This window comes from Pseudomonas sp. B707 (assembly GCF_022496685.1).
In the GTDB taxonomy this organism is placed as follows: domain Bacteria; phylum Pseudomonadota; class Gammaproteobacteria; order Pseudomonadales; family Pseudomonadaceae; genus Aquipseudomonas; species Aquipseudomonas paraglycinae.
Genome location: NZ_WTVE01000019.1, coordinates 114,069 through 293,034 on the forward strand (window position 1 = coordinate 114,069; position 178,966 = coordinate 293,034).

Below are 178,966 nucleotides of genomic sequence, written 5' to 3' on the forward strand. Positions count from 1 at the left end.
GCCGCCGAGGAACAGCGACTCGTCCAGACGAATGTCCCACTCGCGCAGTGTGCGGATCACCCGCTCATGGGCCGGCGCCGAACGCGCAGTGACCAGCGCGGTGCGGATCGGGCACTCCTCATCGGAGAACTCGCGCTGCAACAGATTGAGCGCCGCGAGAAAGCCCTTGAACGGCCCGCCGCGCAACGGTTCGCGCGCCGATTCACGCTCCTTGGCCTGGAAAGCTTCGAGGCCACCGGACTGATAGACGCGCTCCGATTCGTCGGAAAACAGCACCGCGTCCCCGTCGAAGGCGATGCGCAATTCATCGCTGGCCGCACGACTGGCGCCGCCGGACAGAATGGTCGCCGCCGCGAAACCGGCATCCAGCGCAGCGCGCACATCTTCGGCATGGGTGGAGAGAAACAGATCGCAACCAAAGGCCTTCAGATACGGATAAGGACTGCGCCCGCCGACGAACGCCGCGCGGGAGATCGCCAGGCCGTAATGACCAATGGAGTTGAAGACGCGCAGGCCGGTATCAGCACTGTTGCGCGACACCAGAATCACCTCAACCCGAGCGCGGCCGAGGCGACTGTTGAGGTTGAGCAGTTTTTCCACCAGCGGAAAGGCATCGCCCGGCGCGAGGATTTCGTCTTCGTGATCGATCTGATATTGCCGGTAGGCTTCGACGCCACTCGACTCATACACCTTGTGGCTTTCGCTCAGGTCGAACAGGGCACGGGACGAGATCGCCAGCACCAGTTTGTCATCGATGTTCTTGGCCATGCCTTTCTCCCAGTGCGACCGGTTTAAACGTTACGCCGGTCGATAAAGCTCAATGTGCGATACAACGATTCGATTCGCGGCAACTCGCAGCCTGCCGCTTTTGCCGCGGCCAAAGGACGAGCGTAGATCGCCTCGAGCTCCAGCGGTCGCTTGTGCAAAAAGTCGTGGTACATGCTCGGCCAATAGTCGGGCATTTTCTCGGTCATCATGAACAGGTATTCGGCGTAACCGGGCGGCATGTCGTGACCGCAGGCCTTGGCGCCCTGCACCACTTCAGCCATCAGCGCCTGAATCAGTGCGCGGCTGTCAGTGTCGGCCATCAACGGCGTGGTGCCGGCACCGAGCAACACCGAAAGCCCGTTGTAGGGAATGTTCCAAACCAGTTTCTGCCAGCGCGCCTGATGCAGGTTCGGCATCGCCTGGGAATCGAGACCGGCGGCGCGGAACAGGCCGGCGCCCTCTTCGACGATTGCCATGCGCGCCGCATCATCCGGTGCCGGACCGCTGTGGTAACCGACGTTCACCGCCCCCAGCGCCTGATGGGTGATCTGCCCCGGCCCTTCGCGGTGGACGCAGATCAGGCACAAACCGCCCAGCAAATGCAGGGAGTCGGGCAACAACGCACGCAAGCTGTCTTCGACGTCGAGGCCGTTTTGCAGCACCAGCACTTTCGCGTCGGGTTTCGCCGCCTGAATGATCGACGGTGCCAGCCCGGCATTGCTGGTGGTCTTGGCGCCGACCAGCAGCCAGTCGCAGGGCGGCATGTCTTCTGCCGACGAATAGGCCTGCACCGGGTTCAGCGTCAAGGCGCCATGCACGGCGCTGTCCACCTGCAAGCCGCCCTCGGCGACTGCGGAAAATTCACTGCGCAACAGAAAGTGCACATCGAATCCGGCCCGGGCCAGCATCACCCCGTAAAACCCTCCGATGGCGCCGGTGCCGATAATCCCCACCACCGGTTTGTTCACTGCTCCCATCACGGCAACTCCTCTGCAATTCGACCCAGCGCCTGCGCCACGGCTGCGTTCAGCTCATCGACATTCAGGCGCGTGTGCACTGCCCCAAAGAACTCGCCGTCGCGCACCACAAACAGCGCCGGCAAATGAAAGACCTGATAACGCTCGACCAGTCCGCCGTTGTCGCCGGCATCGATCCAGCACACGCGATCGACGGCCAGATCGAGCCCCGGCAACACTTCGCGGGCATAGCGGCAACTGGCGCAGCCGACGCTGGTGAAAATCACCAGCGAAACGCCGTTCATCGCCAGCAGCCGTTGGTCGGCGTCAAAATCGGTCAGCTGCGATTCGACCACTATACTGGGGGAAACAATGTCAAATGGCCGACACAGGGAGTCTGTGCTCATGGGACGGTTTATTCCTCATCCGGATGATGTGCCCGTTGAACTGACCTTGCTCACACCGGAGTGTATTTCGCGTCAACGGCTGCACACTATCAGCCTCGGCGGCATCGCTTGCAATTACCACCGTGCCTGGCGCCATGGCACCGCCTTGCAGGTGCGCATGCCGACCATCAATGCCGATTTCGCCTATCCGGGCTATGTGGCCTGGTGCCTGCGTCGCAAAAAAGGTTATCTGGTCGGCATTGCATTCACTGATGAGCAGACGCTGTTCAGCGCGCGAATGGGTGAGCAGGTGTGTCAGATCGAGCGCTATTGCCGAATCAACGATGCCCACGATGACCTGCAGGATATCCAGGCGCGAGCCCTGCAATGGGTCGAACAACACGCCGAAGAGTTCTCCCACGACAGCGTTCGCAAGGCTTTCGCGTAACCATAGCTGGACTGAACAGTTACTTGCCCATTGTCTAGCAGGCGTCTAACGCGATAAGGTTCGGCTCCCCGACGCGCTTAAATCCGCTGTGCTCCGCCGCGCGGGGATCGCTGGCGGCCGGCACCCGTGACCTGACGAGTAAACGATGGCTGATTTACCGATCAACGACCTGAACGTCGCTTCCAACGAGACCCTGATCACTCCCGATCAGCTCAAGCGTGATATCCCTCTGAGCGACGCTGCCCTGCGCACCGTCACCAAGGGTCGCGAGGTCATCCGCAACATTCTCGATGGCACCGACCATCGTCTGTTCGTGGTGATCGGCCCCTGCTCGATCCACGACATCAAGGCTGCCCACGAATATGCCGATCGCCTGAAGGTGCTGGCGGCAGAAGTCTCGGACACCCTGTATCTGGTCATGCGCGTGTATTTCGAAAAGCCACGGACCACCGTCGGCTGGAAAGGCCTGATCAACGACCCGTACCTGGATGACTCGTTCAAGATCCAGGACGGTCTGCACATCGGTCGCCAGTTGCTGCTGGACCTGGCCGAGAAAGGCCTGCCGACCGCGACCGAAGCCCTCGACCCGATCTCCCCGCAGTATCTGCAGGACCTGATCAGCTGGTCGGCCATCGGCGCACGCACCACCGAATCCCAGACCCACCGAGAAATGGCTTCCGGCCTGTCCTCGGCGGTCGGTTTCAAGAACGGCACCGACGGCGGCCTGACCGTGGCGATCAACGCCTTGCAGTCGGTTTCCAGCCCGCACCGTTTCCTGGGCATCAACCAGGAAGGTGGCGTGTCGATCGTCACCACCAAGGGCAACGCCTACGGTCACGTGGTGCTGCGCGGTGGCAACGGCAAGCCGAACTACGATTCGGTCAGCGTCGCCCTGTGCGAGCAGGCGCTGAACAAGGCCAAGATCAAGCCGAACATCATGGTCGATTGCAGCCACGCCAACTCCAACAAGGATCCGGCCCTGCAACCGCTGGTGATGGAGAACGTCGCCAACCAGATTCTCGAAGGCAACCAGTCGATCATCGGCCTGATGGTCGAGAGTCACCTGAACTGGGGCTGCCAGGCGATCCCGAAAGACCTCGCCGACCTGCAATACGGCGTGTCGATCACCGATGCCTGCATCGACTGGTCCGCTACCGAAAACACCTTGCGCAGCATGCACGCCAAACTCAAGGATGTCCTGCCGAAACGTCAGCGCGGCTGACAGCCGTTTCGCAGGCATAAAAAAACGCCGGGCATTGCCCGGCGTTTTTGTGTGTGCGGTGAGGTCAGTCAGATCTTGGCGGTGCGCCGCTGGTGACGCTCCATGTAGCGCTCCACGTAGGAGCACGATGGAATGACCGTGTAGCCCATTTCATCGGCGTACTGCAACGCCCGTTCGGTCAGGGCTGCCGCGATGCCTCGGCCACGCAACGCGTTGGGCACGAAGGTGCGGTAGATATCCAGGGTCTGTTTCCCCAGATCCATATAGGTCAGGTAGGCACGATGACCGTCCACATTGGTCTCGAACTGATGACCAGCCTGGTCATGGTGGATGGACAACGCCTCGCTCATCACTACTCCTCGCGGGTCTCGAATTCTGACCCCTACCTTACCGATGTTTTCCCGGCGAAGGAACATCTACGCCACCCCGTGCCTGATGGACACCGAGAAGAACTGCACCGATCTCGCGCAACCCGAGCACGTATCAAATAGTAGGCACCATTGGCGAAAATGCTCAAGGTACGCTCGTCATCACGCAGATTGACGGGGGGCAGTTCCGGTGGACTCAGGGCGGGTTCGGGAGACAATCTTCCCGAGCCAAAAGGCTGAACATCGCCGGATGTTGAGACTTAAGACGAGCCCCCCGTTTTAAAGTCACCTCAACATGGACAAAGATATGCGAGGCGCTGCGCAAATTCGCAACAAAAGTGTGGACGAATCCATATAGACGCACTTTAGCCGTTACCTGCAAAACAGCGCACGACAACGGGAACTTTTTCTCAATAACTCGCTCATCTCGCGCCTTACAGCTGGATATTTTTTATACAGCCCAGTTAAAAGTTGCTCGAAAAAGAATCAACGCCTACAATTTTTTTTGCTTCTTGCCTCACGTCAGTTTACTTACTACAAGTAATGGGTAGTATGTACGCCGGCTATTTCCTCAATCGGAGGAGACAGCCACTTAATTGAAAGTCCTTGAAGGGGAACACGATGAACAACGTTCTGAAATTCTCTGCTCTGGCTCTGGCCGCAGTTCTGGCTACCGGTTGCAGCAGCGCATCGAAAGAAACCGAAGCACGTCTGACCGCTACTGAAGACGCAGCTGCTCGCTCCCAGGCTCGTGCAGACGAAGCTTACCGTAAAGCTGATGAAGCTCTGGCTGCTGCTCAAAAAGCACAACAGACTGCTGACGAAGCTAACGAGCGTGCTCTGCGCATGCTGGAAAAAGCTAGCCGCAAGTAATAGTCCTTCGGGATTGTTATCAAGCCGACCCGTTTTTCGGGTCGGCTTTTTTGTGCCTGCAGTTTTCTGCGGGCAATAAAAAACCCGCCGCTGCGCAAGCCTCGGCGGGTTTTGTCTTTCAGCTTATTGCTGCAGGTCGATCGGTGCGCTAGAGACCATCGGCGCCGAGGTGCTCGGCGTGCCGATTTCGGTTGGCAGGCCATCTTCGGCCGCCACCACATCACGCACCACATCCCAGTCCATGCGCAGGTTGTTGGTGATGTCTTCACGCTTGAGCATCGCGTTGATCACGGCGGTGTGCTTGTCGACCACCGACGGGTTGCCCTTGTCGTCGATCGGCGTGTGCGCTTCCAGGTAGATCTTGCCGCCACTGCGACCGAACTTGTACGCGTCGTTGAGGATTCGTACCGAAGTCCCCACCGGCACCATGCCGGCCATTTCCAGCACGTTGTTGTTGAACATGCGGAAGCAGCCGTGGCTGGTGCGCATGCCGATGCCGAACTTCTTGTTCGAACCGTGGATCAGGTAGCCCGGCGTGCCCAGGGTGAACTTGAACGGCCCCAGCGGGTTGTCAGGACCGGCCGGCACCACGTTCGGCAGCGGATCACCGTCGGCAGCGTGCTCGGCCTTGATCGAGGCAGGCGGCGTCCAGGTCGGATTCGGCGTCTTGGCGGTGATCGTGGTGTGCGCGATCGGCGAGCCCCAGCCTTCACGGCCGATACCCAGCGGGAAGGTGTACACCACGTTCCGGCCTTTCGGGTAGTAGTAGAGGCGGTATTCGGCCAGGTTGATCACGATGCCTTCGCGCGGGCCCGGTGGCAGGATGAAGCGGGTCGGCAGGACCACTTCGGTGCCGGCGCCCGGCAACCAGGCATCGACACCCGGGTTGGCCGCGACCATTTCCGAATAGCCCAGATCGTAGGTGGTGCCCAGATCGGCAAAGGTGTCTTCGTACTTGGCCTTGATCACCTGCACCTGGCCGATGATGTCTTCACCGGGTGGTGGCAGGGGAAACTCCAGTGCGGCAACGGGACCGGCCACACACAGGGCGGCAAGAGACAGGCAGCGGGTGACGGCAGGAAAACGCGGCAACATCCGGAGAATCCTTCGCAAGATCGACAAGGGTAATAAGAACGCGATTGTACACCGCGTCCAGAGAATTCGGGGAGATGCGCCGATGGGCTGGCAAACTCTTCATGATTGAAGCTGCCGCCCGCCCGGACTGCATTCGGAAGATGCCTGCGCTTAAAGCTCGAATCGCAACTCGGGCCAGATCGGCGAGGTGCCGCGCTTCTGCGATTCGAGGATCGCCCGGCACAGCGAACACAGGCGCTGATCCTGGAACACCCGGCGATCCACGCTCGACCAGCGCGGTTGCGCCGGCAGCAGACTGCCGCACAGGGTTCGGTCAGCCGAGCCACCGAGCTCCAGTTGACGGGTCACCAGATGCACTCGCACTTCCTGGCAGGCGAACAGATCCAGCTGTTCGTCAGGCTCGATCAGTTGGTAGGCGAACAGGGACCAGGCAGAACGCGGCATCGGGGGCTCCAAATTAGGGGGCGCCACATTAGCCGAAAGCCTGCCGCTAGAAAAGCCTCATAACAGCGGTTTTAGCGTCGGCCAGACATTTTCCAGCAGCTTGCCCTGAGCCCCGGCCGCCGGGTGCAGACCGTCGGCCTGCATCAAGTCCGGATGCCCGCCCACACCGTCGAGGAAAAACGGCACCAGCGGGATTTTTTTCTCCTCGGCGAGCTTGCCGTAGACCTCGGCAAAGGCATCCGTGTAACGCTTGCCGTAGTTGGGTGGCAACTGCATGCCGAGCAACAACACCTTGGCACCGCTTTGGCGGGAGCTGTCGATCATCGAAGCAAGATTTTGTTGCAATTGCGTCGGCGGCATTCCGCGCAGGCCATCGTTGCCGCCCAATTCGAGGATCACCAGTTCCGGTTTGTGCTCTGCAAGCAGCGCCGGCAGCCGCGCCTGGCCTCCGGCACTGGTGTCGCCACTGATGGATGCATTGACCACTTTGTCGTCAAAACCTTCGGTCTTGAGCCGCTGTTCGAGCAACGACACCCACCCCAGCCGGGTATCCAGTCCGAAACCGGCGCTGATACTATCGCCAACGATCAGGACTGTACCCGCCGCTGCGTTCTGGGCCATGCACATCAAGGCCAGGCCAGCACTCAAAAACCACACACGCATCGGATTCTCCATGGGCGCAAGCATTCTCACCGCGAAGAACCTTAGCAAAGTGGTTCCCAGCGCGGAAGGTGAACTGACCATCCTGCACGAACTCAGCCTGGAACTGAACAAGGGCGACAGCCTGGCCATCGTCGGCGCGTCCGGTTCCGGCAAATCCACCCTGCTCGGTCTGCTTGCGGGCCTTGACCTGCCGAGCAGCGGCGAAGTAACGCTCGCCGGGCAAGGCCTGAGCAATCTCGACGAAGACCAGCGCGCGCGCATTCGCGCCGAACACGTAGGCTTCGTCTTTCAGTCGTTCCAGCTGCTGGACAACCTCAACGCGCTGGAAAACGTCATGCTGCCGCTGGAGCTCGACGGCCGCAAAGACGCTCGAAGCCGCGCCACCGAATTGCTGCAACGGGTCGGCCTTGGCCAGCGCCTGACTCACTCGCCACGCCAGCTCTCCGGTGGTGAGCAGCAGCGCGTGGCGATTGCCCGGGCGTTCGCCGCCGAGCCGGACGTGCTGTTCGCCGACGAACCCACCGGCAACCTCGACAGCCACACCGGCGAGCGCATCAGCGACTTGCTGTTCGAATTGAACAAGGAACGCGGCACCACCCTGGTGCTGGTGACCCACGACGAACGCCTGGCCCATCGTTGCCGGCGTCTGATCCGTCTTGAAGCCGGCCTGTTGGTCGCCCCTCTGGAGCCTTGATGGCACGTCTGCCGCTGTTGCGTCTGTTCAGTCTCGCCCTGCGCCAACTGCTGCGCGATGCCCGCGCCGGTGAACTGCGGGTGCTGTTTTTTGCCTTGGTGGTCGCGGTGGCGGCGAGTACCGCGATCGGCTATTTCGGCGCCCGCCTCAACGGCGCAATGATGCTGCGCGCCACCGAGTTTCTCGGCGCCGACCTGTCGCTCGAAGGCAGCTCGCCGGCCCGGTCGGAACAGATCAGGAGCGGCACCGAGCTGCGTCTGGATCATGCGCAGGTGGTGGAGTTTTCCAGCGTCATCGCCACGGACAACGGCATTCAGCTCTCCAGTATCAAAGCCGTCGACCGCGCCTATCCGCTGCGCGGCGAACTGAAAAGCGCCCCCGCTCCCTTTGCGACAGAGGACGCCGGTGGCGAGCCGCAGCCCGGTGAAGCCTGGGTCGAAGCGCGCCTGCTGACGGCGCTGGACTTGAAGATCGGCGACAGCATCGACGTCGGCATGAAGACGCTGAAACTGACGCGAGTGCTGACTTACGAACCGGATCGCGCCGGCAACTTCTACAGCCTGACGCCACGAGTACTGATCAACCTTGACGATCTCGCCGCGACCGGCGTGGTGCAACCCGGCAGCCGGGTGAGTTACCGCGAACTCTGGCGCGGTGAACCGCAGGCGCTGGAAACCTATCGCCAACTGATCAAACCGGGGCTCGCCGCCAACCAGCGGATTCAGGATGCCCGCGACGGTAACCGGCAGATCGGCGGCGCACTGGGCAAGGCCGAACGCTATCTGAACATGGCCAGTCTGGTTGCCGTGCTTCTGGCCGGTGTCGCGGTGGCGCTATCGGCGAACCGCTTCGCCAGCCGGCGTTTCGATGCCAGCGCCCTGCTGCGTTGCCTGGGCTTGTCGCGCCGGGAAACCCTGGTGCTGTTCAGTCTGCAACTGACGGTGCTCGGCCTGCTCGCCAGCCTCAGCGGCGCCCTGCTCGGCTGGCTCGCGCAATTGGGATTGTTCGCGCTGCTGCATGATCTGCTACCGACCGACGTACCGCCGGGTGCCTTGTTGCCGGCACTGGCCGGAATCGGCACCGGGCTGGTGGCGCTGGCCGGTTTCGCCCTGCCACCGCTCGCCGCGCTGGGCCGCGTGCCGCCGCTGCGGGTATTGCGTCGGGACATGCTGCCGATTCCATCGAGCACCTGGATGGTCTATGGCGCGGCACTCGGCGCGCTCGGGTTGATCATGTGGCGCCTGAGTCTGGACCTGCTGCTGACGTTCGCCCTGCTCGGCGGCGGTGTGGTCGCCGCGCTGGTGCTCGGCGGCTTGCTGCTGTTGCTGCTGCAAAGCCTGCGTCGCCTGCTTGCGCGCGCGTCCTTGCCGTGGCGTCTCGGGCTGGGTCAGTTGTTGCGCCATCCTTTGGCGGCGGCTGGCCAGTCATTGGCCTTCGGGCTGATTCTGCTGTCCATGGCGTTGATTGCACTGCTGCGCGGTGAACTGCTCGACACCTGGCAAAACCAGTTGCCGAAGAACGCCCCCAACTATTTCGCCCTGAACATCCTGCCGGCCGACAAACAGGCCTTCACCGATCACCTGATCAATGTCTCGGCCCAGGCCGCGCCGTTGTATCCGGTGGTACCGGGACGGCTGATCAGCATCAATGGCGAAGCGGTGCAGCAGATCGTCAGCAAGGATTCGGCCGGCGACCGCGCGATCCAGCGCGACCTGAGCCTGACCTGGGCGGCGGATCTGCCGGCGGGCAACAAGATCACCGCCGGTTCGTGGTGGACCGGGCAACCTTCGGATGACGTTCCGGGCGTATCGGTGGAAGGCAAGGTGGCCGAAAGCCTCAAGCTCAAGCTGGGCGATCACATGGTGTTCAGCGTCGGCGGGGTCAATCGCGAAGCGAAGGTCACCAGTTTGCGGGAGATCAACTGGGACAACTTCCAGCCGAACTTCTTCATGATCTTCCAGCCCGGCACCCTGAAGGATCTGCCGGCGACCTACCTGACCAGCTTCTATCTGGCACCCGGTCACGATCAGCAGATTGTCGAGCTGTCCCGAGCATTCCCGGCAGTGACCATCCTGCAGGTCGAAGCCTTGCTCGAACAGCTGCGCAGCATCCTTGCCCAGGTCACCCTGGCGGTGGAGTATGTGTTGTTGTTTGTGTTGGCGGCGGGGATGGCGGTGCTGTTTTCCGGTTTGCAGGCAACCCTGGATGAGCGCATTCGCCAGGGTGCGCTGTTGCGTGCGCTGGGGGCCGAGCGGCAGTTGCTGATCAAGGCGCGACGGATCGAGTTCGGCTTGCTCGGCGCGGTCAGCGGATTGCTCGCGGCGATCGGTTCGGAAGTGGTGAGTCTGGTGCTGTATCGCTTTGCCTTCGACCTGCCATGGCATCCCCATCCGTGGTTGCTGCTGTTGCCGTTGATCGGCGCGGCGCTGATCGGTGGCGCCGGGGTGTTCGGCACGCGGCGTGCGCTGAACGCCAGCCCGCTGACAGTGTTGCGCGAGGGTTGATAGACTCCAGCCGTCTTAATCAAAAGAAGTTGCCATGAGCCGTTATCGCCCTCCCCGCACCGCCGGCACCGCGCTGATCACCCCCGAAGGTGAAGCGCGGATGCGCGCCGAATTCCATGAGCTTTGGCACGTGCGCCGCCCGCAGGTGACGCAATCGGTCAGCGAAGCGGCGGCTCAGGGTGATCGTTCGGAAAATGCCGAGTACACCTACGGCAAGAAAATGCTGCGCGAGATCGACAGTCGCGTGCGTTTTCTCACCAAACGCCTTGAGGCGTTGAAAGTGGTCAGCGAAAAACCGAGCGATCCGAACAAGGTCTACTTCGGCGCGTGGGTGACCATCGAAGACGAGGACGGCAAACAATCGCGCTATCGCATCGTCGGCCCGGACGAACTGGACCTGAAACTCGGCCTGATCAGCATCGACTCACCGCTGGCCCGCGCCCTGATCGGCAAGGCGCTGGATGCTGAAGTGCGGGTACAGACGCCGACCGGCGAACAGTTCGTCTACATCGTGGCGATCGAATATGCCTGACGCTCAGCGCCGGGTGATCAGGCCCTGACGCGCGACGCGGGTCAGTTGGCGAATCATTTCCGGCGCCTCTTCAAGGCTTGGGGCCTGAATGACGGCCAGATCGAAACTGTCATCGGCAAAACGCGCCAGCGACTCACCGTCTTCGACAAACTGGATCAGGAATGCGGCAGGACCGCCGCTGCGGCGTGGCCAGCCATCGAGATAACGCAACAGCGTCGGCTGATGTTTGCCGCCAAGCAGGATTTTCGGATTGCGCTGGGTGATGTGTGCCGTGATCGGCGCGGGACGTGCTGGAGGGCGTAGTGCATTCATCGTGTCGTGTCTCTGCCTCAAAAGTCTGCATGGCAGGTGAGAGGCAACACCGAACCAGCGCTTTAGCGGTATTTCGAAGCCCTGTTCCGGCTTCTGACGGCAACTGAAGAATAGTCACCTGGCGCCCCGCAAGTAGCTGTTTAAATCGGCGCATGAGCGGCATCCTAGAGAACGTGACCGGCCAGTGTCAAGAATCAGCCGCAACAAAAAAGGCCCGCACAATGCGGGCCTTTTGCTTGAGACAGAGCCTTCAACCGGCGATGGCGCGATCCACCGAGAGCTTGCCGGCGCCTTCGATCAGCACCGCGAGGCTACCGCCGAGCAGGGCCAGAGCGAACTCGTAACCGTTGTTGGCCATGAACAGACCGTTGCTGATGTGCACGGTGAAGATCGCCACCAGCGACAGGAAGGTCAGGCCCAGTGCCGCCGGGCGAACCAGCAGGCCGATGATCAGCGCCAGACCGGCGAAGAACTCGGTACCGCCGGCCAAGGTGGCCATCAGGTAACCCGGGGTCAGGCCGATGCTTTCCATGTATTGCGCAGTGCCCGCCAGGCCGTAGCCACCGAACAGGCCGAAGAGTTTCTGCGAGCCGTGGGCGGCGAAGATCACGCCGACGGCAATGCGCAGAATGGTCAGACCGTAGCCGGCGCGGGTGAACAGAACCTTGTTGATCAGAGAGCTCATGTTGCGTTTCCTTGTTGTCAGAAGTGCTTGTTGGTTGGCCGCTATATTAATCAGTTAATTTCATGTTAAAAGCGCAAAAATTCCGCCATAACAATCAACTTTTTTGATCATTTGCGTGAAACCACTTTCTGCCCCCCGGGCTCCAACGACTCCCGCTCCCGGTCGAACGCCAAGTAATACTTGTTCACGCTATTAACATAGCTGACGGCGCCCATTCCCACCTGCTCCATGGCGATGCGCTCGACCTGGAAGAACCATTGGTTGGGATTCAGGCCGCGACGCCGCGCCTCGGCACGCATGCCTTGCACCCGTTCCGGGCCGATGTTGTAGGCGGCCAGGGTGAACGCCATGCGCTCGCGCTCGTTGAGTTTCGGGCTGTTGAAGAACTTGCGGCGGATCATCGCCAGATACTTGGCCCCGGCCTGCACATTCGCATCGAGATTCTGGATATTGTTGACGCCGACTCGCTGCGCGGCGGACGGCGTGATCTGCATCAGCCCGGTCGGGCCGCTGCCGTTGCGCGCGTTGGGCTGTAGCGCCGACTCCTTGAAGGCCAGCGCCGCCAGGTTGAGCCAATCCATGTTTTGCGCTTCGGCGTGCTTCTGCAGGGTCGGGCGCAGTTTCTCCAGGCGCTGGCGGTCAGCCTTGGCCAACGGATAGTGCACCTGATAGAGACGGCGGTAGATCCGCAGGAACGCCGCATCTTCGTTCGACGGTTTTTTGTAGCCGGTCAGGAAGCGGTCGATGCTGGCCCGCAACATCGACGCATCACGGCGCACGAACCAGTATTCCTCGCCCGGTTCGCTGATCATCACCTGACGGTCGAAACGCAGCTTGGGCAGGATCTTGCCCCACCGCTCGGCAATCGGTTGCTCGACGATGGTCAAGTGGAAGATCCCGCCCTGAACCATCTCCAGCACGTCCTCGACCGCCAGCGTCGGATCGACCCATTCGATCTTGATCGGCGCCAATTTGTGCAGCGCCAGTTTCTGGTTGAGCTGACTGACCGCCTCCCCCGCCGCACTGCCGGTGGGCAGCGCCAGGGTTTTGCCGGCCAGTTGCTCGACCTTGGTGTAGCGTTTTTCACCCTTGATGCCGACCAGCACCAGCGGCACGTTGCTGGCAATCGGCTCGCTGCTGGCGACCGCGTGGCCCGGTTGCAGCTCGAGCAGTTCGCCTGGCGCAACAAGATCGCCTTCGCCACGCTGTAACGCGCCGAGCAGTTGATCCTTGGCTTTGGGGATGATCTTGAGGGTGATTTCCTGGCCGTCGCGAGCGTGGCCATTGAGGTATTGCTCGAAGGCGCGCAGCCGGTGGTATTCGATGCCGATGGCCTGGCCCTGGACTTCGCCGGAGCTGTTGCGGCTCTGGTTGACCAGCACCCGCAACACGCGGCTGCTGCGGATTTCGGTCAGGTCGCGAACCTTGGCGGCCGGCACGGCTTGCAGCGGCCCGGGCAGCCGCGCGACCGCCGTCATCGGCAGCAGCAACGAACCACACAGCAGGAGCAAAACCGAGGGACGAACCATCCACTCTCCGGAAAGAATACGGGGCGTTTTCACCGCTGAGCGGTCGCAAAACACCGACGAAAACAGAGCGCCTGGAGCGCTGATAAAGTGCGAGAGACTGGCACAGTGATGGCAATCCTGCCAACCCGGCCTGCTACGCGGCCTCAACAGACAGCCATAAGCCGTTGTAGTTCTTGGCTTTTCTTATAAATCTACAGCTCTGATATGCTTTCCGGCCTTCGGCCCGAGGTAGCACCATGCAACTCATCGATATCGGCGTCAACCTGACCAACCCCAGTTTCGCCGACAAACACCAGGCCGTGCTCGACCGCGCCTACGCGGCCGGGGTCTGCCAACTGGTGCTGACCGGCACCAGCGTCGAGGGCAGCGAACAGGCGCTGGAGCTGTGCCGGCAACTGGATCCGGACGGTCAGCGACTGTTTGCCACCGCCGGCATTCACCCGCATTCGGCCAGCGACTGGAATGCCGACAGCGCACGGCGTCTGCGCAGTCTGTTGCAGGAATCGAACGTGGTGGCGGTGGGCGAATGCGGGCTGGATTTCAACCGCGATTTCTCGCCGCGCCCGCAACAGGAAAAAGTCCTCGAAGAACATCTGGCGCTGGCTGCCGAACTGCAATTGCCGGTGTTCCTGCACGAGCGTGATGCGAGCCAGCGCCTGCTGGACATCCTCCGTGACTTCCGCGACCGCTTGCCCGCCGCCGTGGTGCATTGCTTCACCGGCGAGCAGAAAGCCCTGTTCAGCTACCTCGATCTGGATCTGCACATCGGCATCACCGGCTGGATCTGCGACGAGCGTCGCGGCACCCATTTGCATCCGCTGGTGAAGGAGATCAAGCGCGGTCGCCTGATGCTGGAAAGCGATGCACCGTACCTGCTGCCGCGCACGTTGCGGCCGAAGCCGAAAAACGGCCGCAACGAGCCGGCGTATCTGACCGAAGTGCTGCGTGAAGTGGCGTTGCATCGAGGCGAGACCGAAGCAGACCTGGCGGCCCACACCACCGCTTGCGCACGTGCTTTCTACGGTTTACCTACCCTGCCCTAGCCGAGGCCAATGCATCACTTGTTGATGCACATCAAGATCCGGACACCTGCGTAGCGGCACAATAATGGCACCTTGCCAAAACTGTTTCCGCTATCAGAGAAGACCTCCATGGGTGCCTGGCTTAGCAATATCTCGCTGAAATACAAATTCTGGGCGGTCAACGCGGTCGCCTTTGTCACCACCCTGTTGCTGGTGCTGTACGCCGTGCAGCTCGAACAACAGGCCCGCAGCCACGCCGCGCAAACCTCGGCCCAGGCCCAGGCGCAATTGCTCAAGGCCTGGCCGGCCGGGCAGGCGCTGCCAAAATCCGAACAGGTGCTGACTTTCAAACGCGGTGAAGCGCCGCGCCTCAACGATCAGCCGCTGCTGGAGATCACCGACAGCGGCGGCTGGATCGAGATCAGTCACCTGCCGTTGTTCGGCGAAAACCCGCTGCTCGGCGCCGAGGTTTTCAGCCGTGCCGATGGTCAGCAGGTCGCCGTGATTGCCTACGCCCCCAGCCTCAGCCAGGTGTTCAGCGAGCGCTTCGCCAACTACGCGGTGGCGGTGTTCATCCTGATGCTGGCGATGCTCGGCGCTTCACAATTGTTGATCCGCTTTCTGCTCAGTCAGCTCAATACGCTCAAGGACGTGATGCTGCACGTGGAGAAAACCGGCGACCTTGCCGCCCGGGTGCCGCTGGCCTGCAAGGATGAAGTCGGTCAGATGGCCAACGCGTTCAATGCGATGCAGGCTGGTTATCAGCGAGTAGTGACCACCGTGGCCAACACCGCGCGGCAGCTCGATGTCGGTGCCGCGCGACTGGCGTCGAGCATGAACGAAGTACGTCACGGCATGCTCGGCCAGCAGAGCGAAACCGATCAGGCCGCCACGGCGATCAACGAAATGACCGCCACCGTCTACCACATCGCCCAGCACGCCGGCGCCACTCGCGACCTGTCGCAGACCGCCGACGGCCTGGCCGGCAGTGGCCAGCAAGTGGTGAGCCGGGTGCAGACTTCGATTGCCGGCCTGTCCAGCGGCGTGCAGCAGACCGCCGAGATGATCCAGCGTCTGGCCGAGGACAGCCAAAAGATCAACGGCGTGGTCAGCGTGATCCACAGCATCGCCGAACAAACCAATCTGCTCGCACTCAACGCCGCCATCGAAGCGGCGCGCGCCGGGGAGATGGGTCGCGGGTTTGCGGTGGTCGCCGACGAGGTGCGCAACCTTGCCAAACGTGTGCAGACCTCCACCGATGAGATCACCACCATGGTCTCGGCGTTGCAGGCCGGCACCCGCGACGCGGTGGACTTCATGCAGGAAAGTTCGTACAAGGCCGATGACTGCGTGCAGCAGGCGCAAGAAGCTGGTGAAGCGCTGGCGGAAATCACCGGGGCGGTAGCGCAGATGCGCGAGAGCAACACGCAGATTGCGGTGGCGGCGGAGCAGCAAAGTCAGGTGGCCGAAGAGATGAACCGCGCCGTGGTGAGCATTCGCGATGTCACCGAAAACACCGTACAACAGACCGTGGATTCGGCGACCACCAGTAACGAGTTGGCGACACTGGCCGGGGAATTGAACAAGGCGATCGGCCAATTGAAGCTCTAGGGGGCAACATCAAGAATGGCCATTGTTCCTATCACTTCAATAGCCAACCTTGATTCGCCGCCCTCGCTGCCCCGGCCTATTCTTCAACCATGTACCGAACGAACATGGATCGAGGAGCAGCAACATGGGCAAACGTCACCCCAACCTTCCCGCGTGGCAATGGCGCGCGTACCCGAACAACCATCAGCACCCGACCAATCTGGTGCTGCACCTGATTGCCGTGCCGCTGTTCATCGTCGCGTTTCTGTTGATCGTCTCAGGCGTGTTCAGCCTTAGTCTGGCCAGCGTGGCGATCGGCGTGATCGGCATCATCGCGGCGCTGGGTCTGCAGCGTCACGGCCACAGCCTGGAGGCGCAAGCCTCCGAGCCGTTCAGTGATCGCAAGGACGCCGTCTCGCGTCTGCTGGTCGAGCAGTTCCTGACGTTTCCGCGGTTCTTCCTCAGTGGCGGCTGGTTTCGCGCCTGGCGTGAACGCCATCGCCGCCATTGAGTCAGGCGAAGATCGTCACCGTCTGCCGACTCATGGCAATCAGTTCACCCTTCGCGCTCCACAGCTTGGCGGCGACATGCCCGTAACCGTCAGCCGCATACTCGATGTCCGCCAGGTATTGGCAAAAATCCAGCGTACTCAAATCCCGTAACGGCTGAACGAATTCGATGGTCCAGGTCAGCGTGCTGCCCGGTGCCGGCTTCTTCAGATACGGCAACAGCGCGGGCGGCCAGGCATCGACCAGCGCCAGCAGGTGCGCTTCGTTGACCGGCTCTTCCTTCACATCCCCACGCAAACGCACCCAGCCGCCCATCAGCCGCGATTGATTGCCGGTGAACGGCATGCCGCCGACACTCCAGCGCATCGCCAGATGGCGCATGAACTCGGGGGTTACGCCCTTGATATACGGCAGTTCCTGGCAGTCATCCCAGTGTTTCATCTCCGGTGCCGGATAGGCTTCAACCGCCACTTCCGACGACCGCGAAGCCCCGAAGCTGCCTTGCACCATCGTCACCACCTGACCGTTCTGCACAGCGCGCCCCAGCACCTGGCTGACCGCTTTGCCTTCGCGCAGTACTTCGACTTCAAAGCTCACCGGCACTTCTGGCTCGACCGGGCCGACAAAGGTGATCGCCAGCGAACGCACCGGCCGATCGGTCGGAACCTTGGTGCGCATCACTTCAAATTGCAGCGCGGCCACCAATCCGCCAAAACTGGCCCGGCCCTGCCCCCACTCCGCCGGAATCGTGACCTCCGGTTGACGACGGACAGCATCGATCAGATCGCAAAAGCGCATGGAAACCTCGGACACGAAAAAGGGAATGACCGGATCTTAACCAGCGCGGCAGAGCGGCGCAGCGTCCATTCCGGTCAAAGAGACTGACAGATAAGACAGCGATGCTGCGCGCCAGCGGGTTTCAGGACTTGAAGCAGGCTGCGCTGAGTTTTTCCAGCACCCGGTCGGCCTTGATTTCGGCCTTGGCCATGGTCGCCTGCCAAGTGGCGACGCAGGGTTGAAGATCCGGCTCCAGCTCGGCGCGGGCCAGCCATTGCCAGCAATCGTGCCAGTCACCGAGGGCGCCTTGTGCGGACTTCAAACGGGTTAATGCGGCTTCGGGCAAACGATCCAGTTCAGGATAGGCCTCGATGCCGTAACGCACGCGCTTGATCAGCAGGCGCAGGCGATGACGGTCATGGGCCGGGTCGTGCAGCGCCACATCGAGGTTCTTCCATTGTTTGCCCAGACGTTTTTCGATGCGTCTGTCCAGATTCTTGAGTAGTCCCTGGCGCTGGGACGCGCGCAGAAAACGCGGAAAGGCGTCGAGGATCATCAACAGCGACGCCACTTCGGCGCTGGCCGCCAGCGTCGGGTACGCCTCGGCCATCTGCGCCATGCGGCGCTGCGCGGCTTCGGGCTGATCGTGTTTGATCAGCCAGGCTGCCAACACCTCGCGATCGCGCCACGGCGTGGTCAGTTGCCCGACGCTGGCCGCCGCGCTTTCCAGTTGCTCGACACCGGGCAAGCCGCGCAACGGTCGCAGCAGACTGCGCAAGCGCCGCACGGTGGTGCGCAGATCGTGCAGTGCTTCAGGGTCGGTTCGAGCGGTCAAACGGGCCTGACAGCCCAGCAGCCTGACTTCCAGGCTCAAGACATGAGCCACCAACCGATCGACCAACGCAGACATTACTTGCTCCTGAATTCAATGGCGCTGCATGAGTGTGCACCTGCGCAAGGGACCTGCCCTTGCGCCACGTCAGCAGCTTAGCGCCCGGCGCGGGATTCGCGAATGTAGAAACGTGCCTTTTCGGCTTTCTTGGTGCAGCCTTCAAACCCTTCGAATTGCTGCTGGGTCTTGGCCGCCGTCAACAGCGACAACGCCTTGGAATAGCTGACGGTGCCGGCAAAACCTTCGGCCTTAGCCAGATCCAATTCATGCCACGCCGCGTCCAGCTGGCTGCCGCAGCTGTCGCGGTAAGCGGTCTTGCCGGCGCAACCGGCCAATGCCAGCGCCATCAACGGCACACAGATCCAGGCTTTCATCACTCACACCTCGAAGATTGGTCAACAGTCGTGCAGGTAAGACGGTGCGGCAGCGAAAAAGTGCCTTGCGTCCCGCATTTGCACCGCTCTGCAAAAGATAACGCCGACGGGTCATGAAGTATCGAAAAAACGACGCCATCGCCGCCCCGAGCGACCCCGGCGATTGAAGCCCGGCCCTCGATGGGTGCATTGTGCAACCTTGTCGGGAGGAAGTTGGATGAAAAAGCGTGTCGCACTGGTGCTGGGCTCCGGTGGCGCCCGGGGCTATGCCCATATAGGGGTCATTGAAGAGATCGAACGACGGGGCTATGACATCAGTTGTATTGCCGGCTGTTCAATGGGGGCCGTGGTCGGCGGAATCTACGCCGCCGGCAAGCTCGACGAGTACCGCAACTGGATCGAAAGCCTGGATTACCTCGACGTGTTGCGCCTGGTGGATGTGAGTTTCCGACTCGGTGCGATCCGTGGCGAAAAAGTCTTCGGCCAGATCCGCAAGATCGTCGGCGAGATCAACATCGAAGACCTGCGCATCCCCTACACCGCCGTAGCCGCCGACCTCACCAATCAACAGGAAATCTGGTTCCAGGAAGGCTGCCTGCATCAGGCGATGCGCGCCTCGGCGGCGATTCCCAGCCTGTTCACCCCGGTGATGCAAGGCAACCGGATGCTGGTGGACGGCGGCATTCTCAACCCGTTGCCGATCGTGCCGGTGGTGTCGAGCCATTGCGATCTGATCATCGCGGTCAATCTCAACTCGACCAACCAGCGCCATTACAAACTGCCGGTGATCCAGCGGCCCGCCGCGTTCCGCACGCGCTTCGACAGCCTGATCAATTCGTTGGGCTCGAAGATGCCGTTCCGCCGCAAACAGGCCGAGCAACTGCTGATGCTGGAACAGGAAGCGCTGCGTGCCGAAGCGGCGGACATCAATCCGTGGGTCGAAGGCGCCGAGCCGGAAACCCAGCAACCGGCCGCCGCCCCCGAACGCGATGGCGCGCCGAAATCCGCCACCGGATCATTCATCATCGATAACGTCGGGCCGGCGTCATTGCTCGACCTGATCAACCAGAGTTTCGAGGTGATGCAGACCTCGCTGGCGCAGTACAAGATCGCCGGGTATCCGCCGGACATCCTGATCAACGTGCCGAAACGGGTGTGCCGGTTCTTCGAGTTCTACAAGGCGCCGGAGCTGATCGCGCTGGGTCGCGAGATTGCCCGGGATACCCTCGACCGCTACGAGAGCGAGCAGAACTAAAGGCTGCTCTCACTCAACAAGCGATAACCGACGCCGGCCTCGGTCACGATGAACCGGGGCCGGGTCGGATCGTCTGCCAGCTTCTGCCGCAGATGCCCGACCACAATCCGCAAGTAGTGGCTGTCCTCGGTGTGAGTCGGGCCCCAGATATCCTTGAGCAATTGCTGCTGAGTGATCACCCGCCCCGGATGCCGCGCCAGTTGCGCCAGCACCGCGTACTCCTTGCGGGTCAGGGCGACTTCGACACCGTCGAGCAACACCCGGCGATACGCCAGGTCCACGGTCAGCGGGCCGAAATTCAACGCGGCTTGCTGCGCTTCGCCGGCCGGTGCCTGACGCAGCAACGCGCGCACCCGAGCGAGAAACTCCTGAATGCCGAACGGCTTGGTCACGTAGTCATTGGCGCCGCCATCCAGCGCCTGGACTTTCTGCCCTTCACTGGCGCGCACCGACAGCACCAGCACCGGCGCCGTGGCCCATTCGCGAAACTCGCGCAGCACTTGCTGGCCGTCCATGTCCGGCAGGCCAAGGTCGAGCACCAGCAGATCCGGTTTGTTCAGCGCCGCCTGGGCCAGGCCCTCGGCGCCGGTGCCGGCCTCCAGCACTTTGTAGCCCTGGGAAGCGAGGCTGATGCGCAGAAACTTGCGGATCTGCGGTTCGTCATCGATGACCAAAATGGTCGCGGTCTGGCTCATGAGTTCACATCAACACAAAAGAGTGGCAAGAGAGTAGCGCAGCGTGGATCAGGCTTCACCGTCCATCCCCGGTTGCGTCTGCAACGGCAGGTGCAGGGTGATGCAGGTGCCGCGCCCGTCGATGCCGTCGCCGACACTGATCCGCCCGCCATGGGCGCCGACCATGCCCTGACAGATCGCCAGCCCCAACCCCGTCCCCTGCCCACCCCGATCACCCCGGGCGGCGGTGTAGAACATGTCGAAAATCTTCGCTCGCTCATCGACCGGAATCCCCGGCCCTTCATCGCTGACCGAGAAAAATACTTCGCTGTCATCCGCCCCGGCGCGCAGTTGCAGACGTCCGTGGGACGGTGAGAAGCGGGCGGCGTTTTCCAGCACGTTCACCAGCGCCTGTTCGATCAGCGCGGCATGCACATACAGCAGCGGCAACTCGGCCGGTACATCAGTGCTCACTTGCAACGACGACAATACGGCTCGCAGACGATTGAGCGCACTACCGACGATGTCCGCCGGCGACACCCAATCCCGCGCAAGCTTCAGGGCGCCGTGGCCGAGACGGGTCATGTCCAGCAGGTTCTGGATGTAGCGGTCGAGACGTTCGGCTTCATCGCGGGTGCCTTCGAGCAGCTCGCGGCGATCCTCCAGCGGGATCGCTTCGCCGAGGGCCAGCAGGCTGTCGATGCTGCCGCGCATCGAGGTCAGCGGCGTGCGCAGATCGTGGGACACCGAGGCCAGTAAGGCGCTGCGCAGTTGTTCGGTTTCGCCGTGCAGGCGCGCGGCTTCCAGGTCATCGGCCAGTTGCGCACGGGCCAATGCTTGAGCCAAAGGCTGGCTCAACGCGGTCAGCAAGCGACGGCGCTGGCCGCTCAGGGTCTGGCCCTCTTTGGCGCACACACCGAGCAACGCCAGCGGCCCGTCCTCCACCGACAGCGGCCACCACCACCAGCGGCCGAACGGCAACGTGCCGGTGCCCATGCCCGCCGGCTGATCGTGTTGCCACGCCCAGTCGGCGGCGGCGCGTTCGGATTCAGTGAATTGCAGCGGCCCGCCGGTTTCGACTTTCCAGCCGCCCTGCCCGTCACGATTGAGCAGGCACAGTTGCAGATCGCTCCAGCCATTGAGGTGCTGGGCTGCGGCGCTGACCACGGCCTGACGGTCGGTGGCGGCGGTGAGTTTGCGCGACAGGTCGAGCAGCTCGGTGGTCTCTTCCTGGGTATCGCGCAGTGCCTGCAATTGCCGCCGCTGACGCGCCGCGAGGTTACCGGTGAGCGCCGCCATCAGCAGGAAGAACAGCAACGTCAGCACGTCTTCTTCGCGCTGGATGCTGAAGGAGAAATTCGGTGGGATGAACAGAAAGTCATAGGTCAGAAACGACAGCGCCGCACAGGCCAGCGCCGGGCCGAGACTGCTGCGCACCGCCACCAGCAACACCGCCGCAAGGAACACCAGCGAGATGTTCGGCAGCGGCAGCACGCTGGACACCGCCCACGCCAGCGCACTGGCCAGAATTGTCGCCACCAGCGCCAGCGCATAGTCGAACCACACCAGCGTCGGCGCTACACGGAGGCGCGGTTGATGCTGTTGCTGATCACTGTCCAGCACGTTGATTTCCAGACCATGGGCCTGACGCAGCAAACGCGCCGCCAGCCCACCACCGAACAGACGCCTGCGCAGGCGTGGTCGCGACTGGCCGACCAGCACCAGACTCGCCCGACGTTCCGCCGCATGCTGGATCAGGGTTTTTGCCACTTCACCGGCCCGCAGCAGGACCACTTCGCCGCCGAGGCGTTCGGCCAGTTGCTGGGCGCTTTGCAGGCGCAGCCGCGATTGCTCGTCACGCACGCTGCCGTTGTCGACGTGCACCAGACTCCACGGCAAATGTCGGCGCTGGGCAACGCGACTGGCGTGACGCACCAGCCGTTCCGCCTGGGCATCGCCATCGACGCCGACCAGCAAGCGCCCACGTACCGCCGGCGCGGCTTGACCGAGCTGGCGATAGCCTTGGGCGAGATCGTTATCGACCTGCGCGGCAGCGGTCTGCATCGCCAGTTCGCGCAGCGCGGTGAGGTTGGTCTGGGTAAAAAATGCATCGATCGCGGCGCGTGCCTGCTCCGGCACGTAGACCTTGCCTTCGCGCAGGCGCTCGAGCAGTTCGCGGGGTGGCAGGTCGATCAGCAGCAGTTCGTAGGCTTCCTGCAACACCCAGTCCGGCAGGGTTTCGCGCACTTGCACACCGGTGATGCCGCGCACCTGATCGTTGAGACTTTCCAGGTGCTGGACGTTGACCGTGGTGTACACGTCGATGCCGGCGGCAAGCAGTTCCTGAATGTCCTGCCAGCGTTTGGCGTGGCGGCTGCCGGGGGCGTTACTGTGGGCGAGTTCGTCGACCAGCACCAGTTTCGGCTTGGCCGCGAGCAGGCCGTCGAGGTCCATTTCTTCAAGCGTCACGCCGCGATATTCCGAGCGCACCAGCGGCAACTGCGGCAAGCCGCCAAGCAGCGCTTCGGTTTCGGCACGGCCGTGGGTTTCGACCACGCCGGCAATGACTTTCACGCCTTGGCGCAACTGGGTATGGGCCGCCTGCAGCATTGCGTAAGTCTTGCCCACACCCGGCGCTGCGCCGAGAAAAACCTTGAGCCGGCCGCGTCCGTCGCGGGGCAGTTCTGCTAACAGCGCGTCGGCGCGGCCGGAGTCACTCATGCTTGAAGCTCTCTCTTCCTGATGTGATCGCGATTCACAGCTTTTCCAGCGCCATGTTCAGCGCCAGCACATTCACCACCGGCGGACCCACCAGAGGCTGTTCGATGTGCGCGTCGAGCAACTGCTGCAAGGTCGCCACCGGCAGATTGCGCGCTGCCGCAACACGCGCCAGTTGATAGGCAATCGCCGCCGGTGGCAAGTGCGGATCGAGGCCACTGCCGGAGGTGGTCACCAGCGCCAGCGGCACCGGACCCTGACCGGGCACCTGCAGCTTGTTGGCGTCGTCGATCACCCGAGTGGCCAGCGCCGGATTGCTTGGCGACAGGTTGCTCGCACTGCTCGACACGGTGGCAAAGGCACCAGCCGAAGGACGCGGATGGAACCAGGCATCGCCGACAAAATCCTGAGCGATCAGCGACGAGCCGCGCACCTTGCCTTCGGCATCGCGCACCAGGCTGCCGTTGGCCTGCTCGGGGAAGGCAACCTGCGCAACGCCCGTAACTACCAGCGGATAGGCAACGCCGGTCACCAGGGTCATCAGCACCAGCAGGCTCAGGGCCGGACGTAACATTGTGGACATTTCAAAATCCTCGAATTCGTGCTTTAAGCGGTGTGCCCGGCACACCGCTGTTCAGGTTCAAACCAGATGCAACGCCGTCAACAGCATGTCGATCGCCTTGATCCCCACGAACGGCACCAGAATCCCGCCCAGGCCATAGATCAGCAGATTGCGACGCAGCAGCGCCGCCGCGCTCGCTGCCTGCACCCGCACGCCGCGCAGGGCCAGCGGGATCAGCACCACGATGATCAGGGCGTTGAAAACGATGGCCGACAGGATCGCGCTCTGCGGGCTGCTCAACTGCATGATGTTCAGCACGCCGAGCTGCGGGTAGATCGCGGCAAACAGCGCCGGCAGGATCGCGAAATACTTGGCCACGTCGTTGGCGATGGAAAAGGTCGTCAGCGCGCCACGGGTCACCAGCAATTCCTTGCCGATCTGCACCACGTCCAGCAACTTGGTCGGGTCGCTGTCGAGGTCGACCATGTTGGCCGCTTCGCGCGCGGCTTGGGTGCCGTCGTTCATCGCCATGCCAACGTCAGCCTGGGCCAGCGCCGGGGCATCGTTGGCGCCGTCGCCGCACATCGCGACCAGACGACCGTCGTTCTGCTCGTGACGGATACGGGCGAGTTTTTTCTCCGGCGTGGCCTCGGCCAGCACATCGTCGACGCCTGCTTCAGCGGCAATCGCGGCAGCGGTCAGCGGGTTGTCGCCGGTGACCATCACCGTGCGGATCCCCAGCTTGCGCAGCTCGGCGAAACGCTCGCGGATGCCTGGCTTGACCACGTCTTTCAGGTGGATCGCACCGAGCAGTTTGCCGTCGGCGCACACCAGCAACGGCGTGCCGCCGCTCTGGGCAATCTTGTCGATTTCCCGGGACAGCGCCGGGGCCAGATCCTTGCGTTGTTGACCGAGGAACGCCAACAGCGAATCCACCGCGCCCTTACGGAATACACGGCCCTGATAGTCGACACCGGACAAGCGGGTTTCAGCACTGAACGGTACGGCGGTCAGGGTTTCCGGCGAAGGTTCAGGCTGCGGATTGGAGCCGCGCAGGTACTCGACGATGGACTTGCCTTCAGCGGTTTCGTCAGCCAGCGAGGCGAACAGCGCGCCTTCGGCCAGTTCACGGGCGTTCACACCCGGCGCGGCATATACCGCACTGCAACGACGGTTACCGAAAGTGATGGTGCCGGTCTTGTCCAGCAGCAACACGTGCACGTCACCCGCCGCTTCCACCGCGCGACCGGACTTGGCGATCACGTTCAGGCGCACCAGACGATCCATCCCGGCGATACCGATCGCCGACAGCAGACCGCCGATGGTGGTCGGAATCAGCGTGACCAATAACGCCACCAGGAACACCAGCGGCAGGCTGCCGTTGGCGAAGTGGGCGAACGGCTGCAGGGTCACGACCACCAGCAGGAAGATCAGGGTCAGGCCGATCAGCAGGATGTCCAGCGCCACTTCGTTCGGGGTCTTCTGGCGTTTGGCACCTTCGACCAGCGCGATCATCCGGTCGAGGGTCGATTCACCGGGGTTGGCGGTGATCTTCACCAACAACCAGTCGGACACCAGCCGGGTGTTGCCAGTGACGGCGGAGCGGTCGCCGCCGGACTCGCGGATCACCGGAGCAGACTCACCAGTGATCGCCGCTTCGTTGACCGCCGCGATGCCTTCGATGACCTCGCCGTCACCGGGGATCATTTCCCCGGCTTCGACGCGCACCACATCGCCCTTGCGCAGACTGGTGGCCGGTACGACCTGGAAGCTGCCGTTGGCCAGTTTGCGTCGGGCGCTGAGGCCCTCGCTGCCGGCCTTGAGGCTGTCGGCGCGGGCCTTGCCGCGACCTTCGGCCAGCGCTTCGGCGAAGTTGGCGAACAGCACGGTGAACCACAGCCACAGGGCAATTTGCGCGGCAACGAAGGTCGGTACGCTGCTGTCGGGAATGAAGCACAGCACGGTGGTCAGGATCGCCGTCAGTTCGACCACCAGCATCACCGGCGAGCGTTGCAACTGGCGCGGGTCGAGCTTGACGAACGCTTGCACCAGCGCCGGACGCCACAGGGCGCTGATCGCGGTTTTCGGAGCTTCAGCCGACTTGGCAGCTGTCGCTGGTTTTGAAGCTGGAACATGCATATTCATGATGGATTCCTTAGAAGCCCATGCTCAGGTGTTCGGCAATCGGGCCGAGCGCCAGGGTCGGCAAGAAGGTCAGGCCGCCCACCAGCAAAATAGTCACGGTCAACAGGGTCACGAACAGCGGGCCGTGGGTCGGGAAGCTGTTCTGGCCGATCGGTGCGGTTTTCTTCATCGCCAGGCTGCCGGCCAGGGCCAGTACCGGGAGGATGTAACCGAAGCGACCGATCAACATGCCAAGGCCGAGCATCAGGTTGTGGAACGCGGTGTTGGCGCCGAAGCCGCCGAACGCCGAACCGTTGTTGGCACTGGCCGAGGTGTAGGCGTAGAGCAACTGACTGAAACCGTGCGGGCCGGGGTTGCTCACCGCCGCCACCGGGCCGGGCAGGCTCGCGGCAATCGCGCCGAGCACCAGTACGCCGACCGGCATCACCAGCAGGGTGACGACCAGCAGTTGCACTTCACGGGCCTGGAGTTTCTTGCCGAGGTATTCCGGGGTGCGGCCGATCATCAGGCCGGCGAGGAACACCGCGATCAGCACGTTCAGCAACATGCCGTAGAGCCCCGCGCCGACGCCACCGAAGATCACTTCGCCGACCATCATGTTGACCAGCGCGACCATGCCGCTGAGCGGGTTGAGGCTGTCATGCATGCCGTTGACCGAACCGTTCGACGCCGCGGTGGTGGTCACCGACCAGAGCACGGTGGCGGTGGTGCCGAAGCGCGCTTCCTTGCCTTCCAGCGGCGCGGTCTGCTCGACGGCGACATTGTTCAAGGCAGGGTTAGGTTGATACTCGGCCCACAGCGAAGTGGCGCCGCCGATGATGAACAGCGCGAGCATGCAGCCGATGATGGCGCGGCTCTGGCGCAGGTCCTTCACGTAGTGGCCGAAGGTGAAAACCAGCGCCACCGGGATCAGGATGATCGAGGCGACTTCGAACAGGTTGCTCCACGCGGTCGGGTTCTCGAACGGATGTGCCGAGTTGACGCCGAAGAAACCACCGCCGTTGGTGCCCAGTTGCTTGATCGCAATCTGGCTGGCGGCCGGGCCGAGCGGGATGACTTGGTCAACGCCCTGCATCGTCACAGCATTCACGTATTGCGCGAAGGTTTGCGGCACGCCCTGCCACACCAGATACAGCGCCAGCAGCAGGCACAGTGGCAGCAGGCCGTAGAGGGTGGCGCGGGTCATGTCGACCCAGAAGTTGCCGAGGGTCTTGGTGGATTTGCGCCCGATGCCACGGCACAGCGCAACCAGTACGGCGAGGCCGGTGGCGGCGCTGACGAAGTTCTGCACGGTGAGCCCGACCATCTGGCTCAGGTAGCTGAGCGACGCTTCGCCGCTGTAGGCCTGCCAGTTGGTGTTGGTCATGAAACTGACGGCGGTGTTGAACGCGAGGGTCCACTCCTGGCCCGGCAGGTTTTGCGGGTTCAGCGGCAGGTGATCCTGAAACAGCAGGATCGCGAACAGCAGCAGGAAACCGGCGAGGTTGAACGCCAGCAGCGCCAGCGTGTACTTCTGCCAGCTCTGTTCATCCTGCGGGTTAACGCCGGCAATGCGGTAACAGCCGCGCTCGACCGGGCCGAGAATCGGCGTCAGCCAAGTGCGCTGGCCCTCCATTACCTTGTAGTAGAAGCGCCCGAGGAACGGCGCCGGCAGCAAGACCACCGCGAAGAATGCGAGGATCAGCCAATAGTCATAACTGTGCATAGCCGCTCCTAAGTCCGGTCCGCGCGCAACAGCGCAACCAACAGATAAATGAACAGCCCCACTGCCAATAGCAGTGACACCCCGTCCAGAACGCTCATGGAAGATCTCCGTGTTACGGCGTATTGCCGCGTGTGGAGGCATTGTCGGAAAGGAGGCTGTAAAGGAACGAGAGCGAGGGTGCGCGCGGGGCATAAAGAAAGCGTAAAGAGTGGGTTTACGCGGGCGTTACAGGTGAGTTTTGCGTCGTGTGGACGGGCCTCTTCGCGAGCAGGCTCGCTCCCACAATTTGAAATGCGCGCGTCCAGGCACCGCTGACACCTGTGGGAGCGGGCTTGCCCGCGAAGACGGCAGCACAGACAACATCGCACCCAACTGGCGCACAATTTTGTCGGCATTGCGCCGCGAACATCCCCGATACGACAGCTTTCAGCCCATTACGACCCGCCAATACAAAATGGCACGCCCACTGCACACGCCCTTCCCCGAGCTTTCCAAACCGTTCAGGGAGCAAACGCATGAACACACAACTCAAACCCACGCTGGGCACGTTGCACCTGTGGGGCATTGCTGTGGGGCTGGTGATTTCCGGGGAATATTTCGGCTGGAGTTATGGCTGGGGCGTCGCGGGAACACTGGGCTTTCTGGTGACCTCGTTCATGGTCGCGACCATGTACACCTGTTTCATCTTCAGCTTCACCGAACTGACCACGGCGATCCCCCACGCGGGCGGGCCGTTTGCCTACAGTCGCCGGGCTTTCGGTGAAAAAGGCGGATTGATCGCCGGACTGGCGACGCTGATCGAATTCGTCTTCGCCCCGCCGGCGATTGCCTTGGCGATTGGCGCGTACCTGAACGTGCAGTTTCCGGCCCTCGACCCGAAACACGCGGCGGTCGGCGCGTACATCGTGTTCATGGGTCTGAACATTCTCGGTGTGAAACTGGCCGCGACTTTCGAGTTGATCGTCTGCGTCCTGGCCGTCGCCGAGTTGCTGGTGTTCATGGGCGTGGTCGCCCCGGCCTTCAGTTTCAGCAACTTCGCGCTCAATGGCTGGGCCGGCTCGGACATCTTCGGTGCACCGGCGATTGCCGGGATGTTCGCGGCGATTCCGTTCGCAATCTGGTTCTTCCTCGCCATTGAAGGCGCGGCCATGGCCGCCGAAGAAGCCAAGGACCCGAAACGCACAATTCCCAAGGCCTACATCAGCGGCATTCTGACATTGGTGCTGCTGGCGATGGGCGTGATGTTCTTCGCCGGAGGTGTCGGCGACTGGCGCACCCTGTCGAACATCAACGACCCGTTGCCACAAGCGATGAAAACCGTGGTCGGCGACAACTCCGGCTGGCTGCACATGCTGGTCTGGATCGGTCTGTTTGGGCTGGTGGCGAGTTTCCACGGGATCATTCTTGGCTACTCGCGGCAGTTCTTCGCCCTCGCCCGCGCCGGTTACCTGCCCGCTTCGCTGGCGAAGCTGTCGCGCTTTCAGACCCCGCACCGCGCCATCATCGCCGGCGGCGTGATCGGCATCGCCGCGATCTACAGCGACGGCCTGATCAACCTCGGTGGCATGACCCTCACTGCCGCGATGATCACCATGGCGGTGTTCGGTGCGATCGTGATGTACATCATGAGCATGCTCAGCCTGTTCAAACTGCGTAAATCAGAACCGAATCTGGAACGCACCTTCCGCGCGCCGTGCTACCCGCTGATTCCGCTGATTGCATTGGTGCTGGCCGTGGTGTGCCTGGTGGCGATGGCCTGGTTCAATGCGTTGATCGGGCTGATCTTCCTCGGCTTCATGGCAGTCGGTTTCGGCTACTTCCTGTTGACCGGCCAATTGCGCGCCAACGCCCCGGCAGACGCCATGCTCACCGGACTGTAAACCGCGACGGGCATAACCGGCCTAGAATGGAACCACTGCGAATGCACTTCGCTCAAAGTGGTATGCAGCGTTGCACGACGAAACCCTCGCCCGTCGACCTGCCCTTAAGGAGAGCCGTTATGCCCTGGTATGCCTGGTTGATTCTGGTCGTTGCAATCGGCTCGATCGTCGGCGGTCTGATGATGTTGCGTGACACCGCCAACAAGGTCGAACTGACCGATGAACAACGCAAGCGCGTCGCTGAACGCAATGCCGAAGCGGACATCAAGGACGCGCAGGACCGCTGAACGAAAAACCCCGCCTGAATCGGCGGGGTTTGTTTTTTGTGGCGATTATTTTTCCCACTCGGCCTTGGCAATGTGCAAGCCATGCAGGCCTTTGTACGCCGCACGCTCCGGCTGGCTCCACCCTTCGAGCAGCGCATCGTCCAGACGATAGATTTCCACACCGAGCGGGCGGCATACGGTCAGCGGGTCCTGCGCGTCCGGTCCCCACATCGCCAAAGACAAGTCACCACCCGGACAGGTCGACAGCGCGCACAGCAAGTCGATTTCGGCGAAGAACTCCAGGTAGTCGCCCTTCTGCGCCGGGCAGGCCTTCATGAAATACAGGTCATCGTGATTCAGGCCGGTGCACTGAAAGATGTTCAGCACGTCATGCACATCGAATTCGGTCAGACCGTGCGGAAGTACGGCGCGGGTCAGGTTGGAATGGCAGTGATGATGAAAATCCTCGCCAGTGAGCATTTTGTTCACATAGGGATCGCAGCGCGTGCCGAGCAGATCGTGCAGGCGCCCACCGTGCTCGTCGATGCCATAGTCGGCCAGGCTGTCATCGGTGATGGTCACCAGAGGTCGCAGAAAAGGCAGGTTAGACCATAACCGGTCATGGGTGCTGACATGCGCGCCCTGCAGTTGCCGGGTGCGCGCCGCCCACATCCGCTCGCGCGGATCGTGTGCGTTCCACACATTGAAATCGCCCACCTGAGGCCCGACCGGTGTGGTGACACGAAACACATGCCCCGCCGGCACGTGCCAGGCACGCCCGGTGCGGATCGGCACTTCGAATTGTTCGATCAGCGTGCGACCGTCCTTGCGGTCGCGAATCCGTTCGTAGAAAGGTGTATTGACCTGTAACGCCGAGCCTTTGCTGACCTGATAGGCGGCCGGGTAGTCTTTGTACATGATTTCTCCTGCTCCTCAAGTGATGGCAACTTTGCAAGCTGCAACCACTATCCGTGCCAACCGTTGATGGCTGTTACGAACATGTCGGAGTCACCGACAGTTTTTTTAGAAGTAGAAGTACAGTCACCATTCAATTTGCATTGGTTAAGATGGCGCTCTTGTTGCGGAGAGTTTAAATGCGTTACTCGCAGGATCATAAAGCCCAGACCCATCAGCGCATTATCAAGGAAGCGTCCGAGCGGTTTCGCAAGGACGGCATTGGTGCGACGGGTCTGCAACCTTTGATGAAGGCGCTGGGCCTGACCCATGGCGGCTTTTATTCGCATTTCAAATCGAAGGACGAGTTGGTTGAAAAAGCCCTGCAAGCGGCTGGCGATCAGGTTGCGGGCTTGTGCGAGGAGCTGTTCGCCCAGGAAAAACCACTGGAAGCCTTCATCGATACGTACCTCTCCGAATGGCATCAGACCTCTCCTCATGAAGGCTGCCCGCTGTTGACCATTTCTTCGGAACTGGGGCTACGTGGCCAGCCGAGCCCGACCAGCGATGAAGTGCTCAAGGCTCGCCTGGATCAGATCCAGAGCACGCTCGAAGGCGATAACGCCGCCCAACGCAGCATCGTCATCATGTCAACGCTGGTAGGGGCGCTCCTGCTATCACGCAGTGTTGCGGATGCCGATTTTGCGCAACAGATCCTCGACGTCACCCGCGAACACCTCAAACGCTCGGAAGACTAAGCCTGCCAGCGCTTGAATAGCACACTGGCATTGACCCCGCCGAAGCCGAACCCGTTGGACAACGCATACTCGATCGGCATCGACCGCGCCTGACCGTGGACGATGTCCACGCCTTCGCTGGCCGGATCGGGATTTTCCAGGTTGAGGGTCGGCGGAACGATTTGATCGCGGATCGCCAACAGCGTGAAGATTGCTTCCAGACCTCCCGCCGCGCCCAGCAAATGCCCCGTCGCGGATTTGGTCGAGGTCACGGCGATGGAGTTTTGCGTTCCAAACACCGACTTGATTGCAGCCAACTCACCGAGGTCGCCCACCGGCGTCGAAGTCGCATGCGCATTCAGATGCTGCACCTGATCCGGCGTGATGCCGGCCTGGGCCAGCGCCAGTGTCATCGCCCGGCGAGCGCCGCTGCCATCTTCCGGCCCGGCGGTCAGGTGATAGGCATCGGCGCTGGTGCCGTAACCGACCAGCTCGACCAACGGCTGTGCGCCGCGCGCCAGTGCGTGCTCCAGCGACTCGATCACCAGCAATCCTGCACCTTCGCCCATCACGAAACCGTCACGTCCGCTGTCGAACGGGCGTGAAGCGCGTTCAGGCGTGTCGTTGTAGCCGCTGGACAAGGCCCGCGCCGCCGCAAATCCGGCAAGACTCACGCGATCGATACAGGCTTCCGCACCGCCGCACACTGCAATGTCGGCCTCACCGGCACGAATCAGCCGCGCCGCGTCACCAATCGCCTGCACCCCGGCGGCACACGCGGTGACCGGTGCACCAAGCGGCCCCTTGAGACCGTGCTGGATCGAGACGTGTCCCGCCGCAAGGTTGACCAGAAACGATGGGATCGTGAACGGCGACAAGCGTCGCGGACCACGGCTGTCGGTGGTGCGCACCGCATCGGCAATCGCACCGAAGCCGCCGACACCGGAGCCGATAATGGTGGCCGTGCGTTCCTGAGCCTTGGATTCAGTCGGGTGCCAGCCAGCCTGTTCAAGCGCCTGCCGCGCAGCTTCCATCGCGAACAGAATGAAACGATCCATTTTCTTCTGTTCTTTGGGTGGCGTGGCACGATCCGGATCGAAACCGGCTTCGGCGTCCTCCTCCATCGTCGGCACCACACCGCCAACCCGGTTCGGTAGATCGGCAATCACCGCTTCCGGCAGGTTTCGCAATCCCGAACGCCCGGCCAGCAGGCGCTGCCAGACGACTTCGACGCCGCTTCCCAAGGGCGATACCAGGCCCATACCCGTGACAACTACTCGACGCTGATCCATATCGGGTTGACCTCTCGTGACTCAAAAGACTTTTACTTGTAACGGCTGGCCGCTGAACTGTGGGACAGATTGGGCGCCATCACATGACGGGCGGCAACGAAGGCTTGCCACTCGCCTGCATCGGGCAGCGAAGGAATCGTAACCAGTTCGCCCTGATCCAGACCGGACAGTGCGGCATCGACCATCTCGCCGGCTTCCATGACCATTTCCGCCGGAATGCCGCTGGCATCGAATCCGGAGCGTTCCCAGATTTCGGTGCGGGTCACACCGGGCAATACCGCTTGCACCTTGACCCCGGTGCCTTCCAGTTCCGCATTAAGCGTTTGGGTGAGGCTCAACACATAAGCCTTGCTGGCACTGTAGGTGGCATTGAAACGCTCAGGAAACAGGGCAACCACCGACGCAATGTTGATGATCGTGCCGCGCCCGGCGCGGGTGAACGCCGAGGCGGCTGCGGCTGCCAGCCGGGTCAGGGTCGTCACGTTCAACTGAATCAGTTTTTCCAGCTCGTCCGGGTCGGCGTTCGCCAGCAATCCGTTGACCGCTACCCCCGCATTGTTGACCAGCAGACTAATGCTGGAGTCGCTGCGCAGGCGCTGCTCGAGCTTGAGCACTTCATCCTTTTGCGTCAGATCGGCCTTCAGGACTTCGACCTGAACGCCATGGGCGTCTCGCAGTTTGCTGGCCGCGGACTCCAGGCGCTCCTGATCGCGAGCCACCAGCAACAGATCAAAACCACGTGCCGCCAACCGCTCGGCATACACCGCACCAATGCCGGAAGAAGCGCCAGTGACCAGCGCCGTGCCTTGGGATTTCGGGGAATTCATGACGATACTCCTGGAATGCGTGAGGAATGAGCGACCGCTGAAAAGCAGATGGCTTCAGTGGCTACTGAAATTATTATAGGCATAATCTGAAACCAATATGATAGCCGTAATTTTCTATTTTCCGACGGAAAGGCTGTCGCCCTCTTGCGACGCTTGAAGGAAGCGGGAAGCAAAAAGGGCCGGTCAATGACCGGCCCCTTGGCGTTGAACAATCAGCTTAGTTCACTTCCAGCTTGTCGCGATTGCGATCCAGGATCGCTTTGCCGATACCCTTCACTTCCAGCAATTCATCCACGGACGCGAACGGCCCGTTTGTTTCACGATAAGCAACAATCGCTTTCGCCTTGGCCTCGCCCACGCCTGCAAGTTCCTTCTGCAGAGTGGCCGCATCGGCGTTGTTGAGATCGACTTTCAGGTTTTGCGACGTAGCATTGACGTCGATGACCAGCGGTGTTCCATCCACGTTCGGAGCTACTGCTGGCGCAGCAATCACGGCGATCGAGGTGCTGGTGAGAAGGGCAAATACCAGGGAGTAGAAAAAGCCGGTACGCATAGGTGACGCTCCATGAGATCAAGTTGGGAAAGCAGCTTTTCCGTAGCTGCTCTCCAAACCTAGGTCATCCCGGGCGCTTGTCAAAAATGCGTTCGTTACCAGATGTGAAACAATCAGGGCTCCAGACGGCGCTGCTGATAAATCCAATCGACGATTTCACCATCCGGAGAATAGCCACTGACCGTTTCACGCAGGAGCTGACGGACTCGCGAGTAGTCGTCCCGCTCGATCGCAACCAGCAACTGATTCAGTTTTTCCTTGAGCAGATCCCAGTCCAGATAGTCTTCGTTGGCAGTCATGATCATTGGATGAGAGGTCGCTGACACGTTGTCGCCGATCAGCAATTCTTCGTAGAGCTTTTCTCCCGGACGCAGGCCGGAAAACTCGATATCGATATCACCGTGCGGGTTTCTTTCCGAACGCACGCTGAGACCAGACAGGTGAATCATCTTCTCCGCCAGCTCAACGATCTTCACCGGCTCTCCCATGTCGAGGACGAAGACATCCCCCCCTTGCCCCATCGAACCCGCCTGGATGACCAATTGGGCAGCTTCAGGGATTGTCATGAAGTAGCGTGTGATCTTCGGGTGCGTAACGGTGAGCGGCCCACCAGACTTGATCTGCTTGTGAAAAAGCGGGATCACCGAACCGGAGGAGCCCAGTACGTTACCGAATCTCACCATGGTGAAACGGGTCTTGTTGACTTGAGACACGCACGCCTCATCACCGAACAGCACCGGGGCTTTCTCACGACTGAGTGCCTGCAGCGTCAGTTCCGCAAGGCGCTTGGTGCTCCCCATCACGTTGGTTGGGCGTACGGCCTTGTCTGTAGAGATGAGCACGAAATTGGCAACACCCGCCTGCAAGGCAGCCTGCGCGGTGTTCAGGGTGCCAATGGCGTTGTTCAACACGCCCTCGGCGATGTTGTGTTCGACCATCGGTACATGTTTGTAGGCTGCGGCATGGTAAACCGTATCGACATGCCAGGTTTTCATCACGTCGAGCAGCTTGTTTTCATCCCGGACGGAACCGAGGATCGGAAGCAGTTTCACAGACAGGGATTCGCGAGAGATCCTCTGCTCCAGCTCGGAAAGAATACTGTAGAGATTGAACTCGCTGTGTTCGAACAACAAAAGAGTGGTCGGCTGCAACTCAAGAATCTGACGGCACAGTTCAGAGCCGATTGATCCACCGGCGCCCGTTACCATGACGACCTGGCGAGTGATGCAGTGCTCCAGCAGATCATCCTGGGCGGGCACGGCATCGCGCCCCAGCAGATCCGCGATATCCACCTCCTGGATATCATCGACCTTGACGCGTCCGCTGGCCAAATCCATGAATCCCGGAACACTGCGAACGTGCAGGGGAAACTTTTCCAGATAACTGAGAATCTCACGACGCCGGCCGCGGTTGGCGGAAGGGATCGCCAACAGAATTTCCTGAGCGCCAGTCGTATCGATCATTTGCTGAATATGCTTGGGCTTGAAAACCTGCAAGCCTGCAATCACACGGCTGGCAATACTGCCATCGTCATCGATGAACGCTACCGGACGCATCGCACGCCCCATGCGCAAGGCAGCGACCAACTGGTTGCCTGCTGCGCCGGCGCCATAGACAGCGACCCGTGGCAAGCCATCGTCGATATTGGCAAATGGAACGTGTTGAGCCGCGACAAACCAGTCGCCGGAAAAATACTGTCGCATCGCAACGCGCAGGCCGCCGATCATCACAAGACTGAGCCACCAGTAATTGAAAATGATGGATCTGGGCACGATGGTTTGATGATTGCTGTACCAGTAGACCACTACGCCGAGAATAAGCGAGGAAAGCGTCACCGCTTTAACGATAGCGATCAGTGCGTCGTTACCGACATAACGCATGACCGCGCGATACATGCCGAATCGAATGAAGAGGGGAATAGCCACTACGGGGGCGCTGAAAAACAACCAGAGGTGCTGTTGAATGGGACTGTTGAGTTCGTCTATTCCCAGACGTACGACAAACGCCATCCACAGAGAAAGCCAGACCAGAAAAACATCGGCAATTACCTGCAAGACCCGCTTGCGTCGGCGAGGAAGGGCTAACAAAACTGCTCTGATATTATCCATAAACGTATCAAACACCCCTTCAAGCTCCTGAAACCGAGAAAAACTATTGCCCATAGACTCAAAATTGAAACGCTCAGATACACAATGCTTCGACCCCGAAGCTTTTGTCCTTCGCTCCTTGTATGGGTCTTTGTGTCGGCGTCATGATACCTAGGTTCTGGCAAAAATCCCTTTAAAACCCTCTGTCTGGATAAAAATGGCCTGCCGCTGATTGCCGACAGTCATGGCAGAAAATCAAAAACCGCCAGTCTTCGGCCAATGCATTGCATTGACTGCCAGGAGGTACCGATCGTCAGGTCGGCATCAGCCGCATGTCACTTCAAGGACGAGAGTGATCGATGCAACGTACCGAAACCGATACATTCGACGTCCCTTCATGGCTTCAGACCTCTTGAAGCCTGATGGACAGCAAAAACGAGAGACCGCGATCCCCAACGCCACAACCTTGGAAAGCGTCGCGCAAAGAAGGCTATAATCGGCGTCGCATTTACATGCGGCACGTTCGATACCGACTAACAGCGGCTTCCAGACGCGCTGATTCATTTCAATTCCCAAGACATGCACGGTTAACACAAACTGAGCGGTTGCCCCTGATGACAAAGATGTCTCTCGACAATGTCGATTACGCCAAAGGAATTACACAGGCTCCCTGCGAGCGACTACTCATGGGAAAAACGCGCTCGCGCGCTCATGAGGGCAAACTGCGCATGCTCTCGGGTCTCCTCCTGGACAAGCGTCCCGACGGTCGATCGACCACGCTGCTCAAGGCATGACTCTGCCCTGCGTGCAATAGCGGCTTCCTGGGTAACGATAAGATACGTCAGACAGTGCAAGATGCCGGAAACGAATCAATCCCGACCAGAAAGCCCATTACCCCTTGAGCGCAACATGTACAGAACATCAATAAACCCAATGAACCTATATAAGACCTGCGGGCTTCAGCATGCCGGTTGAATTACGCGTCATTAGGCTAAACCAAGGAAGAACGGCTCAGTGAGTTATCCAATCGTCCCTCTGCGGACAAGTGGTACGGCATGTACACGCGGTAAATTTCATTTATTTTCAATAGCGGTGTTGTGATGACTTTGAAAACGTTATGTGTGTTCGGCACGCGCCCTGAAGCGATCAAAATGGCTCCCCTGGCGCTGAGCCTTGCTGCCGACGAACGCTTCGAAGCCAAAGTGTGCGTGACCGGTCAGCATCGCCAGATGCTCGACCAGGTACTGGATCTGTTCGAGATCAAGCCTGACTTTGATCTGAACATCATGAAGCCGGGCCAGGATCTGACCGACGTCACCACGGCAATCCTGCAAGGCATGAAAAAGGTCTTTGCCGAATACAAGCCGGATATCGTTCTGGTACATGGCGATACGGCAACCACGTTTGCAACGACACTGGCGGCCTACTACCAGCAGATCCCGGTTGCTCATGTCGAGGCGGGGTTGCGTACCGGCAATCTCTATTCGCCCTGGCCGGAAGAGGCTAACCGCAAACTTACCGGCGCACTGGCAGCGGTCCACTTCGCTCCTACCGAGACCTCCAGACAAAACCTGCTCAAGGAAGGCGTAGCGGAAGCTTCGATTCACGTGACCGGGAACACGGTCATCGACGCCCTGCTGGACGTTGTTTCACGCGTCAGCAACACAGCCTCTCTGCAACAGGCTTTCCACGAGCAGTTTTCGTTCATCGGTGAAGGCAAGCGAGTAATCCTCGTCACCGGCCACCGCCGTGAAAGCTTCGGCGACGGCTTCGAGAACATCTGCAAGGCACTGGCCACTACCGCGAAAGCCTTTCCGGACGTCGAGATTGTCTACCCTGTGCATCTGAATCCGAATGTACGGGAGCCTGTGAATCGTCTTCTGGCAGGCATCGGAAACATCCACCTGATCGAGCCTCTGGAATACTTGCCGTTTGTCTGGCTGATGAATCGCTCTTACCTGATCCTCAGCGACTCGGGCGGCATTCAAGAGGAAGCCCCCTCGCTCGGCAAGCCGGTCCTGGTGATGCGTGATACAACGGAGCGCCCGGAAGCTGTTGAGGCAGGTACCGTAAAACTTGTCGGTACTGCCGTAGACGCAATTACAAGCAACTTGAGCCGCCTGCTGACTGACTCTGATGCCTACGAGCAGATGAGCTACGCTCACAATCCCTACGGTGATGGGAAGGCTTGTGCTCGCATTCTCGAAACTCTTTCCAAAATCCAATAAGGCCAACGTATGAGCTTTGAAACTGTTTCTGTGGTCGGTCTCGGCTACATTGGACTGCCAACGGCAGCCGTTTTCGCCGCCCGCAAGAAAAAGGTGATTGGCGTCGATGTAAACCCCCGCGCTGTCGAAACGATCAATCGCGGTGAAATCCATATCGTCGAACCAGACCTGGATATCGTCGTCCACGCAGCCGTGACCGAAGGTTTCCTGCGGGCCACCACCGTCGCCGAACCGGCAGATGCGTTCATGATCGCCGTTCCTACGCCTTTCAAAGGCGACTATGAGCCCGATCTTGCCTACATCGAATCCGCCAGCAAATCCATCGCTCCGGTTCTGAAGAAAGGCGATCTGGTCATTCTCGAGTCCACTTCTCCAGTGGGTGCGACCGAACAGATGTCCGCGTGGCTGGCAGAGGCCCGCCCGGACCTGACCTTCCCGCAAACCCATGGCGAAGAGTCCGACATTCGTATCGCACACTGCCCCGAGCGCGTTCTGCCGGGTCACGTACTGCGTGAACTGATCGAGAACGATCGCATCATTGGCGGCATGACATCGAAATGCTCCGCAGCTGCCGTGCAACTGTACAAAACTTTCGTTGAAGGCGAGTGCATCATCACGGACGCCCGCACCGCCGAAATGTGCAAACTGACCGAAAACAGCTTCCGTGACGTGAATATTGCATTTGCGAACGAGCTTTCGATCATATGCGACAAGCTGGGTATCAGCGTCTGGGAATTGATCCGTCTGGCCAATCACCACCCACGAGTGAACATTCTGCAACCCGGCCCGGGTGTCGGTGGCCACTGCATCGCCGTGGACCCATGGTTCATTGTCAGCAAGACTCCGGAGCAGGCGCGCCTGATCCGCACAGCTCGTGAAGTGAACGACAGCAAGCCGCAATGGGTGATCGACCAGGTCCAGCAAGCCATCGGCAAGCACCTGCAGGCAAACCCGGACAAGACGGCCAAGGACGTTACAGTCGCCTGCTTCGGATTGGCCTTCAAACCGGATATCGACGACCTGCGTGAAAGCCCGTCCAAGGCAATCACTTTGAAAATTGCCGATGCTCATCCGGGCAAGGTACTGGCCGTCGAACCCAATATCGATCAATTGCCTGCCAACATGGAAGGCAAAGTCACTCTCTGCGATATCGACAGCGCACTGGCTCAAGCAGATGTGATTGTTCTGCTTGTCGACCACAAGCAATTCAAGTCGATCCCGCAAAGCAGCCTGGCGCGTGCAGAGCGAGTCGATACGCGCGGTATCTGGAACTGACCACTTATCGAAACTGAGCGCAGGACCAGGTGTCTCCATGAGTCACCGGGTCCTGCGCACTTCGTTGCTTCGATGAAAACTCCGATGATCATGTGCTCGAATTAGTCATGATGAGATTGAAGAAGGTTGAGACATGGTCAATCTGCTGATTCAGGCGCTGACACTGATTAGTGGCCTGGTAGTAAACTTTGTTATTCCTGGTTTATATGGACTTGAAGCCTATGGCGAGTTCATCAAAGCCAACGTGCTGGTTTTTTTATTTCAGAAACTGCTGGACATCATCAACGAACAACTTCTTGCAAGCGTTGAACCTGAACACATCCTTGTCACTTCCTTATTTATGGCAAGCCTGATCTTCCTGCTCTTCAGCGGACTAAGTCAGTTGACGGATCTGGGCAATCCCTTGCTGCTCAGCGTCATGCTGCTTAGTTCAGCCTGCCTGCTGTCACTTTTCGGACTGCGACTCTACCGCTGGATCGTCGGGTATCTGATTCTGTTTCTGGGGGTTTTCTTCGCCGCCCTGTTTGTCAGCCATCAGAACATCTGGCCGCTGAGCATCGTGGACATCCTGTGCCTGACCAACCTGATCCCTTGTCTGCTGGCACTGGTTGCGCTGTTTACTCACGGAGCAAAACTACCGCTTGGCAAGCAGCTGGGCTCAACGCTCTGGCAGGTCATTACCCTTCTGCCGCGCATGATCTCCATCACGCTGTTCTTCAACCTGTTCACCAACATACTACCTTACATACTCTCGAAGATCCTGCCGGTTCGTGAGCTGGGACTGTTTCGCGTGATTGTGTCGATCATTCAATCCGCAACCAGTCTTTTCCCCATCAACGTCAGGGCAGTATTTGTTTCGTTCATATCCGGAGGGCAGCGCCAGGAGCAATACCGGATCATCATGTCGATCGCCGTGATGTACTTCGCGCTCGTGGGGTTGTTCGGTTATTTCGTATCGTGGCTCTTTCCCAAATATTCGGGCTATCTGGCCCTGCTCCCCTGCTTGCCGGTTCTCTACTGGGCGGTGGTGACGGAGCGATATCTCATTGCCTCGGGATTTCACCGCAGGGTCATCGCGATAAACGTATCACTGGGTTGTATCGCTGTGGTCTGCATGGTCTTTTTCGTGCAGGGACTTGAGGCCGCAAAAGTATTCTATGCACTGGGGTTCTCCGCTTACCTGCTGACACTGCACCTGTTCTGTCGCCCCGGCATCCAGCTTCCGGTGATTTTCTGGGTGGCAATACTTTCCCCCCTTTCTATAGTCATGGCCAACGTCAGCCTGATCTGGGGCATTTTCTATATGTGCTCCCTGTTGATCATCGCAACCTGGACTCTCCGTCTGCGCCTGGCAGATTTCCGTAAATTGAGGTTTTGAGAATGAACGCAGTCACGCTTTATCGTATTGGACACTGGTTCTATCAACGAAAGATCCCGGTTATTCCGATGCTCATTCGAAATTTCATTTTCCTGATCTTCAATTCGTATGTCCCCGTTTCGGCAAGCATTGGCAAAGGCTCGATCTTCGCTTATGGCGCCATCGGCGTTGTGCTTCACGCAAACGCCAGGATCGGTAGCGGCTGCGTGCTGGGCCAGGGCATCACGATCGGTGCGGCGGAAGGCTTTGCATCCAGCGAAATAAACAAGTGCCCCGTGATTGGCGACAACTGCTATATCAGTGCAGGCGCAAGAATAATCGGCGACATCAAGATCGGGAACAACTGCCAGATTGGCGCGTCCGCCGTCGTACTGAAGGACGTACCAGACAACTCCGTGGTTGTTGGAATTCCCGCTCGAATTGTTGGCCAGACATCTGCTGATTTCAAAGCAATTCGTCCGCGGAAGATGGCCGGAGAATAATGATGAAAGAATCATATTTTAATAAAAACAGTTGCGCGATTGCTGCCGGCGCGGGCACTGCCATTCTTCTTTCACAAGATCCTGGCGCTGCGTTCTACATCGGTACCGCCGGCGTTCTTCTCCTTATTCTCATGGCACTGAAATCGCCTTGGCACGGTTTGCTGGCGCTCTTTCCAATGGCATTTGCCATGCGTCCGGCGCCACCCTCACTGGGCCTGCAGGAGCTATCATTTGCAGCATTGCTGGCCACCGTTTTTGCAGGCAGCCTGCTGCAGCTCCTGCGCACGTACACGTTAAAAGATGCACTGAAGGTATTCGCAGCTCCCCTGCTGGTCGGTCTCCTTATATTGGGCACCAACCTGGCAGTTGCCATGCACAATCACGTTCCCCTCACCGACTGGGTGAGGGGCGTCATTCCCTTCCTGTTCATCTACGCATTGATCCCTGTCTGCATATTGGTCAGTCAGGATCAAACGCGTATTCGCTGGGTAGGCGGCTCAGTAGCGACGCTGGTCTTTCTGACCGCCGGATATATCGTTTTTTACTACTTCTACCAAGGCATCTGGAGACCCTACTGGATCGACCCTGCAGACGCTCAGGCCATCAAGCTTACAAAAGAAGCCGCCTTGCACAATGCCAATGCTATCGGCCCCATGCGCGACCGTATAACCATGGTTCTGGCGCAAGCGACCGACAGTCTGCTGCCCGTGGGAATGGCGGCCGGATTTGTCACTTGCATCCTGTCGCGGCAAAAGCAGATCACCGCTGTCGGTGCCTTGATGTCTCTGCTTTGCATGACCGCCGTACTGATCACTTTCACCCGCAGCATGCTGTTGAGCGCACTGCTGGTGATGATGCTGTTTTCCGCCTTCGTTTTTGTGTTTCACGCCCAACTGCGAAAAAAATTGATGGTGAGCGCCACCGCTCTGGGCATCTGCGCGCTGCTGTTCATTTTCGCTACAGGCATGCAGCAGATATGGCTCGGCAGGATGAGCCTGCTGATCGAGTCTGGCATAGAGACAATCGTTAACTGGAAGCCAAGTGAAGAATCAAAAGCCGGCGACGATGGCATGTTGCAACCCATCGCTCCAACAAAGGAAAATGCCGACTTCAACGTCTCTTCGCGCGTTGTAGAGTATGGCATTGCATGGGACATGTTTAAGTCGCACCCGGTAGCGGGTAACGGACTGGGCATCAAACACGAAATGCGCTGGGAAACATCCAGCGGGGAATCGTTTACCCAATGGGTCGCTTATATTCACAACTGGCCGCTCTATACCTTGATGGTCGGTGGCCTGCTGGGAATCATTACTTATGCGCTGGTCCTGCTGGGCCCGATTGTCCTTCGAGTGACCTCGCTCAGAGTCGAGCCAGCCCACTGGACGATACTGCGATCCGTGGTATTGACCATGGCCATCTACGGTTTGTTTTTCGCCGTTTTCCGCCTGATCACCTTCAACTTGCTGCTCGCTACAGCCTGGGGCCTGATTCTCACCCAAGCGCTCTCGCGAGCGCCGAAAGTTCAAAATGACAGGAAGAGTGTTGATACAGGCGAGGCTTCACCCTCACCGTCGTCGCCTGTGCAAAACACCGCCAATCAAGAAAATATGGAGCTCAAGGCATAATGTGCGGTTTAAGTTTCTTTTGTGTTAAGCAGTCCGCGTCCGACACCAACCTCCAGTTGGAAGCGAGTCTTGCCGTCACAAAACATCGTGGACCGGATGCCTCTGGAACATACTTCACTACCGTTGCGGACTTCCAGGTAGGACTCGGTCACAACCGACTGAGCATTCTGGATCTGACAGCCGCCGGCAGCCAGCCCATGCATGCTGGGAATGGCATCAGCATCATTTTCAACGGCGAAGTCTTCAACCATCACGAGTTGAGGGACGACCTCGTCAAGAAGGGTTATACCTTCAACGGCACGTCCGATACCGAAGTCATCCTGAAGCTGTATGTCGAATACAAGGAACAGGCATTCAAGCAACTGCAAGGAATGTTTTCGCTGGTCATTCTTGACGAGAATGCCAGGAAGTTCTTTCTGGTCAGAGATGTCGTGGGCATCAAGCCGGTTTATTACTATTCAAGCGCCAATGGTTTTTATGCCTGCTCGGAAATACGCGGTCTGAAAAGCTATCCAGAGGTTGTTGCTGAAATCGATAACGATGACGTGTTCGAGTTCTTCAACAATGGGTTCATCTACGAGCCCAACACCGGTTACAAGGCAATCAAGAAAGTACAGCCGGGAACCTATATCGAATTTGACCTGACCACCGGCGCCCGTACAATCGTACGCTACCAGGACATCATCAACTTCAATACTCAACGGTCCATTGCCGACACCATCGAGTCTGCGGTCACCCGTCAATTGGAAGCTGATGTTCCGGTAGGGGTGTTCTTCAGCGGCGGCGCCGACTCCAGCATTCTTGCGAACTACACAGGAGCTGCGGACCTGTTTTTCGCGAAATACGAAGAAACCGAAGACTCCGCGGTGGACATGAAGTTTTCTGCCGACATCGCCAAGCACTTGGGCAAAGAACTTAAAGTTACCGAAATTCTCGACGCGAACGACAATCCGTTTGAATCCATCGACTTCGTCGCCAAAAATACTGAAGAGCTAGTGTCGGATTATACGTTCTGGGCCACCTATCGACTGTCCGACGAGGCCAGGAAGAGCGGATATACCGTAATGCTCAGCGGAATGGGTGGCGACGAAGCGTTTGCCGGATACCCCCGATACAAGGTCCTCAAGCACCACAATCTGATCCGCGCTGTCTACCCGCTGCTCAAGTCGTTGCTGAAGCTCAATCTTTTCCCGAAAAAACTCGACAAGAAGTTCGAGCGACTCGTCTCGTACGCCCAGGAAAGTTATTGGCCGCTGGCGTATTCGCGGATGCTCGGCTATTTCTCAAAACAGGAACTCAGCAATTTCTTCTCCAACTACTCGACACTGGAAAACACGTACAAACAGCGCCTGGACAATGTGCTGAGCCAGTACAAAGGCGATGTGGACGATAAAGTGAAATGCGCACAGCATTTCGACATGACCGGGTTCCTGAGTCACAACCTGGGCGTTTCCGACAAGGCAAGCATGCTGGCAAGCATCGAACTCAGAGTGCCGTTGCTGGATGAGCGCGTCGTTGCCAACGGGTTCGCAACCTCCAGTGCCGATCTGTTGAAAGACGGCGCGCCTAAAGCACCGCTCAAGACGCTCTTGAAAAGCCTGCTCCCCTCCACGCTGGTCAACCGTCCGAAAACCGGGTTCAACCCTCCTCTGGACGGGATCATTCTGCGCCTGGGTGCGGAACGCCTGGCATCTGAATTCCAGCGAATCTATCAATTCCTCAATCGCGAGGAAGTTGAGCGGCTGATAAAGAGTCACTTTTCCGGTGCCGCCAATAACACCTACAAACTCTGGCAACTTCTGTATTTTGAACGCTGGCTCAAATTCAACTTCGCTTGAGTAGCTCGAAAATACATTACAACGAATCAACCATTTGAATCAGTGACTCATATGCGCAACGCACGGATAGCCCGGCTCACAAAGCTCTACCACACTGCCAAAGTGCTGCGACCGGAGCAGATTCTCTATCGAATCTACTATCGTTTTGCCAAGATCAAACCGTATGCCGCAATACCGGCGAGCAAGAACCCGTCCTTTGATCTGGCCAATCCACCTCGCTGGAATTCATCGCGCATAACCGAAGACGGGCAGTTCGACTTCATGGGCAGCAAGGCGGCCATCGAATGGCACAACGAGTCGCTGCCAAAGATCTGGCAATACAATCTGCATTATCTGGATCACCTGACCGCCCGCCAGGAACATGATTCATCCCTGTCGGAAACGGATCTGGTCAACAGCTGGATCACGGCCAACCCGCCGTTCGCCGGCTGTGGCTGGGAACCTTATACGCTGTCCCTCAGGATCGTTAACCTGGTCAAGTGGTTGCAAATGCAGCCGCATCTGGATCAGCGCTGGCTGGAAAGCCTGGCAGTGCAGACACACGCACTGTCACAACGGATTGAATATCACATCCTCGCAAATCACTTGTTCGTGAATGGCAAGGCGCTGGTTTTCGCGGGCAGCTTTCTGCAGACCGGGGAGGCCGAGAACTGGCTGAAAACCGGACTGAAGATTCTGGACAGAGAGGTGAAGGAGCAATTCCTGACAGATGGGGCGCATTTCGAACTGTCGCCCATGTACCACGCCTCGTTGCTTTGGGACATGTGCGACCTGCTCAATCTGGCACTCAATGCCAATATCGACGCACTGAAAAGCCGTGCACCCGAGTGGCGCCGAGTGATCGAGCAAGGAATCATCTGGCTGCGCAGCATGCAGCATCCTGATGGCGAAATCCCCTTCTTCAATGATTGCGCCTTCGGCATTGCTCCTGCCCTGCGCGACATCGAAGGTTATGCCGCCTTGCTGGGTTGCCAGCCACCGGCAGACGCAGCGGACACTTCTTCGATCGGTGCCATTTGCCATGCCGAAAGCGGGTTTGCGCACATAGCGTTCGGTGAGGGCAGCAAAGCACTCTTGAACTTTGCACAAGTCGCTCCCGTTTATCAGCCCGGCCATACTCACGCAGATACGTTGAGCTTCGAGTTGAGCGTATTCGGGCAGCGAGTATTCGTTAACTCCGGCACATCGCAATACGGCGAGGACAGCGAGCGTCATCGTCAACGCAGTACCGCCGCTCATAACACCGTAGAGATCGATGGCGAAAACTCCTCGGAGGTCTGGGCCGGCTTCAGGGTCGCCCGCCGCGCCCGCGTCAGCCTGAGCACCTTCGAGAGCACCGGTGAATCCGTTCGCATCGTTTGCTCACATGACGGCTACCAGCGCCTGAAGGGCAAGAACCTTCACACGCGGGAGTGGAACGCCACCAGGAACACGCTACAGATCAACGATTCGGTAACGGGCGCCTTTGACAAGTCGATCGCAAGATTCCACCTGCACCCCGAGGCGTCAGTGACTCAGAATGACAACGGCCTGACAATCACCCTGGCTTCTGGAGAGACAGTCTCTGTCTCCATCTCGGGCGCGGCATGCATCAGCATTGCGAACACAACCTGGCACCCGGAGTTCGGCAAGTCCGTGGCGAACCAATGCATCGTTGTCGAACTATCGTCAGACACACTTATTACCCGCGTAACGTGGTGAGGCTTATTTGAAACTTTTAGTCCTGAGTTTTTATTATCAGCCGGATCTGTCCGCCGGCTCATTCCGCACCACGGCACTGGTAAAGGCATTGCTGGATAAATTGCCGGCTGATGCCCATATCGAACTGATCACGACACTGCCCAATCGCTACAGCTCATTCAGCAGCGAAGCGCCCGAGCTTGAAGAACATCCGCGCCTGACCATACGCCGTATCGCCCTGCCCGCTCACAAAAGCGGGATGGTCGATCAGGCAAAAGCGTTTCTGGTCTACGCCAGACATGTGCGCAACTTCGCTCGCGGCAAGCACTACGACCTTGTTTATGCAACGTCTTCACGCCTGATGACCGCAACACTTGGAGCCGTCATTGCCCGCAGCAAGAAAACACCACTGTACCTCGACATCCGTGACATTTTCGTGGACACCATCAAGGACGTTCTATCCGGGAAGATGGTGCGGTTCATCAAACCGATCCTCTCGTTGCTCGAACGCTTCACGATAAAGTCGGCGCGCAAAGTCAACCTGGTCTCAGCAGGCTTTCTTCCTTACTTCAAATCCAGATACCCGGACCAGAAGTATTCGCTGTTTACCAACGGTATCGATGACGAATTCCTCAACCTGCCGATTGTGAACACCGAAGACAACCAGGACCGCATTCTGGATGTGGTGTACGCAGGAAACTTCGGGGAAGGTCAGGGCCTTCACAACATCATCCCTCAACTGGCAAAACGCCTTGAAGGAAAGGTGCGATTCAAGGTAATCGGTGATGGCGGCCGACTGGCTGCATTGAAAGACGCCATCAATGCGTCCAAGTGCAACAATGTCGACCTGCTGAGCCCGGTCAAACGCGACGAACTGATCGGCGTCTACCAATCAGCGGACATATTGTTTCTGCACCTGAATGACTACGATGCATTTCGTAAAGTATTGCCGTCCAAGCTGTTCGAATATGCTGCCCTGGGAAAACCGATCTGGGCGGGCATTGCAGGCTACGCGGCAGAGTTTGTGACCGAGCACATCGAAAATGCATCGGTATTTGCACCTTGTGATGTCGATGCGGCGGTCGAATCCTTCGAAAGACTGACGATCTCCACGACCCCACGCGCGGCCTTTATCGATCGGTTCTCCAGAGCGAATATCATGCGCGACATGGCTGTAGATGTAATCTCCACATCGGAAGTTTCCTGATCATGCGAATTCTACTTACAGGCGCAACGGGCTTTGTGGGACGCGGCCTGACACCTCTGCTGCTGGAGCAGGGTCATGAGGTTACCGCTGCCGTTCGCAAAAACTCGAATGAGCTCGACTCCCGTGCAACTCAGGCGCTGATCAGCGATCTGTCCAGCGAGCAGAACTGGATGTCGGTGCTGAGCGGACATGATGTCGTCATCCATTCGGCTGCCCGCGTGCATGTCATGAGCGACGAGTCATCCGACCCTCTTGCCGAATACCGCAAGACCAATGTCGAGGGCACGTTGAATCTCGCCCGGCAATCGGCTGAAGCAGGCATCCGAAGATTCATCTTCATCAGCTCAGTGAAAGTCAACGGCGAGAGCACAACCCCAGGCAACCCTTACAGCGCTGAAAGCCAACCTGTGCCTCTTGATCCCTATGGGATTTCAAAACTTGAGGCCGAACAGGGACTACGTGCGCTTTCCACAGAAACCGGGATGGAAGTAGTCATCATCCGTCCCGTACTGGTTTATGGGCCAGGCGTACAGGCCAACTTTCTCAGCATGATGCGCTGGCTCCACAAAGGCGTGCCGCTGCCATTCGGCGCACTTCACAACCGCCGCAGCCTCGTCGCACTGGACAATCTCACTGACCTGATTGCGACTTGCGTAGTCCATCCTGCTGCTGCGAACCAGACTTTCATGGTCAGCGATGGCGAAGACCTATCGACTACCATGCTTCTTCGGCGCATGGGCGCTGCGTTGGGCAAACCTGTCCGAATGCTGCCAATCCCCGGCTGGGTACTTGAAACCGGGGCATCGATGCTGGGCAAGCAAGCCCTGGCCCAACGACTGTGCGGTTCACTTCAGGTAGATATTGAAAAAACACGTACCCTTTTGAACTGGACCCCGCCCGTCTCTGTCGATGAGGCGCTGCGTAAAACGGCTAAACACTTTCTGGACCTGCGAATCAAATGAATATGTGGTGGTTATTACCGGCTTGCGCCGTCGTTGCACTGTTTCTGACCGGAGCCCTACGGCAATATGCGCTGGCTAAAAGCCTTATAGACGTGCCCAATGCCCGAAGCTCCCACGCCGTCCCCACCCCAAGAGGTGGCGGCGTTGCGATCGTTGTGAGCTTTCTGGTCGCACTGATATTGGCGACAAGCATGGGTGCCATCACCTTGCCGACGATGTGGGCATTGATGGGGGCAGGTGTCGGCATCGCAGTACTGGGCTTTCTGGATGATCACGGCCATATCGTCGCCCGCTGGCGCTTGCTGGGTCATTTCATTGCAGCCATTTGGGCACTTTACTGGATAGGCGGCTTACCACCCCTGACGGTCTTCGGATTCGTATTTGACCTGGGTTGGGTTGGCAATGTATTGGCCGCGTTTTATCTGGTCTGGCTGCTGAACCTGTATAACTTCATGGATGGTATCGATGGCATTGCCAGCGTCGAGGCGATTTTTGTTTGCCTGGGTGCAACGTTGCTTTATTGGCTGACGGGCAATGGTGTATTGGCCCTCCTCCCGCTTCTGCTTGCCTTCGCAGTGTCCGGTTTTTTGTATTGGAACTTCCCGACAGCTCGCATCTTCATGGGGGATGCTGGTAGCGGCTTCCTCGGGATCACTCTGGGCGTCCTCTCCCTGCAGGCTGCCTGGGCCGCACCACAATTGCTGTGGAGCTGGCTGATTCTGCTGGGCGTGTTTATCGTCGATGCAACCTGGACTTTGTTCCGCCGGCTGCTACGGGGAGAAAAAGTCTACGAAGCTCACCGTAGCCATGCTTATCAATTCGCTTCTCGAAAATACAAAAAGCACCTGCCCGTCACGCTGGGCGTTGCCGCGATCAATCTTTGCTGGCTGTTGCCGATTGCGCTATTGGTGGCTAACGGTTACCTGGACGGTCTGCTGGGGGTTCTGATTGCTTATGTGCCATTAGCAGCGCTGGCAGTGAAGTTCAATGCTGGAGGCAAGGAATAAGCCAGAGGTGATTTAGTATTTTGTTGCAGAAACAATTGAGGGGAAGCCATGGCTTCCCCTCTTTATTCTGCTCAGGAAACTTAAAAAATCTAAATCGAAGGTTTGCGCCGAGCGCGTAGAGCACGACCCAATAACAGACGTAACAGAGGGCCGATGATCATACCGACCAAGAGTGCCGCCAACATTACGACAGAAGCGGGTAAATGAGGTGCTTCCCAACCGAGAAACAGCAGGGATACTGTTTGCTGATTTTCAAGTACAAATGCCAGGATTACCAGAACCAGCAGCAGTAGAAATCCTCCCAAGAGGATTCGTTTGAGATTAGTCATAAACTGCTTCCCTGGTCATATCTACTATTCATCCTCTTCCTCATTCACTCGATCCCGAAGCTCTTTGCCTGGCTTGAAATGGGGAACGAACTTTCCGTCAAGACTGACAGACTGCCCTGTCTTCGGGTTGCGGCCGACACGCGGCGCACGATAGTGCAATGAAAAGCTGCCAAAACCACGAATCTCGATACGATCCCCCGTGGCCAGACACTGGGACATTTGCTCAAGCATGGTCTTGATGGCCAGCTCAACATCCTTGGATGAGAGCAGCCCCTGATGGGTGACAATTCGTTCGATCAACTCCGACTTCGTCATATTTTTCCCTTCTTTTTCAAGCAGCTAGATCAGCGCTTGAAAGGTTTTAGCACGCCCGGAAGATTTTGAACAGCCCAGGGCTTGACATATCTTTCCGCTCGCCGAAACGCCCATTTTCAGGGCATCGGATCGCATGCACGCCAACGCTCACTCACCGACAAATCACCAGCATGGTTCGAGTGACATAGCCGGCAGGATTGAAACCAAAGGGAAACTCATCCTCATCCCGCGCATCATCAGATCGCGTGATCACCTTGTAACCCGCCCCCTTGCATTCCTTGGCTGCGCGCTTCTGACACCTCTCCCAGCCCGAACCCAAGCCGGAGCAGTCAACCTCGATACCGCTGACTCCGCGCACCGCATGAGTCTTGGCGCTAGTCGTACAGCCTGCCAACACCAACATACCCAACAAAACTATAAACTTGTTCATTCACATCCTTATGCCAGGCGCCTGCCCGACTACTGCGATCTTCAGACTAAGCCTAGACGCGAATAGACGATTGATCCGATTAAAGAAACAGACCGCCCGGCAAAGGAAATGGTTTCACCCGTATAACCAGAGAGCGAGGCTTACCAAATCGCAGGCACAAAAAAGGGCGACCGAAGTCGCCCTTTTTAATGATCAGACAGAACTCAGTTCTGTTTGGCCATTGCTTGACGCAGCAGTGCCGCCATGGTGGTGTCAGCTGCTTCACCTTCCGGAGCGGTTTTCAGGCTCTGGATGGCTTCTTTCTCTTCAGCATCGTCTTTCGATTTGATCGACAGCTGGATTACGCGGCTCTTACGATCAACGCTGATGATCTTGGCTTCTACTTGCTGGCCTTCTTTCAGAACGTTGCGCGCGTCTTCAACGCGGTCACGGCTGATTTCGGAGGCTTTCAGAGTCGCTTCGATATCGTCGGCCAGAACGATGATGGCGCCTTTGGCGTCAACTTCTTTCACGGTGCCAGTAACGATTGCGCCTTTGTCGTTAACCGAGACGTACTCGGAGAACGGATCGCTTTCCAGTTGCTTGATACCCAGGGAGATACGCTCACGCTCCGGGTCAACCGACAGGATAACGGTGTCCAGCTCGTCGCCCTTCTTGAAACGACGTACGGCTTCTTCGCCCACTTCGTTCCAGGAGATGTCGGACAGGTGAACCAGACCGTCGATGCCGCCGTCCAGACCAATGAAGATACCGAAATCGGTGATCGACTTGATGGTGCCGGAGATCTTGTCGCCCTTGTTGAACTGGCCAGAGAAGTCTTCCCATGGGTTCGACTTGCACTGCTTGATGCCCAGGGAGATACGACGACGCTCTTCGTCGATGTCCAGAACCATGACTTCCACTTCGTCGCCGACTTGTACGACTTTCGAAGGGTGGATGTTCTTGTTGGTCCAGTCCATTTCCGAAACGTGTACCAGACCTTCAACGCCTTCTTCCAGCTCAGCGAAGCAGCCGTAGTCGGTCAGGTTGGTCACACGAGCGGTAACACGAGTGCCTTCTGGGTAACGGGCTTTGATAGCAACCCATGGATCTTCGCCCAGTTGTTTCAGGCCCAAGGAAACACGGTTGCGTTCGCGATCGTATTTCAGAACCTTGACATCGATTTCGTCACCAACGTTGACGATCTCGGAAGGATGCTTGATGCGCTTCCAGGCCATGTCGGTGATGTGCAGCAGGCCGTCCACGCCACCCAGATCGACGAATGCGCCGTAATCGGTGAGGTTTTTGACGATACCTTTGACTTGCTGGCCTTCCTGCAGGGATTCCAGCAGAGCTTCACGCTCGGCGGAGTTCTCGGCTTCCAGGACGCTGCGACGGGAAACGACAACGTTGTTGCGCTTCTGGTCCAGCTTGATGACCTTGAATTCCAGCTCTTTGCCTTCCAGGTGCGTGGTGTCGCGCACTGGACGGACGTCAACCAGGGAACCTGGCAGGAACGCACGGATGCCGTTAACGTCGACAGTGAAGCCGCCTTTAACCTTACCGTTGATAACGCCCTTGACCACTTCCTCGGCTGCGAAGGCTGCTTCCAGAACGATCCAGCATTCAGCGCGCTTGGCTTTTTCACGGGACAGCTTGGTTTCGCCGAAACCGTCTTCAACCGAGTCCAGAGCAACGTGAACTTCGTCACCGACGTTGATGTTCAGTTCGCCAGCGTCGTTGTAGAACTGCTCCAGAGGGATCAGTGCTTCGGACTTCAGGCCAGCGTGAACGGTTACCCAGCGAGCTTGGTAATCGATATCAACGATAACACCGGTGATGATGGAGCCTGCCTGAAGGTTCAGGGTCTTTAGGCTTTCTTCAAAGAGTTCCGCAAAGCTTTCGCTCATTTTAATTCCTGTTGATTAGGGCGAAAAATACGCCCGTCTCCACATCCCAGACGATGCGGGTCAGTTTCATTTAAAGGAAGCCACCGCAGGACTATGACTGGTCCCCTGCGGCCTTCCTGGTCACCCGGCGATATCGCGAATGGCGATCTCGCTCATGATGCGTTCCAGCACCTGATCGATGGACAACTCCGTGGAATCCAGCTGTATGGCGTCGGCCGCCGGCTTTAGCGGGGCCACCGCTCGCTGGGTATCACGCTCGTCGCGCGCACGGATCTCATCTAGCAGACTCGACAGACTAACACCCTCGACTTTGCCCTTCAACTGCAAATATCGACGGCGCGCCCGCTCCTCGGCACTGGCGGTCAGGAAAATCTTCAGGGGCGCATTCGGAAATACCACCGTGCCCATGTCGCGACCATCGGCCACCAGGCCCGGCGATTCCTGGAAAGCACGCTGGCGCTGCAGCAGCGCCTCGCGCACGGCCGGCAATGCAGCCACCTGAGAAGCGCCGGAACCGACGCTTTCAGTGCGGATGACATCGCTGACTTCGTCACCTTCCAGAATGATGCGTTGCAGTTGACCGTCGGTCGCCGCGATGAACTGCACATCCAGATGAGCGGCCAGTTTCTTCAGCAGCTCTTCATTGGTCAGGTCAACACCATGGTTGTGCGCAGCAAACGCCAGCAGGCGATACAGCGCACCGGAATCCAGCAGATTCCAGCCCAGACGCTTGGCCAGAATCCCGGCTACGGTGCCTTTGCCCGAGCCGCTTGGCCCATCGATGGTGATGACCGGAGCAATATTGTTCACGACTGAGCCTCTTGCGCCACACGAATGCCGACCTGTGCGCACAGCGCCAGGAAGTTCGGGAACGATGTCGCGACGTTGGCGCAGTCATGGATGCGGATCGGTGCCGTGGCGCGCAGCGAGGCCACGCTGAAAGCCATCGCGATACGGTGATCGCCATGACCATGCACTTCGCCGCCGCCGATCTGGCCGCCGTCGATGATGATGCCGTCCGGGGTCGGTTCGCACTTGACGCCCAGCGCCAGCAGACCGTCCGCCATGACCTGGATACGGTCCGACTCCTTGACCCGCAGCTCTTCGGCGCCGGTCAGCACGGTACGCCCTTCGGCACAGGCCGCGGCCACGAACAGCACCGGGAATTCGTCGATCGCCAGTGGAACCAGCGCTTCCGGAATCTCGATACCCTTGAGTTTAGCCGCTCGCACGCGCAGGTCGGCAACCGGCTCGCCACCCACTTCACGCTGGTTTTCCAGAGTGATGTCGGCGCCCATCAGGCGCAGGATGTCGATCACACCGGTACGGGTCGGGTTGATGCCGACGTGCTCGAGTACCAGTTCCGAGCCTTCAGCAATCGACGCCGCCACCAGGAAGAATGCCGACGACGAGATATCGCCCGGCACTTCAATGTGGGTCGCGGTCAGCTTGCCGCCGGACTCAACCGATGCCGTGGCACCGTTGACGCTCACCGGATAGCCGAAGCCGCGCAGCATGCGCTCGGTGTGGTCACGGGTCGGAGCTGGCTCGGTAACGGTAGTCTTGCCTTCGGCGTACAGACCCGCCAGCAGCAGGCAGGACTTAACCTGAGCACTGGCCATCGGCATGGTGTAGGTCAGGCCTTTGAGCTTGTGACCGCCACGAATGGTCATCGGTGGACGACCCTCGGCAGCGGTTTCGATCACGGCACCCATTTCCCGGAGCGGGTTGGCGACGCGATTCATCGGACGCTTGGACAGCGAAGCATCACCGGTCAGAGTGCTGTCGAAGTCCTGCGCGGCCAGCAGGCCGGACAGCAGGCGCATCGAAGTGCCGGAGTTGCCCAGATAGATCGGGCCCGGCGCAGGCTTCAGGCCATGCAGGCCGACACCGTGGATGGTCACGCGGCCGTGATGCGGGCCTTCGATGACCACGCCCATGTCGCGGAACGCCTGCAAGGTCGCCAAGGCGTCTTCGCCCTCGAGGAAGCCTTCGACTTCGGTGACGCCTTCAGCCAGGGAACCGAGCATGATCGAACGGTGGGAAATCGATTTGTCACCCGGTACGCGAATCCGACCGGACAGGCGGCCACCAGGTTGAGCCAGGAAAATCAGATCGTTGGAATTCATAGCGTCCACATAGGCCCTGCGGGCCAGGATTTTACTGAAATGCTCGCGGGCAACCCGGGCGCGCGTGAAGACGCCCAACAATTGGTGCCCATCCCCTGCATCGACCGCGTCGCGCAAGGCGTCGAGGTCGCTGCGAAATGTATCGAGTGTGCGCAGGACAGCCTCGCGATTGGCGAGAAAGATGTCATGCCACATGACCGGGTCGCTTCCGGCGATTCTTGTGAAATCACGGAAACCGCCCGCAGCGTAACGGAAGATCTCAAGGTTTTCATTGCGTTTGGCCAGCGAATCGACCAGACCGAAGGCCAGCAGGTGCGGCAGATGACTGGTCGCAGCCAGCACTTCATCGTGACGCTCGACCTGCATGTGCTCAACGTCGGCACCCAGCTCGCGCCACAAGCGATCAACCACCGCCAGGGCAGCCGGATCGGTCTGCTCCAGCGGGGTCAGAATCACTTTATGACGGCGGAACAGTTCCGAGTTGGAGGCTTCCACCCCGCTCTGCTCGGAACCGGCAATCGGATGGCCCGGCACGAAACGCGCCGGCATGCCGCCGAACGCTTCGGTCGCCGCGCGCACCACATTGCCCTTGGCGCTGCCGACATCCGTCAGGATCGCCTGCCCCAGATCCATACTGGCCAGACGGGCCAGCACTTTTTCCATGGCCAGGATCGGTACCGCCAACTGGATCACGTCCGCGCCCTGGCAAGCCGCTGCCAGATCATCTTCGCAGCGATCCACCACGCCCAACTCGACCGCCAGCTTGCGCGATTGCGGATCGAGATCGACCCCGACCACTTCGCGGCACACGCCGCTTTCACGCAAACCTTTGGCAAACGAACCACCGATCAACCCCAGACCGACCACCACCAGACGCCCGATCATAGGTGCAGCAGATTGCAGCGCAGTGACATCAACCACGAGCCAGAACCTTGCGCAGCGCTTCGAGGAAGCGGCTGTTTTCCGCCGGCAGACCGATGGTCACCCGCAGATGGTTCGGCATGCCGTAGTTGGCCACCGCACGCACGATCACGCCTTCGCGCAGCAGGCCCTGGAACACCGGAGCCGCCACCTGACCGAGGTCGACGCAGATAAAGTTGCCCCTGGAAGGAATCCAGCTCAGGCCCAGCTCGCGGAAACCCGCTTCCAGCTGTTGCATGCCGGATTCATTGAGCTGACGGCTCTGCGCCAGATACTCCTCGTCCTTCAGCGCCGCACACGCCGCGGCCAAAGCCAGGCTGTTGACGTTGAACGGCTGGCGTACACGGTTCAGCACGTCCGCCACCACCGGGGTGGACAAGCCGTAACCAACGCGCAGCGCCGCCAGACCGTAGGCCTTGGAGAACGTGCGCGAGACCAGCAGGTTCGGATAAGCCGCGAGGAAATCCAGACCATCCGGCAGATCGCTGCCTTCGGCGTATTCGATGTAGGCCTCGTCCAGCACCACCAGCACATGTTCCGGCACGTCCTGCAGGAACTCGTCCAGCGCTTCGGCGCCGAACCAGGTGCCGGTCGGGTTGTTCGGGTTGGCGATGAACACGACGCGGGTGCTGGCGTCGATGGCCGCCAGCATCGCTGGCAGGTCATGACCCCAGTCCTTGGCCGGAACGACCTTGGCCTGAGCGCCGACCGCCTGGGTCGCGATCGGGTAGACCGCGAACGCGTGCTCGCTGAACACGGCATTCAGGCCCGGCGCCAGATAGGCGCGCGCCACCAGTTCAAGAATGTCGTTGGAGCCGTTGCCCAGGGTCACCTGGTTCAGCTCGACACGGCACTGCTCGGCCAGCAGGGATTTCAGGGCAAAACCGTTGCCGTCCGGATAACGAGTCAGCTCGTCCAGCGCTTCGCGGATCGCGTCCAGCGCTTTCGGGCTGGCGCCCAACGGGTTTTCGTTGCTCGCCAGTTTGACGATGCTTGCCGGATCCAGATCCAGCTCGCGCGCCAGTTCGTCCACGGGCTTGCCCGGTACGTAGGGCGAAAGTTGTTGCACGCCCGGCTGTGCCAGAGCGAGGAAGTTGCCACTCATTGCTACCACCCCTTAAAGAACTGCTTTCGGGTAGGAACCCAGCACCTTGAGTGCTACTGCTTCCTGACTGATCTTTTCCAGTACACCTTTGATCAGCGGATCACGGTGATGACCAACGAAGTCGATGAAGAACACGTAGGTCCATTTGCCGCTGCGCGACGGACGGGTTTCGATCCGGGTCAGGTCGATCCCGTTGTCATGGAACGGCACCAGCAGCTCATGGAGCGCGCCGGGCTTGTTGCTCATGGATACGATGATCGACGTCTTGTCGTCGCCGGTCGGCGGCACTTCCTGGTTACCGATCATCAGGAAGCGCGTGGAGTTGTCCGGGCGATCCTCGATCTTCTCGGCCAGACGGGTCAGGCCATACAGCCCGGCCGCCATGTCACCGGCGATCGCCGCCGAGTTCCACTCGCCCTTGACCCGCTTGGCCGCCTCGGCGTTGCTGGAAACCGCCACGCGCTCGACATTCGGATAATGGGCGTCCAGCCACTTGCGGCACTGGGCCAGCGACTGAGCGTGGGAATAAATGCGGCTGATGCTGTCGGTCTTGGTGTTTTCACCGACCAACAGGTGGTGGTGAATGCGCAACTCGACTTCGCCACAGATGACCATGTCGTGTTCGAGGAAGCTGTCGAGGGTATGGTTGACCGCGCCTTCGGTGGAGTTCTCCACCGGCACCACGCCGAAATTCACCGCACCGGCTGCCACTTCACGGAACACTTCGTCGATCGCCGCCATCGGCTTGCTGATCACCGCGTGACCGAAGTGCTTCATGGCCGCCGCTTGGGTGAAGGTGCCTTCCGGACCGAGATAAGCCACTTTCAGCGGGTTCTCGAGAGCCAGGCACGAAGACATGATTTCGCGGAACAAGCGCGCCATCTCTTCGTTGCCCAGCGGCCCCTTGTTGCGTTCCATCACACGCTTGAGGACCTGCGCCTCACGCTCGGGACGGTAGAACACCGGCTGCTCGCCTTCGGCCAGACTGGCCATCTTGACCCGGGCAACTTCTTCGGCGCAGCGCGCGCGATCGCTGATCAGCTGGAGGATCTTCTCGTCCAGGTTATCGATGCGAACGCGCAGCGCCTTGAGCTCCTGCTCGGACATCAGGAATGCTCCTTCTCGAATTCAGCCATGTAGCCAACCAGCGCTTCGACGGCGTCCAGACCCAGGGCGTTGTAGATCGAGGCACGCATGCCGCCAACCGAGCGATGGCCCTTGAGGTTGAGCAGACCACGGGCGTCGGCGCCAGCCAGGAACGCCTTGTCCAGGCGCTCGTCAGCCAGACGGAACGGCACGTTCATCCACGAGCGGGCGTTGACGCTGATCGGGTTGGTATAGAAGTCGCTGTTGTCGATGAAGCCGTACAGGCGATCTTTCTTCGCCTTGTTGCGCTGCTCCATTGCAGCGACACCGCCCTGCTCCTTCAGCCACTCGAACACCAGGCCCGAGAGGTACCAGGAATAGGTGGCAGGGGTGTTGTACATCGAGCCGTTATCGGCGGAGATCTTGTAGTCGAGCATGGTCGGGCACGAACTGCGGGCGCGACCCAGCAGGTCTTCACGGACGATCACTACCACCAGACCGCTCGGGCCGATGTTCTTCTGCGCGCCGGCGTAGATCAGGCCGTACTGCGACACATCGATCGGACGCGAGAGGATATCGGAGGACATGTCGACCACCAGCGGAACGTCACCAGCCTCGGGAACCCAGTCGAACTGCAGGCCGCCGATGGTTTCGTTGGACGCATAGTGCAGATAGGCCGCACCCGGGGTCAGGTTCCATTCGTTCTGGCCGGGGATGGCCAGGTAGTCATAAGGCTTGGCGCTGGCAGCAACGTTGATGTTGCCGAAGCGACGCCCTTCCTCGATGGCTTTCTTCGACCAGATGCCGGTTTCGACATAGTCGGCAGTACCGTTCTCGGGCAGCAGGTTCAGCGGAATCTCGGCGAACTGTTGGCTCGCACCGCCCTGCAGGAACAGCACTTTGTAATTGGAGGGGATGGACAGCAGGTCGCGCAGGTCTTGTTCGGCCTTCTCGGCGATGGCCACGTAGTCATCGCTGCGATGGCTCATTTCCATGACCGACAGACCCTTGCCGTGCCAGTCGAGCATCTCGGACTGCGCACGCAACAGGACAGCTTCAGGCAGCGCAGCGGGACCTGCGCAGAAGTTATAGGCTCGTTTGCTCACATCCACTCTCGCTATGCAATCACGGTAGCGGACAGAGCAAACACTCTGCCCTGCTACGATTTGGTTAGTCTTGCGACTCTTCTTCGTCTGCGGCGTCCGCCTGCAGGTTGTCGACCGCATCGTCCGGTTCGGCGCCGATCACGCCCTCTCCCAGTTCGACACCTTCTTCACCTTCAAGCTCTTCACCCTCGACTTCCGACGGCTCCTGGACCCGCTCCAGACCGACCAGGGTCTCATCCTTGGCCAGCTTGATCAGGGTCACGCCCTGGGTGTTACGACCCAGGCTGGAAACTTCGTCGACACGGGTACGCACCAGCGTGCCCTGGTCGGAAATCAGCATGATCTCCTCGCCATCGAGCACCTGAACCGCACCGACCAGACGGCCGTTACGCTCGTTGCTGACCATGGCGATCACGCCCTGGCCGCCACGTTTGTACTCAGGGAACTCGGTGATCGCGGTGCGTTTGCCGTAGCCACGCTCGGAAGCGGTGAGGATCTGGCTGCCTTCTTCCGGGATCAGCATCGAAATCAGCTTCTGCCCTTCCGGCAGACGCATGCCGCGCACACCGCGGGCGGTACGGCCCATGGCACGCACGTCGGATTCCTTGAAGCGGGTGACCTTGCCGCCGTCGGAGAACAGCATTACTTCACGCTCGCCATCGGTGATGGCCGCGGAGATCAGCACGTCACCCTCGTCCAGTTCCAGCGCGATCAGACCGACGCTGCGCTGACGGCTGAAGGATTCCAGCGGGGTCTTCTTCACGGTGCCGTTGGCGGTGGCCATGAAGATGTAGTGACCTTCGGTGTATTCCTCGACCGGCAGCATGGTGGTGATGTACTCACCATCATCCAGCGGCAGCAGGTTGACCAGCGGACGACCACGGGCGGCGCGGGACGCTTCAGGGATTTCGTAGGTTTTCAGCCAGTACACCTTGCCCTTGCTGGAGAACAGCAGCAGCGTGGTGTGGCTGTTGGCGACCAGCAGGTGAGCGATGTAGTCCTCATCCTTCACGCCGGTAGCCGATTTGCCTTTACCGCCACGACGCTGGGCCTGGTACGCAGCCAGCGGCTGGGTCTTGGCATAGCCACCGTGGGAGATGGTCACGACGCGCTCCTCTTCCGGGATCATGTCGCCCAGGGTCAGGTCGAGACGGGCATCGAGGATTTCGGTGCGGCGCACGTCGCCGTATTCGGCACGGATCACTTCCAGCTCTTCGCGGATCACTTCCATCAGGCGCACGGCGCTGTTGAGGATGCGGATCAGCTCGCCGATCTGGTTGAGGATCTCTTGATACTCGGCCAGCAGCTTTTCGTGCTCCAGACCGGTCAGACGGTGCAGACGCAGCTCCAGAATGGCTTGCGCCTGTTCTGGCGACAGGAAGTACTTGCCGTCGCGCAGCCCGTATTGCGGATCGAGGTTTTCCGGACGGCACGAATCGGCACCGGCACGTTCCACCATCGCCACCACAGCCGAGGATTCCCACGGCGTGCTGACCAGCGCTTCCTTGGCTTCCGACGGCGTCGGCGAAGCCTTGATCAGGGCGATCACCGGGTCGATGTTCGACAGGGCAACGGCCTGACCTTCGAGGATGTGACCGCGCTCGCGCGCCTTGCGCAGTTCGAACACGGTACGGCGGGTAACCACTTCGCGACGGTGACGGACGAAGGCTTCCAGCAGGTCCTTGAGGTTCAGGATCCGCGGACGGCCGTCGATCAGCGCAACGATGTTGATGCCGAATACCGATTGCAGCTGGGTCTGGGCGTAGAGGTTGTTGAGGATCACCTCAGGCACTTCGCCGCGACGCAGTTCGATCACGACGCGCATACCGTCCTTGTCGGACTCGTCGCGCAGTTCGGTGATGCCTTCGAGTTTCTTCTCTTTTACCAGCTCGGCGATCTTCTCGATCAGGCGTGCCTTGTTCAGCTGGTAAGGGAGTTCGGTGATGACGATCTGCTGACGGCCACCGACCTTGTCGATGTCTTCGATGATCGAACGGGCGCGCATGTAAATGCGGCCACGGCCGGTGCGGTAGGCTTCGATGATGCCGGCGCGACCGTTGATGATCGCGGCAGTCGGGAAGTCCGGACCGGGAATGTATTGCATCAGCTCATCGACGGTCAGCTCGGGGTTGTCGATGAGGGCCAGGCAACCGTCGATGACTTCACCGAGGTTGTGCGGCGGAATATTGGTCGCCATGCCCACGGCGATACCGCTGGAACCGTTGACCAGCAGGTTCGGAACGCGGGTCGGCATGACCGCCGGGATCAGCTCGGTGCCGTCGTAGTTCGGCACCCAGTCCACGGTTTCCTTGTGCAGGTCGGCCAGCAGCTCGTGCGCCAGCTTGGTCATGCGCACTTCGGTGTATCGCATGGCCGCGGCGTTGTCGCCGTCCACCGAACCGAAGTTGCCCTGGCCGTCGACCAGCAGGTAACGCAGGGAGAAAGGCTGCGCCATGCGGACGATGGTGTCGTACACCGCGGTATCACCGTGCGGGTGATACTTACCGATCACGTCACCGACGACACGGGCAGATTTCTTGTACGGCTTGTTGAAGTCGTTGCCCAGCTCGCTCATCGCGAACAGCACGCGACGGTGCACGGGCTTCAAGCCATCGCGCGCATCCGGCAGTGCACGGCCGACGATCACGCTCATCGCGTAGTCGAGATAGGACTGTTTCAGCTCGTCTTCGATATTGACCGGGAGGATTTCTTTGGCCAGTTCGCCCATGAGAAGCCTGATTCCTTTTTCTGGTGAAACTTCGCCATATCCATAGGGGACGCACGAAGCTCGTCGATGCAGGCCGAGTGCCATGCGCCGACTTACGACAAATCGACAAGTTGACCCTGGATTTGCGCAGTGAAGACAACCCCGTGGGACTGCCTCGGAAAACGCCGGATGTTATCACAAGAGCCGCCACGCACCTATCCCCCAGATGCGCATGGAGCATAGTTAGATGACCGATGACAGGCTTAACGGGGACGAGAGAAGCTCAGAGCTTCCCTGAATGCAAATTTCGGGGCGAAATTGCGGATGTTTATTGACTTTCAAGGCCCCATCGCGAGCAGGCTCGCTCCCGCAAGGTTCTGTGGCGATCACAAAACCTGTGGGAGCGAGCCTGCTGCGAAGAGGACAACGCGGACATCAAGCCAATCAATGCAGGCGCTTGCGGCACATCAACTGCGCCATTTTCGCGGTGTCCGGGCGCTCGACGATGCCTTTTTCGGTGACGATCGCATCGATCAGATCCGCCGGGGTCACGTCAAACACCGGGTTGAACGCTTCGACGTCAGCCCCGACACGTTTGCCGCCAACCTCCAGCAACTCGGCGCCGTCGCGCTCCTCGATCGGGATGTCGTCACCGCTGGCCAGATTCATGTCGATGGTCGAACTCGGCGCCACCACCATGAAACGCACGCCGTGGTGCATGGCGTTGACCGCCAGTTGATAGGTGCCGATCTTGTTCGCCACATCGCCGTTGGCGGTGATCCGGTCGGCGCCGACGATCACCCAGGTCACGCCTTTGGTTTTCATGATATGCGCGGCGGCAGAGTCAGCGTTCAGGGTCACCGGAATGCCTTCGTTGGCCAGCTCCCACGCGGTCAGACGCGAGCCTTGAAGCCACGGCCGGGTTTCGTCGGCGTAGACGCGCTCGACCATGCCCTCGATGAACGCCGCGCGAATCACCCCGAGCGCCGTCCCGAAACCGCCGGTGGCCAGGGCGCCGGTGTTGCAGTGAGTGAGAATTGCCTGAGCATTGCCCTGATGCTTGCGGATCAGGTCGACGCCGAGCTGGGCCATGGTCAGGTTGGCTTCACGATCGCTTTCATGAATCGCAATGGCTTCGGCTTCCAGCGCCGCCAGCGGATCGGCGTTTTCCTTCAAGCGGTCCAGCCGGTCGTGCATGCGGTTCAACGCCCAGAACAGGTTGACCGCTGTCGGACGGGAATCGGCCAGCAACATGAAATCCTCTTCCAGCGACGCATACCAGTCGCCACCTTCGGCAATCCGGGCACGGGCCGCCAACACGATGCCGTACGCGGCACTGATGCCGATGGCCGGCGCACCGCGCACCACCATCGAACGAATTGCCTCGGCCACGCCGGCGGCGCTGGTGTAGGCGATCCAGTTTTCCTCGAACGGCAAAACGCGCTGATCCAGCAGGTGGAGCGCGCCATCACGCCAATCGATGGCCTTTACTTTCTCCGCAGCCAACAGTCGATCGCGCATCCCTCACCCCGCACTCATGAACAAAAGCCGCCGATTATAGCGATCCCCCCGCGAAGACGCTCGGGTATACTTCGCCATCCTTTACAAAAGCACTGGAACCGACCCTCGATGCCGAAACCTGCCATTGCGCTCGACTTATTATTGCTGCCGACCTGGCTGGTACCCGTCGAACCTGCAGGCGTTGTGCTCAAGGAGCATGGCCTGGGCATCCGCGACGGTCGCATCGTGTTTATCGGCCCGCGTGCCGAAGCGCTGAAGTGTAACGCCGCCGAAGTCCGCGAACTGCCGGACGTTTTGCTCAGCCCCGGCCTGATCAACGCCCACGGCCACGCCGCGATGACGCTGTTCCGTGGGCTGGCCGACGATCTGCCGCTGATGACCTGGCTGGAAAACCACATCTGGCCGGCCGAAGGCAAATGGGTCGATGAAGATTTTGTGCGTGACGGCACCGACCTGGCCATCGCCGAGCAGATAAAAGGTGGCATCACCTGTTTCTCGGACATGTACTTCTTCCCGAAGGTTGCCAGCGAGCGCGTGCACAACAGCGGAATCCGCGCGCAGATCGCGATTCCGATCCTCGACTTCCCGATTCCGGGTGCCGCCAGCGCCGATGAAGCCATTCGTCAGGGCGTCGAACTGTTCGGCGACCTGAAGCATCACGAGCGCATCAAGATCACCTTCGGCCCTCATGCACCCTACACCGTGGGCGACGAGAACCTGGAAAAAATCCGCGTGATCGCCGAAGAGCTGGACGCCTCGATACACATGCACGTCCACGAAACCGCGTTCGAAGTGCAGCAAGCGGTCGAACAGCGCGGCGAACGCCCGCTGGCCCGCCTTGGCCGACTGGGCTTGCTCGGCCCGCGCTTCCAGGCCGTGCACATGACCCAGATCAGCGATGACGACCTGGCGTTGCTGGTAGAAAGCAACACCAGCGTGATCCACTGCCCGGAGTCGAACCTGAAACTGGCCAGCGGCTTCTGCCCGGTGGAGCGCCTGTGGCAGGCCGGAGTCAACGTGGCGGTCGGCACCGATGGCGCCGCGAGCAACAATGACCTGGACCTGCTGGGTGAAACCCGCACTGCCGCTCTGTTGGCCAAAGCCGTCGCCGGCTCGGCCACCGCGCTGGACGCCCACCGGGCGCTGCGCATGGCCACGCTGAACGGCGCGCGAGCCTTGGGGATCGAAGCCGAGACCGGCTCGCTGGAGCTCGGCAAGGCGGCCGACATCGTCGCCTTCGACCTGTCCGGCCTGGCGCAACAACCGGTCTATGACCCGGTCTCGCAGCTTATATACGCCACCGGTCGCGACTGCGTGAAACACCTGTGGGTTGCCGGCAAGCAGTTGCTCGACGACCGGCGCCTGACCCGACTGGACGAACAACAGCTCGGCGAAACCGCCCGGGCCTGGGGCCGACGCATCAGCGGCCACACCGAATCGTAAACACCCCGGGGCAAACTCCGGGGCTACAGCCCTTTTCAAGTTTTAGAGGATTGAAATCATGAGCAACGTCGACCACGCCGAAATCGCCAAATTCGAAGCCCTGGCCCATCGTTGGTGGGACCGCGAGAGCGAGTTCAAACCGCTGCACGACATCAACCCGCTGCGGGTCAACTGGATTGACAAACGCGTCAATCTGGCCGGCAAGAAGGTCCTCGACGTCGGTTGCGGCGGCGGCATCCTCAGTGAAGCCATGGCTCAGCGCGGCGCGACCGTGACCGGCATCGACATGGGCGAAGCGCCACTGGCGGTCGCGCAACTGCATCAGCTGGAATCCGGCGTGAACGTCGAATACCGGCAGATCACCGCCGAAGCCCTGGCCGAAGAAATGCCCGAGCAGTTCGACGTCGTCACCTGCCTGGAAATGCTCGAGCACGTACCGGACCCTTCCTCGGTGATCCGCGCCTGCTTCCGCATGGTCAAGCCCGGCGGCCAGGTGTTCTTCTCCACCATCAACCGCAACCCGAAGGCGTACCTGTTCGCCATCGTCGGCGCCGAATACATCATGAAGCTGCTGCCGCGCGGCACTCACGACTTCAAGAAATTCATCCGCCCGTCCGAGCTGGGCGCCTGGAGCCGCATGGCCGGCCTGACCGTCAAGGACATCATCGGTCTGACCTACAACCCGCTGACCAAGCACTACAAGCTGGCGGCGGACGTTGACGTCAACTACATGATCCAGACCCTGCGCGAGGAGTAAGCCGATGGCCATCAGAGCAGTCCTTTTCGACATGGACGGCACTCTGCTCGACACCGCGCCGGACTTCATCGCCATTTGCCAGGCGATGCGCGCGGATCGCGGCTTGCCGCCAATGAACGACAAACACATCCGCGATGAAATCTCCGGCGGCGCCAAGGCCATGGTCGCGGTGACGTTCTCGATGGATCCGGAGTCGCCGGGCTTCGAGGAATTGCGTCTGGAGTTCCTTGAGCGCTACCTCGTCGGTTGTGCCGTGCACAGCAAGCTGTTCGACGGCATGGGCGAATTGCTGGCCGACATCGAGAAAGCCCATCTGGTCTGGGGCGTGGTCACCAACAAGCCGCTGCGCTTCGCCGAGCCGATCATGCAGCAACTGGGGCTGGCCGAGCGCTCGGCCCTGCTGATCTGCCCGGATCACGTGAAGAACAGCAAGCCGGATCCCGAGATGCTGACCCTGGCCTGCAAGATGCTTGATCTGGATCCGTCGACCGTTCTGTTTATCGGCGATGATCTGCGCGATATCGAATCCGGCCGTGACGCCGGCACCAAAACCGCTGCCGTGACCTATGGCTACATCCACCCCGACGACAACCCTCGGCACTGGGGCGCGGACGTGGTGGTGGATCATCCGCTGGAGTTGCGCAAGGTGCTCGACAACGCGCTGTGCAGTTGCTGAGTGGTGCGGCAAAGCGACCATCGCTGAATTCCCGCGCATGACGCGGGAACGATCAGAAGTTAATGGATTAGAGGTTTCTTATGTTTGATTACTCCGCTCGCCCCGAATTGCTCAAGGATCGGGTCATTCTGGTCACCGGTGCCGGTCGTGGCATCGGCGCGGCTGCCGCCAGGACCTACGCCGCCCACGGCGCGACCGTGCTGCTGCTGGGCAAGACCGAAGCCAATCTGACCCAGATCTACGACGAGATCGAAGCGGCCGGGCATCCGCAGCCGGCCGTGATCCCGTTCAACCTCGAAACCGCCCTGCCCCATCAATACGATGAGCTGGCGGCGATGATCGAGACCGAGTTCGGCCACCTCGATGGCCTGCTGCACAACGCCTCGATCATCGGCCCGCGCACGCCGATCGAGCAGTTGTCCGGTGAAAACTTCATGCGCGTCATGCAGGTCAACGTCAACGCGATGTTCATGCTGACCAGCACGCTGCTGCCACTGCTCAAACTTTCGCAGGACGCCTCGGTGGTCTTCACCTCCAGCAGCGTCGGGCGCAAGGGCCGTGCTTACTGGGGCGCCTATGGCGTGTCGAAGTTCGCCACCGAAGGCCTGATGCAAACCCTGGCCGACGAAGTCGAAAACGTCGCCCCGGTACGCTCCAACAGCGTCAATCCGGGCGCCACTCGCACCAGCATGCGCGCTCAGGCTTACCCGGGTGAAAACCCGCTGAACAATCCGACACCAGAAGAAATCATGCCGGTCTATCTGTACCTGATGGGCCCGGACAGCACCGGCATCAATGGCCAGGCCTTCAACGCCCAGTAATGCCATACGTCGCATTTGTTGCCGTGGCGGAATACCGTCGCGGCATGCAATTGCCGTTTTGAGCACGGCAAATTCAGTCAAATAACCACCGCCCTTCCTTCCGTAAAAATCTCAAGCCATTGATTCAAAACGGTTTTAATAAAATATGAACCGTATGGCACGACTTTCGCTCTACATTTCCTCAAAGCACGCCGAGTGAAGGCAGTCGGGCAAGGCCTGATTCGATAGCTGACTAATCGTCATCGGGCAGACTAAACTTACGCCAAATGTCCTACGGGACTGATGGATCAGTATGACGCGCAGCCCATAGCCGCTCTCACCCAGCCTGTAAGACAGACTTACTGCTTAGGGGCTCACGCCATATGAAATCACCCTCCCAGACCACTGCAATTGACTTCGACAGTGCCAAATTGCAACGCCTGGGCTTTGGTCAGCAGCCGCCCCTCCTGGCGCGACCTGTCAGCCTGGCGCAATTGCGCCAGCAAATGTGCCTGCAACTGCAAACCAGCCTTGAGCCTCAACGCATCCTCGGTCTGTTTTTTCGCGAAGTTCAGCGTCTTGTGCCGCTGGACGCCTTGACCTACGTAAACAACGGCAGCGATCTGCGCATGGAGTTCGGTGCCCGCGGCCACCACTCGGCCAGCTACAGCCTCAGCCACGAAGGCGAGCACATGGGTGAGCTTATATTCCGCCGCAACCAGCGCTTCAGCGAACAGGAGCTGGGCAATCTCGAATCGTTGCTGTCTGCGCTGCTGTATCCGATGCGCAATGCCCTGCTGTACCGCGCCGCTACGCATAGCGCCCTGCGGGATCCACTGACCGGTGCCGGCAACCGCATTGCCATGGAACAGACACTGCACCGCGAAATCGAGATGTCCCGCCGGCACCTGCAACCGCTGTCGTTGCTGATGCTGGACATCGACCACTTCAAGCAGGTCAACGACCTCCATGGTCACAGCGCCGGCGACGACGTGCTCAAAGCCGTGGCGGCATCGATCAAGGGTCAGTTGCGCAACGTCGACATGGTGTTCCGTTATGGCGGGGAAGAGTTTCTGATCCTGCTGTCCAACACCGGTCGCGATGCGGCCGCCATGGTCGGCGAGCGCCTGCGCCAGGCAGCGCAGTCCCAGGATTACTACGCAAATAACCAATTGATCGAACTGACCGTGAGCCTCGGCTGCTCGACTCTGTTGCCGGGCGAATCCGCCGACAGCCTGCTGCGCCGCGCCGACAGCGCGCTGTATGTCGCCAAGCGTGAAGGGCGAAATCGCCTGACCATGGCGGGCTGATTATTCGCCGCCAACAAAAAACGGGAGCCAAGGCTCCCGTTTTTTTATGGATGTTGCCGAAATCAGCTCTCGACCAGTGCCCGACGCTCACGCCCGACTAACACCCGCTCCGACAGTTCGAGCTGCATGCAGCGCTCGAGGAACAGGTACATGTAGTCGTAGCTCTTGCAGATGGCCTGTCGCAGCTCCGCCTGCAAGGCTTTGCTCGGGTTCATCCCGGCCAGGGTGCAGATGATCTCCAGTGCCTCCCACGGATGGGCATCATCGTACTGGGCGTGCATCTTCAGCCACTTCATGGCCCGCTTGCGATCCTCTTCAGGGAAGGCCGCGGCGTAGACACCCGTCGAACACACCAGCGCCGACCACTCCCCGGTCGCGCCTTCGATGGCGTAGTTGGTGGCCGCGATGGCCACGATCAGTGAATCCGCCGAACTGGTGTGCCAGCACCAGTGGCTCAGGGCATGCAATTCCGGTGGCACTTGCTGCGCCTGCAGGTCTTCCAGGCTCACCCCATGAGCCCGGCTCCAGTGCAGCCAGTAATCGGCGTGGTTGAGTTCGACGCGAATGTTGCGCATCAACCAGCGCCGCGCCATGTCTTCACCCGGATGACGGGCGAATTTGGTCTTGGTGAGGTTCTGCGCCATGTACAACGCGAATTGCTCAACGACGGGCCAGCCCCCGATCAGGTACTGGCGCATGGTTTTGGCGCTGAGCTTGTTATCACGCATGCGCAGATAAAGTTCATGTTCGACAACCCGGCGTTTGCTCTCGCTGCAATCCTGGATCAACTGTTGCGCCCAGGCGGGATAACTTGCAGCTTCCATGAGTGGTCCGGTTCGGTTGAATGTGTCGATCACTGTTCGGCTCCTTTTGATTTGTGATTGTACGGATCGGCAAGAGACTTCAACGGAACGTGCCAGGCGCCTTGAATAACAACGGCTGCGGTCTGGCGGGCCGACTTTGCAAACTGTCACAGGTAAACAACTGCGGGCGTTCGATGACATAACCCTGAGCGTAATCCACGCCGATTTCAAGCAATGCCTGCTCGATCTGCGCTGTTTCGACAAACTCGGCAATTGTCTGCTTACCCATGACATGCCCGATGTGATTGATCACTTCGACCATTGCACGGTTAATCGGGTCGTCCAGCATATCCTTTACGAAACTCCCGTCGATCTTCAGGAAGTCTACAGGCAAATGTTTCAGATAAGCGAATGAAGACATTCCGGCACAAAAGTCATCGAGTGAGAAATAACAACCCAAGCCTTTGAGTTCATTAATAAATCTGATTGCACTCCCGAGATTTGCAATGGCACTGGTTTCTGTAATTTCAAAACAAATCATTTCAGGCGGTACGCCGTAGTTATCAAACTGCTCGCGTAGAAAGTGCAAGAACGCGTCATCTCCGATAGTAATGCCTGAAAGATTAATCGCACACATTGCCAGAGGGCCTTCGCACTCTTCGTTAATACATTGAGCAATAACCTTAAATACATTCTGCACAACCCAGCGATCCAGCGACGTCATCAAACCGTAACGTTCCGCCGCGGGTATGAAACTGTCCGGCAGGATCATCCGGCCTGCCTCATCGTGCAGACGCAACAGGATTTCGATGTGCCCGCGGGTGCCACCGGCAACCGAACCCAGTGGTGCGATTTCCTGGGCGTAGAGACAGAAGCGGTTTTCCTCCAAAGCCATATGCAGGCGTTGCACCCAAGCCATCTCGCCAAAACGCAGGGACAGTTCCGAGTCGTCGGCGTGGTAGACCTGCACCCGGTTGCGGCCCTTTTCCTTGGCCATGTAGCAAGCCATGTCGGCGGCCCGCAACGAGGCCTCGAGGGTGGTCGGGTTCTGTGCGACGTGCACCAGACCAATGCTGACGGTGGTCAGGAACGGCCGCCCCTTCCAGACGAAATGCAGGTTTTGCACGGTCTGACGCAGGCTCTCGGCGATCTTCTCGGCCGCCTCCGGTGCGCAGTTCTCCAGCAGGATGCCGAACTCATCGCCGCCCAGCCGCGCCAGGGTGTCGCCCTCGCGAAGACCCGATTGCAGCAACGCACAGATATGGCGCAGCAACTCATCGCCTGCCGCGTGCCCGCAGGTGTCGTTGACCAGCTTGAACTGATCGAGATCGAGGAACATCAGCGCATGTCGCCCGGCCTGCCGCGTCAGGTTGTGCAGGGCCTGTTCGAGCCGGTATTCGAACTCGCGACGGTTGGCCAGGCCGGTCAGCGCATCGTGGGTGGCCTGCCACGACAGATTGGCGATGTATTGCCGCTCCTGAGTCATGTCATGCAGCACCAGCACCGTACCGCTGACCTTGCCGGCATTGCGGATCGGCGCACCGACCAGCGTCACCGACACGGTGCTGCCGTCCAGCCGCTGGATCAGCTTCGAATGCTCGCTGCCGCCGGTGAGCTGGCCACTGAGAATGTGCTCGATCAGGGTCAAGCCCTCGCTCTGGGCATTGTCATCCAGCAGGTTGAACAGCGCCGCCAAGGGCAGACCGGCAGCCTGCTCGGCCTTCCAGTGAGTCAACGCCTCGGCGGCCGGGTTCATGTAATCGATCGCCCCGCTGACGTCGGTGGTGATCACCCCGTCGCCGATCGAGTGCAGGGTCACATGGGCCCGGTCCTTTTCCAGTTGCAGCGCTTCGGCGAAGGCATGTCGCTGCTTGAGCAGTTTGCGGGTGCGCAGCAGCGCCAGCACGATCAGGCCCAGCGCAGTGGCGAGGTTGGTGAACAGCAGCAGGCGCAGGATCATCCGCGAACCTTCACCCAAGGCATCGCTGAACGCCTTGGCGGCCGGGGTCACGCCGTCATTGATCGCAAAGATCCGGTCTTTCCAGCGGCGGATATCGGCTTCGGTGGCGGCATTGGCGGTGATGCGCTGATGCATCTCCTGCGCCACGCCGTCGAGTTCCACCAGATAGGCGTCGCCCAGCGTCCAGCGGTCGATGGCGGTTTCCAGATAACTGAAGTGACGAAAGTTCAGGTACAGCCAGATCAGACTGGAAACGTCGTCCGGGTGGTTGCCGCCCTTGAGAATGCCCTCACGCGCCGCTTGCAGGTCGGGCGGTTGCTTGTCCAGCGCCAGGCGCAATTGATGGCCGCCCTGAGGCACGGCAATGGCGTTCTGGTATTTAAGGTAAATCGCCTCGTCGCGACTGTCCGCGTAGAGATTGAGGTAATAGATCGCGTCTTTCTGGCCCTTGGACCAAAGGCTTTCACCAGCGACATAGCCGCGAACGGCCGACAGGACGTAAAGACTCACGCCCCCCAACAAGGCTTGAAACAACACGACGGCGATAAATGGCCAGACGATGCCCAGCAACCGAGGCGTTCCGAGAGTCCGCTTTTGCTTCATGGAGTTCCTTGCGTGGTCACTGCCTGATTGTCCGTCTCTATCAGACCAACCCCCAAAGACTAGGAGGCGTTCGGGGTTCCGGCAAGCGGCGGATCCGCCTCAGTTCAGGACAAACGCCGGATAGACATATGTACAGCCACGGTCGCTGGCGGCATCGATCTACTGGGGACTTCAGGCATCCAACCCTCTGTAACGGGAATGCCTTCACAAGGAGTGTGATATGCCCTCGACGTTTTCAGCTTCAACCGACTTATCGACAACCGCAGAAACCAGCGCCATCGAGGCGCTTGGACTGGCTACCGGCCCGGATATCGAATCCCTGATTCCCCAACCGACCAGCCGGGACCGCAAAAGGTTCAAGGCAGCCCGAGTCGCAACACCGGCTATTGCACCCGCCATGACCCTCGAACAGTACATGGCACAACGCATCAATGAACGAATGCTCGACACGGTCAAAACCTTTTTGATCGGCAAACCTTCGCTGATCCGTCATTTGAGTGGCGATATCCTGCGGCTCGCCGACACGGACGAACTGCGCGCGACCCCTTCGGTTTTCCTCCAGCGAGTACTGAATTCCCCCGAATCACTGGACCTGACAGAAAGGCTGCTGAAAAGGCTCAAATGGTTCGGTGCATCCCCCGGCGAACAGACGCCGCCGTCCGTGCGCTATCAGTTGTCATGCAAAGCCATCTGCCTGCATTTGCATGCGCCGTCTCCCGACGAGTCGCAGGAGCTCGCCGGATTCCACTGGCAAGACCCTGCTCACTGGGGCAAAAGCTACCAGACCCTGCGCCGCGATTTCGAACAGCATTTGCTGCGTACCCGACGAGTTGCCACTACCAAAGAGGCGATCCTGCTGGCCCAGATGTTTCAACATCGCCTGTCGAAAGACTTTGCCGTGCGCGATATCCCGCCCGAGCTTCGTTACAAGACGTCGATCGTGTGGGTGAACTTCATGCACGGCGTGCTGCTGGCCGAGGTGCTTGGCCTGGATCAGTCGCAACCCTTGTCTTTCCAGCAACTGGTCAGTTTGCCTCTGGAACGCAGTACTGGCGCCTCCCCCGCAGAGCTGGAAACAATTGCACGACTGCGAATAGGCCCCGCCCTTGAATGGGCGGTGTGCACTGGCGTCATCCCGGCGCGAGCGGCATCCGGTCACGATCAGGAAGACATCAAGCGAGCGCTGACTGCGCTGGAAGAACAAAGCGAAAACCTGAACAAGGCCGTGATGACGCTGGATTCAACCCCGCCTGACCGGATACAGATGGCCAGGGAGGTGCTGGCTGACCGGTTCAGTGGTTTTACATTCAACAAGGACGGACGCAAGTTGATGTCTGCCGATCCGAGCCATAGTCATTCAAGAGCACCACTGGACCAGAAGAATCAGCAGGGCCACGACTTTCTGGATATCTATGCAGACGGCCAACTCGATGGCGAAAAGCGATGGATTGTCTCCATGCCCGACGGCACAACGCGATCCACCACAGCACTCCGGCTGGATGAGCAGCGCGTCCTCTACGCCGAGCGTGAAAACTCGCGGGGTGGTTATGAACGGGTAAATGCAGATGACTACAGCTGGGCCGGCAAATCCTTGCCGGATATCAATGCGCAGTTTGAAAGCGCCTTCAACCAATATCTGGCGACGATCAGGCCGCCCTATCAGACCTTGATCACCAGCTTGCTGACTTCACTGCCAGCGAGCGAACGCCAGGCATTGGCAATGGGTGAAATCGAGTTGTTGGGGATGCGTCGAAAATCAGTACCCAACGAACCGCCGGATCTGACCCGGGCCAGGAAGGGCTTCGTTATAAAAGTGACCCACCAGGGAAATATTGCCTACTACGAGCTGATCCCGAGTGCCGGTGTCATTCGCCTTCGACCCACCTTGAGGTTTTCAACCGTCAATGGCGTTCGGACCGAGTTTGCCTTGCACGCCACCATCCCCGGGCAAACCTATTCACCCGAGCGTGACATCAGTACTTCGTTGCTGCTCGACTGGTCGGCCCATCTCCACGGCAGGACACCTGCCGCCAGGGGGGCCTACATCGGCTACCTCGACACCGTGGGCACTATAGCCGCAGCCTCCATGGGTACCGGGACCGATGCTGCGACGCTGACATCACGACTGGACGCACTGGCCAACTACATCGCGACAAACTACCTCTACGTCGATGAAGAACACCTGCGCCAGCAAGCCCGAGGCATGACAATCTTCGACAGCCACAGGGCGAAGATCGAGAAACGGCTGGAGGTATTCGTGACGATCGTCAAAGGGTTCGTTCCTTTCTGGGGCAGCATCGAGGACCTGCTCTCCGACGATGTCAAAAGCAAAGCCCTGGGCGGGATCGGACTCCTGTTCGACCTGGCTTCGTTCCTTTGCCCGATCGGCAAATTCATCTCGGGTTCGGTGCGCCTGCTCCGCGCCGCTGCCGGCACCACTCGCATGGTCGTCAATGCAACGCTGCCGCCGTTTTCGACATTGGCCCGCCAACTCCTCACCCGCTCACTGGCAAACCTCAACCCACTGGACGGTATTCCCTCGCTGCTCAAGGGTCTGGGAAGCGGTGCCGGAAAAGGGCTGCTCTTCATCGGCGGAGTGAGCGTTGTCGGCATCAGAAAACTGACGGGAAAGGCCGATGGCTTCCGCTTGGTCCAGAATCTGCCACAAGCCATCGATCCCGGGGACTGGAAGCCGCTGACGAACGGTGATCAGCTCGCGACGGTCAACGGTATTGATGATGTACTCCTGCGCCATACAGATTCTTCGGGACTGGAACGCTTTCATCTGGTCGACCCGATGACCTCCCTGCCCTACGGCCCGCGCCTGCGCAACAACGGCAAAAATCTCACGCAAGGTCGATCCGGCTTCAAGACATTGCCCCCGAGCGAAACCCACGTCGTTGCGCAAGTTCCAGAACACGCCCATGTTCGTGAAGTGCTTGAGGTCGATGGTCGAACCACGCTGCTGATTGATGACATCCCTTATCGACCGGACGGCAACCAACTGCGCCGCGCCGACCTGATCGATGATCAGTCGCTACTCAAAGCCCTGCCCTGCAGAGTGCGGCGCATGCCGGGGTCGGACGCCTGTAAAACGAGCTATGTCACCCGCAATCCGGCCCCCACGCCAGCCAACGGCACTTACGACACGGATAAAGGCTGGGCACCCTGGTTCGGGGACAGCATTTACACCCCGGCCACAGCGGGTCGAGCGATGCTGCTCGAGTTCCTGAAAAAGAAAAGCAGACACCCGGCGGTGATAGCGTTTCAAAAAGGGATTTACGGGAGGATCAAAGTGGATATCCCCTTCGGCACCCGGAATCAGTTCGACACCTTCGAGGCCGGCGCCATCATCGTCCCCGCTATCGACGACTCAAGGCACTATGTGTTCACCCGACTGGACGCCGGATCCTTCTACATCGCCGAACTGCCCAAAGGTCAGAGCCTCACCACTCCGTTGACGCTGCGCAAGGCCAATACCCTGCCTGCCAATCTGAAGGGTGAGCTGATGACGGTGTACACCGGGTCTCTCAATGCCAACAACATGGCGAGAATCTACGGTATTCCAGCCGTAGAACGCGCCCTCGAAACCATGGAGAAAATTGCCATTCGCATTGGTGGTCATGCGAACCCGCCCGACACGCTCAAACTGCTTAAAGTCGATACCAGCCCCGGTGAAGCGGTGTTGTTCGATCATTCCACACGCATGATCGTCAACCGGCTGCCGGACGGTGCAGCATCCTGGTCACGTAGCAGGGATGCTTCAGACAGCTTTCGCCAACGAACCGCCGATATCTTCGATACGCTGTTTTGCGAGAAAACCATCAATATCCAACAAAGCGCCGACCTGAAAATCAATCGGACAATGGACAAGTTGCAGGCGCTGCTCCCGTCTCGTTTACAGGGACAGAATCCGAGAAACATCGCCTACGCCGACATCCTGACTTCAACCGGCAAGCGCGAGGTGTATGTCAGCGTTTCCGGAGCGCAAGGACTGACCGGGGAACTGCCTTTGTTCAAGCCTCCATTCGCGCCGGACAAAGTGATCATCGGCGACACCACCTACTTCAATATCGACTTCGACCAGACCTTCAACAGAACCTCACTGGAAGTCTCGAGCAAAGGGCAATTAGTGGCGATTCCCCATACGATAAAGGACATCGACACCTACACGCCTGCGCTGACCCGTCGGCCGACCTCTCTGGACAGCGAGGCCAAACTGATCAGTGTGCTTCGCAAGAAATACCCCGAAAACCACATGATCGCTTCGGTCGACGTGGCTACAACCATGCCTCCATGCACCAGTTGTTCAGTGATCGTCAAAGAGTTTGGCTACGACGGCACGGCCAACGCACTGGAGGTGCTATGGAAATGATCTACAACCTCTGCAAATGCCCATAAAGCTTGGCGTACAACCCGCCATCGGCAATCAGTTGCTGGTGGTCGCCGTCTTCGGCCACTTGCCCGCCGTCGAACACCAGCACCCGATCCGCCTGCTTCACCGCTGACAGGCGGTGGGCGATGATCAGCGTGGTGCGGCCATGGAGAAAGCGCGCCATGGCCTGGTGCAGGTTGTATTCGGTGGCGGCGTCGAGGGCTGACGTCGCTTCGTCGAGGATCACCACTTTGGGTTCGGCGAGGATCATCCGCGCGATGGCCAGACGCTGGCGCTGACCGCCGGACAGACGCACGCCGGCGCGGCCGACGATGCTGTCCAGCCCGTCCGGCAAGGCGCGGATGGTGGGTTCGAGCTGGGCGATTTCCAGCGCCTGCCAGCAGGCTTCATCGCTGCGGGTGCGGCCCATGGTCAGGTTGGCGCGTACGGTGTCGTTGAACAGCGCCGGATGTTGCAACACCACAGCCACGTTTTCCCGAACCGTTTCCAGGCCGATTTCCTGCTGGGTCGATCCGCCGAAACGGATCGTCCCGGCCAGTGGCGTGTAAAGGCCCAGCAGCAATTGCACCAAGGTACTTTTGCCGCCGCCACTGGCGCCGACAATCGCCACTTTCTCGCCCGGCGCGATGGACAGGTTCAACTGATCCAGCACCAGTTCGTCGCCGTAACCGAAGCTCAGACCCTGCACCTGAATCCCGACGGTATCGCGGCCCTTGAACGGGTCGACGCCGCCGGGGTATTGCGGCTCGTCGGCGCGGGCCAGCAGTTCGTTGATCCGCGACAGCGCACCGCCCGCCGCGTAATAGGCGTACTGCAGGTTCAGCAGCTGTTCGACCGGGCCGATCATGAACCACAGGTAGCTGAACACCGCGAGCATCTGGCCGATCGACAGGTCGGAGAACAACACCGTCAACATGGCCGCCGCGCGGAAGATGTCGATGCCGAACTGGAACAGCAGACCACTGGCGCGGTTCGACGCATCGGTCTTCCACTGCGAGTTAACCGCGTAGTTGCGCACTTCCTGCGCACGCAGACCCAACCGTCCGAGGAAGAAGCCCTGCCGGTTGCCGGCGCGCACTTCCTGGATCGCATCGAGGGTTTCGCTCAGCGCCTGGGTGAAGCGCGAGGTGCTGTCGTTCTCCAGTTTCTTCAGGTGCTTGACCCGTTTGCCCAACTGCACGGTGGCGTAGATCACCAGCGGGTTGAACAGCAGGATCAGCAGCGCCAGCTTCCAGTGCATCCACATCAGGATGCTGGCGGTACCGACCAGCGTCAGCATCGCCACCAGGAAACGGCTGAGGGTTTCGCCGACAAACTTGTCGAGGGTATCGAGATCGGTGACCAAGTGCGTGGTGACCGTGCCGCTACCGAGGCTTTCGTATTCGCCGAGGGAGATCCGTTTGAGTCGTTCAATCAAACGCACGCGAATGCGATAAACGATGTCCTTGGCCAGTCGCGCAAACAACCGCGCCTGCAACACGCCAAAACACAGGGCGCTGCAGCGCAGGGTCAGCGTCACCACCAGCATCAGGCCGATGTAGCCCGCCGCTTGCTGCCACATTGAGGGCAGCACGTGGTTCATGACTTTCAGCGCGGCATCGCCGTGGCCGAGCAGGACTTCGTCCACCAGCAACGGCAACAGCAGAGGAATCGGCACGCTGCACAGCGTCGCCAGTACGGCCACGCCGTTGGCGACCCACAGGGATTTTTTGTGATGAAGTGCCAGTCGCCGGACTTCAGCCCAGCTCAGCCGGTCGACACGCTTGACGGCTGGCGTGTCATCGGCCGGGTCAGACACAGGCCGCGCGCTCCAGCCATCGACCGAGCAACGGCGACAGTTCACTGAGCGGCTGGTAGCCGTTGGTCAGCAACGCCAGTTGGCCGTTGCGTTCGGCGAGCAGGGTCGGGAATCCGGCGATGCCCAGATCCTGCACCCAACTGAAATCGGCCTGGGTTGCCTTGTGCTGATCGGCATGATCGAACAGCGCAGCAAATTCGATGCGCGGGACGCCGGCCTGCTCCGCCAGCTCCACCAGAACGCTGGCCTGGGTGACATCGCGACCTTCAGCGTAAAACGCGTGCTGGATCAGCCCGACCAGTTTCCACGCGCAATCCGGCGCCAGGCTGCGCGCGGTGACGATGGCCCGGCAGGCAGGTTCGGTGTCGTAGACAAAGCCGTCCGGCAACGCGCCTTCCAGCTTGAACGGCTGGCCGGTGGCCTCGGTGACCGCCTGCCAGTGTTCGAGAATGTAGCGCCGGGTGGTCGGCTCCAGCGCCGCACCACTGCCGGTGCGCAACCCGCCGACCACCAGGTGCAGTTCCACCCCGGCTGCCTGCGCCTGCTCCACCAATGCCTTGGCGACCGGGGCAAATCCCCAGCACCACGAACACATCGGATCCATCACATAGAGCAGGCGTGCAGACATGATTAAGCCTCGGTGGATGCTTGCTTATAGTTGTAGCCGATCGGGTGCGGCATGTTGCGCGCTTTTGCCAGTTCGATCTGTTTCTGGCGGTCGATCGCACTGCGGCGAGTCTTCTCGCTCAGGGTGTCCCAGCAGTGCGGGCAGCTGATGCCGGCCACGTAATGCTCGGAGGCGCGATCTTCAACGCTGACCGGGGTGCGGCAGGCATGGCACTGATCGTAGTCGCCTTCGCTCAGGTCATGGCGCACGGTCACGCGGTTGTCGAAGACGAAGCAGTCGCCCTGCCATTTGGTTTCTTCCTGCGGCACCTCTTCGAGGTACTTCAGGATACCGCCCTTGAGGTGGTAAACCTCTTCGAAGCCTTCGCCAAGCATGTAGCTCGAAGCTTTTTCGCAGCGAATGCCGCCGGTGCAGAACATCGCGACCTTCTTGTGCACGGCCGGGTCGAAGTGTTCTTTGATGTAGTCGGGGAATTCGCGAAAACTGGTGGTTTTCGGATCGATGGCGCCTTCGAAAGTGCCGATCGAGACTTCGTAATCGTTGCGGGTGTCGATCAGCAGCACTTCCGGGTCGCTGATCAGCGCGTTCCAGTCCCGCGGTTCGACGTAGGTGCCGACCTTCTTGTTCGGGTCGACGCCTTCGACGCCCAGGGTCACGATCTCTTTCTTGAGCTTGACCTTGGTGCGATAGAACGGCTGCTCGTCGCAGTACGATTCCTTGTGATCGATATCGACCATGCGCGGATCGTTGCGCAGCCAGGCCAGCAGGCCGTCGATGCCTTCGCGGCTGCCGGAAACCGTGCCGTTGATGCCTTCTTCGGCGATCAGCAGGGTGCCTTTGATGCCGTTGTCGACCATCGCTTGCAGCAGAGGCTCGCGCAGGTTGACGTAATCTTCGAGGGTGACGAACTTGTACAGTGCCGCCACGACAATCGGTTGTGTCATGGGTATTTCTCCAGGTGGCTACCCTCGTAAAGGGTGAACCGGATGCGAAAAAAAACGCGCCGGGTGAGCGGCGCGTTGCGGATTCTAGCAAAAAACCTCAGTTCATTGCTGCAAGGCTCAATGCTTGCTGCCGCCGGCACAGGTCGGCGACGCCGGAGCGACGCCTGTCTCTGCCCATTCCTGCGGGGTGTAGGTGTGCAGCGCCAACGCATGGAACTCGCCCATCAGCTCGCCGAGCGTGCCGTAGACTTTCTGGTGGCGCTTGACCCGGTTCAGGCCTTCGAACTGCGCACTGACCACCACTGCCTTGAAGTGGGTCTGCAACCCGCGACTGTGCATGTGGCTTTCGTCCAGCACCTGCAGATGCTCAGGCTGAAGCAGCGCCAGCGTCGATTCGATGCGTTGTTGCATGGTCATCACGAACTCCGCTTACTTCTTCTTGGCCGGCGCTGCGCCTTTCGGTGCCAGCTCGTTGGTCATGTCGTCCAGCAACTTGTTGACCACCGGTACGGCACTTTCCAGTTTGGCCTGGGTCATCTGGGCCGATTGCTGGGTCAGCTGCGGCATTTTTTCCAGGACTTTCTTGCCCAGTGGCGACTGGTAGAACGCGACCAGGTCTTTGAGCTCGGATTCGCTGAAGTTGCTGGTGTAGAGCTTGACCATGTCCGGTTTCAGATTGTTCCAGCCAATGGCCTGATCCAGAGCGGCGTTGGCCTTGGCCTGGTAGGTATCCAGAACGGCTTTCTTGGATTCCGGCGCCTTGGTCTGTTCAAAACGCTGGGCGAACATTTGCTGAACCTGCATGTACACAGGAGTGCCCAGCTTGTCAGCGTGCGCCAGGGTCAGGAAAGCTTCGGCACTGGCGTTGTGGCTGGCGGTATCGGCAAGCACCTGGCCGCTGGCGCAAACCAGGGCAACCGCGGTGCAGATGGCACGAAGACGAGTCATCGAGTTTCCTTTTCAGCTAGGCGAGGTAAAACCCCAAGGGCGACCATTCTGCGCCTGAATAACGCTGCGGCTCAACCCCCGGGCCTTGCCGCGCTTGATTGGCGGGGATTTGCCGGTCAACAATCGGCCGCAGGGAACCACCCGGGCCGGCACGGGCCTAAACTGCGCAAACAGACCAACAGGAGTGTGCACGATGAGCCGTATCGAAACCGACAGCCTGGGCCAGATCGAGGTCCCGGACGACGCTTACTGGGGCGCTCAGACGCAACGCTCGCTGATCAACTTCGCCATCGGCCAGGAACGCATGCCTTTGCCGGTACTGCACGCCCTGGCCCTGATCAAGAAAGCCGCGGCCCGGGTCAACGACCGCAACGGCGATCTGCCTGCCGACATCGCCCGCCTGATCGAACAGGCCGCTGACGAAGTGCTCGACGGCCAGCATGACGACCAGTTCCCGCTGGTGGTCTGGCAGACCGGCAGCGGCACCCAAAGCAACATGAACGCCAACGAAGTGATTGCCGGCCGCGCCAACGAACTGGCCGGTAACCCGCGCGGCGGCAAGACGCCGGTGCACCCCAACGATCACGTCAACCGCTCGCAGAGCTCCAACGACTGCTTCCCCACCGCCATGAGCATCGCCACTGCGCAAGCGGTGCAGACCCAACTGTTGCCGGCGATCGCCGAGCTGTCGGGCGGCCTGGCCGAACTGTCGGCGCGACACATGAAACTGGTGAAAACCGGTCGCACCCACATGATGGACGCCACGCCGATCACCTTCGGCCAGGAGATTTCCGGTTTCATAGCGCAGCTGGATTACGCCGAACGGGCAATTCGCGCGGCGCTGCCGGCAGTCTGCGAACTGGCGCAGGGCGGCACCGCGGTCGGCACCGGGCTCAACTCGCCGCACGGTTTCGGCGAAGCGATTGCCGCTGAACTGGCGGCGTTGTCCGGCCTGCCGTTCGTCACCGCACCGAACAAGTTCGCCGCCCTCGCCGGCCATGAGCCACTGACTACGCTGTCCGGTGCCCTGAAAACCCTCGCCGTGGCGCTGATGAAAATCGCCAACGACCTGCGTCTGCTGGGTTCCGGTCCGCGTGCCGGTTTTGCCGAAGTGCGCCTGCCGGCCAACGAACCGGGCAGTTCGATTATGCCCGGCAAGGTCAACCCGACCCAGTGCGAGGCGTTGTCGATGCTCGCCTGTCAGGTGCTGGGCAACGATGTGGCGATCAGCATCGCCGCCAGTCAGGGTCACCTGCAACTGAACGTGTTCAAACCGGTGATCATCCATAACCTGCTGCAATCGATCCGCCTGCTGGCCGATGGCTGCAGCAATTTCCAGCAGCATTGCATCGCCGGGCTTGAGCCGGACGCCGAAGTCATGGCGAAACATCTGGAACGCGGCCTGATGCTGGTAACGGCGCTGAACCCGCACATCGGCTACGACAAGTCGGCGGAAATCGCCAAGAAGGCCTACAGCGAAGGCAAGACTCTGCGTGAAGCGGCGCTGGAGCTGGGTTATCTGACCGATGAAGAGTTCGATGCCTGGGTGCGGCCGGAGAACATGATCGAGGCCGGGGCCAAGGGCTGAGTCATCCCGATCCTTCCCGTGCCCGGCACGGGAAGGTCATCCGACCAACAGTTTCGCCCGCCGGGCCTTGAGCCCGGCAATCAGCGAAGGCCCGAGCGCCACCAGCGCCGAACCCAGCACCACCAGCACCGCCCCGCCATACCCCAGCAGATTGATTTGTTCGGCGTGCACATATTCAGGCCACACCCCGGCCGCCACGGCCACTGCACCGAACGTCACCAACGGCGTGATCGCCAGCGTCGCACTGACCCGTGAGGCTTCCCAATGCGCCAGCGCCTCGGCAAACGCGCCGTAGGCGATCAGGGTGTTCATGCAGCACGCCAGCAACAGCCAGCCCTGCAACGGGTTCAGCGACAGTGCTTCGAGCGGATGCACCCAAGGCGTCAGCAACAGGGCGCAGAACAGGTAGATCACCATCATCACCTGCAGCGAATTCCACACCGTCAGCAATTGCTTCTGACCCAGTGCGTAAAAGGTCCAGACCGTCGACGCCAGCAGCACCAGCAACACGCCAGCGGTGTAGTCGGATAAAGACGTGAGCAATTCAGCCAGACGTTGATTGAAGAACAATGCAAAACCGATCAGCAGCACTGCCAGACCAATGCCCTGACCAATACTGAAGCGCTCCTTGAACACAAACAGACTGGCGATCAGCAGCATGATCGGCCCCATCTGCACCACCAGTTGCGCAGTGCCGGGGCTGAGCAGGTTCAGGCCCATCAGGTACAGCACGTAGTTGCCCACCAGCCCGAGCACCGCCATCAGCACCAGCCAGCCGCCCTTCGGCCCGAGCACTTTGCGACTCGGCAACCTTTTGGTCGCCGCCAGATAAAGGAACAGACAGCCGCCGGACACCAGCAGGCGAAACCAGGTCACCGTGACCGGGTCCATCACCACCAGCACCTGCTTGAGCTTGATCGGCAGGATTCCCCACAGAAACGCCGTCAACAACGCCAGGAACATGCCGTACACCCAACGACCCGATGAAACGTGCATGAGAACCCCAAGCGCCAGAGACAGGAGCGCTCATTCTAGGCGCACAGCCCCTGCCCGACACAGGGACAGTTGCGCTCCAGCCGCAAATGAAACTGTGCAGGTCGCAGCAGAAAATTGACGATGGGCCGTTGATCGGCCGGCCGGGCAAGGTAAGTGGTTCAGGCATAAGCTTCTTGGATCCAGCCCGGGACATCACTCACCAAGGAGACCCCGTCATGTTAGGCATGCGCGCCCAGGACACCGCCCCCGCCACGCACTTTCGCAGCGACCGCGTGTGCCGGGTCAACGGCGAACTGTATTTCAGCACCCGGGAAAACACCCTCGAAGGGCCGTTCGACAGCCACGAGAAAGCCGAGCAGGAAATCCGCGCGTACATCGCGCGGATGCAGTTGATGGATTCTGGCAGGTCGAACTAGCGTACGGCCTCAAACAACCCGGTCGCGCCCATCCCGCCGCCCACGCACATGGTCACGATCCCGTAACGCAGATTGCGCCGCTGCAACTCGCGCACCAGATGCCCGACCTGCCGTGATCCGGTCATGCCGAACGGGTGGCCGATGGAAATCGAGCCGCCGTTGACGTTGTACTTCTCGTTGTCGATTTCCAGCCTGTCACGGGCGTACAGGCACTGCGAGGCGAACGCTTCGTTCAATTCCCACAGATCGATATCCGCCACCTGCAAGCCTTTGGCCTTGAGCAGCTTCGGCACCGAGAACACCGGGCCGATGCCCATTTCATCCGGCTCGCAACCGGCCACGGTGAACCCACGGAAAAACGCCTTAGGCTTGAGCCCCAGTTGCAGGGCCTTTTCCAGGCTCATCACCAGCGTCATCGAGGCGCCGTCGGACAACTGCGACGAGTTGCCGGCAGTCACCGAACCGTCCTCGGCGAACACCGGTTTCAACCCGGCGAGGCTTTCATAGGTGGTGTCCGGGCGATTGCAGTCGTCGCGATCGACGAGGCCGTCGAGGATCTGCACCTCCCCACTGTTCTTGTCTTCAACACGGTACTTCACCGCCATCGGCACGATTTCATCGTTGAACAGGCCGGCAGCCTGCGCCTGGGCGGTACGGATCTGACTTTGCAGCGAGTAGCGATCCTGCGCCTCGCGACTGACGCCATAACGGCGCGCCACCACTTCGGCGGTCTGGCCCATGGTGTAGTAGATGCCCGGCGTCTGTTGCTTGAGCAGCGGGTTGATCAGGTGATCGGTGTTGACACTTTTCAGCGTCAGGCTGATCGACTCGACGCCGCCGGCGACGATGATGTCGCTGCAACCCGACGCGATCTGGTTGGCGGCAATCGCAATCGCCTGCAAGCCTGAGGAACAAAAACGGTTGAGGGTCATGCCCGCGGTGCCGGTGCCCAATTGCGAGAGCACCGCCACGTTGCGGCCGATGTTGTAGCCCTGGGCGCCTTCGTTGGAGCCGGCGCCGACGATGCAGTCCTCGACGCTGGCCGGGTCGATGTCGTTGCGCGAAAGCAACGCATTGACGCAATGGGCCGCCATGTCATCGGGACGGGTCTGGTTGAACTTGCCGCGAAAGGACTTGGCCAGGCCGGTCCGTACGCTGTCGACGATCACCACTTCACGCATGGCATACCTCATTGTTGCAGTCGGTTGAGAGTGGACCGAGCATAAGTCCACCCAATCGCCGACGGCGACAATCATTCACCTCGCGTATGCGGGCCCATCGGTTCAGTCTTTGTGCTTTTTGGCTCGCTTGTCGGACTTCTCGAAAGCCTCTTCCAGTGCCCGGTTGATCGTGCGAAGCACCTTGACCCGGGCCCAGCGCTTGTCGTTGGCCTCGACCAGGGTCCACGGCGCGATTTCGGTGCTGGTGCGGTCGACCATGTCGCCGACGGCGGCGCGATAGGCGTCCCACTTGTCGCGGTTGCGCCAGTCGTCTTCGGTGATCTTGAAACGCTTGAAGGGGATTTCTTCACGCTCCTGGAAGCGCTCCATCTGCGTATCCTTGTCGATGGCCAGCCAGAACTTGACCACGATCACCCCGGCGTCGGCCAGTTGCTCCTCGAAGTCATTGATCTCGCCATAAGCGCGCATCCAGTCGGCGGTGCTGCAGAAGCCCTCGACCCGCTCCACCAGCACCCGGCCGTACCACGAGCGGTCGAACACGGTGAATTTGCCCCGCGCCGGGATGTGCCGCCAGAACCGCCACAGATACGGCTGCGCCCGCTCCTCTTCGGTCGGCGCGGCAATCGGCACGATGCTGTATTGGCGCGGATCGAGCGCCGCCGCCACACGACGAATCGAACCGCCCTTGCCCGCCGCATCGTTGCCTTCGAACACCGCCACCAGCGCGTGACGACGCATGCGTTTGTCACGCATCAGGCCGGACAGCCGCGCCTGCTCGGTGATCAGTTGTTCTTCGTAATCTTTTTTGTCCAGACGCTGGGTCAGGTCGAGGCTGTCGAGCAGGTTCAACTGATCGACGGAAGTCCCCAGCGGGGCAGCGTTGACCTCATGGGGATGCACATCGGGACGCTTCAAGGCGTTTTGCAGCCCTTCGAGCAGAATCTTGCCGACCGTCAGGCTGCGGTAGTACGGGTCGACACCCTCGATGACATGCCACGGCGCGTAATCGCGACTGGTACGGCGCAACACGCGCTCGCCGTATTTGACGAACTTGTCGTAGGTCTGCGATTGCTGCCAGTCCAGCGGGCTGATGCGCCAACTGTGCAGCGGGTCATCGGCCAGGGCCTTGAGCCGCGCCTTCATCTGTTTCTTGGACAGGTGGAACCAGAACTTGAAGATCAGCGCGCCTTCATCGCAGAACATCTTTTCCATGCGCTCGGCGCCGGCAATCGCCTGATCGAGTCGCGGATCCTTGAACAAGCCGTGGACCCGGCCCTGCAACATCTGGCTGTACCAGTTGCCGAAGAAAATCCCCATCCGCCCCTTGGCCGGCAGCATCCGCCAGTAACGCCAGGCCGGTGGCCGCGCCAGCTCTTCGTCGGTCTGCTGGTCGAAGGTGCGCACTTCGATCAGGCGCGGATCCATCCATTCGTTGAGCAGCTTCACCGTCTCGCCCTTGCCGGCGCCTTCGATGCCGTTGATCAAAATGATCACCGGGAAACGCTTCTGCTGCTGCAACTCGAACTGGGCTTCGAGCAAGGCTTCACGCAGGGCGGGCACGGCGGCTTCGTAGGTGTCTTTGTCGATGGCGTGACCGATTTCAGCGGATTCGAACATAGGGACGGCTCCTTCCAGGATTCAGCAAGACTAGCGGATTGGGCTCTGGCGCGGCACAGAAATTCCCGCCGGCGGCGGATTGTCCTTGAGGGATCGTCAGCAAGGCTTGCCATGGATCAAGCGCCGCCTGCGTGATCGGCTAGAATGGCCGCCTTGTCGTTGCCGAGCCTGCCATGAAACCTGTAATGCCCCACGCCCAACTCGACTGGGATGACCAGGGACGCCCGCGTTCGCGAGTGTTCGACGATGTGTATTTTTCCGACCAGTCGGGGCTCGATGAAACCCGCTACGTGTTCCTTGAACAGAACCGTCTGGCCGAGCGTTTTGCCGCGCTGTCGGCGGGTGGGCGACTGGTGATCGGTGAAACCGGCTTCGGTACCGGGCTGAATTTTCTCTGCGCCTGGCAGTTGTTCGAACAGCATGCGGTGGCCGGTGCGCGGCTGCATTTTGTCAGCGTCGAAAAGTTTCCGTTGAGCCCTGCCGACCTGCAACGGGCGCTGGCGTTGTGGCCTGACCTGAAGCCATTCTCCGATCAGTTGCTCAAGCATTACGTGGCAATTCATCAAGGTTTCCAGCGCATTGTTCTGGATAACGGTCGTGTGACCCTGACGCTGTTGATTGGCGATGCACTGGAGCAGTTGCCGCAACTGGATGGCCAGATCGACGCCTGGTTTCTCGACGGTTTCGCCCCGGCGAAAAACCCGGAAATGTGGACCGCCGAACTGTTCGCCGAACTAGCGCGATTGGCGGCGCCGGGCTCGACCATCAGCACGTTTACCAGCACCGGTTGGGTGCGGCGCTTGCTCAACGCCGCCGGCTTCAAGATGAAACGCACGCCGGGCATCGGCCACAAATGGGAAATCCTGCGCGGCGAATTTCTCGGCTGGCCCGAGGGTGTTGCGCCACCTGCGGCGGCAAAACCGTGGTTCGCCCGCCCAACAGCGTTGACAGGTGACCGTCGAGCCCTGGTGATCGGCGCCGGTCTGGCCGGTTGTGCCACGGCAGCCAGCCTTGCAGCACGGGGCTGGCAGGTCAGTCTGCTGGAACGGCATGACGCGGTGGCCCAGGAAGCTTCGGGTAACCCGCAAGGCGTTCTGTATCTGAAACTGTCCGCCCACGGCACCGCACTGTCGCAGTTGATTGTCAGCGGTTTCGGCTACACCCGTCGCCTGCTGGAAACCCTGCAACGCGGTACCGACTGGGATGACTGCGGCGTGCTGCAACTGGCGTTCAATGAAAAGGAACGCGAGCGTCAGGCGCAACTGGCGGCGGCGTTTCCCGAAGACCTTCTGCAATGGCTCGATCAACCCGACGCTCAGGCCCGCGCCGGGATCGGTCTGGCCCATGGCGGTTTGTATTATCCCGAAGGCGGCTGGGTGCATCCGCCCGCATTGTGTCAGGCGCAAGCCGCACAACCGGGCGTCACGCTGCTCACCCATCAGGAAGCCATTGAGCTGCGCAAGCTTGACGGTCAGTGGCAGGCCTTCGACGGTGAACGATTGATCGCAACAGCCCCCGTCGTGGTGCTGGCGGGTGCTGCCGAAATCAAGCGTTTTGCCCAGAGCGCCGACCTGCCCCTCAAGCGCATTCGCGGGCAGATCACTTGCTTGGCGCAGACCACACAAAGTCAGGCGCTGAGCACGGTGGTCTGCGCCGAAGGTTACGTAGCACCGGCACGCTTTGGCGAACACACCCTCGGCGCCAGCTTCGATTTCAATAACGACGACCTGACCCCGACCACCGCCGAACACCTGGGCAATCTGGCGATGCTCGAAGATATCTCCACCGATCTGGTCGCACGCCTGCACATCAGCGAACTCGACGCGGACAGCCTTGAGGGCCGCGCCGCCTTCCGCTGCACCAGCCCCGACTACCTGCCGATTGTCGGCCCGCTCGCCGATCGCGAGGCCTTCACCGCGGCCTATCGCGCCTTGAGCAAGGATGCCCGGCAAGTGCCGGACACTCCGTGCCCGTGGCTGGACGGTCTGTACGTCAACAGTGGCCACGGCTCACGCGGGTTGATCACTGCACCACTGTCTGGCGAGTTGCTGGCCGCGTGGCTGGACAATGAACCGCTGCCGCTGCCAAGAGCGGTGGCCGAGGCGTGTCATCCCAACCGTTTTGCCTTGCGTGAACTGATTCGCGGGAAGGCCTGAGGGAGGCCGGCCTGCACTCTGCAGGTTCGGCAAATCCCGTGATGACTGACCGCTGTTCGAGCAGCCATACCCAAGCAGCACAACACCCTCCAACTCCTCCCTTCTGCGCCTCGCTCCCTTGCCTGCCATCGGTCGGCACATCGCGCCTTATAACTCATTGTTCTAAAACTCCGACGTCCGCGCCGGGGTCAGTCTCTGAGTACCCACCCTTTTTGGCGGGTCCCGATTGCCCCTCCCCAACGGAAAAACCGGTAAGGACTTTATGTGCGGATTAGCTGGCGAGTTACGTTTTGATCAACAACCTGCAGACCTTGCAGCCATTGAGCGAATCACCCATCACTTGGCCCCTCGCGGCCCCGACGCGTGGGGCTTCCATGCCCAGGGGCCGATTGCCCTGGGCCATCGACGCCTGAAAATCATGGACCTGTCGGACGGCTCGGCGCAGCCGATGATCGACAGCCAACTGGGCCTGTCCCTGGCCTTCAATGGCGCGATCTACAACTTCCCGGAACTGCGTGCCGAACTCGAAGCGCTCGGTTACGCGTTCTATTCCGGTGGCGACACCGAAGTGCTGCTCAAGGGTTACCACGCCTGGGGCGAAGCGCTGCTGCCGAAACTCAACGGCATGTTCGCCTTCGCCATCTGGGAGCGCGATGCCCAGCGCCTGTTCATCGCCCGCGACCGTCTCGGTGTGAAGCCGCTGTACCTGTCGCGCACCGGCCAGCGCCTGCGTTTTGCCTCGGCTCTGCCGGCGCTGCTCAAGGGCGGTGACATCAACCCGATCCTCGACCCGGTGGCGCTCAACCATTACCTGAATTTCCACGCCGTGGTGCCTGCGCCGCGCACCTTGCTGGCCGGCATCGAAAAGCTGCCGCCAGCGAGCTGGATGCGCATTGAAGCGGACGGCAGCACCGAGCAGAAAACCTGGTGGACCCTGCCCTACGGCCCACACGACGACGAGAAAAACCTGACCCTGGAAGACTGGCGCGACCGCGTGCTCGACAGCACCCGCGAAGCCGTGGCAATCCGCCAACGGGCGGCAGTGGATGTCGGCGTACTGCTTTCCGGCGGCGTCGATTCGAGCATGCTCGTCGGCCTGCTGCGCGAAGTCGGCGTAGAGAACCTTTCGACCTTTTCCATCGGTTTCCAGGATGCCGGTGGCGAACGCGGTGACGAGTTTCAGTATTCCGATCTGATCGCCAAGCACTACGGCACTCAGCACCATCAATTGCGCATCGACGAAAGGGAAATTATCGAACAACTGCCCGCCGCGTTCCGCGCCATGAGCGAGCCGATGGTGAGCCACGACTGCATCGCCTTCTATCTGCTGTCCCGCGAAGTGGCCAAGCACTGCAAGGTTGTACAGAGCGGCCAGGGCGCCGACGAGTTGTTCGCCGGTTATCACTGGTACCCGCAAGTCGACGGCGCGGCCGATCCGTATGCGGCCTATCGCGAGGCGTTTTTCGACCGCAGCTACGACGATTACGCCGCCACGGTGCAGCCGAAATGGCTGACCGCCAATGACGCTGCCGGTGACTTCGTGAAGGAACATTTCGCACAGCCGGGCGCCGATGCGGCGGTCGACAAGGCCCTGCGCCTGGACAGCACGGTGATGCTGGTGGACGACCCGGTCAAACGCGTCGACAACATGACCATGGCCTGGGGCCTGGAAGCGCGTACGCCGTTTCTCGACTATCGACTGGTGGAATTGTCGGCCCGTGTTCCCGGCAAATTCAAACTGCCGGACGGCGGCAAGCAAGTGTTGAAAGAAGCCGCGCGACTGGTCATCCCGAGCGAAGTGATCGACCGCAAGAAAGGTTACTTCCCGGTGCCCGGCCTCAAACACTTGCAGGGCGATACCCTCAACTGGGTGCGCGAACTGCTGCTCGATCCGAGTCAGGATCGCGGCCTGTTCAACCCCGCCATGCTCGACAAACTGCTGACCGATCCACAAGGCCAGCTGACCCCGTTGCGCGGCTCCAAGCTGTGGCAACTGGCGGCTTTGAACCTGTGGCTCAGCGAACAAGGAATCTGATCGATGAAACCTCACGCCACGGCTTACAGCCAACGGCTACTACGCGGTCAGACACCGTCCTACGAACGCTTGCAGGCGCGTCTGGCCGAGGACGGCAGCGAGCCGGCCGCCGAGCCGATTGCGGTGCATTGCGGCTGGGGCCGGTTGCTGATCGGCCACACTTTTCCCGATCCGGCGAGCCTTGCCCGGGAACTGCTCAACGAACAGCCGGGCGAGCGCGATATTGCGTTGTACGTTGCTGCACCGCAGCAGATTCTCGGCCTCGAGCCGACCCAACTGTTTCTCGACCCGTCCGACACCCTGCGCTTGTGGTTCAGCGATTACCGTCAGGCGACCCGCGTATTTCGCGGCTTCCGCATCCGCCGTGCGCAAAGTGACGCGGACTGGCAGGCGATCAATCAGCTGTATCAGGCGCGGGGCATGTTGCCGATCGATGCCACCCTGCTCACCCCGCACCATCAGGGCGGCCCGGTGTACTGGCTGGCGGAAGACGACGACAGCGGCGCGGTGATCGGCAGCGTCATGGGCCTCAATCACCAGAAGGCCTACAACGACCCGGAAAACGGCAGCAGCCTGTGGTGCCTGGCGGTCGACCCGCAGTGCTCGCGTCCCGGTGTCGGTGAAGTATTGGTGCGCCATCTGATCGAGCATTTCATGAGTCGCGGTCTGAGCTACCTCGATCTGTCGGTGCTGCATGACAACCGGCAGGCGAAAAATCTCTACGCCAAACTCGGTTTTCGCAACCTGCCGACGTTCGCCATCAAGCGCAAGAACGGCATCAACCAGCCGCTGTTCCTCGGTCCGGGGCCGGAGGCGCAGTTCAACCCTTACGCGCGAATCATCGTCGAGGAAGCCCATCGACGCGGCATCGATGTGCAGGTGGATGACGCCGACGCCGGACTGTTCACCCTCAGTCATGGTGGGCGCCGGGTGCGTTGCCGCGAATCCCTGAGCGACCTGACCAGCGCCATCAGCATGAACCTGTGCCAGGACAAAAGCCTGACCCACAAAGTATTGAAAGCCGCCGGACTGAATGTGCCGTCGCAGCAGTTGGCGGGGAATGCGGACGACAATCTGGCGTTTCTCGATGAGCACCAGCGAGTGGTGGTCAAACCGCTGGATGGCGAACAGGGCCGAGGCGTGGCGGTGGATCTGCAGACCATCGAGGACGTGCAGAAGGCCATCGAAGCGGCCAGGCAGTTCGACACTTGCGTGCTGCTGGAAAGCTTTCACGAAGGCTTCGACCTGCGGATTCTGGTGATCGGTTTCGAGGTGGTTGCAGCGGCGATCCGCAGGCCGGCGGAAGTGGTCGGCGACGGTCATCATTCCATCGGCGCGTTGATTGAAGCGCAGAGCCGACGCAGACAAGCAGCCACCAGCGGCGAAAGCAAAATCCCGCTGGACCACGAAACCCAGCGAACCCTGCATGCGGCCGGTTACGACTACAGCAGCATCCTGCCGGCCGGTGAGCATCTGTTCGTGCGGCGCACGGCGAACCTGCATACCGGCGGCACGCTGGAAGACGTCACGGCGATTCTGCACCCGACCCTGGCCGAGGCTGCCGTGCGCGCGGCTCGGGCGCTGGAGATCCCGATGGTCGGCCTCGACCTGATGGTGCCGGCGGCGGATCAACCGACGTACGTGTTCATCGAAGCCAACGAACGGGCAGGGCTCGCCAACCATGAGCCGCAGCCGACGGCGGAGCGGTTTGTCGATCTGCTGTTTCCGCACAGTCAGCCGGCCGTTTGATCTCTCTTCAGCGTCATTCCCGCGTTCAACGCGCGAATGACGCCCCGCAACAGGAGTCTCCATGACCACCCAAATTCCCGAACCGGATCTGAACTACCTGCAGAAAGTCCTGCTGGAAATGCTCGCCATCCCGAGCCCGACCGGGTTCACCGACACCATCGTGCGCTACGTCGCCGAGCGTCTGGAAGAACTCGGCATTCCCTTCGAGATGACCCGTCGCGGCACGATCCGCGCCACCCTTAAAGGCAAGAAAAACAGCCCCGACCGTGCGGTCTCGGCGCACCTGGACACCATCGGCGCCGCCGTGCGCGCGGTGAAGGACAACGGGCGTCTGACCCTGGCGCCGGTGGGTTGCTGGTCGAGCCGGTTCGCCGAGGGCAGTCGCGTCAGCCTGTTCACCGACAACGGCGTGATTCGCGGCAGCGTGTTGCCGTTGATGGCGTCCGGGCATGCCTTCAATACGGCCGTGGATGAGATGCCGATCAGCTGGGATCACGTCGAGCTGCGTCTGGACGCCTACTGCGCGACCCGCGCCGATTGCGATTCGCTGGGCATCAGCGTCGGCGATGTGGTGGCCTTTGACCCACTGCCGGAGTTCACCGAAAGCGGTCACATCAGCGCCCGACATCTGGACGACAAAGCCGGTGTCGCCGCGCTGCTGGCAGCACTGAAAGCCATCGTCGACAGCGGTCAGGAACTGATGATCGACTGTCATCCGCTGTTCACCATCACCGAGGAAACCGGCAGCGGCGCAGCAGCAGCGTTGCCGTGGGACGTCAGCGAATTCGTCGGCATCGACATCGCCCCGGTCGCGCCGGGCCAACACTCCAGCGAACACGCGGTGAGCGTGGCGATGCAGGATTCCGGCGGGCCGTACGACTATCACCTGTCGCGGCACCTGTTGCGTCTGGCCGGCGAGCACGAACTGCCGGTGCGCCGCGACCTGTTCCGCTATTACTTCAGCGACGCCCATTCGGCGGTCACTGCCGGTCACGACATCCGCACCGCCCTGCTCGCCTTCGGCTGCGACGCAACCCACGGCTACGAACGCACACACATCGACAGCCTGGCGGCGCTCAGTCGCCTGCTGGGGGCGTACATTTTGAGTCCACCGGTGTTCGCCAGCGATGCGCAACCGGCCACCGGGTCACTGGATCGCTTCAGTCACCAAATCGAGCACGAAACGCAGATGGAGAGCGACACCCGTGTGCCGTCGGTGGACAGCCTGGTGGGGCAACGCTCGGACGGTTGAGTCTGGCCCTCGGCGATCATTCGCCGTAGCATCCCGACATTGATTTAGCCGAGGTGCCCATGCTGATTCCCCACGACGCGCTCGAAGTCGACACCCTCACCCGCCTGATCGAGGATTTCGTCACCCGCGACGGTACCGACAACGGTGACGACACGCCGCTGGAAACCCGCGTATTGCGGGTTCGCCAGGCGCTGACCAAAGGCCAGGCGTTGATTGTTTTCGATCCGGAAAGCGAGCAATGCCAGTTGATGCTCAAGCACGACGTGCCCAAGCACCTGTTCGACTGAAAACGGTCAGCGGCCCTTGCCGCTGGCCTGTTTGCGCTGGATCCGTTCGTAGACCTCGGCGCGATGCACGCCGATCTGCTCCGGCGCTTCGACGCCGAACCGCACGCTGGAGCCGTTGACCGCCAGAACGCGCAGAGTGATGTTGTCGCCGATGGAAATCAGTTCACCGACAACACGGCTGAGTACAAGCATGGGGGTTGTCCTTCAAGGTTTGCGAGCCTCGAAGATGCGCGGGTTTCGACCGCCCTACAATGCACGCCGGGCAATTCAGTCATTCCCTACGCATCAGGTCGCGCAAGCCTTCAGACGTTTCCTTCAAGGCTGCAAGATTCAGCTCGCGGAAAACCGTGGTCCGAACAGGATCACACTGGCCCCGATCACACACAAAGCCACACCGATCCAGTCAGACCCCAACGGGCGGATGCGCTCGACCACCGCCAGCCAGCCAATCGAAGCAATGATGTAGATGCCGCCATAAGCGGCGTAGGCGCGACCGGCGTAAGTCGCTTCGACGCGCGTCAACAGCAGCGCGAACAGGGTCAGGCTGATCAGCGCCGGGATCACCCACAAGGCGCTCTTGCCCTGGCGCAGCCACATCCAGAACGCGAAACAGCCGGCGATTTCGAACAGCGCGGCGAGGAAGAACCACAGGTAGTTGAGCATGCAAGACATCTCGTCAGGGTGACTGTTGCGGCCACCCTAACGATGCGGCGAACCCCGGGCAAGTTCAGCCGTTGTTCTGTTTGGCCTTGGCGCGCATCTTTTCGGCCATCGCGGTCATTTCGTTGTACAGCAGCTGCGGATTCTTCTGTTTGAGCGCCCAGGCCATACGCCCTTGTTCGTGAGGCAGGATCATGAACTCGCCGGCCGCGACTTGCTGGTAGATGTAGTCGGCAATATCGCTGGCGGTGATGGGCGAACTTTCCAGCAACTTGCCGACCTGGGCTTTCATCGCCGGCGTCGGGCCACGGAAGGAATCCAGCAGATTGGTCTGGAAGAATGACGGGCAGACCACATGAACCCCGACTTCCTGTTGGGCCAGTTCGATCAACAGACTTTCCGACAGCGCCACTACCCCGGCCTTCGCCACGTTGTAGTTGCTCATCGCCGGCCCCTGCATCAGCGCGGCCATCGAGGCGATGTTGATGATCTTGCCCTTGCTCAGTTCCAGCAGCGGCAGGAACGCCTTGCAGCCCTTGACCACGCCCATCAGGTTGATCGCGATCTGCCAGTCCCAGTCCTCCAGCGACAGTTCGCTGAAGAAACCGCCCGAGGCCACACCGGCGTTGTTGACGATGATGTCGATGCCGCCAAGTTTCACTTCGCAGGCCTGGGCGAACGCCGTTAGCTGGCTGTAATCGCGCACGTCGCAGCGCTGGATGAAGCCGTCGCCGCCAGCCTCGCGAACCAGTTTCAGGGTCTCTTGCAAACCGGGTTCGCTGACGTCGGACAAGGCCAGTTGCCAGCCTTCACGCGCCCAGCGCAGCGCGATTTCGCGACCCAGGCCTGAGCCCGCGCCAGTGATCATCATGCGATTTTGCATAGCAGACAGCCTTGTTGTTCCGGGGAAGATGCGCGGAGTGTAGCGAAGGATCCGCAGCGACCCACGCTCCATCAGATTGCTGAATGGCGAGGGCAAACCGCAACAACAAACGAAATAAGCAGGCGAGCCAAATACCTTAAAAAAACATTGAATTTTCTTTCATGTGCACCAGTCGGAATTAACAAGCCGGCTGGATTTAATTCAACTTCCAGCCGCCCTTGAACACCAAGACTTAACAGACACTATCAACAAGGAAATAGACATGGGCACAATTTTAATCATTATCCTGATCCTGTTGCTGATCGGTGGTCTGCCGGTCTTCCCGCACTCCAGAAGTTGGGGTTATGGCCCATCGGGCATTATCGGCGTAGTGCTGGTAGTCCTGTTGGTGCTGTTGTTACTCGGTCGGATATGACTGTTTGACCGACAAAAAAAGAGGCCCTTCAAGGGCCTCTTTTTTATGGTGCCGACTGATCAGTCCGGCTTGCCGTTAATCACACCGGCGGTGTTGTCCATCAGGCTCTTGGTCGCCGTTTGCAGGAACGCTTCGAGCTTGAGTTTCAGCTCGGCTGTGCGCGGAGCATCCGGTACCACTTCAGCGTGCGGGTTGGCACCCAGCTCGTACTGATAGATCTTCGGTGCCATTTCCTTCTCTTTCGGCAGCACCAGGATCTGGTCGGCGGTGACGATGGCGGTGGTCTGCTCGCTGCCCGACGGCTTGATCACACCGAAACCGGTGTCACCCTGCGGCAGGTTCAGCAGATCGCGGCCCCAGCACTGATGGCGCACTTCGCCACCGAGGCGACCCATGATGGTCGGCACGATGTCGATCTGGGTGCCCACGGTGTGGTCACGGGTACCGAATTTTTCCTGGATGCCCGGTGCGATCATCAGCATCGGCACGTTGAAGCGGCCCAGGTCCATTTCGGTGATCTGACGCTCATTGCCGAAACCGTGGTCGCCGACGATGACGAACAGGGTTTCCTTGAAGTACGGCTCCTTGCGGGCTTTCTCGAAGAACTGGCCCAGCGCCCAGTCCGCGTAACGCATGGCGGTCAAGTGCTCGTTGAGCGTGCCACGATCCGTCACGCGCTCGACCGGCAACGGCGTCGGCAAGGCGTACGGCGTGTGGTTGGACAGGGTCTGCAGCAGCGCGTAGAACGGCTTGCCGTTCTCCCGGGCCTTGAGCTCCACCAGACCGCGGTCGAACATGTCCTGGTCAGACACGCCCCAAGTCGGATCGGAGAACACCGGGTTCACGAAGTCGTTGCGGCCGACGAAGTTGGTCATGCCCTGGTTGCTGAAGAAACCGGACTGGTTATCCCAGGCAAAATCACCGTTGTAGACGTAGACATCGTCATAGTCACGAGCGCTGAGCAACTGCGGCAGGCCGGACAGCTTGTGGCTGCCTTCCGGGGTCTGCATCAGGTATTCGAAACCCGGCAGGTTCGGGAAGCACGCCATGGTGGCGAACATGCCCTGGTGGGTATGGGTGCCGTTGGAGAAGAAGCGGTCGAACAGCAGGCCTTCCTTCGACAGCTTGTCGAGGTACGGCGTGATGTTGCCCGGCGCGCCCAGAGCACCGACCGAGTGACCGGCCATGCTTTCCATGAGGATCACGACGACGTTCTTGATCGGCAGGGTCTTGTCGGCAGGCGGCGTGTACTCACGACGCACGGCGGCGATATCGGCATCCACCAGTTTGTCGTCCGGCATCACCAGCATCTCGCGTACCACTTTCTGCGCCTGATCCTGCGGCAGCGTGGCTTTCCAGATGTTGTCGCGATCCTCGCCCATCCGGTCCTTGGCCGCCGCGATCAGCGACAGCGTGCCGTTGAGGCCGAGCTGATTGGCGAAGTTCGATTCGGTGGTATACACGTCCCCCCAACGCAGCGGCGGGCCTTGACGCAGGGTGCCACGAGCGGCCACCACACAGACCAGCAGACATACTACGAAGACAACCAGACGCGCATACCATGGCGCCACTTGACGGGTGCCGACGTTGCCACCGCTGAACGGACCACGCGGACGGGTCAGACGGTCGGCGCCCTTGAACGCCAGGGTCAGGATCAGCGTGCCCACGGCCCAGGCCAGCAGATAACGCACCACCGGGAAACCGTACCAGAGCATGCTCATCACGGTTTTCGGGTCTTCCTTCACGTACTGGAACACCAGGCCGTTGAGGCGCTGGTGGAACTCGCGATAGAAGTCCATCTCCATCAGACCGAGGAACAGTGCAATGCTCGAAGCAACGGTCAGCCACAGACGGAAGAACCCGCGCGCCGCCATGGCCCGGGCACTGAACAGCGCCAGCACCAGCGGAATGCACAGGTACACCACCAGACGCACATCGAAGCGCAGGCCGTTGGCGAAGGCTTCGAGGAAGGTCGAGGCCGGGGTGTCGAGGATCATCTCGCGGTTGTAGACCAGCAGCGCGAGGCGCAGCACGGAAAACATCACCATCATGACCAGCGCGCACAGGAGCGTGTAGGCCAGATGCGATTTGACGGTCGGTTGCAGCAGGCGACTGGAAGATCGCTGCTGACTCAGGGCGTCCGGGTTTGCCATGTCGTTTTAGGACCCATTGGAAGTTGAAGTTGCAAAAATTCAGCTGCGCCCTGCCCTCTGTTGGCCATTCCAGGCCCCGGGGCTTGCGCGGAGCGCAAATGTTGCACGATCACCGGCGGCATTGCCATTGATTAGTGCCCGTTGCCGGACGCTTTCATTCAAGGCACGGCGCACCGGGACAGGTGCAGACAGCGCGGGCGAATTGTCTTGGAGACTTTGTGAAAATTTCGTCCAACGCATATCTGGAAACACAATAAACCCGGAAAACAAAACGCCCCGAGTTCTTCGGGGCGTTTACAGATGAACGCGACAGTTACTTCTCGGCGCGTTCTTTCAAGGCTTTGAGGGTGTTGAACGGTGCATCGACCACAAACTTGTTGGCGATCATCGACGGCACGCTGCCGCCCGGCTCGGTGTGAACCTGATAGGTCACTTCAACCTGGTCGCCTTTTGGTACGAACTTCCAGAAGCCTTTGACTTGAGCAACCCGCACAAAGCCCTTTTCTTCAGGCAGGTACTTCGGCACGCCTTCCAGATTACGGGTCAGGCTGCCATCGGCGCCTTCAACAGTGGTGACATGCAGAATCGAATCGCGCGGAGTCACCGGCCATGGCGTGTTGAACTGAGTGTAGGTCCAGCTCTGGTCGCCTTCGTGCTTGAGCAGTTTCTGGGTCTTGCATTCGTGAATCCAGGCGCAGGCACCGGAAACGTCTTCCTGCAAGGCGCGCAGTTTGGCGATGGTGGTCTTCATCACGGTCACGCCCTGATAAGACTTGTAGTCCGAACCCGGCACTTCGCTCAGGGAGACCTTGATGCCGTCCTCGTTCTTGGCGACTTTCCAGTCTTCAGCCTGGGCGGCCGAGGTGGCCAGCACGGCCGTCAAACCACACAACACAGCGATACGATGCAGCGAACCCATAGTCTTATTCCTTATTGTTGAAGTTCCGTTCGTTTGACACATCACGCCGCCGTCATCTGCTCCCACCAGCCGAGCAGTCTGATCGCGTCGTCCTGGCTGCTGCCGCAGACTTCGGGATCGGCCTTGAATCCTGAACAGACCGCTGGACGTTCCGGTCGGCCGAAAATGTTGCACAGGTTATCGACCGACAACTGAACGCAGCGTTCACCGGCAGGTTTGCCATCGGGCATGCCTGGAATCGGCGAACTGATGGAAGGGGCAATGCAGCAGGCGCCACAGCCTTCACGGCATTTCATGACGACGCATTCCTCGCAGCGGGCAATGTGTTAAAGGGACGCGGAACAGGGTAACCGCTTAAACGGCTGTTTTAAATTGCCTGAACCGGCGTTTTTACGCAGAAACGAAAGTGACTGACCAGTCTCCGACAAAGCGTCTGGTCTGCGGGTCACCAATGGGGACGATTTATTGCTTGAACTCGAAATCCAGCGCCGCGCCTTCGACTTCCCGACGCTCCTCATTGCGCAGTTGCAGCTGCATTTCGTTGCTGAGCAGACGGCCGTTGAGCTGAAACCCGTTGTTCTTGTCACCGAACATTTGCGGCAGAATCGGTTCGCGTTTGGGCAGCGTCACGGAGCCAGGTGGTTTCAATTCCTGAACCATATCTTTGGGCAGGCTCAAATCGAGTTTCGCGGACGGCAACGGCGTCTTGGCCACTTCTTTTGCCGACTTCGACTTGGAAGCGACCGGTGCGCGCTTCTTGGCTGGAGCAGCCTTTTTCTGCGGTGTTTTTTTCGCTGGAACGGTTTTCTTGGCCGTGACCGGTTTTTTCGCGGTAGCGGTGGCCGGCGTCTTTTCCTGCGCCGCAGCCGCCAAAGCGCCGGGCACATGACCCATCAACAGCAAGCAGAACACGACCCAGGCGGCAGAAAATTTCGCTTTCATGAACCCAACGAAGCTAACGGCAGATAGCCATATGCTCGCCTGTTGGACGTCACATGACAAGCGCCCTCAATGTTTCAAAACCCGCCGGCCATCTCCTGGCAGAGCTGGGTCGCCAGCATCCCGAGGGTCATCAGCGCCCGTTCCGCCTCGCGATTCCACGGGATGCCGCAGTTCAACCGGATGCAGTGGTTGAACTGTTCGGTGTTGCTGAAGATCAGGCCTGGCGCAATGCTGATGCCCTGTTGCAGCGCTCGCACGTGCAATTCCTGGGTGTTGACCCGCCCTGGCAGACTGACCCATAGAATGAATCCACCGGTCGGCCGGGTCATCTGAGTGCCTTCCGGAAAATACTGCTGAACCGCCAGCTGGAATGCGCTGAGATTTTTTCGGTATTCCTGGCGGATGTACCTTAAATGCCGGTCATAGCCGCCGTTTTCCAGGTACGCCGCGATGGCCATTTGCGTGACGCTGCACGCCGAATGGGTGCTGAAAGTCTGCAAGCGCTGGATTTCCTGCTGGTACTTGCCGGCGATCATCCAGCCGATGCGCACACCGGGCGATAATGTCTTGGAAAAACTCGAGCAGTAGATCACCCGATCGAGCCGGTCGTAGGCTTTGAGTGATTTTGTGCGACCCTGTTCGAACATCAACTCGCCATAGATGTCGTCTTCGACGATCTGGATATCGAAGTCCGAGGCCAGTCTCAGCAATTGCTTCTGCCGTTCTTCCGGCATGGTGCCGCCGAGTGGATTGCTCAGACGCGTGGTCAGCACCAGCGCCTTGATCGACCATTGGTTGGCCGCCAGTTGCAGGGCTTCGAGGCTCATGCCGGTGGCAGGATCGCTGGGAATCTCGATGACTTTCAGGCCCAGCAGGTCAGCCAGTTGCAGCAACCCGTAATACGTCGGTGATTCGGCGGCGATCAGGTCACCGGGGCGAGTCAGCACCCGCAACGACATCTGCAAGGCGTCGACGCAACCGTGGGTGATCACCACTTCCGAAGGGTCGACGACAACGCCTGCATCACGCATGCGGATCGCCACCTGTCGGCGCAGCGGCTCGAAACCCGGGCTGAACATGTAGCTGAACGCCCGAGGGCTGTGAAACCGGGTGACTTTGGCCAGTTGCTGATGCAGGGCGCGCACCGGCAGGTAATCGACACTCGGCACCGCCGCACCCAGCGGGAACACGCCTTCACGACGGGATTCGACCAGCACTTGCTGAATGATGCTGCTGCGGGTGACCAGGCCTGGCCGTTCGACCCGGGCGATGTCCGGCGTGGGCGCCGTCAGTGCGGGAGTCTGGTGCACGTAGTAACCGGACTGCGGCCGCGCGCGGATCAGGCCCTGATCCTCGAGGTTGGCGTAAGCCTGCAATACGGTGGCATGGCTGACGTTGAGCTGCGAACTCATCTTGCGCACCGAAGGCACGCGCTCGCCAGGTTGATAGACGCCACGGCGGATATCTTCGGCCAGCTGTTGAGCAATACGTTGGTAGAGCAAGAGATTGGTCATGACGCAGCACTCGATTTCACGGGCGTTTTATTCTTGTGTGAAACAATACCGGAACAGTTTGGAAGTGTACTGGGACAGTTGCCATATTAGTCAACCATACAGTGCTGTGTCGGTTAAATCTGTACTGCTTTGTGAGGTAATCGACAGACGTAAAAAAGCCCGGCGCTGCCTGACAGCCCGGGCTTTCCAGTAACGCCACCCTCAGCGGGTGGCGCCGAGCTGGCCTTTTTCGTCGGAGAACACGATTTCCACCCGACGGTTCTGCGCACGCCCACGCTCGGAAGCGTTTGCGTCCACCGGGTATTCGTCGCCGTAGCCTTCGACCTGAATGCGTTTTTCGTCGATGCCCAGATCCGTCAGCACGTCCGCTACCGACTGCGCGCGATCGCGGGACAGCTTGAGATTTTCCTGCTTGCCGCCGGTGCTATCGGTGTAGCCCTCGATGCGCACGACGCGTTTCGGGTTGAGTTGCAGAAATTGCACGATCTTCAGCACCACGCGGTTGGCCGAATTTTTCAGTTCGGCTTCGCCGGTATCGAACAGCACGTCACCCAGGGTCATCACCAGGCCACGGTCGGTCTGGGTGGTGGCCAGCGCAACGATCTGCTCTTCCAGCCATTTGCCCTGCTGTTGCACGCTCAGCAGTTTCGACTCGCGCAGGGCCAGTTGCAGGCGCTGGCGTTCAAGTTCCAGTTTCGCTGCGCGTTCTTCGTTGAGCACCTGATTGGTGTGCTCACGGGCGATTTCGCTGTAGCGCTGACTCAGGTAGGCGTAATGCACCACGTCCGAGCCGCTGCCCCAGTACGTCGACAGACGATCGGCACGGGCCAGGGACTCACCGGCGCGAATCACGTCTTTCGGCGCGATACGCAGCACGTTGGAATCTTCCTTGACCTTCTGGAAGTCGGTGCTGGCCTGCTGCAATGCGGATTCACTGTGCTGACCGGCGCAGCCGTACAGGCTGGCGCAACCGGTGAGGATCAGAGCGCCGAGGGTTTTGGACTTCAGGCTCATTGGGCATCCCCCAGTTGCTTGCGCAGTCGGACGATGCGGGTGTTGAGCACATTCACTTGCTCTTCGCTCTTCTGGGTCAACACTTTGGCTTCCGCCAGACGGGCGTCGAGTTCGGCCTGTTCGAGGCGCATCCGCGCATTCTTGTACGATTCGCCGGCCATGCTGCCCTTGGCCCGGTTGAACTTGTCTTCTGCCAGTTTCATTTCCGGCACGTCTTCAGCGGTGGCGCCCACGGCTTTGGCTTGCTCAAGGGCCTGCTCGGTCAGGCGCATTTGTTCGTTGGGTGCCGGATCGCTGGCGCAACCGGCCAGGGCCAGAACGGCCATGGCCGCGAAAAGAAGTCGATTACTCACTAAGAATCCCTACTGTTTTGGGGCGCTGACAGGTGGTTGCGGCGGCTGTTGCTGCTGCGCCTTCCAGCGCTCGATGTTGCGTTGCAGCGCGGCTTCCGTCAGGCCGGACGCGGGCAATTCTGTCATCTTTTTGGCCAGCTGTCCGCGCAACCACGGATCGTTGCAGGCCGAGTTGTGCGAAACCGCGAGGAACAGACCGGGGCGGTCGATGGGTTGTTCAAAAGCCAGCAGATCATTGGCCATGCCCAGTGCCTGCGCGGCTGCCATGCCCGAGTAGCGACCGGCGAGTACATATTCCACCTCGCCCAGCAGAAGTTTCTGAAACGCCTGGGTCAGGTTTGCCGTACGGGTCAGGGTCAATTGCTGCTCGGCGAAAGTGCCGAATGCCGGGGTCATTCGAGACTTTTCCGACAAGCCTCCTTGATGGTCCTGGAGATCCTTCGCTTCGCTGTAGACCAGAGTCGACCCCTTGCGGGTCCAAACTAGATAGTCGTTTTCCAGCAACGGCGGGTGAATGTAGTCGAGGTTTTCCAGCTCGTTGAAGGTCAGCGACGCGTCAGCCAGCATGTCCATGCGCCCGCTGCGCACCTCGTCGAGGGCCTGGGAACGCTTGCCGGCGTACAGCAGATCGACTTTGATCCCCAGCTCTTTCGCCACCTGTTGCAACAGGTCAGCACTGGCACCGATCAGTTGTTTGGGGTTCTGCGGATCCTGCCAGAGATACGGCGGTGCATCCGGGCTGCCGGTGACGACCAGCCGCTCGCACTTGCCCGCCGCCAACGACAGGCCCGGCAACAATGCCAGCCCCAGTAACCACGAGCAGTCCAACCGACGATGCAGATCCATGGCGAAACGCTCCCACTCAAATCCGAGACAAAAAAAAGCCCGACCAAAAGGTCGGGCTCTTTATAAGTGAAGCGGCCGGATTAGACCAGCTTCTCCAACTCAGGTACGGCTTCGAACAGATCCGCCACCAGGCCGTAATCGGCCACCTGGAAGATCGGCGCTTCTTCGTCCTTGTTGATCGCAACGATCACTTTGGAGTCTTTCATACCGGCCAGGTGTTGGATCGCGCCAGAGATACCGACGGCGATGTACAGCTGTGGCGCAACGATCTTGCCGGTCTGACCGACCTGCATGTCGTTCGGTACGAAACCTGCGTCGACCGCGGCGCGGGAAGCACCAACGGCAGCGCCCAGCTTGTCGGCCAGAGCGTACAGGTGTTTGAAGTTGTCGCCGTTCTGCATGCCGCGCCCGCCGGAAACGACGATCTTGGCAGCGGTCAGTTCAGGACGATCGGACTTGGCCAGCTCTTCGCTGACGAAGCTGGAAGTGCCGGCGTTGTGAGCAGCAGCAACGGATTCAACCGAAGCGGAACCGCCTTCAGCGGCAACCGGATCGAAACCGGTGGCACGCACGGTGATCACTTTGATCGCTGCGGTCGATTGCACGGTAGCGATGGCGTTACCGGCGTAGATCGGACGCTTGAAGGTGTCAGCGCTTTCTACCGAGATGATCTCGGAGATCTGGTCAACGTCCAGCTGGGCGGCAACGCGCGGCAGGATGTTTTTGCCGTTGGAAGTAGCGGCAGCCAGGATGTGGCTGTAGCCAGCGCCCAGTTCGGCTACCAGCGGAGCAACGTTTTCCGGCAGCTGATGCGCGTAGGCAGCATTGTCAGCGTTCAGGACTTTGCTCACACCCGCGATTTTCGCGGCGGCTTCAGCCACGGCGCCAGCGCCCTGGCCTGCAACCAGAACGTGAATGTCGCCGCCGATTTTGGCAGCGGCAGCCACGGTGTTCAGGGTGGCCGGAGCCAGCACCTTGTTGTCGTGTTCGGCGATTACCAAGATAGTCATGATCAGATTACCTTCGCTTCGTTTTTCAGTTTCTCGACCAGTTCAGCCACCGACTTGACCTTGATGCCCGCGCTGCGTGCAGCCGGCGCTTCGACTTTCAGGGTCTTGTTGGTGGAGGCGGTGGAAACGCCCAAAGCGTCCGGAGTCAGCACTTCGAGAGGCTTCTTCTTGGCTTTCATGATGTTTGGAAGGGACGCGTAGCGCGGCTCGTTCAAACGCAGGTCGGTGGTGACGATCGCTGGCAGTTTCAGGGAAACGGTCTGCGCGCCGCCGTCGATTTCGCGGGTCACGGCAACGCTGTCGCCGGAAACTTCGACTTTCGAGGCAAAAGTGCCCTGACCGTAGCCGCTCAGTGCAGCGAGCATCTGGCCGGTCTGGTTGTTGTCGCTGTCGATGGCCTGTTTGCCCAGGATCACCAGCTGAGGCTGTTCCTTGTCGACCACGGCCTTGAGCAGCTTGGCCACGGCCAGGGAAGTCAGGTCTTCAGCGGATTCGACGAGGATGGCGCGGTCGGCACCCAGAGCCAGTGCGGTACGCAGCTGTTCCTGAGCGGTGGACGGGCCGATGGAGACGACGACGATTTCAGTCGCAACGCCTTTTTCTTTCAGGCGTACGGCTTCTTCCACTGCGATTTCGCAGAACGGGTTCATCGACATCTTGACGTTGGCGAGGTCTACGCCGGAATTGTCCGCCTTGACGCGAACCTTGACGTTGTAATCCACAACGCGTTTGACAGCTACAAGAACCTTCATGGATTCCTCGTTACTCTCCGGTGAAAAGAAAGTCGCCTAGGCGAACCTGGCGGTTGATGCTCATCGGGCACAAGGGCACCTCTAAAAACGCCGGCTGAGCGGGATGACCGTTCGTCAGTCGTGACCGACGAGTCATGCCGCTTCGCGGTGTGTAAACTGCGCGCCGAACCTGCGCTGCGCATCACCGGTTACCGCCTACGCCCTGTCTTTAGAGGTGCTCTTGAAACCACCATTCAGCCTACGGCGAGCGCAAAACCGCCCGTATCTTGACCGGAACGCCCATTCTGGTCAATACGCCAAAATGCCCTGTCATAAGCCGCGCTTCTTTGATTTCTCTGGGCTGGAGCCGATTCAAACAAACGTTTGTATTGGACGCTAAGAGTGGTGTAGATATAATGCGCCGCCTAGAGAGAAAGGTGGTTTGCCCATTATTAGCCTTGACGTTAACGTAAAGGCAATAACGGATACGACACCGAACCTCCAAATTAGAAAAAAAACTGTTGAGCCTTGAGTAGGAGATAGCCTGTGGAACGCGAATACATGGAATTCGACGTGGTCATCGTCGGTGCCGGCCCCGCTGGCCTGTCCGCCGCCTGCCGTCTGAAGCAGAAGGCCGCCGAAGCCGGTAAGGAAATCAGCGTCTGCGTGGTCGAAAAAGGCTCCGAAGTCGGCGCACACATCCTGTCCGGTGCCGTGTTCGAACCGCGCGCTCTGAACGAACTGTTCCCGGACTGGAAAGAACTCGGCGCCCCGCTGAACACGCCCGTCACCCGCGATGACATCTTCGTGCTGAAAAACGCCGAAAGCGCGCAAAAAATTCCTGACTTCTTTGTGCCCAAGACCATGCACAACGAAGGCAACTACATTATCTCCCTCGGCAACCTGTGCCGCTGGCTCGCTCAGCAGGCCGAAAACCTGGGCGTGGAAATCTACCCGGGCTTCGCCGCTCAGGAAGCGCTGATCGATGAAAACGGCGTGGTACGCGGGATCATCACCGGCGACCTCGGCGTCGACCGCGAAGGCCATCCGAAAGAAGGCCTGTACACCCCGGGCATGGAACTGCGTGGCAAGTACACGCTGTTCGCCGAAGGCTGCCGTGGCCACATCGGCAAGCAACTGATCAAGCGTTACAACCTCGACAGCGATGCCGACGCCCAGCACTACGGCATCGGCCTGAAGGAAATCTGGGAAATCGACCCGGCCAAACACCAGCCAGGCCTGGTGGTGCACACCGCCGGTTGGCCGATGGACATCATGGGCACCGAGAACACCGGCGGCTCCTTCCTCTATCACCTGGAAAACAACCAGGTGGTGGTCGGTCTGATCGTCGATCTTTCCTACAGCAACACCTACCTGTCGCCGTTCGACGAATTCCAGCGCCTCAAGCATCACCCGGTGCTCAAGCAATATCTGGAAGGCGGCAAGCGCATCAGCTACGGCGCTCGCGCAATCTGCAAGGGTGGCCTGAACTCGCTGCCGAAAATGGTCTTCAAGGGCGGCGCGCTGATCGGTTGCGATCTCGGCACCCTGAACTTCGCCAAGATCAAGGGCAGCCACACCGCGATGAAGTCCGGCATGCTCGCCGCCGAGTCCGTGGCCGACGCGCTGTTCGCTGAAAAGGACGGCACCGAAGAGCTGACCACCTACGTCGACGCGTTCAAGAAGAGCTGGCTCTACGAAGAACTGTTCGCCAGCCGCAACTTCGGCCCGGCGATCCACAAGTTCGGCGCTATCGTCGGCGGCGGTTTCAACTGGCTGGATCAGAACATCTTCGGCGGCAAACTGCCGTTCACCCTGCACGACACCAAGCCGGACTACGCCTGCCTCAAGCTCGCGGCCGACTGCAAGAAGATCGACTACCCGAAACCCGACGGCAAGATCAGCTTCGACAAGCTGAGCTCCGTGTTCATCTCCGGTACCAACCATGAAGAAGAACAGCCGTGCCACCTGAAACTGACCGACCCGACCATCCCGCTGAGCAAGAACCTGCCGCTGTATGACGAGCCGGCACAGCGCTATTGCCCGGCCGGCGTGTATGAAGTGATCACCAAGGAAGACGGCGAGAAGCGCTTCCAGATCAACGCCCAGAACTGCGTGCACTGCAAGACCTGTGACATCAAGGATCCTTCGCAGAACATCACCTGGGTGACGCCGGAAGGCGCCGGCGGCCCGACCTACCCGAACATGTAAGTCGAATTGCTGAACATCAAGGCTCCCGAAACGGGGGCCTTTTTGTTGCCCGCGATTCAGTGCATCACATCAATACTTGTGGCAGTTCAGGCAGCGCGCTCATCCCCCGGACTGCGCTCGAAATAGCGTTTGTACTCGCGACTGAACTGCGACGTGCTCTGATACCCCACCCGATGCGCCACCTGCGCCACTCCCAGTCCCTCGGCGATCAGCAACGTCTGCGCCTTCAACAAACGTAAACGCTTCAGATACTGCACCGGCGACAGCAACGTGCTGCGTTTGAAATGCTCATGAAAGGTCGACACGCTCATGTTCGCGCAACTGGCCAACGTCTCGACATTCAACGGTTCGGTGTAGTGCGAATGCAAATGGCTGATAGAAGCCGCCACCCGGGCGAACTGCCCCTGCTGCTCCACCAGCGCCCGCAGCACATCAGCCTGAGGTCCGCGCAACGCCACGAACAACAACTCCCGCACCCGCGCCGGCCCGAGAATCTGGCATTCCAGCGGATCATGCAGACAGCGCAACAAGCGCTCGACGCAACCGCGCATGTCATCGTCGAGCACCACCGACGTCATCGACTCCGGTGTCTGCGCCGGAATATTCCGTCCCGGCGCCAGCCCCATGGCCAGCACCAGTTCACCGAGCAGCACCCGGTCGATCGCCACCGACACACCCAGCAACGGCGCGTCCGGCAACGCGTAGGTCTCGCACTCGAACGGCACCGGCAACGCCTGGATCAGGTAATGCCCGGCGCCGTACTCCATGGTGCGCGGCCCCAGATACGCCAGTTTGCTGCCCTGGGCGATGATCATCAGGCTTGGTTCATAAATGTGCGGGCCACGGGCGACGTCGCAACTGGCGCGCAACACCTGCACGCCCGGCAGCCCGGTCTGGCTGTAACCATCGCGCAGCGCCAGCGGTTCGATCAGCGAAACCAGGGTGGCGTTGGCATCAAGGTGACGGGTCAATTGCATCGGGTGGCTCTTTAGAAAAAATCACGGAAAAAGGGATAAAAGCATCATCGCAGATCCTTTTGCCAATGCGACCGATCAACCCCGCATGCCGGAGGATTAGGCATGACACCCGGAGGAATCGCCATGGCCGGACGACTGGACGGCGCCCAGAATGCGCCGCCTCACCTGTCACTGCTTTTGCGAGGTTTCACATGTACACCGCCATCGGCTATGCCGCTCAAACGGCCACCACCCCCCTCGCCCCGATGAAATTCGAACGCCGCAGCCCACGGGTCGACGACGTCGCCATCGAGATCCTGTACTGCGGCGTCTGCCACTCCGACATCCACCAGGCGCGCAACGAATGGGGCATCGCCGTTTACCCGTTGATGCCCGGCCACGAGATCGTCGGAAAAGTCACCGCCGTCGGTGCGAACGTCACCAAACACAAGGTCGGCGACCTGGTCGGTGTCGGCTGCATGGTCGACTCCTGCCGCACCTGCGAAGCCTGCCAGTCGAACCTCGAGCAATACTGCCTCGAAGGCCCGACCATGACCTATGCCACCCCGGACCGGGTCGATGGCAGCAACACCATGGGCGGTTATTCGGACAGCATTGTGGTCAGCGAACACTTCGTGGTGCGCATTCCCGAGAAGCTGGATCTGGCGGCTGCCGCACCGATTCTCTGCGCCGGCATCACCACCTACTCGCCGCTCAAACACTACGGTGTAAAGGCCGGCGACAAGGTCGGGATTCTCGGCATGGGCGGCCTCGGCCACATGGGCATCAAGTTCGCCAAGGCCATGGGCGCTGAAGTGACGCTGTTCACCCGTTCGGCAAGCAAGGCCGAGGAAGGTCGTCGTCAGGGCGCAGATCATGTGATCGTCTCCACCGACGAAGAGCAGATGAAAGCCGCGGCCGGTCGTTTCGACTTCCTGCTCGACACCATTCCGGTGCAGCACGATCTGAACCCGTACCTCGACACCCTGCGCTTCGACGGCGTGCACATTCTGGTGGGCCTGATCGAACCGATCGATCCGCCGGTCCACGCTGCGAAACTGGTGTTGGGTCGTCGTGTATTGGCCGGTTCGTTGATCGGTGGCGTCGCCGAAACCCAGGAAGTGCTGGATTTCTGCGCCGAGCACAACATCAGCTGCGACATCGAAATGCTCGACATCCGCCAGATCAACGAAGCCTACGCCCGCATGATCGCCGGCGACGTGAAGTATCGCTTCGTCATCGACATGGCGACTCTGAAGCTCTGATTCCTCAGACCTTCAAGCCAAGCTCCGCCGAGAGCCGGGCCGTGACCCCTTTGATCAGGGGAATCAGCTCGGCCATTTTTTCCAGCGGCATGTACGGCACGGTGCTGGCGATGCTGATGGCCGCGACGATGCGCTTGCTCGCGTCGCGGATCGGCGCCGCCACGCAGCGGATCGACGGCTCGTTGTCTTCCAGATCGAACGCATAGCCACCGGCCACGTACTCGGTCATCCGTTGCTCCAGCTGCTCCCACGACTGCTGGGGATGCTGCGGCCAGAACTGACTTTTCCCACCCGCCGGCAGACTGATGTCGTACAGTCGCTGCCAGTCCTGCGGTGCGTCATCCAGCATCAGCGCCTTGCCGATCCCGGTCCGCGCCAGCGGCATGCGATGGCCGACCCGCGAGCGCATTTCCGGGCCGTTGCGCCCCGGATTCTTCAGCAAATAAAGCACCTCGTCGCCTTCACGAATGCCCAGGTGAACGGTGTCGCCGGTCAGCGCCGACAACTCGTCCAGATAAGGCCCGGCCAGGGTCACCAGCGGCAATTCTTCGCGCGCCTGGAAACCCAGTTCGATCAGCTTCGGCCCCAGCAGATAACCGACTTGCGGCACGACCCGCAGGTAGCGCTCGTCCACCAGACAACTGGCCAGACGATGGGTGGTGCTGCGCGTGGTGCCGATCAGGCGGGCAATCTCTTTGAGATCGCGGGCGCCACTGGCGACGGCCTGCACCACACCCAACCCGCGAAGCAGGGTCTGGGTGCCGGTTGGCGCGGCGTCCTTGGCGGTTTTTGGGGCGTCTTCCTGCATATCCAGCCTTTAGCGTTGAGCGAGGGAACGGGCGGCATTATGGTCGCCCGACATAGCCGACTACAACTCGATGCGCTCGACCTTGCCCACCAGCAGCACGTAGGACAAAGCACCGATCAATGCCAGAACCGCGATGTAGGTGATCGCCGGCGCGAACGAATCGCCACTGGCCAGGAAGCCGATGACAATCGGCGTGGCAATCGCCGACAGGTTGCCGATGAAGTTGAACACCCCGCCGGTCAAGCCCAGCAACCGCGCCGGCGCCAGTGTCGAGACCAGCGACCAGGTGATCGATGCCAAGCCGTTACCGAAAAACGCCAGGGCCAGGAAGGCAATCACCAACGGCGTCGATTCGACGAAGTTGGCGCCGATGATCGAGGTGGAAATCAGCAGCCCGCCAATGATCGGCAGCTTGCGCGCAAACCCGACGGTGCAACCACGGCGAATCAGGAAGTCAGAAAAGAACCCGGAGCACAGCACGCCGATGAACGCGGCGAGAAACGGCAGCGACGCCAGCAGGCCGGACTTGATGAAGTCCATACCGCGATATTTCACCAGATAGGTCGGGAACCACGTCAGGAAAAACCACAGCGTCGAGTTCAGGCAGAACTGGCCGAGGTAAATGCCCCACAACTTGCGTTTGCTCAGGACGATGCCGAGATCGGTCCAGCTGAATTTCGCCTTCACCTTGGCGGTTTCGGCGGCGATATCCACCAGCCCGCCGCCCTCGCGGATCAGGTCGATTTCCGCTTCGTTGGCGCCTTTGAAATCACGCGGTTCGCGATACACCGCGTACCAGATCGCCGCCCACACGATGCCCACCGCGCCGGTCACGACAAACACCATATGCCAGCCAAATTCATGTTGCAGCCACGCCAGCACCGGGGTCAGAAACGCCAGCCCGACAAACTGCCCGGAGGTATAGAAGCCGATGGCCGTGGCCCGTTCACGCTCGGGGAACCAGGTCGTCACCACACGGCTGTTGATCGGATACGCCGGTGCTTCCAGCGCACCGACCGCCATGCGCAGCACGAACAGTGCGATGAAACTGGCCGCGAAACCGAGCATCACCGTGGCCAGCGACCACAGCAACAGTGCGACGCTATAAAGGATGCGCGGCGGCACCCGATCCACCAGCCAGCCGCCGGGGATCTGCATGGCGGCGTAGGTCCAGCCGAACGCCGAGAAGATCAGCCCGACGTGCACCGGGTCGATGCCCAGATCCGTCGTCAGCGCCGGGGCGGCAATCGACAGGTTGCTGCGGTCGAGGTAGTTGATGACCACGGTGATGAACAGCAACACCATGATGAAAAATCGCTTGCGGCTGGGCGTGACTAACGTCGCTTGCCCGGTGAGGGTTTGCGGTTGCATGGGGAGCGCCTCTTCTTATGTTTATTGAGGTCGGATTTAGCAGGCGAGATCGTTCCCACGCTCTGCGTGGGAACGATCTCGTAGTTCTCGTAGTTCTCGTCGAGCTCACGGCAGAGAATCAGCGACTCACCACTCGGCAAAACTGCCATCGGCATGCCGCCAGATCGGGTTGCGCCAGCGATGGCCGACCGCCGCGCGTTCGATCACGTATTCCTCGTTGATCTCGATCCCCAGGCCCGGGCCGTTGGGGATTTTCACGAAGCCCTTGTCGTAGTCGAACACCCGCGGATCCTTCACATAATCGAGCAGGTCATTGCTCTCGTTGTAATGGATGCCCAGGCTCTGCTCCTGGATAAACGCGTTGTAACAAGCGGCGTCCAGTTGCAGACACGCCGCCAGCGCGATCGGCCCCAGCGGGCAATGCAGCGCCAGCGCCACGTCGTAGGCTTCAGCCATGTTGGCGATCTTGCGGGTCTCGGTGATGCCGCCGGCGTGGGAGGCATCCGGCTGGATGATGTCGACGTAACCTTCGCTCAACACCCGTTTAAAGTCCCACCGCGAAAACAGCCGCTCACCGAGCGCAATCGGGGTGCTGGTCAGCGGTGCCAATTCTTTCAGCGCTTCGTAGTTTTCGCTGAGCACCGGCTCTTCGATGAACATCAGTTTGTACGGGTCAAGTTCCTTCATCAGCACCTTGGCCATGGGTTTGTGCACCCGGCCATGGAAGTCGACACCGATACCGACATTCGGCCCCACCGCATCACGCACGGCGGCAACGTTGGCCAGTGCCAGATCGACTTTTTCGAAGGTATCGAGGAATTGCAGCTCTTCGGTGCCGTTCATTTTCACCGCAGTGAAACCACGACCCACCGCCTCTTTAGCGGCCCGCGCGGTGTCCGCCGGACGGTCGCCGCCGATCCACGAATACACGCGGATCTTGTCCCGCACCTGACCGCCGAGCAGGTCGCTGACCGATACGCCCAGCGCCTTGCCCTTGATGTCCCACAGCGCCTGATCGATGCCGGCCAGTGCGCTCATGTGAATTGCGCCGCCCCGGTAGAAGCCGCCGCGATACAGCACGGTCCAGATGTCTTCAATGTTGCGTGGGTCTTTGCCGATCAGGTAGTCGGACAATTCCTCGACCGCTGCAGCAACCGTGTGGGCCCGGCCCTCGACCACGGGCTCGCCCCAACCGGTCACGCCCTCGTCGGTTTCGACTTTCAGGAAGCACCAGCGCGGCGGGACGATAAAGGTGGTGAGTTTGGTGATTTTCATCTGTTTGTCTCTCTTGTTAGATGCAGCGCACGCAGCGCCGAAAAGTCTTAGCGAAGGGCTTTCCAGGCCGCCACGTAGGCCTTGGCATTGGCCGCCACTTGCTCAGTCGTCATGCCCGGTTTGAACAGCCCGGAACCGAGGCCGAAGCCTTTGACGCCGGCGTCGATGAAGGCCTGCATGTTGTCCGGCGTGATGCCGCCGACCGGCGCCAGAATCGTCCCGACCGGCAACACCGCCAGCCAGGCTTTCACCACTGCCGGCCCCATCTGTTCGGCCGGGAACAGCTTGAGAATGTCCGCGCCTTCCTCCAGCGCCGCGAAGGCTTCGGTCGGTGTGGCAACGCCCGGCGACAGGTACAGCCCCGCCGCTTTCGCTGCCCGCAACACCTTGGCATCGCTGTGGGGCATGACGATGACTTGGCCGCCAGCCTCCTTCACCCGTTCGACCTGTTCCGGGGTCAGCACCGTGCCGGCACCGATCAGGCAATCGGCGGGCAGGGTCTTACGCAGGATGCGAATGCTTTCGTACGGCGCAGGGGAATTGAGCGGTACTTCGATGACGCGAAATCCGGCCGCATACAGGACTTCTCCGACAGCGGCGGCTTCCTGCGGATGCAGGCCGCGCAGGATCGCGATCAGACCGTTTTGCGCCAGTGCTTGCTTGAGCATGTCAGGCCTCCAGTCAGGGTTAACGGGATGAGGAATCGATCAGTCCGGCGGCGAGCGCCAGTTGCCACAGACCACGCTCGGTGGCTTGCTCGGCCAGGGTCACCCGGGCAAAACCGCAGGCGTCGAGGGCCCGGCTGTAGCGGGTGCACAACTGCGCGTTGCCGATGAGGATGATCGAAGGAAGATGTGTGCTGTTGCGTCGGCGCCGTTGCACGGCGGCCAGCGCCGTCAGTTCATGGCCGATCAGCAGGCCGGACAGATAGTCCGGTTGAGCGGTGGCGCTGAGTTCACCGGTCAGGCCCAGGCTGCGGGCGCTGAACAGGGTCGACAGCACGCCGATGTCGCCCTCTGCCGACAACGCCACCTGCACGCCGCGATCGAAGGCCTCGGCGTCGAACGTCGCGCTGTGCTGTTGGGTACGGCCGAGAATGCTATGTTCGCTGAGCACGGCGAACACTTCGCCGGTCATGAAGGTGTCGAAGCGGGTGATGCAGCCGTCGGCCACTTCCACCCATTTCGAATGACTGCCCGGCAGGCCGATCAGCAGATCGTTGCCCGCCTCGACCGGCAGATTCTGCAGGACGCCGAGGACCTGGGTTTCTTCGCCGCGCATCACGTTCGGCAGCGTCGAGCGCTGAATCACACCCGGCACGATGTGCACATCGACACCGCGAAGACTGCGAACGGTTTGCAGGGATTTTCCGAGATCGGCGACGTTGGCCGGCGTATCGCGGTAGGACGCTTCGCGCCAGCCCTGAGCGCTGCCGACCATGCCACAAGCGATCACCGGCAAGCCGGGTTGCGCGTCGAGCCAGTCGCCGCACGCCTCGTCGAACGCCAGTTCAAAACCCTCGGCGCATTCACGACCGTTGATGACCCGCGGCGTCTTCGGCAACTGCATGATCCCGAACGACAGCGACCGCTGCGCCAGCACCTGTCCGCCCGCCGCGAGTTTGTAAGCACGTAGTGAGGTCGTCCCCCAATCGAGCGCGATCAATTGCGCCAGCATCGCTTCACCTGTTTTGTTATTGGCAGTGAGTGAGCTGGACTATAGACCTCCCAGATGGAAAATCTCAATATGTAATTTTGCATCCCATATTTTGGGATTCGAATTCCTAAAAAATCGGACAGCTAGCTGAGCAGCAATCGCAGCCCGTTTAAAACTTATCGATCTCTCTTAACAGATCTGCCGTTGGAACCTTCATGTCCTCCGACAAATATATTTTATAGGAGTAGGAATTAATTCTGACCTTACAGACAATAGACTCTCGGCCCACTAATAAAGACCTCAACGCCTCACCTTCAATGATTTTTTCACTGGTATCGTTTTTTCTTTCGAAAAATAAAACATCCGCCCTGAAAACCGGCCCGGCACTTGAAATTTCAGGCTCGATAAAACCCTCTCCATATCTACCCGCAGAGTGAGTTGCCGAAAAATCAAAATCGCCCTCAAAAGAACACATCAGCGTCTGGCTTATTTTTGATTTGAAAAGATTGACAACATCAACATCGGACGAGAAACGCACCTGATAAATGGCCCTATCCAAATAACGTTCAACACCAACGTATTGTAAATGAGCAATGGGCTTGCCATGATTTATCGCACAGGAAGTGCAAAGCAAGAAAGCCATGCATAAAATTATATTACGCACATTTCCGTCCTTTAAAATGAGTAACAACAACCTGCATCAAAGCGTCTCTGGCCGAGATGCCACTTTGCAGGACTGATGTGTAGATAACCCAGGCATCGGCGTGATTCACATTCACTCGCCCGTTCATATTGGGCCCACTTTTCATATCCCATTGCTCTCCAAAATCGGCTACGAGATCGGAAAAATTCCAGTCTTTGGCATCGGCTCTGACGTTAACCCAATATTCCGCCTTCGGCTTCGGTTCCTGACGGTAGATGCTAGAAACCCCCCACACGATTTTTCCTTCGCCAACCGGATCGAGTGTAACCAGACACGGAATTCGATACCCCTTATCAGTCAATACAGCTGACAGGTGCGCACCATTCCAACCGCCCAAGCTATGCCCAATTATATATACAGGCGTGGTCACATCAGCAATCTTCTCCAGCACATTCTTTTTTAGATCATCATCACTAATAAAATAGTTATAACCAATATGGTGGGCATCATAATTATCAGAACAAATACCCTCAGCCTCCATATCCCTAACGAACACCTTCATGACGTCAGCAACGTTATTATTGGGGCCTGTGCCGTAATAACTTTCTTTATCACCCGCACCACCCACAAAAAACAGAACAATCTTTTTGGGAGTGATCGTGGCCTGCTTGACTGTTCCGTCCGTTTTGCAGGTCAGGTCGTGGGTCACGACCAGTCTTTTACACCCTTTCAGAGCAGGATTTTCAGCTGTCATACGTTTCCTACTCCACGAACAGCTTGATCGACTCAGGCAAATGCGAACTCACCGTATGGGTGAAGCCCGCGTCATTGGTTACGCCGTGCTCCACGCTCCCATCAGCGCGTTGAATCGCGTAAGGGTGATTTGGCATGGGCTCACCAGTAATTTCGTTAATCACCTGCATCCGATCATTGAAATGCACCGGCATCGGCAACAACCCACTAAACGCCGCCCCTCCCCCGCTCTGTCCAATAATCACCGTCCCCGACCCACCGACTACGACATTGCCATGCCCGCCGGTGCTGTCGAGCATCGCGGCATTCAGGCCGTTGATGAAGACCGTGGCGGAAACACCGCCGGTGATCGGGCTGCCGCACGCCGATTTATCGGTCATTCGCGCAGCGGGGAGTCCGTCGAAGAACACGTCCGGCGAACCGGAGACGATCGGGTTGTTGCCGTGGCCCGGCAGTGGGCAGGCGGTTGGGTCGGTGACGCGTGCAGCGGGTTTGCCACTCAATTCAAAGCTCCTTGCTTCAGAGGTTCCGGGTGAGGCTGATAGAGATCGACGTCGGTCGCGGCGAAACGCCAGCGGTTGTCGACGGAATCAAACAGCGCGTGACAATGCTCGCGGCTGTTCGGAGGTGTAAGGGTTTGCAGTTGTTGCCAGGCTTCATCGGCAAACCAGTTCAACTCGGCGGATGTAGCGTCGTCGAGTTGGTTGAGCCAGGTGTTGTAGCCGGTCAGTCGATGCTGGTCGTAGGTGGTTTGCAGCAGCTCGGCCATCTGCGGGCCGAGTTCCAGATAACGCTCGGCTGTCCAGCGGCCGGTTTGCGAGTAGACGTACCAGCCCATCGGCGACAGCACGCTTTGGTGGAAAATCGATTGTCCCGCAGGCGCGACAAAACCGCAGCACACGTGCAGGGTCAGCCAGCCTTGATGTGCATCGATGAATCCGTTCGGATCGAACGTGCGCAGCGGTATCACGCGGTAGTCGTCGAAGCCCGCACTGCGTGACATCAGCTCGGCATCGAGGCGCGAGACAAACGCACGGATGGCCTTGCCCCCCAGGCGGTTGAGGGTGCAGAGGATGTCCACCGGTTGGCGGTTCGGGTTGTCGCTTGAGCCGAGGTTTTTGACCAGGCCGTACAGACGGATCGACGCCCGTAGTCCGCTCATCGCCGGTCACTCGTTGACGCAGCGAAGGCTCCACGGGCGTGGAGAAAGAGTGCCAGAGGCATTGCAGGTGTCGTCCGTGAGCGCGCAAAAATGGCGCGTAGAATGCCGGACCAGAGCGGTTTGGACAATCGAATCAGCAATCAGATTGCCACTATTTGTTCAGCCCTCGGCAAATTCGCGCAATACCTTGCCATCCATGCGATAACGCACCCACTCTTCCTGCGGCTGGGCGCCGAGGGATTTGTAGAATTCGATGGCCGGGGTGTTCCAGTCCAGCACGCTCCATTCGAACCGGCCACAGTCGTTGGCGCAGGCGATTTTCGCGAGGTGGCGCAGCAGGGTTTTGCCGGCGCCGCCGCCCCGTTGTTCCGGAGTGATGTACAGGTCTTCGAGGTACAGGCAGTTGCTGCCCAGCCAGGTCGAATAGCTGAAGAAGAACACCGCAAAACCGATCGGTACTCCGTCGCGCAGGCAGATCAGACCGTGGGCCGTGGCGCCTTCGCTGAACAGGCTGCGCTCGATGTCGGCGACGCTGGCGATGACTTCGTGACGGGCCTTTTCGAAGTCTGCCAATTCGGTGATGAACGCGAGGATTTGCGGTGCATCGCTGGGGGTCGCCGGGCGGATTTCGATCGTCATGGACGGGCCTTGTCGGAAAAAGGAAAACGCCATACTAAGGCGGCGCGCGGCGCTCGTCACATGGCAATCCACGGATTAGGCTAGCGCGGCCGATGACTCGCAAGGACTCCCATGAACAATCTCGTTTTTTCACCTCTCACGGAGCTCGCCGCCGAACTGCTGCCCCACGCGCTGGAACCGTCGGAAGACGGCGCTCATGACCTGTCGCATCTGCAACGGGTCTGGCACAACGCGCGCACCTTGCAGGCCGACGAAGGCGGCGACCTTGAAGTCCTTCTGGCAGCGGTGTTGCTGCACGATTGCGTCGCGGTGGAAAAGAACTCGCCGCTGCGCTCACAGGCATCGCGTCTGGCTGCGGAAAAAGCTTCGAAGGTGCTGGCGAACATGCATTGGCCCGACGCCAAAATCGACGCTGTCACCCACGCCATCGAAGCCCACAGCTTTTCCGCCAACATCACACCGCTCACCCTCGAGGCGCGACTGATGCAGGACGCCGACCGTCTCGACTCCCTCGGCATGCTCGGCGTCGCCCGCACCTTTTACACGGCCGGACGCATGGGCAGCGCGTTGTATGACCCGCACGATCCCGAGGCCCGGGATAGGGACTACGACGACAAGCGATTCTGCCTCGATCATTTCCAGACCAAACTGCTGCACCTCGCAGACGGATTCCAGACCGTTGCCGGCCAACGTCTGGCACAGCTACGCCATCGACGCTTGAAAGATTTTATGGAGCAATTCAAGGAAGAGATCGGCCTCGAAAGCACTCAGCCCTTCTGAACCGTTCGTCGATCATCAGGCACCAATCTTTCACGACGGCAGACCAAAAGGAGGTAAGGATTTCAATCACTGGAGACACTCTATGATCTCGTCAAGGTTGACTGCGCTCGTATTCGCTACCCTCCTCAGCCCGGCGGTATTCGCCGCCTCGACTACCGCTGCCGGTACCGGGCCGACCGATCCGGTTACCCAGCCAAGAGCCCCCGCCATCAACAGCGCCCCCGGTATGAATACCGACGGCTCGGGTGTTCCGCTGATCAATCAGCCACCCGCGACGGGAACCGATCCTCGCACCCAGGGCAGCGATCCCGGTCGTCAGGGCGGGATGAACACCCCCGACGCTCCGGCCGCCCCCGACAACGCAGGTCCCGGCGTCGGCTCGAAAACCACCACGGGTGGTTCGGGCTCTGAAGGCGCAGGTCAGTGATCCGTGCTGCATCCACGCAACGTGTCTTATCCACTTCCCTGAAGAGGTAACCATGAACGTCGATAAAAACCTGGAAAAAGAAGTCCTCACCCGCCTGTTGCATGCTCACCCGAGCGGCCTCGGCAAAGAGGTGCTGGACAATTATCGCGGCGAGAAAGTCGTGGCCAGTGCCCTCGCTGCCCTGCAGGAGCGTGGACTGATTCACCACGGACACATCACTTGCAACGAAGCGGGAGAACATTCGCTGAATCTGCCGATCAAGCTCAGCGCTGCAGGTGTGGAAGCGGCCCGTAAACTCGATACCTGACGCATGCGGTCACTGGCGCATGCAGTGTTCGAATGCATTGCCTGCGCCGGTTCATACCGAGATTCATCCAGCCACCAGGAGACTCGCCATGCCTCGTGGAAGCAAAGCCAAATACACTGAAGAACAGAAGCGCAAAGCCGAACACATTGAAGACAGCTATCAGAACAAAGGGATGTCCAAGGACGAAGCTGAAGCCCGCGCCTGGGCGACTGTGAACAAACAGTCCGGCGGCGGCGAGAAGGCCGGAGGTTCCGGGCGCCGGAAACCTGCCAGCGCCAAAGCTTCAGATCGCAAGGAGTCGGCGCGGCGCGCGACAGTAAGCCGTGAGGGACATTCGCGCGACAGCAAGGCTTCACGCGAAGTGCAGACGGTCGACAGCCTGCGCAAGGAGGCCCGGGAGCGGAAAATCCCCGGGCGTTCGTCGATGCGAAAGGATGAGTTGATTGCGGCGTTGCGCAGAGCCGGCTAGGTCCAGACTGGATGTAACGGCTGAAGGCCTTATCGCTGGCAAGCCAGCGATTGCGATCGTTCAGTCAGTGCATTTTTTGCTGATCAGCACATCAACCTCGGCAGTGCCAGGAGCGGTCGCCGGGCCCCAGCGAGTGACCGCTAACGCAGCCGCAGCGTTGGCGCGCCTTGCGGCTTCGTGAGCTGCAAGCCCTTGCGCCAGCCCGGCAACAAATACCCCGGCGTGCGCATCGCCCGCACCATTGCTGTCCACCGCCTGCACCTTGAAACCTGGCACATGCTGACGTTCACCGCGCTGATGAATCCAGCAACCCTGCGGGCCGTCGCGCACTACCATCAGCACATTTCGTGGCAGGTGCACGGTCAATCGGTCCAGCGCGGTTTCGATGTCCGTCGCGTCAGTAAAGCGCAACGCCTCGACGCTGTTGCTGGTCCACACATCGATGCGCGGCAGCAGCGCCTGCATCATCGGTGAGTCCGGCGATTCCACTAGCGGGCCAGGATCGAACACCACGTTGATCGTCTTCGGCAGCGCCAACGTCCAGTCCAGCAACGCCTGGGCCTTGCCGCTGTGTAGCAGGCTGTAGCCGCTGACGTAGACGTAGTCCCCCGTCTCGGCGGCGACGCTGTTCAGCTCCGCCGTCGTGACCTCGCCTTCGGCGCCGATGTAGGAAATGAAACTGCGCTCGGCCGACGCATCGGTCAGCGCCACGCAGATCCCGGTGTCACGTTCTGCAGGTTGTTCGATGCCGATGCGGATGCCTTCGGCGTTCATCGCCTGCCGTGCCAGATCACCGAAACGCCCATTGCCATGACGGCCGAGATAGACCACCGGCAAGCCGTTGCGCGCAGCGGCAGCCATCACATTGAAGCCGCCGCCGGCTTCGAAACTGGCGGACTGCGCCAGCACGTCACCGCCGATTTGCGGCAGCGCCTCCACGGCCATGACCAGGTCGATGATGACCTGGCCGGTGTGCAACATCTTAGGCATGAGCATTCTCGGATTGCGCAGCGCGGCGATCTCTCGCCCCGCCGAGTACGAAGTAAATGCCGCCGGCGACCACGAACGTCACGATCCAGCCAAGGCCGTTGTGGCCCAGCCAGGAGTCGGACAGGAAGCCCTTGAACCAGACGTTCTCGGCGGTGGTGCCGATGGTGGTGAAACTGAAGCCCAGCACGATCGCGATCGCCCACGCGCCGAACGCGCGCCACTCGATGCCGCCGCTGTACCAGTAGGCGCTGCTCGGGCTGACGTCGAGCAGGTCTTTGGGGCTGTAGTAGTGACGGTGAATCAGGTCGACCACGAAGATCCCGACCCACGCGGTGATCGGCACCGCCAACAGCGAAATGAAGGTAATGAACGGGCCGTAGAAGCTGTCGGCGATCAGCATGAAGTAGATCGAACCGGCGAAGATCGCAACGATGTCGACCACCACCGCGTACACGCGTTTGACCTTCAGGCCGAGGGTCAGCGTGGTCAGACCGGCGGAGTACACCGACAGGTTGTTCGACAGCAGCAGGCCTCCGAATGCGGTGATCAGGTACGGCACGGCCATCCACGTTGGCAGCATGTCGCGGATCGCCACGATCGGGTCAGTGGCCGAAGCGAGGTCGTTGTTGCCCACGGACAGCAGACCGCCGAGGGTGATCAGCAGCACAAGCGGAATCCCCGCGCCGAACGCCGCCGAAGCCACCAGGCGCACGGCCTTGACGCTGCGATGCTGATAGCGCGACATGTCGGCGCCGGCATTCGCCCAGCCGATCCCGGTGCCGGCCGCCATGGTGCCGATACCGATGATCATCGCGCTCATCGGCGCCGGCGTGGCGTTGAACACCGCGCTCCAGTCGATGGTCGCGCAGAGGAAGCCGCCGACCAGAATGTTCAGCGCACCGAACACGTAGGTCGCCCACTTCTGGATCACCAGCAAGGTGGCGTGGCCGAGGCCGGATACAGACAAGGTCAGCAGCACGAAAATCGCGATAAAGATCAGGGTCAGCACCGGCGCGCTTTTGGCTTCCACCGGCGAGCCGAACAGGATCGAGCACAACGACAGCAGCACGAACGCGGCGGTGGTGGTGTTGACGGTTTCCCAACCCAGACGCGACATCAGCGACACCAGCGTCGGGCCGATATTGCCGCGCACACCGAAGATCGCCCGCGAAAGGGTCAGGCTCGGCGCACGACCGCGACGACCGGCAATCGAGATGATCCCCACCACCGCGAACGAACCGGCAGCGCCTAGAATCGCGACGATGATCGCCTGCCAGATCGCCAGGCCGCGAAACGCAACCAGCGTGGCGCCCAGCGGCAGGCCGAGGATGGAAATGTTGGCCGCGAACCAGACCCAGAACAGTTGCAGCGGATGGCCGTTGCACTCGCCTTCCGGCACCGGTTCGATGCCCCGGGTTTCCAGTTGCCCGGCGCTTTGCCCGGCGGTCGATGAACTCATGAAAAATGCTCCTGTTTGCCTTTATTGTGGTTGTGGCAATGACGCAGAACGACCAGACATTCCGCCCTTCCTGGGCCTGTCTGCGCGATCCATTGCGGGTGAATATTCAAGAATTGTGGTGCGGCCATCGCTGGCAAGCCAGCTCCCACAGGTTCGAAGTGAACCTTGAGGTTTGCACGGTCCCTGTGGGAGCTGGCTTGCCAGCGATGGCGTCAGTTCAATCAGCGCAAGGCCAAAAGCCCCTGCACCAACGGTTCAAGCTCCAGACCATTGACGGCCTTCACCGTCTCGATCATCGGCGCCGGCCAGCTCTGCAGGCCCAGGCAGGCCCCGAGCATGGCGCCGAGAATCGCGGCGATGGTGTCGGTGTCGCCACCCAGGCTCGCGGCCATGCACAGCGCATCGAACGGCGTCATTTCACCGACCGCGACTTGCTGAGCGAGGGCGAACGACACCACCACCGATTCCTGCGACGCAACCGAGGTTCCGATCACGTCGTACAGCAGATCCGCGAGCAACACCGGGTCGCTCTCGACACTGATGCTGCGCGCCCAACTGATCCGCGACGCAATGCGCCCGCCGGCCACCCAGTGCCCATGAGACTCCGCTTGCTGGGCGATCTGCTGGCCGAGGTTCAGCGCCTCGCCCAGATCCAGGCCGTTGATGCCGGCCGAGACCACCGCAGCCACCGCCGCCGCGCTGGAAATCCCCAGGGTGGTGTTGTGAGTGACCTGACAGGCCTGCACCACCGCCGCGATAAAGCGCTCGGGATCGGCGACATCCGCCGCGATTCCCACCGGGGTGATGCGCATCGCTGCGCCGTTGGTAGTGCCATAACGGCCAGCCTCTTCCGGCGAATGGCCGGCAAGGATCATTTCGATCGCACGTTTGGTCGACGGGCCGAGCAAGTCCTGCGAGCCTTTGGCCTGCATCTCGGCTTCCCATTCGATCAGCCGTTGCGCGAGCACCGCCGGTTCGATCCGGCCCTTGCCTTCGACCAGCAACTCGCCGACCAGAATCGCCTGTTCGGTGTCATCGGTGATCGAGCCCTTGGGCATGTTCGCGGCAATCGGCTGCAAGGGCCCGGCGTCCTGTAGATCGGTGATCTGGCCGAAGCGCTGCTTGATGGTTTCGCGGTTCAGGGATTGGGTCGGCATGCCCAGCGCGTCACCCAGGGCAAGGCCATAAAACGCGCCCAAGGCACGGTCGAGGGCGGTCATTTCGATTCTCCAAATTGCAGGTGCAGACGGAAATGCACCGGGTCGAGCAGGCTTTCGACCTGCTCCATGAAGCGGTTTTGCCGGTCGTAGGTGGTGCGCAATGCCTTGAGGAACACCGTGCCTTCGGGGCGGCCGAGCAGTTCGGCGTCCTCGGCGTTGAGCGGTTCGGCGCCGATCCATTGATCGCCGCGCTCGCCGATGTAACCGTAGGCGGCCAGGGTGATGGTCAGGGAGTTGTCGATCAGGCCGACCCGCGGCAGGCTTTCCAGGCCTCCGCTGGCGGGCATCAGAGAGCGTTCAAGGGACACCGCCGTGCCATCGTTGGAACGGCGGCGACGTTCGAGAAGAATGAATTGATCGGAGCCGAAACGCGCAAGCAGATCCGCACGAGTCACGGCCTCCAGACGCAGCACGTCGGTATTGATCATCGCCCCGCTGTCGGCCAGGGCCTGGGCCCAGCCGCTGCGCTGGTCGAGCACCACACCGTCAAACGTGACGATGGAGCCGACCCCGCTTTGCGTGGCGATGTAATTGCGCCGCTTCAGTTCGGCCAGCGCTTCGCGCAACGTGCCACGGCTGACGTTGAATTCCTGAGCCAACTGGTGCTCGCCGGGCAACAGAAAGCCGTCCTCCATGAGGCCGCTTTCGATGCGTCGGACGAGCTCGTCGACCACCCGTTGTTTCTTGTCAAATCGTACCTGTCTAATCATGTACAAAGTGATAACCGAAACGGGTTGAGACGGGCAAGGGAAATTTTGGGTGGGGTGACGGAAGGCGGGAAGATCAAGAGCGCCCTCATCGGAACGCCGCCCGCCTAGCCCTCTCCCGGAGGAAGAGGGAACTGAATGGGGGATATTCGGGAGGTACGTCGACCTGAAAAGGCTTTGCCGAATCCATAATCGATTGGATTCTTCAGGTCAATGTAGAGCGCAAGACACCCCGGTCGGCGCCCTCTCCCTCCGGGAGAGGGCTGGGGTGAGGGAGCTTTTGATTTCAGCGCTGTTTCAGACGGTCGATAACCACAGCCAACAGCAGAATCGACCCACGAATCACATACTGATAAAACGTGTCGATATTCTTCAGGTTCATCGCATTCTCGATAATCGCCAGAATCAGCACCCCGGCAATCACATGCCGGATCATCCCGATCCCGCCACTCAGCGACACCCCGCCGAGCACGCAAGCCGAAATCACCGTCAACTCAAACCCCTGCCCGATCATCGGCTGACCCGAAGTCATCCGCGAAGCCAGAATCACCCCCGCCAGCGCACCAATCACCCCATGCACCGCGAAGATGATGATCTTCGTGCGATCAACATTCACCCCTGCCAGCAGCGCCGCTTCCTGGTTGCCACCAATGGCCATGGTGTTGCGCCCGTAGGTCGTGTAATTCAGCAGCCAGCCGAAAAACAGGAAGCAGACGATGGTGATCAGGATCGGCACCGGCACGCCGAACAACTGGCCGTTGCCGAACACGAAGAACGATTCCTGGGACACGCCCACCGCTTTGCCGTTGGCAAAAATGTAAGCCAGGCCACGGACGATCTGCATGGTCGCCAGCGTCGTGATCAGCGCATTGACCCGCAACTTGGCGATCACGATGCCGTTGATCAAGCCGACGATCAGACCCATCACCAGCGCCGCGCTGACGCCGAGAAATACGCTGTTGGTGTCGCGCATCACCACCGCCGCCACCACACCGGCGCAGGCAATCACCGAACCCACCGACAAGTCGAAATGTCCCGATGCCAGGCAATACAACATGGTGCACGCGGCGATCCCGGTGGTGGAAATCGCCAGGCCCAGGCCACGCATGTTCAGTGGCGAGAGGAAGTTGTCGATCAGCAAGGTGCAGGCGACAAAAATACCCACCGCCGCCAGCAGCATCACCCAGTCGTCGAGGAAGCGCCGCATATCCAGAGGTTTGCGCTCGGTCGGCAGGGTTTCGTTTTGGGTTGTCATCATAGTCACCTCTCAGTTCGCCACGCCGTCAGCGCGGTGGCGCGGCAAAGCCAGTTGCAGCAGGTTGGATTCGTTGGCCTGGTCGCGGCTGACTTCGCCACGCAGGGCGCCCTCGCACAGCACCAGAATGCGGTCGGAAATGCCCATCACTTCCATCAGATCGCTGGACACCACGATCACCGAAATGCCGTCCGCGGCCAGGTTATGGATGATCTGGTAGATCTCGGCCTTGGCGCCGATGTCGATGCCCCGGGTCGGTTCGTCGAGCAGCAGGACTTTCATCGGCATCGACAGCCAGCGGCCGAGAATCGCCTTCTGCTGATTGCCGCCGGACAGGAACTTGATCTGTTGCCCGGCATGGGGCGTTTTCACTTTCAGGGCCTTGATCTGTTTCTCGGCATTGCCCTTTTCCCAGATCCCGCGCAGCAGGCAACCGAGCGCGGAATTCGCGCCGCGCGCACTGATGTTGATGTTCTCGGCAACGCTGGCGAGCGGGATGATGCCTTCCTTCTTGCGATCCTCCGGGCACAGCAGAATCCCGGCGGCGATCGCATCGCGCGGCGAACGCAGTTTCAGTTCATGGCCGCGCAATTCCAGACGTCCAGCGGTGTTGCGCTCAAGACCGCTGAGCAGCCGGAACAACTCGGTGCGTCCTGCCCCGACCAGTCCGAACAGCCCCAGAATCTCGCCCTTGTGCGCATCGAAACTGATCGGCTCGCGCAGGCCCGGGCCGAGCAATCCATCGACTCTCAGCGCCACGGCACCGCGCGGTCGACCGCGATAATCGTAGATGTCCTGAATGTCGCGCCCGACCATGCAGGTCACCAGTTGATCATGGGTCAACTGGCTCATGTCGTCGAAGGTGCGCACGTAGCGGCCGTCCTTGAACACCGTCACCGCGTCGCAGATGCGGAACACTTCTTCCATGCGATGGGAGACGTAAAGCACGACTTTGCCTTCGTCGCGCAGCCGGCCGATGATCGCCATCAACCGGTCGATTTCCCGCGCCGAAAGGCTGCTGGTCGGTTCGTCAAAAGCAATCACATGCGCGCCTCGGGACAACGCCTTGGCGATTTCCACCAGTTGCCGCTGGCCGAGGGACAGGCGTCCGACCTTGGTCTGCGGGTCGATTTCATCGGCCAGTCCTTTGAGGCAAGCCAAGGCTTGCTGGCGCAGCGCGCCGCGATTGATCAGGCCGAAACTGGCCGGCAGGTGACCGAGAAACAGGTTCTCGGCCACGGTCATTTCCGGCACCAGATGCAACTCCTGGTGAATCACCGCCACGCCGCTGCCGATGCTGTCGGCGGTGGACTTGAACGCCATCGTCCGCTCGCCGATCTGCAGCTCGCCGCTGCTCGGAACGTAGGCACCGCCGAGGATCTTCAGCAGGGTCGATTTGCCGGCGCCGTTCTCGCCCATCAAGGCGTGAACCTGCCCGGGGTGAGCGACGAAACTGATGCCGTCCAGCGCCTTCACGCCCGGGAAGGTCTTGCCGATCCCGTTGAAACGCAGGCTGCCGCTGGCGCTGTGTTCTTGTGTCTGTACTTGCGCGTGCATTTAAGCCACCTCATCACACCGTTCAAGCGGCCCGGCTGCCCGGGCCGCCGCTGCCGTCAGTTCCACAGGCCGATCTTCTCCAGCTCCTGCTTGAAGTTGTCGCGGGTGATCAGGGTGACGTCGTCCATCGCGGTGTACTTCGGTGGTTCTTTGCCGGTGGTGACCCACTCGTGCATCATCTCGGCGGTCTTGTAGCCTTCGATGTGCGGGCTCGGCAGCATTGAACCGTAGAAGCCGCTGTTGGGCTTTTTCAGTTCGCCGATGGCGTCGGTGCCGTTGATGCCGATGCCGATCACATTGGCCGCGGCAAACCCGGCGGCTTCAGTGGCGCGCACGCCGCCGAGCACGGTGTTGTCGTTCATGCCGCCGATGATCAGGTTCTTCGCCGCACTCGGCAGCTTGACCAGCGCCGAGTTGGTGGCATCCATGCTGCCCGGTACGTCGAGGGTTTTCAGGGCGGCGGTCAGAATGTGATCTTTCGGCATGCCCGCGTCTTCGAGGGCCTTCATCGAGCCGTCGGTGCGCTTCTTGCCGGTGTCGAGTTCGTTGTAGGTGTTGACCACCGCGTAGGTGTCTTTCCAGTCCCAGTTACGCTTTTTCGCCTCGGCGGCCATGGCGGCGCCCTGCTTCTGGCCGACTTCGAAGGCGGCCATGCCGAGGTACGGCACGTCCTCCATGAACTTGCCATTGGCGTCGACGAAACGGTCGTCGACGGCGATCACTTTCAGGTCATTGAGTTTGGCCTTGGCCATGATCGCCGGGCCGAGGGACACATCCGGCGGGCAGATGACGAAGCCCTTGGCGCCGTTGGCCGCGAGGCTGTCGATGGCCGAGAGGGTTTTCTCGCCGTCCGGCACGGCGATCTTGATCAGCTCGAAGCCTTTGTCCTTGGCAGCTTTCTCGGCGAAGGCCCATTCAGTCTGGAACCACGGCTCTTCGGCCTGTTTGACCAGGAAGCCGATCTTCACCGGATCGGCGGCCAGCAGCGAACTGCTCAGGCTGAACGCAGTGACCGCCAGCGCGGTACTGCACAGGGTACGAATCCCGAAACGACGTTTCATAAGCAGACTCCTTGTTATTTTTCTTGAGCGTTATTTGAAAAACGTTAAAGCGGTCGAAGCGTTTCCTGCTAATCATGACGACAATAGTCATATCGTATGATGATTGGATTTCAGGCGGACCTTTCCACCTGGAAACCGCTTTTGTCAGTCGTGGTACATCACCGAGCGACCACCATCGATGGTGATGCACGAGGCATTGATGAACGGCGCTTCATCGCTGGCCAGAAACACGGCGGTCATCGCCACTTCAATCGGCTGACCGATGCGTTTGGGTGGATGCAGATCGAAAGCGCGCTGACGTTCGGCGTGTGGGTCGGCGAAGCCGTTCCAGTAATCGACGTTGAGCTGGGTTTCGATGTAGCCCGGGGCGATGGCGTTGACGCGAATGCCTTTCGGCGCGTACTCGATGCCTAGCGCGCGGGTCAGCCCGAGCAAGCCGTGCTTCGCCACCGGGTACGGGAAGCAGCCGGGAATAATGTTGGTGGAATGGGTCGAGGCAATGTTGATGATGCTGCCGATGCCCTGCTCGATCATCTGCGGCAATACGGCTTTGCAGCCATACCAGGCGCCGTCGAGGTCGATGGCGAAGCAGCGTTTCCAGTCTTCTTCGGTCATTTCCAGCGGATCGCGGAACACGTTGACCCCGGCGCAGTTGACCAGCACGTCGATGCGGCCGTGCAGCTCGATGGCCAGTTTGGCCATGGCGTGCAGGTCCTGCTGGCGCGAGACGTCGGCCTTGATCGCCTGCACATCGGCGCCCTGCTCGCGCCAATGCGCAGCGACTTTCTCGACCTTTTCAGCCTGGATATCGCTGATCACCAGTTTGGCCTGCTGCGAGGCGAAGGTCGCGACGATTGCTTCGCCGATGCCTTGAGCGGCACCGGTCAGCAGCACGACCTTGTTTTTCAGGCGCTCACCTTTCGGTGGCTCGGGCACCGGTGGCAGGGACAGAGGTTCAGCCATGGATCAGGACTCCTGTTCGAAAGCATAAAAAAACCGGGCATCTGACGATGACCGGTCTGGAAGGCTTCTGAAACAAAACAGGCGAGCGCAGGCCGCGGCACCGAAACGGTCCGAAGCGCTGACTCCGCTTTGGAGTGCGATGGAAATTCGCTGCATCACTTCACCTGTTTTGTTCTTTTTAAGTGTGAGTGCGTGTTACTGCTGGAGCCGACTATAAACCCGACCGCCGAATAATCTCAATATATAATTTTGCATCCCATATTTTGGGATCTAACCAGAAAAACGCGTACAGAGTTTTCCGGCCACATCCACCTTCAGCGACAGCACGGCGCCATCCAGCGGATGGTTCAGCGGACTTTTGGCGCTGGTGATGTACAGGGTTTTCAGGTCTACACCGCCGAATACGCAACTGGTCGGACGGCTGATCGGCAGGTCGATCTTGCGGTCGATCTGGCCATCCGGTGTCAGGCGCAGCAGGCAGCTGCCGTCCCAGCGGGCGTTCCACACGTAGCCTTCGGCGTCCATCGCCGAACCGTCCGGGCCGCCGTGCTGATCGGCGCTGTACCAAGGCTGGGCGGTGTCGAGGTTGCCGTCGGTGTGAATGAAATAGCGATACAAGGTGCTGTCGAGGCTGTCACCGAACAACAAAGTCGTGCCGTCGTCGCTCCAGAGCAGCGTATTGGGAATGCCCAGGCCGCGCAGCAATGGCGTGACCCTTTTATCCGGATCAACGCGGAACAGCCCGCCGGACCGACGCGTGATCGGCAGATCCTCGCCCTGCTCGCCGATGTTGTTTTGCATGGTGCCGAGCCACAAGCGGCCCTGGCCATCGCAACGTGCCTCGTTGGCGCGGTTGCCCGGTTGCGGATCGGCTATGCAGAACAGCGTCAGTCGCGGCTCAAGTCCGGGGGAATCGAGATCGAGCCGGTAGACGCCGCTGCTCAGGGTCACCAGCGCGTCGCCGCTGGCGCAGGGAATGAACGCCGAGACGTGCTCCGGCATCTGCCAGATCTGCACGTTCTGCCCGATCAGCCGCAGCGCCTGCTTGCCAGCAATGTCCACCCAGTACAGCGCCTGGGTAGGCGCATCCCAGAACGGGCCTTCGCCCAGTTGCGCCCGATGCTCTGTCACCGCAGTCCACGTCATGCAACCTCCTGTCTTGTTGTTTTTGTCAGCTGGCTTTTTTGTCAGCCATCACCTGCGGGTAGAACCGCTTGATGGCCAGGTCGGCATTGTCGATCAGGGTCATGCAGGCCCACACCCCGCGCGCGGCATCCCGGGCGGCGATGGCGTCGGCCATGTCTTTGTGGATGGGCAGAGTGCGGCGCAATTCATCGGGATCGGCCGCAGAAACTTCGAAGGACACGGCGAGCAATGCGCCGAGGGCCGGCACCATTTGCTCGATGAATTGATTGTGGCTGGCGGCGAGAATGCATTCGTGGAAGAACTGGTCAGCACGGTTGTAATCGATACCGCTGTCCACTGCCCGTTCCAGCGCGTTGTAAGCCTGCTGCACCGCTTGCACCTGTTCCACGGTCGCCCGCTCGCAGGCCCAGCGCACCGCCATCGGTTCGATGGTGCGGCGCAGGTCGAGCAGGTCATCGACGAAGTTTTCCGGCAGGCCGCTGCGCGACAGCCAGCCCACGACTTGCGGATCGAAAAGGTTCCAGCGTTTGATCGGCAACACCCGCGTGCCGACTTTCGGCCCGACTTCGAGCATGCCTTTGGCGACGAGGGTCTTGATGGCTTCGCGGATCACCGTGCGGCTGACACCGAGCTGCTCGCCCAGATCGGCCTCGACCTTGATCGCCTGCCCCGGCTTGACCTGGCCGGCGGCAATCCAGGCACCCAGCCAGTCAACCGTTGATGCGTGGAAACTGCTCGACATGGACACTCCGAAGCCGTTCGCTGTGGATGCCCAAGCTAATCATCATATGATTAAACGTCAATCGGGATTTTTAGGCTGGCGGACACAAGGCCTCAGGGGTACAACTCATCCCCCCGAAGCGACCGACCTCAGGGGGCCGGAGGTGAGATCAATGGCACTGCCTGGTCAGCAAAACTTTCGGTATAAACGACGTCCTTGGTTGCCCCCGCCACTTCCGCGAAGCGACAGGCAAAGAACTGGCTTCCATGATTGGAAACACCCCCAGCGCTGGTCAAGAAGTTGAACCGCAGATCCCTGACGTGCGAATCCCTTTTTTGCGGCGGGACAATCATATTGATGACCAACCGCACGTAAGCGAGCGCTTCGCCATGTTCGAAAACGCGGTCAATTTCCAATCCATGAGTATTTTCATCGCGGGGGGGATTCTGGGTACTGAGCCAACCAGTGACAGGGGAGGAGTTGAATGCCACGACTTTTGAAACTTTGATCAGGTGCTCGCTGGATCTGGGCATTGCATAGGCCAACTGCTGCGCCAGACCGCCTCCAAGGGAATGCCCCAAAGCAACGACCTTCACATCAGGCGGCAGTCGATGCTGGCGAATGCGGGTCTGTATTTCATCCTCGAAGACCCGAGCCACAATATCTCGCGTTATATCGTATTGGTCTTCGCCACGCAGTTTTGTCGGGATGAACCAGCGAGCATTGGATTCCCAGTCCTGACGCTGATCACCCTCGGTACCACGAAAAACGATAGCGACCTCGGAAACGTCACTGCTTCCCTTGCCCGTTCGATGCTCCCATACACTGAAAAACAACTTCGCTTTCTCAGCCTTTTTGGCCAGATTGGGTCCAGGGAACTGAGTCCATGCGTACCAGCCGGGCGTGGGGATCGTCACATCACTGTGAGGTTTACACGATCGCTCGAACTGCTTGGATAAGGGCTCGGTCACTTGTTTGATATTGGCCTGCACCAGTTGTTGCTTGTAATCAGGCCATTTCAAGTGATAGGCATTCGCCGCGAGGGCTGTATAAACCCAATAATTCTTCGCGACTGTTTCAACGTCATGATGAATCGTGTAACTGCTCTGATCATGCTCTCGAATCAGTACGGTGTCCGGTTTCTGTACCCATGAGCTGCATCCCGTCTGCAAAACGATCAACGTCAGCGCACCGACTTGATGTCTGTTCATTTCCATGCCCCTTCTGGCGAGTGGCATCTTGCCACACTACAGCTATAGCAGCTGCCGGAAAGGATTCAAGCGGGCTCGATCTGCGCAGTGGCGCCAGGCGGACAACATCTCAAGGTTCAAGACCTATCGGGAAAAACTCACCGCCACTCCAAATACCCAACCATCGCTGATCGTCGATCTCACGGCTGACAGCCAGCTCCACTAACTGATAGAACACGTTGCGGTGGATCAGCGCTTCGAGGTTGGTGCGCACATGCACGTAAGGGGCAGGTTCTTGCGTCGCTGGATCGATCTCGACCCGGATCGGATGCTCCGGGCCGGCTTCCGTTGTTTCATCGACGTTGGTGGTAAAGCGCAGCAGTTGCGCCTCACCCTCGCCTTCCACCTCGACGGCAATCGCCACGAATGGCGCGTAATCGACCTTGATCCCGACCTTCTCCACCGGAGTAATCAAGAAATAATCATCGCCGTCGCGGCGGATGATGGTGGAGAACAGCTTGACCATCGGCTTGCGCCCGATCGGCGTGCCCAGGTAATACCAGGTGCCGTCACGGGCGATGCGCATGTCGATGTCGCCGCAGAAATCCGGGTTCCACAAGTGCACCGGCGGCAAGCCTTTGGTTTTGGGGATTTGCCCCAGCAGATCATTGGCTTTTTGCGGGCCACTCATGGCGTACTCCTTGATTACTGGTCCCCGACGCCAAGCAGACTGCGCGCGTACTGCGCAAGCGGTGGGCCGATCAGGTCTTCGGGCTTGTTGTCGTGGAACGTCAGTAAACCGCCACGACTCTTGATCCGTGCAGTATCAATCAAATACTGGGTGCTGGTCTCGATCAACATGATCTGAATCACGCCGCCGTCGATACCGAGGCGATCCACGGCTTCCTGATCGAGCCACTCATCGGAGTTGCCGATGCGGTCGTCGGCCTTGGCGAAACGGGTGTACAGCAGGTAGTGGGCACCGGCGTCGCGGGCTTCGCCCATCGCCTGATCGAGGCCTTCCGGCGCACGGGCGCGGCGGACCATCGGGAAGTACTCGACGAAGCCTTTGAAGGCCTCTTCAGCCACTACGTTGGGCCGCGGGTAAGAACCACCCGGCGGCGCGAACGAGCCTTGCGCAATGTAGATGAACGAATCCGGCTGAATGCGGAAGTTGTTTACGCGACGGCTGTCGCTGTGGTCCAGCAGCCCCGCGTCGCTCATCTGGTAGCGAGTCCCTTCGGCCATGTCACTGACAGTCATACAGCCGCCCAGCGCCAAAACGGCCAGCAGCAAAACCAGGCTACGCATCCTAATCCTCCAGAAGCCGGTGACGGAAAACCGGCGAATGGCCGTAGGATGCAGCTTTTGCGCCAGTCCTTGGAAATGTGCAGGTGTCCGCTTTGAAATAAGGCGTTGTGGTTAAACCGGGCTTAGCCGCCGATGATTTTCATGACGGTCGCGCCGCCGGAGAACGCGACTTCCTGTTTGTCGCCCAGCGCCTTGACCAGCAGCCGCTGCAACGCTGGCAGCGCCTCATGACGCGGCTTGTCGAGCAGGTCACCGACGTAGTGGCGGTTGCTCGACGACAGGCAGCCATGCAGCCATCCGGTGGACGACAGACGCAGTCGCGAGCAGGTTCGGCAGAACGGCACACTTTCGTTGGCAATCACGCCGAAGTTGCCCCGACCGGGAATCGCATAGCGAACCGCCGTCGCGTCCACTGGCGCGTCTGTTTGCGCGTACTCGTAATGTTCGCCGATCAGGCTCAGCAGCTGTTGCAGGCTGACGAACTGTTGCAGGAAGGCGTTGGAATCAGTGGCCAGGTGGCCCATGCGCATCAGCTCGATGAATCGCAGCTCGAAGCCGCGCTCGAGGCAGTAATCGAGCAGCGGCATCACCTGGTCGAGGTTCTGCCCGCGCAACGGCACCATGTTGACCTTGATCTTCATCCCCGCCGCGGCCGCCTGATCCATGCCATCCAGCACGGTGGCCAGATCGCCGCCACGGGCAATGCTGCGGAACGCGCCGGCGTCCAGGGTATCGAGGGAAACGTTGAGGCGTCGCAGGCCGGCATCGACCAGCAGCGGGAGCTTTTTCGCAAGGAGCTGACCGTTGGTGGTCAGGCTGATGTCTTCCAGACCCATCTTGCCGACGGCGCTCATGAAAGATTCGAGTTTGGGGCTGACCAGCGGCTCGCCGCCGGTAATGCGCAGGCGCTCGATACCCGCGGCTTCGATCAGATAAGCCACGCCGCGTGCCATGGCCTCGGCCGACAATTCATCCTGCGCAGCCACCAGCCGCTTGCCGTTGGGCACGCAGTAGGTACAGGCGTAATTGCAGGCTGAAGTCAGACTGATCCGCAAATTGCGAAAACGCCTGCCTTGACGGTCAACGATCATGAAGCACTCCGGCGATGGAAAATCGAGCGGCTAAAACTTGACTCACAATTCAAGTTTTAGCAAGCCCTATGCCTGAGTATATTCCTGCGGTACTGCGCCATGTAGCGAAAAACACGGCGCATAAGGCAACTGAATGATTCAGCTGCTCGGCGTTTCAGGGTCGCGCTTGCGCTTGTTGCCCATGCGCACGCCAATATCCATCAGGAACTGGAAGAAACCTTCCTGATCTTCCAGCACATTGCTCCAGAACGGCGAGTGATACAGCGCCACCGCGCCGTGCACCAGCGCCCAGGATGCGCAGTAATGGAAGTACGGCGGCACGTCTTCGAGCTTGCCTTCGCTGATGCGGCCCTTGATGAGCAGCGTCAGGCGTTCGAAGTTCGAGGCACGGATCTTGTGCAGCTCCTCGACCATCTCGGGCACCTGATTGCCTTTGACCACCTTCTCTTCCAGGCGATCGAACAGGCGATAGCGCTGCGGGTCGCGCATGCGGAATTCAAAGTAGGCACGGGACAGCGCTTCCTTGTCCTTGTCGACATCGGCCGAGTGCAACAGCTCGTTCAAGTCGCGCTCGTAATCGAGCATCAGGCGCAGATAGATTTCGGCCTTGGACTTGAAGTGCTTGTAGATCGTGCCTTTGCCGATACCCACGGCATCAGCAATCATCTCGACGGTGACACTGTCTTCACCTTGTTCGAGGAACAGCTTGAGCGCGGTATCGAGAATTTCTTGCTCGCGGCGACGAAACTCACGGACCTTACGAGGTTCTTTGTGCATAAGAAAAGGTCTGTAGGGGTCAAAATTCGAAGCCGCGTATTATGCCTAACTTGCGCAAAAATGCACGGATCATCCGACCATATCTGTGTTTCTTGTTCATTTCACGAACGTTTCGGGGGGAATGAGAACATAACCGAAGCGAACGTATTCCAAATTTGTTTAAAAACCCCGGCCGGCCAACTGGACTCGGCGCCAGACTGATCAATACTTGAACTGTCGGGCGACATCTCCCCCAAGTGTCGCGCCGGTAAAGGTACCAAGGGACCGCGTGCCTTTGTTTTACTCCTAATGGTCTTAACCCGGATTCACCCCCCAGAACCCGGGTTTTTTTTGCCTGCGATTCAGGCTTTTACATGCGCCAGCGGAAACAGGCGCTTGAAGTTCTCGGTGGTCTGCTCGGCAAAGCGCTCGTAGTTCTCGCCGCGCAGCATCGCCAGAAACTCTGCCACTTCCCGCACGTATTGCGGCAGGTTCGGTTTGCCGCGATACGGGATCGGCGCCAGATACGGCGAATCGGTTTCCACCAGCAGGCGATCAGCCGGAACCTTGCTCGCCACATCGCGCAGCGCATCGGCATTGCGGAAGGTGACGATGCCCGACAGGGAAATGTAATACCCCATGTCCAGCGCCGCCTTGGCCATGTCCCAGTCTTCGGTGAAGCAATGCAACACACCGGCCTGGGGCAGCGCGGCTTCGCGCAGCAGCTCGAGCGTATCGGCACGGGCGCCACGGGTGTGGATGATCACCGGTTTGCCAGTCTGCTGTGCTGCTTGCAGGTGCAGTCGGAACGACTCCTGCTGCAGTTCCGCCGCTTCCGGCTCGTAGTGATAGTCCAGACCGGTTTCGCCGATCGCCACCACTTTCGGGTGATTGAGCTCGTGCAACAGCCAGTCCAGCGCCGGCGCCGCGCCCGGCTGCACATCCAGCGGATGTACGCCGACTGAGCAATCGACATCATCGTAGCGCTCGGCGAGGGCTTTGACGTCGGCCGCGTTGTCGGCGCTGACGCCGATGCACAGGAAGTGTCCGACCCCGCGCTGACGGGCCGCATCCAGCGCGGCATCCAGGGAACCGTCGTGAGCGGCGAGGTCGAGGCGATCAAGGTGACAATGGGAATCTACGAGCATAAAAAGGACTGCAACTTACATCGTATGAGTGGGACGGTCGGATTTCAGGGCTCCGGCCAGATGAGTTTCGATGCGACTGCGCGCGGTGTTGTCGCCATCGTTGAATTGCACGCCGACACCGGCTGCGCGGTTACCCTGGGCGCCTTTGGGGGTGATCCAGGCCACTTTGCCGGCCACCGGAATCTTCTCCGCCTCGTCCATCAGGTTCAGCAGCATGAACACCTCGTCGCCCAACTTGTAGCTCTTGTTGGTCGGGATGAACAGGCCACCGTTCTTGATGAACGGCATGTAGGCGGCGTAAAGGACCGACTTGTCCTTGATGGTCAGGGACAGGATGCCGTTGCGCGGCCCCGGGCTGACAGGTTCATTCATGTTGACCTCCACTGCTGATGTTCAGAGTCTAGGTACACATTCTTATCTTTGGCCAGGCAAGCTCGCCCATTGCACCAGCAACGCTTCCAGCAGCAACGCCGCATTGAGGTTGGCCTTGCTCAGGACTTTCTGGCGCTGGGCGAGGATCCAGTCCTGAATATCCAGCACTTTAGGCTGAGCACTTTTCTGCGCCAGGTACTGCACGACCTTGCGCATATCGGTCAGGCCGAGGCCTGCTTCATCCTGGGTCAATTGATAGCGCAGGATCAGGCTCGACCAGTCGCAGAACCAGTCGAACAGCCGCAGCATCGGAATGTTTTTCCACTCCTCGGCCAGTTGCGTCGGCGATTGCTGCTGCTTGAGCAGCTTCTTCACGCCTTCGACAACCTGCGAACGCTGTTCACGCACGCCCTGCCCCTGCAACGTGACGGCGGCCAACGGCGAGCCGGCGGCCAGGGTCAACAGTTCGACCCGTTCGTCTTCGGAACATTCCGGCAATGCCTGAGCCAGCCATTGCAGGCTCATGGATTCGCTCGGCAGCGGACAGGCCTGCTGCACGCAGCGGCTCTTGATGGTCGGCAACAACCGGCTCGGCTGGTGGCTGACCAGCAGCAGCACGGTATCGCCGGACGGCTCCTCAAGGCTCTTGAGCAAGGCGTTGGCGGCGTTGATGTTCATCGACTCCACCGGTTCGATCAGCACCACCTTGCGCCCGCCCAGTTGTGCGGTCTGCACCACGAAACTGACCAGATCACGCACCTGATCGACCTTGATCGCCTTGTCCGCTTCCTCCGGTTCGAGGATGTAATTGTCCGGGTGGCTGCCGGCCTTGAGCAGCAGACAGGATTTGCACTCGCCGCAGGCTTCAGGCGTCGGACGCTGGCACAGCAGGCTGGCCATCAGTCGCTCGGCCAGCGCGCGCTTGCCGATCCCGGCCGGCCCGTGCAGCAGATACGCGTGGGCATGCTGAGTGCGACCGGCCAGTTGCTGCCAGAGGCTGTCCTGCCACGGATAGGCCTCAGCCACGGCTCAGCTCCAGCAAATTCGGAATCAGGGTATCCAGCGATTGTTGAACCTTGGCCAACGGCTGACCGGCGTCGATCCGCACGTAACGCGCCGGATCGGCTTCGGCGCGCTTGAGGAAAGCACTGCGTACGGCCTCGAAAAACTCACGGCCTTCCAGCTCGAAACGATCCAGACGTCCACGAGCACTGGCGCGGGCCAAACCGATTTCCACCGGCAGATCGAAAATCAGCGTCAGGTCGGGACGCAAGTCGCCCTGCACGAAAGTCTCCAGCGCCGCGATGCGCTCCAGCGACAAGCCACGACCGCCACCCTGATAGGCGTAAGTCGAATCGGTGAAACGGTCACACAGCACGACCGCACCACGGGCCAGTGCCGGTCGAATGACTTCAGCCAGATGCTGGGCACGGGCGGCGAACACCAGCAACAGCTCGGTGTCCGGGTTCATAACTTCGTCGACCGGGGCCAGCAACACCTCACGAATGCGCTCGGCCAGCGGCGTACCGCCGGGCTCGCGGGTCAGCACCACTTCAATACCGGCGGCGCGCAGGCGCTCGGCGAGGTATTCGCGGTTGGTGCTTTTGCCGGCGCCTTCCGGGCCTTCCAGGGTAATAAACAAGCCAGTCACAGGCAGTCCTTAATCAAAGTCATTGCGTGTTTTGGGGAGCGGAGGCTTCCGGTTCCGGCGTCGGCGCAGGCTCTTGAGCAGGCGGCTGCGGCAACGACTCCGGTGCAGTGTCGGGAGAGGCGGCAGGTATCGCCTCCTCGGCTGCCGGAGCGGTTTCGGGCGCAGTCGTCGGCGCCGGGCTCGAGCGGTAATCCGCGCGCCGCTTGAGCTGGTACTCGCGCACCGCATTGTTGTGCGCGTCCAGATCATCGGAGAACACGTGACTGCCATCGCCCCGGGCAACAAAGTAGAGGCTGGTGCCATCCACCGGGTTGAGTGCGGCGTGAATGGCTTCACGTCCGACCATGGCGATCGGCGTCGGCGGCAGGCCGGGAATCATGTACGTGTTGTACGGCGTGGCTTCCTTGAGATGCGCACGAGTCAGCTTGCCGTTGTAGCGGTCACCCAGGCCGTAGATCACCGTCGGATCGGTCTGCAGCTGCATGCCCAGCGCCATGCGACGTACAAAGACGCCGGCAATCTGGCCACGTTCCTGAGGCACGCCGGTTTCCTTCTCCACCAGCGACGCCATGATCAGCGCCTGATAGGGCTCGGTGTAAGGCACGTCGGCGGAGCGTTTTTCCCACTCCTTGGCCAGCACTTCGTCGAGACGGTCGAAAGCCTTTTTCAGCAGTTCGGTATCGGTCACGCCGCGCACGAAGCGGTAGGTATCGGGGAAGAAGCGGCCTTCAGGGAACAGGCCCTTGTGACCGATTTTGGCCATCACATCACTGTCGCTCAGGCCGTTGAGGGTCTGCTCGATCTTTTCATCTTTGGCCAGCGCGGCGCGCACTTGATGGAAATTCCAGCCTTCGACCAGGGTCAGGCTGTACTGAACCACATCGCCGCGCTTCCACAGGTCGATCAGGCCGTTGACGGTCATGCCCGGCTGCATGCGGTATTCACCGCTGTGAATCGGCGTGCCGGCGAGGTTGAAACGCCAATAGACCCGCAGCCAGAACGCGTCCTTGATGACGCCATCGGCTTCGAGTCCAAGAAAAGTACGGGTCGGGGTGGATCCCTTTGGCACATCCAGCAGTTCTTCCTGCGTGATGTTCAGGGGCTGTTCCAGTGCCGAATGAATCTTCCAGGCGCTGGCGCCCAACAGCAGCCCTGCCAGAACCAGTCCGGTTTCCAGCAGCAGCAAAAGTTTACGTCTCACGAATCAGGCATCCAGTAGCGCGCGGGCAATGGTTTGCAGTTTACGGGTGAGCGGGCCAACCGGCCAGCTCAGAGCAGCACAGGCGCGTACCGGCCAGACGCCATACACGCTGTTGCAGACAAAGACTTCATCGGCCCATTGCAGCTGTTCGAGGGGGATGTCGGTGATTTGCACGGGGATGCCCAGGGACTCTGCCTGAAACAATATTTCTGCGCGCATCACCCCGGCCACGCCGCAGCGTTTCAGGTCCGCCGTGATCAGCACACCGTCACGCACCAGAAACAGATTGCTGAACACGCCTTCGATCACCCGACCGGCCTGATCGAGCATCAAACCTTCGGCGTGTTCACTGTCCTGCCATTCGGCGCGGGCAATAACCTGTTCCAGTCGATTGAGGTGCTTGAGCCCGGCGAGCAACGGCTGTCTGGACAAACGCGTGCTACACGGAAACAGGCGAACGCCCTGCTCGGCGTGGGCCGCTGGATAAGCGGCGGGAGGATTGCCTTGCAGAATGCGTCGGCCCTGCGCTGAAGGATCCGGCGCATAACCGCGCAATCCGTCGCCACGGGTGAGGATGAGTTTGAGCACGCCCTCGCCCATCGCGGCGGCATAGGATTGCAGCTCATGGCGAACCCGCTCGATGTCGGCTGCGATGGCCAGACGCGCACAGCCGTCGGCCAGACGCGTCAGATGCCGATCCAGCAGCAACGGCTGACCGCTACGCACGGCGATGGTCTCGAACAGGCCGTCGCCGTAAGCCAGGCCGCGATCTTTCAGCGACAGAGCGTCAGCCGGCAGACCGTCGACCCAGCAGTCCATCAGCCGGCGAACCGACGGAACGCCAACGTGCCGTTGGTGCCGCCAAATCCGAACGAGTTGGACAGCACGACATCGATATCCATGTTGCGCGCGGTGTGCGGCACGAAATCGAGGTCGCAGCCTTCGTCCGGCTCATCGAGGTTGATGGTTGGTGGCGCCACCTGGCTGTTGATCGCCAGCACGCTGAAGATCGCCTCGACCGCGCCCGCCGCACCCAGCAGGTGACCGGTCATGGACTTGGTGGAGCTGACCGCCAGCTTGTAGGCGTGATTACCGAACACCGACTTGATCGCGTTGGCTTCAGCGAGGTCACCGGCCGGGGTCGAAGTGCCGTGGGCGTTGATGTATTGCACTTGATCGACGTTGATCTTCGCATCGCGCAGCGCGTTGGTGATGCAGCGCGCGGCACCAGCGCCGTCGGCGGGTGGCGAAGTCATGTGGAAGGCGTCGCCACTGGTGCCGAAACCGATCAGCTCGGCGTAGATGGTCGCGCCACGGGCCTTGGCGTGCTCGAGCTCTTCGAGCACCAGGGCACCGGCGCCGTCGGACAGTACGAAGCCGTCACGGCCCTTGTCCCACGGACGGCTGGCGCGGGTCGGCTCGTCGTTGCGGGTCGACAGCGCACGGGAAGCACCAAAGCCGCCCATGCCCAGACCGCACGCGGCCATTTCGGCACCGCCGGCAATCATCACGTCGGCTTCGTCGTACATGATGTTGCGCGCCGCCATGCCGATGCAGTGCGTACCGGTGGTACACGCTGTGGCGATGGCGTAGTTAGGCCCCTGTGCACCCAGGTGGATGGACAGGAAACCGGAAATCATATTGATGATCGAGCCAGGCACAAAGAACGGAGAAATCCGGCGCGGGCCAGTCTCGTGCAGCGTGCGGCTGGTTTCTTCGATGTTGGTCAGACCGCCGATACCCGAACCCATGGCCACGCCAATGCGTTCACGGTTGGCATCGGTGACTTCCAGACCGGCATTGCGTACGGCTTGAAAGCCGGCCGCCAGACCGTACTGAATGAACAGGTCGAGCTTGCGCGCTTCCTTGACCGACAGGTATTCCTCGACATTGAAGCCCTTTACCGAGCCGCCAAAGCGGGTGGAATAGGCAGAAAGGTCGGTGTGTTCGATCAGACCAATGCCACTGCGGCCAGCCAGAATGCCCTGCCAACTGCTCGGCACATCCGTGCCCAGTGGCGACAACATACCCATACCGGTGACTACGACGCGTCTACGCGACACAGCACTCTCCTTTTTCAAATGACGACTTTGCATCAGGCCTAAAGAAAAAACCGCACGCCATGATGGCAGTGCGGTTTTTCCATGACAGCAAGCAACGATTACAAACTATTACGCCTGGTGGCTAGTAACGTAGTCGATTGCAGCTTGTACAGTAGTGATCTTCTCAGCTTCTTCGTCAGGGATTTCGGTCTCGAATTCCTCTTCCAGAGCCATCACCAGCTCAACGGTGTCAAGGGAGTCGGCACCCAGGTCTTCTACGAAGGAAGCGGTGTTGACCACTTCTTCTTCTTTAACACCCAGTTGCTCGGCAACGATTTTCTTGACGCGCTCTTCGATGGTGCTCATACCTTGTTTTCACTCCTAATGGACAAATTCAGGCAGCTGGCCAGTGGGTAAGTGTATAGAAAGACTTTTCAGCTTTTCAACTGAAAGCTTCACTCCTCAAACCCTGCGGCCCTCTGCCTATAAATAGATTGCAGCTTTATAACGGATTTTAGACAGCTCGTATGACATTTTTTTGAAGCAATCCGTCACATTTGAATTACATGTACATCCCGCCGTTAACCGGGATTGTAGCCCCGGTCACGTATGCCGCACCGTCGGATGCAAGAAAAGCGACCACGGACGCGATCTCTTGAGCTTGTCCCAGACGGCCCAGCGGAATCTGCGTCTGCAAGGCTTCACGCTGTGCTTCAGGCAGCTCGCGAGTCATATCGGTGTCGATGAACCCTGGGGTTACCGAGTTGACCGTAATCGAACGCGAACCGACTTCACGCGCCATGGCACGGCTGAAACCTTCCAGACCGGCCTTGGCGGCTGCATAGTTTACTTGGCCAGCGTTGCCCATGGCACCCACCACCGAGCCAATACTGATAATTCGGCCCCAACGCGCCTTGGTCATGCCGCGCAGAACGCCCTTGGACAGGCGATACAGACTGTTCAGGTTGGTATCGATCACGTCGTACCACTCGTCGTCTTTCATGCGCATCATCAGGTTATCGCGGGTGATGCCGGCATTGTTGACCAGAATCGCTACCGGAGCACCGAACTGCTCCTGGATGCTCGCCAGCACCTTGGTGACCGATTCGTCGCTGGTGACGTTCAGTTCGAAACCTGCGCCCTGGATGCCGTTTTCCTTCAGGGTCGCAGCAATACGCTCGGCGCCCGAAGCGGAAGTCGCGGTGCCAACAACGATGGCGCCCTGACGACCCAGTTCCAGTGCGATAGCCTGGCCGATGCCACGGCTTGCGCCGGTGACCAGTGCAACTTTACCTTGCAGACTCATGCAAGCTTCTCCTGATTCAGACAGCCGCTGCGCGAGCAGCAGCAAAAGCGTCTGGGGTATTGAGGTTGGAAGTCGAAACGCCTTCGGCGCAACGTTTGTTCAGACCGGCCAGCACCTTGCCAGGGCCGCACTCGACCAGATTGGTCGCACCTTTGGCGGCCAGGGTTTGTACGGACTCGACCCAGCGGACCGGCTTGTAGAGTTGCTCCAGCAGATCACGCTTGAGGGTTTCCAGATCCGCCGGCACCTGAGCGCTGACGTTCTGTACCACAGGGATCTGCGGTGCCTGCCAGTCGATGGCAGCGATGGACTCGGCGAAGCGCTCGGCAGCCGGACGCATCAGCTCGCAGTGCGAAGGCACGCTGACCGGCAGCGGCATGGCGCGCTTGGCACCACGGGCCTTGCAGCCTTCAATGGCGCGCTCAACGGCCGCCTTGGCACCGGCGATCACTACCTGACCCGGGGAGTTGAAGTTCACCGCGCTGACCACTTCGCCTTGCGCCGCTTCGGCACATGCAGCGAGAACGTCGGCATCTTCCAGGCCTAGGATGGCAGCCATGCCGCCCTGCCCGGCCGGAACAGCTTCCTGCATCAGCTGGCCACGGCGCTCAACGAGTTTTACCGCATCGGCAAGGCTCAGGCTGCCGGCAGCGACCAGCGCGCTGTATTCACCCAGGCTGTGACCGGCAACGAAGGCCGGACGCGCACCACCTTCCGCCAGCCACAGACGCCACAGGGCGATCGAAGCGGTCAGAATGGCCGGTTGGGTTTTATCGGTTTGATTGAGCAGGTCTTCCGGGCCCTGCTGGGTCAGCGCCCACAGGTCGTAGCCCAGAGCATCGGATGCTTCTTTGAAAGTTTCGAGGATCAACGGATGTTGCGCGCCCAGCTCGGCCAGCATGCCGAGGGACTGCGAACCCTGTCCTGGAAAGACGAATGCGAGGGAAGCAGACATGTAACAAGCCCCTAATGATCTTGTCGTCGGAAAAATGGCATCCCGCTAGAGGGACGCAAGAAACTGACAGTTGGATGGCCCTTTGAACCGGGCGGTCACATTTAAGCATTGTCCGACGAAAACGCCTAAGACAACAAATCCTCCAGACGGCCGTGCAGGCGTTCGGGAAGATTCTCCTGAATCTCGATCAGCGCTCGCTGAATGGCACTCTGAAATCCCTGAACCCCGGCCGAACCGTGACTTTTCACGACAATGCCCTGCAAACCGAGGAAGCTTGCGCCATTATGTCGCGCCGGTGCCAGATCAGCCTGCAGACGCTTCATCAATGGCAACGCCAGAGCGCCGACAGCGCGGGAGGCGAGGTTTTTCTTGAACAAAGCCTCGATGCGCGCAGCGATCATGGTCGCCAGGCCTTCGCTGGACTTGAGCAGAATATTGCCGACAAAACCATCGCAAACCACCACGTCCGCCTCGCCGCGATACAAACCGTCACCTTCGATGAAGCCGATGTAATTGATGCCCCGGGCAGCCTGCAGCAACGTCGCAGCAAGCTTGACCTGCTGATTGCCCTTGATGTCTTCGGTGCCGATATTCAGCAGCGCGACACGCGGGCGAGCGATACCCAGCGTTTGCGCCGCCACGGAACCCATCACGGCGAACTGCAACAGATGCTCGGCACTGCAATCGACGTTGGCGCCCAGATCAAGCAACTGGCAATAGCCCTTCTGAGTAGGGATCGCGGCGACCATGGCCGGACGATCAATCCCCGGCAGGGTCTTGAGCACAAATCGCGACAGCGCCATCAAGGCACCGGTATTGCCGGCACTGACACAGGCCTGAACCTTGCCGTCACGCAGCAATTCGAGAGCGACACGCATCGACGAATCCGGCTTGCCACGCAGGGCCTGAGCAGGTTTTTCGTCCATGGTGACGACTTCGGACGCCGGAACAATCGTCAGGCGCGCGCGATCGGCAGCCGATTGGCCGGTGATCAGTTCTTCAAGAAGGGAGGGTTGACCGACGAGGGTCAGGTGCAGCGAGGGCGTAGCAGAAAGGCAAGCAAGGCTGGCCTGAACAATGCTGCGGGGACCGAAGTCCCCGCCCATTGCGTCAATCGCGATGACTTGAGCGGACAAGTGATTACTCGTCAGCGCCCTTGTCGATCACTTTACGGCCACGGTATACGCCTTCTGGCGATACGTGGTGACGCAGGTGAACTTCACCAGTGGTTTTTTCTACAGACAGGGTGCTAGCCTCGAGAGCGTCGTGCGAACGGCGCATGTCACGGGCAGAGCGGGATTTTTTGTTCTGCTGAACAGCCATAATTGATTAACTCCTAAACGTTTGGGTCACGCTTTAACTGCGCCAATACACTGAACGGGTTGGACCGCGTTACCTCGTCCTCGCTCGGTTCGGGCTCATCTGCTCCCGCCGGCTGCTGGCATTCTTCCGGATGATGAGCAGGCACAATGGGCAAGGCGAGCAGAAGCTCCTCCTCGATCAGTGACTGCAGATCCAATGGATCTTCGCCCAGTTCCAGCACGTCATAACCTTTCGGTAACGACTGGGTATTCGCACCCTCCTTCACAACAGCGTAACTGCATTCGCTGTGGATCGGCAGGGTGACCAGCTCAAGACAACGCTGGCAAACCATTTTGACTTCGGTGTCGATAAAGCTGTGGATTACCACAGATTTACGTTCATCTCGTTCAAAAACGAATTTTGCCTGCACCGTACCGACATCGTCGGAAAGCGGGTCGCAGAGTCTCTTCAAATCGGCCAGCAGCAGTTCACCTTGAAGGGTGGTGCCACGGTCAGCCAATTTGCGCGGGTCAACGTGAGGTGGAATCGGGTCATTCAACATAGGCGCAGCATTATAGGGATGCACCCACCCATGTCAAAGGAAATTGTGCCCTGTCCGTCACTTGCGCGCCTCCGCTAGAATCTGTCGCCTGCCTCTGGAGATGCGAATGCTGCCTTTATTACTCGCTTCAAGCTCGACCTATCGTCGGGAATTGCTCAGCCGCCTGCGCCTGCCGTTCGTCTGCAGCTCGCCGGATATCGATGAAAGCCATCGCCCGGACGAGTCGGCAATCGAGCTGGTCAAACGCCTCGCCGAACAGAAAGCCCGCGCCCTGGCCGACAGCCACCCCGCTCACTTGATCATCGGCTCCGATCAGGTTGCGGTACTCGGCGAGCGCATCATCGGCAAGCCGCACACCTTCGAAAACGCCCGCGAACAACTGATGGCCGCCAGCGGCGCCAGCGTGACCTTCCTCACCGGCCTGGCCCTGCTCAACAGCCAGACGGGCCACTGCCAAGTCGACTGCGTGCCTTTCACCGTGCACATGCGCGTACTGGATCAGGCCCGCGTCGAGCGCTATCTGCGCGCCGAGCAGCCCTACGACTGCGCCGGCAGCTTCAAGGCCGAGGGACTGGGCGTGAGCCTGTTTCAATCCACCGAAGGCCCAGACGCCACCAGCCTGATCGGCCTGCCACTGATTCGCCTGATCGACATGCTATTGACGGAAGGCGTACAGATTCCCTGAACCACAAAAAACCGGCCCTCAGGCCGGTTTTTCTTGCAGCATTCGATCAGCGTAACGACGGGCCGTTAAAACCCATCCACATTGCCAGTTTCTCGGCAACGCTGGCACCGAGCTTCTTCGAGAAGCGGTCGAACGGCGATTCCTGAACGGTGAAGTCCACCAGTTCCTTTTCGCCAATCACGTCACGCGCCACCGAACTGGCATTGCCCAGACCATCGATCAGCCCCAATGGCAGCGCCTGCTCGCCAGACCAGACCAGCCCGGAGAACAGCTCCGGATGCTCTTTGTCTTTCAAGCGATCGCCACGCCCCTGCTTGACGCTATTGATGAACTGCTTGTGCGTGGTATCCAGCACACTTTGCCAGAACGCCGTCTCTTCCGGCTTCTGCGGCTGGAACGGATCGAGGAACGCCTTGTGCTCGCCGGAGGTGTAGGTGCGACGCTCGACGCCAAGCTTCTCCATCGTGCCGACAAACCCGTAACCGGCCGCCGTCACACCAATAGAGCCCACCAGACTGGCCTTGTCGGCATAGATCTGATCCGCCGCACTGGCAATGTAATAGGCACCGGAAGCGCCAAGATCGGAAATCACCGCGTACAGCTTGGTGTCAGGATGCAGGCCGCGCAAACGCTTGATCTCGTCATACACATAACCCGACTGCACCGGACTGCCGCCCGGGCTGTTGATGCGCAGGATTACGCCTTTGACCTTCTTGTCTTCGAACGCCGCCCGCAGACTGCCGACAATGTTGTCGGCACTGGCCGGCTCTTTGTCGGCAATCATGCCGGTGACGTCGATCAGCGCGGTGTAGTTCGGGCCACGAGTTGCGCTTTTTTCCATGTCCATCAACGGCGTGAACAGGATCAGCGCAACAAACAGATAAACAAACGTCAGCAGTTTGAAGAAGATACCCCAGCGTCGTGAACGACGCTGCTCTTGCACACCGGCCAGCAGGGTCTTTTCCAGCAGCTTCCAGCTTTTCGCGTCACCGTCGTCGGCAGTTGCCTTGGCCGGTGCTTTCCATTCGTCGGTCATGCCATCCACCCCAGCAAAAACGTATTAAGCCTGCTTCCCCAGCCAGGCGTGCAATTCGGAAAAATGGTCGATCGACAGTCGCGGCTCGAACTGCTGCAGTGATTCGATCGATTGCGCGCCATAACTGACCGCCACCGAATCCATCCCCGCATTGCGCGCCATCAGCAGGTCGAAGGACGAATCGCCGACCATCAACGCCTGTTCGGCACGCACACCGCAGTGAGCGAGTATCTGCTCCAGCATCAGAGGGTGCGGCTTGCTCGCAGTTTCATCGGCAGCGCGGGTGATATCGAAATAATCTTCCCAGCCATTGGCCTTGAGCACCCGATCCAGACCGCGACGATTCTTGCCGGTCGCGACAGCCAGGTGATAGCCCTGCTCGCGAAAGGACGCCATCGACTCGACTACACCTTCGAACAACGGCGAAGGCACGGCTTCTGCAGCGATGTAGTGATCGGCGTAATACTCGCGGAACAAGGTCATCTCGGCATCGCTGATTTCCGGATACAAGGTGCGGATCGCCTCGGGCAAACCCAGACCGATGATGCCCTTGACGGCAAAGTCATCACGCAGCTCGAAACCTGAACGCCCGGACGCCGAGTGCATTGCCTCGACAATCCGATGAATGGAATCGGCCAGGGTGCCGTCCCAATCGAAAATCAGCAGTTTGTAATCAGATGGGCGCACTCAATCGCTCCACAGTCTTGGCCCACATTTCATCGACCGGCGCCTGCAACTTGAGTTCACCGCCATCGGGCAGCGGCACGGTCAGCATGTAGGCGTGCAGAAACAGGCGCTTGCCGCCCAGATCACGAATTTCCTTACTGAAACCGTCATCGCCGTATTTGGTGTCACCAGCAATGCAGTGCCCGGCGTGCAACGTATGGACGCGGATCTGGTGCGTGCGACCGGTGATCGGCTTGGCTTCGATCAAAGTGGCAAAATCGCCAAAGCGACGCAGGACCTTGAACACGGTCACAGACTCCTTGCCCTCCTCCTCGTCGACCTCGACCATGCGCTCCCCGGAGCGCAGATTGCTCTTGCCGAGCGCCGCACGGACTTGCTTGATCGAGGTCGCCCAATTGCCGCGAACCAGTGCCATGTAACGCTTGTCGACACCGTCACCGCGCAACGCGGCATGCAAGTGGCGCAACATGCTGCGCTTCTTGGCGATCATCAGCAGGCCGGAGGTGTCGCGATCGAGACGGTGAACCAGTTCCAGCTCCTTGGCATCGGGGCGCAACTGACGAAAGGCTTCGATAACGCCGTAATTCAGGCCGCTGCCACCGTGAACCGCAATGCCGGCGGGCTTGTTGATCACGATCAGGGCCTTGTCTTCGTAGACAATCGAGGCTTCCAGGCGCTGCAACAGGCCTTGGGCCAAAGGCACCGGCTCGTCACGCTCAGGCACACGAACAGGCGGCACGCGCACGATGTCGCCGGCCTGCAGCTTGTATTCGGGCTTGATCCGACCTTTGTTCACACGCACTTCGCCTTTGCGCAAAATGCGGTAAATCAAGGTCTTGGGCACGCCTTTGAGCCGGGCGAGGAGGAAATTGTCGATTCGTTGGCCGGCATATTCCGGCGAGACCTCAAGCAATTGAACGCCTGGAGTCGAAGGGGCAGTAGTCGTCATGGCGCCGATGATAACAATTTTTATGGAATTGAAGCACTTAATCATTGCTGCTATAGTCGCGAACGCCGCCAAAAGCGGCCTGGACAGCGGAACCACGGTCAAAAACCGGCCCTGACCAACGCAATTCACCAGGACGCGAGGCCGTCCTACGGGGCTTTTGCTACGTAACGGTGGAGTTTGCAGCTGTAACAAGCGCAGGTGACATGAGGCCTGAATCACGCCGCAAAGCAGAGTTTTGACTCGCCACGCGAGCCATATTCACGGCCAGTTCACAAAGTGCAGTCAGCCGCGGATGACCCCGAGCGAAGACTCCGGAAACACCGCCTGAATTAGCCATGATGCGTGACCTCCCCTTTCGGAGCTCACGGTAAATGCCAACCCGCTGCGGATTCTGCGCGCGGCAGCACCCGAATTATCAGGGATACGTGTAGGGTGGAGATGCACAACCGCTGGACTGTGTAGCAACAGGTTTTATCAAGACGCTTCATCTCGTCCACAGCCACCGGTTGATTCCTCCTCCTGACTGAGTGCTTAAGTAGCCACAGCAAGCAGGACGCGTACGTCGCGATAACGGCCCAATTGGCCGGACATCGCTGGACACGGGAATGGCCAACCACTCCCGACGCACCTGACACCGACCGTGAGAAGTCGTGTGTGCCGAACGCCGTTTCCGGCAGCCCGGAAACCGACGGTACTACATGAAAAGAATGCTGATTAACGCAACTCAACCCGAAGAGTTGCGTGTTGCACTGGTAGATGGCCAGCGCCTCTACGACCTGGACATCGAATCCGGTGCACGCGAGCAGAAAAAGGCCAACATCTATAAAGGCCGCATCACTCGCATCGAACCAAGCCTTGAGGCTGCCTTTGTCGATTTCGGCTCCGAGCGCCACGGCTTCCTGCCCCTCAAAGAAATCTCCCGCGAATACTTCAAGAAAGCCCCTGAAGGCCGCGTCAACATCAAGGACGTCCTGAGCGAAGGCCAGGAAGTCATCGTTCAGGTCGAAAAAGAAGAACGTGGCAACAAGGGCGCAGCCCTGACCACCTTCATCAGCCTGGCCGGTCGTTACCTCGTTCTGATGCCGAACAACCCGCGTGCCGGCGGCATCTCCCGTCGCATCGAAGGCGAAGAGCGCAACGAACTGCGTGAAGCGCTGAACGGTCTGGTCGCTCCGGCCGACATGGGTCTGATCGTGCGCACTGCAGGCCTGGGCCGCAGCAGCGAAGAAATGCAGTGGGACCTCGATTACCTGCTGCAACTCTGGACCGCCATCAAAGAAGCCTCGCTGGATCGTTCCGCGCCGTTCCTGATCTACCAGGAAAGCAACGTCATCATCCGCGCCATCCGCGATTACCTGCGCCAGGACATCGGCGAAGTGCTGATCGACAGCGTTGAAGCCCAGGACGAAGCCCTGACCTTCATTCGCCAGGTGATGCCGCAGTACGCCAGCAAGATCAAGCTTTACGAAGACAGCGTTCCGCTGTTCAACCGTTTCCAGATCGAAAGCCAGATCGAGACCGCTTTCCAGCGCGTCGTTGAACTGCCGTCCGGCGGCTCCATCGTCATCGATCCGACCGAAGCCCTGGTGTCCATCGACATCAACTCGGCGCGCGCCACCAAAGGCAGCGACATCGAAGAAACCGCCCTGCAGACCAACCTTGAAGCGGCTGAAGAAATCGCCCGTCAGTTGCGCCTGCGCGACATCGGCGGCCTGATCGTCATCGACTTCATCGACATGACCCCTGCCAAGAACCAGCGCGCCGTGGAAGAGAAAGTCCGCGAATGCCTGGAAGCCGACCGCGCCCGCGTGCAGATCGGTCGCATCTCGCGCTTCGGCCTGCTGGAAATGTCCCGTCAGCGCCTGCGTCCTTCGCTCGGCGAAAGCAGCGGCATCGTCTGCCCGCGCTGCAGCGGCACCGGCATCATCCGTGACGTCGAATCGCTGTCCCTGGCGATCCTGCGCCTGATCGAAGAAGAAGCCCTGAAAGACCGCACCGCCGAAGTTCGCGCTCAAGTGCCGATCCCGGTGGCCGCGTTCCTGCTCAACGAAAAACGCAACTCGATCACCAAGATCGAACTGCGCACCCGCGCCCGCATCGTCATTCTGCCGAACGATCACCTCGAAACCCCGCATTTCGAAGTTCAGCGTCTGCGTGACGACAGCCCGGAAGCCGCGACCAACCAGTCCAGCTACGAAATCGCTGCCGCTGCCGCCGACGTCGAAGACGTTCAGCCAGCCGCCGCGACCCGCACCCTGGTGCGCCAGGAAGCCGCCGTCAAGACCGCTCCGGCCCGCGCCAACGCTCCGGTTCCGACCGAAGTCGCCGCTCCGGCCCCGGCACCTGCTCCGGTTGCCGCGCCAGAGCCAAGCCTGTTCAAAGGCCTGGTGAAGTCGCTGGTCAGCCTGTTCGCCACCAAGGAAGAGCCTGTAGCTCCGGTTGTGATTGAAAAACCAGCCACCGAGCGTCCGGCCCGCAACGAAGAGCGTCGCAACGGTCGTCAGCAGAGCCGCAACCGTAACGGTCGCCGCGATGAAGAACGCAAGCCGCGCGAAGAACGTGCACCGCGTGAAGAGCGCGCCCCACGTGAGCCGCGTGAAGAGCGTCAGCCGCGCGAACCACGTGAAGTCCGCGAGCCGCGCGAATCCCGTGACGAAGCACCGGTAGCCCGCGAAGAACGCGCACCACGCGCCCCTCGTGAAGAACGTGCACCACGTGCTCCACGTGAAGATCGCAAGCCGCGTGGCGAGCGTGAAGAACGCGTACGTGAACTGCGCGAACCTCTGGATGCCGCTCCGGCCGTTGCTGCCGCCGCCACCGCTGAAGAGCGTCCGGCCCGTCAGCCGCGTGAAGAACGTGCGCCACGTCCTCCGCGTGAAGAGCGTCAACCGCGTGCCGAACAGGCCGCTGCTGCCGTCGCTGAAGAAGAAATCACCACCAACGAAGAGCAACTGCCGGAAGACGGTTCGGAGAACGCCGAAGGCGATCGTCCACGCCGCCGCTCCCGTGGTCAGCGTCGTCGCAGCAACCGTCGCGAGCGTCAGCGTGATGCCAATGGCAACGTGATCGAAGGTTCGGAAGAATCCGAGTCCGGCGAAAACGCCCAGGCGCCAAGCACTTCCGATCTGGCTGCTGGTCTGGCTGTTACCGCTGCGGTTGCCAGCACCGCGATCAGCGCTCCGGCTGAAGCTCAGGCCCACGAGCAAGCTGAACGCGCCACTGCTGCCACTCTGGAAACTGCTCCAGTAGAAGCGCCGGTTGTTGAAGCAACCACTCCGGTAGAAGTAGCTGCCGCTCCGGAAGTCGAAGTGGCTCCGGTTCGCGAAGCTCAGCCTCAGGTTGAAGCGGCTGCCGAACCAGCGGTGACCTTCGAAGCACCAGCCGTAGTTGAAGAGTCGGTTGTCGAAACCGTCGCTGAAACCGTGACCGAAACCGTGCGTGAAGTTCGCGAAGAACAGACCGCATTCAACTGGGTCGCCGAGCCAGCTGTCGCAGAAACACCAGCGCCAGTGGTTGAAGCACCTGTTGTTGAAGAAGCCAAGACTGCCGAGCCAGTAGTGGTTGCCGAACCGGCACCGGTCGTTGAAGCCCCTGTGGTTGAAGCGCCAGTTGTCGCCGAAGCACCTGCCCCGGTAGTTGAAGCGTCTCCAGTTGTCGCGCCGGTCAGCGCCCTGACCCCAAGCGGCCGCGCACCAAACGACCCGCGTGAAGTACGTCGTCGCAAGCGTGAAGAAGAGCGTCTGCAGAAGGAAGCCGAACTGGCTGCCGCTGCTGCTCCAGTCGCTGCCGAGCCAGTGGTTGCCGAAGTGGTTGAGGCAGCTCCTGCCCCGGTCGCTGAAGAAGCTGCCGTTGAAGCCGTGATTGCCGAAGCACCACGCTCCGTTCAGGAAGCGGTCGAGCAACACGAAGAGGCCCAGGAAAAAGAACACGAGCCTAAACCTCTCGTCTGATTCCAAAAGCCAATAAAAAGCCCCGCCTGGTGATCCAGGCGGGGCTTTTTTATGCCTCAAGGTTTTATCAGGATGGCGGGAAAACCAGCGCATCCGGCACGTCGATATCCCACAACACACCCGGATCATCCACCGCGACTTCAATCACTCGTCCTTGGGCAAACAGCGGTCTGGCGCCGCGGTCACCGGACAAAGACATCAGTCCCGCTGCGAAAGATCGACCAAACCCGACCGGATGCCCATAGTCACCGTTCAACGTCGGTACGCTGACCGCATCCTCGGCAATCGCCGCCACGACCCGTTCCATGCTCGACGGCAGGATGAACGGCATGTCGCCCAGCACAATCAGCCAGCCATCGGCATCCGGGCAAGCCGCCACACCCGCCGCGATGCTGTCGCCCATTCCCGTGGATTCGATCGAGACAATGTCACACCCATAAGCCTGCGCCATGCGCATTGCCTGCGGGCGCGCCTCGGTCGTCACCAGCACTCGCTGGTCGAGGCTCGCCGGCAGGCTCACCAGCACCTGCTCGATCACCGAACGCACCGCGCCATCACGCCCGGTGCAATCGGCCAGCAGCTTGTCCTTGTCGGCACCCGCCACTTCGCGAAAGCGGCTGCCCTCGCCCGCCGCCAGCACAATCACTCCGATGGATCGGCTCATACACTCTCCACTGTTTTCTTCTGCTTGAGCTCGACACCATTCTTGATCGCGACGATTTCGGCCAACAGCGACAAGGCGATTTCCGCCGGGGAATGGCTGCCAATATGCAAACCGATCGGCCCGTGCAAACGGGCGATGGCCGCTTCCGACAAGCCTAGCTCAGCCAGATTTTCCCGACGTTTGCGGCTATTGACCCGCGAGCCGAGCGCACCGACATAGAACGCTTTGGAATCGAGCGCCGTGAGCAGCGCCATGTCGTCCAGCCGTGGATCATGAGTCAGCGCGACAATCGCCGTGCGTTCATCGGTCTGGATGTTCAGCACCGCTTCATCCGGCATACCGGACACAAAGCGCCCATGCTGTTCTTCCCAGCCATAGACGAATTCGGTGCGCGGATCACAGATCAGCACTTCGAAATCCAGCAACCGCGCCATCTCGGCCACATACCGCGACAACTGCCCGGCGCCGATCAACAGCAGGCGCCAGCGTGGGCCATAGATGGCGCGCAGGGTCTGGCCGTCGAAGCTCAAGGTGTCAGTCTTGCCGGCCGGTCGCAGCACCACCTCGCCAGTGCCGATGTTCAGCTCGCGCGCGACGATTTCGTGGGCTTCGCAGCGATCCAGCAACTCGGCGACCCACGCCGGATCGCCGACTCGCTCCTCGGTCAGGCGCAGAGTGCCGCCGCACGGCAGGCCGAAACGCGCCGCCTCTTCCTGCGTCACGCCGTAGGTGATCAAATGCACCGGCGGCCCGTCGGCGGGAATCCGTCCGTCGTGCAGCCGGGCGATCAGATCGTCCTCGACGCAACCTCCGGACACCGAACCGATCACCACGCCATCTTCGCGCAACGCGAGCATTGCGCCGGGCGCCCGGGGAGCGGTGCCCCAGGTCTGCACCACGCTGAACAACATCACTCGCTGCCCGGCGCGACGCCATTCGAGCACACTGCGCAGGACATTCAGATCGGCGCTGTCCATCACGCTTGCGCCTTCTGCCAGCCCTGCAACTGGTAACGCACCGGCAGGTTACGGATGCGCTGACCGGTGGCGGCGAAGATCGCGTTGCACAGCGCCGGCGCAATCGGCGGCACGCCCGGCTCACCGACACCGCCCAATGGCACCTCACCCGGCGGCGTCACCAGATGCACCGCGACTTCCTTCGGCGCCAGCGACATGCGCGCCACCTCATACATATGGAAGTTGTCCTGTTGCACCTTGCCGTCCTTGAAGCTGATTTCACCCCACACGGCATTGCCCAGGCCCATCACGCAGGCGCCTTCGAACTGCGAACGGATCCGCTCGGGGTTGATCTGCGGGCCGCAATCCACGGCGATATCGGCTTTGTGCACGATCAGCGTGCCGTCGTCCTTGACCTCGACTTCGATCACCGCCGCCACGTAGGTGACGAAGCTGTAATGCACCGCCAATCCGAGACCACGACCCTTGGGCAGTTGACGACCCCAACCCGCCGCCTTGGCCGCCGTTTCCAGCACGGTGCGCATGCGCCCGGTGTCGATCGGATAACGCTCTGGGGATTCGCCGTAGTTCCATTCTTCACTGAGCGTACGCGGGTCGATCTGCCGATCCGGGCCGAGCAACTTGATCTGATACTTGAGCGGATCTTCCTTGGCCTTGTGCGCCAGTTCGTCGACGAAGCTCTGAATTGCGAAGCCATGGGGAATGTTCGACACCGAGCGATACCACCCAACCCGCGTATGCACCGTGGCTTCAGGGTTTTCCAGGCGCACGTTGGGAATTGCGTAGGCCATGTTGGTAAAGCCCATGCCCAGCTCGAACGCAGCTTCGTGATTCATGCCCGGCGCAAACAGCGCGGTAATGCTCGGCGCTACCGTGCGGTGCAGCCAGGCGGACGGCAAGCCGTCCTTGCCGACGCCGGCCTTGAGGTATTCGGCGGACACAGTGTGGAAATACGAGTTGTGGATGTCGTCTTCCCGGGTCCATTGCACGCGCACTGCTTTGCCAGGAAATTCCTTGGCGAGCACGGCAGCCTCAACGACGAAGTCCGGTTTGGACTTGCGGCCGAAACCACCGCCGAGCAGTGTCACGTTAAAGGTGACGTTATCGAATGGCAGCCCCAGGCGTTCGGCGATCCGCTCGCGGGTAACCTGCGGCGCCTGGCTCGGTGCCCACGCCTCGCAGGTGCCATCCTTGTAACGGGCGATGGCAACCATCGGCTCCATCGGTGCCTGGGCCAGATGCGGCAAGTAATAGGAGGCTTCCAGAGTGCTGGCGGCACTGCCGATGGCCTTGTCGATGTCGCCGGTATTGCGTACCACTTTGCCCGGTTTCAGCGAAGCGGCTTCGATCTCCTTGCGATAGGCGACCGAGTCATAAGTGGCGTTCGGGCCATCGTCCCACTCGATCTTCAGCGCTTCACGACCTTTCAATGCCGCCCAGGTGTTGCTGGCCACCACGGCCACACCACCCAACGGCTGGAATTCCGAAGGCAATGGTCGGGGTTCGATCTGGATGACTTTGAGCACGCCCGGCACTTTCAGCGCGGCGCTGTCGTCGACCGACTTGACCTTGCCGCCGTACACCGCCGGACGCGCAATGACCGCGAACAGCATGCCGTCGAAATGCACGTCGGCCCCGTAAACCGCCCTACCATCGACGATGTCGGCACCGTCGATGGCTTTGGTGCCTTCCTTGCCGATGTAGCGGAATTCCGACGGCTGCTTGAGCCGCAGACTGTCACGGGCCGGCACTGTCAGCGCACTCGCCGCAGCGGCCAGCTCACCGTAACCCAACTCGCGCCCGGACGGCGTGTGAATGACTTTATGCAGTTGTGCGCGGCATTCGCCGACCGGCACCTTCCACTGCGCGGCGGCGGCCTGCTCCAGCATGGTCCGCGCGGCAGCGCCGCAACGGCGCATCGGTTCGTACCAGTGACGCATGCTGCGCGAGCCGTCGGTGTCCTGGTTGCCGAAGCGCACCTCATCACCCGGCGCCTGCTGAACCTTGACGTGCGCCCAGTCGGCTTCCAGCTCATCGGCGACCACCATGGTCAGGCTGGTGCGCACACCCTGGCCCATTTCCGAACGGTTGCAGACCACGGTCACCGTGCCGTCAGCGGCAATGCTGACGTAGACCTTCGGATCATCGATCCAGCCGTTCGGCATGCCGTCGGCGCCAAACTGCTTTGGCTTGTCTTCGGCCAGCGCATCCTGCCAGCCCCAGCTCGCCGCCAGCACCAGCGCACCCGTGGCGCCGACGCCCTTGAGGAAGCCCCGGCGACTCAGGTTGCTCAGGGCGAAATCGTTCGGTAGACGGCTCATGCCTTGGCCTCCTTCAGGTGAGTGGAGGCCTGACGGATCGCGGTCTTGATCCGGTTGTAGGTGCCGCAGCGGCAGATGTTGCCGACCATCGCCTCTTCAATCTGCTCATCGCTCGGGTTCGGGTTGGTCTTGAGCAACGCGGTGGCGGACATGATCTGCCCGCCCTGGCAGTAACCGCATTGGGCCACAGCCGTGTCGAGCCAGGCTTGCTGGACGATCTGACCGACCGGATCGGCGTGCAGGTTGTCGATGGTGGTCACGCTCTGCCCGACCACCGAACCGATCGGGGTGATGCAACTGCGCGCCGGCGCGCCGTCGATATGAATGGTGCACGCACCGCACAGGCCCATGCCGCAGCCGAACTTGGTGCCGTTGTAACCGGCGACGTCGCGGATCGCCCACAGCAGCGGCATGTCCTCGGTGACATCGAGTGGATGATCTTGACCATTGAGTTTCAGGGTAATCATGGGCACGCCCGCATATTCTTGGAGGTTATGGGGTCGAGCCATCTGCCACCGCAGGGACGGTAGTGGTTCGCGCAGATCGGCTCAGGCTAATCAGGCTCTCTTGTACGGACGGGAACGTCTGCACCGGGCCTTTGGTGGAGCAAATGGTTGGTATCGTTAGCTGGCTACGTTAACCCGCGATTAACAAAAAAGCCCTGCACTTTTTAAATAAGTGCAGGGCTTTGGGTTCAGCCTTGAAAGCGTAGCCTCAATACCTGTTGGGCTCCATTTCCAGCTCGACATTGAAACGTTCTGCAATGTCTTTCTGGATGCGCTGGGCCAGATCGAGTAATTGCAGCCCGGTCGCCGTGCCGTAGTTGACCAGCACCAGCGCCTGCAATTTATGCACGCCGGCATCGGCCTCACGGAAACCTTTCCAGCCGGCACGCTCGATCAACCAGCCGGCCGCCAGTTTCATCTGCCCGTCCGGTTGCGCGTAGGCCACCAGATCTGGATGCTGCGCCTTGATCTGTGCGACCACGGCCGCCGACACCAGCGGGTTCTTGAAGAAGCTGCCGGCATTGCCGAGCACCGCCGGGTCCGGCAGTTTTTCGCTGCGAATGCTGCAAATGGCCCGGCTGACATCCGTCGGCGTCGGCTGCTCGATACCCTGCTCGGACAGGCGCTGACGCACCGGGCCGTATTCCAGGTGCAGATGCGCGACTCGATCCAGTGCAACTCGCACCCGCAGGATCAGCCAACGACCCGGCTGCTGCTTGAACACGCTGTCGCGGTAGGCGAAGTTGCACTCTTCCAGACTGAAGTCGCGCAGCTCGCCGGTCTGGCGATCCAGCGCCGTCAGGCCGGCGAACACATCCTTGATCTCGACACCGTAGGCACCGATGTTCTGCATCGGCGCGGCGCCAACGGTGCCGGGGATCAGACTGAGATTCTCCAGCCCGGAAAAACCCTGCTCCAGCGTGTGCTGCACGAACGGGTGCCATGGCTCCCCAGCTTCGGCTTCGATCACCACGCGGTTGCCGTCGTCGCTGATGACGCGGATGCCACGAGTGGCCATGCGCAGCACCAGCGCCGGGATGTCCGCCGTGAGCAACAGGTTGCTGCCGCCGCCGATCACCAGCAACGGCACATCGTGGGAAGTCGCGTAAGCCAGGGCTTCGCGCACATCGGCGTCACTGTGGGCTTCGGCAAACAGCTGCGCGCGAACGTCGACGCCGAAGGTATTGAAGGGTTTCAGGGAAACCTGCGGTTGCACCTGCAAACTCATAACCGCCCCTTCACTTCGATCAACAGCTGATCGCAGGCACGTTCGATCAGATCCAGCACCTGCTCGAAACCCTGATCGCCGTCGTAATACGGATCCGGTACTTCATCGACTTCGCCTTCATAGCGGCGCAGGAACAGATCCAGCTCGGCCTTGCCGGTGGACGGTTGCAAGGCCTTGAGGTTGCGCAGGTTGCTGTTGTCCATGGCGAGGATCAGGTCGTAGCTGGCGAAATCGGCGCGGCTGACCTGCTGGGCGCGTTGCGCCGACAGGTCATAACCACGCAGTTTGGCCGCAGCCTGGCTGCGCTTGTCCGGCGGATTGCCGACGTGCCAGTCGCCGGTGCCGGCGGAGGCCACTTCGACCTGATCCGCCAGTCCCGCTTCACGCAACTTGTGGCGCAACACACCTTCGGCGGTGGGCGAACGGCAGATATTGCCCAGGCACACGAACAGAACGCGCATCAGGCCTCCAGCAGGCGACGGACGCGCTCGAGATCTTCGGCGGTGTCGACCCCGGTCGGCGGCGCGATCAACGCGTCAGCCACGTGAATCCGCACGCCGTGCCACAGGGCACGCAGTTGTTCGAGGGATTCGGTGTTTTCCAGCCAGCACGGCCCCCAGCTCACGAAATCCTGAAGGAAGCCTGCGCGGTAGGCATAAATGCCGATGTGGCGACGATACGGCACGCCTTCCGGCAGCACGTCGCGGCTCTTGGCGAACGCATCGCGGGCCCATGGCAGGGTCGCTCGACTGAAGGTCAGCGCCAGACCGTTGAGGTCGCTGACGACCTTGACCACGTTCGGGTTGAACAGGGTTTCGACGTCCTCGATCGGCTCGGCCAGGGTGGCCATGCGCGCTTCGGTGTGGGCCGCGAGGTTGTCGGCGACCTGATCGATCACGCTCGGCGGGATCAGCGGTTCGTCACCCTGCACGTTGACCACGATGGCATCCGGCTCCAGACCCAACTTCGCGGCCACTTCGGCCAGACGATCAGTGCCGGAGTTGTGATCTTCACGGGTCAGCACCACTTCGGCGCCGAAGGCCTTGCAGGCCTCGACAATGCGCGCATCGTCGGTGGCCACGACCACACGGCTGGCGCTGCTTTTGCTCGCCTGTTCCCAGACGTGCTGGATCATCGGCTTGCCGGCGATATCCAGCAGCGGCTTGCCCGGCAAGCGAGTCGAGGCATATCGCGACGGGATGACAACGGTGAAGGCGGTGGTCATTTATCCAGACGCTCGTCGGTGGTCAGGGTGCGGGCTTCGCTTTCCAGCATGACCGGGATGCCGTCGCGGATCGGGTACGCCAGGCCGGCGCCCTTGCTGATCAGTTCGGTCTTGTCGGCGCTGAGCTTGAGCGGGCCTTTGCAGATCGGGCAGGCGAGGATGTCGAGCAGTTTGGTGTCCATGAACATTCCCTGGATAAAAACGGATTAAGGCAAAAGACGATCCGGCAACAGGCGCATCAACTGTGTGTCGAACCAGGCCACGAAGGCCGGTGACGGCACGGCATCGACCGCCAGGTACCACCAGTCGTCGGCAGCGAAGGCACGGCACTTCACCGCGTCCTTTTCAGTCATCACCACTGGCAATGACGGCGTGAAACTCAAGGCCTGCACGCTGTATTCGGCGTGATCGGCAAACGCGTGGGGCACAGGCCGCCAGTCTAGCGCTTCGAGGGAATTGAAGAAACGTTGCGGGTTGCCGATCCCGGCCACCGCATGCACGGCCTGACCGGGCGGGAAATGATCGAGCGACCGGCGTTCGCCGCTGCGCAAATTGACCAGCGCCGACGGTTTGAGACGGAAAGCGAATCCGCCGTCGCGATCCTCAAGGGCGCCATTGAACAGCACACCGTCAACGCTTTGCAGGCGCTCGGCCGGCTCGCGCAGGGGGCCGGCGGGCAGGCAGCGCTGATTGCCAAGGCCACGGGCGGCGTCGATCAGCACCAGTTCCAGATCCCGCGCGAGGCGGTAATGCTGCATGCCGTCATCGGACAGGATCAGGTCCAGCGGCTCGCTGTCCAGCAGGGCTCTGACGGCGGCGCTGCGATCGGGGTCGATCATCAGCGGTACGCCGGTGCGCTGCACGATCAGCAAGGGTTCGTCACCGGCGATGTCGGCAGTCTGGTCAGCTTCGACCCGCCATGGCAGTTGCGCCGGTTTGGCGCCGTAACCGCGACTGACCACGCCGACCCGCAGCCCGTGGCGTCGGCAATGCTCGATCAGCCACAGGATCATCGGCGTCTTGCCGGTGCCGCCGACGGTGATGTTGCCGACCACGATCACCGGCACCGGGGATTGATAGATCTCACCCTCGCCGTCGAGAAAACGCTGACGCTTGCCGGCCACGACGCGGCGGTACAGCCACTCCAGCGGCCGCAACAGCGTCAGGGCCGGGTGCCCCTGATACCACGCGGCGAGCAGACGATCGGACATGGCCATCAGGATTTGGGCGCCGCCTCGACCGTGGTCATGCGCAGATGGCTGAAACCGAGCTTGCCGGCCGCGTCCATGGCGGTGATCACGGATTGGTGCTGAGTCTTGCCGTCAGCACTGATCGACAACGGCATGTTGGTGTCGCCGTTGGCTTCTTTCTGCATGGCTTCCATCAGGGTCGCCAGATCGTTTTTCGGCAGAATCTTGTTGTTCACCGAGAACACGCCTTCGGCGCTGATGGCCACGTCCAGTTGCTTGACCTGCTGGTCCTCGGCCGGCGAGCCGCTGACCGCTTCCGGCAGATCGACACGCAGCTGGGTTTCGCGGGTGAAGGTGGTGGTCACGACGAAAAACAGCAACAGGATGAACACCACGTCGATCAGCGACGCGAGGTTGATGTCGATGGTTTCCCGGGGTTTGCGACGGAATTTCACGCTTTTTCCCCGGCCAGATCGACGTCACGGTCGCCCTGCACCACTTCCACCAGTTTGATCGCTTCCTGTTCCATGCCCACCACCAGTTCATCGATGCGGCGTTGCAGGAAACGGTGGAAGAACACTGCCGGAATACCGACCATCAGGCCCGCAGCGGTGGTGATCAGCGCCTTGGAAATACCGCCGGCCAGCACCGCAGCATTGGTGGTCATTCCCGAGCCGGTGAAGGCGCTGAAAATATCGATCATGCCCAGCACCGTGCCCAGCAGACCGAGCAGCGGCGACATGGCGGCGATGGTGCCCAGCGCGTTGACGTAGCGTTCCAGCTCGTGGATGACCCGGGCGGCCGCTTCTTCAATGCACTCCTTCATGATCTCGCGACCATGCTTGGAGTTGGCCAGGCCCGCGGCGAGGATTTCACCCAGCGGCGAGTTGGCGCGCAATTCCTTGAGTTTTTCCTTGTTGAGCTGCTTGTCCTTGATCCAGACCCAGACCTGACCCAGCAGATGCTCAGGGGTGACGCGACTGGCGCGCAGGGTCCACAGGCGCTCGGCTACGATCGCCATGGCGGCGATGGAACTCAGAATGATCGGCAACATCATCCAGCCGCCGGATTTGACCAATTCCCACACAGTGACAGCCCCCTCGAAAAAGTGCGCCACTTTACCATACCGGTTCGCGATAAAGACCCGTCGCCCCGACGACCGTGCTCAACGGTACTCCGCCCCCGGCAACGGCGGGTCGCGCCAGAAGCGACGTTGTTGACGCAACGACCGGGCCGGCTGAAACCGCCCCAGTTGCAGATGAATGGCGCCCTGCTCGGCGCTGTCATGGATGTGTATGCCCTGTTTGCGGTAGCGGGCAATGACCGTCGGGTGCGGGTGGCCGAACGAATTGCCCTGCCCTCGGGAAATCAGCACGGCCTGTGGCTGCAAAGCCTTGAGCAAGGCCATCGATGAGGAACTGCGGCTGCCATGGTGCGGGGCTTGCAGCCACCGGGTTTGAACTGCCAGCGCGCTGTTGAGCAGGTCCCGTTCGGCGGCGCTGTCGATGTCGCCGGTCAGCAGCAACCGCTCACCGTTGGCTTCGATCTGCAACACGCAGGAACGCTGATTACTGTCGTGGGCGTCGGCCCATTGCCATAGATGAAAGGCAACGCCGTCCCACTGCCATTGCCGACCACTTTCACAGACCTCGGCATTCAGCGCTTCGGGCAACCCCGGCGGATCGCCGCTGATGACCCGGCTGACCGGCAATCCTTTCGCCACGGCGAGTGCGCCACCCGCGTGATCGGCATCGGCATGGCTGAGCAGCATCAGATCGAGGTGTTCCACCCCCAGTTTGCGCAATGCCGGCAGCACCACTCGCTCGCCGAGGTCGAAGTCGCCGAAACGCGGGCCGCTGTCGTACAGCAAGGTGTGATGTCGGGTGCGGATCAGAATTGCCAGACCCTGGCCGACATCCAGTTGCCACACATCCGCTACGCCTTCGGTCAGGCGTTCTCGAGGCGGAAATGCCAGCACCAGCAGCAACGGCCAGCCCAAGGGACGCAGGGGAACGCCTCGGGGCAGCAATAACAGCACTGCACCGATGCAACCCAGCGCCACGATCCAGCCCGGCATCGATTGTGCAACCCACGCCGGCCAGCGCCCGGCAATCAGGGCCAGCGCCCGGAACAATCCATCGATCAGTCCGCCGGCCAGCCACAGCAGCCCTTCCCCGACATAGGGAATCGGCAACAGCAATGTCCCCAGCAACGCCGGCGGCAGCACCGCAAAACTGACCCACGGCACCGCAAGCAGATTGGCCAGTGGTCCGCTGAGGCTGATCGGCAGACTCAACGCCACCAGCACCGGGCACAAGCCGATCGCAATCAGCCACTGCGCACGCGTCCAGGTCTGCCACCAGCGCGATGGCCCCAGACGGCCACCGAAGGTGAAGATCAGCACGGCGACCGCGATAAAGGACAGCCACAACCCCGGACGCAGACTGGCCAGCGGATCCATCAACAACACACCATTAAAGGCCAGCAGCAACGGCCACCAGGCACCGAGATGGCGAAAGCGCAAACGCCACAACAACACCAGCGCAACCATCACGCAGGCCCGCCGCACCGGCACGTCGAATCCGGCCAGCAGGCCGTAACCCAGCGCCGCCGCGAACGCCAGACCGCACGCCCAGGGCAGCCAAGGCCAACGCAACGGCCAGATCCCGACCCGCGCCAGCCCGGCGACCAGCGCATACATCAACGCCGCCAACAGCCCGATGTGCTGACCGGAAATCACCAGCAGGTGTACGGTGCCGGTGTCCTGAAGGGTCTGCCAGTCCTCACGACTGAGCCCGGAGCCATCGCCGAGCACCAACGCAGCCAGGGCGCCGTTGCGTCCCTGGGCATCCACCGCAAGCAGGCGCTGGCGAATGCTGTCACGCCAGGCCCACTGCGCCGGCGCCAGGCGCTCGCCATCCTTCACCGTCCCGGTGGCGCCGATGCGCTGCGCCAGCAGCCAGGCTTCGTAATCAAACGCATCCGGATTGAGCAGGCCACCGGGACGCTTGAGCTTGACTGCCAGTCGCCAGCGTTCGCCACTTTTGATCTCAGGCCCGGCGTACCACGCCAGACGCATCAGCGACGGCAGTTTCTCGTGACGCGAGCGCGCATCGACCAGTTCGAAGCGCACGACGCCCTCGGCATTCTGCGGCAAGCCGACGACGCGCCCTTCCACCCAGCGCGTTTCGCCATCCAGCCGGGAAGGCAGTCGATCATTCAACGCCATCTGCGCGCTGAAACCCGCCCATGCGAATCCAAGCAGTAAAAACGCCAGTGGATAGCTGCGAAACGGCAGCAGCATCAGCGCCACCCACGGCAACACCAGCCATAACCCGACCGGCGGCAAGCCCGGTAAAAAAACCGGAGCCAGCAGACCGACCGCCACCGCCATCATCCCTGTACGCATAAGCCCGTCCTTGAGAGTCCCACCTTCAGGCATAGCGGCTGCGGGGCACGCGCGTCGTTATCAATTGTCACAAAGTCTGAATGGGCGGTTCATAGAATCCAGACATACTTGCCGCCTTAACCGACCGAGAAGCCTTATGCCCCGGCGCTTATTCAAACGTTACATGCCCGACCCGACGAGCATCAGGGAACACAAATCCTTACGCTTTCTCGGAACGTTGCTGCATGACCCGAACCTCTGGCACCTCAACCGACACTCGGTGGCCCGGGCCATGGCCGTTGGCCTGTTCGCCGCGTTCCTGCCGATTCCCGCACAGATGCTGGTGGCCGCCGTCCTCGCGATCATGGTGCGCGGCAACATGCCGATTGCCGTCAGTCTGGTCTGGCTGACCAATCCGATCACCATGCCGGCGGTATTCTTCTGCACGTATCAGGCCGGGGCCTGGCTGATGGATGTGCCCGCCCGCACGCTCCCCGACGAATTGACCTGGGAATGGATCAGCGGTGAGCTCTCGACCTTGTGGCAACCGTTCCTGCTGGGTTCGGTGGTGGTCGGGTTGGCACTGGGCGCCCTCGCCTATTGTCTGGTGATGATGTACTGGCGCTGGTGGGTGGCCCGGCAATGGGCGCGGCGCAAGAAAAGACGTCAGGCGTGAATGCAAAACGGCCTCCACTGTGGGAGGCCGTTTTTCATTGCAGCATTGAAGGGATCAGGTGCGCATGCCGCGCCCGCTCACCAGCAACCGCGAACAACCGATATACAGCACCACGGTCGCCACCAGCATGAAGGTGATCGCGATGCCGATGCGAATGTCCGACACACCGAGGATGCCGTAACGGAAAGCGTTGACCATGTGCAGCACCGGGTTGGCCAGCGACACGGTCTGCCAGAACGGCGGCAGCAAGGTGATCGAATAGAACACGCCGCCCAGGTAGGTCAGCGGGGTCAGCACAAAGGTCGGGATGATCGAGATGTCATCGAAGTTGCGCGCAAACACCGCGTTGATGAAGCCCAGCAGCGAGAAGATCGTCGCCGTCAGCACCACCACCAGCACCGTCACGCCAAGATGGTGTACCTGCAAATGGGTGAAGAACAGCGACAGGATCGTCACAATCACACCCACCATCAGGCCGCGCAGGACGCCACCAATGGTGTAACCGATCAGGATCGTGTGCGGCGACACCGGCGACACCATCAGCTCTTCGATGGAGCGCTGGAACTTGCTGCCGAAGAAGCTCGACACCACGTTGCCGTAGGAGTTGGTGATCACCGACATCATGATCAGCCCCGGCACGATGTACTCCATGTAGGTGAAGCCACCCATATCGCCGATCTGCCGGCCGATCAGGTTACCGAAGATCACGAAGTACAGAACCATGGTGATCGCCGGCGGCAGCAGAGTCTGCGGCCAGATCCGGGTGAAGCGTCTGACTTCGCGGTAAACGATGGTGTTGAGGGCAACGAGGTTGGGGCGCAGCTCGGAACTCATACCGCCACCTTCGACAGATTTTTCTCCACCAGGGACACGAACAGCTCCTCGAGGCGATTGGTTTTATTGCGCAGGCTCAGCACTTCGATGTTCTGCAGGGCCAGTTGGCCGAACAGCGCAGTGATGCCCATGGACTTGTCGACCTGGACTTCCAGCGTATGAGCGTCTACCAGCCGGGCCGGATAGCCGACCAGTTGCGGCGCAACCGCCAGATCACTCTTCAGGTCGAGCAGGAAAGTCTCCACATGCAGTTGGCCGAGCAGCTGACGCATGCTGGTGTTCTCGACGATGGTGCCGTGGTCGATGATCCCGATGTTGCGGCACAGCTGCTCAGCCTCTTCCAGGTAGTGGGTGGTGAGGATGATAGTGATGCCTTTCTGGTTCAGTTCGGTGAGGAACGTCCACATCGAACGGCGCAGCTCGATATCCACCCCGGCGGTCGGTTCATCGAGGATCAGCAGACGCGGTTCATGCACCAGCGCCCGGGCGATCATCAAGCGACGCTTCATGCCGCCGGACAGCGAACGCGACGGCACATCGCGTTTGTCCCACAGGCCGAGCTGGGTCAGGTACTGCTCGGCGCGTTCCTTGGCGATCTTCGCCGGAATGCCGTAGTAACCGGCCTGGGTCACGACGATGTCGAAGGTCTTTTCGAACTGGTTGAAGTTGAATTCCTGGGGCACCACGCCGATGGAGCGCTTGAGCGCCGCCGGGTTCTTGTCCAGGTCGTGGCCAAAGATATTCACCGTGCCGCTGGTCTTGTTGACCAGGGTCGAGAGAATGCCGATGGTCGTGGATTTGCCGGCGCCGTTGGGGCCGAGCAAGGCGAAGAAGTCACCTTCGGCGACGTCCAGATCGATACCACTCAAGGCCTGGAACCCGTTGCCGTAGGTTTTGGTTAGCTGCCGGATGGACAGAGCGGAACTCATATCGGATTTACGCACCCAGTAAAGAAAAAAGGACTGATAAAAGGCCGGCGGCGAGGAAGACAACCGCAGCGCTAGAGCGCAATGGTGCTTGCCGTCGCCGCACAAGTACAGTCAAGTGTGTCGATAGTAGGTATTAAGTCAACGCGGTCATGACAGCTTTCTGATACGCCGGACGCTGCTTCAGCCGCGCATACCAGGCTTCAAGATTCGGCTGTGACGCGCGCTCGATCGGCATCTCGAACCAGGCATAAATGAAACTGCCGAGCGGGATATCGCCCATGCCGATTTCATTACCGGACAGATACGGCTGATCCTTCAGCGCCTGATCGGCCATCGCCAGCAAGCCGTCACATTCCTTGATCGCCGCATGGATTGCCGGCCAGTCCTGTTTGTCTGCCGGGGTACGCAGAACGCCCCAGAACACCGTGCGAAACGGTCCGGCAAAACTGGAAGTCGTCCAGTCCATCCATTTGTCAGCGGTGGCGCGGATCTGCGGATCCGCCGGGTACCACGAAGTATCGGCTGCATGCTTTGCCAGCAGGTAACGCACGATGGCATTCGATTCCCACAGCACAAAACCGTCGTCCTGAATCACCGGCACCCGCCCATTCGGGTTCATTGCCCGGTACTCCGGCGTGTCGACCACACCAAACGCGCCACCGGCATCGATGGCCTCGTAGGCCAGCCCGAGCTCTTCGGCCGCCCACAACGGTTTTCTGACATTCGACGAATTCTTGCGACCCCAGATCTTCAGCATGACCGCCTCTTTTCCAGTAAATGGGCAGGCAGCATACGCCGGATCAGAGGCTGCCGACATCACCGCGCATGTCACCGGACAGTGGCGTCTGCTGATCGTTGAACAGGTGCGGATAACATTTCTGCAGATGTTCGAAGAAAAAAGATTCCGGTACATCGGCGAACTGGCCGTGATCGACCAGGTACTCCATCAGCAGCGCACCATCGCTGTTGTACGGGTGGAAAACGCTGTCGCTCATGCCGTCGAATTCCAGCGGCGCAACGTTGAACATTTCGCAGAGTTTCTGGTTGAACGCGGGTGTGGCTTTCACCCAGCGATCATTGAGAAACAGCTCGGTATAACCATGCATGGCGAACACTTCGCTTCTCAGCAGTTCAAGCAGACGCGGCGTCGACAGATGATTTTTCACATCCGCAAGACCAATGCGTGCGGGGATCCCGCAATGGCGCGCGCAACCGGCGAGCAACGTGGCCTTGGGCACGCAATAACTCTCACCCGCCGCCAGCGCGTAGCTGCCGCGCAAGGTCTGCGGGTCGCGGCTGAAGGTGTACATGTTGTAACGCACCGCCTCGCGCACGGCGTAATAAAGACTGACCGCCTGCGCGAGCGGATCGCGGCTGGCACCACGGTGCTGCTCGGCGAACTCCACCACCGAGGGGTGGTCACTATCGATGAAGCGGCCGGGGCTCAGATACTCGTGCATGACGACATTCTCCTGATTGAGCCCCGAGTCTAGCGAGAGGTTCAGCACAGAGATAACGACGTTTCGGCCAAACATGCACGCAAAGACGCGGAAGCGGCGAACGATTTCCCACGCGTGTTGCCCACCGAACCTACAAAAGACATCCGGGGTTTCCCACGATTTCAATCACCTTGCTCTGACCGCCCCGTTTTGCAGATGCCGTCTAAGCTCTGGAGGGTCGGTTCGCCCTGGTTCACGGAGGATTAAATATGCTGTTGTTGTGGATACTGGTTCTGATCGTCGGCGTGGCGTATCTGGCACACCGGCGCATCGCCCCGCTGCCGGCACTGGGCATCGTTGCCGCTTACCTGTTGGCGATGGGAATTTTCAGCCACGCACCGGGCTGGTTGCTGCTGATTTTCTGGGTCGTGCTGGCCCTGGTGGCCGCCCCGCTGCTGTTGCCTGACCTGCGCCGCAAACACTTCACCGCGCCGCTGTTCAGCTGGTTCCAGAAAACCCTGCCTCCGATGTCGCAGACCGAACGCGACGCGATCGACGCCGGCACGGTGTGGTGGGACGGCGAACTGTTCAGCGGCCGTCCGGACTGGGACAAACTGCTGTCCTATCCCAAGGTGCAACTGAGCGAAGAAGAACAGGCATTCATCGACGGCCCGACCGAAGAACTCTGCGCGATGGTCACCGACTGGCAGATCGGTCAGTCGATGGATCTGCCGCCCGAAGCCTGGACTCACATCAAGGAACACGGTTTCTTCGCCCTGATCATTCCCAAGGAGTTCGGCGGCAAGGGTTTCTCCGCCTACGCCCACTCCCAGGTGGCGATGAAACTGGCGACCCGCAGCGGCGACCTCGCCTCTACCGTGATGGTGCCCAACTCCCTCGGCCCGGCCGAACTGCTGCTGCATTACGGCACCGACGAACAACGCAATCATTACCTGCCACGGCTGGCCCGGGGCGACGACATTCCTTGCTTTGCGCTGACTGGCCCGCTCGCGGGTTCAGACGCGGGTGCGATGCCCGACACCGGGATCATCTGCAAAGGCGAATGGGAAGGTCAGGAAACTCTCGGCCTGCGCCTGAACTGGGAAAAACGCTACATCACCCTCGGCCCGGTCGCGACCCTGCTTGGCCTCGCCTTCAAGGCCTATGACCCGGATCATCTGCTCGGTGACAAGGAAGACCTGGGCATCAGCCTGGCGCTGATCCCGACCGACACCCCCGGCGTGGAAATCGGCCGCCGCCACTTGCCGCTGGGCGCGGCGTTCATGAACGGTCCGAACTCCGGCAAGGACGTGTTCATCCCGCTGGACTACCTCATCGGCGGCCAGGACATGCTCGGCAAAGGCTGGATGATGCTGATGAACTGCCTGTCGGTCGGGCGTTCGATCTCGCTGCCGGCAGTGGGCACCGGCGCGGCCAAGTTCACCAGTCTGGTGACCGGGCAATACGCGCAGATTCGCGAGCAATTCAACGTGCCGCTGTCAGCGTTCGAAGGCATTCAGGAAGCCATGGCACGGATCGGCGGCAACGCCTGGATGATGGACGCTGCGCGGATGCTGACCGCAAACGCGGTGGATCTGGGCGAGAAGCCTTCGGTGCTGTCGGCGATTCTCAAATATCACCTCACCGAGCGCGGTCGCGAGTGCATCAGCCACGCGATGGATGTGCACGGCGGCAAGGCGATCATCATGGGCCCGAACAACTACCTGGGCCGCAGCTGGAACGGCGCACCGATCTTCATCACCGTGGAAGGCGCGAACATTCTTTCGCGCAACCTGATGATCTTTGGTCAGGGCGCGATCCGCTGCCATCCGTTCGTCCTCAAGGAAATGGCCCTCGCCGGACGCGAGGACAAGGACCAGGCGCTCAAGGAATTCGATGGCCTGCTGATCAAGCACATCGGATTTGCCGTGAGCAACGCCGCCAGCACGCTGGTGCTGAACCTCGGCTTCGGCCATTTCGAACATGCACCGGGAGACAAACTCAGCCAGGGTTATTTCCGCGCCCTCAACCGTCAGGCTGCCGCGTTTGCCATGCTCGCCGACCTGAGCATGATGCTGCTGGGCGGCGAACTGAAACGCCGCGAGCGTCTGTCGGCGCGTCTGGGTGATGTGCTGAGCAACCTGTATCTGGCCTCGGCGGCGCTCAAGCGTTATCACGACCTCGATTCCCCGGCGTACATGGAACCGCTGTTCAGATGGGCCATGGAAGAAAGCCTCGGCCAGTCGGAAAAAGCGCTGGATGAACTGCTGACCAACTTCCCGAACCGGGTCTTCGGCTGCCTGCTGCGAGTGATCGTGTTCCCGTTCGGCCGCCGTCACAAAGGCCCGTCGGACAGACTCGGTGCCGAAGTGGCTGCGGTCATCGGCCGGGCCAAGGGCGATCCGGCGCTGGAAGAACTGCTTGCCGGCTGCTATCGCCCGCAATCGGCCGACGATGCGGTCGGTGCGCTGCAGCACGCCTGCGATCAGTTGAACGCTGCGCAACCGCTGCACAAAAAACTGCACACCTCGCTCAAGAGCGGTCAGGTCAAACCGGTCGCCGGCGAACACGCCATCGATGCCGCACTGGAAGCCGGGGTGTTGCAGGCCGTGGAAGCCCAGACCCTGCGTGATGCCGAAGCGGCGCGGCGCAAAGTGATCGATGTCGATGATTTCGACAAGGAGCAACTGAAACCGGCGGACGGCAAAATCCGCTGATCCCTTCAATCAGTGAAAAACGGGCGCAGGGGCTTTATACTCCCGCGCCCGTTTTGCTCTTGAGGACTTATCTCGTGTCCAACGTCGTTGCCGATCATCTGGTTTTGCTCGACCACCTGCGCAGTATCCTGGTCGCCGTAGGTGAGGCCGATCAGGTTCCCGAAGAAAGCCATGCCCTGTTCCTGGAGCGTTTCGACGAACTGCTGGCATCCCTGCCGATCGAGCCGATCGAAAGCCAATACCTGGGCCAGGACATCCTGACTCAAGTGATTACCCGTTACCCGCAAATTGCCCACCTGATCCCGCGGGATCTGCTGTGGTTCTTCGCCGGCGACTGCCTGCATTACCTGTCCGACGAAGAAATCGACATGTATCAGGCGCTGGAAGAACGCCGCTACGAAGCCGAACAGAACGACGAACCGTTCGACTGGAACCAGGAAAAACAGCTGCTGGCGATGTCCGCCCAGGACAGCAAGCACTGATTTTCGCCCGATAAAAAAGGCCCGCATGGTGATCCATGCGGGCCTTTTTTTTATCGGGTCAGAGCAACCCTTCACTCTCGGGCAATTCGTACTCCGCCAACGGTTTTGAACCGCCGGATTTTGCCGGCTTGCTCAGGGTCGGCTCTTTCTCCAGGCACTCCACCAGATAGTCGATGAACACCCGCAGCTTCGGCGGCAGATAACGCGTCGGCGAGTGCAGCAACCACAACCCGCCGTGGTACGACGCCAGGAACGTCCAGTCCGGCAGCACCTGCACGATCAGCCCCTGCTCCAGGGCATAACGCGCGGTGAAATACGGCAGGCTGCCAATGCCGATGTGCTGCAACACGGCGCCCAGACGCACGCCGGTGTGATTGGCGGCATACCGCCCGCGCACGCCGACAGTGACGGCTTTCGTGCCTTTCTTGAATTTCCAGCGCGCATCGCTCGGGGTTTCGCCCAGGTAAATGCAACTGTGGTTAAGCAAGTCATGGGGATGAGTCGGCGTCCCGTGTTCGGCCAGATACTGCGGCGTCGCGCAGAGCAAATGGTCGATGGTCAACAGTTGTCGTCCCACCAGTCCAGCCGGTGGACGGTCCGTGATGCGAATGGCCAGGTCGACATGGTCGTCGATAAGATCGACCTGGCGGTCCTCCAGCAACAGCTCCACGTCGACCTTCGGATAGCGCCGCAGAAACTCCGGCATGTGCGGATGAATCACGAAGCGCCCAACCGCTTTCGGCACGCTGACCCGCACCAGCCCCTCGGCTTCGTGGGTGAACTGGCCGCTGATCTCCATCACCGACTTCGCCGCGCTGACCATTTCCTGACAGCGTTTGAACACTTCTTCCCCGCCATCGCTCAAGCGCAGTTTGCGCGTGGTGCGTTGCAGCAGCCGCGTGGCCAGCGCCTTCTCCAGCCGGGAAATGCTGCGGCTGACTGCCGATGGCGATGAGCCCAATTGGCGAGCGGCTTCGGAGAAGCTGCCGGTCTCTACGACCTTGACGAAAATCGCCATTTCACCGAGCAGCGGCAGTGGAAGATTTATGCTCACAGCGCAACAGTCCTTTGATGTTTGAACGGATTATCACGTTATTGCACGATTCATATAATTAAAAAAGAAACTTTAATAAGGGCATGGAATATGACGCTTCGCCTCTTTTTCCATAGTGATGACCTCAAGGCCAATGTGGAAGTCCTCGACTGCACGCCCCACGAGAACGAATTCGCCGTTGTGTTGCGCGCCACACTTTTTCATCCCCAGGGCGGTGGCCAACCCTGTGATACCGGCTGGATTGGCGACAGCCAGGTGCTGCGGGTCGTTCAGGAACCGGACCGGATCATTCATTTCGTCGATCAACCGGTGCCACTGGGCATGACCCAGATTCGCGTCGACGAAGAACGCCGCCGCTTCAACACCCGCATGCACTCTGCCGGGCATTTGATCGGCCACTTTGTCCAGGCCATGGGCTGGATGCCGATCAAGGCCCATCACTGGCCGGACGAGGGCCGGGTGCAATTCAAGCCCGGAGATTCGGCCCAGGAAGTCGATGCACAAGTCGTTCAATACGGCATCGGGCAATGGATCGAACACGATCTGCCACGCCTGACGTCCCTGCGCGACGGCGCACGGGAAATCGGTTTCGGTGAACTGCCAGCCTATGGCTGCGGTGGCACCCATGTACGCAGCCTGAAGGATCTGGGCACAGTCACGATCGCGTCCCTTTCGCAGAAGAAAGGCACGTTGTCCGTCCACTACAGCGTGGATTGAGGATTTCGGGCGCTGCCAGATGCAGCGTCCGACGCCGGGGGAACCGCGTTCGCCGGTTCCGTTGACTATTCGATAGATGGACCTGAAACCATGATGCTTGACGTCGAGCGTCTCGATGAGACGTGCATAAAAAAACTGGCCAACGAAGAAGTCCTCGCCATCCGCGTCAAGGGCTTTCTGCCCCAGGCGCAGGCGATCCAGATTGGCGACAAGATCCTCGCGCCCGGCTTCGAGGGCTACATCAACGCGCCCAGCATCGGTCGCATCGGCATGGCGTTCTACGAGGCGGAAAACCAGCCGCTGCTGATCGAAGATTACTTCGAGCGCGCCACCCGCAACATCGCCGAGCTGCGTAACCGTTGCGCGCCCTATTCGTCACCGGTCGACACCCTGCGCTGCATGCTCGACGAATCCTGGCCGGCGGGTGCCCACCTGGAAAACCTCTACGGTCGCAAGATGTACGTCGGCCTGTCCCGGGTGGTGAAACCGGGCGTGTGCTTCCTGGCCCATCACGACATCTTCGCCAAGGACGCCCCGGAAAGTTTTCAGGCCCGCAGCCTCGAGGCGCAGTTCGCCTGCAACGTCTACCTCAACATGCCGACGGAAGGCGGCGCGTTGCAGATGTGGGAAGACGATATTTCCCCGGACCGCTTCGATGAAATGCGCGGCGACAGCTACGGCATCGACCCGGCGCTGCTTGGCCCGCCCGCCCTCGAAGTACGCCCGGAACCGGGGGATTTCATCATGTTCAATTCGCGTCGCATGCACTCGGTAACGCCGGGCGTGGCGGATCCGCGCTTGAGCCTTTCATTTTTTGTCGGCTATCGCGGCAATGCTTCACCCCTGACTTTCTGGAGCTGAAATGACATCGAATTACCTGGGCGAGTTTCTGGCATTGGCCACCATCCACTTTCTGGCCGTGGTCGCTCCCGGCCCGGACTTCGCCGTGACCATCCGCCAGAGTGTGCGTTTCGGTCGACTGGTCGGCATCTGCACGGCATTGGGCATCGGCGCGGGAATTTCCGTGCACGTGCTGTACACCCTGCTGGGCGTCGGCGCCTTGATGCACACCACGCCTTGGCTGCTGACCGTCGCCAAAGTGGTCGGTGGTGCTTACATCCTTTACCTCGGCGTCAGCCTGATCCGCAGTAAACCCAAGACGACAATGGAAGGCGAAAAGACCAGCGACGAACCGTTGATTGAACAATCGCTGTTCAAGGCGTTTTCCACCGGTTTCCTGACCAACGCCACCAACCCCAAGGCCACGCTGTTTTTCCTGGCGATCTTCACCACGATCATCAGCGCCAGCACACCGCTGCAAATCCAGGCGCTGTACGGGTTGTGGATGTGCGGGGTGAATGCGTTGTGGTTCGTGATCGTCGCGCTGTTCTTTTCCAGCAGCAAAGTGCGCGTGCTGTTCATGCGCATGGGCCACTGGTTCGAGCGCAGCATGGGGGTGATTCTGATCCTGTTTGCCGGGCGTCTGGTGTTGTCGATGTAATCTGCGCCCATAAAAGAGGCTCGCACAGTCAAGCTGGCGAGCCTCTTTTGCTTTCGGGATCCGTTGTAAGTCCTGCCCTAGAGGCCTCAATCCTATTTTTTCGATTCAGTGTCATTTTTGCGACGTGTCTCACTTCGGGGGCTCCCCTATCACTCGCTGGTGGTGTTAGTTTGCGAAACCGTCTGACGCTTCGATCAGATACCTCCTACTCACTGCCTGCAAAGGAATGCCCTTAGCAATGGACTTTTCACTCAAGCAACTGGCCGCCTCGACGTTGATTCTGGCCAGCCTTTCGTCCGTCACACTGCCAGCCCACGCCAACCTGACCGAGCAGCAGAGCGCGACCATTCTCAAGACATTCAACGAGGCAAAGGTCAGTGATTTCAGAGCTTTTCTCGGTGATCTGGCCAGGAACGACCTGAGCAAGGCCGACGACCTGCGTCCAGCCATCAGCGCCTTCCTTGACAACAAGACACTGACCGCCGAACAACAGAACGAGATCCATCGCTTGCTCGGCCTCTACACCCGCGTGAAGTACGGCAAAGCCGCGCTGGAAACCCTGCGCGAACTGGTGGAAATCCCGACCTACCGCAAGGACGGTGTCGATCAGCACGACAACCCCGAGTTCATCAAGATCGCGGGCAAGATCAAGAATCTGGCCGAGTCTTTCGGCCTGAACTACCGCAACATCGACAACCGCGTTTACGAAATATCCCTCGACGGCAGCGGCAAGGACGTCGTCGGCATTCACGCTCACGCCGACGTGGTGCCGGTAACGCCGGAGAACTGGGTACTGAAGGACGGCACCAAACTTGATCCGTTCAAAGTCACACTGATCGGCGACCGCATGTACGGCCGTGGCACCGAGGACGACAAGAACGGCATCGTCGTAACGCTTTACGCCATGAAGGTGATCAAGGAAGAGAGGCTGCCACTGGCACGCAATTTCAAACTGCTGGTGGACACCACCGAAGAAACCACCGGTGACGCGATTCCTTACTATTTCGAACGCAACCCGACGCCGGAGTACAACCTAGCGCTGGACGGTGGCTATCCGGTGGTGATTGCCGAGAAAGGTTACGGCACCGTCATGGCCAGGTTCGCCAAGCGCAAGGCCGAGGGTAAAGGCGCGGAAATCATCTCGATGACCGGTGGCCTGGCGACCAACCAGATTCCATCGGTTTCGGTCGTCACGCTGGTGACCGACAAACCTGCCGAACTGGCGGCCAGCCTGCAAAAGGCCGGCACTGAATACGCCAAGCGCAATGGCGGCGATTTCGAAGTGAACGCCAAGGTCGATGGCAAAGACGTCAAACTCACCGTCACCGGTGTTTCCGCGCACTCGTCCGAGCCTGAATCCGGCGTCAACCCGGTCGCCCGCATGCTCGACTTCATCCACAGCGTGGACGGCAAGATCGCCCTCAAGCACAACCATATCACCGACGCTGCGCACTACGCCGCCGACAATTGGGGCCTGGATTACAAGGGCAGCAAGCTGGGCGTCGGTTTCGCCGATGACTTCATGGGCCCGCTGACCACTTCTCTGACCTACGTCGGCATGGACGACAAAACCTTCAAACTCGCGGTTAACCTGCGCGTGCCGAAGGGCAAGTCGCCGGAACTGCTCAAGACAGAAATCGCCGACAAACTGGCAGCCTGGAGCAAGAAAAACCATGTCGCGGTGAACTTCGACTATTCGATCGCCGAACCGATGTACCGCAACCCTGAAGGCGAATGGGTCAAGGCGCTGCTGGCGGTGGCCACCGAGAATCTGGGCATGAAACACGAATTCGGCACCTCGGCCGGCGCCACCTCAGTGCATGAACTGCCGAACGGTGTGCAATTCGGCCTGGCACGACCTGAGGTCAAATACACCGGTCACACCGATGGCGAGTTCAAGACCGTTGACCAGTTCTTGCTGGACCTGCAGATCGTCACCGAAATGATGGGACGCATCGGGCAATTGCCAAAACTGTGATCCATACGTCAACGCCACAATGAACAAAGGCCCGTCGGTTCCCACCGACGGGCCTTTTCAATTCAGTCGACGACCGCCACACCCATTCGACTGCACACGAAAAACCGCCTCCCCATCAGCAGCATTGCCAGCGTCAATGCCGTAATCAGCCCCAGCCAGATGCCTTGCGGTCCCCAGCCCAACCCGAACGCCATCAGGCAACCGAACGGCAAGCCGACACCCCAGTAACAGAAAATCGCCAGCCACATGGGCACACGAGTGTCCTGCAAACCGCGCAAGGCGCCGGCGGACAGCATTTGCAACCCATCGGGAAACTGTAACGCTGCGGCGTACAGCAAAAGCGTCGAGGCGAGCGCGGTGACCGCTACATCCGCGCTGTACCAACCCGCTATCGTTTCATTGCCCAACAGCATGATCAGTACCGAAACGCTTTGCGCGACCAGGACGATGACGCAGCCCGCCCCGGCAGCCTGCCGGACGCCTTTGAAATCCCCCCGCCCCAACGCATGACCGACCCGAACGGTCGTGGCTTCAGCTACGGCCACCGGGATCATGAAACACAGCTGAGCCAGATTCACCGCGATCTGATGGGCCGCCAGAAAAGTCGAGCCGAGGCGGCCAATCAGTAGCGAGGTGACAATGAACAGACTGCCCTGGGTCAAAATCGCGATGCCGATCGGTATTCCAACCCTCAACAAATCAACGATGCCGGCAAGACGCGGCGGATCAAAGCGGGCAAACAGCTGCAAATGCGCCAGCCGCTTGCCTCGCCAGAGGTGCGCAGCGAACAGCAACGCTTGCAGCCACATCATCAAGGCCGACGCGATGCCCAGTCCTTCAGCCCCCATCTCCACGAAACCCAACTTGCCATTGGTCAGCACATAACCCACTGGCGCCAGAAACAAGAGACCACCAAAACCGAAGACCATGGTCGGACGCATCCAGTGCATTCCTTCGCACAGATAGCGCATGCAGAAAAACAGGGTCAACGCCGGACTTCCCCAACGCACAGCCTGCAGAAAGGCCTGTGCCCCCGGAATAATTTCCGGTGCAATCCCGGCGGGTGCGAGCAGATGAGGCGCAAGGCTCAGGAAAGCGAACATCAGCCCTCCCATGAACAGCGCCAACCACATGGCCTGGCGAAAGATCGGCCCAATCTCGTCTGTTCGCTCCGCGCCGTGTAAACGGGCGACTGAAGCGGTCAGCGCAATCAATGTTCCGATTGGCACCAGCATCGGCAGCCACAACAACGCCGTGCCGAGCGTGACGGCAGCCAAGGTATCGGTGCCGTGATTGCCCGCGATGAGGTTATCCACGAAAGCAATCAGCCCTGCGCACAGGTGCCCTATGACCAACGGAAGCGACAGCCATGCGGTTGCTCGAATCTCGCGCAGATGGCCGGGAGGTCTGATCGTTTGTGACATTAAGTGAGATCCTCGAATTCGATCACCCCCGCTTCAGCCATCAAGGCTGACGGGGCGGACGTTATCTCAGAATCGATCGAGGGCTGGCTGTCAGACGCTTCCGCAAATCACGGATTCACCGTAGGAAAGTTGTAACAAAGCACAGCCCGCCCAAAAAACGCGCATACAAAAACGCCGCTCATCACTGAGCGGCGTTTTTGTGAATATGGAGCGGGAAACGAGACTCGAACTCGCGACCCCGACCTTGGCAAGGTCGTGCTCTACCAACTGAGCTATTCCCGCAATGGCGTCCCCTAGGGGACTCGAACCCCTGTTACCGCCGTGAAAGGGCGGTGTCCTAGGCCACTAGACGAAGGGGACAGGCTACAACTTTCACTAATAAAAACGCCGCTCTTTGCAAAGCGGCGCTTTTTGAATTTGGAGCGGGAAACGAGACTCGAACTCGCGACCCCGACCTTGGCAAGGTCGTGCTCTACCAAC

The 178,966-nt window shown here is 60.3% G+C and carries 170 protein-coding genes and 2 tRNA genes (1 of these 172 running past the window's edge); 52 read left to right on the forward strand and 120 right to left on the reverse strand.

Annotated features, from left to right (window positions below; all coding sequences use genetic code 11):
• The 3 genes in view from GQX66_RS09395 to GQX66_RS09405 are tightly spaced (at most 23 nt apart) and all read right to left on the reverse strand, a layout consistent with a single transcriptional unit that may run on beyond the window.
• Nucleotides 1–768 carry the 5' portion of a 5'-nucleotidase gene (locus GQX66_RS09395; RefSeq protein WP_007955682.1) on the reverse strand. It extends 138 nt beyond the left edge of the window, so the window shows 768 of its 906 coding nt (coding positions 1–768); its start codon is at nt 766–768; its stop codon lies off the left edge, out of view.
• Between the two features lie 23 nt (nt 769–791).
• On the reverse strand, nt 792–1,748 hold the full coding sequence (locus GQX66_RS09400) for a putative 2-dehydropantoate 2-reductase (RefSeq protein WP_240868443.1): 957 nt from the start codon (nt 1,746–1,748) through the stop codon (nt 792–794).
• Nucleotides 1,745–2,131, reverse strand: coding sequence for a thioredoxin family protein (locus GQX66_RS09405; protein WP_085744977.1), 387 nt, complete (start codon nt 2,129–2,131; stop codon nt 1,745–1,747). The genes GQX66_RS09400 and GQX66_RS09405 overlap by 4 nt, the downstream gene beginning before the upstream one ends.
• On the opposite strand from GQX66_RS09405, the gene GQX66_RS09410 reads away from it, so the two are divergent.
• Entirely contained in the window at nt 2,130–2,558 is a 429-nt protein-coding gene (locus GQX66_RS09410) for a PilZ domain-containing protein (protein WP_007955677.1), read from the forward strand. The two genes, GQX66_RS09405 and GQX66_RS09410, sit on opposite strands and share 2 nt — an antisense overlap.
• Before the next feature lie 145 nt (nt 2,559–2,703).
• Nucleotides 2,704–3,780, forward strand: coding sequence for a 3-deoxy-7-phosphoheptulonate synthase (locus GQX66_RS09415; protein WP_011335309.1), 1,077 nt, complete (start codon nt 2,704–2,706; stop codon nt 3,778–3,780).
• A 68-nt stretch (nt 3,781–3,848) separates the two neighbouring features.
• Here the strand turns inward: GQX66_RS09415 and GQX66_RS09420 are convergent, their stop codons facing one another.
• A complete protein-coding gene (locus GQX66_RS09420) occupies nt 3,849–4,130 on the reverse strand; it encodes a GNAT family N-acetyltransferase (protein ID WP_007955658.1) in 282 nt (93 codons plus the stop codon).
• 639 nt (nt 4,131–4,769) lie between these two features.
• On the opposite strand from GQX66_RS09420, the gene oprI reads away from it, so the two are divergent.
• Nucleotides 4,770–5,021 (forward strand): outer membrane lipoprotei OprI, encoded by a 252-nt coding sequence (oprI, locus tag GQX66_RS09425; RefSeq protein WP_003183784.1) that lies wholly within the window; start codon nt 4,770–4,772, stop codon nt 5,019–5,021.
• 123 nt (nt 5,022–5,144) lie between these two features.
• Here oprI and GQX66_RS09430 read toward each other — a convergent pair whose 3' ends face one another.
• The 3 genes from GQX66_RS09430 to GQX66_RS09440 form a co-directional block, all read right to left on the reverse strand.
• Complete coding sequence (locus tag GQX66_RS09430) at nt 5,145–6,116, reverse strand: L,D-transpeptidase family protein (protein ID WP_102686461.1); 972 nt, start codon at nt 6,114–6,116, stop codon at nt 5,145–5,147.
• Nucleotides 6,117–6,266: 150 nt separating this feature from the next.
• Nucleotides 6,267–6,560, reverse strand: a complete 294-nt coding sequence (locus GQX66_RS09435) for a hypothetical protein (RefSeq protein ID WP_007955656.1) — start codon at nt 6,558–6,560, stop codon at nt 6,267–6,269.
• 57 nt (nt 6,561–6,617) lie between these two features.
• The gene (locus GQX66_RS09440) at nt 6,618–7,223 is read right to left on the reverse strand and encodes an arylesterase (protein WP_007955652.1); all 606 of its coding nucleotides are present in this window, start codon (nt 7,221–7,223) and stop codon (nt 6,618–6,620) included.
• A gap of 10 nt (nt 7,224–7,233) precedes the next feature.
• On the opposite strand from GQX66_RS09440, the gene GQX66_RS09445 reads away from it, so the two are divergent.
• From GQX66_RS09445 to greB, 3 genes are read left to right on the forward strand one after another with little or no spacing between them, the layout of a single operon-like run.
• The gene (locus GQX66_RS09445; RefSeq protein WP_240868446.1) at nt 7,234–7,917 is read left to right on the forward strand and encodes an ABC transporter ATP-binding protein; all 684 of its coding nucleotides are present in this window, start codon (nt 7,234–7,236) and stop codon (nt 7,915–7,917) included.
• Nucleotides 7,917–10,421 (forward strand): ABC transporter permease, encoded by a 2,505-nt coding sequence (locus tag GQX66_RS09450; RefSeq protein ID WP_240868450.1) that lies wholly within the window; start codon nt 7,917–7,919, stop codon nt 10,419–10,421. Before GQX66_RS09445 ends, GQX66_RS09450 begins: the two co-directional genes overlap by 1 nt.
• Before the next feature lie 34 nt (nt 10,422–10,455).
• Nucleotides 10,456–10,953 (forward strand): transcription elongation factor GreB, encoded by a 498-nt coding sequence (gene greB / locus GQX66_RS09455; protein WP_085744980.1) that lies wholly within the window; start codon nt 10,456–10,458, stop codon nt 10,951–10,953.
• 3 nt (nt 10,954–10,956) lie between these two features.
• Here the strand turns inward: greB and GQX66_RS09460 are convergent, their stop codons facing one another.
• The 3 genes from GQX66_RS09460 to GQX66_RS09470 all read right to left on the reverse strand — a co-directional run bounded on the left by GQX66_RS09460 (nt 10,957) and on the right by GQX66_RS09470 (nt 13,479).
• Nucleotides 10,957–11,265 carry a hypothetical protein gene (locus GQX66_RS09460; RefSeq protein ID WP_085607170.1) on the reverse strand — a complete coding sequence of 103 codons (309 nt, stop codon included), beginning with the start codon at nt 11,263–11,265 and terminating at the stop codon, nt 10,957–10,959.
• Nucleotides 11,266–11,515: 250 nt separating this feature from the next.
• On the reverse strand, nt 11,516–11,950 hold the full coding sequence (locus GQX66_RS09465) for a DoxX family protein (protein ID WP_007950955.1): 435 nt from the start codon (nt 11,948–11,950) through the stop codon (nt 11,516–11,518).
• Nucleotides 11,951–12,057: 107 nt separating this feature from the next.
• A complete protein-coding gene (locus tag GQX66_RS09470) occupies nt 12,058–13,479 on the reverse strand; it encodes a transglycosylase SLT domain-containing protein (RefSeq protein WP_085744981.1) in 1,422 nt (473 codons plus the stop codon).
• Nucleotides 13,480–13,715: 236 nt separating this feature from the next.
• On the opposite strand from GQX66_RS09470, the gene GQX66_RS09475 reads away from it, so the two are divergent.
• From GQX66_RS09475 to GQX66_RS09485, 3 genes are all read left to right on the forward strand, one after another.
• Nucleotides 13,716–14,522: a TatD family hydrolase gene (locus GQX66_RS09475; protein WP_085744982.1), complete on the forward strand. Its 807-nt coding sequence runs from the start codon at nt 13,716–13,718 to the stop codon at nt 14,520–14,522.
• Nucleotides 14,523–14,630: 108 nt separating this feature from the next.
• Complete coding sequence (locus GQX66_RS09480) at nt 14,631–16,112, forward strand: methyl-accepting chemotaxis protein (RefSeq protein ID WP_102686466.1); 1,482 nt, start codon at nt 14,631–14,633, stop codon at nt 16,110–16,112.
• A 124-nt stretch (nt 16,113–16,236) separates the two neighbouring features.
• On the forward strand, nt 16,237–16,602 hold the full coding sequence (locus tag GQX66_RS09485; RefSeq protein WP_007950951.1) for an Mpo1-like protein: 366 nt from the start codon (nt 16,237–16,239) through the stop codon (nt 16,600–16,602).
• Between the two features lies 1 nt (nt 16,603).
• Here GQX66_RS09485 and GQX66_RS09490 read toward each other — a convergent pair whose 3' ends face one another.
• The 3 genes from GQX66_RS09490 to GQX66_RS09500 form a co-directional block, all read right to left on the reverse strand.
• Complete coding sequence (locus tag GQX66_RS09490) at nt 16,604–17,398, reverse strand: thioesterase family protein (RefSeq protein ID WP_085744984.1); 795 nt, start codon at nt 17,396–17,398, stop codon at nt 16,604–16,606.
• Between the two features lie 121 nt (nt 17,399–17,519).
• Entirely contained in the window at nt 17,520–18,287 is a 768-nt protein-coding gene (locus GQX66_RS09495) for a CHAD domain-containing protein (protein ID WP_134021219.1), read from the reverse strand.
• Between the two features lie 77 nt (nt 18,288–18,364).
• Nucleotides 18,365–18,643 carry a hypothetical protein gene (locus GQX66_RS09500; RefSeq protein WP_007950948.1) on the reverse strand — a complete coding sequence of 93 codons (279 nt, stop codon included), beginning with the start codon at nt 18,641–18,643 and terminating at the stop codon, nt 18,365–18,367.
• A gap of 217 nt (nt 18,644–18,860) precedes the next feature.
• Between GQX66_RS09500 and GQX66_RS09505 the strand changes: the two genes are divergently transcribed.
• Nucleotides 18,861–19,898 (forward strand): patatin-like phospholipase family protein, encoded by a 1,038-nt coding sequence (locus GQX66_RS09505; protein ID WP_085607182.1) that lies wholly within the window; start codon nt 18,861–18,863, stop codon nt 19,896–19,898.
• On the opposite strand, the gene GQX66_RS09510 is transcribed toward GQX66_RS09505, so the two are convergent.
• From GQX66_RS09510 to kdpF, 6 genes are read right to left on the reverse strand one after another with little or no spacing between them, the layout of a single operon-like run.
• Nucleotides 19,895–20,593 carry a response regulator gene (locus tag GQX66_RS09510; RefSeq protein ID WP_039770498.1) on the reverse strand — a complete coding sequence of 233 codons (699 nt, stop codon included), beginning with the start codon at nt 20,591–20,593 and terminating at the stop codon, nt 19,895–19,897. The genes GQX66_RS09505 and GQX66_RS09510 overlap by 4 nt on opposite strands.
• A gap of 48 nt (nt 20,594–20,641) precedes the next feature.
• On the reverse strand, nt 20,642–23,293 hold the full coding sequence (locus GQX66_RS09515) for a sensor histidine kinase KdpD (protein ID WP_240868454.1): 2,652 nt from the start codon (nt 23,291–23,293) through the stop codon (nt 20,642–20,644).
• A gap of 34 nt (nt 23,294–23,327) precedes the next feature.
• Nucleotides 23,328–23,873: a potassium-transporting ATPase subunit KdpC gene (gene kdpC / locus GQX66_RS09520; protein ID WP_134021228.1), complete on the reverse strand. Its 546-nt coding sequence runs from the start codon at nt 23,871–23,873 to the stop codon at nt 23,328–23,330.
• A 57-nt stretch (nt 23,874–23,930) separates the two neighbouring features.
• Entirely contained in the window at nt 23,931–25,991 is a 2,061-nt protein-coding gene (gene kdpB, locus GQX66_RS09525; protein WP_178083781.1) for a potassium-transporting ATPase subunit KdpB, read from the reverse strand.
• A 16-nt stretch (nt 25,992–26,007) separates the two neighbouring features.
• On the reverse strand, nt 26,008–27,702 hold the full coding sequence (gene kdpA, locus GQX66_RS09530) for a potassium-transporting ATPase subunit KdpA (RefSeq protein WP_039770510.1): 1,695 nt from the start codon (nt 27,700–27,702) through the stop codon (nt 26,008–26,010).
• An 8-nt stretch (nt 27,703–27,710) separates the two neighbouring features.
• Nucleotides 27,711–27,800, reverse strand: a complete 90-nt coding sequence (gene kdpF / locus GQX66_RS09535) for a K(+)-transporting ATPase subunit F (protein ID WP_007950940.1) — start codon at nt 27,798–27,800, stop codon at nt 27,711–27,713.
• Between the two features lie 417 nt (nt 27,801–28,217).
• On the opposite strand from kdpF, the gene eat reads away from it, so the two are divergent.
• Together eat and GQX66_RS09545 are read left to right on the forward strand one after the other, a co-directional pair.
• The gene (gene eat, locus GQX66_RS09540; RefSeq protein ID WP_085607188.1) at nt 28,218–29,582 is read left to right on the forward strand and encodes an ethanolamine permease; all 1,365 of its coding nucleotides are present in this window, start codon (nt 28,218–28,220) and stop codon (nt 29,580–29,582) included.
• Between the two features lie 119 nt (nt 29,583–29,701).
• The gene (locus GQX66_RS09545) at nt 29,702–29,869 is read left to right on the forward strand and encodes a DUF2897 family protein (RefSeq protein WP_007950938.1); all 168 of its coding nucleotides are present in this window, start codon (nt 29,702–29,704) and stop codon (nt 29,867–29,869) included.
• A 45-nt stretch (nt 29,870–29,914) separates the two neighbouring features.
• Here GQX66_RS09545 and GQX66_RS09550 read toward each other — a convergent pair whose 3' ends face one another.
• Nucleotides 29,915–30,766, reverse strand: a complete 852-nt coding sequence (locus GQX66_RS09550) for a DUF1989 domain-containing protein (RefSeq protein WP_085607190.1) — start codon at nt 30,764–30,766, stop codon at nt 29,915–29,917.
• A gap of 176 nt (nt 30,767–30,942) precedes the next feature.
• Between GQX66_RS09550 and GQX66_RS09555 the strand changes: the two genes are divergently transcribed.
• Entirely contained in the window at nt 30,943–31,500 is a 558-nt protein-coding gene (locus GQX66_RS09555; protein WP_085744989.1) for a TetR/AcrR family transcriptional regulator, read from the forward strand.
• Here the strand turns inward: GQX66_RS09555 and fabF (GQX66_RS09560) are convergent.
• From fabF (GQX66_RS09560) to GQX66_RS09575, 4 genes are all read right to left on the reverse strand, one after another.
• Nucleotides 31,497–32,771 (reverse strand): beta-ketoacyl-ACP synthase II, encoded by a 1,275-nt coding sequence (fabF, locus tag GQX66_RS09560; protein ID WP_240868470.1) that lies wholly within the window; start codon nt 32,769–32,771, stop codon nt 31,497–31,499. The two genes, GQX66_RS09555 and fabF (GQX66_RS09560), sit on opposite strands and share 4 nt — an antisense overlap.
• A gap of 32 nt (nt 32,772–32,803) precedes the next feature.
• Complete coding sequence (locus GQX66_RS09565) at nt 32,804–33,598, reverse strand: SDR family oxidoreductase (protein WP_085744991.1); 795 nt, start codon at nt 33,596–33,598, stop codon at nt 32,804–32,806.
• Nucleotides 33,599–33,815: 217 nt separating this feature from the next.
• Complete coding sequence (locus GQX66_RS09570) at nt 33,816–34,151, reverse strand: helix-hairpin-helix domain-containing protein (protein WP_085744992.1); 336 nt, start codon at nt 34,149–34,151, stop codon at nt 33,816–33,818.
• A gap of 113 nt (nt 34,152–34,264) precedes the next feature.
• On the reverse strand, nt 34,265–36,259 hold the full coding sequence (locus GQX66_RS09575) for a nucleoside-diphosphate sugar epimerase/dehydratase (RefSeq protein WP_085744993.1): 1,995 nt from the start codon (nt 36,257–36,259) through the stop codon (nt 34,265–34,267).
• A gap of 1,079 nt (nt 36,260–37,338) precedes the next feature.
• On the opposite strand from GQX66_RS09575, the gene wecB reads away from it, so the two are divergent.
• The 10 genes from wecB (at nt 37,339) to GQX66_RS09625 (ending at nt 49,920) form a co-directional block, all read left to right on the forward strand.
• On the forward strand, nt 37,339–38,466 hold the full coding sequence (wecB, locus tag GQX66_RS09580) for a UDP-N-acetylglucosamine 2-epimerase (non-hydrolyzing) (RefSeq protein WP_102686476.1): 1,128 nt from the start codon (nt 37,339–37,341) through the stop codon (nt 38,464–38,466).
• 9 nt (nt 38,467–38,475) lie between these two features.
• A complete protein-coding gene (gene wecC, locus GQX66_RS09585; protein WP_085744996.1) occupies nt 38,476–39,741 on the forward strand; it encodes a UDP-N-acetyl-D-mannosamine dehydrogenase in 1,266 nt (421 codons plus the stop codon).
• Between the two features lie 133 nt (nt 39,742–39,874).
• Nucleotides 39,875–41,119, forward strand: coding sequence for a hypothetical protein (locus tag GQX66_RS09590; RefSeq protein WP_085744997.1), 1,245 nt, complete (start codon nt 39,875–39,877; stop codon nt 41,117–41,119).
• A 2-nt stretch (nt 41,120–41,121) separates the two neighbouring features.
• Nucleotides 41,122–41,601 carry a serine acetyltransferase gene (locus GQX66_RS09595; protein ID WP_085744998.1) on the forward strand — a complete coding sequence of 160 codons (480 nt, stop codon included), beginning with the start codon at nt 41,122–41,124 and terminating at the stop codon, nt 41,599–41,601.
• A 2-nt stretch (nt 41,602–41,603) separates the two neighbouring features.
• Entirely contained in the window at nt 41,604–43,226 is a 1,623-nt protein-coding gene (locus GQX66_RS09600) for an O-antigen ligase family protein (RefSeq protein ID WP_240868474.1), read from the forward strand.
• Nucleotides 43,226–45,064: an asparagine synthase (glutamine-hydrolyzing) gene (asnB, locus tag GQX66_RS09605; RefSeq protein ID WP_129972547.1), complete on the forward strand. Its 1,839-nt coding sequence runs from the start codon at nt 43,226–43,228 to the stop codon at nt 45,062–45,064. Before GQX66_RS09600 ends, asnB begins: the two co-directional genes overlap by 1 nt.
• A 51-nt stretch (nt 45,065–45,115) precedes the next feature.
• Nucleotides 45,116–46,765: a heparinase II/III family protein gene (locus GQX66_RS09610; RefSeq protein ID WP_240868477.1), complete on the forward strand. Its 1,650-nt coding sequence runs from the start codon at nt 45,116–45,118 to the stop codon at nt 46,763–46,765.
• A 7-nt stretch (nt 46,766–46,772) separates the two neighbouring features.
• Nucleotides 46,773–47,951: a glycosyltransferase family 4 protein gene (locus tag GQX66_RS09615; RefSeq protein WP_085745002.1), complete on the forward strand. Its 1,179-nt coding sequence runs from the start codon at nt 46,773–46,775 to the stop codon at nt 47,949–47,951.
• A gap of 2 nt (nt 47,952–47,953) precedes the next feature.
• A complete protein-coding gene (locus GQX66_RS09620; protein ID WP_085745003.1) occupies nt 47,954–48,913 on the forward strand; it encodes an SDR family oxidoreductase in 960 nt (319 codons plus the stop codon).
• A complete protein-coding gene (locus tag GQX66_RS09625) occupies nt 48,910–49,920 on the forward strand; it encodes a glycosyltransferase family 4 protein (protein ID WP_085745004.1) in 1,011 nt (336 codons plus the stop codon). Before GQX66_RS09620 ends, GQX66_RS09625 begins: the two co-directional genes overlap by 4 nt.
• An 89-nt stretch (nt 49,921–50,009) precedes the next feature.
• Here the strand turns inward: GQX66_RS09625 and GQX66_RS09630 are convergent, their stop codons facing one another.
• The 11 genes from GQX66_RS09630 to mtnA all read right to left on the reverse strand — a co-directional run bounded on the left by GQX66_RS09630 (nt 50,010) and on the right by mtnA (nt 63,458).
• The gene (locus GQX66_RS09630; RefSeq protein WP_085745005.1) at nt 50,010–50,249 is read right to left on the reverse strand and encodes a LapA family protein; all 240 of its coding nucleotides are present in this window, start codon (nt 50,247–50,249) and stop codon (nt 50,010–50,012) included.
• Between the two features lie 24 nt (nt 50,250–50,273).
• On the reverse strand, nt 50,274–50,564 hold the full coding sequence (ihfB, locus tag GQX66_RS09635; RefSeq protein ID WP_085745006.1) for an integration host factor subunit beta: 291 nt from the start codon (nt 50,562–50,564) through the stop codon (nt 50,274–50,276).
• A 151-nt stretch (nt 50,565–50,715) separates the two neighbouring features.
• The gene (locus GQX66_RS09640) at nt 50,716–50,994 is read right to left on the reverse strand and encodes a hypothetical protein (protein ID WP_085745007.1); all 279 of its coding nucleotides are present in this window, start codon (nt 50,992–50,994) and stop codon (nt 50,716–50,718) included.
• Nucleotides 50,995–51,197: 203 nt separating this feature from the next.
• Nucleotides 51,198–52,883, reverse strand: a complete 1,686-nt coding sequence (rpsA, locus tag GQX66_RS09645; protein ID WP_085647508.1) for a 30S ribosomal protein S1 — start codon at nt 52,881–52,883, stop codon at nt 51,198–51,200.
• Nucleotides 52,884–53,003: 120 nt separating this feature from the next.
• Entirely contained in the window at nt 53,004–53,693 is a 690-nt protein-coding gene (cmk, locus tag GQX66_RS09650; RefSeq protein ID WP_085647507.1) for a (d)CMP kinase, read from the reverse strand.
• On the reverse strand, nt 53,690–55,897 hold the full coding sequence (locus tag GQX66_RS09655; protein WP_240868636.1) for a bifunctional prephenate dehydrogenase/3-phosphoshikimate 1-carboxyvinyltransferase: 2,208 nt from the start codon (nt 55,895–55,897) through the stop codon (nt 53,690–53,692). Before GQX66_RS09655 ends, cmk begins: the two co-directional genes overlap by 4 nt.
• 28 nt (nt 55,898–55,925) lie before the next feature.
• Complete coding sequence (gene hisC, locus GQX66_RS09660) at nt 55,926–57,038, reverse strand: histidinol-phosphate transaminase (RefSeq protein ID WP_240868481.1); 1,113 nt, start codon at nt 57,036–57,038, stop codon at nt 55,926–55,928.
• A gap of 12 nt (nt 57,039–57,050) precedes the next feature.
• Nucleotides 57,051–58,145, reverse strand: coding sequence for a prephenate dehydratase (gene pheA, locus GQX66_RS09665; protein WP_007950913.1), 1,095 nt, complete (start codon nt 58,143–58,145; stop codon nt 57,051–57,053).
• Entirely contained in the window at nt 58,145–59,230 is a 1,086-nt protein-coding gene (serC, locus tag GQX66_RS09670; protein WP_240868484.1) for a 3-phosphoserine/phosphohydroxythreonine transaminase, read from the reverse strand. The genes pheA and serC overlap by 1 nt, the downstream gene beginning before the upstream one ends.
• A gap of 64 nt (nt 59,231–59,294) precedes the next feature.
• The gene (gene gyrA / locus GQX66_RS09675) at nt 59,295–61,958 is read right to left on the reverse strand and encodes a DNA gyrase subunit A (protein WP_240868490.1); all 2,664 of its coding nucleotides are present in this window, start codon (nt 61,956–61,958) and stop codon (nt 59,295–59,297) included.
• Between the two features lie 423 nt (nt 61,959–62,381).
• Nucleotides 62,382–63,458 carry an S-methyl-5-thioribose-1-phosphate isomerase gene (gene mtnA, locus GQX66_RS09680; protein ID WP_007950910.1) on the reverse strand — a complete coding sequence of 359 codons (1,077 nt, stop codon included), beginning with the start codon at nt 63,456–63,458 and terminating at the stop codon, nt 62,382–62,384.
• Between the two features lie 108 nt (nt 63,459–63,566).
• On the opposite strand from mtnA, the gene GQX66_RS09685 reads away from it, so the two are divergent.
• From GQX66_RS09685 to GQX66_RS09705, 5 genes are all read left to right on the forward strand, one after another.
• Nucleotides 63,567–64,901: a TRZ/ATZ family hydrolase gene (locus tag GQX66_RS09685; protein ID WP_007950908.1), complete on the forward strand. Its 1,335-nt coding sequence runs from the start codon at nt 63,567–63,569 to the stop codon at nt 64,899–64,901.
• Nucleotides 64,902–64,959: 58 nt separating this feature from the next.
• On the forward strand, nt 64,960–65,658 hold the full coding sequence (ubiG, locus tag GQX66_RS09690; RefSeq protein WP_240868505.1) for a bifunctional 2-polyprenyl-6-hydroxyphenol methylase/3-demethylubiquinol 3-O-methyltransferase UbiG: 699 nt from the start codon (nt 64,960–64,962) through the stop codon (nt 65,656–65,658).
• A gap of 4 nt (nt 65,659–65,662) precedes the next feature.
• Nucleotides 65,663–66,334 carry an N-acetylmuramic acid 6-phosphate phosphatase MupP gene (mupP, locus tag GQX66_RS09695; protein ID WP_085745014.1) on the forward strand — a complete coding sequence of 224 codons (672 nt, stop codon included), beginning with the start codon at nt 65,663–65,665 and terminating at the stop codon, nt 66,332–66,334.
• Between the two features lie 80 nt (nt 66,335–66,414).
• Nucleotides 66,415–67,155, forward strand: a complete 741-nt coding sequence (locus GQX66_RS09700; RefSeq protein WP_240868507.1) for a YciK family oxidoreductase — start codon at nt 66,415–66,417, stop codon at nt 67,153–67,155.
• A gap of 362 nt (nt 67,156–67,517) precedes the next feature.
• On the forward strand, nt 67,518–68,444 hold the full coding sequence (locus GQX66_RS09705) for a GGDEF domain-containing protein (RefSeq protein WP_240868509.1): 927 nt from the start codon (nt 67,518–67,520) through the stop codon (nt 68,442–68,444).
• A 62-nt stretch (nt 68,445–68,506) separates the two neighbouring features.
• Here the strand turns inward: GQX66_RS09705 and GQX66_RS09710 are convergent, their stop codons facing one another.
• Both GQX66_RS09710 and GQX66_RS09715 read right to left on the reverse strand, forming a co-directional pair.
• Complete coding sequence (locus GQX66_RS09710; protein WP_085745017.1) at nt 68,507–69,301, reverse strand: iron-containing redox enzyme family protein; 795 nt, start codon at nt 69,299–69,301, stop codon at nt 68,507–68,509.
• A gap of 46 nt (nt 69,302–69,347) precedes the next feature.
• Nucleotides 69,348–71,810 (reverse strand): EAL domain-containing protein, encoded by a 2,463-nt coding sequence (locus GQX66_RS09715; protein WP_085745018.1) that lies wholly within the window; start codon nt 71,808–71,810, stop codon nt 69,348–69,350.
• A gap of 220 nt (nt 71,811–72,030) precedes the next feature.
• On the opposite strand from GQX66_RS09715, the gene GQX66_RS09720 reads away from it, so the two are divergent.
• Nucleotides 72,031–76,185 carry a hypothetical protein gene (locus GQX66_RS09720; protein WP_240868522.1) on the forward strand — a complete coding sequence of 1,385 codons (4,155 nt, stop codon included), beginning with the start codon at nt 72,031–72,033 and terminating at the stop codon, nt 76,183–76,185.
• Between the two features lies 1 nt (nt 76,186).
• Here GQX66_RS09720 and GQX66_RS09725 read toward each other — a convergent pair whose 3' ends face one another.
• The 5 genes from GQX66_RS09725 to GQX66_RS09745 all read right to left on the reverse strand — a co-directional run bounded on the left by GQX66_RS09725 (nt 76,187) and on the right by GQX66_RS09745 (nt 80,524).
• Nucleotides 76,187–78,004: an ABC transporter ATP-binding protein gene (locus tag GQX66_RS09725; protein WP_129972540.1), complete on the reverse strand. Its 1,818-nt coding sequence runs from the start codon at nt 78,002–78,004 to the stop codon at nt 76,187–76,189.
• Entirely contained in the window at nt 77,997–78,599 is a 603-nt protein-coding gene (locus tag GQX66_RS09730) for a DsbA family protein (RefSeq protein ID WP_170929396.1), read from the reverse strand. Before GQX66_RS09730 ends, GQX66_RS09725 begins: the two co-directional genes overlap by 8 nt.
• Before the next feature lie 35 nt (nt 78,600–78,634).
• The gene (locus GQX66_RS09735; protein WP_102717093.1) at nt 78,635–79,576 is read right to left on the reverse strand and encodes a rhodanese-related sulfurtransferase; all 942 of its coding nucleotides are present in this window, start codon (nt 79,574–79,576) and stop codon (nt 78,635–78,637) included.
• A 117-nt stretch (nt 79,577–79,693) separates the two neighbouring features.
• Nucleotides 79,694–79,993, reverse strand: a complete 300-nt coding sequence (locus GQX66_RS09740; protein ID WP_007950896.1) for a BolA family protein — start codon at nt 79,991–79,993, stop codon at nt 79,694–79,696.
• Nucleotides 79,994–80,005: 12 nt separating this feature from the next.
• Nucleotides 80,006–80,524 (reverse strand): DUF2059 domain-containing protein, encoded by a 519-nt coding sequence (locus GQX66_RS09745; RefSeq protein WP_240868526.1) that lies wholly within the window; start codon nt 80,522–80,524, stop codon nt 80,006–80,008.
• Nucleotides 80,525–80,717: 193 nt separating this feature from the next.
• On the opposite strand from GQX66_RS09745, the gene GQX66_RS09750 reads away from it, so the two are divergent.
• Nucleotides 80,718–82,112 (forward strand): class II fumarate hydratase, encoded by a 1,395-nt coding sequence (locus GQX66_RS09750; protein WP_240868529.1) that lies wholly within the window; start codon nt 80,718–80,720, stop codon nt 82,110–82,112.
• Nucleotides 82,113–82,148: 36 nt separating this feature from the next.
• Here the strand turns inward: GQX66_RS09750 and GQX66_RS09755 are convergent, their stop codons facing one another.
• Nucleotides 82,149–83,108: a DMT family transporter gene (locus GQX66_RS09755; RefSeq protein WP_102686487.1), complete on the reverse strand. Its 960-nt coding sequence runs from the start codon at nt 83,106–83,108 to the stop codon at nt 82,149–82,151.
• A gap of 215 nt (nt 83,109–83,323) precedes the next feature.
• Here GQX66_RS09755 and GQX66_RS09760 point away from each other — a divergent pair, with 215 nt between their 5' ends.
• Nucleotides 83,324–83,524 (forward strand): DUF6316 family protein, encoded by a 201-nt coding sequence (locus GQX66_RS09760; protein WP_085745022.1) that lies wholly within the window; start codon nt 83,324–83,326, stop codon nt 83,522–83,524.
• Here GQX66_RS09760 and GQX66_RS09765 read toward each other — a convergent pair.
• The gene (locus tag GQX66_RS09765; RefSeq protein ID WP_102686488.1) at nt 83,521–84,705 is read right to left on the reverse strand and encodes a thiolase family protein; all 1,185 of its coding nucleotides are present in this window, start codon (nt 84,703–84,705) and stop codon (nt 83,521–83,523) included. The two genes, GQX66_RS09760 and GQX66_RS09765, sit on opposite strands and share 4 nt — an antisense overlap.
• Nucleotides 84,706–84,807: 102 nt before the next feature.
• A complete protein-coding gene (gene pap, locus GQX66_RS09770; protein WP_127799260.1) occupies nt 84,808–86,322 on the reverse strand; it encodes a polyphosphate:AMP phosphotransferase in 1,515 nt (504 codons plus the stop codon).
• A gap of 173 nt (nt 86,323–86,495) precedes the next feature.
• Between pap and mnmC the strand changes: the two genes are divergently transcribed.
• From mnmC to GQX66_RS09795, 5 genes are all read left to right on the forward strand, one after another.
• Nucleotides 86,496–88,478 (forward strand): bifunctional tRNA (5-methylaminomethyl-2-thiouridine)(34)-methyltransferase MnmD/FAD-dependent 5-carboxymethylaminomethyl-2-thiouridine(34) oxidoreductase MnmC, encoded by a 1,983-nt coding sequence (mnmC, locus tag GQX66_RS09775; RefSeq protein WP_236189713.1) that lies wholly within the window; start codon nt 86,496–86,498, stop codon nt 88,476–88,478.
• Between the two features lie 262 nt (nt 88,479–88,740).
• Nucleotides 88,741–90,513 carry an N-acetylglutaminylglutamine amidotransferase gene (locus tag GQX66_RS09780; RefSeq protein WP_085745026.1) on the forward strand — a complete coding sequence of 591 codons (1,773 nt, stop codon included), beginning with the start codon at nt 88,741–88,743 and terminating at the stop codon, nt 90,511–90,513.
• Between the two features lie 3 nt (nt 90,514–90,516).
• Complete coding sequence (ngg, locus tag GQX66_RS09785) at nt 90,517–92,262, forward strand: N-acetylglutaminylglutamine synthetase (RefSeq protein WP_240868542.1); 1,746 nt, start codon at nt 90,517–90,519, stop codon at nt 92,260–92,262.
• 61 nt (nt 92,263–92,323) lie between these two features.
• Entirely contained in the window at nt 92,324–93,514 is a 1,191-nt protein-coding gene (locus GQX66_RS09790) for an osmoprotectant NAGGN system M42 family peptidase (RefSeq protein WP_085745028.1), read from the forward strand.
• A 59-nt stretch (nt 93,515–93,573) separates the two neighbouring features.
• Complete coding sequence (locus GQX66_RS09795; protein WP_003172962.1) at nt 93,574–93,801, forward strand: YheU family protein; 228 nt, start codon at nt 93,574–93,576, stop codon at nt 93,799–93,801.
• Between the two features lie 6 nt (nt 93,802–93,807).
• Here GQX66_RS09795 and csrA read toward each other — a convergent pair whose 3' ends face one another.
• The 3 genes from csrA to GQX66_RS09810 all read right to left on the reverse strand — a co-directional run bounded on the left by csrA (nt 93,808) and on the right by GQX66_RS09810 (nt 95,344).
• Nucleotides 93,808–93,993: a carbon storage regulator CsrA gene (csrA, locus tag GQX66_RS09800; RefSeq protein ID WP_039770603.1), complete on the reverse strand. Its 186-nt coding sequence runs from the start codon at nt 93,991–93,993 to the stop codon at nt 93,808–93,810.
• Nucleotides 93,994–94,131: 138 nt separating this feature from the next.
• On the reverse strand, nt 94,132–94,464 hold the full coding sequence (locus tag GQX66_RS09805) for a YnfA family protein (RefSeq protein WP_007950874.1): 333 nt from the start codon (nt 94,462–94,464) through the stop codon (nt 94,132–94,134).
• Between the two features lie 64 nt (nt 94,465–94,528).
• Entirely contained in the window at nt 94,529–95,344 is an 816-nt protein-coding gene (locus tag GQX66_RS09810) for an SDR family oxidoreductase (protein WP_085745029.1), read from the reverse strand.
• A gap of 256 nt (nt 95,345–95,600) precedes the next feature.
• On the opposite strand from GQX66_RS09810, the gene GQX66_RS09815 reads away from it, so the two are divergent.
• Nucleotides 95,601–95,759, forward strand: coding sequence for a DUF3309 family protein (locus GQX66_RS09815; protein ID WP_169432680.1), 159 nt, complete (start codon nt 95,601–95,603; stop codon nt 95,757–95,759).
• A gap of 59 nt (nt 95,760–95,818) precedes the next feature.
• On the opposite strand, the gene GQX66_RS09820 is transcribed toward GQX66_RS09815, so the two are convergent.
• The 10 genes from GQX66_RS09820 to GQX66_RS09865 form a co-directional block, all read right to left on the reverse strand.
• A complete protein-coding gene (locus GQX66_RS09820; protein ID WP_085745030.1) occupies nt 95,819–97,912 on the reverse strand; it encodes an LTA synthase family protein in 2,094 nt (697 codons plus the stop codon).
• Nucleotides 97,913–98,225: 313 nt separating this feature from the next.
• Entirely contained in the window at nt 98,226–98,831 is a 606-nt protein-coding gene (locus tag GQX66_RS09825) for an START domain-containing protein (protein WP_007950871.1), read from the reverse strand.
• A gap of 41 nt (nt 98,832–98,872) precedes the next feature.
• The gene (locus tag GQX66_RS09830; protein ID WP_085745031.1) at nt 98,873–99,127 is read right to left on the reverse strand and encodes a YkgJ family cysteine cluster protein; all 255 of its coding nucleotides are present in this window, start codon (nt 99,125–99,127) and stop codon (nt 98,873–98,875) included.
• Between the two features lie 166 nt (nt 99,128–99,293).
• Nucleotides 99,294–99,773, reverse strand: coding sequence for a translation initiation factor 2 (locus GQX66_RS09835; protein ID WP_085745032.1), 480 nt, complete (start codon nt 99,771–99,773; stop codon nt 99,294–99,296).
• Nucleotides 99,774–99,847: 74 nt separating this feature from the next.
• Complete coding sequence (locus GQX66_RS09840) at nt 99,848–101,287, reverse strand: PLP-dependent aminotransferase family protein (protein WP_007950868.1); 1,440 nt, start codon at nt 101,285–101,287, stop codon at nt 99,848–99,850.
• Nucleotides 101,288–101,488: 201 nt separating this feature from the next.
• Complete coding sequence (locus tag GQX66_RS09845; protein WP_085745033.1) at nt 101,489–102,301, reverse strand: OmpA family protein; 813 nt, start codon at nt 102,299–102,301, stop codon at nt 101,489–101,491.
• Nucleotides 102,298–102,654 (reverse strand): DUF4398 domain-containing protein, encoded by a 357-nt coding sequence (locus tag GQX66_RS09850; RefSeq protein WP_173892743.1) that lies wholly within the window; start codon nt 102,652–102,654, stop codon nt 102,298–102,300. Before GQX66_RS09850 ends, GQX66_RS09845 begins: the two co-directional genes overlap by 4 nt.
• Before the next feature lie 9 nt (nt 102,655–102,663).
• Nucleotides 102,664–103,500 (reverse strand): transporter substrate-binding domain-containing protein, encoded by an 837-nt coding sequence (locus tag GQX66_RS09855; protein ID WP_240868545.1) that lies wholly within the window; start codon nt 103,498–103,500, stop codon nt 102,664–102,666.
• Nucleotides 103,501–103,580: 80 nt separating this feature from the next.
• Complete coding sequence (locus GQX66_RS09860; protein ID WP_085647477.1) at nt 103,581–104,510, reverse strand: FAD-binding protein; 930 nt, start codon at nt 104,508–104,510, stop codon at nt 103,581–103,583.
• A gap of 2 nt (nt 104,511–104,512) precedes the next feature.
• Complete coding sequence (locus GQX66_RS09865; RefSeq protein ID WP_003226982.1) at nt 104,513–105,262, reverse strand: electron transfer flavoprotein subunit beta/FixA family protein; 750 nt, start codon at nt 105,260–105,262, stop codon at nt 104,513–104,515.
• A 525-nt stretch (nt 105,263–105,787) separates the two neighbouring features.
• Here GQX66_RS09865 and GQX66_RS09870 point away from each other — a divergent pair.
• Nucleotides 105,788–107,452, forward strand: coding sequence for an electron transfer flavoprotein-ubiquinone oxidoreductase (locus GQX66_RS09870; protein ID WP_007950858.1), 1,665 nt, complete (start codon nt 105,788–105,790; stop codon nt 107,450–107,452).
• 86 nt (nt 107,453–107,538) lie between these two features.
• On the opposite strand, the gene GQX66_RS09875 is transcribed toward GQX66_RS09870, so the two are convergent.
• Nucleotides 107,539–108,429, reverse strand: coding sequence for an AraC family transcriptional regulator (locus GQX66_RS09875; RefSeq protein ID WP_085745036.1), 891 nt, complete (start codon nt 108,427–108,429; stop codon nt 107,539–107,541).
• A gap of 191 nt (nt 108,430–108,620) precedes the next feature.
• Here GQX66_RS09875 and GQX66_RS09880 point away from each other — a divergent pair, with 191 nt between their 5' ends.
• Entirely contained in the window at nt 108,621–109,673 is a 1,053-nt protein-coding gene (locus GQX66_RS09880; RefSeq protein ID WP_240868548.1) for an NAD(P)-dependent alcohol dehydrogenase, read from the forward strand.
• Between the two features lie 4 nt (nt 109,674–109,677).
• Here GQX66_RS09880 and GQX66_RS09885 read toward each other — a convergent pair whose 3' ends face one another.
• The 10 genes from GQX66_RS09885 to GQX66_RS09930 form a co-directional block, all read right to left on the reverse strand.
• Nucleotides 109,678–110,481: an IclR family transcriptional regulator gene (locus GQX66_RS09885; protein ID WP_007950852.1), complete on the reverse strand. Its 804-nt coding sequence runs from the start codon at nt 110,479–110,481 to the stop codon at nt 109,678–109,680.
• Nucleotides 110,482–110,541: 60 nt separating this feature from the next.
• Nucleotides 110,542–111,852, reverse strand: a complete 1,311-nt coding sequence (locus tag GQX66_RS09890; protein WP_007950850.1) for an MFS transporter — start codon at nt 111,850–111,852, stop codon at nt 110,542–110,544.
• A gap of 126 nt (nt 111,853–111,978) precedes the next feature.
• Complete coding sequence (dgoD, locus tag GQX66_RS09895) at nt 111,979–113,127, reverse strand: galactonate dehydratase (RefSeq protein WP_007950849.1); 1,149 nt, start codon at nt 113,125–113,127, stop codon at nt 111,979–111,981.
• A 47-nt stretch (nt 113,128–113,174) separates the two neighbouring features.
• Entirely contained in the window at nt 113,175–113,795 is a 621-nt protein-coding gene (locus GQX66_RS09900) for a 2-dehydro-3-deoxy-6-phosphogalactonate aldolase (RefSeq protein ID WP_085745040.1), read from the reverse strand.
• Nucleotides 113,796–113,814: 19 nt separating this feature from the next.
• Nucleotides 113,815–114,804, reverse strand: coding sequence for a 2-dehydro-3-deoxygalactonokinase (locus tag GQX66_RS09905; protein ID WP_240868561.1), 990 nt, complete (start codon nt 114,802–114,804; stop codon nt 113,815–113,817).
• 148 nt (nt 114,805–114,952) lie between these two features.
• Entirely contained in the window at nt 114,953–115,447 is a 495-nt protein-coding gene (locus tag GQX66_RS09910; RefSeq protein WP_129972527.1) for a hypothetical protein, read from the reverse strand.
• On the reverse strand, nt 115,440–116,180 hold the full coding sequence (locus GQX66_RS09915) for an alpha/beta fold hydrolase (protein WP_085745043.1): 741 nt from the start codon (nt 116,178–116,180) through the stop codon (nt 115,440–115,442). The genes GQX66_RS09910 and GQX66_RS09915 overlap by 8 nt, the downstream gene beginning before the upstream one ends.
• 7 nt (nt 116,181–116,187) lie before the next feature.
• On the reverse strand, nt 116,188–116,682 hold the full coding sequence (locus tag GQX66_RS09920; protein ID WP_074688083.1) for a PAAR domain-containing protein: 495 nt from the start codon (nt 116,680–116,682) through the stop codon (nt 116,188–116,190).
• Entirely contained in the window at nt 116,679–117,341 is a 663-nt protein-coding gene (locus GQX66_RS09925) for a hypothetical protein (RefSeq protein WP_085745044.1), read from the reverse strand. The genes GQX66_RS09920 and GQX66_RS09925 overlap by 4 nt, the downstream gene beginning before the upstream one ends.
• Nucleotides 117,342–117,500: 159 nt before the next feature.
• Nucleotides 117,501–117,980 carry a GNAT family N-acetyltransferase gene (locus GQX66_RS09930; protein WP_085607298.1) on the reverse strand — a complete coding sequence of 160 codons (480 nt, stop codon included), beginning with the start codon at nt 117,978–117,980 and terminating at the stop codon, nt 117,501–117,503.
• 111 nt (nt 117,981–118,091) lie between these two features.
• On the opposite strand from GQX66_RS09930, the gene GQX66_RS09935 reads away from it, so the two are divergent.
• From GQX66_RS09935 to GQX66_RS09950, 4 genes are all read left to right on the forward strand, one after another.
• A complete protein-coding gene (locus GQX66_RS09935; RefSeq protein WP_102686499.1) occupies nt 118,092–118,760 on the forward strand; it encodes an HD domain-containing protein in 669 nt (222 codons plus the stop codon).
• An 82-nt stretch (nt 118,761–118,842) separates the two neighbouring features.
• The gene (locus GQX66_RS09940; RefSeq protein ID WP_039770633.1) at nt 118,843–119,187 is read left to right on the forward strand and encodes a hypothetical protein; all 345 of its coding nucleotides are present in this window, start codon (nt 118,843–118,845) and stop codon (nt 119,185–119,187) included.
• 52 nt (nt 119,188–119,239) lie between these two features.
• A complete protein-coding gene (locus GQX66_RS09945; RefSeq protein ID WP_011335416.1) occupies nt 119,240–119,494 on the forward strand; it encodes a hypothetical protein in 255 nt (84 codons plus the stop codon).
• 88 nt (nt 119,495–119,582) lie between these two features.
• Complete coding sequence (locus tag GQX66_RS09950) at nt 119,583–119,963, forward strand: Rho termination factor N-terminal domain-containing protein (RefSeq protein ID WP_064383457.1); 381 nt, start codon at nt 119,583–119,585, stop codon at nt 119,961–119,963.
• Between the two features lie 60 nt (nt 119,964–120,023).
• On the opposite strand, the gene GQX66_RS09955 is transcribed toward GQX66_RS09950, so the two are convergent.
• From GQX66_RS09955 to GQX66_RS10090, 28 genes are all read right to left on the reverse strand, one after another.
• Complete coding sequence (locus tag GQX66_RS09955) at nt 120,024–120,953, reverse strand: PfkB family carbohydrate kinase (RefSeq protein WP_102686500.1); 930 nt, start codon at nt 120,951–120,953, stop codon at nt 120,024–120,026.
• Nucleotides 120,946–122,412 (reverse strand): cytosine permease, encoded by a 1,467-nt coding sequence (locus GQX66_RS09960; protein ID WP_085647459.1) that lies wholly within the window; start codon nt 122,410–122,412, stop codon nt 120,946–120,948. The genes GQX66_RS09955 and GQX66_RS09960 overlap by 8 nt, the downstream gene beginning before the upstream one ends.
• Nucleotides 122,413–122,633: 221 nt before the next feature.
• Nucleotides 122,634–123,632: an ADP-ribosylglycohydrolase family protein gene (locus GQX66_RS09965; RefSeq protein ID WP_129973711.1), complete on the reverse strand. Its 999-nt coding sequence runs from the start codon at nt 123,630–123,632 to the stop codon at nt 122,634–122,636.
• Nucleotides 123,629–124,342, reverse strand: coding sequence for a GntR family transcriptional regulator (locus GQX66_RS09970; protein ID WP_102686502.1), 714 nt, complete (start codon nt 124,340–124,342; stop codon nt 123,629–123,631). Before GQX66_RS09970 ends, GQX66_RS09965 begins: the two co-directional genes overlap by 4 nt.
• Before the next feature lie 283 nt (nt 124,343–124,625).
• On the reverse strand, nt 124,626–125,594 hold the full coding sequence (gene araH / locus GQX66_RS09975) for an L-arabinose ABC transporter permease AraH (protein ID WP_011335422.1): 969 nt from the start codon (nt 125,592–125,594) through the stop codon (nt 124,626–124,628).
• A gap of 12 nt (nt 125,595–125,606) precedes the next feature.
• Nucleotides 125,607–127,151, reverse strand: coding sequence for an L-arabinose ABC transporter ATP-binding protein AraG (araG, locus tag GQX66_RS09980; protein WP_240868563.1), 1,545 nt, complete (start codon nt 127,149–127,151; stop codon nt 125,607–125,609).
• A gap of 56 nt (nt 127,152–127,207) precedes the next feature.
• Entirely contained in the window at nt 127,208–128,212 is a 1,005-nt protein-coding gene (locus tag GQX66_RS09985; RefSeq protein WP_085745050.1) for a substrate-binding domain-containing protein, read from the reverse strand.
• A gap of 144 nt (nt 128,213–128,356) precedes the next feature.
• Nucleotides 128,357–129,175, reverse strand: coding sequence for an SDR family oxidoreductase (locus GQX66_RS09990; protein ID WP_011335425.1), 819 nt, complete (start codon nt 129,173–129,175; stop codon nt 128,357–128,359).
• Between the two features lie 270 nt (nt 129,176–129,445).
• The gene (locus GQX66_RS09995) at nt 129,446–130,321 is read right to left on the reverse strand and encodes an SMP-30/gluconolactonase/LRE family protein (RefSeq protein WP_134021306.1); all 876 of its coding nucleotides are present in this window, start codon (nt 130,319–130,321) and stop codon (nt 129,446–129,448) included.
• A gap of 25 nt (nt 130,322–130,346) precedes the next feature.
• Nucleotides 130,347–131,063 (reverse strand): FadR/GntR family transcriptional regulator, encoded by a 717-nt coding sequence (locus GQX66_RS10000; protein WP_007950814.1) that lies wholly within the window; start codon nt 131,061–131,063, stop codon nt 130,347–130,349.
• 128 nt (nt 131,064–131,191) lie between these two features.
• Nucleotides 131,192–132,253, reverse strand: coding sequence for a DUF6792 domain-containing protein (locus GQX66_RS10005; RefSeq protein ID WP_158247723.1), 1,062 nt, complete (start codon nt 132,251–132,253; stop codon nt 131,192–131,194).
• Between the two features lie 109 nt (nt 132,254–132,362).
• The gene (locus GQX66_RS10010; RefSeq protein WP_240868566.1) at nt 132,363–132,923 is read right to left on the reverse strand and encodes a DUF1285 domain-containing protein; all 561 of its coding nucleotides are present in this window, start codon (nt 132,921–132,923) and stop codon (nt 132,363–132,365) included.
• A 14-nt stretch (nt 132,924–132,937) separates the two neighbouring features.
• Nucleotides 132,938–133,543, reverse strand: a complete 606-nt coding sequence (locus tag GQX66_RS10015) for a DUF4823 domain-containing protein (protein ID WP_007950810.1) — start codon at nt 133,541–133,543, stop codon at nt 132,938–132,940.
• Between the two features lie 122 nt (nt 133,544–133,665).
• Nucleotides 133,666–134,634 (reverse strand): radical SAM protein, encoded by a 969-nt coding sequence (locus tag GQX66_RS10020; RefSeq protein WP_102686506.1) that lies wholly within the window; start codon nt 134,632–134,634, stop codon nt 133,666–133,668.
• Nucleotides 134,635–134,772: 138 nt separating this feature from the next.
• Complete coding sequence (locus GQX66_RS10025) at nt 134,773–135,411, reverse strand: TetR/AcrR family transcriptional regulator (RefSeq protein WP_007950805.1); 639 nt, start codon at nt 135,409–135,411, stop codon at nt 134,773–134,775.
• Nucleotides 135,412–135,752: 341 nt separating this feature from the next.
• The gene (locus tag GQX66_RS10030) at nt 135,753–136,538 is read right to left on the reverse strand and encodes a TatD family hydrolase (RefSeq protein WP_085710924.1); all 786 of its coding nucleotides are present in this window, start codon (nt 136,536–136,538) and stop codon (nt 135,753–135,755) included.
• A gap of 15 nt (nt 136,539–136,553) precedes the next feature.
• The gene (locus GQX66_RS10035; protein WP_007950801.1) at nt 136,554–136,910 is read right to left on the reverse strand and encodes a PilZ domain-containing protein; all 357 of its coding nucleotides are present in this window, start codon (nt 136,908–136,910) and stop codon (nt 136,554–136,556) included.
• A gap of 42 nt (nt 136,911–136,952) precedes the next feature.
• Nucleotides 136,953–137,936, reverse strand: coding sequence for a DNA polymerase III subunit delta' (locus GQX66_RS10040; RefSeq protein ID WP_085745056.1), 984 nt, complete (start codon nt 137,934–137,936; stop codon nt 136,953–136,955).
• The gene (tmk, locus tag GQX66_RS10045) at nt 137,929–138,561 is read right to left on the reverse strand and encodes a dTMP kinase (RefSeq protein WP_007950797.1); all 633 of its coding nucleotides are present in this window, start codon (nt 138,559–138,561) and stop codon (nt 137,929–137,931) included. The genes GQX66_RS10040 and tmk overlap by 8 nt, the downstream gene beginning before the upstream one ends.
• Before the next feature lie 19 nt (nt 138,562–138,580).
• Nucleotides 138,581–139,762, reverse strand: coding sequence for an endolytic transglycosylase MltG (gene mltG, locus GQX66_RS10050; protein WP_064383483.1), 1,182 nt, complete (start codon nt 139,760–139,762; stop codon nt 138,581–138,583).
• Nucleotides 139,763–139,765: 3 nt separating this feature from the next.
• Nucleotides 139,766–140,581: an aminodeoxychorismate lyase gene (pabC, locus tag GQX66_RS10055; RefSeq protein WP_129973705.1), complete on the reverse strand. Its 816-nt coding sequence runs from the start codon at nt 140,579–140,581 to the stop codon at nt 139,766–139,768.
• A complete protein-coding gene (gene fabF, locus GQX66_RS10060; RefSeq protein ID WP_085655165.1) occupies nt 140,581–141,825 on the reverse strand; it encodes a beta-ketoacyl-ACP synthase II in 1,245 nt (414 codons plus the stop codon). Before fabF (GQX66_RS10060) ends, pabC begins: the two co-directional genes overlap by 1 nt.
• A 108-nt stretch (nt 141,826–141,933) precedes the next feature.
• Entirely contained in the window at nt 141,934–142,170 is a 237-nt protein-coding gene (gene acpP, locus GQX66_RS10065) for an acyl carrier protein (RefSeq protein WP_003175607.1), read from the reverse strand.
• Between the two features lie 196 nt (nt 142,171–142,366).
• Nucleotides 142,367–143,110: a 3-oxoacyl-ACP reductase FabG gene (gene fabG / locus GQX66_RS10070; RefSeq protein WP_007950790.1), complete on the reverse strand. Its 744-nt coding sequence runs from the start codon at nt 143,108–143,110 to the stop codon at nt 142,367–142,369.
• Between the two features lie 16 nt (nt 143,111–143,126).
• Nucleotides 143,127–144,065 (reverse strand): ACP S-malonyltransferase, encoded by a 939-nt coding sequence (gene fabD / locus GQX66_RS10075; protein WP_240868570.1) that lies wholly within the window; start codon nt 144,063–144,065, stop codon nt 143,127–143,129.
• A 125-nt stretch (nt 144,066–144,190) separates the two neighbouring features.
• Nucleotides 144,191–145,201, reverse strand: coding sequence for a phosphate acyltransferase PlsX (gene plsX, locus GQX66_RS10080; RefSeq protein ID WP_240868575.1), 1,011 nt, complete (start codon nt 145,199–145,201; stop codon nt 144,191–144,193).
• A 4-nt stretch (nt 145,202–145,205) separates the two neighbouring features.
• Nucleotides 145,206–145,388 carry a 50S ribosomal protein L32 gene (gene rpmF / locus GQX66_RS10085; protein ID WP_003179396.1) on the reverse strand — a complete coding sequence of 61 codons (183 nt, stop codon included), beginning with the start codon at nt 145,386–145,388 and terminating at the stop codon, nt 145,206–145,208.
• A gap of 13 nt (nt 145,389–145,401) precedes the next feature.
• Nucleotides 145,402–145,929 carry a YceD family protein gene (locus GQX66_RS10090; protein WP_003204262.1) on the reverse strand — a complete coding sequence of 176 codons (528 nt, stop codon included), beginning with the start codon at nt 145,927–145,929 and terminating at the stop codon, nt 145,402–145,404.
• A 106-nt stretch (nt 145,930–146,035) separates the two neighbouring features.
• Between GQX66_RS10090 and GQX66_RS10095 the strand changes: the two genes are divergently transcribed.
• Nucleotides 146,036–146,614, forward strand: a complete 579-nt coding sequence (locus GQX66_RS10095) for a nucleoside triphosphate pyrophosphatase (protein WP_134021309.1) — start codon at nt 146,036–146,038, stop codon at nt 146,612–146,614.
• Between the two features lie 46 nt (nt 146,615–146,660).
• On the opposite strand, the gene sppA is transcribed toward GQX66_RS10095, so the two are convergent.
• From sppA to rluC, 3 genes are read right to left on the reverse strand one after another with little or no spacing between them, the layout of a single operon-like run.
• On the reverse strand, nt 146,661–147,650 hold the full coding sequence (gene sppA, locus GQX66_RS10100) for a signal peptide peptidase SppA (RefSeq protein ID WP_085745059.1): 990 nt from the start codon (nt 147,648–147,650) through the stop codon (nt 146,661–146,663).
• Nucleotides 147,651–147,674: 24 nt separating this feature from the next.
• Nucleotides 147,675–148,337, reverse strand: coding sequence for an HAD-IA family hydrolase (locus GQX66_RS10105; RefSeq protein ID WP_134021312.1), 663 nt, complete (start codon nt 148,335–148,337; stop codon nt 147,675–147,677).
• Nucleotides 148,324–149,286 (reverse strand): 23S rRNA pseudouridine(955/2504/2580) synthase RluC, encoded by a 963-nt coding sequence (gene rluC / locus GQX66_RS10110; RefSeq protein ID WP_007950779.1) that lies wholly within the window; start codon nt 149,284–149,286, stop codon nt 148,324–148,326. Before rluC ends, GQX66_RS10105 begins: the two co-directional genes overlap by 14 nt.
• 698 nt (nt 149,287–149,984) lie before the next feature.
• On the opposite strand from rluC, the gene rne reads away from it, so the two are divergent.
• Nucleotides 149,985–153,236 (forward strand): ribonuclease E, encoded by a 3,252-nt coding sequence (rne, locus tag GQX66_RS10115; protein ID WP_240868578.1) that lies wholly within the window; start codon nt 149,985–149,987, stop codon nt 153,234–153,236.
• Nucleotides 153,237–153,303: 67 nt separating this feature from the next.
• On the opposite strand, the gene GQX66_RS10120 is transcribed toward rne, so the two are convergent.
• The 12 genes from GQX66_RS10120 to GQX66_RS10175 all read right to left on the reverse strand — a co-directional run bounded on the left by GQX66_RS10120 (nt 153,304) and on the right by GQX66_RS10175 (nt 164,756).
• Entirely contained in the window at nt 153,304–153,900 is a 597-nt protein-coding gene (locus tag GQX66_RS10120) for a nucleotidyltransferase family protein (protein WP_134021317.1), read from the reverse strand.
• Nucleotides 153,897–154,877 (reverse strand): XdhC family protein, encoded by a 981-nt coding sequence (locus GQX66_RS10125; RefSeq protein WP_134021320.1) that lies wholly within the window; start codon nt 154,875–154,877, stop codon nt 153,897–153,899. The genes GQX66_RS10120 and GQX66_RS10125 overlap by 4 nt, the downstream gene beginning before the upstream one ends.
• The gene (locus GQX66_RS10130; protein WP_240868581.1) at nt 154,877–157,198 is read right to left on the reverse strand and encodes a xanthine dehydrogenase family protein molybdopterin-binding subunit; all 2,322 of its coding nucleotides are present in this window, start codon (nt 157,196–157,198) and stop codon (nt 154,877–154,879) included. Before GQX66_RS10130 ends, GQX66_RS10125 begins: the two co-directional genes overlap by 1 nt.
• Nucleotides 157,195–157,665, reverse strand: a complete 471-nt coding sequence (locus GQX66_RS10135; RefSeq protein ID WP_007950774.1) for a (2Fe-2S)-binding protein — start codon at nt 157,663–157,665, stop codon at nt 157,195–157,197. Before GQX66_RS10135 ends, GQX66_RS10130 begins: the two co-directional genes overlap by 4 nt.
• Nucleotides 157,666–157,912: 247 nt before the next feature.
• Nucleotides 157,913–158,932, reverse strand: coding sequence for a UDP-N-acetylmuramate dehydrogenase (gene murB, locus GQX66_RS10140; RefSeq protein WP_240868593.1), 1,020 nt, complete (start codon nt 158,930–158,932; stop codon nt 157,913–157,915).
• Nucleotides 158,929–159,393, reverse strand: coding sequence for a low molecular weight protein-tyrosine-phosphatase (locus GQX66_RS10145; RefSeq protein WP_064598568.1), 465 nt, complete (start codon nt 159,391–159,393; stop codon nt 158,929–158,931). Before GQX66_RS10145 ends, murB begins: the two co-directional genes overlap by 4 nt.
• Nucleotides 159,393–160,157, reverse strand: coding sequence for a 3-deoxy-manno-octulosonate cytidylyltransferase (gene kdsB / locus GQX66_RS10150; protein ID WP_102717072.1), 765 nt, complete (start codon nt 160,155–160,157; stop codon nt 159,393–159,395). Before kdsB ends, GQX66_RS10145 begins: the two co-directional genes overlap by 1 nt.
• On the reverse strand, nt 160,154–160,339 hold the full coding sequence (locus GQX66_RS10155) for a Trm112 family protein (RefSeq protein ID WP_003174668.1): 186 nt from the start codon (nt 160,337–160,339) through the stop codon (nt 160,154–160,156). Before GQX66_RS10155 ends, kdsB begins: the two co-directional genes overlap by 4 nt.
• Before the next feature lie 24 nt (nt 160,340–160,363).
• On the reverse strand, nt 160,364–161,374 hold the full coding sequence (gene lpxK / locus GQX66_RS10160; protein ID WP_240868595.1) for a tetraacyldisaccharide 4'-kinase: 1,011 nt from the start codon (nt 161,372–161,374) through the stop codon (nt 160,364–160,366).
• Nucleotides 161,374–161,802 (reverse strand): biopolymer transporter ExbD, encoded by a 429-nt coding sequence (locus GQX66_RS10165; protein ID WP_007950767.1) that lies wholly within the window; start codon nt 161,800–161,802, stop codon nt 161,374–161,376. Before GQX66_RS10165 ends, lpxK begins: the two co-directional genes overlap by 1 nt.
• Nucleotides 161,799–162,434: a MotA/TolQ/ExbB proton channel family protein gene (locus tag GQX66_RS10170; RefSeq protein ID WP_165369563.1), complete on the reverse strand. Its 636-nt coding sequence runs from the start codon at nt 162,432–162,434 to the stop codon at nt 161,799–161,801. Before GQX66_RS10170 ends, GQX66_RS10165 begins: the two co-directional genes overlap by 4 nt.
• Nucleotides 162,435–162,512: 78 nt before the next feature.
• Complete coding sequence (locus tag GQX66_RS10175; RefSeq protein WP_240868609.1) at nt 162,513–164,756, reverse strand: DNA internalization-related competence protein ComEC/Rec2; 2,244 nt, start codon at nt 164,754–164,756, stop codon at nt 162,513–162,515.
• Nucleotides 164,757–164,892: 136 nt separating this feature from the next.
• Here GQX66_RS10175 and GQX66_RS10180 point away from each other — a divergent pair, with 136 nt between their 5' ends.
• Nucleotides 164,893–165,411, forward strand: coding sequence for a DUF2062 domain-containing protein (locus GQX66_RS10180; RefSeq protein ID WP_007950764.1), 519 nt, complete (start codon nt 164,893–164,895; stop codon nt 165,409–165,411).
• 54 nt (nt 165,412–165,465) lie between these two features.
• On the opposite strand, the gene GQX66_RS10185 is transcribed toward GQX66_RS10180, so the two are convergent.
• The 4 genes from GQX66_RS10185 to GQX66_RS10200 form a co-directional block, all read right to left on the reverse strand.
• Nucleotides 165,466–166,245, reverse strand: a complete 780-nt coding sequence (locus GQX66_RS10185; protein ID WP_007950763.1) for an ABC transporter permease — start codon at nt 166,243–166,245, stop codon at nt 165,466–165,468.
• Nucleotides 166,242–167,174, reverse strand: coding sequence for an ABC transporter ATP-binding protein (locus GQX66_RS10190; protein WP_085612257.1), 933 nt, complete (start codon nt 167,172–167,174; stop codon nt 166,242–166,244). Before GQX66_RS10190 ends, GQX66_RS10185 begins: the two co-directional genes overlap by 4 nt.
• Before the next feature lie 133 nt (nt 167,175–167,307).
• Nucleotides 167,308–167,931 (reverse strand): glutathione S-transferase, encoded by a 624-nt coding sequence (locus GQX66_RS10195; RefSeq protein ID WP_085745069.1) that lies wholly within the window; start codon nt 167,929–167,931, stop codon nt 167,308–167,310.
• 43 nt (nt 167,932–167,974) lie between these two features.
• Nucleotides 167,975–168,634: a transglutaminase family protein gene (locus GQX66_RS10200; protein ID WP_085745070.1), complete on the reverse strand. Its 660-nt coding sequence runs from the start codon at nt 168,632–168,634 to the stop codon at nt 167,975–167,977.
• A gap of 248 nt (nt 168,635–168,882) precedes the next feature.
• Here GQX66_RS10200 and GQX66_RS10205 point away from each other — a divergent pair, with 248 nt between their 5' ends.
• A complete protein-coding gene (locus GQX66_RS10205; protein WP_240868610.1) occupies nt 168,883–171,330 on the forward strand; it encodes an acyl-CoA dehydrogenase in 2,448 nt (815 codons plus the stop codon).
• Nucleotides 171,331–171,404: 74 nt separating this feature from the next.
• On the forward strand, nt 171,405–171,812 hold the full coding sequence (locus GQX66_RS10210; protein ID WP_007950758.1) for a PA2817 family protein: 408 nt from the start codon (nt 171,405–171,407) through the stop codon (nt 171,810–171,812).
• A gap of 58 nt (nt 171,813–171,870) precedes the next feature.
• Here GQX66_RS10210 and GQX66_RS10215 read toward each other — a convergent pair whose 3' ends face one another.
• Nucleotides 171,871–172,866, reverse strand: coding sequence for a LysR family transcriptional regulator (locus GQX66_RS10215; protein WP_085745072.1), 996 nt, complete (start codon nt 172,864–172,866; stop codon nt 171,871–171,873).
• A gap of 90 nt (nt 172,867–172,956) precedes the next feature.
• On the opposite strand from GQX66_RS10215, the gene GQX66_RS10220 reads away from it, so the two are divergent.
• The 4 genes from GQX66_RS10220 to GQX66_RS10235 all read left to right on the forward strand — a co-directional run bounded on the left by GQX66_RS10220 (nt 172,957) and on the right by GQX66_RS10235 (nt 177,062).
• Nucleotides 172,957–173,583 (forward strand): alanyl-tRNA editing protein, encoded by a 627-nt coding sequence (locus tag GQX66_RS10220; protein WP_240868624.1) that lies wholly within the window; start codon nt 172,957–172,959, stop codon nt 173,581–173,583.
• Nucleotides 173,584–173,673: 90 nt separating this feature from the next.
• Entirely contained in the window at nt 173,674–174,444 is a 771-nt protein-coding gene (locus GQX66_RS10225) for a 2OG-Fe(II) oxygenase (RefSeq protein ID WP_085745074.1), read from the forward strand.
• A gap of 1 nt (nt 174,445) precedes the next feature.
• Nucleotides 174,446–175,084 (forward strand): LysE family translocator, encoded by a 639-nt coding sequence (locus tag GQX66_RS10230; RefSeq protein ID WP_085745075.1) that lies wholly within the window; start codon nt 174,446–174,448, stop codon nt 175,082–175,084.
• Between the two features lie 238 nt (nt 175,085–175,322).
• Nucleotides 175,323–177,062: a dipeptidase gene (locus tag GQX66_RS10235; RefSeq protein WP_240868627.1), complete on the forward strand. Its 1,740-nt coding sequence runs from the start codon at nt 175,323–175,325 to the stop codon at nt 177,060–177,062.
• Nucleotides 177,063–177,124: 62 nt separating this feature from the next.
• Here GQX66_RS10235 and GQX66_RS10240 read toward each other — a convergent pair whose 3' ends face one another.
• The 3 genes from GQX66_RS10240 to GQX66_RS10250 form a co-directional block, all read right to left on the reverse strand.
• Nucleotides 177,125–178,486: an MATE family efflux transporter gene (locus GQX66_RS10240; RefSeq protein ID WP_102686522.1), complete on the reverse strand. Its 1,362-nt coding sequence runs from the start codon at nt 178,484–178,486 to the stop codon at nt 177,125–177,127.
• Between the two features lie 206 nt (nt 178,487–178,692).
• Nucleotides 178,693–178,768: transfer RNA gene (locus GQX66_RS10245), tRNA-Gly, on the reverse strand.
• A gap of 2 nt (nt 178,769–178,770) precedes the next feature.
• A tRNA-Glu gene (locus GQX66_RS10250) sits at nt 178,771–178,846 on the reverse strand.
• Nucleotides 178,847–178,966 lie beyond the last annotated feature (120 nt).

What these genes read in the sequence shown, in the direction of transcription:
- GQX66_RS09410 (WP_007955677.1), top strand. Translation starts at nt 2,130, where the DNA reads ATGGGACGGTTTATTCCTCATCCGGATGATGTGCCCGTTGAACTGACC.
- GQX66_RS09405 (WP_085744977.1), bottom strand. Translation starts at nt 2,131, where the DNA reads ATGAGCACAGACTCCCTGTGTCGGCCATTTGACATTGTTTCCCCCAGT.
- GQX66_RS09415 (WP_011335309.1), top strand. Translation starts at nt 2,704, where the DNA reads ATGGCTGATTTACCGATCAACGACCTGAACGTCGCTTCCAACGAGACC.
- GQX66_RS09420 (WP_007955658.1), bottom strand. Translation starts at nt 4,130, where the DNA reads ATGAGCGAGGCGTTGTCCATCCACCATGACCAGGCTGGTCATCAGTTC.
- oprI (WP_003183784.1), top strand. Translation starts at nt 4,770, where the DNA reads ATGAACAACGTTCTGAAATTCTCTGCTCTGGCTCTGGCCGCAGTTCTG.
- GQX66_RS09430 (WP_102686461.1), bottom strand. Translation starts at nt 6,116, where the DNA reads ATGTTGCCGCGTTTTCCTGCCGTCACCCGCTGCCTGTCTCTTGCCGCC.
- GQX66_RS09435 (WP_007955656.1), bottom strand. Translation starts at nt 6,560, where the DNA reads ATGCCGCGTTCTGCCTGGTCCCTGTTCGCCTACCAACTGATCGAGCCT.
- GQX66_RS09440 (WP_007955652.1), bottom strand. Translation starts at nt 7,223, where the DNA reads ATGCGTGTGTGGTTTTTGAGTGCTGGCCTGGCCTTGATGTGCATGGCC.
- GQX66_RS09445 (WP_240868446.1), top strand. Translation starts at nt 7,234, where the DNA reads ATGGGCGCAAGCATTCTCACCGCGAAGAACCTTAGCAAAGTGGTTCCC.
- GQX66_RS09450 (WP_240868450.1), top strand. Translation starts at nt 7,917, where the DNA reads ATGGCACGTCTGCCGCTGTTGCGTCTGTTCAGTCTCGCCCTGCGCCAA.
- greB (WP_085744980.1), top strand. Translation starts at nt 10,456, where the DNA reads ATGAGCCGTTATCGCCCTCCCCGCACCGCCGGCACCGCGCTGATCACC.
- GQX66_RS09460 (WP_085607170.1), bottom strand. Translation starts at nt 11,265, where the DNA reads ATGAATGCACTACGCCCTCCAGCACGTCCCGCGCCGATCACGGCACAC.
- GQX66_RS09465 (WP_007950955.1), bottom strand. Translation starts at nt 11,950, where the DNA reads ATGAGCTCTCTGATCAACAAGGTTCTGTTCACCCGCGCCGGCTACGGT.
- GQX66_RS09470 (WP_085744981.1), bottom strand. Translation starts at nt 13,479, where the DNA reads ATGGTTCGTCCCTCGGTTTTGCTCCTGCTGTGTGGTTCGTTGCTGCTG.
- GQX66_RS09475 (WP_085744982.1), top strand. Translation starts at nt 13,716, where the DNA reads ATGCAACTCATCGATATCGGCGTCAACCTGACCAACCCCAGTTTCGCC.
- GQX66_RS09480 (WP_102686466.1), top strand. Translation starts at nt 14,631, where the DNA reads ATGGGTGCCTGGCTTAGCAATATCTCGCTGAAATACAAATTCTGGGCG.
- GQX66_RS09485 (WP_007950951.1), top strand. Translation starts at nt 16,237, where the DNA reads ATGGGCAAACGTCACCCCAACCTTCCCGCGTGGCAATGGCGCGCGTAC.
- GQX66_RS09490 (WP_085744984.1), bottom strand. Translation starts at nt 17,398, where the DNA reads ATGCGCTTTTGCGATCTGATCGATGCTGTCCGTCGTCAACCGGAGGTC.
- GQX66_RS09495 (WP_134021219.1), bottom strand. Translation starts at nt 18,287, where the DNA reads ATGTCTGCGTTGGTCGATCGGTTGGTGGCTCATGTCTTGAGCCTGGAA.
- GQX66_RS09500 (WP_007950948.1), bottom strand. Translation starts at nt 18,643, where the DNA reads ATGAAAGCCTGGATCTGTGTGCCGTTGATGGCGCTGGCATTGGCCGGT.
- GQX66_RS09505 (WP_085607182.1), top strand. Translation starts at nt 18,861, where the DNA reads ATGAAAAAGCGTGTCGCACTGGTGCTGGGCTCCGGTGGCGCCCGGGGC.
- GQX66_RS09510 (WP_039770498.1), bottom strand. Translation starts at nt 20,593, where the DNA reads ATGAGCCAGACCGCGACCATTTTGGTCATCGATGACGAACCGCAGATC.
- GQX66_RS09515 (WP_240868454.1), bottom strand. Translation starts at nt 23,293, where the DNA reads ATGAGTGACTCCGGCCGCGCCGACGCGCTGTTAGCAGAACTGCCCCGC.
- kdpC (WP_134021228.1), bottom strand. Translation starts at nt 23,873, where the DNA reads ATGTCCACAATGTTACGTCCGGCCCTGAGCCTGCTGGTGCTGATGACC.
- kdpB (WP_178083781.1), bottom strand. Translation starts at nt 25,991, where the DNA reads ATGCATGTTCCAGCTTCAAAACCAGCGACAGCTGCCAAGTCGGCTGAA.
- kdpA (WP_039770510.1), bottom strand. Translation starts at nt 27,702, where the DNA reads ATGCACAGTTATGACTATTGGCTGATCCTCGCATTCTTCGCGGTGGTC.
- kdpF (WP_007950940.1), bottom strand. Translation starts at nt 27,800, where the DNA reads ATGAGCGTTCTGGACGGGGTGTCACTGCTATTGGCAGTGGGGCTGTTC.
- eat (WP_085607188.1), top strand. Translation starts at nt 28,218, where the DNA reads ATGAACACACAACTCAAACCCACGCTGGGCACGTTGCACCTGTGGGGC.
- GQX66_RS09545 (WP_007950938.1), top strand. Translation starts at nt 29,702, where the DNA reads ATGCCCTGGTATGCCTGGTTGATTCTGGTCGTTGCAATCGGCTCGATC.
- GQX66_RS09550 (WP_085607190.1), bottom strand. Translation starts at nt 30,766, where the DNA reads ATGTACAAAGACTACCCGGCCGCCTATCAGGTCAGCAAAGGCTCGGCG.
- GQX66_RS09555 (WP_085744989.1), top strand. Translation starts at nt 30,943, where the DNA reads ATGCGTTACTCGCAGGATCATAAAGCCCAGACCCATCAGCGCATTATC.
- fabF (WP_240868470.1), bottom strand. Translation starts at nt 32,771, where the DNA reads ATGGATCAGCGTCGAGTAGTTGTCACGGGTATGGGCCTGGTATCGCCC.
- GQX66_RS09565 (WP_085744991.1), bottom strand. Translation starts at nt 33,598, where the DNA reads ATGAATTCCCCGAAATCCCAAGGCACGGCGCTGGTCACTGGCGCTTCT.
- GQX66_RS09570 (WP_085744992.1), bottom strand. Translation starts at nt 34,151, where the DNA reads ATGCGTACCGGCTTTTTCTACTCCCTGGTATTTGCCCTTCTCACCAGC.
- GQX66_RS09575 (WP_085744993.1), bottom strand. Translation starts at nt 36,259, where the DNA reads ATGGATAATATCAGAGCAGTTTTGTTAGCCCTTCCTCGCCGACGCAAG.
- wecB (WP_102686476.1), top strand. Translation starts at nt 37,339, where the DNA reads ATGACTTTGAAAACGTTATGTGTGTTCGGCACGCGCCCTGAAGCGATC.
- wecC (WP_085744996.1), top strand. Translation starts at nt 38,476, where the DNA reads ATGAGCTTTGAAACTGTTTCTGTGGTCGGTCTCGGCTACATTGGACTG.
- GQX66_RS09590 (WP_085744997.1), top strand. Translation starts at nt 39,875, where the DNA reads ATGGTCAATCTGCTGATTCAGGCGCTGACACTGATTAGTGGCCTGGTA.
- GQX66_RS09595 (WP_085744998.1), top strand. Translation starts at nt 41,122, where the DNA reads ATGAACGCAGTCACGCTTTATCGTATTGGACACTGGTTCTATCAACGA.
- GQX66_RS09600 (WP_240868474.1), top strand. Translation starts at nt 41,604, where the DNA reads ATGAAAGAATCATATTTTAATAAAAACAGTTGCGCGATTGCTGCCGGC.
- asnB (WP_129972547.1), top strand. Translation starts at nt 43,226, where the DNA reads ATGTGCGGTTTAAGTTTCTTTTGTGTTAAGCAGTCCGCGTCCGACACC.
- GQX66_RS09610 (WP_240868477.1), top strand. Translation starts at nt 45,116, where the DNA reads ATGCGCAACGCACGGATAGCCCGGCTCACAAAGCTCTACCACACTGCC.
- GQX66_RS09620 (WP_085745003.1), top strand. Translation starts at nt 47,954, where the DNA reads ATGCGAATTCTACTTACAGGCGCAACGGGCTTTGTGGGACGCGGCCTG.
- GQX66_RS09625 (WP_085745004.1), top strand. Translation starts at nt 48,910, where the DNA reads ATGAATATGTGGTGGTTATTACCGGCTTGCGCCGTCGTTGCACTGTTT.
- GQX66_RS09630 (WP_085745005.1), bottom strand. Translation starts at nt 50,249, where the DNA reads ATGACTAATCTCAAACGAATCCTCTTGGGAGGATTTCTACTGCTGCTG.
- ihfB (WP_085745006.1), bottom strand. Translation starts at nt 50,564, where the DNA reads ATGACGAAGTCGGAGTTGATCGAACGAATTGTCACCCATCAGGGGCTG.
- GQX66_RS09640 (WP_085745007.1), bottom strand. Translation starts at nt 50,994, where the DNA reads ATGAACAAGTTTATAGTTTTGTTGGGTATGTTGGTGTTGGCAGGCTGT.
- rpsA (WP_085647508.1), bottom strand. Translation starts at nt 52,883, where the DNA reads ATGAGCGAAAGCTTTGCGGAACTCTTTGAAGAAAGCCTAAAGACCCTG.
- GQX66_RS09655 (WP_240868636.1), bottom strand. Translation starts at nt 55,897, where the DNA reads ATGATCGGGCGTCTGGTGGTGGTCGGTCTGGGGTTGATCGGTGGTTCG.
- hisC (WP_240868481.1), bottom strand. Translation starts at nt 57,038, where the DNA reads ATGAGTGGCAACTTCCTCGCTCTGGCACAGCCGGGCGTGCAACAACTT.
- pheA (WP_007950913.1), bottom strand. Translation starts at nt 58,145, where the DNA reads ATGTCCGAGCAGGAGCTCAAGGCGCTGCGCGTTCGCATCGATAACCTG.
- gyrA (WP_240868490.1), bottom strand. Translation starts at nt 61,958, where the DNA reads ATGGGCGAACTGGCCAAAGAAATCCTCCCGGTCAATATCGAAGACGAG.
- mtnA (WP_007950910.1), bottom strand. Translation starts at nt 63,458, where the DNA reads ATGCGCGATCGACTGTTGGCTGCGGAGAAAGTAAAGGCCATCGATTGG.
- GQX66_RS09685 (WP_007950908.1), top strand. Translation starts at nt 63,567, where the DNA reads ATGCCGAAACCTGCCATTGCGCTCGACTTATTATTGCTGCCGACCTGG.
- ubiG (WP_240868505.1), top strand. Translation starts at nt 64,960, where the DNA reads ATGAGCAACGTCGACCACGCCGAAATCGCCAAATTCGAAGCCCTGGCC.
- mupP (WP_085745014.1), top strand. Translation starts at nt 65,663, where the DNA reads ATGGCCATCAGAGCAGTCCTTTTCGACATGGACGGCACTCTGCTCGAC.
- GQX66_RS09700 (WP_240868507.1), top strand. Translation starts at nt 66,415, where the DNA reads ATGTTTGATTACTCCGCTCGCCCCGAATTGCTCAAGGATCGGGTCATT.
- GQX66_RS09705 (WP_240868509.1), top strand. Translation starts at nt 67,518, where the DNA reads ATGAAATCACCCTCCCAGACCACTGCAATTGACTTCGACAGTGCCAAA.
- GQX66_RS09715 (WP_085745018.1), bottom strand. Translation starts at nt 71,810, where the DNA reads ATGAAGCAAAAGCGGACTCTCGGAACGCCTCGGTTGCTGGGCATCGTC.
- GQX66_RS09720 (WP_240868522.1), top strand. Translation starts at nt 72,031, where the DNA reads ATGCCCTCGACGTTTTCAGCTTCAACCGACTTATCGACAACCGCAGAA.
- GQX66_RS09730 (WP_170929396.1), bottom strand. Translation starts at nt 78,599, where the DNA reads ATGTGTTCGTGGTGCTGGGGATTTGCCCCGGTCGCCAAGGCATTGGTG.
- GQX66_RS09735 (WP_102717093.1), bottom strand. Translation starts at nt 79,576, where the DNA reads ATGACACAACCGATTGTCGTGGCGGCACTGTACAAGTTCGTCACCCTC.
- GQX66_RS09740 (WP_007950896.1), bottom strand. Translation starts at nt 79,993, where the DNA reads ATGACCATGCAACAACGCATCGAATCGACGCTGGCGCTGCTTCAGCCT.
- GQX66_RS09745 (WP_240868526.1), bottom strand. Translation starts at nt 80,524, where the DNA reads ATGACTCGTCTTCGTGCCATCTGCACCGCGGTTGCCCTGGTTTGCGCC.
- GQX66_RS09750 (WP_240868529.1), top strand. Translation starts at nt 80,718, where the DNA reads ATGAGCCGTATCGAAACCGACAGCCTGGGCCAGATCGAGGTCCCGGAC.
- GQX66_RS09755 (WP_102686487.1), bottom strand. Translation starts at nt 83,108, where the DNA reads ATGCACGTTTCATCGGGTCGTTGGGTGTACGGCATGTTCCTGGCGTTG.
- GQX66_RS09760 (WP_085745022.1), top strand. Translation starts at nt 83,324, where the DNA reads ATGTTAGGCATGCGCGCCCAGGACACCGCCCCCGCCACGCACTTTCGC.
- GQX66_RS09765 (WP_102686488.1), bottom strand. Translation starts at nt 84,705, where the DNA reads ATGCGTGAAGTGGTGATCGTCGACAGCGTACGGACCGGCCTGGCCAAG.
- pap (WP_127799260.1), bottom strand. Translation starts at nt 86,322, where the DNA reads ATGTTCGAATCCGCTGAAATCGGTCACGCCATCGACAAAGACACCTAC.
- mnmC (WP_236189713.1), top strand. Translation starts at nt 86,496, where the DNA reads ATGAAACCTGTAATGCCCCACGCCCAACTCGACTGGGATGACCAGGGA.
- GQX66_RS09780 (WP_085745026.1), top strand. Translation starts at nt 88,741, where the DNA reads ATGTGCGGATTAGCTGGCGAGTTACGTTTTGATCAACAACCTGCAGAC.
- ngg (WP_240868542.1), top strand. Translation starts at nt 90,517, where the DNA reads ATGAAACCTCACGCCACGGCTTACAGCCAACGGCTACTACGCGGTCAG.
- GQX66_RS09790 (WP_085745028.1), top strand. Translation starts at nt 92,324, where the DNA reads ATGACCACCCAAATTCCCGAACCGGATCTGAACTACCTGCAGAAAGTC.
- GQX66_RS09795 (WP_003172962.1), top strand. Translation starts at nt 93,574, where the DNA reads ATGCTGATTCCCCACGACGCGCTCGAAGTCGACACCCTCACCCGCCTG.
- csrA (WP_039770603.1), bottom strand. Translation starts at nt 93,993, where the DNA reads ATGCTTGTACTCAGCCGTGTTGTCGGTGAACTGATTTCCATCGGCGAC.
- GQX66_RS09805 (WP_007950874.1), bottom strand. Translation starts at nt 94,464, where the DNA reads ATGCTCAACTACCTGTGGTTCTTCCTCGCCGCGCTGTTCGAAATCGCC.
- GQX66_RS09810 (WP_085745029.1), bottom strand. Translation starts at nt 95,344, where the DNA reads ATGCAAAATCGCATGATGATCACTGGCGCGGGCTCAGGCCTGGGTCGC.
- GQX66_RS09820 (WP_085745030.1), bottom strand. Translation starts at nt 97,912, where the DNA reads ATGGCAAACCCGGACGCCCTGAGTCAGCAGCGATCTTCCAGTCGCCTG.
- GQX66_RS09825 (WP_007950871.1), bottom strand. Translation starts at nt 98,831, where the DNA reads ATGGGTTCGCTGCATCGTATCGCTGTGTTGTGTGGTTTGACGGCCGTG.
- GQX66_RS09830 (WP_085745031.1), bottom strand. Translation starts at nt 99,127, where the DNA reads ATGAAATGCCGTGAAGGCTGTGGCGCCTGCTGCATTGCCCCTTCCATC.
- GQX66_RS09835 (WP_085745032.1), bottom strand. Translation starts at nt 99,773, where the DNA reads ATGAAAGCGAAATTTTCTGCCGCCTGGGTCGTGTTCTGCTTGCTGTTG.
- GQX66_RS09840 (WP_007950868.1), bottom strand. Translation starts at nt 101,287, where the DNA reads ATGACCAATCTCTTGCTCTACCAACGTATTGCTCAACAGCTGGCCGAA.
- GQX66_RS09845 (WP_085745033.1), bottom strand. Translation starts at nt 102,301, where the DNA reads ATGAGCCTGAAGTCCAAAACCCTCGGCGCTCTGATCCTCACCGGTTGC.
- GQX66_RS09855 (WP_240868545.1), bottom strand. Translation starts at nt 103,500, where the DNA reads ATGGATCTGCATCGTCGGTTGGACTGCTCGTGGTTACTGGGGCTGGCA.
- GQX66_RS09860 (WP_085647477.1), bottom strand. Translation starts at nt 104,510, where the DNA reads ATGACTATCTTGGTAATCGCCGAACACGACAACAAGGTGCTGGCTCCG.
- GQX66_RS09865 (WP_003226982.1), bottom strand. Translation starts at nt 105,262, where the DNA reads ATGAAGGTTCTTGTAGCTGTCAAACGCGTTGTGGATTACAACGTCAAG.
- GQX66_RS09875 (WP_085745036.1), bottom strand. Translation starts at nt 108,429, where the DNA reads ATGCAATTGACCCGTCACCTTGATGCCAACGCCACCCTGGTTTCGCTG.
- GQX66_RS09880 (WP_240868548.1), top strand. Translation starts at nt 108,621, where the DNA reads ATGTACACCGCCATCGGCTATGCCGCTCAAACGGCCACCACCCCCCTC.
- GQX66_RS09885 (WP_007950852.1), bottom strand. Translation starts at nt 110,481, where the DNA reads ATGCAGGAAGACGCCCCAAAAACCGCCAAGGACGCCGCGCCAACCGGC.
- GQX66_RS09890 (WP_007950850.1), bottom strand. Translation starts at nt 111,852, where the DNA reads ATGCAACCGCAAACCCTCACCGGGCAAGCGACGTTAGTCACGCCCAGC.
- dgoD (WP_007950849.1), bottom strand. Translation starts at nt 113,127, where the DNA reads ATGAAAATCACCAAACTCACCACCTTTATCGTCCCGCCGCGCTGGTGC.
- GQX66_RS09900 (WP_085745040.1), bottom strand. Translation starts at nt 113,795, where the DNA reads ATGCTCAAGCAAGCACTGGCGCAAAACGGTCTGATCGCGATCCTGCGC.
- GQX66_RS09905 (WP_240868561.1), bottom strand. Translation starts at nt 114,804, where the DNA reads ATGCTGGCGCAATTGATCGCGCTCGATTGGGGGACGACCTCACTACGT.
- GQX66_RS09915 (WP_085745043.1), bottom strand. Translation starts at nt 116,180, where the DNA reads ATGACAGCTGAAAATCCTGCTCTGAAAGGGTGTAAAAGACTGGTCGTG.
- GQX66_RS09925 (WP_085745044.1), bottom strand. Translation starts at nt 117,341, where the DNA reads ATGAGCGGACTACGGGCGTCGATCCGTCTGTACGGCCTGGTCAAAAAC.
- GQX66_RS09930 (WP_085607298.1), bottom strand. Translation starts at nt 117,980, where the DNA reads ATGACGATCGAAATCCGCCCGGCGACCCCCAGCGATGCACCGCAAATC.
- GQX66_RS09935 (WP_102686499.1), top strand. Translation starts at nt 118,092, where the DNA reads ATGAACAATCTCGTTTTTTCACCTCTCACGGAGCTCGCCGCCGAACTG.
- GQX66_RS09940 (WP_039770633.1), top strand. Translation starts at nt 118,843, where the DNA reads ATGATCTCGTCAAGGTTGACTGCGCTCGTATTCGCTACCCTCCTCAGC.
- GQX66_RS09945 (WP_011335416.1), top strand. Translation starts at nt 119,240, where the DNA reads ATGAACGTCGATAAAAACCTGGAAAAAGAAGTCCTCACCCGCCTGTTG.
- GQX66_RS09950 (WP_064383457.1), top strand. Translation starts at nt 119,583, where the DNA reads ATGCCTCGTGGAAGCAAAGCCAAATACACTGAAGAACAGAAGCGCAAA.
- GQX66_RS09955 (WP_102686500.1), bottom strand. Translation starts at nt 120,953, where the DNA reads ATGCCTAAGATGTTGCACACCGGCCAGGTCATCATCGACCTGGTCATG.
- GQX66_RS09960 (WP_085647459.1), bottom strand. Translation starts at nt 122,412, where the DNA reads ATGAGTTCATCGACCGCCGGGCAAAGCGCCGGGCAACTGGAAACCCGG.
- GQX66_RS09965 (WP_129973711.1), bottom strand. Translation starts at nt 123,632, where the DNA reads ATGACCGCCCTCGACCGTGCCTTGGGCGCGTTTTATGGCCTTGCCCTG.
- GQX66_RS09970 (WP_102686502.1), bottom strand. Translation starts at nt 124,342, where the DNA reads ATGATTAGACAGGTACGATTTGACAAGAAACAACGGGTGGTCGACGAG.
- araH (WP_011335422.1), bottom strand. Translation starts at nt 125,594, where the DNA reads ATGACAACCCAAAACGAAACCCTGCCGACCGAGCGCAAACCTCTGGAT.
- araG (WP_240868563.1), bottom strand. Translation starts at nt 127,151, where the DNA reads ATGCACGCGCAAGTACAGACACAAGAACACAGCGCCAGCGGCAGCCTG.
- GQX66_RS09985 (WP_085745050.1), bottom strand. Translation starts at nt 128,212, where the DNA reads ATGAAACGTCGTTTCGGGATTCGTACCCTGTGCAGTACCGCGCTGGCG.
- GQX66_RS09990 (WP_011335425.1), bottom strand. Translation starts at nt 129,175, where the DNA reads ATGGCTGAACCTCTGTCCCTGCCACCGGTGCCCGAGCCACCGAAAGGT.
- GQX66_RS09995 (WP_134021306.1), bottom strand. Translation starts at nt 130,321, where the DNA reads ATGACGTGGACTGCGGTGACAGAGCATCGGGCGCAACTGGGCGAAGGC.
- GQX66_RS10000 (WP_007950814.1), bottom strand. Translation starts at nt 131,063, where the DNA reads ATGTCGAGCAGTTTCCACGCATCAACGGTTGACTGGCTGGGTGCCTGG.
- GQX66_RS10005 (WP_158247723.1), bottom strand. Translation starts at nt 132,253, where the DNA reads ATGAACAGACATCAAGTCGGTGCGCTGACGTTGATCGTTTTGCAGACG.
- GQX66_RS10010 (WP_240868566.1), bottom strand. Translation starts at nt 132,923, where the DNA reads ATGAGTGGCCCGCAAAAAGCCAATGATCTGCTGGGGCAAATCCCCAAA.
- GQX66_RS10015 (WP_007950810.1), bottom strand. Translation starts at nt 133,543, where the DNA reads ATGCGTAGCCTGGTTTTGCTGCTGGCCGTTTTGGCGCTGGGCGGCTGT.
- GQX66_RS10020 (WP_102686506.1), bottom strand. Translation starts at nt 134,634, where the DNA reads ATGATCGTTGACCGTCAAGGCAGGCGTTTTCGCAATTTGCGGATCAGT.
- GQX66_RS10025 (WP_007950805.1), bottom strand. Translation starts at nt 135,411, where the DNA reads ATGCACAAAGAACCTCGTAAGGTCCGTGAGTTTCGTCGCCGCGAGCAA.
- GQX66_RS10030 (WP_085710924.1), bottom strand. Translation starts at nt 136,538, where the DNA reads ATGCTCGTAGATTCCCATTGTCACCTTGATCGCCTCGACCTCGCCGCT.
- GQX66_RS10035 (WP_007950801.1), bottom strand. Translation starts at nt 136,910, where the DNA reads ATGAATGAACCTGTCAGCCCGGGGCCGCGCAACGGCATCCTGTCCCTG.
- pabC (WP_129973705.1), bottom strand. Translation starts at nt 140,581, where the DNA reads ATGGACTGCTGGGTCGACGGTCTGCCGGCTGACGCTCTGTCGCTGAAA.
- acpP (WP_003175607.1), bottom strand. Translation starts at nt 142,170, where the DNA reads ATGAGCACCATCGAAGAGCGCGTCAAGAAAATCGTTGCCGAGCAACTG.
- fabG (WP_007950790.1), bottom strand. Translation starts at nt 143,110, where the DNA reads ATGAGTCTGCAAGGTAAAGTTGCACTGGTCACCGGCGCAAGCCGTGGC.
- fabD (WP_240868570.1), bottom strand. Translation starts at nt 144,065, where the DNA reads ATGTCTGCTTCCCTCGCATTCGTCTTTCCAGGACAGGGTTCGCAGTCC.
- rpmF (WP_003179396.1), bottom strand. Translation starts at nt 145,388, where the DNA reads ATGGCTGTTCAGCAGAACAAAAAATCCCGCTCTGCCCGTGACATGCGC.
- GQX66_RS10090 (WP_003204262.1), bottom strand. Translation starts at nt 145,929, where the DNA reads ATGTTGAATGACCCGATTCCACCTCACGTTGACCCGCGCAAATTGGCT.
- GQX66_RS10095 (WP_134021309.1), top strand. Translation starts at nt 146,036, where the DNA reads ATGCTGCCTTTATTACTCGCTTCAAGCTCGACCTATCGTCGGGAATTG.
- sppA (WP_085745059.1), bottom strand. Translation starts at nt 147,650, where the DNA reads ATGACCGACGAATGGAAAGCACCGGCCAAGGCAACTGCCGACGACGGT.
- rluC (WP_007950779.1), bottom strand. Translation starts at nt 149,286, where the DNA reads ATGACGACTACTGCCCCTTCGACTCCAGGCGTTCAATTGCTTGAGGTC.
- rne (WP_240868578.1), top strand. Translation starts at nt 149,985, where the DNA reads ATGAAAAGAATGCTGATTAACGCAACTCAACCCGAAGAGTTGCGTGTT.
- GQX66_RS10120 (WP_134021317.1), bottom strand. Translation starts at nt 153,900, where the DNA reads ATGAGCCGATCCATCGGAGTGATTGTGCTGGCGGCGGGCGAGGGCAGC.
- GQX66_RS10125 (WP_134021320.1), bottom strand. Translation starts at nt 154,877, where the DNA reads ATGGACAGCGCCGATCTGAATGTCCTGCGCAGTGTGCTCGAATGGCGT.
- GQX66_RS10130 (WP_240868581.1), bottom strand. Translation starts at nt 157,198, where the DNA reads ATGAGCCGTCTACCGAACGATTTCGCCCTGAGCAACCTGAGTCGCCGG.
- GQX66_RS10135 (WP_007950774.1), bottom strand. Translation starts at nt 157,665, where the DNA reads ATGATTACCCTGAAACTCAATGGTCAAGATCATCCACTCGATGTCACC.
- murB (WP_240868593.1), bottom strand. Translation starts at nt 158,932, where the DNA reads ATGAGTTTGCAGGTGCAACCGCAGGTTTCCCTGAAACCCTTCAATACC.
- GQX66_RS10145 (WP_064598568.1), bottom strand. Translation starts at nt 159,393, where the DNA reads ATGCGCGTTCTGTTCGTGTGCCTGGGCAATATCTGCCGTTCGCCCACC.
- kdsB (WP_102717072.1), bottom strand. Translation starts at nt 160,157, where the DNA reads ATGACCACCGCCTTCACCGTTGTCATCCCGTCGCGATATGCCTCGACT.
- GQX66_RS10155 (WP_003174668.1), bottom strand. Translation starts at nt 160,339, where the DNA reads ATGGACACCAAACTGCTCGACATCCTCGCCTGCCCGATCTGCAAAGGC.
- lpxK (WP_240868595.1), bottom strand. Translation starts at nt 161,374, where the DNA reads ATGGCCATGTCCGATCGTCTGCTCGCCGCGTGGTATCAGGGGCACCCG.
- GQX66_RS10175 (WP_240868609.1), bottom strand. Translation starts at nt 164,756, where the DNA reads ATGCGTACAGGGATGATGGCGGTGGCGGTCGGTCTGCTGGCTCCGGTT.
- GQX66_RS10180 (WP_007950764.1), top strand. Translation starts at nt 164,893, where the DNA reads ATGCCCCGGCGCTTATTCAAACGTTACATGCCCGACCCGACGAGCATC.
- GQX66_RS10185 (WP_007950763.1), bottom strand. Translation starts at nt 166,245, where the DNA reads ATGAGTTCCGAGCTGCGCCCCAACCTCGTTGCCCTCAACACCATCGTT.
- GQX66_RS10190 (WP_085612257.1), bottom strand. Translation starts at nt 167,174, where the DNA reads ATGAGTTCCGCTCTGTCCATCCGGCAGCTAACCAAAACCTACGGCAAC.
- GQX66_RS10195 (WP_085745069.1), bottom strand. Translation starts at nt 167,931, where the DNA reads ATGCTGAAGATCTGGGGTCGCAAGAATTCGTCGAATGTCAGAAAACCG.
- GQX66_RS10200 (WP_085745070.1), bottom strand. Translation starts at nt 168,634, where the DNA reads ATGCACGAGTATCTGAGCCCCGGCCGCTTCATCGATAGTGACCACCCC.
- GQX66_RS10205 (WP_240868610.1), top strand. Translation starts at nt 168,883, where the DNA reads ATGCTGTTGTTGTGGATACTGGTTCTGATCGTCGGCGTGGCGTATCTG.
- GQX66_RS10220 (WP_240868624.1), top strand. Translation starts at nt 172,957, where the DNA reads ATGACGCTTCGCCTCTTTTTCCATAGTGATGACCTCAAGGCCAATGTG.
- GQX66_RS10225 (WP_085745074.1), top strand. Translation starts at nt 173,674, where the DNA reads ATGATGCTTGACGTCGAGCGTCTCGATGAGACGTGCATAAAAAAACTG.
- GQX66_RS10230 (WP_085745075.1), top strand. Translation starts at nt 174,446, where the DNA reads ATGACATCGAATTACCTGGGCGAGTTTCTGGCATTGGCCACCATCCAC.
- GQX66_RS10235 (WP_240868627.1), top strand. Translation starts at nt 175,323, where the DNA reads ATGGACTTTTCACTCAAGCAACTGGCCGCCTCGACGTTGATTCTGGCC.
- GQX66_RS10240 (WP_102686522.1), bottom strand. Translation starts at nt 178,486, where the DNA reads ATGTCACAAACGATCAGACCTCCCGGCCATCTGCGCGAGATTCGAGCA.